General features: G+C 58.2%; 140 protein-coding genes, 1 tRNA gene and 1 pseudogene (1 of these 142 running past the window's edge). 114 read left to right on the forward strand and 28 right to left on the reverse strand.

All coding sequences use genetic code 11. The features are described from left to right. The 14 genes from ACFQZG_RS18125 to ACFQZG_RS18190 form a co-directional block, all read left to right on the forward strand. Positions 1 to 1036, forward strand: the 3' portion of a protein-coding gene (locus ACFQZG_RS18125; RefSeq protein WP_378155019.1) for a sensor histidine kinase. The gene continues 716 nt to the left of window position 1, outside the view; the window shows 1036 of its 1752 coding nt (coding positions 717-1752); its start codon lies beyond the left edge, outside the window; it ends in the stop codon at positions 1034 to 1036. Positions 1037 to 1040: 4 nt separating this feature from the next. Continuing rightward, positions 1041 to 2693 carry a response regulator gene (locus tag ACFQZG_RS18130; RefSeq protein ID WP_378155020.1) on the forward strand — a complete coding sequence of 551 codons (1653 nt, stop codon included), beginning with the start codon at positions 1041 to 1043 and terminating at the stop codon, positions 2691 to 2693. Between the two features lie 96 nt (positions 2694 to 2789). Further along, positions 2790 to 4535 (forward strand): extracellular solute-binding protein, encoded by a 1746-nt coding sequence (locus ACFQZG_RS18135; RefSeq protein WP_378155022.1) that lies wholly within the window; start codon positions 2790 to 2792, stop codon positions 4533 to 4535. A gap of 92 nt (positions 4536 to 4627) precedes the next feature. Continuing rightward, the gene (locus ACFQZG_RS18140) at positions 4628 to 5527 is read left to right on the forward strand and encodes an ABC transporter permease (RefSeq protein WP_378155023.1); all 900 of its coding nucleotides are present in this window, start codon (positions 4628 to 4630) and stop codon (positions 5525 to 5527) included. A 40-nt stretch (positions 5528 to 5567) separates the two neighbouring features. Then, positions 5568 to 6452: a carbohydrate ABC transporter permease gene (locus ACFQZG_RS18145; protein WP_378155025.1), complete on the forward strand. Its 885-nt coding sequence runs from the start codon at positions 5568 to 5570 to the stop codon at positions 6450 to 6452. Positions 6453 to 6673: 221 nt separating this feature from the next. Next, positions 6674 to 10228, forward strand: a complete 3555-nt coding sequence (locus ACFQZG_RS18150; protein ID WP_378155026.1) for a fibronectin type III domain-containing protein — start codon at positions 6674 to 6676, stop codon at positions 10226 to 10228. A 103-nt stretch (positions 10229 to 10331) separates the two neighbouring features. Beyond that, entirely contained in the window at positions 10332 to 11747 is a 1416-nt protein-coding gene (locus ACFQZG_RS18155) for an MGH1-like glycoside hydrolase domain-containing protein (RefSeq protein WP_378155028.1), read from the forward strand. Between the two features lie 40 nt (positions 11748 to 11787). Then, positions 11788 to 12525: an alpha/beta hydrolase gene (locus ACFQZG_RS18160; protein ID WP_378155030.1), complete on the forward strand. Its 738-nt coding sequence runs from the start codon at positions 11788 to 11790 to the stop codon at positions 12523 to 12525. 331 nt (positions 12526 to 12856) lie between these two features. Next, entirely contained in the window at positions 12857 to 13045 is a 189-nt protein-coding gene (locus ACFQZG_RS18165) for a hypothetical protein (protein ID WP_027087913.1), read from the forward strand. A gap of 81 nt (positions 13046 to 13126) precedes the next feature. Next, positions 13127 to 13993, forward strand: a complete 867-nt coding sequence (gene accD / locus ACFQZG_RS18170; protein WP_378155032.1) for an acetyl-CoA carboxylase, carboxyltransferase subunit beta — start codon at positions 13127 to 13129, stop codon at positions 13991 to 13993. After that, a complete protein-coding gene (accA, locus tag ACFQZG_RS18175; protein WP_378155034.1) occupies positions 13983 to 14948 on the forward strand; it encodes an acetyl-CoA carboxylase carboxyl transferase subunit alpha in 966 nt (321 codons plus the stop codon). Before accD ends, accA begins: the two co-directional genes overlap by 11 nt. Before the next feature lie 54 nt (positions 14949 to 15002). Then, a complete protein-coding gene (gene pyk, locus ACFQZG_RS18180; RefSeq protein WP_378155036.1) occupies positions 15003 to 16757 on the forward strand; it encodes a pyruvate kinase in 1755 nt (584 codons plus the stop codon). Between the two features lie 79 nt (positions 16758 to 16836). After that, a complete protein-coding gene (locus ACFQZG_RS18185; RefSeq protein WP_378155038.1) occupies positions 16837 to 17316 on the forward strand; it encodes an acyl-CoA thioesterase in 480 nt (159 codons plus the stop codon). Positions 17317 to 17371: 55 nt separating this feature from the next. Next, a complete protein-coding gene (locus ACFQZG_RS18190; protein WP_378155040.1) occupies positions 17372 to 17779 on the forward strand; it encodes an FxsA family protein in 408 nt (135 codons plus the stop codon). 8 nt (positions 17780 to 17787) lie between these two features. Here ACFQZG_RS18190 and ytvI read toward each other — a convergent pair whose 3' ends face one another. Then, positions 17788 to 18903: a sporulation integral membrane protein YtvI gene (gene ytvI, locus ACFQZG_RS18195; protein WP_378155041.1), complete on the reverse strand. Its 1116-nt coding sequence runs from the start codon at positions 18901 to 18903 to the stop codon at positions 17788 to 17790. 212 nt (positions 18904 to 19115) lie between these two features. Here ytvI and ppk1 point away from each other — a divergent pair, with 212 nt between their 5' ends. Next, the gene (gene ppk1, locus ACFQZG_RS18200; RefSeq protein WP_378155043.1) at positions 19116 to 21194 is read left to right on the forward strand and encodes a polyphosphate kinase 1; all 2079 of its coding nucleotides are present in this window, start codon (positions 19116 to 19118) and stop codon (positions 21192 to 21194) included. A 31-nt stretch (positions 21195 to 21225) separates the two neighbouring features. Here ppk1 and ACFQZG_RS18205 read toward each other — a convergent pair whose 3' ends face one another. Further along, positions 21226 to 22761: a Ppx/GppA phosphatase family protein gene (locus ACFQZG_RS18205; RefSeq protein WP_378155045.1), complete on the reverse strand. Its 1536-nt coding sequence runs from the start codon at positions 22759 to 22761 to the stop codon at positions 21226 to 21228. Positions 22762 to 23056: 295 nt separating this feature from the next. On the opposite strand from ACFQZG_RS18205, the gene citZ reads away from it, so the two are divergent. The 6 genes from citZ (at position 23057) to ACFQZG_RS18235 (ending at position 30128) form a co-directional block, all read left to right on the forward strand. Then, positions 23057 to 24172: a citrate synthase gene (gene citZ, locus ACFQZG_RS18210; RefSeq protein ID WP_378155046.1), complete on the forward strand. Its 1116-nt coding sequence runs from the start codon at positions 23057 to 23059 to the stop codon at positions 24170 to 24172. A gap of 137 nt (positions 24173 to 24309) precedes the next feature. Next, positions 24310 to 25602 carry an NADP-dependent isocitrate dehydrogenase gene (gene icd, locus ACFQZG_RS18215; RefSeq protein WP_378155048.1) on the forward strand — a complete coding sequence of 431 codons (1293 nt, stop codon included), beginning with the start codon at positions 24310 to 24312 and terminating at the stop codon, positions 25600 to 25602. A gap of 536 nt (positions 25603 to 26138) precedes the next feature. Next, positions 26139 to 27083 (forward strand): malate dehydrogenase, encoded by a 945-nt coding sequence (mdh, locus tag ACFQZG_RS18220; RefSeq protein ID WP_378155049.1) that lies wholly within the window; start codon positions 26139 to 26141, stop codon positions 27081 to 27083. 156 nt (positions 27084 to 27239) lie between these two features. Next, a complete protein-coding gene (locus ACFQZG_RS18225) occupies positions 27240 to 27677 on the forward strand; it encodes a hypothetical protein (RefSeq protein WP_378155051.1) in 438 nt (145 codons plus the stop codon). A gap of 80 nt (positions 27678 to 27757) precedes the next feature. Further along, entirely contained in the window at positions 27758 to 28954 is a 1197-nt protein-coding gene (locus ACFQZG_RS18230; RefSeq protein ID WP_378155053.1) for an MDR family MFS transporter, read from the forward strand. 25 nt (positions 28955 to 28979) lie between these two features. Next, on the forward strand, positions 28980 to 30128 hold the full coding sequence (locus ACFQZG_RS18235) for a glycerate kinase (RefSeq protein ID WP_378155054.1): 1149 nt from the start codon (positions 28980 to 28982) through the stop codon (positions 30126 to 30128). A 96-nt stretch (positions 30129 to 30224) separates the two neighbouring features. Here the strand turns inward: ACFQZG_RS18235 and yfbR are convergent, their stop codons facing one another. Continuing rightward, on the reverse strand, positions 30225 to 30812 hold the full coding sequence (gene yfbR / locus ACFQZG_RS18240; protein WP_378155056.1) for a 5'-deoxynucleotidase: 588 nt from the start codon (positions 30810 to 30812) through the stop codon (positions 30225 to 30227). 102 nt (positions 30813 to 30914) lie between these two features. Between yfbR and ACFQZG_RS18245 the strand changes: the two genes are divergently transcribed. The 7 genes from ACFQZG_RS18245 to ACFQZG_RS18275 all read left to right on the forward strand — a co-directional run bounded on the left by ACFQZG_RS18245 (position 30915) and on the right by ACFQZG_RS18275 (position 40465). Further along, entirely contained in the window at positions 30915 to 32465 is a 1551-nt protein-coding gene (locus ACFQZG_RS18245; RefSeq protein ID WP_378155058.1) for a fumarate hydratase, read from the forward strand. Positions 32466 to 32516: 51 nt separating this feature from the next. Beyond that, positions 32517 to 34319 carry a two-component system histidine kinase PnpS gene (gene pnpS, locus ACFQZG_RS18250; RefSeq protein ID WP_378155060.1) on the forward strand — a complete coding sequence of 601 codons (1803 nt, stop codon included), beginning with the start codon at positions 32517 to 32519 and terminating at the stop codon, positions 34317 to 34319. A 130-nt stretch (positions 34320 to 34449) separates the two neighbouring features. Beyond that, positions 34450 to 35181: a response regulator transcription factor gene (locus ACFQZG_RS18255; protein WP_378155062.1), complete on the forward strand. Its 732-nt coding sequence runs from the start codon at positions 34450 to 34452 to the stop codon at positions 35179 to 35181. A gap of 97 nt (positions 35182 to 35278) precedes the next feature. Further along, a complete protein-coding gene (locus ACFQZG_RS18260) occupies positions 35279 to 35974 on the forward strand; it encodes a response regulator transcription factor (protein WP_378155064.1) in 696 nt (231 codons plus the stop codon). After that, the gene (locus ACFQZG_RS18265) at positions 35971 to 37230 is read left to right on the forward strand and encodes a HAMP domain-containing sensor histidine kinase (RefSeq protein ID WP_378155066.1); all 1260 of its coding nucleotides are present in this window, start codon (positions 35971 to 35973) and stop codon (positions 37228 to 37230) included. Before ACFQZG_RS18260 ends, ACFQZG_RS18265 begins: the two co-directional genes overlap by 4 nt. Before the next feature lie 120 nt (positions 37231 to 37350). Further along, positions 37351 to 38118, forward strand: coding sequence for an ABC transporter ATP-binding protein (locus tag ACFQZG_RS18270; RefSeq protein ID WP_378155068.1), 768 nt, complete (start codon positions 37351 to 37353; stop codon positions 38116 to 38118). 1 nt (position 38119) lies between these two features. After that, a complete protein-coding gene (locus ACFQZG_RS18275; RefSeq protein WP_378155069.1) occupies positions 38120 to 40465 on the forward strand; it encodes an ABC transporter permease in 2346 nt (781 codons plus the stop codon). Between the two features lie 55 nt (positions 40466 to 40520). Here ACFQZG_RS18275 and ACFQZG_RS18280 read toward each other — a convergent pair whose 3' ends face one another. After that, the gene (locus tag ACFQZG_RS18280; RefSeq protein WP_378155071.1) at positions 40521 to 41390 is read right to left on the reverse strand and encodes an AraC family transcriptional regulator; all 870 of its coding nucleotides are present in this window, start codon (positions 41388 to 41390) and stop codon (positions 40521 to 40523) included. Between the two features lie 124 nt (positions 41391 to 41514). Here ACFQZG_RS18280 and ACFQZG_RS18285 point away from each other — a divergent pair, with 124 nt between their 5' ends. The 20 genes from ACFQZG_RS18285 (at position 41515) to ACFQZG_RS18380 (ending at position 63817) form a co-directional block, all read left to right on the forward strand. Continuing rightward, positions 41515 to 42594, forward strand: coding sequence for a Gfo/Idh/MocA family protein (locus tag ACFQZG_RS18285; RefSeq protein WP_378155073.1), 1080 nt, complete (start codon positions 41515 to 41517; stop codon positions 42592 to 42594). A gap of 126 nt (positions 42595 to 42720) precedes the next feature. After that, positions 42721 to 43683 carry a sugar phosphate isomerase/epimerase family protein gene (locus tag ACFQZG_RS18290; protein ID WP_378155075.1) on the forward strand — a complete coding sequence of 321 codons (963 nt, stop codon included), beginning with the start codon at positions 42721 to 42723 and terminating at the stop codon, positions 43681 to 43683. A gap of 20 nt (positions 43684 to 43703) precedes the next feature. Beyond that, positions 43704 to 44840, forward strand: coding sequence for a Gfo/Idh/MocA family protein (locus ACFQZG_RS18295; RefSeq protein WP_378155275.1), 1137 nt, complete (start codon positions 43704 to 43706; stop codon positions 44838 to 44840). Positions 44841 to 45033: 193 nt separating this feature from the next. Beyond that, positions 45034 to 46398 carry a hypothetical protein gene (locus ACFQZG_RS18300; RefSeq protein WP_378155077.1) on the forward strand — a complete coding sequence of 455 codons (1365 nt, stop codon included), beginning with the start codon at positions 45034 to 45036 and terminating at the stop codon, positions 46396 to 46398. 31 nt (positions 46399 to 46429) lie between these two features. Beyond that, positions 46430 to 47284, forward strand: a complete 855-nt coding sequence (locus ACFQZG_RS18305; protein WP_378155079.1) for a phosphate ABC transporter substrate-binding protein — start codon at positions 46430 to 46432, stop codon at positions 47282 to 47284. 79 nt (positions 47285 to 47363) lie between these two features. Beyond that, a complete protein-coding gene (pstC, locus tag ACFQZG_RS18310; RefSeq protein WP_378155081.1) occupies positions 47364 to 48326 on the forward strand; it encodes a phosphate ABC transporter permease subunit PstC in 963 nt (320 codons plus the stop codon). Next, a complete protein-coding gene (pstA, locus tag ACFQZG_RS18315) occupies positions 48326 to 49192 on the forward strand; it encodes a phosphate ABC transporter permease PstA (protein ID WP_378155082.1) in 867 nt (288 codons plus the stop codon). The genes pstC (ACFQZG_RS18310) and pstA (ACFQZG_RS18315) overlap by 1 nt, the downstream gene beginning before the upstream one ends. 136 nt (positions 49193 to 49328) lie before the next feature. Continuing rightward, a complete protein-coding gene (locus tag ACFQZG_RS18320) occupies positions 49329 to 50240 on the forward strand; it encodes a phosphate ABC transporter substrate-binding protein (protein WP_378155084.1) in 912 nt (303 codons plus the stop codon). Between the two features lie 68 nt (positions 50241 to 50308). Further along, a complete protein-coding gene (gene pstC, locus ACFQZG_RS18325) occupies positions 50309 to 51211 on the forward strand; it encodes a phosphate ABC transporter permease subunit PstC (protein ID WP_378155086.1) in 903 nt (300 codons plus the stop codon). Continuing rightward, the gene (gene pstA, locus ACFQZG_RS18330; protein WP_378155088.1) at positions 51208 to 52095 is read left to right on the forward strand and encodes a phosphate ABC transporter permease PstA; all 888 of its coding nucleotides are present in this window, start codon (positions 51208 to 51210) and stop codon (positions 52093 to 52095) included. Before pstC (ACFQZG_RS18325) ends, pstA (ACFQZG_RS18330) begins: the two co-directional genes overlap by 4 nt. Positions 52096 to 52110: 15 nt before the next feature. Further along, entirely contained in the window at positions 52111 to 52869 is a 759-nt protein-coding gene (pstB, locus tag ACFQZG_RS18335) for a phosphate ABC transporter ATP-binding protein PstB (RefSeq protein ID WP_378155090.1), read from the forward strand. A 31-nt stretch (positions 52870 to 52900) separates the two neighbouring features. Continuing rightward, a complete protein-coding gene (pstB, locus tag ACFQZG_RS18340; RefSeq protein ID WP_378155091.1) occupies positions 52901 to 53662 on the forward strand; it encodes a phosphate ABC transporter ATP-binding protein PstB in 762 nt (253 codons plus the stop codon). Between the two features lie 24 nt (positions 53663 to 53686). Then, positions 53687 to 54346, forward strand: coding sequence for a phosphate signaling complex protein PhoU (gene phoU / locus ACFQZG_RS18345; RefSeq protein WP_378155093.1), 660 nt, complete (start codon positions 53687 to 53689; stop codon positions 54344 to 54346). Positions 54347 to 54482: 136 nt separating this feature from the next. Next, a complete protein-coding gene (locus tag ACFQZG_RS18350) occupies positions 54483 to 56807 on the forward strand; it encodes a GGDEF domain-containing protein (protein ID WP_378155095.1) in 2325 nt (774 codons plus the stop codon). Next, entirely contained in the window at positions 56807 to 58054 is a 1248-nt protein-coding gene (locus ACFQZG_RS18355; RefSeq protein WP_378155097.1) for an EAL domain-containing protein, read from the forward strand. Before ACFQZG_RS18350 ends, ACFQZG_RS18355 begins: the two co-directional genes overlap by 1 nt. Before the next feature lie 130 nt (positions 58055 to 58184). Further along, positions 58185 to 60854: a DNA polymerase I gene (polA, locus tag ACFQZG_RS18360; RefSeq protein WP_378155099.1), complete on the forward strand. Its 2670-nt coding sequence runs from the start codon at positions 58185 to 58187 to the stop codon at positions 60852 to 60854. 35 nt (positions 60855 to 60889) lie between these two features. Then, positions 60890 to 61798 carry a DNA-formamidopyrimidine glycosylase gene (gene mutM, locus ACFQZG_RS18365; RefSeq protein ID WP_378155101.1) on the forward strand — a complete coding sequence of 303 codons (909 nt, stop codon included), beginning with the start codon at positions 60890 to 60892 and terminating at the stop codon, positions 61796 to 61798. 135 nt (positions 61799 to 61933) lie between these two features. Further along, positions 61934 to 62638: an MntP/YtaF family protein gene (locus ACFQZG_RS18370; RefSeq protein ID WP_378155103.1), complete on the forward strand. Its 705-nt coding sequence runs from the start codon at positions 61934 to 61936 to the stop codon at positions 62636 to 62638. Between the two features lie 13 nt (positions 62639 to 62651). Then, the gene (coaE, locus tag ACFQZG_RS18375) at positions 62652 to 63248 is read left to right on the forward strand and encodes a dephospho-CoA kinase (protein ID WP_378155105.1); all 597 of its coding nucleotides are present in this window, start codon (positions 62652 to 62654) and stop codon (positions 63246 to 63248) included. Next, positions 63245 to 63817: a lytic transglycosylase domain-containing protein gene (locus ACFQZG_RS18380; protein WP_378155107.1), complete on the forward strand. Its 573-nt coding sequence runs from the start codon at positions 63245 to 63247 to the stop codon at positions 63815 to 63817. Before coaE ends, ACFQZG_RS18380 begins: the two co-directional genes overlap by 4 nt. 89 nt (positions 63818 to 63906) lie before the next feature. Here the strand turns inward: ACFQZG_RS18380 and ACFQZG_RS18385 are convergent, their stop codons facing one another. Continuing rightward, positions 63907 to 64110 (reverse strand): alpha/beta-type small acid-soluble spore protein, encoded by a 204-nt coding sequence (locus ACFQZG_RS18385; protein ID WP_378155109.1) that lies wholly within the window; start codon positions 64108 to 64110, stop codon positions 63907 to 63909. Positions 64111 to 64228: 118 nt separating this feature from the next. Between ACFQZG_RS18385 and nrdR the strand changes: the two genes are divergently transcribed. Together nrdR and ACFQZG_RS18395 are read left to right on the forward strand one after the other, a co-directional pair. Continuing rightward, on the forward strand, positions 64229 to 64699 hold the full coding sequence (gene nrdR, locus ACFQZG_RS18390; RefSeq protein ID WP_378155110.1) for a transcriptional regulator NrdR: 471 nt from the start codon (positions 64229 to 64231) through the stop codon (positions 64697 to 64699). Positions 64700 to 64767: 68 nt separating this feature from the next. After that, positions 64768 to 64843 (forward strand) — tRNA-Ala (locus tag ACFQZG_RS18395). A gap of 155 nt (positions 64844 to 64998) precedes the next feature. Here ACFQZG_RS18395 and ACFQZG_RS18400 read toward each other — a convergent pair. Continuing rightward, positions 64999 to 66168: a tyrosine-type recombinase/integrase gene (locus tag ACFQZG_RS18400; RefSeq protein ID WP_378155111.1), complete on the reverse strand. Its 1170-nt coding sequence runs from the start codon at positions 66166 to 66168 to the stop codon at positions 64999 to 65001. After that, complete coding sequence (locus ACFQZG_RS18405; protein WP_378155112.1) at positions 66161 to 67141, reverse strand: hypothetical protein; 981 nt, start codon at positions 67139 to 67141, stop codon at positions 66161 to 66163. Before ACFQZG_RS18405 ends, ACFQZG_RS18400 begins: the two co-directional genes overlap by 8 nt. Before the next feature lie 89 nt (positions 67142 to 67230). Here ACFQZG_RS18405 and ACFQZG_RS18410 point away from each other — a divergent pair, with 89 nt between their 5' ends. The 11 genes from ACFQZG_RS18410 to ACFQZG_RS18460 all read left to right on the forward strand — a co-directional run bounded on the left by ACFQZG_RS18410 (position 67231) and on the right by ACFQZG_RS18460 (position 81238). Beyond that, the gene (locus ACFQZG_RS18410; protein WP_378155114.1) at positions 67231 to 67461 is read left to right on the forward strand and encodes a helix-turn-helix domain-containing protein; all 231 of its coding nucleotides are present in this window, start codon (positions 67231 to 67233) and stop codon (positions 67459 to 67461) included. A gap of 18 nt (positions 67462 to 67479) precedes the next feature. After that, a complete protein-coding gene (locus tag ACFQZG_RS18415) occupies positions 67480 to 68073 on the forward strand; it encodes a CHC2 zinc finger domain-containing protein (protein WP_378155116.1) in 594 nt (197 codons plus the stop codon). Then, positions 68070 to 69809 (forward strand): hypothetical protein, encoded by a 1740-nt coding sequence (locus ACFQZG_RS18420; protein WP_378155118.1) that lies wholly within the window; start codon positions 68070 to 68072, stop codon positions 69807 to 69809. The genes ACFQZG_RS18415 and ACFQZG_RS18420 overlap by 4 nt, the downstream gene beginning before the upstream one ends. A 404-nt stretch (positions 69810 to 70213) precedes the next feature. Beyond that, positions 70214 to 70585, forward strand: coding sequence for a hypothetical protein (locus ACFQZG_RS18425; RefSeq protein WP_378155120.1), 372 nt, complete (start codon positions 70214 to 70216; stop codon positions 70583 to 70585). Positions 70586 to 70609: 24 nt separating this feature from the next. Then, on the forward strand, positions 70610 to 70858 hold the full coding sequence (locus ACFQZG_RS18430) for a hypothetical protein (protein ID WP_378155122.1): 249 nt from the start codon (positions 70610 to 70612) through the stop codon (positions 70856 to 70858). Positions 70859 to 71119: 261 nt separating this feature from the next. Further along, a complete protein-coding gene (locus ACFQZG_RS18435) occupies positions 71120 to 72727 on the forward strand; it encodes an AAA family ATPase (protein ID WP_378155124.1) in 1608 nt (535 codons plus the stop codon). 4 nt (positions 72728 to 72731) lie between these two features. Then, positions 72732 to 73589 (forward strand): HNH endonuclease, encoded by an 858-nt coding sequence (locus ACFQZG_RS18440; RefSeq protein WP_378155126.1) that lies wholly within the window; start codon positions 72732 to 72734, stop codon positions 73587 to 73589. 553 nt (positions 73590 to 74142) lie between these two features. After that, positions 74143 to 74898, forward strand: coding sequence for a hypothetical protein (locus tag ACFQZG_RS18445; RefSeq protein WP_378155128.1), 756 nt, complete (start codon positions 74143 to 74145; stop codon positions 74896 to 74898). A gap of 314 nt (positions 74899 to 75212) precedes the next feature. Further along, the gene (locus ACFQZG_RS18450; RefSeq protein ID WP_378155130.1) at positions 75213 to 77975 is read left to right on the forward strand and encodes a class I SAM-dependent DNA methyltransferase; all 2763 of its coding nucleotides are present in this window, start codon (positions 75213 to 75215) and stop codon (positions 77973 to 77975) included. Then, positions 77972 to 80053 carry a DEAD/DEAH box helicase gene (locus ACFQZG_RS18455; protein ID WP_378155132.1) on the forward strand — a complete coding sequence of 694 codons (2082 nt, stop codon included), beginning with the start codon at positions 77972 to 77974 and terminating at the stop codon, positions 80051 to 80053. Before ACFQZG_RS18450 ends, ACFQZG_RS18455 begins: the two co-directional genes overlap by 4 nt. Continuing rightward, entirely contained in the window at positions 80054 to 81238 is a 1185-nt protein-coding gene (locus ACFQZG_RS18460; protein ID WP_378155134.1) for a GIY-YIG nuclease family protein, read from the forward strand. It abuts the gene before it with no gap. A gap of 660 nt (positions 81239 to 81898) precedes the next feature. On the opposite strand, the gene ACFQZG_RS18465 is transcribed toward ACFQZG_RS18460, so the two are convergent. After that, on the reverse strand, positions 81899 to 82816 hold the full coding sequence (locus tag ACFQZG_RS18465) for a helix-turn-helix domain-containing protein (protein ID WP_378155136.1): 918 nt from the start codon (positions 82814 to 82816) through the stop codon (positions 81899 to 81901). Between the two features lie 131 nt (positions 82817 to 82947). Here ACFQZG_RS18465 and ACFQZG_RS18470 point away from each other — a divergent pair, with 131 nt between their 5' ends. Continuing rightward, positions 82948 to 86091, forward strand: a complete 3144-nt coding sequence (locus ACFQZG_RS18470; RefSeq protein WP_378155138.1) for an alpha-mannosidase — start codon at positions 82948 to 82950, stop codon at positions 86089 to 86091. Between the two features lie 147 nt (positions 86092 to 86238). Here the strand turns inward: ACFQZG_RS18470 and ACFQZG_RS18475 are convergent, their stop codons facing one another. Continuing rightward, positions 86239 to 88296, reverse strand: a complete 2058-nt coding sequence (locus ACFQZG_RS18475) for a beta-galactosidase (RefSeq protein WP_378155140.1) — start codon at positions 88294 to 88296, stop codon at positions 86239 to 86241. Positions 88297 to 88458: 162 nt separating this feature from the next. Between ACFQZG_RS18475 and ACFQZG_RS18480 the strand changes: the two genes are divergently transcribed. From ACFQZG_RS18480 to ACFQZG_RS18505, 6 genes are all read left to right on the forward strand, one after another. After that, positions 88459 to 89265 (forward strand): AraC family transcriptional regulator, encoded by an 807-nt coding sequence (locus ACFQZG_RS18480; RefSeq protein ID WP_378155142.1) that lies wholly within the window; start codon positions 88459 to 88461, stop codon positions 89263 to 89265. Between the two features lie 196 nt (positions 89266 to 89461). After that, positions 89462 to 90331, forward strand: a complete 870-nt coding sequence (locus ACFQZG_RS18485; RefSeq protein ID WP_378155143.1) for a sugar phosphate isomerase/epimerase family protein — start codon at positions 89462 to 89464, stop codon at positions 90329 to 90331. A gap of 7 nt (positions 90332 to 90338) precedes the next feature. Then, the gene (locus tag ACFQZG_RS18490; RefSeq protein WP_378155144.1) at positions 90339 to 91358 is read left to right on the forward strand and encodes a Gfo/Idh/MocA family protein; all 1020 of its coding nucleotides are present in this window, start codon (positions 90339 to 90341) and stop codon (positions 91356 to 91358) included. 60 nt (positions 91359 to 91418) lie between these two features. Next, entirely contained in the window at positions 91419 to 92273 is an 855-nt protein-coding gene (locus ACFQZG_RS18495) for a sugar phosphate isomerase/epimerase family protein (protein ID WP_378155146.1), read from the forward strand. Next, positions 92270 to 93160 (forward strand): helix-turn-helix domain-containing protein, encoded by an 891-nt coding sequence (locus tag ACFQZG_RS18500; protein WP_378155147.1) that lies wholly within the window; start codon positions 92270 to 92272, stop codon positions 93158 to 93160. Before ACFQZG_RS18495 ends, ACFQZG_RS18500 begins: the two co-directional genes overlap by 4 nt. Positions 93161 to 93202: 42 nt before the next feature. Then, positions 93203 to 94276 (forward strand): Gfo/Idh/MocA family protein, encoded by a 1074-nt coding sequence (locus ACFQZG_RS18505; protein ID WP_378155149.1) that lies wholly within the window; start codon positions 93203 to 93205, stop codon positions 94274 to 94276. Positions 94277 to 94537: 261 nt separating this feature from the next. Here ACFQZG_RS18505 and ACFQZG_RS18510 read toward each other — a convergent pair whose 3' ends face one another. Genes ACFQZG_RS18510 through ACFQZG_RS18520 form a run of 3 tightly spaced genes read right to left on the reverse strand, consistent with a single transcriptional unit; the run spans position 94538 to position 97362 of the window. After that, positions 94538 to 95419 (reverse strand): sugar phosphate isomerase/epimerase family protein, encoded by an 882-nt coding sequence (locus tag ACFQZG_RS18510; protein ID WP_378155151.1) that lies wholly within the window; start codon positions 95417 to 95419, stop codon positions 94538 to 94540. A 21-nt stretch (positions 95420 to 95440) separates the two neighbouring features. Further along, positions 95441 to 96304, reverse strand: coding sequence for a sugar phosphate isomerase/epimerase family protein (locus tag ACFQZG_RS18515; protein ID WP_378155153.1), 864 nt, complete (start codon positions 96302 to 96304; stop codon positions 95441 to 95443). Beyond that, complete coding sequence (locus ACFQZG_RS18520; protein WP_378155155.1) at positions 96301 to 97362, reverse strand: Gfo/Idh/MocA family protein; 1062 nt, start codon at positions 97360 to 97362, stop codon at positions 96301 to 96303. The genes ACFQZG_RS18515 and ACFQZG_RS18520 overlap by 4 nt, the downstream gene beginning before the upstream one ends. A gap of 132 nt (positions 97363 to 97494) precedes the next feature. On the opposite strand from ACFQZG_RS18520, the gene ACFQZG_RS18525 reads away from it, so the two are divergent. From ACFQZG_RS18525 to ACFQZG_RS18535, 3 genes are all read left to right on the forward strand, one after another. After that, a complete protein-coding gene (locus tag ACFQZG_RS18525; RefSeq protein WP_378155157.1) occupies positions 97495 to 98382 on the forward strand; it encodes an AraC family transcriptional regulator in 888 nt (295 codons plus the stop codon). 92 nt (positions 98383 to 98474) lie between these two features. Continuing rightward, the gene (locus ACFQZG_RS18530; protein ID WP_378155159.1) at positions 98475 to 99713 is read left to right on the forward strand and encodes a carboxylate--amine ligase; all 1239 of its coding nucleotides are present in this window, start codon (positions 98475 to 98477) and stop codon (positions 99711 to 99713) included. A 143-nt stretch (positions 99714 to 99856) separates the two neighbouring features. Then, on the forward strand, positions 99857 to 100225 hold the full coding sequence (locus ACFQZG_RS18535; RefSeq protein WP_378155161.1) for a DoxX family protein: 369 nt from the start codon (positions 99857 to 99859) through the stop codon (positions 100223 to 100225). 84 nt (positions 100226 to 100309) lie between these two features. Here ACFQZG_RS18535 and ACFQZG_RS18540 read toward each other — a convergent pair whose 3' ends face one another. Continuing rightward, on the reverse strand, positions 100310 to 101224 hold the full coding sequence (locus ACFQZG_RS18540) for an NAD(P)-dependent alcohol dehydrogenase (protein WP_378155163.1): 915 nt from the start codon (positions 101222 to 101224) through the stop codon (positions 100310 to 100312). A 241-nt stretch (positions 101225 to 101465) separates the two neighbouring features. Between ACFQZG_RS18540 and ACFQZG_RS18545 the strand changes: the two genes are divergently transcribed. From ACFQZG_RS18545 to ACFQZG_RS18575, 7 genes are all read left to right on the forward strand, one after another. Then, positions 101466 to 104306 (forward strand): S-layer homology domain-containing protein, encoded by a 2841-nt coding sequence (locus ACFQZG_RS18545; protein ID WP_378155165.1) that lies wholly within the window; start codon positions 101466 to 101468, stop codon positions 104304 to 104306. Positions 104307 to 104453: 147 nt separating this feature from the next. Further along, entirely contained in the window at positions 104454 to 106382 is a 1929-nt protein-coding gene (locus tag ACFQZG_RS18550) for an AraC family transcriptional regulator (protein ID WP_378155167.1), read from the forward strand. After that, on the forward strand, positions 106379 to 106954 hold the full coding sequence (locus ACFQZG_RS18555; protein ID WP_378155168.1) for a nitroreductase family protein: 576 nt from the start codon (positions 106379 to 106381) through the stop codon (positions 106952 to 106954). The genes ACFQZG_RS18550 and ACFQZG_RS18555 overlap by 4 nt, the downstream gene beginning before the upstream one ends. 123 nt (positions 106955 to 107077) lie before the next feature. After that, a complete protein-coding gene (locus tag ACFQZG_RS18560) occupies positions 107078 to 107536 on the forward strand; it encodes a hypothetical protein (RefSeq protein ID WP_378155170.1) in 459 nt (152 codons plus the stop codon). A gap of 169 nt (positions 107537 to 107705) precedes the next feature. Beyond that, on the forward strand, positions 107706 to 108488 hold the full coding sequence (locus ACFQZG_RS18565) for a CPBP family intramembrane glutamic endopeptidase (RefSeq protein ID WP_378155171.1): 783 nt from the start codon (positions 107706 to 107708) through the stop codon (positions 108486 to 108488). A gap of 33 nt (positions 108489 to 108521) precedes the next feature. Then, on the forward strand, positions 108522 to 109685 hold the full coding sequence (locus ACFQZG_RS18570) for a sensor histidine kinase (RefSeq protein ID WP_378155173.1): 1164 nt from the start codon (positions 108522 to 108524) through the stop codon (positions 109683 to 109685). After that, complete coding sequence (locus tag ACFQZG_RS18575) at positions 109682 to 110332, forward strand: response regulator (RefSeq protein ID WP_378155175.1); 651 nt, start codon at positions 109682 to 109684, stop codon at positions 110330 to 110332. Before ACFQZG_RS18570 ends, ACFQZG_RS18575 begins: the two co-directional genes overlap by 4 nt. Positions 110333 to 110454: 122 nt before the next feature. Here ACFQZG_RS18575 and ACFQZG_RS18580 read toward each other — a convergent pair whose 3' ends face one another. Beyond that, positions 110455 to 111234 carry a S1 family peptidase gene (locus ACFQZG_RS18580; RefSeq protein ID WP_378155177.1) on the reverse strand — a complete coding sequence of 260 codons (780 nt, stop codon included), beginning with the start codon at positions 111232 to 111234 and terminating at the stop codon, positions 110455 to 110457. A gap of 170 nt (positions 111235 to 111404) precedes the next feature. Between ACFQZG_RS18580 and ACFQZG_RS18585 the strand changes: the two genes are divergently transcribed. The 19 genes from ACFQZG_RS18585 to ACFQZG_RS18675 all read left to right on the forward strand — a co-directional run bounded on the left by ACFQZG_RS18585 (position 111405) and on the right by ACFQZG_RS18675 (position 140566). After that, complete coding sequence (locus ACFQZG_RS18585) at positions 111405 to 112439, forward strand: SGNH/GDSL hydrolase family protein (protein ID WP_378155179.1); 1035 nt, start codon at positions 111405 to 111407, stop codon at positions 112437 to 112439. 19 nt (positions 112440 to 112458) lie between these two features. Further along, the gene (locus tag ACFQZG_RS18590) at positions 112459 to 114204 is read left to right on the forward strand and encodes a sensor histidine kinase (RefSeq protein ID WP_378155181.1); all 1746 of its coding nucleotides are present in this window, start codon (positions 112459 to 112461) and stop codon (positions 114202 to 114204) included. Beyond that, positions 114201 to 115832, forward strand: coding sequence for a response regulator (locus tag ACFQZG_RS18595; RefSeq protein ID WP_378155183.1), 1632 nt, complete (start codon positions 114201 to 114203; stop codon positions 115830 to 115832). Before ACFQZG_RS18590 ends, ACFQZG_RS18595 begins: the two co-directional genes overlap by 4 nt. A gap of 201 nt (positions 115833 to 116033) precedes the next feature. Then, positions 116034 to 117758 carry an extracellular solute-binding protein gene (locus ACFQZG_RS18600; RefSeq protein WP_378155185.1) on the forward strand — a complete coding sequence of 575 codons (1725 nt, stop codon included), beginning with the start codon at positions 116034 to 116036 and terminating at the stop codon, positions 117756 to 117758. A gap of 73 nt (positions 117759 to 117831) precedes the next feature. Then, entirely contained in the window at positions 117832 to 118728 is an 897-nt protein-coding gene (locus ACFQZG_RS18605) for an ABC transporter permease (RefSeq protein ID WP_378155187.1), read from the forward strand. Between the two features lie 16 nt (positions 118729 to 118744). Continuing rightward, on the forward strand, positions 118745 to 119632 hold the full coding sequence (locus ACFQZG_RS18610) for a carbohydrate ABC transporter permease (RefSeq protein WP_378155189.1): 888 nt from the start codon (positions 118745 to 118747) through the stop codon (positions 119630 to 119632). A 21-nt stretch (positions 119633 to 119653) separates the two neighbouring features. Further along, positions 119654 to 120649 carry a sugar phosphate isomerase/epimerase family protein gene (locus ACFQZG_RS18615; protein ID WP_378155191.1) on the forward strand — a complete coding sequence of 332 codons (996 nt, stop codon included), beginning with the start codon at positions 119654 to 119656 and terminating at the stop codon, positions 120647 to 120649. A 14-nt stretch (positions 120650 to 120663) separates the two neighbouring features. Beyond that, complete coding sequence (locus tag ACFQZG_RS18620; protein WP_378155193.1) at positions 120664 to 123846, forward strand: family 78 glycoside hydrolase catalytic domain; 3183 nt, start codon at positions 120664 to 120666, stop codon at positions 123844 to 123846. Between the two features lie 12 nt (positions 123847 to 123858). Further along, positions 123859 to 125946, forward strand: coding sequence for an alpha-L-rhamnosidase-related protein (locus tag ACFQZG_RS18625; protein WP_378155195.1), 2088 nt, complete (start codon positions 123859 to 123861; stop codon positions 125944 to 125946). Between the two features lie 115 nt (positions 125947 to 126061). Further along, entirely contained in the window at positions 126062 to 126652 is a 591-nt protein-coding gene (locus ACFQZG_RS18630) for a TetR/AcrR family transcriptional regulator (RefSeq protein ID WP_378155197.1), read from the forward strand. 53 nt (positions 126653 to 126705) lie between these two features. Further along, entirely contained in the window at positions 126706 to 127416 is a 711-nt protein-coding gene (locus ACFQZG_RS18635; protein ID WP_378155199.1) for an SDR family oxidoreductase, read from the forward strand. A gap of 260 nt (positions 127417 to 127676) precedes the next feature. After that, positions 127677 to 130988, forward strand: coding sequence for an InlB B-repeat-containing protein (locus ACFQZG_RS18640; protein ID WP_378155201.1), 3312 nt, complete (start codon positions 127677 to 127679; stop codon positions 130986 to 130988). Between the two features lie 131 nt (positions 130989 to 131119). Next, positions 131120 to 132142: an ATP-binding cassette domain-containing protein gene (locus ACFQZG_RS18645; protein ID WP_378155203.1), complete on the forward strand. Its 1023-nt coding sequence runs from the start codon at positions 131120 to 131122 to the stop codon at positions 132140 to 132142. Continuing rightward, on the forward strand, positions 132139 to 132951 hold the full coding sequence (locus tag ACFQZG_RS18650; protein WP_378155205.1) for an ABC transporter permease: 813 nt from the start codon (positions 132139 to 132141) through the stop codon (positions 132949 to 132951). Before ACFQZG_RS18645 ends, ACFQZG_RS18650 begins: the two co-directional genes overlap by 4 nt. Before the next feature lie 160 nt (positions 132952 to 133111). Beyond that, the gene (locus ACFQZG_RS18655; protein ID WP_378155207.1) at positions 133112 to 135199 is read left to right on the forward strand and encodes a penicillin-binding transpeptidase domain-containing protein; all 2088 of its coding nucleotides are present in this window, start codon (positions 133112 to 133114) and stop codon (positions 135197 to 135199) included. 156 nt (positions 135200 to 135355) lie between these two features. Beyond that, positions 135356 to 137335, forward strand: a complete 1980-nt coding sequence (locus ACFQZG_RS18660; RefSeq protein WP_378155209.1) for a methyl-accepting chemotaxis protein — start codon at positions 135356 to 135358, stop codon at positions 137333 to 137335. Between the two features lie 435 nt (positions 137336 to 137770). Further along, positions 137771 to 138460, forward strand: a complete 690-nt coding sequence (locus ACFQZG_RS18665; RefSeq protein WP_378155211.1) for a response regulator transcription factor — start codon at positions 137771 to 137773, stop codon at positions 138458 to 138460. Continuing rightward, positions 138453 to 139556 carry a sensor histidine kinase gene (locus ACFQZG_RS18670; RefSeq protein WP_378155213.1) on the forward strand — a complete coding sequence of 368 codons (1104 nt, stop codon included), beginning with the start codon at positions 138453 to 138455 and terminating at the stop codon, positions 139554 to 139556. The genes ACFQZG_RS18665 and ACFQZG_RS18670 overlap by 8 nt, the downstream gene beginning before the upstream one ends. Before the next feature lie 83 nt (positions 139557 to 139639). Then, positions 139640 to 140566 (forward strand): M15 family metallopeptidase, encoded by a 927-nt coding sequence (locus ACFQZG_RS18675; protein WP_378155215.1) that lies wholly within the window; start codon positions 139640 to 139642, stop codon positions 140564 to 140566. Here the strand turns inward: ACFQZG_RS18675 and ACFQZG_RS18680 are convergent. The 3 genes from ACFQZG_RS18680 to ACFQZG_RS18690 all read right to left on the reverse strand — a co-directional run bounded on the left by ACFQZG_RS18680 (position 140535) and on the right by ACFQZG_RS18690 (position 143923). After that, positions 140535 to 141161, reverse strand: a complete 627-nt coding sequence (locus ACFQZG_RS18680; RefSeq protein WP_378155217.1) for a polysaccharide deacetylase family protein — start codon at positions 141159 to 141161, stop codon at positions 140535 to 140537. The two genes, ACFQZG_RS18675 and ACFQZG_RS18680, sit on opposite strands and share 32 nt — an antisense overlap. 271 nt (positions 141162 to 141432) lie before the next feature. Continuing rightward, positions 141433 to 142302, reverse strand: coding sequence for an SPFH domain-containing protein (locus ACFQZG_RS18685; RefSeq protein WP_378155219.1), 870 nt, complete (start codon positions 142300 to 142302; stop codon positions 141433 to 141435). Positions 142303 to 142486: 184 nt separating this feature from the next. After that, positions 142487 to 143923 carry an L-arabinose isomerase family protein gene (locus tag ACFQZG_RS18690; RefSeq protein WP_378155221.1) on the reverse strand — a complete coding sequence of 479 codons (1437 nt, stop codon included), beginning with the start codon at positions 143921 to 143923 and terminating at the stop codon, positions 142487 to 142489. Between the two features lie 173 nt (positions 143924 to 144096). Here ACFQZG_RS18690 and ACFQZG_RS18695 point away from each other — a divergent pair, with 173 nt between their 5' ends. After that, positions 144097 to 144900, forward strand: coding sequence for a helix-turn-helix domain-containing protein (locus ACFQZG_RS18695; RefSeq protein WP_378155223.1), 804 nt, complete (start codon positions 144097 to 144099; stop codon positions 144898 to 144900). Positions 144901 to 144944: 44 nt separating this feature from the next. Here ACFQZG_RS18695 and ACFQZG_RS18700 read toward each other — a convergent pair whose 3' ends face one another. After that, entirely contained in the window at positions 144945 to 145766 is an 822-nt protein-coding gene (locus ACFQZG_RS18700) for a helix-turn-helix domain-containing protein (RefSeq protein WP_378155225.1), read from the reverse strand. 152 nt (positions 145767 to 145918) lie between these two features. Here ACFQZG_RS18700 and ACFQZG_RS18705 point away from each other — a divergent pair, with 152 nt between their 5' ends. From ACFQZG_RS18705 to ACFQZG_RS18745, 9 genes are all read left to right on the forward strand, one after another. Beyond that, complete coding sequence (locus ACFQZG_RS18705) at positions 145919 to 148306, forward strand: alpha-L-rhamnosidase-related protein (protein WP_378155227.1); 2388 nt, start codon at positions 145919 to 145921, stop codon at positions 148304 to 148306. 169 nt (positions 148307 to 148475) lie between these two features. After that, a complete protein-coding gene (locus ACFQZG_RS18710) occupies positions 148476 to 151088 on the forward strand; it encodes a GH116 family glycosyl-hydrolase (RefSeq protein ID WP_378155229.1) in 2613 nt (870 codons plus the stop codon). Between the two features lie 209 nt (positions 151089 to 151297). Beyond that, positions 151298 to 152071 (forward strand): Hpt domain-containing protein, encoded by a 774-nt coding sequence (locus ACFQZG_RS18715; RefSeq protein ID WP_378155231.1) that lies wholly within the window; start codon positions 151298 to 151300, stop codon positions 152069 to 152071. A 121-nt stretch (positions 152072 to 152192) separates the two neighbouring features. Next, positions 152193 to 153095 (forward strand): LysR family transcriptional regulator, encoded by a 903-nt coding sequence (locus ACFQZG_RS18720; protein ID WP_378155233.1) that lies wholly within the window; start codon positions 152193 to 152195, stop codon positions 153093 to 153095. Positions 153096 to 153201: 106 nt separating this feature from the next. Next, entirely contained in the window at positions 153202 to 153807 is a 606-nt protein-coding gene (locus ACFQZG_RS18725) for a Gmad2 immunoglobulin-like domain-containing protein (protein ID WP_378155235.1), read from the forward strand. 221 nt (positions 153808 to 154028) lie between these two features. Then, positions 154029 to 155045: a glycoside hydrolase family 130 protein gene (locus ACFQZG_RS18730; protein WP_378155237.1), complete on the forward strand. Its 1017-nt coding sequence runs from the start codon at positions 154029 to 154031 to the stop codon at positions 155043 to 155045. 96 nt (positions 155046 to 155141) lie between these two features. Further along, positions 155142 to 155264, forward strand: a complete 123-nt coding sequence (locus ACFQZG_RS18735) for a copper homeostasis protein CutC (RefSeq protein ID WP_378155241.1) — start codon at positions 155142 to 155144, stop codon at positions 155262 to 155264. After that, complete coding sequence (locus ACFQZG_RS18740) at positions 155261 to 155857, forward strand: copper homeostasis protein CutC (RefSeq protein ID WP_378155243.1); 597 nt, start codon at positions 155261 to 155263, stop codon at positions 155855 to 155857. The genes ACFQZG_RS18735 and ACFQZG_RS18740 overlap by 4 nt, the downstream gene beginning before the upstream one ends. A gap of 143 nt (positions 155858 to 156000) precedes the next feature. Further along, positions 156001 to 157377: a WG repeat-containing protein gene (locus ACFQZG_RS18745; RefSeq protein WP_378155245.1), complete on the forward strand. Its 1377-nt coding sequence runs from the start codon at positions 156001 to 156003 to the stop codon at positions 157375 to 157377. Between the two features lie 64 nt (positions 157378 to 157441). On the opposite strand, the gene ACFQZG_RS18750 is transcribed toward ACFQZG_RS18745, so the two are convergent. The 4 genes and pseudogenes from ACFQZG_RS18750 to ACFQZG_RS18765 all read right to left on the reverse strand — a co-directional run bounded on the left by ACFQZG_RS18750 (position 157442) and on the right by ACFQZG_RS18765 (position 159982). After that, positions 157442 to 158425: a glycoside hydrolase family 43 protein gene (locus ACFQZG_RS18750; protein ID WP_378155247.1), complete on the reverse strand. Its 984-nt coding sequence runs from the start codon at positions 158423 to 158425 to the stop codon at positions 157442 to 157444. A 206-nt stretch (positions 158426 to 158631) separates the two neighbouring features. Then, on the reverse strand, positions 158632 to 159141 hold the full coding sequence (locus tag ACFQZG_RS18755; RefSeq protein ID WP_378155277.1) for an SRPBCC domain-containing protein: 510 nt from the start codon (positions 159139 to 159141) through the stop codon (positions 158632 to 158634). Between the two features lie 9 nt (positions 159142 to 159150). Beyond that, a pseudogene (locus ACFQZG_RS18760) lies at positions 159151 to 159645 on the reverse strand (SRPBCC family protein); the annotation flags it as partial. Continuing rightward, on the reverse strand, positions 159608 to 159982 hold the full coding sequence (locus ACFQZG_RS18765) for an ArsR/SmtB family transcription factor (protein WP_378155249.1): 375 nt from the start codon (positions 159980 to 159982) through the stop codon (positions 159608 to 159610). The gene ACFQZG_RS18765 and the pseudogene ACFQZG_RS18760, both read right to left, overlap by 38 nt. Positions 159983 to 160144: 162 nt before the next feature. Here ACFQZG_RS18765 and ACFQZG_RS18770 point away from each other — a divergent pair, with 162 nt between their 5' ends. The 4 genes from ACFQZG_RS18770 to ACFQZG_RS18785 are packed head-to-tail and all read left to right on the forward strand — an operon-like array spanning position 160145 to position 163339. Then, positions 160145 to 160516, forward strand: coding sequence for a GntR family transcriptional regulator (locus ACFQZG_RS18770; RefSeq protein WP_378155251.1), 372 nt, complete (start codon positions 160145 to 160147; stop codon positions 160514 to 160516). A 56-nt stretch (positions 160517 to 160572) separates the two neighbouring features. Next, positions 160573 to 161349 (forward strand): hypothetical protein, encoded by a 777-nt coding sequence (locus tag ACFQZG_RS18775; RefSeq protein WP_378155253.1) that lies wholly within the window; start codon positions 160573 to 160575, stop codon positions 161347 to 161349. Positions 161350 to 161361: 12 nt separating this feature from the next. Next, positions 161362 to 162618 carry a hypothetical protein gene (locus tag ACFQZG_RS18780; protein WP_378155255.1) on the forward strand — a complete coding sequence of 419 codons (1257 nt, stop codon included), beginning with the start codon at positions 161362 to 161364 and terminating at the stop codon, positions 162616 to 162618. 1 nt (position 162619) lies between these two features. Continuing rightward, on the forward strand, positions 162620 to 163339 hold the full coding sequence (locus tag ACFQZG_RS18785) for an ATP-binding cassette domain-containing protein (RefSeq protein WP_378155257.1): 720 nt from the start codon (positions 162620 to 162622) through the stop codon (positions 163337 to 163339). Positions 163340 to 163711: 372 nt separating this feature from the next. Here ACFQZG_RS18785 and ACFQZG_RS18790 read toward each other — a convergent pair whose 3' ends face one another. Together ACFQZG_RS18790 and ACFQZG_RS18795 are read right to left on the reverse strand one after the other, a co-directional pair. Then, positions 163712 to 165121 (reverse strand): ADP-ribosylglycohydrolase family protein, encoded by a 1410-nt coding sequence (locus tag ACFQZG_RS18790; RefSeq protein WP_378155259.1) that lies wholly within the window; start codon positions 165119 to 165121, stop codon positions 163712 to 163714. 69 nt (positions 165122 to 165190) lie between these two features. Then, positions 165191 to 166057, reverse strand: a complete 867-nt coding sequence (locus tag ACFQZG_RS18795; protein WP_378155261.1) for a helix-turn-helix domain-containing protein — start codon at positions 166055 to 166057, stop codon at positions 165191 to 165193. Positions 166058 to 166195: 138 nt separating this feature from the next. Here ACFQZG_RS18795 and ACFQZG_RS18800 point away from each other — a divergent pair, with 138 nt between their 5' ends. Beyond that, positions 166196 to 167008, forward strand: a complete 813-nt coding sequence (locus tag ACFQZG_RS18800) for a TetR/AcrR family transcriptional regulator (protein ID WP_378155262.1) — start codon at positions 166196 to 166198, stop codon at positions 167006 to 167008. 70 nt (positions 167009 to 167078) lie between these two features. Here ACFQZG_RS18800 and ACFQZG_RS18805 read toward each other — a convergent pair whose 3' ends face one another. The 3 genes from ACFQZG_RS18805 to ACFQZG_RS18815 all read right to left on the reverse strand — a co-directional run bounded on the left by ACFQZG_RS18805 (position 167079) and on the right by ACFQZG_RS18815 (position 169677). Then, complete coding sequence (locus ACFQZG_RS18805) at positions 167079 to 167876, reverse strand: ABC transporter permease (RefSeq protein WP_378155263.1); 798 nt, start codon at positions 167874 to 167876, stop codon at positions 167079 to 167081. Continuing rightward, positions 167873 to 168757 (reverse strand): ATP-binding cassette domain-containing protein, encoded by an 885-nt coding sequence (locus ACFQZG_RS18810; protein WP_378155265.1) that lies wholly within the window; start codon positions 168755 to 168757, stop codon positions 167873 to 167875. Before ACFQZG_RS18810 ends, ACFQZG_RS18805 begins: the two co-directional genes overlap by 4 nt. A gap of 116 nt (positions 168758 to 168873) precedes the next feature. Continuing rightward, the gene (locus ACFQZG_RS18815) at positions 168874 to 169677 is read right to left on the reverse strand and encodes an alpha/beta fold hydrolase (protein WP_378155267.1); all 804 of its coding nucleotides are present in this window, start codon (positions 169675 to 169677) and stop codon (positions 168874 to 168876) included. Between the two features lie 198 nt (positions 169678 to 169875). On the opposite strand from ACFQZG_RS18815, the gene ACFQZG_RS18820 reads away from it, so the two are divergent. Beyond that, entirely contained in the window at positions 169876 to 172713 is a 2838-nt protein-coding gene (locus tag ACFQZG_RS18820; protein ID WP_378155269.1) for a response regulator, read from the forward strand. 353 nt (positions 172714 to 173066) lie between these two features. On the opposite strand, the gene ACFQZG_RS18825 is transcribed toward ACFQZG_RS18820, so the two are convergent. Next, positions 173067 to 173651 (reverse strand): NAD(P)H-dependent oxidoreductase, encoded by a 585-nt coding sequence (locus ACFQZG_RS18825; protein WP_378155271.1) that lies wholly within the window; start codon positions 173649 to 173651, stop codon positions 173067 to 173069. Between the two features lie 157 nt (positions 173652 to 173808). Here ACFQZG_RS18825 and ACFQZG_RS18830 point away from each other — a divergent pair, with 157 nt between their 5' ends. Next, a complete protein-coding gene (locus ACFQZG_RS18830) occupies positions 173809 to 174828 on the forward strand; it encodes an AraC family transcriptional regulator (protein WP_378155273.1) in 1020 nt (339 codons plus the stop codon). Positions 174829 to 175015 lie beyond the last annotated feature (187 nt).

The raw sequence follows: 175015 nt of genomic DNA on the forward strand, positions 1-175015 counted from the left end.
CGACGCCGAGTTCGCCGCCGGCGTCCAGAAAGGCAGCCGGTCGCTCTCCATCAACGGCGCCCGGCACATCGTCGCCTACGAATACGCGCCGTCTCTCGGCAGCTACTTCGTCATGTATATCCCTTACCGGGAAGTGTTCGGCACGATCGAATCGAACCGCATCTATTATTGGCTGCTGTCCGCGATCGCGGCGATCGTCATCGTCGGCTATTCCTACTGGCTGTACAGGCTCATTCACAAGCCGCTGCTCAAGCTCGTTCAATCGTTCCGGCGCATCGAGAACGGCCAGCTCGAGACGATCGTGCTGCCGCGCAGCAACGACGAATTCCGTTATCTCTACAATCAATTCAACCGGATGACCGACCAGCTCGGCGTGCTTATCCACCAAGTGTACGAGCATAAGCTGCGCGCGCAGAGCTCCGAGCTGAAGCAGCTGCAATCGCAGATCAATCCGCATTTTCTCTATAACACGTACTTCATCCTGCACCGGCTCGTCGACATGGACGATCGGGACAACGCGCTGCTCTTCAGCCGCTATCTCGGCGAATACTTCCAGTATATTACCCGGAACGCCTCTACCGAGGTGCCGTTCGAGCAAGAATACCAGCAGGGGACGATCTACGCGGCGATCCAGAATATCCGGTTCTCGGACCGGATCCGCGCGGAATTCGCGCCGCTGCCGCCGGAGTGCGCGAAGCTCGAGGTGCCGAAGCTGATCCTGCAGCCGGTCATCGAGAACGCGTATAAGTACGGTCTTGAGCACAAGGCGCGGGGCGGTCTGCTTCGGGTCGCCGCATTCCACGAGAACGACGGCCTTACGATCACGATCGAGGACAACGGCGACCGGCTGACCGACGAGAAGCTGGCCGAGCTGAAAGTGAATCTGATCGCCGTATCCCCGGACATGGAGTATACGGGACTGTTGAACGTCCATCGCAGATTGCAAATCCGTTACGCGAACAGCGGCGTCGCCGTGGATCGCGGCGAGTGGGGCGGCATGAAGGTTACGCTACGGATTGCCGCCGGAGGAGGGTGAACCTATGTACAGATTGCTGATCGTCGACGACGAGCGAATCATCGTCGAAGGCCTCGCGAGCATGTTCGGAAGACGCAACCTGCCGGACGTGGAAATTCATACGGCGGGCAACGGGATGGATGCTCTCGACATCGCCCGCAAGCAGCGGATCGATATTCTGCTGTCCGACATCTCGATGCCCGAGATGGACGGAATCGCGCTGCAGAAGGAGATGTCCCGATGCTGGCCGAGATGCCGCGTCGTGTTCCTGTCGGGGTACAACGATTTTCAGTACGTGCAGCATTCGATGCGCGGAGGGGCGCTCGATTACGTGCTGAAGACGGAAGGCGACGAAGCGATCGTCGCCGCCGTGCGCAAGGCGATAGCCGAGATCGAGGAAGAGCTGCAGCAAGAACGGCTCATGTCGCGCGCGAAGTCCGAGCTGCGCGCCGCGTTGCCGGCGCTCCGCAAGGAGTATCTAATGGAGCTGCTCGCGGGAGCGCCGTCCACGGAAGAGTCGAGGCAACGGCGGTTCGAGGAGCTGGACGTTCCGCTTCGGTGGGACAAGCCGGTGCTGTCGCTCGCGGGTCGCGTCGACGCCTGGAGAGACGATCAGCAGCCGGGCGACCGGGAGTTGTTCCTCTATTCCGTCAACAATATGTTCGAGGAGTTCATCGGCAGCGTGTACGATTCGATCTACGTCGTGCATTCCCGCAATCGGTTCCTGTGGCTCATGCAGCCTAAGGAAGCCGGCGAACCGGCCGACGAGAAGCCCGAAGACCGTTCGCGCTTCCTGTCCGGCATGGCCGAATCGCTGCAAGAGGCTTGCAGCCGCTTCTTGAAGCTGAGCTGCTCGTTCGTCGTCGGTACGAACGCGGTCGACTGGGAGGCGCTGTCCGGCCAATTGGAGCGCTACTCCTTCCTGTTCGCGGTCGGTCTAGGCAGCGGCAGCGAGATGCTGCTGGCCGATCATCCGCATCATCCTCATCTCGAGGCGGGGCAGCGCATCGATCGCGCCGGCATCAACCGGATTCCGGTGCTCGGACAACACCTGGACGACAAGGATCGGGAAGCGTTCGTCAAGCTGCTCGGCGAAGTGTCCGACACGTTGCGCGAGCATGAGCGCGATTCCGGGGCGTTGGGCATGAAGCTGGAAGCGTTCAGCTCGATCTCGGCCGTGTTCGCCGCGCACTTGAACCGGAGGGGACTGTTCAACGATTTCGCGGGCAGATTCCCGGCGCGCAAGCTGTTCTCCATCGAAGAGCACGATTCGTGGGAGGCGGCCGCGCGCTTCTTCACGGAAGTCGCGGACAGCTTGTTCGAACGGGGAACCGACGATAACGAGAAGGAAGCGGACCGCGTCGTCCGCAAGCTGCACGATTATATCGAGATGCATCTCGAAGAGCCGCTGTCGCTGACGCAGCTCGCCGACGTCGTCTATTTGACCCCGTCTTACTTGTCCCGCTTGTACAAGCGCAAAACGGGAGACAACATGACCGACTACATTATCGAGCGGAAGATCCGGGAGTCGAAGCGGATGCTAACCGAAACCCCGTTCCAGATTCAGGCGATCGGCGAACGGATCGGTTATCCGTCTCCGTCGTACTTCTCGAGGTTTTTCAAGAGAGAGACGGGCATGACCCCCCAAGAGTACAGGGACGCCTTCAAGAGCACGTGAAAGGTACAGGAAAGTCGAAAGGAGTCTATGGGCTTCCGCGCTTCTCCCCTTCATAATTTGAGTTGTACCACTACTATTCGATCGGGAGGAACGACAATGGCAACATCCAGAACGAGAATCAGGGCGGTCGGAACTACTGCGCTGCTGTTGACGATGGTATTCGTCAGCGCTTGCAGCGGCAACAACGATAACAAAGGCGAAGAGAGCGCGAAACCGAGCGCCAGCGCATCCGCAAGCTCATCCGCATCCGAGTCGGCGGCCGCGCCGGCGGCAGAGGAAGGCCCGCTGACCAAATACGCGGAGCCGGTCACCGTAACGACCGTTCGCGACTTGAACAGCGGAACGAAGTTCCAAGAGGGCGTATCCCTCGCGGACAACGTATGGATCAAGAGCTTCAAGGAAGATCTGAACATCAACGTCGACACGAAGTGGGTCGTCAGCGACCAGCAATATAACAACAAAGTGACGGTATCGATGGTATCCGGGGACTTGCCGGATCTGATTAGAGTCAACGATCAGCAGCTGCAATTGCTCATCCAAGCGGATCAAATCCTTCCGCTGAACGACTTGTTCGACAAGTACGCGAGCGATCTGGTGAAGGAAGCGTTCGGCCCGCTCGACAATCCGACGATGCAATCTGCAAGCTCCAACGGCAAGCTGATGGCGATTCCGAACGGCGGCGGCGAATATTCGGACATGAGCATGCTCTGGATCCGCAACGACTGGCTGAAGGCGGTCGGCATGGAGCCGCCGAAGACGATGGACGACGTCGTCGCGATCGCCAAGGCGTTCGCCAACAACGACCCGGACAAGAACGGCAAGAAAGACACGTACGGTCTCAGCCTCGACTACAACCTGTTCAACGGCTGGTCCGGTCTCGACGGCTTCTTCAACGGCTATCACGCGTACCCGTACAACCCTGCTAAGGGCGGCGGCATCAACCTCACGTTCCAGAGCGTAGACGGCAAGCCGGTATACGCGGACACGCAACCGCAGGTGAAGACGGCGCTCGCGAAGCTGCAAGAGCTGTTCAAAGCCGGCGCGATCAATCCGGAGTTCAGCGTGCTCGACGGCGGCAAGTCCGCGGAAGTCGTCACGCAAGGCAAGATCGGCATGTCGTTCGGTCAATGGTGGGTCGGCACGTGGCCGATCAACAACATGAAGAAGGATAACCCGGAAGTCGACTGGGGCGTCTACCCGATCGTCTCCTCCGACGGAGAACCGGTGAAGGTGCTGTCTACCGGGTTCAAACCAACGTACTACTACGTCATCAACAAGAACGCGAAGAACCCGGAAGCGGTATTCAAAATGCTCAACTACTTCATGGAGAAGGTCGAAGGCCCGAACCAGGTCGAATCGTACCACCACGTCGTCGAAGGCGAAACCGAGTACAGCATCTGGTCCCTCGCTCCGATCGTAGGCTTCTTCAAGAACAAGAACGCGTCGGATAACGCGATGATCCAAGAAGCGCTCAAATCCGGCGACGAGTCGGTACTGAAGACGCCATCCTCGAAGTCGCAGTACCAATTCGTCAAAGAATATCAAGCGGGCGATCTGTCCAAGTGGGGCAATAACGCGATCTTCGGTCCGGGCGGCTCCTGGAGCGTGCTCGCCGACTACATCAACAACGACCAAGTGTTCACTTCGGCGTACGTAGGCGGTCCTACCGAAACGATGATCAGCAAAGGACCTTCCTTGCGCGACGATCAAGCGACGACGTTCACCCAGATCATCATGGGCGCCAAGCCGATCGAAGAGTTCGACGCATGGGCGCAAAGATGGCACGAGCAAGGCGGCAACCAAATTCTCGAAGAAGTCGCCAATAGCGGCATGTTCAAGTAAGTAAAGCCTGACGGAGGAGGGGACGCAAGCTCATCCCCTCCTTACTTATATCCAAATCGTTGGCTCGTTTATCGTGAAAGGAGAATAACCCTATGACCGGTCGGTGGAGGCATAATGTTCCGTTATACGCGATGCTGCTGCCCGCAGTGGTGCTCGTCGCTATTTTCTCTTACGGCCCGATGGTCGGCATCGTGATCGCGTTCCAGAATTTCATTCCGGCGAAGGGCAGCTTGTTCGCGTCGGATTGGGTAGGCTGGAAAAACTTCGAGTACGTCTATAACCTCCCGACGACGGGACAAGTCATCTGGAATACGTTCTTCATCTCGATCATGAAAATCGTCGCGAATCTCGCGGTTCCGATCCTAACGGCGCTGCTGCTGAACGAAGTGCGCAAGAAGCTGTTCAAGCGGACGCTGCAGACGATCATTTACTTTCCCCACTTCTTATCGTGGGTCATTCTGTCGGGCATCCTGATCGACGTGCTGTCGCCCAACGGCGGCATCGCGAATCAATTCCTAGGTTTCTTCGGCGTCAACGGCATCTACTTCCTCGGGAATGAAAACTGGTTTCCTTTCGTGCTCGTCGGAACCGACGTGTGGAAGGAATTCGGCTTCAATACAATCGTGTTCCTCGCGGCGCTCACGGGAATCAATCCCGCGCTATACGAGTCGGCGGTCGTGGACGGCGCCTCGCGCTGGAAACAGACGATCTACATTACGCTTCCGGGCATCATGCCGATCATCGTCCTGATGGCGACGCTCTCCGTCGGCAACGTGCTGAACACCGGCTTCGACCAAGTGTTCAACCTGTATAGTCCGTCGGTGTACTCGACGGGGGACATCATCGATACGTTCGTGTACCGGACGGCGCTTATCAACGCGCAATTCGCGGTCGCCACCGCGTTCGGATTGTTCAAGTCGGTCGTCTCGCTCGTCCTGCTATCTACGGCTTACTTGCTTGCGTACCGACTGGCGAATTACCGTATCTTCTGATCCAATGTCCGAACGTTCGGGCCGAAAGGAGCTTCCATCAATGGTTCTGCATAAGACGTTAGGCAGCCGGTTCGCGACGTTCGCGATCTACGCGGTACTGATCGTAATGGCCGTGCTCTGCGTACTGCCGTTGCTCAACGTGTTCTCCGTATCCGTGAGTTCGAACAGCGCGATCGAAGCGGGCAAAGTGTCCTTGTGGCCGGTCGACTTCACCTTCAGCGCGTACGAATACGTCGCCAAGAAAAAAGACTTCCTCGCTTCGATCAACGTCTCGTTGATCCGGCTCGCGCTAGGCGTGGCGATCAGCATGATCGTGACGATCCTGACCGCGTATCCGCTGTCGAAGGAATATAGCCAATTCAAGGGCCGCACTTGGTTCTCCTGGTATTTCGTGTTCACGATTCTGTTCGGCGGCGGATTCGTTCCTACTTACGTTATCGTCCGCAACCTGGGGCTTATCGATTCGATCTGGGCGCTCGTGCTTCCGGGAGCGGTGCCCGTGTTCAATATCATTCTGTTGCTGAACTTCATGCGGTCCTTGCCCAAGGAGATGCTCGAGGCTTCGTTCATCGACGGAGCTGGCCATTGGAGCGTGCTCTTGCGAATCATCGTTCCGTTGTCGATGCCCGCGATCGCCACGGTAACGCTGTTCTCGATCGTAGGCAACTGGAACGAGTGGTTCAACGGCCTGCTCTACATGAATTCTCCGGAAAATTACCCGCTCGCCAGCTACTTGCAGACGGTCGTCGTCAAGCTCGATCTCGTGAACCTGAGCAGAGAACAGATCGAATTGCTGGGCTCGCTGAACAACCGGTCCGTCAGGGCCGCTCAGATTTTCCTCTCGGCGTTGCCGGTGCTCGTCGTCTATCCGTTCCTGCAGCGGTACTTCATGTCGGGCATCGTCATGGGAAGCGTGAAGGAATAGACTGGAAGCGAAGGCAAATCCAGATTGCTTAATCGAGGAAATGAGATAAATTGTGCGTCAAAAGACCAGCGAGAGCAAGAGGTGGAGATATTCCGCTTCTTGCTTTCGTTCCATAATGAGGGTAAGCGATCCGCTAGTTCGTTAAAGAAGGGAGGGGGCATGAGGACGGGCGATCGCGACCGAATGCTATCATTCGCAACGACGAGAGGAGAAGATCATGGATGGCCGCGTATCCGATCAGAAAGCTTGGCATCTGGTTTCTAGCATTCGCATTAACGCTTACCCTCGTTCATGTTCCTAAGGCAGCGGCGGTATCTACTAAAATAACGCTGACGACATCGATGGTCGTCAACGAGTCCGGCAAAGGGGACGCGACGTTGATCGTAAACGAGCAGTCGACAGCCGGTGACCCACGCGGAGGAAGCGGCGGCTCGCCGACGGGCACGTGGCAGCCGAGCTGGACGGTATCCGACTATCCGCTCAGCGCGTATATCGACCTCGGCCAAAGCTACGACTTGACCGACATCTACTTAAGAGACGTGAACGACGCGGGCAATTACGTCGTATCCGCCGGCACGCCGGGCAGCTGGACGGCGTTGTTCACGGACGGATTGGCCGGGTATAACTCGTGGAACGCGCATACGGTCAGCGTCTCGACGCGGTACGTCCGCGTGACGATGACGAACAAGAGCGCGAACGTCGCGGAGATCGTCCTGTACGGCTCGCCGTCTTCAGGACCCGCTCCCGACACGACGGCGCCTTCGGCGGTAACGAACTTGTCCGCGGGCAGCGCGACGGCATCGTCCGTCACGCTAAGCTGGACGGCTCCGGGCGATGACGGCGCGACGGGCACGGCGGCTTCGTACGACGTGCGCTATTCGACCTCGGCGATCAACTCGGGCAACTGGGCTTCGGCGACGCAAGCGACGGGCGAGCCTTCGCCGTCGGCGGCGGGAAGCGCGCAGACGTTCACGGTTAGCGGGCTGAGCGCTTCGACGACGTATTACTTCGCGCTCGCGGCCTCCGACGAGGTGCCGAACGCGTCCGCGTTGTCCAACGTCGCGAGCTTGGCGACTTCGGCGTCCGGCGGCGGAAGCGCGAAGATTACGCTTAACTCCGGCATGCTGACGAACGAATCCGGCAAAGGCGACGCTTCGATGCTCGTCGACGAGCAGACGACGGCGGGCGATCCGAAGAACGGCAGCGGCGGAGCACCTACTTCGCACTGGTTCCCGGGCTATGCGGCGGCGGATCATCCGTCGAGCGTCTACATCGATCTCGGCCAATCGTACGCGTTGACCGACATCTACTTGCGAGACATCAACGCATCGGGCAACTTCGTCGTGGAGACGGGATCGCCGGGCAGTTGGACGACGCAGTTCACGGACGGTTTGTCGGGATACAACACGTGGAACGCGCACCCGGTTACCGTAACGACGAGATACGTTCGGGTGACTCGCGCAACGCAAGGCTCTAACGTGGCGGAAATCGTCCTGTACGGCTCCCCGACGGGAGGCGGCGGTGGCGGCGATACGACGGCTCCGGCCGCGATCGCGAATCTCGCGGCGGGCACGGCGACGTCGAGCGCGATTCCGCTGACGTGGACGGCGCCGGGCGACGACGGCAATACGGGCACGGCGACCTTATACGACGTGCGCTACTCGACGTCGAACATCACGTCGGGGAACTGGGCTTCGGCGACGCAGGCTTCGGGCGAACCGACGCCGGGCGCCGCTGGCGCCTCGCAGAGCTTCACGCTGAGCGGCTTGAGCGCGAACACGACGTACTACGTCGCGATCAAGACGCGCGACGAGGCGTCCAACGAATCGGCGCTGTCTAACGTCGTCTCCAAGGCGACGGCGGCGGGCGGAGGCGGAACGGGCGGCTTGATCGCGCTGAGCGCCTCGATGCTGCTCAACGAATCGCAAGCGGGCGACGTCTCGCTGCTCGTGGACGAGGGCGCGGCGGATCCGAAGAACGGCGCGGGCGGCTCCCCGACGACCGGCTGGTCGCTCGGTTACAACTCGATCTATTATCCGGGCAGCGTCGTCATCGATCTCGGCACCGATTACGCGCTCACCGACATTTACCTGTACGACACGTCGGGCTCGGCGAACGTGACCGTATCGACGGGCACGCCGTTCTCCTGGACGCAGCAGTTCGTGGATAACATGAGCGGGTTCAACGTCTGGAAGGCTCACCCCGTGACGACGACGACGCGTTACGTGCAGATCACGCTGCCGAACGCGAACGTGACGCTGAACGGAATCGCGCTGTACGGCACGGCGCTAGGCACGCCGGCGACGCCTCCGTCGCCGACGCCTCACGCGAAACCGACGATGGATCAACTGATCGGCATCAACGCCTTCATCGACGATCCGTTCGATAAGATGCAGGTGGCCGGATTCGTCCGCGAATACCATAACTGGAACTGGGACGAAGGAGATCTGTGGAACTTCGGCACGATCCAGACGGGCTATAGCAACTATCCGAATAACCAGAACAAGTTCAATCCGAGCTACGCGGGAGGCGGTTGGAACTTCGACGCCTACTATAGCGGCCTGAAAGCGCTCGGGATCACGGTGTCCCCGGCGATCCAAGGCAGCGTCGGCTGGCTGTCCACGAACCAGAACTACAAGCCGATCTCGGCCGGCGAGAGCGCGCTTGCCCCGGCATCCTATGCAGAGCACGCGGACCATATGTTCCAGTACGCCGCGAGATACGGCAGCACGGCCGTGGCGGATAACAAGCTTAAGCTCGCGGCGGGACAGCCGCGCAGTACCGGTCTCGACACGCTGAAGTACTTCGAGAACTGGAACGAGCAGGACAAATGGTGGAGAGACCGCGAAGGCTACTTCAATCCTTACGAGTACGCGGCGATGTCCAGCGCGGACTTCGACGGGCATCAAGGCGCGATGGGCAACACGGTCGGCGTCAGGAACGCGGATCCGAACGCCAAGCTGGTCATGGGCGGGCTCGCGGATCCGAAGCTGGAGTACGTCCGGGCGCTTAAGTTCTGGTCGGACTTCAACCGCGGAGGCAGCTTCCCGTGGGACGTCATCAACATTCACCATTACAGCAACAACGGCACGAACCAAACGACGGGCAACGCCGGCATCAGCCCGGAGGCGGACGATCTGAAGGGCAAGCTGCAGAAGTTCGTCGATTACCGCGATCGTTACTTGCCGGGCAAGGAAGTGTGGATTACCGAGTTCGGTTACGATACGAACCAGAGCTCCCCGCAGAAAGTATCCGCGATCGGCACGATGTCGGTGCAGGAAGTGCAGGCGAACTGGATCGTGCGTTCCTATCTCGCGGCCGCGGCGTCGGGCATCGACAAAGCCGCGATGTATATGCTCCGCGACGTGAACGCCGCCAGCTCGACCCAGTTCGACTCGAGCGGACTGACGGGCAGCCAATCGACCGGTCACGCGCCGAAAATCTCGTGGTACTACGTCTATACGCTCAAGAATCGGTTAACCGGCATGCAGTACCTCGGCGAACAGGATTCGGGCAACGCGAGCGTCAAAATCTACAAGTTCAAAAACGCGACGACGGGCGCGGGCGCCTACGTCGTCTGGAGTCCGACGAGCAGCGACGCGAAGGTGAACAACTATTCGCTGTCGCTCCAAGGGTCGCCGACGAGCGCCACGCTCGTTACGATGGCTAGCGGAGACACCGACGGCGTAACGTCTTCGCTGTCGATGTCCGGCGGCGCGGTGACGGTCAACGTCAGCGAGCGTCCGATCTTCGTGATGACGAACACGATTCAGTAAGCAGCGAGAGCGGCTGCGCGGCGATAGGTCCGCGCGGCCGCTTTGTCTCGTCCGGCAAGCCATATCGACTACATACGGAACGATAGATTGGGGAGAACTCATCATGACATGGACGAACGTTAACCTGAAGCTCGAATTCGATGACGGACGCGCGAGCGATACGATCGGCGACGCGTTCCGCATGGCGCTGAGCCAGCTGTTCGCGAACAATAAAGTAGGAGACCCGCCGGTATTCGGGGCAGGGGGCGATTACCCGCAAGCATGGACGCGGGACGGCGCGCTCAATTGCTGGAACGCGGGCAGCTTGCTCGAACCGAATACGGCTTCGCATACGCTGTTAAGCTTGTTGACCGAAGATCCGCGCTACGGGCTGGTCATATCCGAAGGACACCGGCAATGGTGGGACAAGATCGTCTGGAGCTCCGCCGCATGGCATCATTACGAGGTGACCTCGGACAGGGAGTTTCTTCGGACGGCTTACGAGGCGACCGAGAACACGCTCAGGGAAATGGAGGAGAAGGCGTTCGTACGCAAATTCGGCTTGTTCCGGGGCGGGGCGTTCTTCCAGGACGGCATCGCGGGTTATCCCGAGCCGCCGTACGATTCGAGCTTGCCGGATTCGGACTTCGTCCTCGATTATCCGGATGCGCACAACATCATGTGTCTCAGCACGAACGCTTTGTACGTGAACGCGTACAGATGCGCGGCGGTCATGGCGGCCGAACTTGAGGTAAGCAAGACGATCGTCCGGGGATATATCGTCGCCGCCGATCGGTTGTCGGACGCGATCAACGAGCATCTATGGAGCGAAACGGCAGGGACTTACGGTTATTTCGTGTACGGGGAAGGTACGCGCAAGCGGGGGCTTGCCGAGTTCCAGGAAGGAGTGGGACTAGCGTTCGCGGTATTGTGCGGCGTGGCAGACGCGCGTCGAGTTGATTCGTTGATGGCGCGAGTCCATCGCGAACCGTTCGGCATCCCGGCCGTGTGGCCCAGCTTCGAGCGATTCAGCGCCGATCGGCCGGGCAGGCATAACGTGCTCATCTGGCCGCAAGTGAACGGCCTATGGGCGAAAGCCGCGATCGCAGCTTCCCGTCATGGGATCTACGCAGCCGAATTGTCCGCGTTGACCGAGCTGATCAACCGCTCCGGCGGCAATATCATGGAAATCTATCATCCGGTGACCGGCGAGCCCTACGGAGGCTGGCAATCGGGGAAGCTGTGGGAGTCGTGCAATTACCAGACGTGGTCGGCGACCGCATACCTTAGCATGGTGCTCGAAGGACTGATCGGCATTCGGTTCGAGGGCGGCGCATTGAAGCTTGCTCCCTATTTGCCCGACAACGTCGGCGGCGCGCGATTAAGGGGGCTGGCGATTCGCGGCATGACGGTCGATATCTCGGTCGTCAGAAGCGGGAGTCGAGTCGCGTGGGCGAGGTTGAACGGACAATCCTGCGAGGTCGCTTCGATTCCCCTTGACCGTACGGGCAGACAGATCGTCGAAATTGGGTTATCCTAATACATTGTGAGCGATAATCATAGAATCGGGAGTGTGCGCGATGGCTTTTGTACAATGTCAGTTCTTTTCGAACGCGCTCGAAATCGCGGTAACGGTCAACGTAATCTTGCCCGAGCAAATAAAAGGGCCTTTGTCTACGATGTACTTGCTTCACGGCTTGTCGGACGACCATTCGATGTGGACGAGGCGGACGTCCGTCGAACGCTACGCGGCGGACCTGCAGCTGGCGATCGTCATGCCCGCGGTCAACCGCAGCTTCTATGCGGACATGGTCCACGGGGCGAAATATTGGACGTTCGTCAGCGAGGAGCTGCCGGCGCGCATGCGGGCGATGTTCCCGCTGTCGTCGGCGCGCGAGCACAACTTCGCGGCAGGGCTGTCGATGGGCGGCTACGGCGCGATGAAGCTGGGCTTGTCCCATCCCGACCGTTACGCGGCGGTGGCGAGCTTGTCCGGCGCGATGGACGTCGATTGGCTCGCGACCGGTTCGCCGAGCGACTTCGCCAAGATCTTCGGTGATGTCGATAGCGTGAAGGGGACGGGCCACGATCTGTTCGCGCTGGCTGACCGAGTCGCCGCCGGCGGCAACTCTCCGCTGCTCTACCAGTGCTGCGGCACGGAAGACTTCCTGTACGAATGCAACGTCGGATTCCGCGAGCATGCGCGCTCGCTGTCGTTGCCTCTGACTTACGAGGAAGGCCCTGGCGAGCACGAGTGGGGTTACTGGGATACGCACATCAAGCGCGTGCTGGACTGGATTCCGCTGCAGGGAAGATAAGCGCGCGGCGTGGAGGCGGGGAGTAGACCCGGAGGGACTTTGGTTCGTCGTAGCGGCATCGGCCAACGGCACTCGGCCCCTCCTACGAACCTCCGACATCGACGTTCCGCGCCGCTCGACAGCGCTTGGGCCGTCGATGCTTGCACGATCGGAACGCGCAATCGGCTAACGCCCTTGCGCGCATCCGATCGCCCGATGCCGTCGTTCGCAACCGTCCTCCGGACGGCTCGTCCGACGGCACTTGGTTGCTAGTCTTGCGCCTTCTGTGCTATGATTTCTTTATCTTTTCTTTTCCAAGTGATCGATTAACCGCTATTGGGGGTACCGCTTCATGTGGACGGTCATCTACATCGCACCGACCGCGAAGATCGCCGAACGGATTCAGAAGCGACTGACCGAAGAAGGATTTCTCGTACAGGTACGCCCTATCAACCTTACCAAACCGCAATACGAAATATTGGTACCATCCGGCGAAGTGCGGGAAGTGCAAGAAGTGCTCGGAAGTATTCTGCACCTGTAATCCATTACGATACCCGCTTTCATCTGTCGGCGCTGCCGCATGGACGAGTCGGTCGCCATTTTTCGCATAAGAGGTGTCGCTGTGTTCAAGGATTTATTCCAGAAAAAAAAGTACGCGGTCGTGCCTTCGGAACGTCCGAAGAGGGACATTCCGGAAGGTCTCATGAACCGCTGTCCTAAATGCGGTACGATTCAGTTCAGCAAAGAGCTGGAGAAAAACTTGAAGATCTGTTCCACCTGCGGACACCATTTCCGCCTTAACGCCTGGGAGCGCATCGCGATGACGCTCGATGAGGGGCGTCTTTTTGAGATTGACGGCAACTTGGTGTCGGAGGATCCGCTGAACTTCCCCGGATACAAGGCCAAGCTGGAGCAACAGAAGAACAATTCGGGCTTGAACGACGCGATCGTTACCGGCGAAGGCGAGATCGGCGGATTCCCCGTCGTCCTCGGCGTCATGAGCTTCGACTTCTTCAGCGGCAGCATGGGCTCCGTCGTCGGCGAGAAGGTGACGCGCGCGATCGAGCTGGCCACGAGCAAGCAAGTGCCGCTCATCCTGTTCTCGACGTCCGGCGGAGCGCGGATGCAAGAGAGCATTCTGAGCCTGATGCAGATGGCGAAGACGAGCGCGGCGCTCGCGAAGTTCCAGGACCAAGGCGGACTGTTCGTCTCCGTATTCACCGACCCGACGCTCGGCGGCGTATCCGCGAGCTTCGCGAGCCTCGGCGACTACAATCTGGCCGAGCCCGGCGCGATCGTCGGCTTCGCGGGCAGAATCGTCATCGAACAGACGATCCGCCAGAAGCTGCCGGACAACTTCCAGACGGCGGAGTTCAACTCCAAGCACGGCCAGCTCGACCGGGTCGTGCACCGCAAGGACATGAAGTCCGTGCTTACGCAGCTATTGGATATGCACTCATGGAAAGGAGAGCCGGCCGATGTCGAATGATTTGCCCTTTGAACGGCCGCTCGCCGAACACCGCAAGAAGATCGACGAGCTGAAGAAATTCGGCTTGGAGAAGCAGATCGACTTCACCGACGAGATCGGTCGGCTCGAAGAGCGCTATACCCAGATGGAGCAGGAGATCTACAGCAACCTGACCGCTCCGCAAATCATGCACATGGCTCGCCATCACCAGCGTCCGACGACGCTGGATTATATTAAATTGATCTTCACCGATTTCCTGGAGATTCACGGGGACCGCGTGTTCGCGGACGATCTGGCGATCGTCGGCGGCTTGGCGAAGCTGAACGGCATGCCGGTAACGATCGTCGGCCATCAGCGCGGCAAGGATACGAAGGACAACATCCAGCGCTTCTTCGGCAGCCCGCATCCGGAAGGGTTCCGGAAGGCGCTGCGTTTCATGCAGCAAGCGAACAAGTTCAATCGCCCGATCATTACGTTCATCGATACGAAGGGCGCCTATCCCGGCGATACGGCCGAGATGAGAGGGCAGTCCGAAGCGATCGCCCGCAACTTGGCGGAGATGGCGAGATTCGGCGTTCCGATCGTCTGCGTCGTCATCGGCGAAGGCGGCAGCGGCGGCGCGCTGGCGCTCGGCGTAGGCAACCGGGTGCTGATGCTGGAGAACTCGATCTATTCCGTGATCTCGCCGAACGGAGCGGCATCCATCTTGTGGAAGGATGCATCTAAAGCGGACCAAGCGGCCGAAGCGATGAAGATTACCGCCAAAGACCTGTTGGAATTCGGCGTTATCGAGGATATCATTCCGGAGCCGATGGGCGGCGCCCACCGCAATCCGGAGATGCAAGCCGAAGCGATCAAGGCCGCTTTATGCCGCCATCTGAAGGAATTGCTGAAGATGAGCCCCGAGCAATTGGTAGAAGACCGGTACCAGAAGTTCCGCGACGTCGGACAATACGGTACCGCTCTGCAAGAATAGATAGCTCTTCCTAAACAGAATTGCGATTGGATAAAACGGAGGAATACGAAAATCATGCGCAAAACGAAAATCGTCTGTACGATCGGCCCTTCCAGCGAGTCGCTTGAAAACACGAAAAAACTCATTATCGCCGGCATGAACGTCGCCCGCCTGAACTTCTCCCACGGCGACTTCGAAGAGCACGGCAACCGGATCAAAACGATTCGCCAAGCCTGCCAAGAGCTCGGCAAAACGGTAGCGATCCTGCTCGACACGAAAGGTCCGGAAATTCGCACGGGCAAACTGGGCGTTGACGTCATCGACCTCGTAGCGGGAGAGTACATCACGCTCTCCACCGAAGAATTCCTCGGCGACAAAAACCGTATTCCGGTCACTTATAAAGACTTGCCGCAAGACGTCAGCATCGGATCGACGATTCTGATCGACGACGGCTTGATCGGCTTGACGGTCGTCGATATCCAAGGTACGGAGATTAAGTGCCAAATCGTGAACGACGGTCCGATCAAAAGCAAAAAGGGCGTTAACGTTCCGGGCGTCGCGATCTCCATGCCGGGCATCACGGAAAAAGACGCTAGCGATATCAAGTTCGGCATCGAAATGGGCGTAGACTTCATCGCCGCTTCGTTCGTGCGCCGCGCGAGCGACGTGCTCGAAATCCGCGAGCTGCTCGAGCGTCACGACGCGCGCAACATCCAAATCATCTCCAAAATCGAAAATCAACAAGGCGTAGACAACCTTGACGAAATTCTCGAAGTATCCGACGGCCTCATGGTTGCCCGCGGCGACCTCGGCGTCGAAATTCCGGCCGAGGAAGTTCCGCTCGTGCAGAAGAGCATGATCGAGAAGTGCAACCGCGTCGGCAAGCCGGTCATTACGGCGACCCAAATGCTCGATTCGATGCAACGCAACCCTCGTCCGACGCGCGCGGAAGCTTCCGACGTCGCGAACGCGATCTTCGACGGCACCGACGCGATCATGTTGTCCGGCGAGACGGCCGCGGGCAAATACCCGATGGAATCCGTACTTACGATGTCCCGCATCGCCGAGCGCGCGGAATCCGCGCTGCACTACCGCGAAATCTTCACGAAGCAAGCGAACGCGCAGCAGAAGTCGGTAACGGAAGCGATCAGCCAAGCGGTCGCCAACTCCGCGCTCGACCTCGAAGCGAAAGCGATCGTGACGTCCACCGAGAGCGGCTACACCGCTCGCATGGTGTCCAAATACCGTCCGAAATCGCCGATCGTCGCCGTAACGCCTAACGAACAAGTGATGCGCCGTCTGCAGCTCGTATGGGGCGTCGTGCCCGTTAAAGGCGTTAACGCCGAAACGACCGACGAAATGTTCGACATCGCCGTCAAAGGCGCGATCGATTCCGGTCTCGTCCGCCTCGGCGACACGATCGTCATCACCGCGGGCGTGCCGGTCGGCCGCTCCGGCACGACGAACCTGATCAAGATCCACAACGTCGGCGAATTGATCGCGAAGGGCCAAGGCATCGGCTCCCAAAGCGCGACCGGCAAAGTCGTCTCCGCGCGCACGCCGGAGGAAGCGATTCGCAAAATGACGTCGGGCGCCATTCTCGTCGCTCCGTCGACCGATAAAGAATACATGCCCGCATTCGAGAAAGCGGCGGCGGTCATCACCGAATGCGGCGGCATCACTTGCCACGCGGCGGTCGTCGGCCTGAACCTGGGCATTCCGGTCGTCGTCGGCGTGAACGACGCGCTCGAGCTGATCAAGGACGGCACGGAGATTACCGTATACGCCGAGCACGGCGTTATCTATTCCGGCCAAGCCAAAGTATTGTAATCCTAACGACCAAGTCCCGCACCGTGCGGCACATCCGTGCCGTCCGCTGCGGGATTTTTGCAAGGAAGGGGAGTTTGCCTTGAACAAGTGGTACTTGCATCCGCTTAGAGTCAGATACCAAGAGACGGACCAGATGGGCGTCGTCTATCACGTCAATTATCTTAATTGGTTCGAGATCGGCCGGACGGAATGGGTCAGGCATGCCGGCATAGCTTATAAGGAAATGGAAGCGAAGGGACTGCTGCTGCCGGTGACGGACATCGAAGCGTCGTTCCGCCAGCCCGCGAAATACGACGAGTGGATCACGGTATGCACGCGCGTCGCGGAAATGTCGGCCATCCGGGTCAGGTTCGAGTCCAGAATCGTCTCGGGCGATTTATCGGAAGCATACGGCGCCTACTGCGAGGGCGACGAGCCTCCGGGAGACGCGCTCGTAACGGGCGGCACGAGGCATGTGTGGGTGAACAAGGAATGGAAGCCGGTTCGGTTCGACCGGGAGGCGCCGGAATGGTATCGCGCGATGCTGGCGTTGGTCGGGCGTACGGGGCAACCGTCGTGAGAGGGTGAGATCATTCGAGCCCGACGAAGATTTAATTAATCGAGGAGGAAACCGCGTGCGCGGATGGATGCTCGCCTTGATCGTTATTTTTCCCGGCGTCGAACTGTGGGGCATTATCGAAATGGGCAAGAACATCGGCGGATGGTCCACGCTCGGCTTGCTCATCCTGTCCGGCTTGCTGGGCACTTGGCTGGCGCGGCTCGAGGGGCGCAAAGTGATCATGCAGGCGCAGCGTCAAATGCAGGAGGGACAAATTCCCGGATTATCGCTGCTGGACGGCATATGCGTGCTTGCGGGAGGACTATTCCTGTTGTTCCCAGGCTTCGTGTCCGACATCATCGGCTTGACGCTGCTATTCCCGTTCACGCGCTCGTTCTATCGGCGTCTGATCTATCGCTGGCTGGAACGCAAAATGAACAACGGTTCGTTCACGATCCGCGGCGGAGGACCTTGGAACGGGTAGAGACGACGTCATCTTGCGCCGAATCGGATGTAAGCGGCGATGTCCCGGAATACGCCAGCCCTTCGGCAGGCGGCAATGACGACGAAGCTGACGGGCCCGATGATGAGTCCGAAGATGCCGAACAGCTGCAGCCCGACGAACATCGCGATCAACGTCGGCAGCGCTTCGAGTCCGACGCTCGAGGCGAGCACCTTCGGTTCGATGAACTGCCGGGCGACGAGCACGATGCCGTATAGAATCGATAGACCGGTTCCAAGCTGCCAGTCGGCGGACAGGAAAGCGTAAGAGAGCCACGGAATCATGACCGCGCCGACGCCGAGATACGGCAGCAAGTCGACGAAGCCGATGAATAAGCCGATCGTGATCGCGCTATGTACGCCGATGACGAGCAATCCGACGATGACGACGACGGTCGTGATGGAGATCATGATGAACTGCGCTCGTATATAGCCGAACAAGGCGTGGCGCAGGTCTTTCCAGACGAGCGCGATTTTGCCTAGCAACAAAGGAGGGAACCACTCTTTGCCCCGTTGCACGTAGTCGTGCCAATCTTTGCCGATGAAGAACGAGGCGAGCAGCACGACGACCGCGATGATCGCGACGGTCGGCAACGAGGAGAGGAAACCGACGATGCCCATCAGGAACATGCTGATCAAGTTCGTGCCCGCCTCCGTGACGAGCGACGCGGTATCCGATATCCGGTTGTTGATCGTCTCCTGATAGTTCGGATTCTCGTTGTAGAAGTGATTGATCCGGTCGATGAGCGACTGAATGTCCGGACGCGCGATAATGTCGTCGTACGACTGCTCCACCCAAGCGACGAGCCGCTCCAGAGAGCCGGATACGTTCATGACCTCCTCGGCGAGACGCATGACGAGCGTCGTGATCAGCGTCAGCATGGCGACGGCGAACAGCAGCAGCACGACCGTGACCGCGAGCCAGCGAGGGAACCGGGCTTTGCGCTGCAGCCAACGTACAAGCGGATTGAGCAAGTACGCGAGCAGCCAGCCAAGCAGGAACGGATAGACGAGCGGAAGCGCCTTCCAGATCAGCCAACCACCGCCGCCGGCGACGGCCAAGACGAGCAGCAGTCGCATGAGCCGGCCCGTTATTTTACGATCCATGTCGAATTCCTCCCGCTCTTCGTCGAGGCGTTCGCGATATTCCCGAATGAGAATTTCGCCATTATAGGACTTAAACTTCGCTCATATGTTACAGGGGAGATCGTATTTAACGTTCTCATGATCTAGCGTTAACGTGCGCTTTACATTCGGCTAACATAATGGGGGAATGGGCTTGAACAGCAGTTGTCGAATGACGAACAGGGGGAACCACGATGTCCGGCGCCAAGAAATACATTAACCGCGATCTGAGTTGGCTGGAGTTCAATCGTCGCGTGCTGGAGGAAGCCGAAGATCCGAGCACGCCGCTCTTGGAGAGATTGTTCTTCTTGTCGATCGTATCCAGCAACCTCGACGAATTCATGAGCGTTCGCGTAGCGGGGCTGCAGGACCTGCGCAAAGCGGGCTACGGCAAAACGGATTTCACGGGCTACACGCCGCAAGGATTGCTGAAGCGGATATCGAAGAGAGTCGTCCGCACGGTGCGGCATCAATATAAAGTGTATCGCGAACTGCTGCGTTTATTACAGCGCGAGGGAATCGAGCTTGCAACCGTCGCCGATCTGTCGGAGGAACAGAAGGCGGTGCTGATGACGCACTTCCATGAAATCATCTATCCGGTATTAACGCCTATGGCGGTAGACATCAGCCGTCCGTTCCCTCTCGTGCACAGCAAGGAGCTATACTTGGCCGTCGTCTTGCGTCCCGAGGGCCATGTAGGCGAGGAAGAAGAGAACGCGGTGTGCGCGATCGTGCAGGTGCCTTCGATCTTGCCGCGCGTCATCCCGGTCCGTCTGCACAAGAATAGCCGCAAAAGCTGTTACGTGCTGCTGGAAGACCTGCTCAAGGAGCATATCCGCTTGCTGTTCAGCGGCTATACGACGGAGGCGGTCCATGCGTTCCGCGTGACGCGCAACTCGGACTTGACGGTGAACGAGGAAGGCGCGGAGGATTTGCTTCAAGAGATCGAGAAGGAGCTGCGCCGCCGCAAGCGCGGTCTGCCGGTTCGCCTCGAGGTCGAGAAGGGAATGCATCCGCACGCGTTGGAGCTTTTGAAGGACGAACTGGAGTTGACGGAGGAAGACTTGCCGCTCGAGATCGACGGGCCGCTCGACCTCGGATTCCTGTCCCGGTTCGTCGGCATGCTGCCGAACGTCGAGCATCTGAAATACGAGAAGGTCGAGCCTTCGTACCCGGCCGAATTCGAGGAAGCGGACGACATTCTGACCGTGCTGCGGGAGCGGGACGTGCTCGTCTATCATCCGTACGAGTCGTTCGAAGCGGTCAACGACTTCATCCTCGAATCCGCGTCGGATCCCGAGGTCCTCGCGATTAAGATGACGCTATATCGGGTAAGCGTTAACTCGGTGCTTATCCAGGCGCTTGCGGGAGCGGCCGAAGCGGGCAAGCAAGTGACCGTCGTCGTGGAGCTGAAGGCGAGGTTCGACGAGGAGCGGAACATCGCGTGGGCGCGTCAGCTCGAGAACGCCGGCTGCCACGTCGTATACGGCTTGGTCGGGCTGAAGACGCACGCGAAGATTACGCTGGTCGTTCGTCGGGAAGAGGGCACTCTTCGCCGTTACGTGCACGTGGGGACGGGCAACTACAACGAGAATACGGCGAGATTGTACACCGATGCGGGGTTGTTCACGAGCGATCCTGGCATCGGAGCGGACGCCTCCGCCTTGTTCAACGAGATGACCGGCTATTCGACGCCGCATGACTGGAGGTTCTTCGCCGTGGCGCCGAACGGGCTGAAGCCGAAGCTGTTCGAGCTGATCGATCGCGAGATCGATCATGCGAAGGCGGGACGTCCGGCTCGGATCGTGGCCAAGATGAACTCGCTGTCCAACCAGTCGATGATCGACAAGCTATACGAAGCGTCTCAAGCCGGCGTGAAGATCGAGCTGATCGTGCGCGGGGTATGCTGCTTGCGTCCTGGCGTGCCGGGCACCAGCGACAACATCCGGGTCGTCAGCATCGTGGACCGGTTCTTGGAGCATTCGCGGATCGTCGCGTTCGCCGGCGGCGGACGGGAAGAAGTGTATATTTCGAGCGCGGATTGGATGACTCGCAACTTGAGCAGGCGCGTCGAGCTGCTCTGCCCGGTCAACGATCCGGCGATTCGCGGCAGCCTTATGAACTTGCTGGAGCTGAACTTGAAGGATAACGTCAAGGCGAGGGAATTGACTTCGATGGGGGCGTACGAGAGAGTCGATCCGGCCGACCAAGCTCCGCGGAGAAGCCAATTCGCGGCGGCGGAGCTGCGGTCGTGGAAGCAGATCGAGCTGTAGAAGCTTTGCGGGTCTTGCGAGGTTCGATTCGTTAGATGAGCTTGACGAAAAGCTTGGGGGCGAGCCCCCAGGTTTTTCTGAATTCCTTGGCCATGCCGTCCGTCTCCATCTGTTCGACGGGGAGCGGGAACGGAGCATGCGCGACGAGCTGCAGCTTGTTGCCGACGATGTCGAGTTCGAGCGCGGAGATCGCTTGGGCTTCGCTGCGATCGAGCGCGGCGGCCAGTTGCAGCAGCGAGCCTAGCCGGGTCGCGAGGTCGATATCCCCTTCGCTTAGAAGCGCGCGGTAAGGCGCCAAATTGCGCTTGAGCTGCCCGGAGCTCGTGAACGCGGCGATCGCGGCGGTTAGCACGATCTCGCGGTGAGGCAGTCCGTTCCAATGGGTATGCAGCAGCATGTAGAACGTGTGCTCCGCGCTGTTGTTGAAGTCGATCGTCGCGCCGATCCGGAACAGCCGAGCCGCCGTCTCCAGCATCACGCGGGCTCCCGCCGGAAGCGGATAGCGCTCGCCAATCCAATCGTATAACGCTAGCGCCAGCTTGCGCACTTGATTCAGGTGATCTTCGGGAGCCGTGGGATATAAAGCCTGCAAATTGCGAATGCTTTCTTGCAGAACGGACTCCGCGGACAGAGGCTTGAACGCCGGCAAGCAAGTGTCGTAGAACAGGCCGTCCCGAAGCCCGGCGCCGCAAGCGACGAGCCGGGATGCCGAGGCGTGCCGGATAATGCCCAGCAATATGGCGAGCCCGGGAACGATGACGTCTCCGCGGTCTTTGGACAAGCCGGGCAGCTTCTTCCGCTTGTCGAGGGGAATGGCCGCCAACTGGTCGAGCCGAGCGACGACGTCCGCTTCGCTTAGCTCGTAACCGTGGAGCAGATGCAGCGGATAGTCGGTTACGCGCTGCTGCAGCTTCGCGAGCGCGCGGACGGTGCCTCCGAGCCCGATGATCGGCAATCCGGGATGCCGGCCGATCCAAGCTTCCTTGACTAGCTGCTGGCTTACGAACTGCTGAATGTCGTGAAGGACGGACGGAGGGACTTCTCCCGTGCCTAGCGCGAACCGCGACGCGGTATTGACGCAACCGATCGGGAACGACACGGCGTATTCGACTTTGCGGTCCAGCAACAGGCTGACTTCCGTGCTGCCGCCGCCGATATCGATGACGAATCCGTCGCCGAAGCCGAGCGTGCTGAGCATGGCCTGGCTGCCGTAGCGCGCCTCGTCTTCCCCCGACAGCACTTCGACGATTATCCCCGTCGCCGCGCTTAAGCGCTCGACGATGAGATCGCGATTGGTAGATTGCCGAACGGCCGCCGTCGCGACGGCGCGAATGCGGCTGGCGCCGTGAAGCTGGCAGATGCGGCGATAATGGCGCAGCACTTCGGCCAGCTCGTCGATCGCTTCCTCGGCGAGCTCGCCGTTCCCGTTCAACCGTTGACTCAATCGCGCCGCCCAGCGTCCCTGGTCGATGACGCGGTACGCGCCGCCTTCCGTCAGTTGATAGACGGCCAGCCGAACGGTGTTCGACCCGATATCGATTATTCCCGTAATTCGATCATTATTCATCTTGCGGTCTCCTCCTGGAGCACGGACATCTTCGCATTATTGTACCATCGGATGCGGGCTTGGCAAAAGAACCTTTATGGTCGCGATAAAACAATTCTATGTCAGGATCGGTTCCATTCGCTGTAAAAATCGATTATCATTAAAAAAGGTCAAAAAATGTGAAGTAATTCGTAGTTTGCGTGGATTATTGAGCGGAAGAACCTTCCTGCTCGCGCACAGGCGATCTTGAGGCCAATCGGAAGGGGATTTCCCCCGTCCGGTTGTCTTGCATTTTTTGGATAAAGGAGAGATGAACATGACGGCAACGAAAGGCTTGGAAGGAATCGTCGCGGCGGCATCGTCGATCAGCTCGATCATCGACGGCGTCCTCACTTACCGCGGCATTAACATCGACGAACTGGCGGAACAGGCTTCTTTCGAAGAAGTCGCGTATTTGCTCTGGTACGGGCAGCTCCCGACGAAGCAGCAACTGGACGGGCTCGTCGCCCAGCTTGGCGAACAAGCGGCCGTGCCGGCCGAAGTCATCGCGGGTCTGCGCCTGTATCCGAAAGGCAGCAATTCGATGGCGGCGCTCAGAACGGCCGTGTCGAGCCTGGCGCTATACGACGGCTCCGCGAACGATATGAGCCGCGAAGCCAATATAAGCAAAGCGATCAAGCTGCAAGCGCAGCTGCCGACGGTCGTTGCCGCTTACGCGCGCATCCGCGAAGGCAAAGAGCCGATCGCGCCGAAGCAAGGCGTGGGCATCGCGCATAACTTCCTGTATATGCTGACCGGCGAAGAACCTGCGGCCGTCGCGATCGAAGCGATGGACAAGGCGCTCGTTCTGCACGCCGACCACGAGCTGAACGCTTCGACGTTCGCCGCTCGCGTCACGGTCGCGACGCTGTCGGACATCTATTCCGGCGTAACGTCCGCGATCGGCGCCCTCAAAGGCCCGCTGCACGGCGGCGCCAACGAAGCGGTCATGGTCATGCTCGACGATATCGGCTCCTTGGCTAACGTGGAACCGTATATCCAGAACAAGCTGAACAACAAAGAGAAGGTCATGGGCTTCGGCCACCGCGTATACAAGAACGGCGATCCTCGCGCGAAGCATCTGATGCAGATGTCCCGCCAGCTCGGCGAGCTGAAGGGAGACATGACGCTGTACGAGATGTCGGTGAAGATCGAAGATCTCGTAACCGGCCAGAAGGGCCTCAAGCCGAACGTCGACTTCTACTCCGCGTCCTGCTATACGATGCTGGGCATTCCGCGCGACCTGTTCACGCCGATCTTCGCGATCAGCCGCGTGTCCGGTTGGACCGCCCACATTCTCGAGCAATACGAAGACAACCGTCTGATCCGCCCTCGCGCGGAATACGTCGGACCTATCGGCCAACATTACGTTCCGGTCGGCAAGCGCGGTTAACGAACGATAGCGCGGACCGGCGGGCCGCCTCCTTCGGCAGAGGGAAGCGCGGCGCGCCGGTTTGTTGCGAACTTGCGGTTCGCCGACGGCGAATCGCGTCATACTACGATATTCAAATGAATCTGGAGGCTAACCCCATGCAACTCGAAAAATTCGCAGCACCTACGTCCGGCACGCCGATTACGGTAGACAACGGCGTTCTTAACGTTCCTAACAACCCGATCATTCCCTTCATCGAAGGCGACGGCACGGGCCGCGACATCTGGAAAGCGTCCAAGCGCGTTCTTGACGCAGCCGTAGAGAAGGCGTACAAAGGCGAGAAAACGATCGCTTGGTACGAAGTGTTCGCCGGCGAAAAAGCTTACAATACTTACGGCGAGTGGCTGCCTAACGATACGCTTACGGCCATCCGCGAGCTGATCATCGCGATCAAAGGTCCGTTGACGACGCCGATCGGCGGCGGTATCCGTTCCTTGAACGTAGCGCTTCGCCAAGAGCTCGACCTGTACACTTGCTTGCGTCCGGTTCGCTACTTCGACGGCGTGCCTTCCCCGGTTAAACGTCCGGAGCTCGTCGACATGGTCATCTTCCGCGAGAACACGGAAGACATCTATGCGGGCATCGAGTATCAAGCAGGCACCGACGCGGTTAAGAAAGTGCTCGAGTTCCTGAAGAACGAAATGGGCGTTAACAAGATCCGCTTCCCGGAAACGTCCGGCATCGGCATCAAGCCCGTATCGTCCGAAGGTTCCAAGCGTCTCGTTCGCGCGGCGATCGAATACGCGATCAAGCACAACCGCAAATCCGTAACGCTCGTTCATAAAGGCAACATCATGAAATACACGGAAGGCGCGTTCAAGAACTGGGGCTACGAAGTCGCGGAGCAAGAATTCGCCGCCCAAACGTTCACGTGGGGCCAATACGACGCCATTAAAGCCGAGAAGGGCGAAGAAGCGGCTAACGCGGCTCAGAAAGCGGCTCTCGATTCCGGCAAAATCCTCGTGAAGGACGCGATCGCCGACATCGCGCTTCAACAAGTACTGACTCGTCCGACCGACTTCGACGTCATCGCGACGTTGAACTTGAACGGCGACTACCTGTCCGACGCGCTTGCCGCGCAAGTCGGCGGCATCGGCATCGCTCCGGGCGCGAACATCAACTACGCGACGGGCCACGCGATCTTCGAAGCGACGCACGGCACGGCTCCTAAGTACGCCGACAAAGACGTCGTGAACCCGGGCTCCGTTATCCTGTCCGGCGTTATGATGCTCGAGCACCTCGGCTGGCTCGAAGCCGCCGAGCTGATCTACAAAGGCTTGGAAACGTCGATCAACCAAAAGATCGTTACGTACGACTTCGCTCGCCTGATGGAAGGCGCTCAAGAAGTGAAGTGCTCGGCGTTTGCTGATAATGTAATCGCCAATATGTAAGGGGGATTCCCCCTTCGACCCCCAGTTTTCGCCATCCCCCTAAATCCCCCTTCCCCGGAAGGGGGACCCCAAGGGCTGCCGCCCTCTGGACACCCGCCCCGGTTCCTCGCAGGATCGGTGGTGCGGAGTAGGGGTGTGGGGCTCGTGGTGGGGGTCGCGTTTTCCGAGGGTTGCCGAAGCTCTTCGGCAACCTGCGGAAAAGGCTTTACTGCGAGGAAGGGCTCCGCCTTGCTGCGCGGCGGACCCTACGCCGGCATGGCCTGGCTACGGGAAGTGCTTTTTGCGCCTCGCTGTGCGGCGCGCTGTCGCCTGCTTTTCGCGGCGACGGGTAAAGAACAGTTCATTAACAGTTCATTTTTGTCGGATTCGTACTTGTACGGGATTCGGCGAAATGGGCTGTTTTTTTTCGTAGGGAAGGATTGTATGGGGACATGGAGCGGTATATTAAGAATAGAGATGTCCGTCTTGCTGTGCGGAGCCCCTTGACCTGCTGCACGGGGTCTGGAGAGAGAATTAATAATTAGGAGGGATTGCCCGTGGCGATGAAGAGAGCGAAGATTACGGTCGTGGGAGCCGGCTTCACCGGAGCGACTACGGCGCTCATGCTGGCGCAGAAGGAGCTGGGGGACGTCGTGCTGCTCGACATCCCGCAGTTGGAGAACCCTACGAAAGGCAAGGCGCTCGACATGCTGGAGTCGACGCCGGTGCAAGGAATCGATTCCCGAATCGTCGGTACGGCCGACTATGGAGATTCGGCGGACTCGGACGTCGTCATCATTACGGCGGGCATCGCCCGGAAGCCGGGAATGAGCCGGGACGATCTCGTGAACACGAACGCGGGAATCGTGAAGTCGGTATGCGAGAACGTGAAGGCGACGAGCCCGAACGCTTACGTCATCATCCTGTCCAATCCGGTAGACGCGATGACTTACGTCGCGAACAAGGCGCTCGGGTTTCCGAAGAACCGCGTGATCGGCCAGTCGGGAGTCCTCGATACGGCACGCTACAATACGTTCCTGGCGCAGGCGCTTAACGTGTCGGTAGAAGACGTGCGCGGCGTCGTTCTCGGCGGCCACGGCGACGACATGGTACCGCTCGTGCGTTACACGACGATCGGCGGCATTCCCGTCGAGAAGCTGCTTCCGAAAGACCAGATCGACGCGATCGTCGCCCGGACGCGCGTCGGCGGCGGGGAGATCGTCGGCCTCCTGGGCAACGGCAGCGCGTATTACGCGCCGGCGGCTTCTCTCGTGCAGATGACGGAAGCGATCCTGAAGGACAAGAAACGGATATTGCCGGTCATCGCGCTGCTTCAAGGCGAGTATGGCTATAACGACCTGTTCATCGGCGTGCTCGCCGTGCTCGGCGGAGACGGTATCGAGAGAATCATCGAGATCGACTTGACCGACGAAGAGACGGCCGCGCTCGAGAAGTCGGCGGAATCGGTTCGCGCCGTCATTCGAATCGTCGATAACGCATAGAACGGATGCGATTTTCCATTGAGAGCCCGCATGGGCTCTTTTTGACGTCCGCAATTGGTGACAGTTCGATGAGCATTGAGGCGAGACGGTTTTGTTCGTTACCAAAATTGTGTATACTAAGCTTGTCTTGTTCGTCTATCTAATGGAGGGATTATCGTGTACAAAGTGATGATATTTTTGCATGTCGTCGGAGCGGTCGGAATGGGCATTTACGCGATACTGCCATTCATCGTCGGCAAGTTCAAGCAACTGTCCGGAGCCGCGCAGGAAGGCTTCGCGAGCGGTCTCGTATCCGCGGGACGGTTCGGCCAATACGCGCTCGTGCTTCAGCTCATTACGGGCGGCTATTTGCTTACTAACGGAGAAGCGGGCGATTACGCCGTATCTTGGATCGTAACGGTCAGCGTACTGTTCTTGGCGATCGGCGCGCTTACGGGCATCGCGCAAGGACCGTTAAAGCGGATTGTGACGGCATCGGCCAGCGCGCAGAACGCGAGCGGCTCGATCTCGAAAGTGCAATCGTTCAGCGCGATTATTTTCGTCCTGTTCCTGTTCGTGCTCTGGTTCATGAAAAATCCATGGTTCGCGGCCTAACGGCAAGCGCCGACCCTCGCTCTCCCGAGCGGGGGTTTTTACTTACTTCTGTCTAAAATCGCTATGCTATAATGGTTGGCATGACTAACAAGCTCAGACAGATGATCGGCCGTTATGACGCAGGAATCTGGATTCGGGTAATCGGTACCGCATTATCGACGATTACGGGATTCATGATTCGTCCTTTTCTCGTCTTGTATTTGTTCGACCGAACCGAAGGTTCGGTCATGCTGCCGATGCTGATCGTCGCGTTGCAGCCGCTGTGCGGCATGATCGTCAGTTGGACGGGCGGCGGGTTAAGCGACCGATACGGGCGCAAGCCGATCATGTTCGCGGCGCTTATGCTCCAGATGCTAAGCATGTTCGGCTATGTATTCGCGGACGACGTGTGGCAGTACGCGGGTTGTTCCATCGTCAACGGCATCGGATCGGCGTTGTTCATGCCGGCGGCGAACGCGCAGATTACCGACATGGTACCGGAAGAAAGACGCGCCGAAGTGTTCGCCCTCATGCATACGGCGTTCAATGTCGGAGCGGCGGTCGGGCCGGCTATCGGCTTGTTCATGTTCCAATGGGACGCATCGGCCGTATTCCTGGCGTCCGCTCTCGCATTCTTGCTCTACGGGCTGCTCGTCGCGTTCAAGCTGAGCGAGACGGCACCTTCGCTTACGGGCGGCGGCCGACGGCATCAAGCGAGCAGCAAGGTGAAATTTTCCTGGGCGAACCATAAGCCGCTCATACTACTGACGTTGCTCAGCCTGCCGGTCGGGTTGCTATACGGTCAGACCGAGACGACGCTGCCGCTCCACCTGCAGACGTCATTCGACGATTATAAGCCGATCTTCGCGGCGCTGCTCACCTTCAACGGATTGATGGTCATCGCCCTGCAAATTTGGATCGCGCGCAAGAGCGAGAACGTGCCGTCGCGGATCGTCATCGGACTCGCGAACGTGCTGCTTGCGGTCGTGGCGCTCGGTTACGGGTACGCGGACGTCGTGGTGCTTCTGTTCGTGGCGGAGTTCGTCTTCACGATCGGCGAGATGCTGTTCGGTCCGCACTACCAGAAGACGTTGTCCGTCATGGCGCCCCCCGAGCAGCGCGGGTTCTATTTCTCGGTGAACGGGGCGGTCAACTTGCTCTCCCGGGCGCTCGGTCCGCTGCTCGGAGGTTGGCTGCTGACCGCGACGAACGGGGAGACGTTGTTCACGGTATTGGCTTTCATGCTAGTCGCGGCCGGTTATTTGCAATATCGGGTCGTCAAAGGAATTACATCCTAAACTGTCGTTGTCGGGGGAAAATCGCGTGCGCATTGTCGTAGCTCCTGATTCATTCAAAGGGTCGTTATCCGCCAAACAAGTCTGTCAGGCGATCGAAGAAGGTATAAAAAATGTTATTCGCGGGGCCGAGGTGTTCCACCTGCCGATGGCAGACGGCGGAGAAGGGGCGATCGAGAGCCTGGTGTTCGCGCAAGGCGGTACCGTAAGGGAAGCCGTCGTTCGCGATCCGATCGGTAGAGACGTCAAGGCTTCGTACGGCGTGCTTGCGGACGGCCGAACCGCCGTCGTCGAACTGGCGCAAGCGTCGGGGCTGCCGTTGCTGGCGGGCGCGGAGCGGAATCCGCTGATCGCTTCCACGTACGGCACGGGGCAGTTGATCTCGCGGTGCTTGGACGAAGGGTACCGGAACATCCTGCTGGGTCTCGGCGGAAGCGGGACGAACGATGCCGGTACGGGAATGCTGCGGGCGCTCGGCGTTCGTTTCTTGGACGAGAACGGCGATCCGTTGCTAGACGGGGGTGGTTCGCTCGGGGCGTTGAAGACGATCGACGCGTCCGCTATCGATTCCCGGATAGCCGAGACGACGATAACGTGCATCACCGACGTTCGGAATCCGCTATGCGGCGAGACGGGCGCTTCGCGCGTATTCGGGCCGCAGAAGGGCGCGTCGGAGGCGGATGTCGCGACGCTGGATGCGGCGCTCGCGACGTTCGCGGAAGTCGTCCGCGGGCAATTGGGCGTCGACATCGCCGACGTGCCCGGCGCGGGCGCTGCGGGAGGAGCAGGCGCGGGCGCGATGGCGTTGCTCGGAGCGAAGCTGCGGCCGGGGTTCGACATGTTGGCGGATAGATACGGGTTCGACGAGCGTATCGCCGGAGCGGACCTCGTCATCACCGGCGAGGGGCGGCTGGACGCGCAGACGGAGTCCGGCAAAGTCGTCTCGGGCGTATGCGCCAGGGCGGCCAAGCAAGGCGTGCCGGTCGTGGCGCTATGCGGCTCCGTATCGCTGACCGCTCGGGACATGGACGCGCTCGGCTTGGCCGGGGCGATGTCGATCGTAGGCGGGCCGTGCGAGCTTAGCGAAGCGGTCGCCCATGCGTACGAGTGGACGCGCGATCGGACGGAGCAGTTGATGCGGCTCGTGCGGCTGGGCGGGCGAATGGAAAGCCGATGATCGCGGATGTAAACGACCAGAGCCCGGCGGATGCCGGGCTCTTTGCGTATTCTCGAGGTTACGTAGGAGTTAGAGCGGCTTATGCCGCCCCTCCCTTCAATCTTCCTCAGCCAACTCGTCGATATTGCGTTCAAAGCTCGGCGCGAGGTGAGTCAAGAACCATTCGACCTCGGGCAGGTCGAGCTTGCGCAGCTTCTCCTCGCTCTGACGTCGGGCCGTCGCGAACTCCTTGTTGCCGGCGGACGTCTCGCTGATGCATTTCAAGTACGCATCGAGCAAGTCCGCCGCCTTCAGCAGCTCGGCATGCTCCGGCTTGGCCGGTTTGCGGGCGAATAGCGGTTCGTACGCATGCCGCAGCTCGGGCGGTACGGTCGAGATGAGCCGTTCCGCGGCCAAATTCTCGATCTCGCGGAAATTCGCGAGTATACGCGGATTGTGGTGCTTCACCGGCGTCGGAATATCGCCCGTGAACACTTCCGTCGCGTCATGGAACAGCGCGTACGAGGCGATCTCGTCTGGATTGACGTCGCGCTTGAATATTTCCCGCGCAATCGTCCCTAGAGAATGGGCGAGCAACGCAACATGGAACGAGTGCTCGGCGACGTTCTCCGACGTTGTGTTCCTCATGAGGCTCCAGCGCTCGATATGTTGCAGCCGATATAAATAGGCGAGATAATGGTTCATGGCGGGCAAGCTCCTTTGCTCGTAATGCTCGGCGATACCGCATCTATATGCTATTATATTCTTACAGAGAAGCAACGACTAGAGAGGAGAGTTTCACCCCTAATGTCTATTTTCGAACAGAGCATTTATAAACTTATCGTCGAAACGTCCACGAACCTTCCCGCCGACGTGCGCCGCACGATCGCCGCGGCGAGGGAGAAGGAAGACCAAGCGACGCGCGCGGGCTTGTCCCTGACGACGATCGCGCAGAACATCGAGATGGCGGAGTGCAACGTATCCCCGATCTGCCAAGATACGGGCATGCCGACGTTCGTCGTGCATACGCCGGTCGGCGCGAACCAGATCGTCATGCGCAGGGAGATCCGCGAAGCGATCGCGAGAGCGACGAAGGACGGCAAGCTTCGCACGAACTCCGTTGATTCGCTGACGGGCGGCAACACGGGAGACAACCTCGGTCCGGGCACGCCGGTCATCCACTTCGAGCAGTGGGAGAAGGACGAAGTCGACGTGCGCCTCATCCTGAAGGGCGGCGGCTGCGAGAATAAGAACATTCAGTACAGCCTGCCTTGCGAGATCGAAGGGCTCGGCAAAGCCGGACGCGACCTCGACGGCATCCGCAAATGCGTGCTTCACGCCGTCTACCAAGCGCAAGGCCAAGGCTGCAGCGCGGGCTTCATCGGCGTCGGCATCGGCGGCGACCGGACGACCGGCTACGAGCTGGCGAAGCAGCAGCTGTTCCGCCATATCGAAGACGTGAATCCGATCCCCGAGCTGGCGCAGCTCGAGGACTATATTCTGGACAAAGCGAACCAGCTCGGCATCGGCACGATGGGCTTCGGCGGCAACGTGACGCTGCTTGGCTGCAAAGTCGGCGTGAACAACCGCCTGCCCGCGAGCTTCTTCGTGTCCGTCGCTTACAACTGCTGGGCATACCGCCGCCAAGGCGTCGTGCTCGACGGTACGACGCACGAGATCAAGAGCTGGGTGTACGAAGGCGGTTCGGCGGTACCGATGAACGCGCAGGCGCCATCCGACGCCGAGACGACCGCCGATATCGCGGAGACGTCCGAACGGCGCGAGATCGTGCTGCAGATGCCGCTCTCCGAAGAGGACGTGCGCGGCCTCAAGGTCGGCGACGTCGTCATCCTGAACGGCGAGATGCACACCGGCCGCGACGCGCTGCATAAGCACCTCATGGATCACGACGCGCCGATCGACCTGAACGGCGGGGTAATCTATCACTGCGGACCGGTCATGCTCAAAGACGAGGAGGGCTGGCACGTCAAAGCGGCAGGCCCGACGACGAGCATTCGCGAGGAGCCTTACCAAGGCGATATTATGCGCAAGTTCGGCATTCGCGCCGTCATCGGCAAAGGCGGCATGGGACCGAAGACGCTCAAGGCGCTTCAAGAGCACGGCGGCGTCTACTTGAACGCGGTCGGCGGAGCGGCGCAATATTACGCGCAATGCATCAAGAACGTCAACGGCGTCGACTTCATGGAGTTCGGCATTCCGGAGGCGATGTGGCATCTGCAGGTCGAAGGCTTCGCGGCGATCGTCACGATGGACGCGCACGGCAACAGCTTGCATGCCGACGTGGACAAAGATTCCAAAGAAAAGCTCGCGCAATTCAAGGATCCGGTATTCGTCTAATCGCGAAGCGGCGGCGCATGCCGCCCGCGCCGAAGGAGCAGCAAGCAAGCCATGTCTAAATTCCGCTGGAAGCTTACCGCGCTATTCATGCTCTTGATCGGGCTCTCCGTGCTCGCCGCGGGCATCTTGACGGGCAACACGTATCAGAAGAACCATCAATCCGAGCTGACGGACCATATGATCCGGGAGCTTCGCGTATTGGACGCCACCGCACCATGGCCCGCGGAAGGCGACGAGTCCGCCCAGGGCGCCTACTTGCAGCAGCAAGCGCAGCGCTTCAAGGAAATCGCAGGCATGCGCGTCACTTATATTCGCGCCGACGGCTTCGTCATGGGCGATTCGGATCATCTCCCCGAGACGATGGACAACCATCTGAACCGGGAAGAGGTCAAGGAAGCGCTGGCGTCCGGAACGGGCAGCAGCACCCGATACAGCGACACGCTGCACATGAACATGCTGTACGTCGCGACGACGATGACTGCCGGCGATGCGTCCGGCAACGTCGGCGTCATTCGTCTGGCCATGAGCTTGGACGACGTCGAGGGCAGCTTGAACCGGATGTGGCTGGCGCTCGTCTTCAGCTTGTTCCTGCTGTTCGCGCTGGCAGCGATCGTCAGCTATCGCGTCGCGCTTAGCGTCACGAGACCGCTCGAGAAAATGACGGCCGTCGCGAAACGGATCGCCAACATGGACTATGGAATCCGCGTGCCCGATGGCGGACGCGACGAGATCGGAGAGCTCGCGCGCGCGCTCAACGCGATGGCGGGAAGCTTGCAAGGCCAGCTTGACGAGATCGGCCAGAACGGCGCAAGGCTGCAAAGCGTCCTCGACAACATGACGAGCGGCGTCGTCATGATCGGCCACGACGGACGCATAACGCTGTATAACCGGAAGGCCGAGCAACTGCTCGGCAGCACGGCGCGCGAGCGCGTCGGGCGGAGCTATACGGAAATCCGCTACCATTACGAATTGCTTGCGCTCGTTCGCAACGGGCTCACCAATCCGGATATGGTTCATGAAGAGCTGACGGTCTATTACCCGGAGGAGAGGCTTCTCGAGATCGGACTCGTCCCGATGACGATGAGCGGGGAAGAGGAGCCGGGGCTGCTGCTCGTCTTGCAGGACGTGACCGCGATCCGCAGGCTGGAGAACATGCGAAGCGAATTCGTCGCGAACGTCTCGCACGAATTGAAGACGCCCGTCGCCGCCGTCAAGGGGTTCGCGGAGACGCTGCTGTCCGGGGCGATGGACGATCGGGAGACGGCCAAGTCGTTCCTCACGATCATCTACGAGGAGAGCGACCGTCTCAACCGGCTCATCGGCGACATCCTGGAGCTGTCCAAGATCGAGTCGCGCCGTTCGCCGCTGCAATTCTCCCCGATCGATCTGCCGCAGTTCCTCGATCGCATGACCGAGCTGCTGTCGGCGGACGCGACGAAGAAGGAGATCACGCTCGACGTGCAATCGGAGCCGGAGCTGTTCCTCGAAGCGGACGAGGACCGTCTCGGCCAGATCGTCATGAACTTGATGCAGAACGGCATCAACTATTCGCCCGAAGGCGGCAAGGTGAAGGTGCGGGCGGAATTCGTGGCGGGAGAAGACGGCGAAGAGGCGGACAAGGTGCGGATTACGGTGTCGGATACCGGCATCGGCATTCCGAAGAAGGACATCCAGCGCATCTTCGAACGGTTCTACCGCGTCGACAAGGCGCGCTCCCGCAGCTCCGGCGGAACGGGACTCGGCCTGTCGATCGTCAAGCATCTCGTCGAGCTGCATCACGGGACGATCCGCGTGGAGAGCACGGTCGGCGTCGGTTCGCAATTCATCATGGAACTTCCGATCGTGCAGGAGTGAGTTGACGTTGCGTTTAACGTTTTTACATTCCGTTAATACAATCATGAAGTTCCGTTTACATGGCTATGATAAAAATAACATATAGCGCAAGTGCAAATTGCGGGGCGAGCCTGCAAGAGCGGGGGGACTCATGTCGGACAAAGTGTTGATCATTGAAGACGAGCCAACGCTAGCGCGCCTCGTTACGTATAACCTGTCTCAAGAAGGCTACGAGACGGAAGTCGTCGGCAACGGCGCGGAGGGGCTGCACCGGGCGATACACGAGACGTACGCGGTCATCTTCCTGGACGTCATGCTGCCGGGAATGAACGGGTTCGAGGTGCTGCAGAAGCTGCGCCAGAACGGCGTGAAGACGCCGGTCATCATCCTGACGGCGCGCAACGCGGAAGAGGAAGTCGTGCAGGGCTTGAAGCTCGGCGCGGATGATTATATCACGAAGCCGTTCGGCGTGGCGGAGCTGCTCGCGCGAACGTCCGCGGTGCTGCGCCGGTCGCGCAACGACGACGGCAAGCCCGTCTCCAAGACGACGGGCGGAGAGAAAGTCATTACGCTCGGAGATTTGCAAATCTATCCGGATAAGTACGAAGTGTTCCTGAACGGCCAATGGATCACGCTGCGGCCGAAGGAATTCGAGGTGCTACTGTATTTGGCCGAACGGCCGGGCATCGTCATCACGCGCGACGATCTGATGAACGTCGTGTGGGGCTTCGACTATATCGGCGGTCAGCGTACCGTCGACGTGCACGTCAGTTCGCTGCGCAAGAAGCTCGAATTGAACCAGCAGACGGTGCAGATCGAATCGATTCGCGGCGTAGGCTACAAGCTATACATCAATCGCAAAACAAGCTCTTCCGGCCGGTAAGGCGGAGAGCTTTTTTATGGTTTTCTAAGCCTCCTTCCATGTGGTACATTGTGGGAGTTACGGGCTATTCCCATTCTTCTTCTAAACGGAGCATACGATGAGATACGATTGCTTGATCGTGGATGACGAGGTCGCGCTCGCGGAGACGACCAACGAATACTTCAATATGTTCGAGGTGAAGACCGCCTTCGTGACCGACGCGGAAGCATGCTTGCGATTCGTGCGGGAGCACGAGACTTCGCTTCTTCTGCTCGATATCAATCTGGGTCAAGATTCGGGCTTCGACTTATGCAAGAAGCTAAGACAGACGACGCAGATCCCGATTATATTCATAAGCGCCCGTTCCAGCGAAGACGACGTCTTGATCGCGCTGAACATCGGCGGCGACGATTACGTGCAGAAGCCCTACTCTCTAAGCATTCTGCTCGCCAAAGCGAAGGCGATGCTGAAGCGGTACGGGAATCAGGCCGCTTCGAGTCCTTCGGCAGCGGCGATCGAATTCGGCCACGTCGTCATCGATCCCGCGCTTGGCCGCGTGCGCGCGAACGGCGAAGACGTGAAGCTTAAGTCGCTCGAATATAAATTGCTGCATTATCTGGCGATGAACAAGAACCGGATTATTCCGAAGGAGGAGCTGTTCCGGAACGTCTGGGGCGACTCGTTCGTCGGGGACGGCACGCTGAACGTGCATATCCGACATCTGCGGGAGAAGATTGAGCGGAAGCCGAACGAGCCGCAATGGATCAGAACCGTCTGGGGAAGAGGCTACGTACTGGAGGATCCCGGCGAATGAAGGCGCGGTGGATCGCGGTTCTCGTCGCGGCGATCTTCCTATCCGGCTTGCTATTGTCGGTAAGGACGATCGGAACGAAGGGAGAACCGCAAGTCGATATCGTGCTCGTGAACGAGCTTGCGAAGACGGCAGAGATCAACTGGGACCGGCTCGACCGTACGGATTTCGCGGATATCCGGCAGCCCTTCGCGATCATAGACAACATGGGCAACGTCCGATTCGAGACTTCGCCCGAAGCGTTCGGCAACTTGAACGACGCGATTCGGAATCGCAGCGCGATCGCGGACGTTACGATCGACGGGCGAATCGTCGGCAAAGTCGTCCTGCCGAGCGACGATGAGCATGCTTACGGACAGGATAAGCGGCGGCTGGCGATGACGATATTCGTTGCCTTTACGTTGCTGGCGATCCTGTGCGCGATTTACGCGTACTATTTGCACCGTACCGTCTTCCGGCCGTTCAAGCAGCTGCGTAGCTTCGCGGCGAATATCGCCAGAGGCAACTTGGACATCCCCTTGCGGGCGAGCGCGAACAATCCGTTCGGCGCTTTCACGGAAAGCTTCGATCTGATGCGCGAGCAATTGGCTTCGGCGAGACGGAGCGAATACGAAGCGAACCGGAGCAAAAAAGAACTCGTCGCGAGCTTAAGCCACGATATCAAGACGCCGGTATCGTCTATCAAGGCGGTAAGCGAGCTCATGCTCGTCAAAGCGACCGACGAGAAAACGATCAAGCAGCTGAACTTGATAGGCTCCAAAGCCGACCAAATCAACCTTCTCATTACCGATATGTTCCATGCGACGCTCGAGGAGATGCAGCAACTGAAAGTCGCGGTGACCGAGGAATTAAGCAGCGCGGTCGCCGATATCGTCTCGAACGTCGACTATTACGATAAAATCAGCCGCGGTCCGATTCCGCCTTGTTTGATCTTGGCGGACATCGCCCGTTTGCAGCAAGTGTTCGACAATATCGTCAGTAACGCCGACAAGTACGCGGACACTCCGATTACGATCGAATCCCGAATCGCCGACGGTTATTTGGAGATTAGCGTCATGGACTTCGGACCGGGCGTGGACGAAGACGAAATGCCCCTTCTGTTCAACAAATTTTACCGCGGCCACAATGCCGAGGGGAGGAGCGGGACCGGTCTAGGCTTGTACATCTCGCGATATCTTCTTCGAAGCATGGGAGGCGACATCGCTTGCCGCAATCGCGTCGACGGCTTCACCGTAACCGTGAAGCTCAAGATTGCTTAACCGGTTATCGCGCAATAATTAAGAATCCGTTAAGGATTGCGCAAAGATCGGCTAAGAAACGTTGTTGTATGCTAGGACCGTGAGAAGGTTCACGGTCTATTTGAATAGGAAGGACGGGTGATGGGGATGCAAGGAGTTTTGTTGCAAACGGAGAAGCTTTGCAAGACGTTTTCCAGCGGAGGCGTGCAGCAGCACGTGCTCAAAAATGTGGATATTACGCTCATGGAGGGCGACTTCACGGTCATCATGGGCAGCTCCGGTTCGGGCAAATCGACGTTGCTGTATGCGCTCAGCGGGATGGATAAGCCTACGTTGGGCGCCATTCGTTACGGGACGAAGAACATCGCGGAGCTGAGCAACGACCAGCTGGCTAAATTCAGAAGAAACCATTGCGGCTTCGTGTTCCAGCAAATCCATCTGCTCGATAACATGAGCGTGCTCGACAACGTGCTCGCGAGCGGCATGCTGCCTGGCGGAAACAGACGCGATATCGTCGACAAAGCCAAAGCGTTGCTGGTCAAAGTCGGAATCGGCGAAGCGCTGTGGAATAAGTTCCCTTCGCAGCTGTCCGGCGGCGAAGCGCAACGAGTAGGCATCGTTAGAGCGCTGATCAACGACCCGCGTATCGTATTCGCGGACGAGCCGACGGGCGCTCTCAACTCGGCTTCCGGCGACGGCGCGCTGGACGTGTTCACGAGCGTTAACGAGTCCGGACAGAGCATCGTCATGGTCACGCACGATATGAGAACCGCGTTGCGCGGCAATCGCGTGCTCTATTTGCGAGACGGCGTCATCGGAGGGGATTTGCGGCTCGATCCGTATCAACCGGCAAGCCATCCGTCGCGCTATGAGCGATTGACGGCGTTCCTTAAGGATATGGGGTGGTAGGATGAAGCTCGCGAAGCTGGCATGGGCCAATATCCGGAAGAGCAAAAGCGCGACCGTCTCGCTCATGCTCCTCATCGTAATCGCAACGATGCTGCTCAGTACGGGCATATCGGTCATTTCCCGGATGTCCTCCTTCTACGACGATAAGGTCGCGCAGCTTGGCGATCCCCATATAAGCATCGTTGCGGACCAGGCGCACTATAAGCAAGAGTATGAAGCGTACTTCCGACGGATAGCCGGCGTGAAAGAGATCGAAACGCTGCCGGCCCTATACTTGCCCATGGCGAAGTTCGCTTACGGAGACTCGGAGGCGATGCGCGGCATCGCGTTGCTGAACGCGGACAGCGAACGTAAGCGGAAGCCCTTGATGCTGGCGGAGAAGCTAGCGGACGTCGGCCAAGAAGATATTTACGTCTCTTACAGCTTCAAAAGCAGCGGAGGATACGCGTTAGGAGATCCATTAACGATCACCTTCCAAGATCGGCCGTTCGCGTTCCGGATCGCCGGATTCTTCGAATCGACGATGATGGGCACGAACAATATGGGGGCCATGAAGTTCTGGATGCCGGGCAACTCATTCTCTGCGTTGGCGGATCGGATAGGCGCATCCGCGAACGGCACGATGCTGTCGGTTACCGTCGGCGATTCCGGCGAGTCGACTTCCATGCTCGCGGATTTCAAAGAGACGTTCGTAGAGACGGCCATCGCCATGAATGCCGGACAATTGTTCGCGATAGACGTTCAGACCTCGAAGGACGGCAACTCGATATCGATTAACATCATCGCGATGATTCTCGTTCTGTTCGCGGCGCTGATCGTCGGCGTATCGCTTATCGTGATCAAGTTCCGCGTAACGAATATGATTAACGACGGCATCGTGAATATCGGCGTTCTCAAAGCGTTAGGGTATACGACAAGGCAGATTATCGCGTCCATCGCGTTGCAGTTCATGATGATCGTTCTAGCGGCCGGAGCGGCGGGCGCATCGGCTTCGTCGGCGATTCAATCGATATTCGGCCGGATGATTACGTCCTTCACCGGATTGATCACGATTCCAAGCTTCGATGCCATTCCCAAAATCGCCAGCGTGCTGATCGTCTTCGTCTTGGTGGCGTCGGTCGTCCTCATTACCTCCTTGCGCATACGGAGCCTTCATCCGGTCATGGCGTTGCGAGGCGGACTTTCGACTCACAGCGCGAAGAAAAATTATTTCCCGCTCGAGAGCGCCAAAGGCGGTCTGCAGTTTCTCTTGGCCTTAAAAACGATGTTCGCGAACATGAAGCAGAACGTCATGATCGCGCTGATCATCGTCTCGGTGACGTTCGCGTCCGTATTCTCGATCGTGCTGTTCTACAACGTGTCGCAGGATAAAACGGCGTTCCTTCATCTCGTCGGGGCGGAAACTTACAACGTGGGCGTCAACGCGAAGCCAGCGGCGGATATGGTTCGCTTGAAGGCCGATATCGAGAAGATGGAGCGCGTGACGAAAACGGTGTTGTTCGATATGACGTCGGCGAAAATCGACGACCGGCTCTTGGACGTTAACGTCGTGGACGACTTCGGCAAGCTGAACAATTCGATGCTGATCGAGGGCAGACATCCGAAGCACGACAACGAGCTATCGCTATCGTTGAAAGTATCCGAACTGCTCGATAAAGGCGTCGGGGATACGGTTACGCTTACGTCCGGAGAAGCGTCCCGCCCGATGTTGATCACCGGCATGACGCAATACATGAACAACATGGGGGAAGCGACCTATGTGACGATACCGGGCATGCTGCAGGTCATGCCCGATTATAAGCCGGATTCGCTATACGTGTACGTGGACGGCTCCGACAACGCAAGCTTCATCCGGGACGTTAAGGCGAAGTATGGGAGCGAACTCGACGATGTCATGGACGTCGACGAGCTGATCAAAAGCCAGAGCAAAGCCATGCTGTCCGCGTTGTTCGTCGTGATGGCGCTCATTCTGACGATCACGGCGTTCGTCGTCGCATTGATTCTGTACTTGGTCATCAGCACGATGATCCTCAAGCGCAAGAGAGAATTCGGCATCATGAAGGCTACGGGATACACGACGTTCCAGCTCAAGTCGCAGATCGCGTATAGCTTCATGCCGGTCATCGTATTCGGCGTCGCCGTCGGGGGCGCGCTCGGCTGCTTGTACACGAACAAGATGCTAGCGATGCTGATGGCCGGAGGCGGCGTTCAGAAAGTCTCTTTTATCGTCAAAATCCCCGTAATGGCAGCGTTGTGCGCCGGTCTCGTCGCGCTAGCGTACTTCGTATCGATGCTGGTGGCGCGAAGAATCAAACGAATTACGGCGTATGGCTTGATTACGGAGTAACGGAATAGGAAAAGCCGCTCGTCTCGGACTTCATCCGAAACGGGCGGCTTTCGTCTTACCTGCGTCCCCAAGCGAGCATCTTGCGCTGGAACTCCTTCGGCGAGCAGCCGTTGAAGCGCTTGAACATCTTATAGAAGTGGGCCATGTTCGCCATGCCGATCTGGTCGCCGACTTCGGTGACGCTCAGGTCGCGGGTGAGCAACAGCAGCTCGGCGCGCTTGATCTTCCGGAAGTTGACGTATTCGGTGAACGACATGCCCATGATCTTCTTGAAAAACTTCACGAAGTAATAGTAGCTCATGTTGGCGAGCTTGCACGCGTCTTCGACAGCGATGCGATCGCAGATGGCGGATTCGACGTAATCGAGCACGGGCTTGAGCCGGATGCGTTCGACCCGGTCTTGGTCGGCGAGCAGCCCGCGGCTGTCGTTGCGGATCAGAATGAGCAGCAGCTTCTTGATGAGCAGGTTGACGGCAAGCTCGTAACCGCTTTCTTTTTCGATCGCTTCTTTCAGGATTTGACGAATGCACTCGGCCGCTTCCCCGTTCGCCTGCGGATTCTCCCGGAAGACGTAATTCATCGTGCTGAGCGGCACCTTCGTCTCATTAAAGTATTGCAAGTAGGGAATCGTACTCTGGTCGAAGAACGTGTTCAGATCGAACTGCAGCACGATGTAATCGAGGAATTCGCCCGTGTTGCGGTCCCGATGCAGCTGCGAATTGCCGAGGATGACGACGTCGCCGGTCTTGAGCGGGTACGTCTCGTCGCTGAGATCGATATCCATGCTGCCCGACGTCACGAGCATCAGCTCGCACTCGGGGTGATAGTGCCAGGCGATATTGCCGACCTCGCTGCGCGTAGACCGCCATATCTTCAGCGAGAGCAACGGGTTCTCGTAATCGATCTTCTCTCTGACGGCTTGCACGGTTCTCATCCTCCGATGGCTAAATCGCATATAATCGTCCCATCAGGGCGGATGGGAATCCAAATGAAATATGATAAACTAATTGTAGAATGAATACTGCAAACCCGCAAGGAGGACAAGCATTTTGACAAAAGTTAACGTAGGAATGATCGGTTGCGGCGGTATCGCCATGGGGAAACATCTTCCATCCCTCGCCAAAATCCCGGAAGCGCAAGTGGTGGCGTTCTTCGATATTTCGTGGGATCGCGCCCAAGAGGCGAAAAATAAGTTCGGAACGCCGGAAGCGCGCATCTACAACGACGTGTACGAGCTGCTTCGCGACCCGGACGTCCATGTCGTGCACGTCTGCACGCCGAACGACACGCACGCGGAATTGTCGATCGCCGCGATGGAGCACGGCAAACACGTATTATGCGAGAAGCCGATGGCGAAAACGGCCGTGGACGCGCAGCGCATGCTTGAAGTATCGGAGCGCACGGGCAAGAAGCTGAGCATCGCGTACCAGAACCGGTTCCGCGCGGATAGCCGCTGGCTGCACGAAGCATGCGAAGCGGGCGACCTGGGCGAGATCTACATGGCGAAGGCGCACGCCGTTCGCCGCCGCGCGGTTCCGACGTGGGGCGTATTCCTCGATCTCGAGAAGCAAGGCGGAGGTCCGCTGATCGACATCGGCACGCACGCGCTCGATCTGGCGCTCTGGTTCATGAACAACTACGAGCCGAAGCACGTGCTCGGCACGTCGTATCGCAAGCTGGCGGAGCACGGCAGCCGTGCGAACATGTGGGGACCGTGGGATCCGTCGAAGTTCACCGTCGAAGATTCGGCGTTCGCGATGATCACGATGAAGAACGGCGCGACCGTATGGCTCGAGTCCAGCTGGGCGCTCAACGTGCTCGACGGCGACGAAGCGAAGGTTACGCTGGCCGGAACGAAAGCCGGCGCGGACATGAACAAGGGCATCCTTCGCGTGAACGGCGAAGAGCACGGCCGCTTGTACACGAAGGAAGTGCAAATGTCCGGTTACGCGGGATGGGGCGGTTCGACGCCGGACGACGCGGCCGAGATGGAAGCCCGCGCGTGGATCAACGCGATTCTGGACGACAAGGCTCCGGTCGTGACCGCGAAGCAAGGGCTCGTCGTTCAACAGATCCTCGAGGCGATCTACGAATCATCGGACAAAGGGCAAGCGATCAGCTTCGTCTAAGATTTCATTAGATTCTGTTGGCGTTTTCATGTAAACTAGGGATGAGTCTATGATGAACGCGCGTACATAATGCGGTGGCGTCGTAGCAGGCATTAATCTATAACGAAAGGTTCGGTGGATCAATCCATGAAGTCTGGCGTATTTATCGTACTGTTCGGCGGACAATCGTTCGAACAAGCACTGGACACCGCCAAAGCGGCGGGACTCCAATCGGTGGAGATCGGAACGGGCGCATACCCGGGAACGGCCCACGTGAACGCGCAAGCGATCGTGAACGACGAAGCGGCGATCAAGCGAATCAAGGACGCGGTCGACAGCCGCGGTCTGACGATCAGCGCGCTCAGCTGCCACGGCAACCCGCTGCATCCGAACAAAGAGCTCGCGGACGCTCACCATAACGACTTCGTCGCGACGGTCAAGCTGGCCGGCAAGCTCGGCGTCGATACGGTCATCACGTTCTCCGGCTGTCCTGGCGACTCCGAGAATTCCAAATATCCGAACTGGGTCACTTGCCCATGGCCGGAAGACTTCCTGACGATCCTCGAATGGCAATGGAACGAAATCGCGATTCCGTACTGGAAGGCGCAATCCGCGTTCTGCCGCGAGCACGGCGTACGCGTCGCGATCGAAGCGCATCCGGGCTTCCTCGTCTACAACACGGAGACGGCGCTTCGCCTTCGCCGCGAAGCGGGCGACAATATCGGCGTCAACTTCGACCCTTCTCACCTGTTCTGGCAAGGCATGGATCCGATCGAGTGCGTCAAGGCGCTCGGCGACTCCATCTACCACGTTCACGCGAAGGATACGAAGATCGACAAGCGCAACGTGGCGCTTAACGGCGTACTCGATACGAAGCATTACGGCGACATTCTGAACCGTTCCTTCGTGTTCCGTACGGTCGGCTACGGACACGACGACGAGTTCTGGAAAGATCTCGTAAGCGTGCTGCGCCTCGTCGGCTACGACGGCACGATCAGCATCGAGCACGAAGACGGCATCATGAGCGTTAACGAAGGCTTCAACAAAGCGGCGACCTTCCTCAATTCGCTCATTCTGAAGGAAAGCGCGGGTGAAATGTGGTGGGCGTAAAGAATAAGATCAACGTCGGCATGGTGGGCTACAAGTTCATGGGCAAAGCCCACAGCCATGCGTATAAAGACGTAGGCATGTTCTTCGATACGGAAGCGGACGTCGTCATGAAGGCGATCTGCGGACGCGACGAGCAAGGCGTCAAGGACGCGGCCGAGAAGTTCGGCTGGGAAACGTACGAGACGGACTGGCGTAAAATGGTCGCTCGCGAAGATATCGACTTCGTCGACATCAACGCGCCGAGCGACGCGCACAAGGAAATTACGCTCGCGGCGATCGCCGCCGGCAAGCACGTATTCTGCGAGAAGCCTCTCGCGCTGAACCTCGCCGACGGACGCGAAATGCTGGCGGCGGCGGAGAAAGCGGGCGTCAAGCACGCGATCTGCTTCAACTACCGGTTCCTGCCGGCCGTACAGCTCGCGAAGCAAATCATCGACGAAGGCCGCCTCGGCGAAATCCATCACTACCGCGCGACGTACTTGCAAGACTGGCTCGTCGATCCGAACACGCCGCTGGCGTGGCGCTTGAAGAAGGAAGTCGCGGGCTCCGGCGCGCACGGTGACATCAACGCGCACAGCATCGACCTCGCTCGCTTCCTGATCGGCGAATTCGACCGCGTCGTCGGCCACAACCGCACGTTCGTGAAGGAACGTCCGATCTTGACCGGATCCGCGGGCTTGTCCGGTTCGGGCTCCGCGACCGAGAAAGGCGAAGTGACCGTAGACGACGCGACCGGCTTCCTGGCCGACTTCAAGAACGGCGCGATGGGCGTATTCGTGGCTTCCCGGTTCGCCGCGGGCCGCAAGAACCATAACACGTTCGAGATTCACGGCAGCAAGGGCTCCATTCGTTGGGACCTCGAGAAGCTGAACGAGCTCGAAGTGTACTTCCGCGAAGACGAGCCGAACTTGGCCGGTTTCCGCCGCATTATGGCGACCGAGCCTTCGCACAAGTACGCCGGCAACTGGTGGCCGACCGGTCACATTATCGGCTACGAGCACGCCTTCGTCCACATCGTGTACGAATTTGTGCAGCACATGACGACGAATTCCCCGTTCACTCCGACGTTCTACGACGGCGTGAAATGCCAAGAGGTGCTCGAAGCGGTCGACCTGTCGATCGAACGCGGCGCTTGGGTGAACGTCGACGAAGTGTAAACCAACTGTATATCGGAAGTATCCAAGCCTGCTCGAGCGCCTTCCGGCGCGAGAGCAGGCTTTTTTGCTGTCCGAAAGTCCCGCCCAGATTTAACAATCCCGCTACGATGTGTTGACACGGCATTTACAATAGGCAACTATACTCAATTCTAGTAAGAAAAATCTACCACTATCAGAAGGGTGATCGAAGTCGATGTTTCTTAAAAAAGCGTCTATCGTAACCGCAGTCGCGGCAGCAGCTCTCGCAACGACGGTTAGCGCGGTATCGGCCGCATCGGATCCAGCAACGAAAGCGATCGAAGTCGTAAGCACGGCCTACACCATCAACGGAGTGTCGGCTAACATCCATACGTTCGTCGCGAATGGGAAAACGCAAGCATCCCTCTGGGAGCTTAGCGGCAAGCTGGGCGCAAGCGTCGATGCAAGAAGCGACGGCTACACGGTCACTTTGAACGGAAATAGCTTGGATCTGAAATTGAACGAGAACGTCACGAAGGTCGCAGGCAAGCCTTACGTCGAGCTCGTGTCGTTCGTGCAAACGCTCGGCGCGCTGATCGAGTCCGACGCTACGGGAGCGACTTGGATCGACGCTCAATTGCTCGGCTCCGTCGACCGCGTTCAATGGCTGGACGGCAACCGCTTGATCGCTTCTCAAGATACGGAAGAGGGCCGCGTCGATTACCTCGTCAACGCGAAGCTGGGCAGCTACGTGAAGCTGAGCTTGGCGGCCGGCGCATCCGATCTCGTCGTGGCTCCGAACGGACACGTCGCGGCTTACACGAACGACGCGGGCGAGATCTACCTGATCGAGCTGAACTCCCGCCTGACGTTCAAGGTAAGCGCGGACACGAACATCAAGCCGGAGCTCGTATGGTCGTCGGACAGCAAGACGATCTACTTCCTGCAAGGCGACAAAGCGACGGTCGTCGCTAAGCTGGATCTGGAACTCGAGAAAATCTCCACGGTATTCGACGACAAAGTCGAATACAAAGCGAATCTGGGCGTATCCACGGACGGCAAAACGTTCACTTATACGGTAACGAAGCCGGGCGCCGTCGTGGCCGATGCCAACAAACCGGTCGAGAACGACGACGTCACGATCGACACGAAGAACACCGAACCGCAAGTATTCGCCTACACGGTCGACCCTTCCGTGAAGGACAACAAAGCGGTGCAACTGACTTCGACGGCGACGAACAAAGTATTCTTCGCTCCGGCGGCGGACGGAAGTTCGGTAACGTTCGTTAACGTAGGCGCCGACGACGCTGCGGTATCCACGCTCGTATCGGTCGCGAAAGACAAAACGGTGAAGACGGTGTTCGACAAAGCGGACATCTACGAAGCGACGCAATCGGGCGGCAACTTGATTCTGCTCACGGCCGGCGAAGGCGACAAGCAAGCGATCTACGAAGTGGACGCCGCAGGCAACAGCAAGCTTCTGTATACCGTATCCGCCGACGTAACGGACGTGATCGCCAAGAACGGCGCGCTCGCGATCGTCGACAACGGCCGCGTGTTCGTCAACGTGGACGGCCACTGGAAACCGACTACCAACTAATAAACACCCATTAAAAGGAGATTGAACGAATATGAAATGGTTCAAAAAAATGTCCGTCGTCGCCATGGCCGTGGCGCTCGCAACGACCGCCGTCTCCACGGCAAGCGCGGCTAGCACGCTGAAAGGCAGCATCGTCATCAACGGTTCTTCCGCGCTTCTTCCGCTCACGCTTCAAGCGAAGAACGAATTCCAGAAGCTTAACCCGAAAGTGAAAATTTCGGCTTCCGCGGCAGGCTCCATCACGGGCCCGCAATCGGTCCGCAAAGGCATCGCCGACATCGGCGCGGTCGACTGGGACGCTTCGACGGACGTGCCGGGCTTCAAGAAGTTCGAAGGTCAAGTCGCGCACAAAGTCGCGATCATCCCGTTCGCGGCCGTCATCAACAAGAACCAAAAAGTCGACGATCTGACGACGAAGCAACTGCAAGATATTTTCTCCGGCAAAGTAACGAACTGGAAAGACGTAGGCGGCACGGACGCCGACATTATCGTCGTCAACCGCGCGTTCGGTTCCGGCACGCGCGTCAACTTCCAGATGAAAGCACTGAACGGCACGGACTTCATCAGCAAAGGCAGCAACTATAAAGAAGTCAAATCGAGCGGCGACATGAAGACGGCCGTCGAGACGACTCCGAACGCGATCGGCTACATCGACCTCGTGTACGTTACGAGCAAAATGACGGCGCTCAAAATCAACGGCGCCGCTGCGACGGAAGCGAACATCGTTAACGGCACTTACAAAGTATGGGGCTACGGCTACTATATGACGAAGGGCCAACCGACGGGAGCCACGAAAGCGTTCATCGAGTACATCCAAAGCGCGAAGTTCCAGAACGGCTCCCTCAAGAAGCTGAAGTTCCTCCCGCTGTCCGCGCTTAAGAAGTAAAAACTTTATTATATCGGAAGCCGCCAGCGTCGCGCGCATCGCGCGAGGCTGGTTTCTTCGTGGAAGGAGATAACGAGCGATGGAACTCTCGTCGACTGAACGACCCCTCCCGGTCGCCGCGCCCGGCGATCTCGGAAGAAGCATCAAATCCGGCACGGGCGGTCGCTTCGACCGCAAAAACCGGCTTTACTTCTACAATCGCATGTTCAAGATCATCTGCATCTCTAGTGCGATCTTCGTCTGCCTCGTGCTGTTCTCTATTCTATTCTTCATGTTCCGCACGGGCGTATTAACGTTCGAAACCGTCTCGCTTAAGACGTTCTTCTTCTCGACGGACTGGTCGCCGGAGACCGAGAGCTACGGCGCGTTCGTCTTCATCTTCGGCACGTTCGCGCTTACGATGCTGACGCTGCTGATGGCGATACCGCTGTCTCTGATCGTCGCGGTGTTCCTGTCCGAGCTCGCGCCGAAATGGCTGCGCGACATGCTTCGTCCGGTGCTCGACCTGCTCGTCGGCATCCCTTCCGTCGTCTACGGCTTCCTCGGGCTGACGCTCTTGATTCCGCTGCTTCGGGACGTTACGGGCACGAACATGGGCGACGGCATTCTCGCGGCGGCGATCGTCTTGACGATCATGGTTCTGCCTACGATCAGCCGCATTAGCGACGACGCGATCAGCGCGGTTCCGCCGAAGTTCCGCGACGCCTCGTACGCGCTCGGAGCGACGCGATTCCAGACGATCTACCGCGTGACGATACCGGCGGCGCGAAGCGGCATTATGTACGGCGTCATTCTCGGCATGGCGAGAGCGATCGGAGAGACGATGGCCGTCGTCATGGTCATCGGCAATACGCCGCAGCTCGCCGACGCGTTGTTCAAGCCGACTTCCGTGCTGACGAGCAACATCGTCATGCAGATCGCCAACGTTCCGTTCGATTCGACCTGGAACTACGCGCTGTACATGATGGGCTTCCTGCTGCTCATTATCTCGCTGATTATGATCATCATCGTACGCTTGTTGCAGCGTAAGGGGGCGCAATAATGGGGAACGCGAGCAGAACGATCAACCGCGTCAACAATCGGATATTCACGAGCGTCGTCTGGGGTATATCGGGTATCGTCGTGCTATTCATACTCGGATTGCTGTTCCTCATTCTCGAGAAGGGCATGCCGAGCCTGACTTGGGACTTCATCGTCGGCTTGCCGAGCGAGATCGAAGAGGGCGGCGGCATCGGCCCCGCTTTGTTCAACTCGTTCTACTTGCTGATCATCTCGCTCATCGTCTCGATACCGCTCGGTATGGCCGCCGGCATTTACTTGGCGGAATTCGCGCCGGACAACAAGCTGATCGGAGTCGTCCGCGTATGCGTCGAAGCGCTCGCGTCCGTGCCTTCGATAATCTTCGGATTGTTCGGTATCGCGCTATTCGTGGAGACGTTCCAGATCGGTCTGACGATTATAGGCGGCGCGATCAGCTTGGCGTTCCTCAACTTGCCGGTCTTGACGCGCGTGACGGAAGAAGCGATCCGCGCCGTGCCCAGAGAGCTTCGCAGCGCGTCGTTCGCGCTCGGCGCGACGCACCTGCAGACGATTCGCCGCGTGCTGATCCCCGTGGCCTTGAACGGAATCATCACGGGCATTTGCTTGACGGCCGGCAGAGCGTTCGGGGAGAGCGCGGTTATCATCTTGACGGCGGGCGTAACGACGTCCGGCGTCATGTGGGACTTCAATCTGTTGTCGCCCGGCGAGACGTTGGCGGTTCATCTCTGGTACGTGCAGTCGGAGGCGATCGTTCCCGACGCCGTGAGCATCTCCGACAAGTCCGCGGCCGTGCTCCTGTTCGTCGTGCTGATGATTAACGTATTATTCAGAGTCCCTATGTGGATTAGCGCAAGGAAGAGGAAATAGGAATCGAAACGAAGTCGCTCGCAAGACGGATTTTACACAGCGTTAACAAAACTACGACCTCCGTTTAACGTTCGGATTCTACAATGAATCTCGTAAGCAAAAAATAAAAAGAGTTTTGGAAGGGGAACCTACTGAAATGAAAAAACTGCTTCTTACCTCGATGGCTATCGTACTGGCATTGTCCCTGGCGGCGTGCGGAAACAACAATAACGGCAATAGCGCCTCTAACGGCGGAGCAAGCGAATCGGCCGGGAGCGAATTGAAAGGATCGATTCTAGCCACGGGCTCGACCGCGATTCAAAAACTAGTAGAACAAGCCGGCCAGAAGTTCATGGATAAGCATTCCGGCGTGTCGATTCAAGTCCAAGGTGGCGGCAGCGGCACCGGCCTGACGCAAGTGTCCGAAGGCCAGGCGGATATCGGCAACTCCGACCCGTTCGCGGAAGAGAAGCTCGATGCGGACAAAGCCGCGGAGCTGGTCGATCACCAAGTCGCGGTCGTCGCGATGGCCGCCGTCGTCAATCCCGACGTCGCGGTCGACAACTTGACGAAGCAACAGCTGGTCGACATCTTCACGGGCAAAGTTACGAACTGGAAAGACGTCGGCGGCGCAGACGCGAAGATCCAAATCATTAACCGTCCGGCAAGTTCCGGCACGCGCGCCACGTTCGAGAAGTTCGCGCTCGGAGAGAAGACGGAAGATCTTCAAGGCTCCATTCAAGAAGATTCCTCCGGTACGGTTAAGAAGCTCGTAGGCGAAACCCCGGGAGCGATCGGCTACCTGGCGCTGTCCTACCTGGACGACACGGTTAAAGCCGTGAAATACGAAGGCGTGGAAGCAACCGTCGATAACGTCGCTACCGGCACTTATCCGATCTGGGCATACGAGCACATGTACACGAAAGGCGAGCCTACCGGCGCCGTTAAAGCTTTCCTCGAATTCATGCTGAGCGATGAAGTACAGAACGGCGACGTCGTGGAGCTCGGATATATCCCGACCGGTAAAATGCAAGTGAAGCGCGATTGGGAAGGCAACGTGACGAAGTAATCAATATTATGGCCCAGTCAAGGGGTGGACGATTCGCTCCTTGACTGCCTGCGTAAAGGGAGAGATTTATGTCCGGGTCTTACGAACGACAAGAGGCAAAGCTGCATCTTGCGGAGGAATGGGTCGGAAAGGTATATACCTTCATCTGCATTCTGTTCCTTGTCATCACGATTTTTTCGATGGTTTACTTTGTCGCCTCGAAAGGTCTTGCCACCTTCTTCGTTAACGGCGTTAATCTCGGAGATTTCCTCACCGGGGCCAAATGGAAGCCGGAAGCGGACATTCCGCTGTACGGCGCGCTGCCGTTCATCTTCGGTTCGTTCAGCACTTCGATTCTCGCGGCGATTATCGCGGCTCCGCTCGGATTCTGCGCTGCCGTGTTCATGGTTGAAATCTCCCCGAAGTTCGGGCGTAAATACATGCAGCCGGTTATCGAGCTGCTCGCAGGCATTCCTTCCGTCGTGTACGGATTCGTCGGTCTTAGCGTTATCGTTCCCTTCTTCCGGGACGTGTTCCCCGGCCAAGGCATCGGTATCGCGGCAGGCGCGGTCGTGCTTGCCGTCATGATTCTTCCTACGATTACGACAATCGCAACGGATGCGCTGGCCGCGTTGCCGTCCGGGCTCAAAGAAGGCTCGTACGCGCTTGGCGCCACCCGTTTTCAGACGATATACCGCATCGTTCTCCCGACGACGCTGCCCGCTCAAATGACGGGCATCGTGCTCGGCATCGCAAGGGCGTTCGGCGAAGCGCTCGCCGTTCAGATGGTCATCGGCAACGCGCCGCACATCCCGCATTCCTTGTTCGAATCGACTTCCACGCTGACGAGCGCCATTACGCTGAGCATGGGCAACACGGCGATGGGCTCCGTGCACAACAACGCGCTGTGGTCGCTCGCGCTGATCCTGATGATGATGACGTTCGTGTTCGTGTTCATCATCCGCGCGCTGGAAAGGAGATCGAAGCTGTGAAAGCCAAAACCGTCGATAAAATCGCGACAGGCGTCTTCATCGGTATCGCGGCGTTCATCGTCGTTCTGCTGGCGAGCTTGCTCGGCTACATCCTCGTACGGGGCGTAAGCCATATCAGCTGGGACTTCCTGACTTCCGCTCCGCAAACGATCCGCGAAGGCGGCGGCATCGGACCTCAATTGTTCAACTCCGTGTTCCTTCTGGTGTTGACGATGATCATTACGATTCCGATCGGAATCGGAGCAGGCATCTACATGGGCGAATACGCGAAGCCGAACAAGGTCACCGCGTTCATCCGCCTCGTCGTCGAAGTACTGTCGTCGTTCCCGTCTATCGTCGTCGGCTTGTTCGGCCTTCTCGTGTTCGTTAACTTCTTCGACTTCGGGTTCTCGTTGTTCTCGGGCGCGCTCGCGCTTACCGTATTCAACCTGCCGCTGATGGTGCGCATCACCGAGCAAGGATTGAAAGGGGTGCCGATTCAGCAGAAGGAAGCGAGCCTCGCGCTAGGCATAACGAAGTGGAAGACGATCCGCTCGGTCATGCTCCCCGTCGCGCTTCCCGTTATCCTGACGGGCACGATTCTGTCCGCGGGACGCATCTTCGGCGAAGCGGCTGCCTTGATGTTCACGGCCGGCATGAGCAGCCCGAGACTGGACTTCTCGAACTGGAATCCGCTCAGCCCGATGTCGCCGCTCAATCCGTTCCGTCCGGCGGAAACGCTGGCCGTTCATATTTGGAAAGTCAACTCCGAGGGGATCGCCCCGGACACGCCGGAAATCGCCGCGGGCGCTTCGGCCGTGCTCGTCATTCTGGTTCTCGCCTTCAATCTGGGCGCCCGGATGCTCGGCAGATACTTGCACCGCAAATTCACGGCTACGAAATAAGGAGGAGGGACTCGAATGGGAGAAATCGCCCTGACGGCTAAAAACTTAAGCGTTCGTTACGGGGAGCACACGGCGGTCAGAAACGTTACGCTCGATTTCGCGGCCAAAGGCGTTACTGCGCTAATCGGTCCGTCGGGCTGCGGCAAATCGACGTTCCTCCGGAGTTTGAACCGGATGAACGATCTCATTCCCAGCTGCAAGGTCACGGGAGAAATATGGATTCGAGACCGCGACATCAACTCGCCGGCAACGGACGTCGTCGCGCTTCGCCAGAAGATCGGCATGGTCTGGCAGCGTCCGAATCCTTTTCACAAATCGATCTACGAGAACATCGCTTTCGGCCCGCGTTACCATGGGGTCAAGAACAAGAAGCAGCTTGACCAAATCGTCGAAGAATCGTTGACGAGAGCCGCGTTGTGGGAGGAAACGAAGGACCGTCTTCACAAATCCGCGCTCGCTTTGTCAGGCGGACAGCAGCAGCGGCTGTGCATCGCGCGTTCCATCGCCGTGAAGCCCGATATCATTCTGATGGACGAACCGGCTTCCGCCCTAGATCCTGTATCGACGGCGAAGATCGAGGAACTGATCGCGGAGCTGAAGCAAGAATTCTGCATCGTCATCGTCACTCATAACATGTACCAGGCGGCCAGGGTGTCCGAGAAAACAGCGTTTTTCCTCACCGGGCAAGTCGTAGAGTACGATTCGACGGACAAAATGTTCACGGATCCGAAGAAGGCGGAAACGAGCGACTATATATCGGGTCGTTTCGGTTGATTATATCCTTTCGAATAAGGGGATTGGAACCATGAGTGCCCAAGCAATCATCGACATTAACGATCTGGATTTGTACTACGGCAATTTCCACGCGCTGAAGAAAGTGACCATGGATATTCCGGAGAAGGCGATCACGGCCTTTATCGGTCCGTCCGGCTGCGGGAAGTCTACGTTGCTCCGTACTTTGAACCGAATGAACGACATGATCGCGGACACCAGGATCGAAGGATCCGTCGCTATCGCGGGCACGAACATTTACGGTGGAGAAGTGGACGTCGAGACTCTTCGCAAAAAAGTAGGCATGGTGTTCCAGCAGCCGAATCCGTTCCCGAAGTCGATCTACGACAACGTTGCGTACGGACCGCGCCTGCATGGCATCACCGATCGGAAGAAGCTGGACGAAATCGTCGAGACGAGTCTTCGCTCCGCGGCATTGTGGCAAGAAGTGAAGGACCATCTTAAACGTTCCGCCCTCAGTCTGTCCGGCGGTCAGCAGCAGCGTCTGTGCATTGCCCGCGCGCTCGCGGTCGAGCCCGACATCCTGCTCATGGACGAAGCGACTTCGGCGCTCGATCCGATCTCCACGCTCAAGATCGAGGAGCTGGCGCAAGAGCTGAAGGATCGCTACACGATCGTCATGGTTACCCACAACATGCACCAAGCGGCGCGCGTCTCTCAGCAAACCGTATTCTTCTTGAACGGGGAAGTCATCGAATACTCGGAGACGGAGAAGCTGTTCTCCAATCCGACGGACCAACGCACGGAAGATTACATTAGCGGACGCTTCGGCTGATTCCGGAAGGGGACACGGGATAAAATGGTTAAACGCAAAGAGTTCGACCTCGCATTGGAAGAAATGCAGTCCATTCTCGCGGAGATGGGCGCGAGAGTGCAATCGGCGTTGATAGATTCGATGGAAGCGCTGAAGAGCATCGACGCGGATTCAGCGCGCCGGATCGTGAAGGCCGACCCCGAATTGAACCTCATGGAAGAGAAGATCAGCGAACTCGGAGCGAAGTTGATCGCCACCCAGCAGCCGGTCGCCAAAGATCTGCGCCGGATTCTGATCGCGTTCAAGATTTCTTCCGATCTGGAGCGCATGGGCGACTTGTCGGTCGATATTGCCAAAGTCGCCATTCGATTGGAAGGCCAGACGCTGATCAAGCCGCTGCTTGATTTGCCGCGAATGGCCGATATCGTTAGCGTAATGATCTCGGAATCCGTCCAATCGTACTTAGAAGAGAACGTGGACCTCGCGTACAAGAGCGCGAAGGACGACGATCAGGTCGACGCGCTGTATTCCCAGATCATTCGCGAGCTGTTCTCGCTTATGGTCGAGAATCCGAAGACGGTCGGACAGGCCATGTTGCTCAGCTTCGTCGGCCGTTACATCGAACGAATCGCCGATCACGCGACGAACATCAGCGAGAGCGTCGTGTATCTCGTGACGGGCAAACGACCGGATTTGAACCAATAGGGCGATAGGCATAACGAAAGAGTCGATCCGGCAACGGATGGGCTCTTTTTTACACTGCGTTAACGGATTAGGTCTCAAGAATTAATCTCTATGCACTATGATCGTATTCATATGGAATATTCAGGAGCCGATCGCGATGGACAAGTCTAACGGATGGTTGAACCGGGATTTCACCGATTGGATGAGCAAGCTCGCGAAAGTCGAAAGTCCTCTCGCGTGCGGCATCTTCGTCGTGCGTTGCGAAGCGGAGGGGCAGGGACAGAGGGACATGACCGAGCCTGCGGACGTTTGCCTGCGCATCGAACGATTGTTGCGCGCCTCGGCGATGCGATTCGCCAAGCTGACGAACGCCGTGCTCGGATGGACGCAGACGGGGGCGACGTTGATCGTGGCGGTGTCGTTATCGCCGGAAGAGCCGGAGGAGCCGGGGCAGGAGGAGATCGAAGCCGGCAGGCTGACGTACGCGCTGCGCGATAGTCTGTTCGCCCGGTTCACGTCGAAGCACGCCGACCGGGGGCGTCTGGATCTGAGCCAACGCGTCAATCGGCTGCGGCACGGCTTCGGTTGGATCGCGAAGCCGGGCGAAGAGGCGTTAGCCGGCTTCGATCAAGCGTGCGCGAAGGTGTTGCGCGCGGTCGAATCGGCCATCGGCCGAATGTTCGGTCCGGACAACCAGGAGCTGCGGTTCGTCGTAGCCGACGGGGAACGCGCGCCGTCGCACCGGAGCGCGACGTCGATCGAAGCGAGGTATGCGCCGATCGTGTCGTTATTGGACGGCTCGCTGTACGGATACGAAGCGGTGCCTTACGACCAATCGAGCGGCGCCCGCATCGATCTGAACGAATTCTACCGCGACGCGAACGACGCCGGACTGTTGTTCGAGTCGGATCGGGCGTTCCGCGAGGCGGCGATTCGAGGGTTCCCGTCGCGGAACGGGGACGTGAAGCTGTTCTTGCCGGTTCCGGCGAGCGTCGTGTTCGACACGAGGCTGTACGCGGGCAGCACGCTGCGGCGAATCGAGTCCGCCGGCTTGCGTCCCGAGCACGTCGTGCTCGTGCTGTTCGGCGGGGATGAGGAGCAAGGCGCGGCATTGAAGGCGGCGTTAGGGCATTACCGCATGCAAGGCTTCCGCATCGCGCTGTCGGGCATAACGGCTAGCCGATCGGATCTGCACCGCATGATCTCGCTCCAGCCGGATTATTCGCTGATCAGCCTGAGCGGCATCGGAGACGGTTCTCCGGGACCGGTCGAGGAGAGCCTGCTTCAGGCGATGACGACGCTCGCCCGCAAGGAGCAGATCGTTCTGATCGCCGACGGGGTGAACCGGGAGGAGACGCTGCCGTTGCTCGTGGCCAGCGGTCTCAGCTACGGGCTCGGGGCATGGATCGGGGAAGAGCAATTAAGAACGGGACAAGCCGCCGTATCGCCGCACATTCAGAGCCGCATCCGCGCGGAAGTGCAAAGGCGGTACCGCGGGGCGACGGGCTCACTGTCCCAGCTCGCGATACCGGTCATCCAATTCCCTCGCGAGACGCTCGTATCGGAGATCTCCAGATACTTCGAGCTGCATCGCGAAACCCAAGCGATCGTCATCATCGAGAACGAGACGCCGGTCGGTCTTATCATGAAGGAGAGATTGCATCAGCTGCTGTCGGGACAGTTCGGACTTCCGCTCTACTGGAACCGGCCCGTCGGCAAAATCATGGACGCCCACCCGATGCGCGCGGACGAATCGGTGTCGATCGACCAAGTGTCGCAGATGGCGATGGCGCGGGAACCCGACAAGCTGTACGATGCGGTCATCGTGACGCGAGGCGGCAAATTGTCGGGCATCGTCTTCGTTCAAGCGATGCTCGAGTGGGTGACCCGGACGCGGGTGGAATTCGCGCAGTGGGCCAATCCGCTCACCGGGCTTCCGGGCAACGTGCCGATACAGCGGGAGCTGATCCGAAGGCTCGCGGAAGGGAAAGCTTTCGCGATATGGTATGCGGATCTCGATCACTTCAAGTGGTATAACGACCAGTACGGCTTCCATAACGGCGACGAAGTGATCCGCTACACGGCGGAAGTGTTGTCCGAAGGCGTACGGGATTACGACCCGAAGGAGAGCGGCGAATGCTTCGTCGGCCACGTCGGCGGCGACGACTTCATCGTCATGACCGTGTACGCCGATCCTGTCGCGGCGGCCAGGCAGACGCTGAAGCGGTTCGAGAGCGGTATCGGCACGTTCGTCGGCGGCAAGAAGACGGGCGTCGTCTACGACCGGAACGGGCAGCCGGTGGAGGGGGCGGGACTGTCGTTATCGCTGTCGTTGCTGCTGTTCGAATCCAGCGAAGGCTGGACGCCGGAGACGGTGTCCGGCCGCTCCGCCCATCTCAAGAAGAAGTCGAAACAGACGAAGGGCAATTCCCTCGTCTGGGAAGTCGCGGATTCGGCATACGCAGAATGGAGTGTAACCTGATGGCAGTATCTTGGTTCGGAATAGAGCGTTTGCCGCAGCAGGCGGACAGACGGGAGAGGCTCGGCATGATCGGCGTCGACCTCGGGGCGGTCGTCCCGAATCCGTCCGGAGACGCGGAGGTCGGCTTCGACTGGCCGTTATGGATCTCGCGCGCAATGGGCAGGGAAGATCTGTGGTTCGGCGACGAGATCGGCGGGCACCTCTGGCTCTATGCCGACGTTCCCGAGCAGCTGTCCGAGAAGGAGACGGACGCGTACTTGCAAGGGATCGTGGACAGAATTCGCGACGTCATCGGACTCCGTTCCGGAGCTTCGACGAGATCGGCATCGCGTACGGCCGTTGGCAACCGGGAACGGGGGATCGGCTATACGCTGCTGCAAGGCTGGAGCCGCCGCGAAGCGCGAGATATCGTCTACGAGGGCGTCATGCGCGTATCGGCCCAGATGAAGGCGGCGGTCGCGGCGAACGCGGCCTTCGAAGGCGCTCGGCATTCCGCGTTGCAAGACGAGCTGGACCAATTGCTTCGCGACGCCAGCATCCGCAGCGTCTATCAGCCGATCGTCCGTCTGGGCGACGGCAGGGTGTTCGGTTACGAAGCGCTGACCCGCTGCCCGCAAGATTCGTTGTTCGACGGGCCGCTGTCGCTGTTCCGGTTCGCCGAGGAGCGAGGCCAAGCGTTCGCTCTCGACCGGTTGGCGAGGGAGAAGGCGATCCGGCATTGCCCGCCGCTAGGCCCGATGCAGAAAATCTTCATCAACGTGACGATGGGCATCATGAACGATCCGCACTTCGTCTCCGGACAGACGATCCGATGGTTGACGGAGCGGGGGCTGCATCCGGGCCAGGTCGTCTTCGAGCTGACGGAACGAAGCTCCATCGACGACTTCGACGCCGCGAAGAAAATATTGGCGCACTACCGCAGCCAAGGCTACGAAATCGCGATCGACGACGCGGGAGCGGGATACTCGTCGCTGCAGTCGATCGTGGAGCTGAATCCCGACTACATCAAGATCGACCGTTCCTTGGTGCGCGACGCGGACAAGGACGACATGAAGAAGCATATGCTGCGCACGTTCGTCCGCTTCGCGAAGAAGATGAACATCCGCACGGTGGCGGAAGGGATCGAACGTCCCGAAGAGATGCGACTGCTGCGCGCGATGGGGTTCGACTTCGGCCAGGGCTATTGGATCGGCCGTCCGAGCGAGCAGCCCGTCAACGAGAAATCAGCCGGCTTGCCCATCGGGTAAGCCGGTTTTTTCTTGTCTGGGTGGAGCATGCCTCGGAATTGGATACGATCGCAGTCGTGCGACCCCCGTCCCACTATGGTAAAATGGCTGTATGATTGTTTATAAGTCGCTGGCGAGGTGGGCTAAGGTCATGGCTAAAGGAACGGACAAGCTATTGCTGATCGACGGGAACAGTATCGTATTCCGCGCGTTTTTCGCGTTGCCACCGCTGACGAACAGCAGCGGACTGCAGACGAACGCGATATTCGGCTTCACGACGATGCTGCTCAAGGTGCTCGAGGAAGAGAAACCCACGCACGTGCTCGTGGCGTTCGACGCTGGCAAGGTGACGTTCCGGCACGAGGGCTATGCGGAGTATAAAGGCGGACGCGAGAAGACGCCGCCGGAGCTGAAGGAACAGTTCCCCGTCCTGAAGGAGCTGCTCAAAGCGTTCTCGATCTCCCAGTTCGAGATCGCGGGCTACGAGGCCGACGACATCATCGGCACGCTGTCGAAGCAAGCGGAGGCGCAGGAGCGCGAAGTCGTCGTCGTATCCGGGGATAAGGACTTGCTGCAGTTGGCGAGCGATCGGGTAACCGTGCTGCTCACGCGCAAAGGCGTCACCGAAGTGGAGCGTTACAGTCCGGCCGCGATCGGGGAACGATACGGCCTTACGCCGAACCAGATCATCGATCTCAAAGGGCTCATGGGCGATACGAGCGATAATATTCCGGGCATTCCGGGCGTCGGCGAGAAGACGGCGCTCAAGCTGTTGCACGAATACGGAACGGTGGAGAACGTGCTGTCGCACGCCGGAGATATCAAGGGCAAGCTCGGGGAGAAGGTCGCCGAGCATCAAGACAGCGCGCGAATGAGCAAGGAGCTGGCGACGATCTTCCGCGAAGTGCCCCTGGAGCATTCGCTGGACGACGTGGCCTATGCCGGCTATGACAAGGGCGCGCTCGGCGCCGCGCTGCGCAAGCTGGAATTCAAGTCGCTCGTCGAGCGGCTCGATCTGGGCGGAGCGGATGTTATCGACGCGGAAGACGTAGAGCAGGCGGCGGCGTTCGAGGTCGTTCGCGTAGACGTCGAAGGCTGGAGCGGGTTGAACGACGCGCTGTCATCGGCGGAGTCGTTCTACGTGGAAGCGATCGGAGATAACCCGCACCAGAGCGAAGGAGTCGGCGTCGCGATCGCCGCGGGAGCGCGCGTCTATACGCTGCCGTACGCGCTGCTGAAGACGGACGACGCGAAGCCGCTCGTCGCCTGGCTCGGCAACGCGGATGCGCCGAAGACGGGCTACGACTTCCATCGGACGGAGCTCGTCTTGGCATGGTCTGGTGTCGCGTTGAAGGGACAAGCGTTCGACGCGCAGATGGCGGCCTACGTGCTCGATCCGACGGATACCGATCTGACGCTGAACGCCTTGCTCGTCAAGCAAGGGTTATCGTCCATTCCGTCGGACGAATCGATCTTCGGCAAGGGCGCGAAGTTCCAGCTGCCGGACGCGGACAAGCTCGCCGCGCATATCGCCGCGAAAGCGGACGCGATTCGCCGGCTCAAGCCGTCGCAGTCCGCGAAGCTCGAGGAGCTCGGCATGCACGAGCTGTTCTACGAGATGGAGCAGCCGCTCTCGATCGTGCTCGCGGGCATGGAGAAGCAGGGGATATCCGTTAACGCGTCGGCGCTGCAGGAACTCGGTTCTCAATTCGAGCGCCGCATCGACGAGATGATGACGACGATCCATCGGCTCGCCGGCTTCGAGTTCAATATCGGCTCCCCGAAGCAACTCGGCGAAGTGCTGTTCGAGAAGCTCGGTTTGCCTGTCATCAAGAAGACGAAGACCGGATACTCGACCGACGCGGAGGTGCTCGAGAAGCTGGAGCCGTACCACGAGATCGTGCGCCAGATTCTCCTGTACCGCCAGCTGACGAAGCTGCAGTCGACGTATATCGAAGGCTTGCTGAAGGAAATCCGCCCGGAATCGGGCAAGATCCATACGTATTACCGGCAGACGATCGCGGCGACCGGACGGCTGTCCAGCCAATATCCGAACTTGCAGAACATTCCGATTCGGATGGAGGAAGGCCGGCAGATTCGCAAGGCGTTCGTGCCTTCCGAGCCGGGCTGGCGCATTCTGGCGGCGGACTACTCGCAGATCGAGCTGCGAGTGCTCGCGCACATCTCCGGCGACGAAGGGCTCAAGGAAGCGTTCGTGAAGGAGCTCGACGTCCATACGAAGACGGCGATGGACGTGTTCGGCGTATCGGCGGACCAAGTCGACTCCAACATGCGCAGGCAAGCGAAAGCGGTCAACTTCGGCATCGTGTACGGCATCAGCGATTACGGATTGTCGCAGAACCTGAACATTACCCGGAAAGAAGCCGCTACGTTCATCGAGCAATATTTTCAGGCGTTCCCGGGCGTTCGCCGTTATATGGACACGATCGTCGAGCAAGCGAGGAAGGACGGCTACGTCACGACGCTGCTCGGACGCAGACGGTATCTCGCGGACATTCGCGCTTCCAACTTCAACTTGCGTTCGTTCGCGGAGCGCACGGCGATGAATACGCCGATCCAAGGCACGGCAGCGGACATCATCAAGCTGGCGATGCTACGCATGAACGAGGCGATCCGGGAACGGGGCCTCAAGAGCCGCATGCTGCTGCAGGTACATGACGAACTCGTATTCGAAGTGCCGGAAGAGGAGCTTTCGATCATGGAGAAGCTCGTGCCCGAGACGATGGCGTCGGCGATCCAGCTCGACGTTCCGCTAGTAGCGGACGTGAGCGCGGGAACGAACTGGTACGAAGCGAAGTAAGATCAGCATCAAGACGAGAAAGGCGGTCATGGGCGATGCCGGAATTGCCGGAGGTCGAAACGGTACGAAGGACGTTGAACGAGTTGATCGCGGGCAAGCGGATCGATCGGGTCAGCGTGAAGCTGCCCCGCATCATCCAGCGGCCGGCGGATCCGGATCTGTTCGAAGTGCAGCTTGCTGGCCGAACGTTCGTGTCGGTCGAGCGAAGAGGGAAATTCCTGAGGCTGCTGCTGGACGGACTCGTGCTCGTCTCCCATCTGCGGATGGAAGGGCGATACGGGTTATATAAGCAGGAGGAGCCGGCGGAGCCGCATACTCACGTCGTCTTCCACTTCACCGACGGTACGGAGCTGCGGTATAAGGACGTGCGCCAGTTCGGCACGATGCATCTGTTCGCGCCGGAGGAAGAATTAGCGTCTCCGCCGCTGAATAAGCTTGGAGTAGAGCCGCTGGACGAAGCGTTCACGCCGGAGCGGTTCCGCAGGGCGCTCGGCAAGCGCGCCACGAAGATCAAGCCGTTGCTGCTCAATCAAGAAGTGATCGTCGGACTGGGTAATATATATGTGGACGAGGCGCTGCACGAAGCGGGCATTCATCCGGAGACGGAAGCGAACACGCTGAAGCCGAAGGAGCTGGAGCGGCTTCACGCGGCGATCGTACGCACGCTGTCGGCCGCCGTGGAGGCGGGCGGTTCTTCCATTAAATCGTACGTGAACGGGCAAGGCGAGATGGGCATGTTCCAGCATCGCCTTCGCGCTTACGGAAGAACCGGGGAGCCGTGCGATACGTGCGGGAGCGCGATCGAGAAATCCGTCGTCGGAGGCCGCGGGACGCATACTTGCCCGACGTGCCAGAAGCCGCGGGGGCAACGCAAGAGCGTCGCCGGAACGAGAGCGCCCGGCAGCAACGCGGTGAAGCGCAGGCTGGACGGCAAGACGAAGTAATGTTGCGACTGCTCTTATCAATTGATCGATCGATCGAGCGGGCGCGGCGGGGCATTCCTCCCTTATCGTGCATAGGATGAACGTAGGCCGCCCCGGAACGGGCGGGCAACGTATCCATGCAGGAGGACTTCAGTCATGCTGGCACATCTTGCTTCGCTGATTCTGCTCGCGTTCGCCGTCAGTCTGGACGGTTTCGGAGTCGGCATTACGTACGGAATCCGCAAAATCAAAATTCCGGCGTTGTCGATCTTCATTATCGCGGTATGTTCGGGACTTATTATTCTGTTATCGATGATGGTCGGCGTCGCGATGTCGGGCTGGCTGTCGCCGCACGGGGCGTCGATGATCGGCGCGGGCATTCTCATCGGGATCGGTTCGTGGGCGCTGTACAGGTTCGTGACGAACGGGGAGACGGAGAAAGCGGAGCAGCCTGCCGTGGAAGAGGGCGCCGAGGGTGTTATCCCTGCAGGCGCGACATCGGTCGATGCGCCTGAGCGCATCGCAGTGCTGACGCTGGAGCTGCGCCTCTTCGGCATCATGATTCAAATTCTTCGTACGCCTTCCGTGGCGGACATGGACAGATCGGGCACGATCAGCGCGGGCGAAGCGTTCCTGCTCGGCGCCGCGCTGTCGCTCGACGCGTTCGGCGCTGGCATCGGCGCGGCGTTGGTCGGATTTCCGCCTTACATGACGGCGGTGCTCATCGCGGCCGCCAGCGGCTTGTTCCTCTGGATGGGGACGCGAGTCGGCTTCTGGGCGTCGGGGATGCGCTGGGTTCGACAGCTGTCGATGCTTCCGGGCATTATTCTGATCGCGATGGGCGTATTCAAAATGTTCTAAAGGACGAGATGCGATGAATATCGGATTAACGGGAGGCATCGCCACGGGCAAATCGACGGTGGCGAACCTCCTTGCGGCACGAGGAGCGAACGTGATCGATCTAGATCGAATTGCCCGGGAAATCGTCGAACCGGGGCAACCCGCGCTGGCCCGGATCGCGGAGCGGTTCGGACAGGCCGTGTTGCGCGAGGACGGCTCGCTGGACCGGAAGAAGCTCGGCGCGATCGTATTCGCCGACGAAGGCGAACGCAAAGCGCTCGAGAGCATTACGCATCCGGCCATTCGTTCGGTCATGAAGGAACGAATGGCGAATTACGAACGCGAAGAGCCGTCGAAGCTCGTCGTCGTGGACGTTCCGCTGCTGTACGAATCGGGACTCGAGTCGTATTACGACGAAGTGATGGTCGTCTACGTGCCGAGGGACGAGCAATTGCGTCGGCTGATGAAGCGCGACGGGATGAGCGCCGAGGACGCGGAGAAGCGGCTCTCCGCGCAGATGGACATCGAGGAGAAGAAGTCGCGGGCGGACATCGTCATCGATAACGCGGGCAATTCCGAGCATACGAAACGACAAGTCGAACGCTGGATGCGGGACAGGGGGCTGGGATGAGGAAGAAGGACAAGCGCCGCAGACGGGTGCTGTTGCCGCTTCTGCTGATCGTGCTTGCGGTATTGTTCATACAGTCGGATTGGATCGGACGTTGGATATACCCGATCTCGTACAAGGAAGAGATTAAGCTCGGCGCGGCGAAGTACGATCTCGATCCACTGCTCATCGCGGCCATTATCCGGGTCGAATCGAATTACAAGCCGACGGCGGAGTCGCATAAGGGCGCGCTCGGCATCATGCAGATCATGCCGAATACCGCGGAGTGGATCGTACAGCAGGCGGATCTCGGCCGAATCTCGGCCAAGCAGGCGGGAACCGACGTGAACGCCGGCATAACGATGGGCGCGTGGTACGTGAAGGAGCTTCACAGGCTGTTCGACGGAAGCCTGCCGAAGGCTCTTGCCGCCTATAACGCGGGCCCGGGCAAGGTGCGGCAATGGTTGGACGAAGGACGCTGGGACGGCACGGAAGCGAAGCTGGGCGATATCCCGTACGGGGAGACGCGGCATTACGTGCAGCGGGTATTGTATTATTACAAGAAGTATACGAACTTGTACGAAACGCTGTAATTCATGATAAAATAGGAAAAGGAAGCCCTGAAGCGTCGGACGCTTCAAGACTCCCTTGTTATTAAGTGCTTTCCTTGTTGCGATACGGATTATCTGCCGGCAAGTTGTTGCTCGGCGATTTGAACCAGGTGGCGAGTGATGCTGCCCCCGATCGATCCGTTGTCTTTCGTGGTCATGTTGCCTTGGTATCCGTCCTGCGGAATCGCGATACCGAGTTCTTGGGCAGCTTCGTATTTCAGTTGGTTCAGCGCGCCCGTAGCTTGAGGTACGACCAATGTGTTGCTGCTAGCCATTGTTGTTCACCTCCTTGCGGTTGGTAAACGTATTATGTGCTTAATGCGCCCGAACATGTAAGGTAAGGGTTGGTAATCGCATTATTTTTGTAGTCGGCAAAGGAGCCCGGGAAACGATATGAGATGTCCTTATTGCGATTATAGCGGTACGAAGGTATTGGATTCCCGTCCTGCCAACGAGAACAAGTCGATCCGCCGCCGCCGGGAGTGCGAGAAGTGCAGCCGCCGGTTCACGACGTTCGAGACGATCGAGGAGACGCCTCTGATGGTCATCAAGAAGGACGGCAGCCGCGAGGAGTTCAGCCGGGACAAGCTGCTGCGCGGACTGCTGCGCGCGTGCGAGAAGCGTCCGGTATCCGTCGGGCAGCTGGAAGTCATCGTCTCCGACGTGGAGCGCGACGTGCGCAATACGGCGCAGCCGGAAGTCGAGAGCCGGACGATCGGCGAGCTGTTGATGGAACGCCTGTACCACGTCGACGAGGTTGCGTACGTGCGGTTCGCGTCCGTGTATCGTCAATTCAAGGACATTAACATGTTCATGAAGGAACTGAACGGACTGATGAACAAACACGGCATCGAGGGGCGCTAAATTCGCAAAAAATGCGATTGACAGCCCCTTGGCGCGTGTGATAAACTCAGTTTTGTCGTCACGATTAAGGGCCCTTAGCTCAGCTGGGAGAGCGCTTCGCTGGCAGCGAAGAGGTCAGCGGTTCGATCCCGCTAGGGTCCACCAATACAGACATTCCTAAACCCTTGTGTATCAAGGGTTTTTTGCTGTAATACAGCATACTAATTTTACGAAAACAGGTTTGTTTCCACTGCATTGATGTAAATATGATGTAAAATAAAAATAGACGCGCTGGTTGATGAGCCAATGCGTCTATTTTATTATGCGTTGGATCGCTTTGAAAGCAAGGAATCGAACTTATCGGCGGCTGCTTGATCCGCAGATTGTAGAGCGTGACCATAGATGTTCATCGTCGTTCGGATGTCTGCGTGACCTAGCCTAGCCGCGATTGTCTTGGCGTGCACGCCTTGGTTGATGAGCAAGGTTGCGGATGTATGCCGGAGATCATGGAACCGAATCTGGGGAAGTTTGTGGCGCTTGATGAATCTACGGAGCCATGTTCCGGGCACTGTATGGTAAAGCGATTTACCGTTCGTTGCGCTGAACAAGAAAAAGCGATCCCCGCCTTCCCATGCGTCTCCTAGAGCCAGGCGCTCTTTCCGACAATGGGTATAGTACAGCTTAAGCTCCGATGTCAGTGAAGCAGGTAGAGACACTCGTCGCGCAGAGGTTTTTGTTTTAGGCTCCTTGATGATGGCTTTACCGTTCGCATGACTAAGCGATTGTCTAACCTCCAGCACTCCGTTCTGCAAATCGATATGCTTCCACTCTAACGCAAGCAGCTCGCCGCGGCGTAACCCGGTAGTTAATGCGAGCGTGATCAGCATCCTCCATAGGAAAGGTTCCTTTTCCAGCGCATCAAATAATTTAGCGGCCTGTTCTTCATCAAGCACACTTGACTCTCGTTGTGCGACTTTCGGACGCTTTACGGTATCGACTGGGTTCGTCTGGATGATTCGCCATTCTACTGCGCGGGCGAATATATCCTTAAGTATCCGATGGATGAATCTAGCGCTCGTTGAAGATAATCCGCCTTCTCGACCATCCATTCTGCTGCCTTCTTTTTGAACTGAATCCAGCAGGTCGACAATATGTAAGGACTTGATGTCCGAGAGCTTTTTATGCCCGATCTTCGGCAGAATGTGATTGCGGAGTTGAAAAGCATAAGCTTCGATCGTCGATGCTTCTAGCTGCTTTGTCGCATGCTTGTCTCGCCATTCTTCAACGAACGCTCCGAATGTCTTCTTCTCTGGGGCAATGTACGCCCCTGCCTCCACTTCTTGCCGGAATTTAGCGTATTCACTTTCAGCTTCCTTTTTGGTACGACAATGAACCGTCTTCGTCCGACGAATGTATTTCCCGTCAGCGCCCTTCCCCAAGCTCACCGTAAGGAAATATGAGCCGTCGCCACGTTTTTGTATGTTAGCCATCAGCATCCTCCCTTGCTTTATTTTTTCTATGTTGCATTTGGTTGAATGCGTTCTCGCATGAGCTGCGTCCGTGTCCTGAAATCGGGGGGCAGTATTGTCTTTTCATATGGTCAACCTCGAAAAGAGCATGGCAATGTGGACATTCTCTATATAGATGCTCTATTGCGATCGATCTCTTAACAAGGTAATACAAGTAGCAACGAAGATCGCGAAACCCAATAAAGCTATGTACCTGCTTGTTAATTCGCCGGGTAATCGTTTGTCCGTCAAATTCGTTCTTCAACAGTGCGTTTAGAACAATTATTGCTCGGTCAAACCAAAGATCAGTCGAATTAGCATTGTTGATGTTGGCCTTGTAGATTTGTTCGTATTCCCACCAATTTGTTCGAATATACTTCTCGTCCTTCTCACAAACAGCCTTCCATAGCTTCATTAAGTCGAAGATATGTTTGCTTTCATTAAAGATGACGTTGGCAGGTTGAAGCTGAATAAGAATATCTTCAGATGTCAGGAACTTTCCGAAATGACTCCGTAACGATGGAGATAACCCAAATGGGATTCCGAATTTGCGACAGAACTGAAGCAGGCTAGCATTATCCTTGATTTTACTAAAATGAGTGTGCATTCCAGTGATCGTCATTGGATCGTAGGATTTCCCCGGCTTTCCTTCGAGGAGCTGGGTAACAGCATCAGCTGTAGGGAGTACTAAACTTATTGGATCGCCTTTTGTGGCATTGTAATCAAATGAATTATGATATTCGTCAAAAAAGGCGAGAAATGCCACAAACGAAAGGCCATCAGGGATTTGACCACCAAAGAAACGCCACAACGGCCTGTATCTCTCCGAGATATCCTCCAGACTTTCACAAGTTATGATTTCGTAGTCAGCGTAGACCAAGACACGAGTCACGCTTTTTTGTGCTAGGAGAGTATGCATATCCGCCTCCGGATTAGTAAGCATAAAAGTAAGCATTCATGCGTATTTTCTCTTCTCCTCAGATTATATACTCAATTTGGAAGGACTACAACATATTCCAATACTAAGGAAAGGACTGGCTCGAAATGAAGCTATTTGTAAACGAAACAATCGGCATAGAAGCAACTTTGCCGCAATACCCGTCGTTGAAGGTCACCCTATCGGTAAACGAAGTGGCCGTAATGCTCGGGGTATCGACGGACTGCATCTATACTATGGTCCGTGAACAGCAGATACCGTTCGTGCGGGTAAGGCGCAGGATCATCTTCCACCGCGACGTTATTGACTCGTGGTTGAGCGGCAACATATCCCTATAGGGGGCGGGAGCGCGGTGCATGAGCAATCATTCAAAGCTTGTTGATCTGAACCGTCTTATAGACGGTATCAAGAACCAGATCAGCATCGTCGATGTTGCCGGAAGATTTATGCAACTACGAAAGTTCGGAAGTCGATATAAAGGGCTATGCCCATACCATTCCGAACGCACACCCTCCTTCATCATTTACGGCGATTCGGGGCATTTCAAGTGCTTCGGTTGTGGGAAGCATGGCGACGTCATCGATCTATGGGCTCACTTCAACCGGGAAAGCAAAGGCAACGCGATTCGACAATTGGCGGAATTTTACAACGTCGACGATTTCGTTGAATACGAGCCGAGTCAGCAGGAAGTGGATTGGTTCCTTGACAAAAAAAGATGCGAATTGAAGCTCCTGATCGGAACTTGGCTTTTCGAGTTGGAAGAGTTGTTTTTCTCTACCACTCAAACTGAGACTGAGCGGGAGATGTGTACTGAGCTCATGAAATTGGAGTACTGGTACGCCTGGATTGACGAATTGAATTACGTATCCCTTAAGGCGCTACACGATAGAATTCCGGGATATTTGAAAGGACTATACCTGCGGTTCTGGGAAGGGGGGGGGACGGGTTGAATGCTGTGGAATGGATGAAGGTGGAAAAAGAAAAGGCCGCCAAGATGAAGGCGACAACATATGACTCTACTGTTCCAAAAGAAGAGTCAAAAGAAGAGAAGACTTCACAGGCGAAACTGCTCGTACAGATGGCAAAACCTGCACAGCTTTTCCATACGCCAGATGATGACTTTTACGCGCGGGTTCCGGTCAATGGTCATTACGAGACGTGGCCAATCCGGTCGAAGGCTTTTTGCTCCTGGTTGACACGTACTTTTTATCATTCGACAGAGAAGCCCCCAGGCAATCAAGCGATGTCGGATGCGCTGCGTGTACTCGAAGCAATAGCCCAATTCGAGGGACAGAAGCTACCCGTATTCACACGCATCGCGAAGTTGAACGATACGATTTATCTCGACTTATGCAACGAGAAGTGGCAAGTGGTCGAGATCACGATTTCGGGGTGGAAAATCGTGAATGATTCGCCAGTTCGGTTTCGTAGGGCGAAGGGAATGTCTGCTCTTCCGACTCCGTCGTCAGAGGGAACGGTGGATGAACTTAGACCTTTCATAAACTTCGAAACGGAAGAAGATTTCCGGCTCATTGTGGCGTGGATGATCGCCGCTTTTCAACCAGAAAGCCCTTACCCTGTCCTGACGCTTCAAGGAGAGCAAGGGAGTGCGAAGAGTACGACAAGTCGAGTGATCAAATCGCTGATCGACCCGTCGACAGCGCCACTTAGGACGTTCCCTAAGGATGAAAGGGACTTGGCAATAGCAGCTACAAACGCCCACATACTTACCTACGACAACCTTTCAGGAATCTCGAATCAGATGAGCGACGCAGTTTGTAAGCTCGCCACTGGGGGAGGTTTGGCGACAAGGAAGCTTCACACCGATGATGAGGAAGCCATATTCAACGTTCGCCGACCGGTAATCATCAATGGCATTGACGACATCGCTACCCGGCAGGATCTCGTAAGTCGGTCTATCTTGGTGAACCTTCCTTCTATTCCGGAAGAGAAACGGAGCGACGAATCGACTTTCTGGGAGAGCTTTGAGCTAAGAAAACCTAGCATACTCGGGGCGCTGCTTACGGCCGTCAGCGGGGCGATGAGGGAGCTTCCCAAAACGAAGCTAATGAAAAAGCCACGTATGGCTGACTTTGCGCTCTGGGCAACGGCGGCAGAAGAGGCACTGGGTTGGCAGAAGGGTGATTTTATGAAGGCTTACGGCGATAACATCATTTCAGCGGTTAGTCAGGGGCTAGAAGCTGACCCCGTTGCAGCGGCTGTAAGGCTGATGATGGCTGAGCGAAAAGACTGGGTAGGAACACCGAGGGATCTTCTTGCTGCTCTGAATCATTACGCAGATGACTCTACGCGAAAGAGCAGATCTTGGCCGTCCGACAGAAAGATCAGCGGCAGGCTCAAGCGGGTCTCATCGGCACTTCGCTCGAAGGGGATCAATTACTACGACTTGGGACACTCCGAGCGCGGGAGAAAGTTGAGATTAGAAAGAGTAGAATCCACATCGTCAGTACCCTCAGAATCGTCAGAAAGTGTAACAATTCAAGGGTTCGGGACTGACGATATTCTGACGATCACGATGATGGATGTGGACAATTATCGTCAGACTGACGATGTTCAGAATGTATCGTCAGGTGATAAACCCAGTCGCATCAAAGAATACGACGATCCTGACGATGCTGAGGATAGTTTCGAAACTTCCTCTAGTGACGAATCGATTCTGATATGAGCGACATCCGGAGGTTGATCGATGAGCTAGAAGTCGCTGGGGTATCCGTGACGGTCGAGGGTTCCAATCTTCGACTAAGCAAGCGCCCCCCCGACCCCCTCCTTTATGCGGTGCGAATGTACAAGCCGCAGCTCGTTATGCTACTACGAACGCCAACCGTCAGCTATACAAACGGCAAACGGACGATTTACGATTTAACAGCGTACCATACGTATTTTCGAAACAACCCACTCCCAGAAGGAAGTGGGGGCAATAGCCCATGACACTATTACTCAGGGGGATACTCCATGACGAGCCGTTGCGAAGCGAAAACCAAAAGCGGATCACCATGTAATCGTCCTGCTGGCTGGGGGACGCATCATGTTGGTGTCGGGAAGTGCAAGCTGCATGGAGGGGCATCTCCCGTGAAGCACGGACTGTACAGCAAGTACGCCAAGCATTCGTTGGCCGAAGTTGTACAGTCGCTTGTGAACGACCCGGAACTGGTTAATCTTCGCCAGCAAATCGCGTTTAAACAGGCTCTTATTCTGGGCCGGCTAAATCAGCTCGGGTCAGAGATGACTCAAGATGATTTGCGGTTCCTTGCCGATCTTTCGGAAAAAGTTGCCCGAGATATCGAGCGACTGAACAAGATTGAGCATGGTGAGAAATACGTGTTACAAGTCGCGGAAGTTCAAACCGTCGTTCAACAAATAACGTTAATCATTCACCAAGAGATATCTGACGAACACGTTATCGAACGCGTTGCTGAACGTTTGCAGAAGCTTAAGTGGTAAACCGATACGGAAGGCGGGGCGGTTATGAAAAAAATTATTCTAAAGGCAATCGGCGAGAGCTTAAGAGGTGCCGGCAATTGCCCTTACGATGCGGCTTGTCCGTTTGGCAGAAGTATCAAGTGTACGGCTCCACGGGATGTGTTAGAGGATAGAATAGAAGTCATTAAAAGAAGGCTGAGCGAGCCGAATCAGTTCGCAGCTCAATTAAAGGATGGACCATGGCATTGTGATAACATTGGCATTGTCCGGTTTGTAGATCCTGACGAAGAGTAAAAAGAACCGCTATTTGGTTTATTAAAACCAGTATAGCGGTTTCTTTTTTTGTCATTGTCAAGTTGCGCAGTAAACTTTACAAAGTTGTCGAATTGCAAGCGAAGTATTTGATATAATTGGCAGGATGAGGCAGATAAACGCTAAATGAGAGCAAAGAAGGTCGATACGGCACAGTTGGATGTACATTTTTTGTTGATTACACTTTGGGGATCTATGGAAGTTCTTGATTGAAAGAAGATCATCGTATGGAGGATGACTTAATTGTTTTTATTTCTAGTTCGTGAACGTGGTTTTAATATCCCTGACGAAGATAAGATGCAGTTATATCTCATCGAAGATAATTGGAATGATATGTATAGGTATCGAACAATGTACTCACTTTGTTACCGAAACTTAGACGGGGAAATAATGGTCGTCGGCAGCGTGAAGATTGGCCAGTACGGGAGGAGAGAAGGACGGCCAGAAATCCCGAGAGAATTTAATGATCTTAATGTAGAGCAATTCTTCTCGCTCGGGCAAGGTGTTGATTATTATGAGGCACTTTACCGTTTAGGCGATGATCGACGGTATGAAATTCTTAACGCATTAAATGATGTTGCATTACATGAATATCTGTATAAGAGGGCTATGGATGAGGATGTTTTTCTAACCTCGCTTACTCGCTCAATCCGCATAAGTGCAATCAAGAGCCAATTCCGAAGACTTGCAAATGGGAACGCTGTCCTTACCCGTTATGGTTTTGTATACCATGGTCCTAATATTACAGGCGCGGCGACATTTCAAATGGATTTTAATGTGCAGCCTCATTCTAATCCACCTACCAATATGCATATCATTATCGGACGTAATGCGGTTGGTAAAACACATTTATTAAACAATATGATTAAATCGCTTATCAATGAAGCGCCTGAAACGCAGCGGTGCGGGGAATTCGTAGTGACAGAGGTTCAGGACGAGTTTGAAAATGAGGAATACATTGAAAGTAACGAGCTCTTTGCAAATGTTGTATCGGTATCGTTCAGTGCATTCGACCAGAATGATCCACATGAGAAATCAAAAGAGCTAAAGCGTCCGTTTACTTATATAGGATTGAAGCAAAATAAACGAAGACCGAAAACGCCTGACGAACTGACTGATGAATTTGCCGATAGTTTTTATGCCGTAAGAAGTAGAGGGAAAGGACAGCGCTGGTTGCAAGCAATGCAAATGTTGTCATCTGATCCGATCTTTGATCAAGCGGATGTAGGTTCCCTTCTTCGCCCGCCACAAATTGATGAGGTTGTCTCATTCCAGGAGACCCCGGATGAGGCGAATAAAAGAAGACCAAATGAGTCTTTCGACGAGATGTGTGCGTTGCTTAAAAGAAAAGCGAGGGCACTGTTTCATCCTTTGAGTTCAGGTCATAAAATTGTGTTATTAACGCTAACACGATTGGTTGAAACGGTAGAGGAGCGGACACTTGTCTTTTTGGACGAGCCAGAAAGTCACTTGCATCCGCCGCTTTTATCCGCATTCACCCGCACGTTATCTCATCTCTTAATTCACCGTAACGGGGTAGCCATAATTGCAACGCACTCGCCTGTTATTTTGCAAGAGGTTCCACGTAGCTGCGTTTGGAAATTACATCGTTCCGGGACTAGAGTCAGTTGCAAACGTACCAATATCGAAACGTTCGGCGAAAGTATTGGGGCACTTACTAGTGAGGTCTTTGAGCTGGAAGTGATGCATTCCGGATTTTATAAGATGTTGCAAGATGCGGTCAGAACGTACGGGGATTATGATACGATCTTAGAACATTTCAACGATGAACTTGGGTGGGAGGCGAGATCTATCTTGCGTTCGCTCTTGCCGTACGAGGGGGACGCATAGAAGTATGTTGCATCTTCCAGCACCTACAGTAACTGTAAGAGATGTTTTTTCAACTTCGATCAGCAATGTACAAGATGCTGACCTAAAACGCCGCCTTGAAGCGTGTTTACCGGAAATTGAAGCTGACACGAGGGACTATGAAAGCAAAGCGCCACTTGCTCTGCTGCATACGATCAATAGAAAAACAATTATCAACGGCAATGTCACGAAAGACGAGATGGAAAACGTCTACACATACCGGATGGTCCAGAGAGAAGGGCGTGACTATTATACACAATTTAAAAGACCGATCGATGACGTGGATACGTGTCCATTTTGCGGCCATTTTACTGTCAGGACATTAGATCATTATTTGCCGAAAGCCAAGCATCCTTCCTTAGCGGTCACTCCTACCAATCTAGTTCCGTCATGTTGGGACTGCAATACTAGTAAAAACGCGCGAACTCCAGCTAGGAGTGAGGAAGAAACACTTCATCCATATTTTGATAATATCAATGATGTTCAATGGCTGTTTGGCAATGTGCGTCATACAGAACCGGTCGGAGTCAGATATATAATCCGGGCGCCTGTTGCTGCAAATCCGGTACTTGCCTCCAGAGTGCAAGAGCACTTTGTGGCATACAACCTCGGGGGGGTATACAGCTCGCAAGCTGGTAGTAAGCTGCGGCAAATTGCAGGAGAGCTGAGTCGGCTTCTGCAGACTCAGGGAAGCGATGCCGTCCGGCTTCAATTAATGGAACGGGCGGAAAGTTGCTTGGAAATCCACCGCAATTCGTGGGAAGGCGTATTATATCAAGCGCTTGCAGCAGATGACTGGTACTGCTCCACTGGCGTGTTACAGCAGCCACGATCGCTAAACTAAATTATCTTGTATTTAGAAAAAATAGACATTTTATTAATTCAGCGGTATACTAAAATAAATCACACCGGAAAGCATCCGGAGAAACGGTATAGGCCGTTTTCTCCGGATGCTTTTTTCTGTGTAAATGGAGGATTATTATGACTAATTGTAACCTACGTAGAGGCGATTCGATTCAAGTGCACTATGATTTCGTAAAGTTTGAGCACGGGATCTTCCTAGAGTATTCATTTCTAGGGGAACCTGCTGACCTAGAGTGCTATCTCGTGTATGAAATGATGCACGAGCATCACAGTGATAAGACTAATGAGACGATAAAGTACGTACCAATTGATTCAATAATTCAAGTAAGGAGAACAATGTCAGATTAAATTAGAGTTCCTCCGCTATATGCGTTGAATAGTTGACACCTCCTCCCGGAGCTGATAACGAAATTACCGTGTGTAAACTTAGAACTGATCGGTCCGGATTGTATTGCTATTGACTCGCTTAGAATTGTGAGTTATATTGATGTTTGAACGTATAGCAATACAATCCACTAAAGGAGTGAGACGGTTTGAGTAAAAGCTTGGAATCTCTTCAGGCCGAAGTTGAGCAATTGAAGCGGCAAATGATCGAAGTGCGCTCTTTGCTGAAGATGGACTCACAGTCGGTACGACGTCCTTGGGAAAGTAATTTGGTGGTTGATTGGATGATAAAACTGGTTTATCCCGGCATTTATAGAGAGAAGGATACCCCTTCAGCGGGGTTCCCGCAAAATCGCCGAAAAGTGGCTGCACAAATTAAAGGTGGACAGTGGATGTTTGTCTACGTGACCTCACCGATCAGGAAGATAATCGGGCTCGCACGAGTAACTGGTCCGATGCGTGTACTTGGAGGTGCAGATGAGCGCTGGCCGTTCAATGTGCCTCTCCAGTGGGAAATCGGTCCGAAGTTAGATGGGGTTACACTTCTAGAGGTTGGGCTCGACATTCGGCCACGTCCTGGTGATACGCTGTACGGGATTACACCGGATATCGCGGAGGAAATCAAGAAACGTCTCAACATGCAACCGGACCTTACCCCAAGTCAGTGGGATTACTTGATACGTCAATACCGCGAGGAATATCGAGAAGTTGTCCCTCATGAGGAAGCTGTTCGCCGACTCCGTTATGCAGGCTATAATGCGTCTGCTGACGAACTGGAGACATGGTATGCCGGCGATGGGACTCGGAGGGGTTGGGACGAATTCGCCAGCAAGGGACATTTCCACATTAAATATCCGTATGCACGGCGCGTTATTTGGCCTCAAGCATACGGCAATGATAACTAAGAAGAAGACCCTGACGATCGTCAGGGTCTTCTTCTTTCTTGTATTTATCCGTTTATCACCTCGCGCCTGATTTATTCAAACTTGAGTTGCCCAAAATGTAACTAAGTCTCCTATCCCAATCATGTGATTACTTATGTTGTTCTCTCACCACCACCATGCTAAACTTTTGACTTAGGTCTTGATAAATTCTTCAAGTTGCATTGATCATAATGTCGTTTATAGGACGGCATTGCATTGCGGCGATAAACACGACTGACGGGTATTAAAATTCGTCTTTATGTAAGATAATAGAAAATAAACGGGAGAGACGTGCCATGAACCCAGTAGAAATAGAAGCAGCAGTCTCCGATTTGGCAATTCAACCTTTTGACAATGTGGAGTTCCCGTTTGCCTTTCTGAGGGCGTTCGGGAACAAGGAGACGACAATAAAACGCCTGCGCTCGGGTGAGTCGAATAAGTCTGATCTAGGCGGCGTACTACAGACAAACAACATACATATCGCGGTCGCTCAACCTGGCGAAGTTACCAAGACTCTTGCCGCACTGAAAGAAAGCCGGGCAACGAGCAGGGCGAAAGTGCGCTACATCCTCGCCACTGACGGAGCTTACTTCGAAGCAGAGGATCTGGAGTCAGGCGAAACGGTCGTTTGTACCTATCAGGATTTACCAGATCACTTTGGCTATTTCCTACCGCTTGCCGGGATCACTACCATCAAACAGGTACGCGACAGTTCTTTCGACATTCGGGCAACGAGCCGGTTAAACCGGCTCTATGTCGAATTACTGAAAGATAACCCAAAATGGGGAACGAAAGAACGTCGTCACGAGATGAACCACTTCATGGCGCGCCTGATCTTTTGCTTTTTTGCCGAAGACACCGGCATCTTTAGTATGAGAAGACTGTTCACTGACACCATAGAGCAAATGAGCACACGCGATGCCACTAACACTCATGAAGTGATTAGCGAAATTTTTAGCGCTATGAATATGAAGGACATTGACCGAACGAAATTGAGAATACCACGCTGGGCCGACGCGTTCCCTTACGTGAACGGAGGACTCTTCTCTGGTAGTGTAGATGTACCAAGGTTCAGCAAGATTGCGCGTTCCTATTTGCTGCATATTGGTAATCTAGACTGGACAAAGATAAATCCAGACATCTTCGGCTCCATGATCCAGGCGGTGACGGACGACGAGGAACGTGGTGCGCTCGGTATGCATTATACAAGTGTGCCAAACATCTTGAAAGTATTAAACCCTCTTTTTCTGGATGATCTACGAACGCAGCTTGAAGCAGCGGGAGATAACACACGAATGTTGCTCAACTTACGCAAGCGTCTATCGAGGATTCGAGTTTTTGATCCGGCTTGCGGCTCAGGAAACTTTCTGGTTATCGCCTATAAGCAGATGCGAGAGATTGAAAATATCATAAACAAGCGTCGCGGCGAACACGAGCGTGAAAGTGAAATACCACTAACTAATTTCCGTGGCATCGAACTACGTGACTTTTCAGCCGAGATTGCGCGTCTCGCTCTCATCATAGCCGAATATCAATGCAACGTTCTTTATCGTGGTCCAACACTCGCTCTCGCCGAGTTTTTGCCCCTTTCTGCCGATAATTGGATCACCTGTGGCAATTCTATGCGACTAGATTGGCTTAGTATCTGCCCGCCGTCCGGAACAGGTGTAAAGTTCCATGCCGATGATCTTTTCAGCACGCCAATGGATCAAGCGGAGATCGCGTTCGAAAATGAGGGCGGAGAGACATACATCTGCGGCAATCCACCGTACCAGGGGAGCGTAAATCAGACAGCTGAACAAAAAGAGGATATGGCAAGAATTTTTGCGCCAATTCTTAAGAGTTATAAAGACTTAGATTATGTTGCGGCATTCATTTTTAAAGCCGCGCAGTTTAACAGGGAAACCGGCTCTTCAAGCGCGTTTGTTACGACGAATTCAGTTACCCAAGGAGAACAGGTCGCGATGCTGTGGCCGCTTGTCTTTGGAGAGAAGAACATCATCGATTTTGCACACAAGTCTTTTCTATGGAGTAATCTCGCGAGTAACAAAGCTGCCGTTGTCTGTGTCATTTTGGGCCTTTCTCCGACACTTACGACAGAAAGAAAACTGTTTGAGGATGGAATCGTTCGCAGTGTGCCGAATATCAGTCCCTATCTCGTTGCCACCGATACGGTTATCGTTACAAAGAGATCACAGGCTGTATCAGATATTGGGTACATGCAATCAGGAAATAAACCCACTGATGGTGGGAACCTCATTTTATCAACCGATGAAAAAGATGAGATCGTAGCCAAGCATGCGACCGCTGCACACTTTATCAAACGCTACGTTGGTTCACAAGAACTGATAAATGGTGGTGGTCGTTGGTGTATTTGGATCGAAGACTCTGAACTTGATGAAGCCAAGAGAATTGATGAATTTCGCTTCCGCTTTGAAAAAGTGCGACAGTTACGGGAGAACAGTAACGGAACACAGGCTAATCAAAATGCAAATACACCGCATCGCTTCGTATTTGCGCCTCATAGCAGCCATCCTGCAATCGCTGTCCCAAACGTATCTTCGGAGCGTCGGCAATATCTACCTTGCCAGATCACGAATTACAGTACCGTTGTCTCCAATCTCGCTTCTGTGATCTATAACGCCCCGCTCTGGAACATGGCGTTGATCGCCTCTCGATTGCACCTTGTGTGGATTGCAACCGTTTGTGGCAAGATGAAAACCGATTTCCGCTATTCAAACACTCTTGGATGGAACACCTTCCCTGTCCCAACGCTTACTGAGAAGAACAAGTTTGATCTTACAAGTTGTGCCGAGGACATTTTACTGACACGCGAGGCGCACTTCCCAGCGACGCTTGCTGATCTTTATGATCCTGAGTACATGCCTGCTGATCTTCGTGAGGCGCATGAGCGCAACGACGAGGTGTTAGAGCGCATCTATATTGGTCGTCGTTTTCGAAATGATACGGAACGGTTGGAAAAGCTGTTCGAGCTTTACACTAAAATGACTATATCAACTAAACCGCCTAAGAAAGGCAAGAGGGAGGCAGGAGCATGACAAGCGGGAATAAATCAATTCCATCTATATCGGTGAACTACGTAGGTAACGGAAGTTCTACTAGAACCAGTGTGCTTGGGATGCGACCTATGCAGGAACGCGCATATGAGCGTCGCGGCGAGCAGTATCTGCTTATCAAGTCACCGCCGGCATCTGGCAAAAGCCGTGCACTGATGTTCATAGCCCTAGACAAGCTCCAAAATCAAGGGCTCAAGCAGGCAATCATTGTGGTACCGGAAAAGTCAATCGGTTCAAGCTTCAACGACGAACCACTGAGCCAATTTGGCTTTTGGGCCGACTGGCGCGTGAGGCCAAAATGGAATTTATGTAACGCGCCTGGATCAGACAACGGTGGAAAGGTTAATTCAGTAGGCGCTTTTCTCGAAGGAGACGACAAGGTATTGGTCTGCACTCACGCTACTTTCCGTTTCGCTGTAGATCAATTTGGGATTGAGGCGTTCGACAATAGGCTGTTAGCTGTGGACGAATTTCACCATGTTTCTGCCAACCCTGACAACAAACTCGGTCAGCATCTTGGGCAGTTCATCGCACGTGATCGTGTGCATATCGTGGCGATGACCGGTTCCTACTTCCGTGGCGATGCTGAGTCTGTGCTAACCCCTCAGGACGAGTCAAAGTTCGATACCGTTACTTATACTTATTACGAGCAACTCAATGGCTACGAGTACCTGAAGCAACTCGACATAGGTTATTTCTTCTATACAGGCTCATACACCGATGACATTCTCAAGGTACTAGACCCGGTCGAAAAAACCATTATACACATCCCGAACGTCAATTCGCGCGAAAGCACCAAGGACAAGATCAGAGAGGTAGAGCATATCATTGAAGAGCTGGGCGAATGGCAAGGCACCGATCCCGTGACTGGCTTCCAGCTAATTAAGATTGCAGATGGTCGAATCCTACGGATCGCCGATTTGGTGGATGACGATTCGACAAAACGCGACTTGGTGTCCGCCTCGTTGAAAGACCCTACACATAAGAATAATCGCGATCATGTAGACATTATTATCGCCCTAGGTATGGCGAAAGAAGGCTTTGACTGGATTTGGTGTGAGCACGCACTGACGATTGGTTATCGGGCGAGTCTCACCGAAATTGTGCAGATCATCGGGCGCGCAACCCGCGATGCCCCAGGCAAAACCCGCGCTCGTTTCACAAACCTGATCGCAGAACCTGACGCCTCCGAACAGGCAGTTACCGAAGCCGTGAACGATACCTTAAAGGCCATTGCCGCCAGCTTGTTGATGGAACAGGTACTTGCACCACGCTTCGAGTTTAAGCCGAAGAATCCAGAAAACGGACCGGTGCAAGGTTACGATTATGGCGACGATGGTTATGACCTAGAAAAATGTAATGTCGGCTTCAACCACGAAACAGGTCAGGTGCAGATTGAGATCAAAGGTCTCTCAGAGCCCAAAAGTGAAGAAGCTATGCGTATATGCAAAGAGGACCTGAACGAAGTGATTGCGACATTCGTACAGGACAAGACCACCATCGAGCGCGGCTTGTTCGACAGTGAAGTGGTACCAGAGGAGCTCACCCAAGTTCGTATGGGCAAGATCATCAAAGAAAAGTACCCCAACCTATCCGAAGTAGATCAAGAAGCAGTACGCCAGCACGCTGTCGCTGCTCTCAATCTGACACAACAGGCAAAACAAATTGCACTTGGCGGGAATGGAGGCAACAGCGAAAAAGCGGCAAATACTGCCCTAATCGCTGGAGTGCGCAAGTTCGTAATGGACGTGCGCGAACTGGAGATTGATCTCATCGACCGCATAAATCCATTCAGCGAAGCATATGCGATCCTCGCCAAAGCGTTAAGTGAAGATAGTCTAAAACAGGTTGCGGCTGTGATTTCCGCTAAACGTGTAAGCATTTCCTATGAGGAGGCTAGAGCGTTGACTGAACGTGCTCGAAATTTCTTGAAGGAACGTGGAAAACTACCGGATATAAATGCGCGAGACCCATGGGAGAAACGTATGGCAGAAGGTATCGCAGCCTTGAAACACTACAGTGCGAAACAAAAGGCCGCAGAAGACAGCGGAGGGATATAAATGTCTAATCTTTCTGACGACGAACTACTTGCTGAGCTTGGCGTATATCAAGAGATAGCGAAGACAAGTTCTCACTCACCACGTGAGGAACGAATCATCGCGGGGTTTGAAGAAATCCAGCGATTTGTCGAGCAACATGATCGTGTCCCGCAGCACGGTGAAGAAAAAGACATATTTGAGAGACTGTACGCCGTGCGACTTGATCGCCTGCGAGAACAGGAGGAATGTCGGGTTCTTCTTGCGTCACTCGATAACCATGGGCTACTGAGTGGGTACGGAAATAAATCGGTGGACCCTTTGGAGTCGATGGATGACGACGAACTACTTGCAGAACTCGAAGGTTTGGTTGAACACTCCAGCATAACAGAATTGCGATATGTGCGCTCACGAGCCGAAATACAGGCTGCAGAGGAAATAGCCAATCGTGAGAAGTGTGAGGACTTCGATCGGTTCCGGCCGTTGTTTAAGCAGGCTGAACATGAACTTAAATTTGGCGTGCGACAAACGCGACCATTTGGTAAGGATGCGAGTGTCAGTGTAGGGGATTTCTTTATTTTAGGCGGTCAACTGGTTTACGTGGCTGAGAAGGGAGATGAATTCATTAGTTCATCCACTGAGCATATGGATGCTCGCCTCAGGGTCATCTACTCCAACGGTACCGAAAGTAATCTCCTTTTAAGATCTTTACAAAAAGCACTTTACAAAGACAAAGCTGGTCGCCGATTAACCGAGTCGGTTGAAATGTCGCTGTTCAGCGAAACTTGGGAAGAAAATGATATTGAAAGTGGTACAATTTATGTACTGCGAAGCCTGTCCAGCCACCCTTTTGTTGCTGAACACCGTGAACTGATTCACAAGATTGGAGTTACCGGTGGAAAAGTTGAAACCCGAATAGCCAATGCAAAATTCGATGCAACTTTCCTGCTGGCAGATGTTGAAATCGTTGCTAACTACAAACTGGTTGGCATTAATCGCAAGAAGCTAGAAGGTTTATTTCACCGAATCTTTGCACCAGCACAGCTCGACCTCACCATTCATGATCGCTTCGGCCAACCTGTACGGCCGAGGGAATGGTTCCTTGTACCGCTGAACGTGATTGACGAAGTGGTACAGCGTATACTGGATGGCACGATTACCAATGTGGCCTATGATCCCAATACAGCTAGTTTGGTCAACTTTACTTAGCAATGAAGTCAGAAAAGAGGGCTACCTAATTGTTAGCCTTCTTTTGTATTTTATCTACTTTTAATATGCTCACTATATGCTCACGCCATTTTCTCATAAATCGTTAATTAACGATAAAGAAGTTACAGCAGAGATGATGAGAGAACCTTGATATGACGCAGTTTCTGCACTGTTTGTGACCTATAGTTTAAGATATTACAAAAAGTTACCGTCATGATGTTAATGACAGTGATTTAAAGGAATGATGTAAATTTGATGTAAAACACTAACATCAATGAACAGATTTAAACCCAGAGGAACGGCGCAGCCAAGGAACGAATCCCTTATAATAGGGGGTTCATCGGATTGTAACAGCTTCAGTCCTAAACGGTGTTTAACACTGGCAGCGAAGAGGTCAGCGGTTCGATCCCGCTAGGGTCCACCAAAATATTAAACGCACGCAGTCCTCCGGGACTGCGTTTTTTGTTATGGTTGGACTTAAGCTGATTGAACCAAGAGGGGCGTTCCGCGCGGACGGAACGTTACTTCGGGGTCCCCGCAAAGTAATCGGAATAGACAGCCCGCGCTCGCGAATGACAGTAGACCGTAAACGGCCCAACGGCGCCGCAGGGAGCATATCACCCTGCGGCGCCTTATGTTCGTCAGATGAGGTCAACCCTTTCATACTTCACACGCCACGTCGCTCGTGCGCTTCTCGCGCAGCTTCGCAGGCGTCGGTAAGCCGTGTCGTCTAAACACCTGATACATATAATGGTGACTCGAGAAGCCGGACAGGTTCGCCACCGCCTCGACGGAACAAGCGCTCGTGGTAAACAGCCATCGGGCCTCTTCCAGACGGCGAGCTTGAAGAAGGTCATGGAAGGAGCGGTTCAAGGATTTGGAGAGGAGCCGGTTAATTTGCTTCGGGCATAGGAATAGGAAACGAGATACGTCTTCGATCCGAATGGGTTCCATATAATGCGTATTGATAAATTCAACGATACGACGTACACGGTTACGCGATTCTACGCCAGACCGCTCCTTCGAAGCACCTTGTCCCCGTATGTCCTTGACGAGACGCAGCATATCGACGATGACGGACATGAGGATGGCCTGCGCGCGTAAACGGTATCCAATCTCGCCTCGCTCCATTTCTTCGAAAAGCTCTTCGAATTTCAGGTCCATGCGATATCGATCTTGGAAGACATGCGGGTAACAATGCGATAAGTATTTCTTCATTTGTTCGCTTTCCTCGGATATCTCCGATCTCGGGCCGGAGGGGAGCAGGTCGAATCGCATGCAGCATTCCTCCATCGGATCACGGGGATCGGCCGTTTGCGCATGCTTAATATAAGGCCCCGTAATATAGGCCTCGCCGCCGCATACGTCAAGATCATGTCCTTCGATCGTAATAAACCCCTTACCGGCAGGGATGATATGCAGCTCGAAGCAAGCATGGGAATGCTCGGGAACGTTCCAATTCGGGTCCGGCCCAACGCGATTCACATGGCTGACATACACTTCGAAGTCCGGGATGTTGAAGCGAAAGTCCATGGTTTCCGTGATATAAGACTTACGGATCCTGCCGTGCTTGCCCATCGCGATACCTCCTATTCCCTCTATCGTTCACAAGGTCCATATTTCTAAATTCGTAGTCCGGATCTCGCCTTATGATTCCTTATCGTTGTCGGTATACTTGGACGTATCACGGGTCATGAGGAGATCTTACATTGTCCAAAAACGCACATTTGGAACGTACGATGCAATCTTTCTTGAACAAGCTGAAGCAGCGATCCTTCGAAACCGTCATTCCCATTCCGGACTGGCAGATTCGCAGCGCCGACTACGTCGCGCCGGGAGAAATCCGTTACACCTCGGAGTGGAGAACGATCGAGGTCGGCGAAGCGTGGCTGGAGACGACGGCGTATTTTCGCGCGAAAGCGGTCGTGCCGACTTCGCTTGCCGGGAAGCCGCTCGAGCTGTGGTTCGACAATCAAGGCGAAAGCCTGCTGTTCGTGAACGGCGAACCTCGCCAAGGCTTCGACCCGAATCGCAGCCTATGCAGAATCTCGGATTCGGCCGTTGCAGGCGAAACCTATGAGTTCGTCATCGAATCGTGCATTCGCTGGCAGAACTTCGCCCATATGAAGCAGAACGGACTGGCGTACGACCGTCATCTGTTTCGACATGCGGCCTGGGTGAACGTCAACTCCGAAATCGAGGACATCGCGTACGATTTATCCGCTCTGTTCGAGAGCGCGCTCGTTCGTTCCGACCAGTGGTCGGAGAGCCTGCTTATGGCAGCGCAGCGCATGATCAAGCCCGAAGCTCCGCTCGAGTCGCTGCTCGCCGGCGTTCGCGATACCAAGATGCTCTTGCGGCAAGAGTGGTTCGACGGCGCTGCGGATAAGCAGGGGACTACGATTATCGCGACCGGCCATTCCCATTTGGATCTCGCGTACTTATGGCCAGCCAAGGAAAGCGTGCGGAAGACCGGGCGCACCTTCTCCAATATGCTTAGGCTGCTGGAGCGGTATCCGGATTTCCATTTCGCCCAAAGCCAGCCTGTGCAATATGAATATGCCAAGAAGCATTACCCGGACCTGTACGACCAGATCAAACGTTACGTACGCGAAGGGCGGTGGCAGCTTGTCGGCGGCATGTTCGTGGAACCGGATTGCAACCTGACTTCCGGCGAATCGCTCGTCAGGCAAATTCAATACGGGCAGCGGTTCTATATGGACGAATTCGGCAAGCATGCCGACATCTGCTGGCTGCCGGATTCATTCGGCTATTCGGCGGCGCTGCCGCAACTGTTGGCTAAGTCGGGCTATCGCTACTTCTACACTTGCAAGCTGAATTACAATTCCGTGAACGAGCTTCCGTTCCATAGCTTCCGCTGGGAGGGCTTGGACGGCAGCACGATTATCGGGACGCTGGATGCGTTCGGATCCTATAACGGTCAGATGAACTTGAAGGAGTTGACCGGCGGGATCGAACGGTACAAGCGCAAAGGTCACCAAGGCGCCCTCTTCAACGTATTCGGACATGGCGATGGGGGCGGCGGCGTCGATGCCGGAATGATTGAACGAGCGAAGCGCTACGATAAGCTTCCCGGCTTGCCGGCCGTGAAGCTCGGTAAGGCGGAGGACTACTTCAATCAGATCGAATCGGCGAATCCTTCGCTTCCTCATTGGTGCGGCGAATTGTATTTCGAATGGCATCAGGGCACCTTCACGTCTCAGGCGCGAGTGAAGCGCAACAATCGCCGCAGCGAGGAGCGACTGCGGGACGCCGAGTTGCTCGGCGTATTGACAGGGCGGATCGACCGGGCGCGATTCGAACTGCTCGATGAGGCGTGGCGGATCGTCTTATTCAATCAATTCCACGACATCCTGCCCGGAACGTCTCAGGCGGAGACGTTCATGAATGCCGAGCAGGACTACGCGCGGGTATACGAGATCGTCGACCGCCTTGATGCAGAAGCGGCATTATCGCTGGTCCGGCAGCATTCGGGATTAGAAGCGTCAAGCGATGCGGACATGCAAGACTGCCTAGGCTCGTATATCGTCTTGAATACGCTCTCGTTTCCTCGAACCGGATGGGTCGCGTTGCCAAGCGTTCCCGAAGACTCCATTGTGATTGTCGACGCGTCGACCGGCGAAGAAGCGATGTACGACAGAGGAGCGGACGGCAGCTTCTTGGTCGAGGCGAAGGACATTCCCCCCGTCGGCTTCAAGCGCTACGAGATCAAGCAGGGGAAGCGCAAAGTCTCTTCCGATGATGCCTTGTTACGGGTTGAGAACGGTTGTCTGGTGCTCGAGAACGAATACCTTCGCGTCCACGTTCGTCGTCAGGACGGCACGATCGAGCGAATCTATGATAAATCCATGGGCCGCGACGTATTGAGAGTTGGCGGCATGGCGGGCAACACCCTGGAGTTGTTCGATGAGCTCTACGATTTCTATGACGCTTGGAATATCGCGGGCGAATCGCTGAAGCATGGAATCCCGTTACTTAAGCTAGACGCCATTGACGTCGTGGAGCAGTCGTCAGCCGCGCAATCCGTTCGAATCGTTCGATCGTTCCGCAGCTCATGGGTTCAACAAACGGTTCGGCTTCGCCGCGGATCCAGGGAATTGGAATTCGAGACCGAAATCGATTGGCGAGAAGAGCGAGCGATGCTCAAGGCCGGCTTCGAGCTCGATATCCATGCCGACAAAGCAACGTATGATACGGCCTTCGGTAACGTACAGCGGTCTACGCGAACGAATACGTCTTGGGAACAGGCACAGTACGAAGTGCCTGCGCACCAATGGGCAGACGTATCGGAGGCGAACTACGGCGCAGCCATATTGAACGATTGCAAATACGGCTATGATTGCAAGCATGGGAAGCTTCGCATTACGCTGCTTAAATCGGCCAAATACCCTGACGACACCGCCGATCTTGGCAAGCACGCTTTCCGTTATGCGCTCTACTGTCATGAAGGGGATTGGCGCACGGCGAAGGTCGATGAAGCAGGCCAATGTTTTAACGTCCCGCTTCGGATCATTCCGGTTCAAGGCGGCGACGGCGTGGTCGCGGACGGGAAGAGCTTCCTGAAGCTGTCCGCAGCCGGAATCTTCCTGTCCGCCATGAAGTTCGCGAAGCCCCAAGCCGGAGAGCCCGTTTCCGTCATCATCCGGTTACACGAGAACCGGGGAGCCCGCCGTGCGGCGGACATCCAGTGGGCGGGCAACCCGATTCGGAATGTCTACGAATGCGATCTGCTGGAGCAGGATTTGAAGGAGACAGCGTCAGGGCCTCAATCGTTCCGGACCGCATTCCTGCCATACGAAGTGAAGACGTTCCGGCTCGTACTCGAATCGTGATCTGATTTCAAGATAAGAATAGGCGATCGGTAGAGTCATAACGATGCACAATATCAGTTTCGTTGTGATCTATTCGAGCAAATTGGTCCCAAAGTGCGCAAAAGAGGCCTACGGCATCGGTGCCGCAGGCCTCTATTCGGTTTGATTTTATTTACCGCGCTTTATTACCCGCACCCCATTAACAGGCAACTCAAGCTGCTTGCCTATCGGTTCGCCGGTCTCCATATCGATGTAGGTCCGTTCGTCCAATTCTACGAGGCTGATCTCGCCGCCGAAGTTCATGACGAACACGTAATCGGTACTCCCGTCCGTCCGCACTTGCGCCGTAATTCCTTCCGGCAATTCGGTATCGAGCGCGCGAGAGAGGTTTGCTTCCGAAATGATTCGCCGATAAAACGCAGTGAGGAAATCGTCGCCCAGACGGGTCGCCATATGATAGGCTCGTCCTTGCCCCAAATTGTTGACCGTCAGAGCGGGTTGTCCCGCGTAGAAGTCGTCCGAGTAATAACCGAGCGCTTCGCCCGTTTCCAGATGAACGATCTCGCATAACTCGCGGGACTCGAAGGTGCCCGCGAAGCCGAGAGCATTGCCTTCCGGCAAGACCACGCCATTGACGTCATGGTCGTGAAGACCGTCGATTTCCTCCGCCCATATGCCGAGCGTCTTCCGCAAAGGACCCGGGAATCCGCCTAAGTGGCATAAGTCGCGCTCGTCGACGACGCCGGACCAGTAAGTCGTCACGAGCGTGCCGCCGTTCTCCACGAACGCTTCCAATTTCCGCCCCGTTTCTTCGCGGCACAAGTACAGCATAGGAGCAATGATCAACTTATAAGAGGAGAGATCTTCTTGCGAGCCGACGATGTCGACCGGAACGCCTTGCTTCCAGAACGCCCGATAATGAGCCATGACCGTTTCCTCGTAATGGATACCGGAATTGCGAGGACCTTGCGCGTCTTTCACCGCCCAGCGGTTATCCCAATCGAACAGGATCGCCGTCTCCGATGGCGTCGTAGCGCCGACGACTTTGGATAGGTCGGCTAGCGTTCGTCCCAAGTCGGCCACGTCCCGGAAGACGCGCGTGTTCTCGTGCCCGGCGTGGTCGACGACGGCGCCGTGGAATTTCTCGCTGGAGCCGCGGCTTTTGCGCCATTGGAAATATTGGACCGAATCGGCGCCGTGCGCGACGGCTTGAAGCGAAGCAAGCTTGTGCATCCCCGGGCGTTTCAGCTTGCTGACCGGTTGCCAGTTCGTCGCGCTTGGCGTGCTCTCCATGAGCAAGAAAGGCTTGCGCTTAAGCGAGCGGAACAAGTCGTGATAAAAGGCGAAATAGGAACCGATCGCAACGTCGTCCTTCTTGTCGTGCCAAGTCGGGTACGCGTCCCAAGAGACGATGTCGATTTCTTCGGCCAGCTTGCGGTAATCGAGGCTTTCGATCATATGGAAGTTCGTCGTGACCGGCAACTCCGGGTTTGCTCCGCGCACGGCGGAGACTTCGAAACGGCAGAAGTCCGCGGTCTGGTCCGTGACGAATCGGCGCCAATCGAGATTGTGGCCATGCACGCCGAATTCGCCGTGCGGCGCCGGCGATACGACTTGGTCCCATGACGTATACGTGTGCGCCCAGAAGGACGTCCACCAGGAGAAATTGAGCGCGTCGAGCGTGCCGTATTTGTTCTGCAGCCATTGTCTAAACGCTTCTTGGCACAGGTCGCAATGGCATTCGCCAAGATATTCGTTGGAGATGTGCCAGCCGACGACCGCAGGGTGGTTGCCGTAGCGCTGCGCCAATTTTCCGTTAATGATCGCCGTCTTCTCGCGGTAGACCGGGGAAGTGTAACAATGGTTATGCCGCATGCCGTGCAGGTTGCGGACCCGGTTCGGTTCGACGCGAAGCACTTCGGGATATTTGTCGGACATCCATGCCGGACGCGCGCCGGTCGGCGTCGCTAACCAGGCGTAGACGCCGTTAGCCGCGAACGAATCGAGCACCTTGTCCAGCCATTCGAACTCGAATCGGCCTTCCGACGGCTCGAGCGCCGCCCAAGAGAAGATGCCGATGGCCATGACGTTACACCCGGCCAGCTTCATCAGCCGAAGATCTTCTTGTAATATCGCGGGATCATGCAGCCATTGGTCCGGATTGTAGTCGGCTCCGTGCATCAGGACGGGCAGTTTAGGACTGACGGGCGGGTGTTTGCGGCTCATTTGTGATATCTCCTTTAGATTATCGACTTATTCTCGCTTCTATCTTCATGTTAGGCGATTGGACGTTTATACTGGTAGAAGATTAATCTCCAAAAGTCGTATGATCCTAACATGGAGTTGAATAATGCAATGTTGCCTTTTCTTCTCGCGGAAATCGCGCACATGGAAATCAACGTACCGCTCTACGCGATCTGCATCGGCAGCCACGACCAGAAGCCGCTCGACCGCCCGTCCGGCTACTCGGAACATCAATTGTTTCTATGCAATCGGGGAAGCGGCGTGTTCAGAGCGGAAGGTCTAGATGAAGCGGTGTTGACGCCGGGGATGGCGTACGTGCTGCCGGCGGGCGTCCCTCACTCTTATTCGGCGCTGGACGAAAGCGAAGGGTGGGAGCTTGGTTTCCTCGCCTTTAACGGGAAGGCTTCCGAAGCGTTTCTGGACATGTTGGGGGAGAAGGTCATGTCCCCGTTCGGCCTAGCGAGGTTCGAGACCTTGTGGGATAAGCTGTCATCGCTTTGGCACTTGATCGACTTAAACAGGGGAAATGCCTACTGGGAAACGTCGAAGCGTGTTTACGATATGCTCTTGTTCCTGTTGGAGGAAGTAGCGCCTTCGAGAAGGCTCGACAAGGTCAATTCCAAAATCGCCCAGCCGAACGCGAATCTGGACGCCGCCGTTAAGCTGATTCATAACCATTTCGAAGAGCGGCTGCTTCTGTCCAATGTCGCCAGGGCCGTCGGTTATTCGGTACAGCATTTTCACCGGCTGTTCGTCGCCAGCTACGGCGTCACGCCGCAACGGTACATTCTGCAATTGCGCATGCGCAAGGCGAAGGAGTTATTCATTGATGTACCCGGCATCACGGTCGACAGAGTCGCGCAACAGCTCGGCATGGAACCCAGCTACTTCATCCGCATGTTCAAACGGACGTACGGAGAGACGCCCAAGGCGTGGAATAAACGGAGATGAACGCTAGGACCAGATAACGAAACAACAGCGCTGTTCGCTATGGACAGCGCTATTGTCATTGTCGAACCTGATAGCCGTCGCATCATTATTATTTACGTAGAATCGAAAAAAATGGTAAACCGGTTCAAAAAATGCGTCAACGGAGGCGTGCTTGGAATTGCTATACTAGGGGCAAACGAAGGGAGGGCTTACTATCGTGACAAGAGCAAATTCAATAGAGGATAGATTGGGCGTGTTGACGGACGAAGTGTCCGAGCATCTCGAAGAGGCGCTGGATTGGGCGAAGGAGCAAGGCTTGAAGCACGTGGAGCTCCGCATCGTCGACGGAACGAACGTCGCGGATCTGAGCGACGAACAAGCGTCGGCTATCCGTCTCAAGGTCGAAGCACGGGGATTGTACGTCTCCGCCGTCGCTTCGCCGGTGTTCAAATGCTCGCTCGATCCCAGCAGAGAGGTTGCATCGGGAGATACGTTCGGGCAAGCCGAAGAGACGGTCGAGGCGCACTTCGCCAAGCTGGCCCGCGTCATTCATCTGACGAAGCTGCTAGGAACGACGCGAATTCGCATCTTCTCGTTCTGGCGCGAAGGGGAGCCGTCTGCCTACCGGGAACGAATCGTGCGTCATATGACGGAAGCGGCCCGGATCGCGCGGCAGTCCGGCGTCTTGCTGCTGCTGGAGAACGAGCCTTCCTGCAACTGCGGATACGCGGAGGAAGTCGCCGACATCGTGCGAGCCGTCGATAGCCCGGCGCTGCGAGCGCTATGGGATCCGGGGAACGAGGCCTACGGCGGTCGCGAAGCGTTCCCGGCCGGGTATAACCGCGTGAAAGGGCTGGCGTCGCACATGCACCTGAAGGACGCTTACATTCTGGCGGACGGCACCCACCGGTGCGTGCCGCTCGGGTCCGGCGACGTGCCGGTCATCGCTCAGCTTAAGGCGCTGGAGGAGGACGGTTACGAAGGTCTCCTCACGATCGAGACGCACTATCGGCCGGAGGGCGGCAGCCGGATGACGGGGACGCGCATGTCGCTCGATGCGCTGCGCGCGATGCTGAGAGAGGTGTGAGACGAGCATGACGATCGCGAAGTTCGGGATCATCGGATGCGGCTCGGTCGCCGACTTCCATTTCGCCGCCTTGCGCGGCATCGAAGAGGCGAAGCTCGTCTACGTGTCCAGCCGCAATGCAGATCGGGCGAGAGCGGTGGCGGAGCGGGAAGGCTGCGCATGGAGCACCGATCATCGGACGCTGCTCCTCAGCCCGGAAGTGGATGTCGTATGCGTGACGACTTCAAGCGGCAGCCATTACCGCATCGGGATGGACGTGCTGGAAGCGGGCAAGCACCTGCTGCTGGAGAAGCCGATTGCGATGAACGCCGCGGAAGCGGCGACGCTCGTACGGACGGCCAGGGAGCGGGGCGTGACGCTGTCCGTCGTCTCTCAACGGCGCTTCGAAGCCCAGCATCAAGCGGTCAAGCGAGTGCTGGATTCGGGCGCGCTCGGCAAGCTGCTGCTCGCGGAATTGTCCTTGCCCTTCTATCGCTCGCAAGACTATTACGATTCCGCCGATTGGCGCGGCACGATTGCCGAAGACGGAGGCGTGCTGATGAACCAAGGCATTCACAGTCTCGATCTTCTGCTCTGGTTCGCCGGCGAGGCCGATTCGGTGGTCGGCAAGACGGCAACGCAGACGCATCGGATGGAAGCGGAAGACCTGGGCCTTGCGATCGTCCGGTTCAAGAGCGGAGCCTTCGGCACGATTACGGCCTCTACCAGCATTAGACCGGGGTTTCCCGCGACGTTGAATTTGTACGGAGACCAAGGCGCGATCAAGCTGGAAGGCTCGTCGATCGTCCATTGGGAAGTCCCCGGCGCGCAGGAGCCGAAGTGGGACCAGGAGCCTGCCTACGGTGGCGTATCCGATCCCCGCAGCATCTCGTACGACTACCATCAGAGCCAGATCATCGACATGATCACGGCCATCGATACCGGGACGCAGCCGCTGGTCACCGGAGAGGACGGCTTCAGGGCCGTTCGGTTGGTCGAAGCGATCTACGAGAGCTCCGCGGCCGGGACGGAAGTACGGCTAGGTTGATCCCGCCGCGTATAATGGAAGGGAGAGGTACCCCCTCGTATTCGGGAAGGAGCCCAATCAATGAAATTCGCAGCGTTCAGCGGCGTGTTAATCGATCACAGCATACAAGAGGCGATGCGGCTCGCGAAGCAATTGGGCTTGGACGGGATCGAGATCGCAGCCAGAGAACATCATCTGTCGCCGACCACGAGCAACGCCAGACTCAAGGAGTTGCGCGACTTGTCCGAAGGGCTACAGCTGGCCATCCCGGTTCTGGCAACCTACGCGGGCAATTTCTCGACGGCCGGCGATCGGGAAGCGTACGCGGCTTTCGAAGACTTCCGGCGGTTGCTAGAGGCCGCGGGCCAACTTGGCGCCTCCAAGATGCGCGTGTTGGCGGGAGGGCCGAACGCGTTCCTCGCGCACGATTATCATTATGCGAAAGCCGCCTATTGGCTGGAGCGCTGCGCGGAAGCGGCGAAGCCCTATAACGTGGAAGTACTGGTGGAGGTTCATAACGAATCCCTCGTCGAGACGGCGGACGACGCGCTCAAGATCGTTCGGCGTCTGAACGGCGAGAGGATCGGCTTCATACACGATGCCGGCAATATGTACATAACGGGTACCGATTACGGCGCGGAATCGGTTAAGAAACTCGGCCCGTATCTGAAGCACGTCCATATCAAAGACGAACGCAGAACCTCGGACGATAACGCGCCCGGCGGATTCTCGAACAGAACCCGCAACGGCGTCGAGAACTTCGCGCCATGTCTGCTCGGCGAGGGCGAAGCGGATCACGGCCCGTTGTTCGAGGCGCTCAGGGAAACCGGCTACGACGGCTGGGTGACGTTGGAATGCCATACGCCGGCATCCGGCGTCGAGCGTCTGAAGCATGACTTCGATTACGTCCGGAAGCTCGCAGGCGGACGATTATGAGCCGATATCCCAAGTTTCACAGCGATGCCCAGCGGGATTCGTCGTTCCCGTTCGCCATACAGCGCTATGACAGCCAACGGTTGAACCAACCGCTGCACGTTCACGATTACGTTCAGCTCGTCTACGTCCTTCGCGGCGTGTGCCATCATGAGATGCGCGGCAAGCTGCTGAAGGTGAGCCGCGGCGACTTGTTCATCATCGCCCGGCATACGGAGCACAGCCTTCGCGCGATCGAAGGCACGGAATTCGAGGTGGCGATCATCGACTTCATGCCGTCTCTGGTGCGGGAGTATATGAAGCCTTATGTGGACTCGCTCCCCCCCTTCCTAGAGCATCTAGGCATCGAAGAGCCGTTGTCCGCCGATTACGAGCCGTGGATTCATCTGGGCAAGGAGAAGCAGGCTTTCGCCGAGCTGATCGTTCAGGACATGCAGGAGGAGTACGAGCAGCGAGAGGTCGGGTACAAGACTTCCATCCTGTTGGATTTGGCGAGGCTGCTCGTATTGATCGACCGCCATAGCCGGAAGATGAAGCGGAAGTCGGTCCGATTGACGTCCGGCGCGGGCACCGGTCCGATCGAAGCGGCGAAGCGATATATTTACGACAATTACAGCGGAGATATTCCCCTCGAGCAGGCGGCGTACGTCGCGAACATGGCGCCGGCGTATTTCAGCCACCAATTCAAGAAAGAAACCGGCCAGAACTTCGTCGATTTCGTTAACGAAGTGCGGATCGAGAGAGCGATGGAGCTCATCCGCCGCGGCGCGCACACGATTACGAGCATCGGATTCCTGGTGGGCTTCCGCCATCTGAGCCATTTCATCCGGACGTTCAAGAAGCGATGCGGAATTACGCCGACGGAGTACAAGAAGACGTTCGGGCAATGACGGATTACGGCAGAGCAGTCAAGATAAGAAGGGGTTGACGGGATGAGCGTAGATAAGGTGAAGGTAGGCATCATCGGTCAAGGCCGCAGCGGACGAGACATCCATGCCCAATTGCTCGCGAAGCTCGGTGATTACTATACGATCGCCGCCGTCGCGGATTCGCTGCCGGAGAGGCAACGGCTGGCGGAGAAGGAGTTCGGCTGCAACGCTTACGGTTCCTGGGAGGACATGGTGAACGGCGAGGAGCTTGATCTTGTCGTCAATGCGTCCCCGAGCCATCAGCATTATCCGATTACGTTGGCGTTACTGAATCGGGGCTTGCACGTCCTCTGCGAGAAGCCGCTCGCGAAGACGGCGACGGAAGTCGACGACCTGATCGAGGCGGCGAACCGTTCGGGCAAGAAGCTGGCTATTTTCCAGAATTCGAGGTATCAGCCCGCATTCGTTCGGATGCGGGAAGTGATCGAATCCGGGGTGCTCGGGCGCATCGTTCAGATCGACCTGTCGATGAGCGGATTCGCCCGCCGCTGGGACTGGCAGACGCTGCAGAGCAATAACGGCGGCAATCTGATGAATTCCGGTCCGCATCCGCTGGATCAGGCGCTCCAGTTGCTGGGCACGGACGAACTGCCCGACGTGACCTGCATCATGGATCGGGCGAACACGTTCGGCGATGCCGAAGATTACGTGAAGCTGATGCTGAGCAAGCCCGGTTGCCCGACGATCGATCTGGAGATTTCCTCCTGCGACGCCTTCCCGGGACAATCGTTCAAGGTGCAGGGGACGAACGGCGGCCTGCACGGCTCGGCGGATAAGCTGGAGTGGAGATATTACAAGCCCGAAGAAGCGCCGGAGCAGAAGCTGACGACGGAACCACTGTTCGATAGCAACGGACTGCCCGCGTACTGCATGGAGACGCTCGCCTGGCATACCGGGCAATGGGAGATCTCCGTTCCCGACGACCGGACGGCGTTCGAGATGACGACGGAGAGCTTGTACCTGATGCTGCATCGCGCGCTTCGCGGCGGCGAGCTGGAGATTACCCCTCAGCAGGTTCGCCGGCAACTGTGGGTCATGGAAGAGTGCCGCCGGCAGAATCCGCATATTTACGGTTAATCAGTAGAAGCAATAAAAAGCCCCGACCTTGAAGGTAACAAGGTCGGGGCTTTGGCGTTAACGTAGATTTATATATGCGATATTTCATATCTATAATTGGCGTACAAACAAAGCAATCGATTCTATTCGAAATATCACGTACAAATCTCGATGAAGGTCCATACTCGTGGAAATATATTCTATATTTCAAATAGAAATCGCGAATAGAGCCCTCATCCGGAAATTGTATTCGAATAATCGAATACAACCTCATTTACAACCTTACTTGCTCCGCAAAAACTTTACCGCCGCGGCAATATCGGCTTCCGGGTCGTCGCCGACTTCGCGCTCGATCGTCAAATAGCCGTCGTACCCGATATCGCGCAGCGCGGCCAGATAGCGGTCCCAGTCGACGCCGCCATCGCCGAGCGGCACTTCGCGGAACGCGTCGCCGGAAGAGGCTTGCTCGGCCAGCTTCTCGTGGGTCATCGGGTCGAAGCCCAGCGAGCCGTAGACGAGGCGCGGGTCGATTTCGCGCAGGCGAACGCCGTCTTTGGCATGCGTGTGAACGATATAGTCGCGCAGCGTGTATACGCCTTGAACCGGATCGTCGCCGGTGACCATGACCATGTTGGCGGGATCGAAGTTAACGGAGACGCCCCGGGAGCCGAGCCCGTCGAGGAAGCTCCTCAGATGCGCCGAAGTTTCCGGCCCCGTCTCGATCGCGAAGTAGGCGTTCATCTCCGTGGCGTAACGGCTCAGCTCCGCGCACGCTTCGTGCATCGCGGCGTAGATCGGGCCGTTGCGGTCGTCCGGGACGATGCCGATGTGCGTCGTGACGACGTTCGTGCCGAGCTCGACGGCGAGGTCGAGAATGCGCTTCGACTTCTCGACCTTGGCGGCGTTCGCCGCGCGATCCTGGAAGCCGTGCCCGCCGAGATCGCCGACGAGCGCGGTGATCGTCAGCCCCTGGGAGGCAATATAGTCTTTCCATTCCTTGCGGGCGGCCGCGGATAAATTCGCGGGATCCATCTCGCCGGATACCGCATAGATCTGCACGCCGTCGGCGCCGACGTTGCGCGCTTTAACGAGTCCTTCCCGGACGCCTGCTCTGAAGCTGTCCACGATGACGCCGATTTGCCACGGTTGCGGGATATTCGCCATGTCGTTACCTCCTGAATTCGGTTAGGATGCGGTTTCTTCCCATAATCTTCTCACGTTATCGAGCGCGATCCGCGTGCCTTGCACGCAAGGCTCCATGCCCTCGAACTCGACGGACACATAGCCGTCGTAGCCCGATTGCCGGACGATCCGCAAGGCGGAGCGGATGTCCAGATCGCCTTGGCCGACGATCGCTCCGCGCAGGTAGGTGCCGCCGGACGAACGGAACCAGCCTTCGCCCGGATTGTCCGCAGCCGGTCTGCGGTAGAAGTCCTTGACGTGCACCATGGATGCGATCGCGATATTGTTGCGAACCGCGGATGCCGGATCTTCATCGACGCAGACGAAGTTGCCGATATCGAGCGTCGTGCGGAAGTTCGGCCGGCCGACGGCGCCGACGAGCGCTTGCACCCGGTCGCTCGCTTGAACGTAGAAGCCGTGGTTCTCCACGCTTGTCGTGATGCCGTGCGGCGCCGCGTAGTCGGCGATTCTCCGGCAGGCTTCCGCAAGGCGAGGCAGATCCGAGAGGAATCTTCCGATCGACTTGTCCTGCGAATGCGCGACGTCATGGCGCATCAGCGATACGCCGAGCGCCGCGGCGATGTCGACTTCGCGTTTCACCCGCTCGATCTCCGCCTCGTACGCCTCGTCGGATAATCCCGCGAAGTTGGCACCGATCGCGTAGTTGGATAGCTCGATGCCGACTTCCGCGGCCTTATCCCGGATCGCGGCGATCAGCTCGGGATTCGCGGTCAAGTCGAACCCGAGCGGCACGATCTCCGCGTGCTCGCCTCCGATCGCGGCGATTTGGCCGATCGCTTGCACGACGTCCATCTCGCCTTTCTCCATCGCTTGCCAGTAGCAGTACGTGCTTACGCCGAATTTCATAGCCGGATCTCCTCGCCTTTCTCCGCCGATTCGTAGATCGCCCGCAAAATTCTCGTAATCTCCACGCCGTCCTCGACCGGACTGATCGGCGTCGTGCCGTTCGCTATGCAATCGACGAAATGATTAATTTCGTTCCGGAACGCGGCATGGACGTCGAGACGGGAGGAGTCGGTTTGCGGCGCGACGTTCAAGATCGTATCATGCTTCTCCGTCACGATCGCGATCTCGGGATCGATCTCGAAGCCGCCTTTGTCGCCATATAGACGGACGAGTCCTTCGTCCTTCTTCGCGTGAAGGGTGAAGCTGACGTCGACCATGAGGGAAGCGCCGTTCTCGAAACGAATGATCGCGTTGGCCAAATCTTCGACCGTATTCTTGGAGGCGTCGTAGTCGGCCGCCTTATAGAACGACAGATTGTCGACGTTCGCACGGTTGCCGAGCTTGAGGTACGTATTGGCGCTTACCGTCGTCGCCTTCGGCCTGCCCATCAAGTACCAGCATAGGTCGATGACGTGCACGCCGATGTCGATCAACGGCCCGCCGCCCGAGCGTTCGACGTCGGAGAACCAGCCGCCCGGGTTGCCGAGCCGGCGGATCGTCGAAGCCTTCGCGTAATACAATTCGCCGAACTCGCCGGCATCGATGAACCGTTGCAGCATGCGCACGTTCGGATCGTATCTGCGGACGAAGCCGACTTGAAGCTGTTTGCCCGAACGACGAACCGCTTCTTGGATCTCGAGCGCTTCCTCGACGGTGCGGCATAGCGGCTTCTCCACGAGCACGTGCTTGCCCGCTTCGAGTGCCGCGATGGAGATCGGGGCGTGCGTATTGTTCCAGGTACAGATGCTTACCGCGTCGATAACCGGATCGGCGAGCAGCTCGCGGTAATCCGTGAACGTTTTGGTTGCGCCGTATTTGTCGGCGACGGCTTTCGCGCGCTCCCCGTTCACGTCGCAGATGGCGACGATCGTAGCGGCGGAGTTGGCCGCGTAAGCGTTCAGATGCAATTCAGAAATCGATCCCGTACCGATAACGCCGATGCGAAGGGGGTTCGACATGCGAGCACTCTCCCGAATTCAGGTTTTGTTCACTTCAGGCTTTCTACTTTGTATTATAATGGGATGAGCGTGGCGAACCATGAAGAAGCATGCTTTACATTTGCATTATCGTGCGATATCGGAGGCTTGCCCATGAATAAGAACGACTTGGCTTCTTTGCGCGAGCCGATGCCGATGCCGAACCCGGCTTTTCCGATCAAGGTTCACCCGCCTTGGACCGGACGCACCGAGATCGGGCAGACGTTGTTCGTCCACCATTGGCACGAGCATATCGAATTTTTATATTTCATATCGGGAAGCGCGACGATCGAGTGCGGCTCGGTGCCTTACGAGTTCGAAGCGGGCGATCTGTGCGTCGTGAACAGCAACGAGCTGCACTACGGAATCGCGCGCTCGAACGATTTATCTTATTATGCGATGATCGTGGACATCTCGTTGCTGCACAGCCAATCCGAGGACGCGGTCGAATGGAAGTTCATCTCTCCGATTACGCAGAGCCGGATGCAGTTCCGCAACCGGATCGAGAAGAACGAACGGTTAACCGATTGCATGATGGCGATCCACGGGGAGCTGGAGCGGGAAGAGCCGGGCTTCGAGCTGGCGATCAAATCCCATCTGTACAAGCTGCTCGCGTTGCTCGTACGGGGGCAAGCTGCGACGATGCGCAACGTCGAGGAGCACGACTCCCGCATCCGGGAGCTGGAGAGGCTGGCGCCGGTGTTCCTCGAGATCGACACCCGCTACGGGGAGAAGATGACCGTGCAGCAGCTCGCCGACTTGGTCGGCCTCAGCCGCTATCATTTCAGCCGGTTGTTCAAGCAATTGACGGACAAGTCCTTGGTCGAATATATCAATCTCGTGCGGATCAACAAGTCGGAGAGCTTATTGCGCGACGGGCTGATGACGATATCCGAGATCGCTCTCGAGACGGGCTTCAACGATATTTATTATTTCAGCCGGACGTTCAAGAAGCTGAAGAAGATGTCGCCGTCGGAGTGGCGCAATTACTCGCGGAATTGAGGGCGAGGGGAGCAATTTCGACTTTCTTTTTGACTCGAGATCGTTTACATATAATATAGCGCTATGGTTAAGCAAGCACTGGAGGATGACCAATGAATAATCAAGATTTCGTGCCGATTATACTCGGGAGCGACGAGAATGCTTACGGCAACGTCAGATTGATCCATGAAACTTACAATATCAAACCGCTGTTGCTCTGCACGCGGCTGTTGATTCCGACGATGCACAGCAAGCTGTTCGATCTCGTCCGGATCGACCGATTCGACCACGAGGACGTATTCCCGGGAGCGTTGCTGTCCGTCTTGGAGAAGCTCGCCGCCCCTAACCGGAAGCTGATCGTCATTCCGTGCTCCGACTATTACGCCGGGATGCTGTCCCGTCATTACGACAAGTTCAAGGGCTTGATCGCGAATCGGTTCTTGTCGGCCGAGCTCTTGGACACCCTCGATACGAAGGACAAGTTCTACGCGCTATGCGATCGCTTCGGGCTGGACTATCCGAAGACGGTCGTAGCCGAGCCCGACGAACGCGAAAGCGCGGCCGAACGCATCGAATTCCGTTATCCGATCGTCGTGAAGCCGGAGAACAGCAACGCTTACGACTACTTGCACTGCAGCTTCGAAGGGAAGAAGAAGGTGTTCTTCTTCTCTAATAAGGAAGAATACTTGACGATGGTCCGCAGCATGAACGGTTCCGATTACCGGGGCAAGCTGATCATTCAAGAGTTCATCCCCGGCGGCGACAGCGCGATGCGCGTCATCAACAGCTATTCCGACGATAACGGGATCGTCAGAATGATGTGCCTCGGGCAGCCGGTGCTGGAAGAATACGCTCCGAAGACGCTCGGCAACTACGCCGCCATCATCAGCCGCTCCGACATGGACATCTACGCGAAGATCAAAGCGTTCCTCGAGAACATCGGATACGTCGGATTTTCCAATATCGATATGAAGTACGACAGGCGAACCGGCCGATACATGGTATTCGAGATCAATCCGCGTCTCGGCAGAAGCAGCCTGTTCGTCCGGGCTGCCGGACTGAACATGGTCAAGGCGCTCATCGACCGAGTCGTATACGGCAAGGGAGAAGGATGCGTATACGGGCAAGACGTCGCGTTATGGACGAACGTGCCGAGGACGGTGTTAAGGCGTTACGTGACCGACAAGGCGCTGTCGGCCGAGATCGGCCGGCTGTACGGTCAGAAGAAAGTGATCCGGTCGCTGTGGTACCGGAAGGACTTGAACTTCAAGCGAATCGTCAGCGTCTCGCGTTACGGGCTCAGCCATATTCAGAATTTCCGGCGGCATTACTTCGATAAAGGCAACGAATAGGGGCGAAGAGCTCAAGCCCGGTCATGCGAAGATTAAAAGTCCAAAATCTCTTTACAGGACACCGAATGGTGTTATATGATGGATTCATAAAGGACACCTAATGGTGTCTGATTGGGAATCCATAAGAGAGATGAGGGTTATACATGCACATCTTCGCGATCGTTCTTCAAAGCTGGCTGCTGTTCTCGATGGCTTTCTTCAGCATCAGCAAACTGACCGGAGCCAAACACCAGGTCGACCTGTTCGATTCGATCAAGCTGCCGCAAGGGCTTCGCATCGTGACGGGCGTCTTGCAGCTTGCCGGCTGCGCGGGACTGATCATCGGCTACTGGGACCCTGCGTTCGCCGCATGGTCCGCCATCGGGATCGGCGTCATGATGCTGGTCGCGGCGCTCGCCCACGTGCGGGTGAAGCATTCGTTCGGGCAAATATTCCCGTCGCTGCTGAACGTCTTAATCTCCGTAGGAGTCGTGCTTCTGTTCGCCGACGAGCTGTCCGGTTCGATCGGATAACGATTACGATAAGGTACGACGATAGGTATTGAACGCGAATCGCCCTCTCATGGCCGTCTTGGCCGATGAGAGGGCGATTATGCTTTAGCGGGCGACTTGAATAATGACGTTGCCTTTCTTATGCCCGAGGTCGACGTAGCGATGAGCCTCGGGGACTTCCTCGAGCGGATACCGCCGGTCGATGACCGCGCGAATGTGCCCATGCGCCAACCGATCGTTGAGCCAGCTCAGATCCTCGACCCGCAGCGGCGGCGAGCCGTCGTCGACGGTGATATGCTTCCCGTTCGGCGCGAGGGCGCTATCGCATCGCAGCCTGGCTTTCGCTTTGCCGACGGCGTTCAGGATCAAGTCGTACCGTTCGCCGCTTGCCGTGAAATCTTCCTTCTTATAGTCGATCACTTTATGCGCGCCTAGCGATTTCACCATGTCCGCATTGGCGGCGCTGCATACACCGGTTACTTCCGCGCCGAAGTAGTTCGCCAACTGCACGGCGGAAGTTCCGATCGCCCCCGAAGCGCCGTAGACGACGATTCTCTGACCGGTCCGAATATTCCCTTTCTTGAGATAATGCAAAGCCAGCAACCCTCCGAAAGGCAATGCCGCGGCATCCTCGTAAGTCGCGTCGGACGCCAGCTTGACGACGACGCCGTCTTCGCGGACGCACTTGTATTCCGCGTACGCGCCGAACCCGAACCGGTCGATGCCGTACACGCGGTCTCCGATCGCGAACTCGCGCACGCGCTTGCCGACGGCGTCGACCTCTCCGGCGAATACCATGCCGAGGACGGATTTCCTCGGTTTCCGAAAGCCGATCGCGAGCGCCATCGGAATACGGAATCTTGGCGGCACTTTGAATCCCCGAATGATGCAATCGCTTGCCGTAACGGTTGTCGCGAATATCCGGACGCGAATTTCGTTATCCTTCGGCGCGGGGGTATCCAGATCCGCGAGCCGGAGCACTTCCGGCGGACCGTAGCGGGTGCAGATGACGGCTTTCATCGGCGAATCTCCTTTTCGATTCGAATGGAGAGGCATTTTCCCTCATTATACTCGCCGATTCCGATCGGCTCACAGCTACTAAAGTATCGATCCGCGCGACAACGGAACGAGCAGTCCGAACACGTCTCTCGCGAGGCGTGTTTTTACTGCGAACTTACGGGGTAAGGAGTTGAAGAAAGGAACGACTGGTAGAATTTCTCTGGTCGCCGCTTACGATCAACTATGAAGAGGAGAGAAAACAATGACAACGAAGAAACGTAAATCGTTAGGAGCAAGAGCGGCGGCGACGCTGATGAGCGCGCTGCTGGTTGTCCCGCTCGTGGCGAGTTCGGCGGGCGCGGCCGCGATTCCGGCTCCGGCCTACGACGGGCCGTTGACGTGGACGAATTATACGGAGCCGGCTACTCCCGGAAGTATCTTGGACGAAGTCCATCTGCCGTTGGCTTTGGATTTCGACGACGATGACAATCTCTATATAACCAAGATCAGCAACAGAAGCGTCTCCGGCGGAAGCTCCGGCGGGCCCGCCGGCACCGGCGGCAGAATCGAGATGATCTCGGACGGCGGATTGTCCGTTACCGACATTACATACAATGCCGACATTAGCTATGCGTTCGGCATCACCGCCGATCAAGGCGGTAACTTGTATGTAACCGACAATAGCAAGAACTCCGGACAGAGCGGCAACGTCGCGACGATATGGAAACGGGCGTCCGGGTCGCAGACGTGGAACGATATTACGAACGGCGAAACGTTGAACTACGCCATGGGCGTCGCAGCCGACGACCAAGGCAACGTATACGTCGTCGATAGCGAAACGACGAGAGGCAGCTCGACGCAGACGAGAATATTGAAACGGGCGCACGACTCGTTGACTTGGACGGATATTACCCCTTCCACGGGCATTCCTACGACTTCTTTCGTCTATGATATCGTCGTCGACGGCGCAGGCAATCTATACGTGAGCGTCATATCGAGAACGAATCCGAGCGCGGGCGGCGGTCAAATCTTGAAGCTTCCGCCGGGAGGAACGACCTGGACGGACTTAACGCCCGTTACGGCAACGAACTTCTCCCCCTATGGAATGGGCATCGATGAATACGATAACCTGTTCGTTGTCGTCTGGGCTACGGGCAGCGTCCTGAAGCTTCCCGAAGGCGGCGTTCCCGGAGATTGGAAGCAATTGATCGCAACGCCGGCACAGCCGGGCAGCATATTCGACGTCGCGGCGGACAGCAGCGGTTACGTGTACAGCACGAATCCGCTGGTCGGCCGCAACGTAAGCACGTTGATGGCGGCCGTCCTCTACGACGGCAACGGCGCATCCGGAACGGTTCCGTCCGATAGCACCGGATACCGTCCGGACGAGACCGCAACCGTAGCGGGTGCCGGCACCATGACGAAAGCCGGCCATACGTTCTCCGGCTGGGCAACAGCGCCGAACTCGGACGAGGTCGTCTACGAACCGGGCGATACGATCCCGATGACGCGAAGCGCGACTCTGTACGCGGTATGGACGCCGGTCGGCGCCGTCACGTTGTCGAGCCTTCAGCTTGACAGCTCCGCCTATACGCTCTCGATCGGCGGCACGCATCAATCGGTCGTGACGGCGGTATATTCCGATCATAGCACGGCACCGCTTACGTCCGGCGTGACGTTCTCTTCCGGGAATACGTCCGTCGCGACGGTCGACAACGCGGGTCTCGTAACCGCGGTAGGCAACGGACAATCCGTCATTACCGCGACTTACGGAAGCCGGCATGCCGAAGCGACCGTAACGGTTCAGTCTTATAACCCGCCGCCGGTAATCATCTACCCGAATCCGGATCCGGACATCGAGATCATCGTCGACGGCGTGAAGCAGGAGCAGCTGGCGACCGCGCAGAAGAGCCAGGTCGACGGCCGTAACGTCACGACGATCTTGCTGAATAACGCCAAGATCATCGACAAGCTGGAACGCGAGGGCAACAAGCTGATCACGATTCCGGTTACCGGCGACAATGAAGTCGTCGTCGGAGAGCTGAACGGAAGCTTGATCAAGAAGATGGAAGACAAGGACGCCGTCCTCCAGATCCAGACCGACACGGCCGCTTACACGTTGCCGGCATCGCTAGTGAACATCGATGCGATCGCCGCGCAGCTCGGCGCGAACGTCAAGCTCGAAGACATCAAGATTCAGATTCGCATTTCCGAGACGACCGGCGCGAACAAGGATAAAGCGCAAGCCGCGGCGAATGCGTCCGGCGCCCAGTTGATCGGGCAGCCGATCGATTTCGAGATTACGGTCTCGTACGGTTTGCGCACGATCGACGCGAGCAAGTTCAACGGCTACGTGGAGCGCACGATCGTCGTACCGAACGGCGTCGATCCGAACAAGATTACGACCGGCACCGTGCTGACGCAGGACGGCGAGCTGTTCCACGTGCCGACCGTCGTCAGCCAGAAGGACGGCAAGTATTACGCGACGATCAAGAGCTTGACGAACAGCACGTATGCCGTCGTCTATCATCCTCGCGAGATGGCCGACGTGAAGGGTCACTGGGCCGAAGAGGACGTGAACGACATGAGCTCCCGTCTGGTCATCGAAGGCCTCGACGGAACGCGATTCGCTCCGAACGCGACGATTACCCGGGCGGAATTCGCCGCGATCGTAACGCGCGGGCTCGGCATTCAAGAAGCGAAGTACGCCGGCGGCTTCGCGGACGTCGCCGGTAGCGATTGGTTCGCGGGAGCCGTTCAAGCGGCAATCGATTACAAGCTCGTCACAGGCTACGAGAACGGCACGTTCCTGCCGAACGCGCTCATTAGCCGCCAAGAAGCGGCGGTCGTGCTCGCCCGCGCGTCGGCGATCGCGAAGCTGAAGACGAACCTGTCCGCGGAAGAGATCAGCCTGGCGTTGTCCGCGTTCGCGGACGGCAACGACGTCGCGGGTTGGGCTCGCGAGGAAGTGGCAGCGGCCGCCCGTCTGTACTTGATGCAAGGTCGCGACGGCAAGCTGGACTTCGGAGCTTACCTGACCCGCGCCGAGACGGCCGCGCTCGTGCGCCGACTGTTGCAGACGGCGTATCTGATCGACCGTTAATCGATACGCAATACGAACCGCGCCTTCGGGCGCGGTTTTTCGTTAGGAACGGCTTATGGCACTGAAAAGGATTGTCGATGAGAATGATTATCAACTATAATGGACGAATAGAGGATGTGAGACGAGAGAATGAATGGGGACGACCGGTTGAAATTGTGGAACGTCGGACACGTCAAGGTGCTGGACGTTCGCCGCGCGGTCATGGAAGCCGGCGAGGCGCTTCGCGGGTACCGTCTTCCGGCCAGCGCATTCATGTTCGGAGCGCGCGGTCGGGCAAGCATCGCGGCGGACGGACAGGTCTACGCGGCGGATCGGTTCCACGTGCTGCATTGCGGCAAAGGCGGCTGCCTGGACATCGTCGCGGAAGACGAGGCGTTCGAATATTACACGATTTATTACCGGGCGGCTCTGCCGGTATCGCATCGGACGGAGCTCGCGAGGCTGATGGAACGGGACAACCCGTTCCAAGCGCAATACGGCTTCAGTCCGCTGCATCCGATCGTCTTGCTCGAGCTCGCGTCCGCGATGCACCGGGAATGGCAACGTCCCGGCGAGTTGGAACGGTTCCACGTCCAAAGCCTGTTCTATCGGTTCGTATACGAGTCGACGCGGCAGATGAGGGATCAGGAGATATCCGTCCGCAGGCCGGATATCGCGGCACAGGCCGTTCGCTACATCGAGGAGCATTATCGCGAGCCGATTACGATGGAATCGCTGGCCGCGATGCTGAACTACAGCTCGCCCTACTTAGCCAAGCAGTTCAAGAAGAGCACCGGGCGCAGCCTGATCGACTATCTGATCCATACGCGCATCGAGCGCGCCATGGAGCTGCTCGCGCATACCGAAGCGACCGGCCAGGAAGTCGCGCTCAGCGTCGGCTACGCGGATATGTCCTACTTCATTCGCGTATTCAAGAAGCACGCGGGAGTCACCCCGGGACAGTTCAAGATGAGATTCGGAGGCGACGTCGGAGGCGCGGATCGTCCTATCGTTAGGCTGAGATCGTCTAATGTCAGGGACCTGTCGCGAAGGTATATTGTTAATGGTGATAATCATTCTCAATATAGCCAGGGGGAATTCGCGATGCGCAAGTACCAGAAGCCATCGATCGCATTGACTTTGCTCGTCTGTTTCAGTCTGTTGTTAAGCGCCTGCTCGAACGGGACGAACGCGAACGCCGCGAACGAGAGCGCCGCGGGATCCGCAAGCGCGGCGCCGCAGCAAACCGAGCGCGCCAGCGCGCCTGCCGGAGGCGAGACGTTCGTCTACCAAGCGGCCAACGGGAACATCGAGGTCCCTCGCAATCCGCAGCGGATCGTCGTGTTGTCCCATACGTACGTCGGTTATTTCGTCGCGCTCGGAATCGAGCCGGTAGGCGCGCCGACGATGACGATGAGCAATACGTTCTTGAAAGGCAAGATCGATCAAGTCGAAGACATCGGCGCATGGAGCTCGTTCGACATCGAGAAGATCGTCGGCCTGAAGCCGGATCTGATCATCGCGCTCAATTCGATGGACAACCTCGGCCAGATCGAGAAGATCGCGCCGACGGTCGGGATCAACTACGGCGAGCGGAATTACAAAGAACAATTGATCGAATTCGGCAAGCTGACGAACCGCGAGAAGGAAGCCCGGGAATGGGTGGAGCGGTGGGTGAGCCGGATCGCCGAAGCGAAGCCCAAAGTATTGGAAGCCGTCGGAGACCGCACCGTATCCGTCATGTCGTTAACCCAGAAGGGAGCCTACGTCTACGGTTACGGCTTCGGACGAGGGACGGAGATTCTATACGACGAGTTCGGGTTGAAGTCGCCGGAAGGATTCGATCTGGCTCAAGGCTCCGCCGAACTCTCCTTCGAGACGTTGCCGGATCTCGCGGGCGACTACATCTTCACGACGCCGGAGACCGGCGAGACCGAGGACGTGTACGATCAGCCGCTATGGCGGCAGCTCCCCGCCGTGAAGAACGATCGCGTGTTCATGTTGGAGCAGTCGGCCGCGGCGTTCAACGATCCGCTTACGCTCGAGAGCATCTTCCCCGTTATCGTCGACAGCTTGCTGAAGGGGAACGGACAATGACGAACGCCGCCTACGAGCAAGTCGCCCGCACGGTGCGCGAGCGCAGAACGGTCAACCGGTTCGACGGACGGGCCGTTGCCCGGGAGCTCATGCTCGAGCTGCTGCAAGCGGCGGTCTGGGCGCCGTTCCATTCGGACGAGGAGCCGTGGCGGTTCATCCTGTTCATGGAGGACGGTCGCAAGAAGTTCTCCGACGCGGTATTGCTTACCTATTCCCGCGAGAAGCGGGAGCAGGTCGGCGAGCTCGTCGCCCGCGCTTACCGCGAGGAAGTGCCCGTCACGTTGCTCGTCGTCATACGCGACGAACCGCGGCCGAAGGAACGGGAGGAAGCGCTGTGCGCGGCCAGCGCGCTCATCCAGAACTTGCATCTGCTCGCCTGGGAGCGCGGGCTCGGCCTCGTGTGGAAGACGAACGATTACAACTGGAATCCCGACTTCCGCCGCGCCGTCGGCGTGCTTCCCGGAGAGCATGTCGTGGGGACGCTTCACATCGGTTATTACGACGAGAGCAAGAAGCCGAGACCGAAGCCCCGCACGCCCGCCGAACGAGTGATTACGTGGGAACTACGCTGACCAAGCCGGTCGGTCGGCGCCGATATCGTTCGAGAGAAGCCGCGCTTTCGAGCGCGGCTTTCTTGTCGTCTATTCACTTTATGGCTTCTCGATACGATAGATGGAGTAGGGAGGTGCAGAACGATGAAGATTCCCGATAGACAGATTCCGCCCGGACCGGGCTTGGCGCCGTTCGCCGCCGGCAACGCGGCCAAGCCGGGCAGAATCGCCCCGCACGTCTCGATGCCGTCCGTTCCCGAGGCGGACGAGGCGAGGTCGCGCCAGCGGGTCGAATCGATCCGCGCGAAGCTGCGATCCGGCCAGGCGCTCGCGCCGAACGAGCTGGAGGAGCTGAAGGCCAGAGACCCCGAGCTGTACAGAGTCGCCATGCAGGCGGACGAGGAACGGCGAGCACACGAGCGCGCACTTAGGCGATCGACGTCGCGGGGCGAGGCGTCCCGGGTACACCAACAGCAGCTCGCCTTGATGGCGCACGGCCATCGCGCGGAAGATCCGGAGCGAACGGCGATCAGAGTCGGCGCGATCCAAGACGCGTACGACCGATTCAGCCGGTCGGCCGATTACGCGGCGCTGCAAGACTGAATAGGGAACGATTAGGCGCGATCCGCGAGGATGGCGTCTTTTTTTGGCGCGTTAGCGCGCTTGTCTCCGTAAGCAGTGCGAATAGGTGACGATCGTCACTTATCATATGACCGCCCAATCTTATACATTTACTTACATCGAACGACATTACCTAGAAGGAGTGGGAACGTTGCATAGAGAAGTTGAAGGGGATACCAAGCAATACAGCGTCGCGAAGATCATGGGGTTATGGGCGTTGGTCGCCGTCCCGATGCTGCTGTTCCGGTTCGCGCTGTTGCCCGCGCTCGTGCCGGTCGTCGACATGCATCCCGGCATCTTGTACTGGATCATGATGATCGTCGGCATGATCTGGCAGTTCGTCCTGTCCGTCATCGTTCTGCGAAGAGAGCTGGGCAAGCTGAGCTGGGAGAAGCTGAAGGAGCGGCTATGGCTGAATCACCCGGTTCATCCCCGCACGTTCCGTCCGTATAAGCTCGTCTATTCCTTCACGATTCCGATTATTTTGTATGCCTTCTTTTTCGAAAGCTCGGGGTTGTTCTCGTTCATCGAAGAAGGGATCAACCGCGCGTTCCCGTTCCTGGCGCCGGAGGATTACACGCTGATCGAGAATTTGGCGGTGCCCGAATTCGTCGGGGCGTGGTACTTGATCGGCATCGCGCTGACGAGCTGCCTGTTCAATTATTTGCTCGGCGAGGAGCTGTTCTTCCGGGGCGTGCTGCTGCCGAAGATGAGAGGCGCGTTCGGGCGGTGGGATTGGGCGATGAACGGCGTGCTGTTCGCGTCCTATCACCTTCACAAGATATCGGAGATTCCCCTGTTCGTCGTCGGTTCGCTGTTCTACGGCTTCCTGAACGCCAAGTACCGCAGCTTCTGGCCGGCGATCATCATTCACGGCGTGGAGTCCATACCGCTGTTGATCGGGGTATCCGCGGTCGTATTGGGCTATATCTAACGGTGATCCAACTTCGAAGAGAGGCGGAGTCCGGTGAAAATAACGGCGGTTCATACGCTCAGCAATACGAAAATGTCGGGGTTGTTGTTCTACGGCATGGCCGGCGCTTACGCGGCCTTGTTGCTTCTGTACGCGATATTGACCGAATTCAAGGATCTCCCCGTCATCGCGTTGCTGATCGGTCTCTACATGATCCGGCATTCGAAATCCGTGTTGAACCATGCGAAGGTTCATCCCGTCGCGGCCGTGTCCCCGATCGTCGAGATCGTCCTCTTGTTCGTCTTGTTCCTGAAGAGCGGGACGGATATCGAGAGCTTCGTCTTCGTCCTCTTCGTGGCAGATCTACTGCTGCACTACAAGACTTGGTACGCGCTGCCTTTCGCCGTCGGCGGGTACGTCGCGTACTTGTCCCTGTGGCCGACGGACGAGAAGGACTTGTGGCGGAACGTCTTCGACTTGCTTAGCTACCTCTGTCTCGTCATCGCGATATGGAGCACGAAGCTGCTGCTGAACCAGCGGGAGATGAGCCTTCGGCTGAACGAAGCGTTGCTGCAGGAAGCGAAGACGAGGGAAGAGTTGGCCGCGTTCAAGGAGCGAACCCGCATCGCGGAGCAAGTGCACGATACGGTAGGCCACACGTTAACGACCGCGATCGTCGCGCTGGAAGGGGCGCAGCTGCTGTTCGACCGCAAGCCGGAGGAAGCGCTGCGCAAGATCATCGTCTCCCGCGAGCAACTGAAGCAGGGATTGGGCAACATCCGTCAGGTCGTTCGGGCGTTGAACGTCAGGGACGGGAACGTGGAAGGGCTTGGCCTCGAAGAGGGAATCCGCAAGCTCGCTAACGACGCGGCGGAGCAGACGGGCGTTCGGTTCCTCTTCCGTTACGAGGCGACGGCCGCGCTCATTCCGCTGCAGGAATACGTCCTGATCAACGCCGTCAAGGAATCGATCACGAACGCGCTGAAGCACGGCAACGCGAGCGTCATCGAGATCGGCGTCTACGACCGGCAGGACACGATTCACATGACGGTGAAGGACGATGGGAAGGGCAGCGACGCGGTGACGTACGGCTTCGGTCTCCGGGCCATGGAAGAGAGAGTCGAAGCGATAGGGGGCCGGCTTAGCATCGCGAGCGAGCCGGACGGCGGGTTCGAGCTGCAAGTCCGCATGCCGGTCGCAAGGGGGGCGGGAGAATGAACGGAGATCGCGCGATCGGCGTCCTGCTCGTGGACGACCAGAAGATCATGCTCGAAGGGCTGGAGACGCTGCTGTCGATCCGGCCGGACGTGACGATCGTCGGGACGGCGCAGAGTGGAGAAGAAGCGCTCGAGCTGCTCCGTACGGTCGTTCCGGACGTCATCCTGATGGACATCCGCATGCCGGGCATGGGCGGCGTCAAGGCGACCGAGGCGATTAAGAAGCGCTACCCGCAGGCTGTCATTCTCATCCTGACGACGTTCGACGACGACGATTATATTATCGAGGCGCTCAGCAACGGCGCCGCGGGTTACTTGCTGAAGGACATCGACGGAGATCGGCTCGTCCAATCGCTGTATGAAGCGTTGTCCGGCAACCTGCTGCTGACGGGCAAGGTGGCCCGCAAGCTTGCGCTGAACATCCGCGACGGCAACGGACGGTTGGATAAGGCGGCGGAAGGCTACTCGCTGACGGCGAGAGAGCTCGACCTGGCCAGATTGCTCGTGGAGGGGTACAACTCCAAGGAAATCGCGGAGAAGCTGTACCTGACCCAAGGAACGGTCAAAAACTACTTGAGCGAAATCTACGCCAAAATCGGAACCAACGACAGAGCCAAAGCGGCGTTGCTGTTACGTAAGCACGTCTAGCCCATACGAAATAGACGCGTCGATACTCGAGGCGGACCTAGCGTCCGCCTCGTATTAATATCTATATACCCGTGAAGAGGAATATAAGCATAATGTTGATCTTAGCCGCTACGGGTTCATTCTTACTTGCCGATCGTATCCAGCAGACTGCCTATATCGGCGAGCGGAACGGCCAATCCGACCTGTCTTGTACCGTTCGCTTCGGAGAGCTCGGCGGTGGCATAGATAACGGCAATCGCCTTGCCTTCCTCGTTGATTACGGGGCTGCCGCTATTGCCTTGATAGATCTGGGTGTCGATCGCCAGCGCAGGCTTGTCTCTGCCCCGGATGGGCACCAGCTCCATCACATGCCCTTCGTTCACGATCTGCGTGAAGTAGAGCGGATTGCCGATGATATAGACGTGTTCCCCCGGCTCCCATTCGCGTCCGACGTCAATGGCGGGCATCTCCCGACCGTCAGCGTCCACCTTCAGCACGGCGATATCGAGTCCTGGATCGGAGCTGGAGAGATTGGCTTTGTACGTCCGATCGGTGCCCGGAAACTTAACCGCGATGTACGCGCCGTCCTCGATCACATGAGCGTTGGTGACGATATAGCCGCCGTTCACATGGAAGCCCGTGCCCTTGCCCTTATCGGTGCTGACGAGCACGACCGCCTCCTTGTAGCCTTGCACGTGTTCGTGAACCGACAGCTCCTTCGACTTGGAGAGGAAGGAGAGCGTCGTAAGATTGTAGATTTGCGGCCAGAACGCCAGCGCGTTGCCGAGCAGCGCCAGAGAGAGCACATAGATGACGATTTTCTTGATTCGTCTGCGCCTAGCTTCCGCCGCTCGCCGCGCTTCCTCATCCTCCTCATTCCACTCCCAATCTTCCGCCTTGGGTTCATATGGCTTCTCGTCCATCCTCATCCCCTCCCCGAATTCTCTACTCTAGTCCCATTATTGTAGCATACAGGAAAGTCGAATAAGGTACCTTGCCCCGCAACAAAAAAATACAACGAGAATGTAAAATAATTAGAATCATCTCGCCAAGCGCGGTTGTTACAATGGAATTAAAAACGGAGGGGATCGCGATGCTACGCGGATTCTGGCTAGGCGACACCATGTACGACGAATCGCTGTTAATGACGGCGGCGGAGAGAGAAGCCGTGGCGGAGGCGTGCCTCTTATTCGAGCCTATCACGATACTCGAGGTGCGAAGCGCAAGGCGCGACTCTGTATACGAGGAAGGACAGGATTGGGTCTTCGAGGACGGCAAGCTGAAGCTTACGCCCGACTCGCGGATTCCGGTCATGACGCTCGAGGAGATGTATCCGCTCGAGCACGAGGAAGGCAAGACGATGCCGAAGCTTGGAGGCGGGTATGTCCTCTATCGCGAAGGCTCGTACTTGCACGACAGGCAGATCGTCGTCACTTATACGCACGCGCAGGACGCCTGGCAGGGACCGAAGCCGCGCTACGCGGGCGAATCGCTGCGGCGGACGCTGGCCAAGCTGCGCCAAGGCGAGCCGCTTCGCATCGTTGCGTACGGCGATAGCATCACGGTCGGCGCGAACGCGAGCGGATGGTCCGGAGCTCCGCCGTATTCGCCGATCTGGCCGGAGCAGTTGCAGCTACTATTGGAAGCGCATTATCGGACTTCGATCTCTCTCACCAATCGATCGCTAGGCGGCGCGGATTCCAAGTGGGGGGCGGACAACGCGGCCGAAGCGGCCTCCGAACGTCCCGATCTCGCGCTGATCGCGTTCGGCATGAACGACGGCGCGGGCGAAGGCGTCGACCCGGACGTCTACGAGGCCAACATACGCGCGATCGTCGAGAGCTTCCGCCGCGCGAATCCTCTCGTCGAATGCATTCTGGTCGGCACGACGCTCGCGAATCCGGAGACGTTCTTCCTGAACCGGCAGCCGGAGTACATGCCGTGCCTCGAGAGGATCGCGGCGGAACGCGAAGGGACGGCGGCGGCCGACATGACGGGCGTGCATCGCGAGCTGCTGCGCGGGAAGAGATTCGCCGATATGACGGGCAACCATATCAACCATCCGAACGATTATCTCTCGCGATGCTATGCGCAATTCGTAGCGGGCATGCTGATAGAATCGGAATGAAGAAGGAGGACGCCAAGTGATGAAGCGCCGCAATCTGCTATCGATCGGACTGTATCCGAAGATCGTGCTCGTCTTCATGGCGGCCATCGTTCCGATTCTCGTCATCGGATCCTTGCTCGTCGTGAACGGCGAGAAGGCGATCCGTCGCGAGATCAACAATTCGCTCTCCTCGCGGGTGCACTTCTACGTCGCCGAGCTGAACACGACGCTGGAGCACATCGTGAGCTTGAAGCGGGAGTACGTATTCGATCCGGACATCCAGCGGTTCAGCACGTTGTCCCCGATCATGAGCGATTACGACAGGCGCCAAGAGGTGCTCGCCATCCAGAAGAAGATGCGCACGCTGAAGTCTTCCAACGCCTATATCGAAGACGTGGGTCTGTTCCTCGTATCGGAGAACAAGATCATCTATTCGGATAGGATCACGTACGACATCTCCGCCGAGGAGAAGGGGATTCATGCCTTGCTGAACCGCCATTCCGCGCCGATCGTCGTATGGAAGGACAAGCTCGTGCTGGCGGAGCGGTTCCCGACGGGCATTTACGAGGACGACTTGCCGGCCTATTGGATCGAGATCGTGCTGAACAAGCAGAAGATCGAGACCGCGCTGTCGCAGATGCTGACGGAAGCGGGCGGCAACGCGATTCTGACGGACCGCGAGTCGACCTGGACGCTATTGGGCGACAAGACGGGCGACTGGCGCGAACGCCGGTCGGCGACGGCGATCACGACGGGAAGCCAAGATGCCGGTCAATCCGGCCTGACGTTCGGCGGTCGCGACTATATCGCGGCCTTCGAGCGGGCGCCGTCGATGGACATCGTCCTGACGCTTTACATGCCCGAGGAAGTCGTGCTGAAGCCGATCGCCGGCTACCAGATTTGGTTCCGGATTCTGATCGCGACGGCCATCGTCATCCTGCTGTCATTCGCCTATTGGATCTACCTCTTCCTGCAGCGGCCGTTGCAGCGGCTCGTCCGGGCGTTCCGCAAAGTAAGCGAAGGCTCGTTCGACGTTCAACTCCGATCGCGCAGCCGCGACGAGATCGATTACTTCTACGAGCAATTCAACAAGATGGTCAGCACGATCCAATCGCTCATCCACGACGTGTACGAGCAGAGCATCCGGTCGCAATCCGCGGAGCTGAAGCATTTGCAGGCGCAGATCAACCCGCATTTTCTGTACAACACGTATTACCGTCTTCACCGGATGGTCCAGGACGAGGACTACGACAACATCAAGGCTTACGCTCGCCTGCTGGGCGATTATCTGAAGTACATTACGAGGAACGCGCAAGAGGAAGCGACGCTGCGCTCGGAAGTCGAGCACGCGAGGACGTACGCGGAAATCTTGAAGACGAGGTTCCGCGACAAGCTCACGATCGAATGGGAGCCGCTTCCGCCGGCATGGGACAACGCGCTCATCCCCCGGTTGATTGTCCAACCGATCGTCGAGAACGCTTTTATCCACGGGCTGGAGGAGCTGGACGGGCATGGCGTGCTTCGATTCCGGGCGTCCGAATACGAGGGAGGGCTCTCTCTCGTCGTCGAGGACAACGGAGATAGCCTGACGGACGAAGAACTGGCCGAGCTGGCGCGATCGTTGGATTCGCAGTCGGACTTCAAGGAGACGACGGGAGTGCTGAACGTGCATCGCCGATTGCGATTGAAGTTCGGGACGGAATCCGGCTTGCGCGTCTCCCGCAGCGAGCTCGGGGGACTGCGCGTGGACATTCGGCTGCATGAGAAGGAAGGTGACGCGAGATGAACCGAATGCTCATCGTCGATAACGAAGATTACGTCGTGGACGGCTTGCTCGAAGTGTTCCGGCAGCTGTCCCATCTGGAGATCGAAGCGATCGGAGCCTATTCGGCCAAGGAAGCGTTGGATTGGCTGAAGCGCGCGAAGATCGACATCATCGTCAGCGACATCCGCATGCCCGGCATGGACGGGTTGACGCTGCAGAAGGAAATCGTCCGCCATTGGCCCAATTGCAAGGTCATCTTCCTCTCGGGCTTCAACGACTTCGAATACGCTCAGCAAGCCATTCGAGGCGGCGCCCTCGATTACGTCCTGAAGACGGACGGCGACGAGAGGCTCGTCGAGGCGGTAGAGAAGGCCGTCGCGCTGCTGCGCGACGAGATCGAGCTCGAGGCGTTGATCGTCAAGTCGAAGCATCAGATGAAGCTCGCTTCCGAGACGCTGCAGCTGGAGTTCGTCCGCCAGCTTCTGTACGGAGAACGGATCGGAGAGACCGAGCTCGGCCGCCAGTTCGCCAATCTGCATATCGCCCTCCAGCCGGGCATGCCCGTGCTGGCGATCGTCGGACGGGTGGACGAATGGACGGAAGGCATCGGGTATTACGACCGGCTGCTGCTGCTCTATTCGATCCGCAATATCGCGGGAGAATACTTGAACGCGACGGTGAACCAGCTATCGATCCCGATCGACCGGTATCACGTCGTCTGGATCATTCAGCCGGCGGGCTTGCATCCGGCGAGTCCCGAGAGAGTCCGGGACGACACGTGGACGATGATGACCCGGTTCGTACAGGGGACGTTCGAGCTCATCCAAAGCGCGTGCAAAGACTTGATCAAGCTCGATCTGTCCGTCGTCATGGCGGAGGCGGCCGTCGGCTGGCAGGAGCTCGGGAGCAAATTCGTCTCGCTGAAGGAGGGGCTGGCGTCGGGACTCGGCGCGGGCAGGCAACTGCTCATGATCGATCAGCCGGCCGTCCGGGACGAAGGCCGCGGCAAGCTCGTCGACGCGACGGCGGCGATCGGCGGCTTGACGTCGTTGCTCGAGAACCATCAGCGAGAGCCGTTCTTCGAAGCGTTCGACGAGCTCATCGCCGATACGGACGCCGAACGGCTCGAGAAGCATTATTACATGGTATCCGCGCTGCTCCTTTCCTTCCATCGCAGAGAGATGCTGCTGGCCGGCACGGGCGAAGGCTGGGACATGGCTCGCCTGATCCGGCCGGACCTGAGGCAATCCGCCGGAGACGCGGCGCGCTACTTGAGGCAATGCTGCGAATCGGTGTTCGATTACCGCGACCGGTCGCGCGGAGAGAGCGAGGACGAGCTGATCGGAGGAGTGAAGCGTATCGTCGCCGGCAACTTGGCGGGCGAGCTGTCTCTGACGGGAATCGCGGAGAGCGTCGGCCATAACGCCTCGTACCTCTCGCGGCTATTCAAGCAGAAGACCGGCGTCGGCGTCGCCGAATACATCGCGGACTGCCGCATTCGGCTCGCGAAGGAGCTGTTGTCCGATTCCGGCATGCGCATTCAGGACATTTCGACGGCGGCGGGGTTCGCTTCGGTGCAATATTTTTACCGCGTATTCAAGAAGAGCGTCGGCATGACGCCGCAGGAGTGGCGGGACGCGACCGGTTGACCGGCCGTCTCGCGATTCGTGCAACGCGCCGTCGGCAAAGTGCAATCGCGCCCGTTGGAAGTGCAACGGAATGCGAACCCGTGCAAGCAAAAACATGCAACGAAAAGTCAATTGTTTGGAATAGAGGCGCATCTCCCGGCGTTGCTATACTCGGATTGCACCACGATCAGGCTCACCACAACCACTCGAGGGGGAATATCGATGATCGGAAAGAAAAGATGGGCGGCGCTCTTGTCGGTCGCGCTGACGGCGACGACGCTCGCGGCGTGCAGCGGTGGCAATGACGATAACGCGGCGAATACGGGCGGTTCCGCGAGCAAGGGCGCGACCGAATCGGCGGGCGCCGTTGAGAGCAAGGGCGCGGAAGCCGGCGGAGACGGCAACCCGTTCGGCAAGTTCGACCCGCAGATTACGATGTCGTCCGTCATGGGAACGGCGGGATGGGCGACTTTCCCGGAGGGAGAGACGTGGGACAACGACAACCGCTGGATGAAGCTGATCCGGGAGACGCTCGGCATTCAGATCAAATGGGACTGGCTCGTCGACTCCACTCAATACGACAACAAGATGAACGTCTCGATCGCTTCCGGCGACATTCCGGAGCTGATGATGGTGTCCAAGAAACAGCTGAACCAGCTCGTCGACGCGGACATGGTCGAAGACTTGACCGGCGCGTTCGATCAGTACGCGATGCCGTATCTGAAGCAGCAAGTGTCCGAGGCGCTCGCGCCGGCCCAGCAGATGGCGACGTACGACGGCAAGCTGATGGCGCTGCCGCAATACGGCGGAGATCCGCGCGACTCGCTCGTGACGCTGTACGTGCGGTCCGACTGGCTGGATAAGCTGCAGCTGCAAGCGCCGAAGACGATCGACGAGCTCGTCCAAGTGGCGGACGCCTTCGTGAAGCGCGATCCGGACGGCAACGGCAAGCCGGATACGCTCGGCCTCGGCATTCTGAGCGCGACGGCGGGCGGCGGTTCCATGGGCGGCTTCCTGAACGGCTACCACGCGTATCCGGATATTTGGGTAGACGACGGCGCGGGCAAGCTGTCTTACGGCAGCACGACGCCGGAGATGAAGTCGGCGCTCGGCAGACTGCAGCAGATGTACAAGGACGGACTGATCGATCGCGAGTTCGGCACGAAGGATTACAACCGGCTGAAGGAAGACGTCGTCTCCGGCAAGCTCGGCATTTTCTACGGCACGATCTCGGAATCGGCGCTTATCGCCGCCGACCTTATCAAGAAGGATCCCAACGCTTCGTGGATCGCGCTGCCGTTGCCTTCGATCGACGGCACGCCGGCCAAGCCGAGCGTAGGCGTCTCCGTCGGCGGATTCTTCGTCGTCAAGAAAGGCTACGAGCATCCGGAAGCCGCGGTCAAGCTGATGAACCTGTTCATCCAGAAGGTATACGGCGAAGACGAAGTCGGCACGAACGGCGACAACAAAACCTACGCATGGGTCGATAACGCGAAATACGCCATGCACATTCTGTCTCCGGTCGTCGGCTATATCAAGGACTACAACTACCGTCTCGTTCGCGACGCGCTCGCGGCGAACGATCCGTCGGGCTTGAACGAGAGCCTCAAGGCGACATACGAACTCGTGCAATCGACGGACGGCTCCGATCCGGAGAAGTGGCAGCAATGGTGGATCCACCAGCCGGCGGTCAGCCCGTTCGAAGTGCGCGACCAATATCAGCTGAAGCAGGACGGCGTCGTCATCGACAAGTACTTCGGCGGCTCCACGAAGACGATGGACGAGAAGATGTCCACGCTCGTCACGATGCAGAACGAGACGTTCGTCAAGATCATCATGGACTCGGCGCCGCTCGACGACTTCGACAGCTACGTCGCCAACTGGAAGAAGCTCGGCGGAGACCAGATCACCCAAGAAGTGAACGAGTGGTACGCCGCGAATCGTTAATCGGATCGATTCTATATTCGACTAGGGCAGGGCGCTTCGGCGCCCCTCCCCGGTTGCCGGAGGTGACGGCGTTGTGATTCCAGCCAGATGGAAACGAGAGAGCGTCAACCATATCATGCTGCTCCCTGGCGTACTGTTCCTGCTCGTCTTCTGTTACGTGCCGATGCTCGGCATTATTATCGCGTTCCAGAAATATTATCCGACCAAAGGGTTTCTCGACTCCGAATGGGTCGGCTTGGATAACTTCCGCTATATCTTCGATCTGCCCAGCTTCGGCCGGGTACTGTGGAACACCGTGTTCATCGCTACCGCCAAAATCGTGCTCAACCTCGTCATCCCGATTCTGACCGCGTTGCTGCTGAACGAGGTCAAGAACATGGCGTTCAAACGGTCGGTCCAGACGATGATCTACTTGCCTTATTTCCTGTCTTGGGTCATTCTCGCCGGCATCATGATGGACGTCTTGTCCCTCAAGGGCCTCGTGAACCAGTTCATCGAAGCGCTCGGCATGAAGGCGATCTTCTTCCTCGGCGATAACGCCTGGTTTCCATGGACGCTGATTCTCTCGGATACGTGGAAACAATTCGGCTTCGATACGATTATTTTCCTCGCGGCGCTGACCGGCATTAACCCGACGCTGTACGAGGCGGCCGTCATCGACGGGGCCAGCCGCTGGAAGCAGACGCTGCACATCACGCTGCCCGGCATCATGCCGATCATCGTGCTCATGACGACGTTGAGCCTCGGCAACGTGCTGAACGCCGGCTTCGACCAAGTATTCAACCTGTACAGCGCTCCCGTGCTCGAGAGCGGCGACATCATCGATACGATGATCTACCGGATCGGGCTGCAGGATTATCAATTCAGCGTATCCGCGGCGCTCGGCTTGTTCAAGTCGCTGATCGCGTTCGTGCTCGTATCGGTCTCGTACGGTCTCGCGTACCGGTTCGCCAACTACAGAATCTTCTGATCGGAGGTGCTTGCGCATGTTGAAGTCGACCTCCTGGGGCGGTCTCGGCATCAGAGCGGGCATATACGCAGTGCTGGCCGTGCTCGCGGCGCTCTGCATCCTGCCCGTCGTTCACGTGCTCGCGTTGTCGTTAAGCTCGAAAATCGAAGTGGCGGCGGGTAGCGTCACGTTCTGGCCGCGGGAGTTCACTTGGGCTTCGTACGATTATGTCGCTTCCCAAGGCCGGTTCTTCCAATCGATGGGCATTACGCTCGAACGGGTCGTTATCGGCACCGCGCTCAATCTAGCTTTAACGCTGTTATGCGCCTATCCGCTCGCGAAGGAAAGCCGGGACTTCCGGTTCCGCACCGCGTACGTCTGGTACTTCGTGTTCACCATCCTGTTCGGCGGCGGACTCATCCCTTGGTATCTGACGATCAAAAACCTGGATCTCCTCAATTCGATCTGGGCGCTCGTGCTGCCCGGCGCGGTGCCGGTGTTCAACGTCGTGCTGCTGCTTAACTTCTTCCGCCGGCTGCCGAAGGAGCTCGGCGAATCGGCCCGCATCGACGGGGCCGGAGACTGGCGCATCCTGTTCAGCCTCTACATTCCGCTGTCGACGCCGGCGCTCGCGACGATCGCGCTGTTCACCGTCGTCGGCCACTGGAACTCTTGGTTCGACGGCTTGCTTCTTATGAACAATCCGGACAGATACCCGCTCTCGAGCTACTTGCAGACGGTCATCACGCTGCCGGACTTGTCCAAGTTCACCGATCCGGAGACGGCAAGGCTGTACAACCAAATCTCGGACCGGACGACGCGCGCGGCGCAAGTATTCGTAGGCATGCTGCCGATCTTGCTCGTGTATCCTTTCTTGCAGCGGTTTTTCATTCACGGCATCGTGCTTGGAAGCGTCAAAGAATAAATCCGAATGGAGGCTATGACGATGAAACCGAAGTATTCCGTAATTCTATCGAACGTAGGCAGCTGTTCCGACCGGTACGTAACCGGGGGGTACGCGGAGCCGTTCACGATCGCGCAGCTGTTCGAGCGCGTATCGCGCATCCCGCAGGCGACGGGCGTCGAGCTGGTCGGCACGTGGCACGTGACGGACAACAACGTGAAGGAATTGAAGGGGTATCTGGACGCCTACGGCTTGCAGCTCGTCTCTATCATTCCGGACCACTTCGGACAGATGAAGTGGAAGCAAGGCAGCTTCGCGGCCAAGGACGCGGACGTTCGCCGGCAAGCGGTCGCGCACACGAAGGAGATGATCGACGCGGCGGTCGAGCTCGGCGGGAACCTGATCTCGCTGTGGCCCGGGCAGGACGGCTACGATTACTTGTTCCAAGCCGACTACATCCAAGAACGAGATTGGTTCGCGGAAGGCGTCAAGGAAGTGTGCAAGTATCGTCCGGACGTGAAGATCAGCCTCGAGTACAAGCCGAAGGAGCCGCGCACGCACTCCTATCTGAGCACGGTCGCTTCATCGTTGCTCATCGCGCAGGAAGTCGGCACGGACAACGTCGGGGTGACGATCGATTTCGGCCATGCGCTCAACGCTTACGAGACGCCGGCGGAGTCGGTCGCATTGCTTAAGAAATACGGGAACAAGCTGTTCCACGTCCATATGAACGACAATTACCGCCATTGGGACGACGACATGATCGTCGGCAGCGTGCATACGATCGAGACGCTGGAGTTCTTCTACTGGCTTCGCCGCACGGGATACGACGGCTGGCTCTCGATCGACCAATACCCGTACCGGGAAGACGGACTCGACGCGGTGCGCGAAGGCGTGAACGCGATGGAGGCGTTCGTTGGCGTTCTCGATTCGATTCCGGACGGGGAGATCGAGGCGCTCATTCGTAGCGGCGACTCTCCGTCGATCGCCGCCTATATGCGCCGGTTGCTGTTATCCGTTCCCGGCGTCGCCCGTTAAGGAGGGTTAAGAGGATGCTAGCGATCGATAGATTAACGGTAGACGGCGCGGAACGCCCGCTCGGCATCGATCAAGCGTCGCCGGCTTTCGGCTGGCGGCTGACCGACGGCGGCAGCGGGAAGCGCGGGCTGGCGCAGTCCGCGTACCGCATCCTCGTCGCGTCAGGCTTGGAAGCGCTTAACGCGGACAACGGGGATTGCTGGGACAGCGGCATCGTGCGGAGCGGGGAATCGCAGCACGCGGCGTACGGCGGCGTTCCGTTTCGCTCCGGCGTTCGGTACGTCTGGAAGGCGAAAATATGGGATCAAGACGGCAACGATTGCGGCTGGAGCGAGGCGAGCGCGTTCGAGACGGGACTGATGGAGGAGTCGGACTGGCGCGCGGGATGGATCTCCGACCCGGCTCGGCCCGTTCCCGAGCCCGAGCCGGACCGGTTGGCCGGCGTCGCCGTCGTCTGGGACGGGGAGACGGCGTCGGCGGGGGATGGGGCATCGTCGGCTAAGCGGTGGTTCCGACTGACGCTTCGGTTGCCGGAAGGGACGCCGTCTTCCGCCAAGCTGGAGACGTACGCGGCCGACGCGCTGCACCTGTACGTCAACGGTCAAGACGAAGGACTATATTATCCGTATATGCAAGCCGTAACGCTCGATATCGCGGATTTGATCGTATCCGGCGGCACGCTGACGATCGCCGGCTGTTCCGACGGGGAGCGGCAGGGCTTCGTCGCCGCGCTGGCGATCGATTATCCGGACGGCGCGTCGTATCGCGCGACGACGGACGACCCGGCGTGGAAGACGACGGACAGGGAAGCGCCCGGTTGGACGTCTCCCGGCTTCGACGACGGCGCATGGCGGCCGGCGAGCCGGATCGGCGTATTCGGTGAAGGAGACTGGACCGGATATAAGCGCATTCTGTACCCGGTGAACCGGGGCTACGGACCGTGTCCCCGGTTCGCCACGACCGTCCACGTTGCCGCTCCCGTCGCGCGAGCGCGACTGTACGCGTCCGCGCTCGGCGTCTACCGGGCCTGCGTGAACGGCGAGCCGGTCGGATCGGACGCGCTTGCGCCCGGGTGGACGGATTACCGCATCCGCATTCCGTATCAGACGTACGACGTGACCGCGTTGCTGCGCGAAGGGGATAACGACCTGGCGGGGACCGTCGGACCCGGCTGGTACGCCGGCCATCTCGGCATCTGCGGGCCGTACCATTACGGCTCGTCCGTCGCCTTCAAGGCGCAGCTTCATATCGAATACGCGGACGGCCGGACGGAGACGATCGCGACGAACGCGGATTGGCGCGCGTCCGACAGTTCCGTTCTCTCCTCCGACATCTATATGGGGGAGACGGTCGACGCGCGAATCAAGCCGTCGGAAGCCGCATGGCGGCGAGCGCAAGCGCACGAAGCCGCGCCGGGCGGACGAATGGTTGCCCAGCTCGGCCCGCCGATCAAGCCGATGCTCGAGCTAGAGCCGAAGGAGATCCGGCGTATCGACGACGATACGCAGCTGATCGACATGGGCCAGAACATGACCGGCTGGATCCGGCTCGGCGTGCGCGCGGAGGCCGGTACCCGGATCGTCGTCCGGCACGCGGAGCGACTGACGCCGGAAGGGCGGTTGTACCGCGACAACCTGAGAACGGCGAAGCAGATCGACGTCTACGTCGCCGGCGGCGGGCAAGCGGAGACGTTCGAGCCTTCGTTCACCTATCACGGCTTCCAATACGTCGAGATCGAAGGGTATCCCGGCGATCTGACCGCGGCCGACGTCCGAGGCATCGTCATTCATACGGCGCTGGAAGACGCCGGGCGGCTGGCGACGTCGGATCCGCTCGTGAACCGTCTGGTCGACAACATCCGTTGGAGCCAACGCGGCAACTTCATGGGCATCGCCCTCGACTGCCCGCAGCGGGACGAGCGGCTCGGTTGGACCGGGGACGCGCACATGTTCTCGAGAACGGCGACGTACAACATGGCCAGCGCTCCGTTCTACCGCAAGTGGCTCGTCGACATTCGCGACGCGCAAGGCGAAGACGGGGCGTTCCCCGACGTCGCTCCGTTCGTCGAGCACTTCGGCCGAGGCCACGTGTTCTTCGCGGACGGAGGCGTCATCATGCCGTGGACGATGTACAAAGTGTACGGAGACCGGCGGTTCGTAGAGGACAATTACGACGCGATGCGGCGCTACGTCGACTATCTTGTCGGAGACAGCGACGAGCGGCTCGTGCGGCGGACGGAAAGCTTCGGCGATCATCTGTCGAACGGGGCGGACACGTCGCGTCCGATCATGAACCTGTTCTTGTTCGCGTACAGCGTCTCCCTCATGACGGAGATGGCCGGCGTAATGAACGACGAAGCGGGAGCGGCGCGCTACCGGACGTTGTTCGAGACGTTGCGGCGGACGTTCGCGGAGCGGCACTTGGACGCCGAGGGCAAGATCGCGGACGGCTCGCAGACCGCCTACGTATTGGCGCTTAAGATCGGCCTGCTGTCCGAGGAAGGCCGCGCCATTGCGAAGCGCGAGCTCGTCAACGATATCGCGGCGCGAGGCGAACGGCTGACGACCGGCTTCATGGGCGCGGCCTACGTGCTGCCGATGCTGTCCGAGCTCGGCGAGCACGAGCTGGCGGCGCGGCTGCTGCTGCGGCGCGAGTATCCGTCTTGGCTGTATCCCGTGACCCAAGGCGCGACGACGATCTGGGAGCGCTGGGACGGATGGACGGAAGAGAAGGGATTCCAAGATCCGGAGATGAACTCGTTCAACCATTTCGCCCTCGGTGCGGTCGGAGAATGGATGTACCGCTACTTGGCCGGCATCGATATTCCGGAAGGCGAATACGGCTTCCGGAGAGTGAAGCTGAAGCCGTTGCCGGCGGAAGGGTTGACGTCGGTGAGCGCCGCGTACGATTCGGAATACGGCACGATCGCGAGCGAGTGGACGACAGTCGACGGCGGATTGACGCTGACGGTCGAAGTGCCTCCGAACGTCGTCGCGGATATCGAAGTGCCGGCCGGGGCGGGCGATACCGTTGAGATTGACGGCAGTACGATTGACGTGGACACGGACGCGGGCGCGGCCGGCGACGGCTGGCTGTTCGTCGGCAGAAGCGAGCGCGCGGCGTCGTTCGCGGCGGGCTCCGGTCGCTATACGTTCCGCGTTCGATCGCACGAACATACACCGCAGAGAGAATCGTAAGGAGGATTCGAGATGGCCGACAGAGGCGCGCAGCAAGCCGGAACCTGGATCTGGTATCCCGGCGATTACGAAGTATGGCTTCATCAGAAAGCGTCCGTATTAAGGCAATACAGAGGATACATCTGTCCTCCGTCCTGGCGGCTCGACGCCGCGTATACGAGCGTGAAGTTCCGCAGGGCGTACGAGCTGGCGGAGCCCGCGGAGCTGACGTTGTCCGTTCAGGGCGAGTTCGTGCTGCTGCTGGACGACGATATGACGCCGCTCCGCTACAAGCGCGGGCCGGTTACGTCCGTCAAGCTGCCCGCGGGCAAGCATACGTTATCGATTAACGTCTATAACGATCGCGAGATTCCGGCGCTGTTCGCATCCGGAGCCGGGTACGATTCCGGCGACGGCTGGGAAGTGACGGCGCTCAACGGCAAGTGGGTGCCGGTCGCGAGCTGGACGTTCGATAGGATCGATCGTCCGCCCGGCGCGTTCCCGTTCGCTTACGAGGCTCAAGACCCGGTATCCGTCGGGCTTCGCGGCGAAGCGCTTATCGCGGACTTCGGACGGGAAACGTTCGGATACGTGGAATTCGTCGGCGTGCAAGGCGAGGGCGACATTCATCTGTATTACGGCGAATCGCTAGAGGAAGCGCTCGCGGGCGAGCTCGCGGAGACGTTCGACGTCGTGCGCTCCGACGGGTCGGCATCGACGATCCGCACGCCGGTTACCCGCGCGTTCCGGTTCATCCAATTGAAGGCCGAGGGCGACGTCCGATGGGACGGCGTCAAGCATCATTACGAGTACTTGCCGATGCCGGAGCGAGGCGCCTTCCGCAGCTCGGACGACCGGATGAACGAGATTTGGACCTTGTCGGCGCATACGCTGCAGCTCAACATGCGGGAGTTTCTGTACGACGGCATGAAGCGGGACCGCTGGGTATGGAGCGGGGACGCCAATCTCGGCTTCCTGATCAACAATTACAGCTATTATGAGCAAGACGTGACGAAGAGGACGCTCGTCGCGCTGAGAGGCAAGAATCCGGTCGAGATCCATATCAACACGATCATGGATTACACGTTCTACTGGTTCTTGAGCTGCTATGACTATTACTTGTACACCGGAGACTTGACGTTCGTCCGCTCCCAGTACGCGAACATGCTGAGCCTGATGACGTTCTGCCTCGGCCGGCGCAACGAAGAAGGCATGATGGAAGGCTATCCGGAGGATTGGGTGTTCGTCGATTGGGCGCCGATGGAGCGCCGGGGCGCGCTGGCCGCCGAGCAGATGCTGCTGTGCCGGAGCATGGAGACGGTCGCGTTCTTCGCGGGCGCCCTGGGCGACGCGGACAACGAAGCCAAGTTCGCCAAGCTGTCGGGCGAGCTTCGCGAGCGCATCTTCGGCGAATTCTGGGACGAAGCCCAAGGCGGCTTCATCCACGGCAAGCTGGACGGCGAGCCGTTGAGGGACTTGCTGAAGTACCCGAACTTGTTCGGCGTGCGCTTCGGCTACTTGGACGAGGCGAGTCGGGACCGCGTGAAGTCGGGGGTGCTGATGAATGCGTCCGTTCAGAAAATCATCACCCCGTTCATGCGATTCTTCGAGCTCGAGGCGCTCTGCGATCTCGGCGAGACTCCGCACGTGCTGCGGGAAATCCGTTCGTACTGGGGCGGCATGATCGACCTCGGAGCGACGTCGTTCTGGGAGGAATACGATCCGGAGCTGCCGCCGGAGCTGCAATACGACATGTACGGCGACAAGTTCCGGAAGAACCTGTGCCACGCGTGGGGCGCGGCGCCGATCTATCTGATCGGCAAATACGTGCTCGGCGTGCGGCCGACCGAACCGGGATACGCGCGATACCGCGTCGAGCCGCAGCTCGGCGAGCTGGAATGGATCGACGGGAAGGTGCCGACGCCGAATGGAGATATTTCGGTCTATCGGGATGCCGGCGTCATTCGCGTAACGACGTGCTCGGCAGGCAGGGGCGTGCTGGCGTTCGGCTCAGAGGAGCACCCGCAAGCCACGCGCGGCGAGGTCGTCTCGTTAGGCGACGGCCGGTACGAGCTATCGCTCGACGAACCGAATCAATGCTATGAGGTAACGTACGGGTAAACGCGATTCGATCGAAGCGCAGTCCGCGAGGACTGCGTTTTTTTTGCAGCTATCGCTTGACGGCGACGAAAGGATTGGATAATATTAGTTCTGTACTGATCGGTACGGAAGGTTGGTGAGTCCGTTGGTAAGACCGCGCGAATTCGACGAACGGCTGGCGTTGGCCGCCGCGATGCAGGTATTCTGGGAGCGAGGCTACGAGGCGACGTCCATGAGCGACCTGACCGACCGGATGGGCATTCAGCGGCCGAGCCTGTACGCGGCGTTCGGCGGGAAGAAGGAGCTGTTCGAAGCCGCCTTGAAGGCGTACGCGCAGCTGAGTCTCGATTACGTCGACCGCAAGCTTCGGGCCGGACCTACGGCGAAGGAAGCGATTCGGGCGTACGTTCAGGGCATCGTGGACGGACCGGCCGGCAACAACCCGGATTACGGCTGCCTGTGCGTGAACACGATGGTCGAGCTCGGGCCGCACGAACCGAACTTCGCGACCATTACCGACGATTTCCGGATCAAGCTGACGGAGCTGTTCCGGCGCACGATCGAGGACGGCATACGGAACGGCGAATTGCCGAACCGGCTGAACGCCGCGCCGATCGCCCGACTGCTGACCGTCGCCGCGATCGGACTGTCCGTCACGATGAAGACGAAGCCCGACCGATCGCAGGTAGAGCATGCCGCAGCGGATGTCCTTACTCTTCTGGAGTAAGTTTTTTTTCAACATTATGTACCGTATGGTACAAAACAAGGGAGACAAATCGTATGGAGAAGAAGATCGCGTTGGTTACGGGGGCTAACAAAGGAATCGGCAAGGAAATCGCTCGCCAGTTGGGCCGCCAAGGCATGGACGTATTGGTGGGGGCGCGCACGCTGGACAAAGCCGAGAAGGCGGCCGCGGAGCTGCGAACGGAAGGGATTCGCGCCGTTCCGGTCGAACTGGACGTGACCGACGCCGGCCATATCCGGGCGGTCGCGGATCGCATCGCGTCTGCGTACGGCAGATTGGACGTGCTCGTGAACAATGCGGGCACTTACTTGGATCACGAGGGAAGAGACGTCGACGTCATGCGCCGCGCGTTCGAAGTGAATACGTTCGGGCCGTACGCCTTGACCGTCGCGCTGCTCGACTTGCTGAAGGCCAGCCCCGGAGGACGCATCGTGAACCAGTCGAGCATATTGGGCTCGATGTCGACGATTCTGAACGATGCCATGTACGGGGCGGCTTCCGCGCCGGCGTACACCGCGTCCAAGGCCGCGCTGAACGCCTGGACGGCGCAGCTTGCCGTCGAGCTTCGCGGCACGAAGGTCAAGGCGAACGCCTGCCACCCGGGATGGGTGAAGACGGATATGGGCGGCCCGGGCGCGATCATGGAGATCGAGGACGGCGCGAGCACCGCCGTACGGTTGGCGACGCTGCCAGCCGACGGTCCGTCCGGCGGCTTCTATCATCAGTCGGAAACGTTGCCTTGGTAATCGAAGAACTCATGAATACCGTACCGCCGGAAGGTCGAACAACGACCTTTCTGCGGTTTTTTGCGCGTTCCGCGCGTAATTCGAGCAAACCTCCGAAGTCTCGCCAAAGGAGCCCGTGCGCCAAGCGGCGAATGGCTACTCGTCAGAGACATAATGTATCTATAATGATTCATATTGTATCGTTGGCGGGTGAGGGAATCGGAGGAGGAGATGAGTTCCGCATGCGAACGTCAAGGGATGGAGCAAGAGGATTCATAGACTTGAAAGGGTGGATGAGGCGCCTGCTTCTGTCGTGGCTCGTCGTATCGCTGGCGCTGTCGGCGGCGCCGGGCACATCGTTCGCGGTATCGAACGGGACCGCGGACGGCACGTACGATTTCGGCGGCGCCGTAGGCCCGGATATCGACGGGTACAAGAAGGTCGGAGACAAGTTCCTCGTGCAGACAGGATTCGCCCAGAGCGGCACGAGCCTAATCGCCGCGAGCCATTCGGATCCGGAAGTGAACGGTTATCTGGATATCGTAGCGGAAGGAACGACGTTGAACCGGGCGTTCACGTTCAAGGATCTGGGCTTCAGCGTCACGGACAACAGCGGCATCGTCATGGATTTCATCTACGTGACCTTGTTCGACGAGAACGGCGCGCAGATCGCGACGCTTAATAACTTCATGGACGGCAACGCGACGACCAAGACGATGGGCACGGGCACGATACAGCTCTCGAGCTGGCTGAACAAGGGCGGCATTACCCCTTACAACTACGCCGGAGTATCCAAGATCAGAATTTTATGGACGTTCGATAACAAAGTCGTGCCATCCAAGCTTAGAATCGACAACATCACGATCGCGAACGTCACGGGCGGTTATCCCGTCGCGTATAACGGCAACGGGAATACATCCGGCAACGCCCCGTCGACCGGCTACGTGACGATAGGCAAGACCGGTACGGCCAAGGGCGCCGACACGCTAGCCAAGACCGGGCATACGTTCGGCGGATGGAATAGGAACGCGGCGGGGACCGGCGTCAATTACGATGCGGGCGCGCCGTTGACGGGAGTTACGTCCGGTACGACGCTATATGCGAAGTGGGTACCCGTTCCGACTTATAAAGTCGTCTATAACGGCAACGGCAATACGAGCGGTAGCGCGCCGACTGACGCCGCTAGCTATGCGCCGGGCACATCGGCAACGGTACAAGGCAGCGGAACGCTGGCGCGGACCGGGTATTCCTTCGCCGGGTGGAATACGGCTGCGAACGGGAGCGGACCTACGAATTACGCTGCCGGAGCGTCGCTGACGATGCCGGCGGCGAACGTGACGCTATATGCGAAGTGGAGCCTGATTCCGACCTATAAGGTGACTTACGACGGCAACGGCTCGGATAGCGGAACGGTGCCGGTCGACGGCGGCTCGTATGCGGCGGGCGCGTCGGCGACGGTACAAGGCAGCGGAACGCTGGCGCGGACCGGGTATTCCTTCGACGGATGGAATACGGCGGCCGACGGAAGCGGGCCTACGAATTACGCGGCCGGAGCGTCGTTGGCGATGCCGGCGTCGAACGTGACGCTATACGCGAAGTGGAGTCTGATTCCGAAGTATACGGTCGCCTACGACGGCAACGGATCCGATAGCGGAACGGTGCCGGTCGATGGCGGCTCATACGTGGCGGGAGCTTCGGCAACCGTGCAAGGGGTTGGGACGCTGGCCAAAACCGGCCATACGTTTGCCGGATGGAATACGGCGGCAGACGGAAGCGGACCGACGGATTACGCGGCCGGAGCGTCGCTGGCGATGCCGGCGTCGAACGTGACGTTATACGCGAAGTGGAGTCTGATTCCGACGTATACGGTCGCCTACGACGGCAACGGCTCGGATAGCGGAACCGTGCCGGTCGACGGAGGCTCGTACTTATCGGGCGCATCCGCAACCGTGCAAGGAAGCGATACGTTGGCGAGGGCCGGGTATTCCTTCGCCGGATGGAATACGGCGGCAGACGGAAGCGGACCGACGGATTACGCGGCCGGAGCGTCGTTGGCGATGCCGGCGTCGAACGTGACGTTATACGCGAAGTGGATCCTGATTCCGACGTATACGGTCACGTACGATGGCAACGGGAACACGGGCGGCACCGTGCCGGCGGACGGCGGTTCTTACGTAACCGGCGCTTCCGCGACCGTGCTCGGACCGGCAACGTTAGCGAAGCCCGGTTACTCGTTCAAGGGCTGGAACGCGAAAGCGGACGGTACCGGAACCGGGTACGCGGCCGGAGCGGCGCTGACGATGCCGGCGGAGAACGTGACGCTGTACGCGCAATGGGCATGGATCGACGTGCCGGTCTTCGTGCATACGGCCAAAGTCATCGCGGGGGATGATCCGACGTTGTCGCGGACGATATTCATCGGTCGCAATATCGATTCGGACGGCACGGAGCGGGAAACGGCTACGCTGGACGCGACGACCGCAAGCCAAATCGTCGATCTCGCCAAGGCGAACGGCAAGTCGACGGTTCGGGTCGTATTCGACGGCTTCATGAGCCAATCGACGGACGAAACGACGGTCATCGTGCCTCAAGCATCGGTGCAACTGCTCAAGCAAGGCTTCGGCTTGGAAATCGCGACGCGATCGGCGACGTTGACGCTGTCCGAAGCGTCGATCAAGGGGTTGCCGGACGCGGACGCGCGCTTCAAGCTCATTCGGCACGCGGATGAGCCGGAGGCGAAGATCGCGAACCGGATCACGCTCGAGTCGGGAGATGCCGACGTTCCGATCGAATTGCTGATTCCGCTGAAGACGACGGGCTTGCCGTCCGATCCGTCGGCTCTGAAGACGTTACTGGCTTCTTTACGCTCGAGCGCGGCCGGAGCGGACGGGACGATCGAGCGGATCGCCGGGCAGATCGTAACGGATTCCGAAGGTCGCCCGGTCGGGTATAAGGCGAATGGACGTACCGGTCCAGCCGTTACGTATACGATCGTCTCCTGGCAAGCGCCGTTCGTCGCCGCTCTCATGAGAGGTTATCCGGACGGCACGTTCCGTCCGGATCGCAAGCTTACGCGCGCGGAGATCGCGGCGCTACTGTATCCGTTGCTCGAGGCTGACGGGACGAAGAAGGCGCCGGTAGTTTCGTTCCCGGATGTCTCCTCTACGCATTGGGCGGCCAAGGCGATATCGTCGGTCGGCGGCGCGGGCTTCATGACGGGGGATGCCGACGGGAAGTTCCGTCCCGACGACTACGTCAGCAGGGCGGAAGCGGCCTCGATCATCGCCAAGTGGAGCGGTCTGACGCTCGACGGAGCGCGGGCTCCGTTCAAGGATACGGCCGGACACCCGGCCGAGGCCAGCATCGCGGCGGTCGCCCGGCAAGGGTATATGATCGGAAGAGGCGACGGCAAGTTCGTTCCTGACAGTCCGATCACGAGGGCGGAAGCGGCTGCGTTGTTCAACCGGGCAACGGGCAGAAAGCCGCCGACGGAACGGGAACCGATCTGGTCGGACGTGCCGAGAAGGCATTGGGCGTTGCCCAATATCGCGGGCGCGACGGGCGTCGGCATCGATCCGCCTCCCGGGGATTGAATAGGTTGTTGGCGATAACGGCGCGGGGGATCGAACTCCCGTGCCGTTTTTTTTGTCATCCCCGTTCATATTCAGTTCATAGACGGGGTTTAGTATCCGTAATGTGATCAGCACAATTGGGAGGAATCGATATGGGATATTCGCGCAAATTCGAGCCGAATAACGGAGATTGGGCCGTCGAAGCGCAAGGGCTCGTGAAATTGTTCGGCGATAACCGCGCGGTGGACGGCGTGGATTTGCAAGTGAAGGCGGGTTCGATCTACGGCGTGCTCGGTCCGAACGGGGCGGGCAAGACGACGACGATTCGCATGTTGGCGACGCTGCTTCGAGCGGATTCCGGATCGGCGCGGATTTTCGGCCACGACGTGATCAAGGAATCGCAAATCGTACGGCAATTGATCGGGGTAACCGGCCAATACGCGTCGGTCGACGAGTCGCTCAGCGCGACCGAGAACCTTATTATCTTCTCGCGGTTGCTCGGTCTCGGCCGCTCGGAATCGAAGCGCAAGGCGGAGGAGCTACTCGAGGAATTCGGACTGACGGAAGCCGCCAAGAGGCCGCTCAAGAACTTCTCCGGGGGCATGCGCCGCCGGCTCGACCTCGCCGCGAGCCTCATCGCGCAGCCGCCGCTCATCTTCCTCGACGAACCGACGACCGGGCTCGATCCGCGGACGCGTTCTCAGATGTGGGATACGATCCGCAGGCTCGTGAAGACGGGCTCGACGGTCGTTCTGACGACGCAATACCTCGACGAAGCGGATCAACTCGCCGACCGGATCGCGGTCATCGACCGCGGGCATGTCGTCGCCGAAGGCACCGTGGACGAATTGAAGGCGTCGGTCGGCAATTCTTCGCTGCATCTCAGAGTCGAAGATCCGGGCACGATCGAGGAAGCCCGCAGGACGATCGAGCAGGTGCTGAACGTTCCGTCCAGCATCACGTCCGAAGCGCGCAAGATCACGGCGCCGATGGCCGATGCCGACCTCGTGACCGATCTGCTCATCGCGCTGCGCGCGAAAGGGATTCACTTGGCGGAGATGAGCGTGCAGAAGCCGACGCTCGACGAAGTGTTCCTGACGATTACGGGGCACGGCGCGGAGGAAGACGCGAAACCGTCCCATGAATCGAAACAACCGGAGGTGGCAAGAGTATGAGAAGCACGACCGCAATCCGTCCCGGAGCCAAGCTGAAAAACCATACGAGCTTAGGCCAGACGATCCGGAACTCCCTCACGATGGCTTATCGGGGATTGCTCAAAATCAAGCGTACGCCCGAGCAGTTGTTCGACGTCACGCTGCAGCCGATTATTTTCACGCTGATGTTCACTTATATTTTCGGCGGGGCGATCTCGGGCGACGTTCAAAGCTACTTGCCGGTCATTATCCCCGGCATTCTCGTGCAGACCGTCATCGGAACTTCGATCGTCACCGGCGTTCAGCTCAGGGAAGACATGGACAAGGGAGTATTCGACCGGTTCAAGTCGCTGCCGATCGCGCGCATCGCGCCGCTTGCCGGGGCATTGCTGGCGGATACGGTCCGCTATACGATCGCGACGGTGCTGACGTTCGTCATGGGTTACATTATGGGTTATCGTCCCGAAGGCGGTATCGGTTACGTCGCTCTCGCCGCTCTGCTCGTCATCGCCTGCTCCTGGGCGGTCAGCTGGATCTTCGCTTTCTTCGGCGTCATCGCCCGTACCGCTTCGAGCGTGCAAGGAATCTCGATGCTCGTGCTGTTCCCGCTCACGTTCCTGTCGAACGCGTTCGTGCCCGTCGAGACGATGCCGAAGTGGCTGCAATGGTTCGTTAACATCAATCCGATCTCGCATCTCGTCAGCGCCGTCCGCGACTTGACGAACAGCGGAACGGTCGGTCAGGATCTCGGCATCTCGCTCATCGGAGCGGCCGTCATCGTGGCGATCTTCGCGCCGATCACCGTTCGCGCGTACATGCGCCGGACGTAACACGAATGCGACCGACCAACACGCCTAACAAGGCGTGTTTTTGCTTTGCGCCGGAAGGTTAAGGAAGGTTAATGCGCGAGATGGGGCACGCGGGCAGGCAATGGGAGTCCGGCGGCGAATATATGAACCATAACTTCTATCTAAGCGACGAGGTGGAAACATGTTCAAACGAAGCTCGCTGTTGCTCGGAGGATTGATCCTGATGGCGCTCGCCGGGTGCGACGACGCGAACGAGACGCCGAAGGCGGAACCGTCCTCGGAGTCGACCGCACCGCAGTCGACGCCGTTGCCGGTAGAGCTGCCGGAAGGAGCGGTGCAAGCGTACTTGTCCGATTGGCAGGAGGGCGATTACGCGGGCATGTACGGACTGCTCACGCCGGCCGCGAAGGAGAAGATGACGGAGCAGCAATTCGCCGAGCGCTACGAGACGGTCTACGAGACGCTCAAGGCCGACAATCTGGTCGTCGAAGCGCTGCCCGGTTCGACAAGCGATCAGGTAACGGAAGAGACAAGCGTGCTCGGATTCGACTATCGCGTGCGGATGGACTCGGTCGCGGGGCCGATCGCGTTCGAGCAGCACGGAAGGCTAAGGAAGGCGCAGGACGGCGGAGAGACGAAGTGGCTGATCGAATGGAAGCCTTCGCTCCTCTTCCCCGGCATGGAGGATGGCGACAACGTGCGCGTCCAAGCGGTGGAAGGCGAGCGGGGAGAGATCGTGGACCGCGCGGGCGACGGCTTGGCCGTGAACGGCAGCGCGCCGCAGCTCGGCATCGTTCCCGGCAAGCTCGGGGAAGACGCGGAGGGCGCCAAAGCGACGATCGCGGCCAAGCTGGGCATGACGGTGCAGCAAATCGATCGCAAGCTCGGCGCTTCCTGGGTCAAGCCGGAACTGTTCGTTCCGATCGCCGTCGTGTCCGAATCGGCCAAGGACGAATTAAGCGCGCTTCCGGGCGTCGTCATCCAGCGGAAGCAACTGCGCGTCTATCCGTTAGGCGAAGCGGCGGCCCACTTGACCGGTTACGTCGGCGAGATTAACGCCGAAGAGCTGGAGAAGCGGAAGGAGCTTGGCTACGCGGTCGGCGATGCGATCGGCAAGGCAGGCTTGGAACAACTGCTCGAGGACGAGCTGAGGGGGACCGACGGCGTCGTCGCGACGATCATAGACGGGAACGGGCAACGTCGGGACGTCCTCGCGGAGAAGCCGGCGGTGCCAGGCAAGACGTTCCAGCTGTCGATCGACGCCGAGCTGCAGCGGGCGATCTACGACGAAGTGAAGGCGGACGCGTCGTCCGTCGCGGCCATGGACCCGAAGTCAGGCGAGATCGCCGCGTTGCTCAGCACCCCGTCGTACGACCCGAACGCGTTCGTCCGGGGCATCTCGAGCGCGCAATACGACGCGTGGAACGACGATCCGAGGCATCCGTTCATGAACCGGTTCGCCCGGGCGTACGCGCCGGGTTCGACGTTCAAGCTCCTTACCGCGGCCGGCGGCTTGGATGCCGGGACGCTCGATCCGGACGAGGCGAAGGCGATCTCGGGGAAGACGTGGACGAAGGACAAGTCTTGGGGGAAGTATTACGTCACGAGAGTGCACGTCGTCAGCCCCGTCGACCTATCGAAGGCGCTTATCTACTCGGACAATATTTACTTCGCCCAAGCCGCGCTGGCGATCGGCAAGACGAAGTTCGCGGAGACGGCGGCCAAGTTCGGCATCGGCGAGCGGATTCCGATCGAGTATCCGCTCGTTCGTTCGCAGCTGTCCAACGACGGCAAGTTCGGCGGCGATATTCAGCTCGCCGACTCCGGCTACGGGCAAGGCCAAGTCGCCATGACGACGCTTCACGTCGCTCTTGCGTATTCGGCCTTGGCGAACGACGGCAACATCGTACAGCCGGTGTTGACGCTGTCATCGGACGGCGCGAACGCGCCGAAGACGTGGAAGGCGCAAGCGATGAAGCCGGACACGGCGACGCTGCTGCGGGACGATCTGATTCAAGCCGTCAGTCATCCCGACAGCGTCGGGCACGGCGCGTATATCGACGGAGCCGCTATCGCCGGCAAGACGGGCACCGCGGAGCTGAAGGCGAGCAAGGACGCGGAAGGCCAAGAGAACGGCTGGTTCGTCGGCTTCGACGCGAACGATCCGAAGCTGCTCCTCTCCGTCATGATCGAGGACGTCGGCGATCGCGGGGGCAGCGGGTACGTCGCGCCGATCGCGAAGCGAATCCTGCAGTGGAAGAAGCCATGATCACACATCCTTAATACATTCGCCGCAACCCTTGAGAGATCAAGGGTTTTTGCGTTGTTCGCACACAAACGCCAAATAATTAGCAAGCTATTATATTAACATTTAAATGGTTAAATCGAGTTACAATCAATCGCATAGCGAGAGGGGAAGCCAGTGATGTCATTGTTGCGCCACATGAAGTTGTCATGGAAGTTCGGGGGGACGGTCAGCGTCGTGCTCGTCATCGCGTTCGCCATTATCATTACGACGAACTTAAGCCAGCTGCGCTCGGTTAGCTTGGACAAGGGAGAGTCCGAAGCGGGCGAAGCGGCACAATCGTTCGCGAGCGGGTTCCAATCGAAGGTGACGGAAGTACATACCTTGCTTACGGCGATGTCGGAAACGTTGAAGGATGCAAGCGTCAACCGGTCGTTGGACCGCGAGGACGCGATACGGATTCTGACCGGCATGCTGCGGCATGGCCCCAACCTGCTCGGTCTATGGACGGTATGGGAGCCGAACGCCTTCGACGGGAACGACGCGGCCAACGCCGGCAAGACGGCATACGACGACGCTTCGGGCAGGTTCATCCCTTACGTCGTGCGCAGCGGCGAAGCGGTTAACGTAACCGCCATCGCGGATTACGAGACGGAAGGGGCGGGGAACTTCTACTTGATTCCGAAGCGGGAAGGAAGGACGACGCTGCTCGAGCCCTACGTCTATGCGATAGACGGAGTAGATACGCTAATGACGTCGCTCGTCGTGCCGATCCAAGACGAGAGCGGCAAGTTCCTCGGCGCGGTCGGAGCCGATTTCACGCTGGACGTTCTTCAGGCGATGGTGAAGGGCGCGAACATCGACGGAGGCTACGTGACGATTCTGTCGTCGCAAGGCACTTATGTCGCCCATAGCGACAAGCCCGAAGACATTACCCGTCCGTATGCCGATACGGCGGACAAGCAACGCATCTGGGACGGCCTGGCGGGAGGCACGCTCGAAGCGTACCGAACGAACGGCAACGGGCAATCGGTGTTTAGTCGCTTCGAGCCGATCGAGATTCAAGGGAGTACCGACAAGTGGTACGTCGAGACGGTCGTTACGGTCGATACCGTGCTGGCTACTTATAATAGGTTGAAAATCGGTTCCGTCTCGATCGCGATCGGGTCGTTGATCGTGCTCGTCGCCGCGGTCATTATCCTTGTCCGCAGAATGATCGTCCGGAATATCGATACCGTCATCGAGGCTTCGAGAAGGGTGGCCGGCGGAGATTTGACGGAGAAGCTGACCGTCGGCAGCCGCGACGAGTTCGGAAGATTGGCGGGGCTGTTCAACCAGATGATCGATAGCTTGCGGACGCTGATCGGGCATGCCGCGACGTCGGCCAAGAGCTTGGCGGCCGCTTCCGGAGAAATTTCGGACACGACCGAAGAGATCGCCAGGGGCAGCACGTCCCAAGCGGAATCCGCGCAGAAGGTAACCGATCTGTTCTACGACCTGAACCGGGCGGTCGATACGGTCGCCCGCAGCGCGAGCGATGCCGCGGAGCTGGCCCAGAGAACGCATCGGGGAGCGATGGAAGGCGGTCAAGCGGTAAGCGAATCGATCGGCAGCATGGCCCGCTTATCGGATCATATGGGACGACTGGAGAACGATTCGCGCCGTATCGGCGATATTATCGAAGTGATCGACGACATCTCGGAACAGACGAACCTGCTCGCGCTTAACGCCGCCATCGAAGCGGCCCGGGCGGGCGAGCAAGGCCGGGGCTTCGCGGTCGTCGCCGACGAAGTGCGCAAGCTGGCCGAACGGAGCGGAGAAGCGACGAAGCAAATTTCTTCGATCATCACGGGCATGCAGAAGAGCACGCAGCTGAGCGTGGCGGCGGTCCACGAGACGTCGGAGCTGTCGAAGCGAACCGGCGTCGCGCTGGAGGACATCGTTCGCATGGTCGGCCAAACCGCGAGCCAGGTCGGCGAGATCGCCGCGGCCAGCGAAGAGCAGTCCGCCCAGACGTCGGAGGTGCTGCTGCAGATCGAGAATATCGCTTCCGTAAGCGAGGAGGCTGCGGCGGCGGCCGAGGAGACGGCAAGCTCGTCCCAGACTCTCGCGGCGCTATCGGAAGAATTGAGCAAGTCGGTGTCGAAGTTCCGCGTGTAACGTTATGAGATAACGTTGCAGCAGTTCGTGCGTTTCTGCAACGTTAGTATCAGCGGTCCGAAAAGATTATTGGAAACGGCGGATTTAGGGTGATAGCTCTACTCCGCCGTTTGTTTATTTACGATGAAGAAAAAAGGACATGTATCCCCTGAAGAGCGAAGCGCCTGCCTTTACGGTACCGAATTCACCTTATTACGGGGTAACCATTCAGAATTCGGGACGAAAAAAACGGGGTCCCCGCAAAGTAATCGGAATAAGCTTCGAAGATATACTTCACTTTGTGGGGTGAAGCAGCAGCGGAAGGGGATACATGTCCTGAAAAACTCTCATCGTACATAAAAATAAGGTCGAAGATTTCCAGAAGAGCCCTAACGTTTGCAGTACCCGCCGAATTGGAGTACAAATGTAATTATACGAATTCGGGAGAGGGATCGGATGAAGCGCGTTACGGTACTGATCGCGGACGACGAGAAGGAGATCGCGGACTTGGTCGCGATGTACCTGGAGCAAGAAGGCTACGACACGGTCAAAGTCTACGACGGAGCGGCCGCCGTGCAGGCGGCGAACGCCAGGCAGATCGATCTGGCGATATTGGACATCATGATGCCGAAGCTGGACGGCCACGAGGTGACGCGGACGCTGCGCGAAGGACACCGGATGCCGATTATTTTCCTAAGCGCCAAGACGTCCGATCTGGATAAAATCACGGGCCTCGTCATCGGGGCCGACGACTACATGACGAAGCCGTTCAACCCGATGGAGCTCGTCGCGCGGGTGAAGGCGCAGCTGCGCCGTTCAATGCAGCTGAGCCGTCCCGCCGAAGAGCCGTCGCGCGTCATGGAGATCGGCGGATTGACGATCGATCCGGACAAGCGCGCGGTAACCCGCAACGGACAAGCGATCGAGCTGACGCCGAAGGAATTCGATATTCTCGCGTTGCTCGCCGGCCATCCGAACAAGGTGTTCGGCGCGGAGCATATTTTCCGACAGGTATGGGGCGAGTCGTACTTCGAGAGCGGCAACACGGTCATGGTCCATATTCGCACGTTGCGGAAGAAGCTCGGCGACGACAAGAACAAATACGTGAAAACCGTATGGGGAGTGGGGTACGCGTTCAATGCCTAATCTGCTCCTCAGCTTCCGGGCGCGGATGCTGCTCCTCTTCGCACTCAGCATGCTGTCGTCGGGCTTGATCACGTACGCGCTCTTCGAATGGCTTCGCTCGTACTACCGCGAGCATGCGCAATACGGCGACACCATGGCGAAGCTTCGCGCCGTGCTGGACGATATCGGGGAATTCAATTTCATCCTCATCGTGTTCGTACCGCTCGCGATCTTGTTCTTCTACTTGTACACGAAGCCGTACGCGACCTATTTCAAACGGATCTCTCAAGGCATTCGTAAGCTCGCCGCCGGCGATTTCGCGTCGCGGGTGGACGTCCGCTCGGGCGACGAATTCGAAGCGATCGCCGAAGACGTGAACCGGGCGAGCGACCAACTGCGGGTAGCGATCGAGAGAGGCGACTTCGCGGAGAACAGCAAAGACCGGCTGATCTTGAATCTGGCGCACGACCTGCGCACGCCGCTGACGTCCGTGCTCGGTTACTTGGACTACGTCTTGCATAACGAGAAGCTGACCGAAGAGCAGGCGCGGCACTATACGCAGATTGCGTATGCGAAGTCGCGGCGAGTGGAGAAGCTGATCGAGGAGCTGTTCGAGATCGCCCGCCTGAATCACGGCAAGCTTCCGGTCGAGCGGCGGTCGATCGATCTGGGCGAGCTGCTCGGCCAGTTGATCGAGGAGCTGTATCCGATCTTCGAGAGCAGCGGAGTGGTCGCGCGTCTGGACGCGCCGGCGCCGGTCCTCCTGTCCGGGGACGGCGATCTGCTCGCCAGGGTGTTCGAGAACCTGCTGACGAACGCTGCCCGCTACGGGAAGGACGGCCAATTCATCGACGTAAGATGCGCGGCCGAACCGGGAGAAGCGATCGTGCAAGTCGTCAATTACGGCCAGGCGATCCCGGAGGACGAGCTGCCGTACTTGTTCGATATGTTCTATAAGGGAGACAAGGCGCGATCGATGCAAGGAGAGGGAACCGGACTCGGGTTGTTCATCGCGAAAAATATCGTCGAGCAGCACGCCGGCGCCATCTCGGCGGATAGCAACGTTATCCGCACCGTATTCGAAGTGCGGCTTCCGCGGGAAGGGCAATGGGTTTAAGAAAAACTTAAGAAGCATCCCGCCTCGGATTTAAACTTTATGCCTTAACCTAAAGCAACGTTAGGTCGAGGAGGAAGTTGATCATGCTGAAGCGGGATTATTTATTGCCGGGCGTCATGCTGGGCATCATGCTATTATCCGGGTGCGGTTTCGGGGTCGGAACGAGCGAGCCGTCCGTCGTCGATATTCATGAAGGAGCCGGTACGCCGATGGCGTCTCATTCGGCGGAACAGTCGGCAGAGCAGCCGGCAGAACAAACGGAAGAACGGGAGACGGCCATCGAGGTCGGGCAAGATCAAGTCCATGAAGGCAATCTCGTGCTCGTGAACCGGGAGCATCGCGTCGTCTCGGGGAGCATCCCCGGCGACGTCGTGTCGTTGTTCGGGCATCAAGAGCTGTCGGAGGGCTTCGCGCTGTACGATCGGTCGATTCGGCTGCCCGAGGCGTTGCTGCTTTCTTTCCGGTCGATGGTAGACGCCGCGGCCGACGACGGGGTCGACCATTTTCTGATCAGCAGCGGTTACCGGGACGAAGCGGAGCAACAAGCGCTGTACGAGGAGAAAGGCTCTGATTACGCGCTGCCCGCGGGATTCAGCGAGCATAACTTAGGCTTGTCGCTCGATATCGGTTCGACGCTCGAGGCCATGGAAAAGGCGCCCGAGGGCGCCTGGTTGAAGAAGAACGCTTGGAAGCACGGATTCATTCTCCGGTATCCGAAGAACAAAACCGAAGTGACGGGCATCCAATACGAGCCCTGGCACTTCCGCTACGTGGGTCTGCCGCACAGTCAGATCATGCACGATCGCGACTTCGCGTTGGAAGAGTATCTGGATTACTTACGGGATCGGAAGTCCATCGTCGCGACGGTAGACGGCGAGCGGTACAAGATCGCTTACGTGCCCGTGGGCCGCGACGGCGCGACGATTCGGGTGCCGAAGGATGCGAGCTACGAGATCTCGGGCGACAATCGCGAAGGAATTATCGTGACCGTGCGCTTAACAGCTCGCTGACCGTGACGAGCCGGTAGCCTTGGCCGATCAGCTCCGGAATCAGCGCCGATACGGCGGCGATCGTAGGGGATCGGTCCCCGAAGCCGTCATGGTAGATCAGAATGCTTCCTTCGCGCACGTGCGCGCGGGAAGTCGTCAGTATATGCTCGGCATCGATCGCGTCGTCCCAATCCCGCGAGTCCAAGTTCAGCGCGTGGATGACGGCGTAGCCGAATTCCGCGGCCGTGGCGAGCGCGTCATCGTTCACGTCGAGATACGGCGGGCGGAACGTCTTCGGACAATCGCCGGTCGCTTCGGCGATGAGGCGGTCGGTGCGCGACAGCTCCTCGCGCTGCGCTTCCCGGCCCAGCTCGGACAGATGCGGGTGGGAGTATGTATGATTGCCTAGTTCATGGCCTTCGGCGTGGATGCGCTCCGCGATGTCCGGGTAGCGCTCGACGTTCGAGCCGACGACGTAGAACGTCGCCTTGGCTCCGTGCTGGCGGAACGCGTCGAGCAAGAGCGGGGTCCACTCGGGATGCGGCCCGTCGTCGAACGTAATGGCGACGAGCTTCTCCCCGGTTGCGACTTCGTTGAAGATGTCGGCCTTGTTCATGTAGATGGATTCTCCTTAGATGGCCCGGTCCGGAGACGCGTATGCGCTCGCGGGCCGGGCCGTTCGATTATTCCGGACGCTCGGGCGGCTGCGTTCCCGACGGCTTCTTCGGCAGCCGGTCCGCCTGCTTCAGCGCCTCGCGGATGATGAATTCGAGATGGCCGTTGACGCTGCGGAACTCGTCGCCCGCCCATTGCTCGAGCGCGCGGTAGATCTCAGGGTCGAGCCGCAGCGGAAAAGATTTCTTGTCGCTCGCGATAAGTCATCACCCTTACGTGTACAGCGTGCCCGCGTTAATGATCGGGGTCGCGCCTTTGTCGGATACGATCGCCACCATCAAGTTGTTCGTCATCGCGGCGCGGCGCTCGCTGTCGAGGGAGATGCCTTTCTCCTCCAACTGGCGAAGCGCCATGTCGACCATGCCGACGGCTCCTTCGACGATCTGTTGGCGAGCGGCTACGATGGCGGATGCTTGTTGGCGCTGAAGCATGGCGCTAGCGATTTCTTGGGCGTAAGCCAGGTGAGTGAGGCGCGTCTCGAGAATACGGACGCCGGCGATAGACAGTCGGTGCTGCAAGTCGGACATCAGCTCGTGCGATACTTCGTCCGCGTTGCCGCGGAGCGAATGGCGGTCGGTCTCGGCGAAGTTGTCGTAAGGGTATTGGGCGGCGATATGACGGACGGCCGTCTCGCTCTGAATCTCGACGAACTTCTCGTACTGGTCGACGTCGAACGTCGCCTTGGCCGTGTCGACGACCTTGAAGACGACGACCGCGGCGATCTCGACCGGGTTGCCCTCGGCGTCGTTCACCTTAAGCTGCTGGCTGTTGAAGTTGCGTACCTTCAACGATACGGTGCGGTGGGTGGCGAACGGCATGATCATCCAGAAGCCGCTGTCGAGCACGGTGCCCGCGTATTTTCCGAAGAAGGTGACGACTTTGCCCTGGTTCGGCTGGACGACGACGAGCGCGGTCAGACCGATGATCGCGACGACGGCGAGAACGGCTCCGATGACGAGAAGAGAGATGATCGGTTCTTCTTGCGCGCCTTGGATGAAGCACGCAACGGCTCCCGCAACGAGCGCGAGTTGAATCAATAACGCGAGGAATCCGTTCAAATGCCAAGCTTTTCTTTCGACCATTGGGCGACACTCCCTAGAGTCATAGTGAATTTGTTTTGATATTTACATGATATCACTTATGCAAATAAATTACAAATGAAAAGTCAGCTTCATTGTCCGTGGGAATCGTTCCGCGTGTTCCGGCACCTTGCGCCAAGAGGGCGGACAACCCGACTTGGGTCATCCGCCCTCCCGTATTCGCTTCCTAGATAACCTGAATCTCGATCCCCAGCATGGCCGCCGTACGCTTGATCTCTTGCGCCTTATGACCGACGCCGAGCGCGAAATGGTGCGTCGGGCCCGCGCTGCACCACTGCTCGACGAATTCGGCGACGGGGCGGCCGAAACTGCAGCGGGTGTTCGTGTTGCCGGTCTGCGGGATCGGGCCTTTGATCGATTCGCCCTCGGCGACGATCATCTTGTAGCGGCCTTGCGCCGTCTGTCCGATGCTGAGCAGCGTGACCGGGCCGGCCTTGATGCTGAACTCTACGCCGATGCCGGAGCCGCGCTTGCCGTGGAACAGCTCGAGTCCCCGGATAATCGGACGTTCGTCGGCGATCTTGATATTGTGCGGGCCGTCGTGGCCGACGAGCACGATATTGTCCTTGAAGTCGCATGGGTGCAATTCGGCGAAGGAGCCGCCGGCTTCGAGCCGGTCCATGATAAGCATCGCCGCGCAGGTTTTGAGATCGGCCTCGCCCGCGAGCGGGACGCCCTTGCCGGTCAAGAGGGAGTTGCCGAGCACCATGTTCGAGCCGATGCGTTCGTATTCGTTGTCGTCCAATCCCTTATAGTAGTAAGCGAGACCGGTCAGACCGAACTCGTCCACGAGCTTATCGAGACCGACGGCGACTTTCGCCGACCAGTGAAGATCCTCGGGCTTGATCGGCCGCGTGACCGGATCGATGAACGGATCCGACACGGTGAACGTGGCGTGGATTTCCTCCAGCTTGGCGTCGATCTCGCGCTGCGAAGCGGAAGAGACGGCCTTGGCCAAGTCGCACATCTCGAGCATCTGGACGTGAGCGCCGAACGCGAACGTGAACGCCGAAGGATCGGAGTTCATATCGTACATGCCTTCGTACGTATGGCCGAGATAGCCGATCCGTGCATACTTGAACGCGCGCCGCGCGTTCGCCGCGCGGCACCAGGCTCGCACTTCGTCCATCGCCGCGGCATCGTCGTACAGCGTGCCGACGACCATTCCCGCGGCCGGGCGTCCGGCGCGAACGAGCACGCCCGCGATCTCGGGCAGGGAGCAGATATTGTCGTTGGCGAGCTGCATGTATGTGGTCGTATGGTTATAGTCGAGATGTTGCTTCGGCTGCAAGGCGACGAGCACGGTCGGCACGGACAAGCCGAGAATCGGCGTAGCCGCCGTAGAGGACGTGACGTACGTGCTCAGGAAGCTGAACAGGATGTCGATGTCCTGCTTCTTCAAATATTCGGTCGCCGCGAACGCCTTGTCCACCGTATCAACGAATCCCGCGCTGACGACCTCTACGTTCATCTCGCGCAGCCGGTTCTCGAAGTCTTGCCCGTATCCGGCCAGTTCCTCCCTTAAGCCGGGAAACTGCTCCCAATAGGGTTCGTGCCCCACCGTCATTACGCCGACGCGCGCGCGTTTCAAGCCTGCTAACATGCGTATTTCCTCCTCGATAACGTATGAAATCTACATTAATCGTAAGGAATTGCGCGATGACGAACAATGAAACGTAAATCTATATTTAGTAATATTCTACGATCGGTGATAAAATATATATTATGGACTCTGGTGAAATTACCTCGATTGTAGCGTGGAAAGGAGATTCTGGCGTGATCGATCCGGTAGCAATTTACTACGAACACTGCGAACCCGGATGGCAAGTGCCGCATTCGCGGACGAACAACGCGATAGCGGTGCTCATTACGGAAGGGCATGCGGTGTTCGATACGGAGCAAGGAAGATTCGAATTGAGCAGGGGAGATATGCTGTTCATGCCGGAGGGCCTCGAACGAAGCGCGGGCAATTCGCTCAAGGCTTCCCACGAGATGTACGTCGCTCATTTTCATCACGCGGGAGACGGAGAGGGGCTGCCGATTCTGAAGACGTTCCGGGCGCTCGCCGCGAAGCCTCACAATTACGATTACGCCCGCAACCGATTCGCCGCGCTCGTGCAGTATTGGCTGCGGAATTCGGCTTATCGGCCGGCGCTATGCCATGCGGCGCTGCTGGAGCTGCTGGCGTTGTTCGCCGAAGCGTCCGATTCCGTCGCGTCCCAAGGCGCCGCGTCCGGTCTCGTCTATCGGCTGGAAGACTATATGCTGCATCATTACCGCGGGACGATCACGGTGAGCGAGCTCGCCGAGCACGTCGGCAAGACGCCGAACTACGTCAGCGCGCTGTATCGGCAGACGACCGGGCGTACGCTGACGGACTACTTGCAGCAGATCCGCGTCGCGGCCGCTTGCGATCTGCTGGCGACCTCGCAGATGACTATCGGGGAAATTTCGAATTACCTCGGCTTTTGCGAGCAGTCCTACTTCAACAAAGTGTTCAAAAAAATTACGGGCACCGTACCCTCCAAGTACGTGCGGTATCAGGTGGATCGTTCGAAGGAGCGAGGCGGGGGAAGTTAGAAGATCGCTTGATACGGGAAGGACGTCCCCTAGCCGATCGCTTCTCACCGTCCCCGCCTGTACTCGCCCGGCGTCATCCCGTAGGCGCGGCGGAACAGCGTCCGGAACAGCTTCTCGTCGGAGAAACCGCAATCGAGCGCGACGTGCCGGACGAGCGTCTCCGTCGTGCGAAGCAGCTCGGCGCTCCGTTCGAGACGATATTGGTTCGCGTACGCCACGAAGCTTGCTCCAAGCGTCTCGCGGAACAGCTTGCTCAGGTAGCTCCTGCTGATCTGCAGCTCGGCGGCGGCCTCGTCGAGACTGATCTTGTCGCGGTACCGGTCGCGCACGAATCGAAGCGCCTCGTTGACTAGTCGCTTTTTTTTGCGGGTTCCATAGGCCGCGGAGGACTCGTCCTCGTCGGCGTTCTGCCGCGCGAGCTCGGCGAGCAACGCCAGCAGGTAGCCTCGGATTTTCGTCAAATACCCTTCGCGTTTTTCCTCGTATTCCCGCAGCATCGACTGGAACAGGAAGTCGACCTCGAATCCGTCCGCTCCGTAATATTTTTTCTCCGACAATAGCATGCCGATCTCGAAGTCCACGAATGCCGGAAGGAACATGCAGTCGATCCAAGAGAACGAAGGCGACAGCGGGTCGAAGGAATGGGTGACGCCGGTCTGCAGGACGAACACGTCGCCCGCGCTCACGAGGAACGACTTGTCGTTCACCTTGTGAAGCCCTTTGCCCGATCGGACGTAGAGCAGCTCGACGAAGTCGTGCCCATGCTCGTCGACGGACGCATAGATCGCGTTGTTCAGCTGTTGTATGCGGATTTGCTCCTCGCCGCTGATGAATTGCGCGTGGGAGAACTTCCGGACGTTGCTCATGGGGATCGCTCCTTAGTCGACGGTGATGCGCTACGCGACGATTGTATCATATTCCTTATCGAGTGATCGATATACCCGTTGAGGTTATTTTTCATCCCCTATAATGAGAGAGAGGAACGAAGCGATTACGAGGATGAGAGAGGCGATGGCACATGGAAGAACTGCGCGAATGGAGCGGCAAGTGGATCTGGCCCGACCGGAACGCCGCGGGCATGGGAGACGCGGAGCAGGAGCGGGTGCTGTTCCGGCGCGCGTTCCGCGTTCAGGACGCGAAGGCCGCGAAGCTGACGGTCGACGTGTCGGCGGACAGCCGGTACAGGATGTACGCGAACGGGAAGCTCGTCGGCCGCGGGCCGTGCAAGGGCGACGCATGGAGCCAATATTACGATACGATCGATTTGACCCCGTACCTGATCGACGGGGATAACGTGTTGGCCGCGGAAGTCGTGCATTATCCGGTCGTACTGAACGGGAACCGCAGCGGCGTCGGCGGCCCGGCATCGGAATGGCGTTCGGACCGGGGCGGGCTCTGGCTCGAAGGCGCCCTGACCGAAGGGGATAACGGCCGGTCCGAGCGGCTCGACACGGACGAGAGCTGGCGGATGCTTCCGGTGTCTGCCGCGATCCGTCTGCAACGCGAGCATCTGACGCTATTCACCGGCGGGACGGAAGACGTCGCCGGCGAAGCGTTGCCGAGAGGCTGGCGCGAGGCGGATTTCGACGATTCGTCGTGGTTGCAACCGAAGCCGGCGGAGCCGCTCGATCGGCTATACGGCGGATTGACGCCGTGGCAGCTGGCGCCGCGTCCGATTCCGCCGATGCGCGAGACGGAGCGGGCGTTCGGGCGGGTAATGCGGGGTAGCTTCGCGGGCGTTACCGTCGATGCTTCGTCGGTATTCCCGCTGCGAATTTCTCCCGGCGAAGAGATCTGGCTAGAGTTGGACGCCGGTCTGTTGACGACGGGCTATCCGCAGCTTGCCGTCGCGGGAGGAACGGGCGGCCGCGTCAATCTGCTCTACTCGGAATCGTACGAGTACGAGAACCGGGATTCGCACGGCGGAAGCCGGCGCGGCGTCCGCGACGATCCGGAAGGCAAGGCGCTCATCGGCAACGACGATACGTACGCGCCGGCGGGATGGGGAACGCTCGCCGAGCCGGAGACGTACGAGCCGATGAACCGGCGCGCGTTCCGGTTCGTCCGTCTGTCGGCGCAAGCCGGGAGGGAGCCGCTCGTCATCGTCGGACTGACCTACTTAGAGACCGGGTACCCGTTGGATGTCGCGACGAAGGTGGAGACCTCTGATCCGCTTGCGCCGAGCATGTGGGACATCAGCCTGAACACGTTGCGCCGCTGCATGCAGGACACGTACGAGGATACGCCGTATTACGAGCAAATGCAGTACATTATGGACGCCAAGTCGCAGGCGATGTTCACGTACGCGGTATCGGCCGACGACCGGCTGCCGCGGAAGACGATCCACGACTTCCATAGCTCCTTGGCGCCGTCCGGCTTGCTGCAGAGCCGGTATCCGTCCGTCTCGCGGCAGATCATTCCCGGCTTCGCGTTGTTCTGGATCATGATGGTTCACGATCATTACCGGCATTTCGCGGACGTCTCGCTCGCGAAGCGCTACTTGCCGACGGCGGATGCCGTGCTTGGCTGGTTCGATCGCCGCATCGACGGCTCGGGCTTGGTCGGTGTCATGCCGGAGGCGTACTGGTCGTTCGTCGATTGGGTAGAGGAGTGGCGCGCGCAAGCGGGCTCGCCGCCGGCGAAGTGGCAAGGCCCGATGACCGTCTACAACTTGATGTACGCGGCGGCGCTTCGGCAGGCGTCCGAACTGAACGCGCGGTGCGGCCGGGCGGACACGGCGGCCGAATACGCGGAGCGGGCTTCCGCGATCGTCGAGACGGTGAACCGGTTATGCTTCGATCCGGAAGCGGGACTATACCGCGACGGCCCCGGCGTCCGGCAGTTCAGCCAACACGCGCAGCTGTGGGCGGTGCTCGGCGGCGCGGCGGAAGGCGAAGCGGGCAAGCGTCTGCTGGAGAACATGCTATCCCGCAAGGAGCTGCCCAAGGCATCGTTCTCGATGTCGCACTTCCTGTTCCGCGCGCTCGCCAAGGTCGGTTTATACGACCGGACGGCGGAATTGTGGGCGCCTTGGAAGGAGCAGATCGGGCTGAACTTGACCGCGTGGGTGGAAGACCCGGTCCAGCAGCGAAGCGATTGCCACGGTTGGGGCGCGCTGCCGCTGTACGAATATACCGCGGAGACGCTCGGCGTCCAGCCGGAGGAGCCGGGTTACGCGGCGATCCGCATCGCGCCGAAGCTTGCCGGCTTGACTTGGGCGAGAGGAGAGGCCGCTACGCCGCGAGGCATCGTGAAGGTGGAGTGGCGCGTCGAAGGCGAAGGCGCGGCGGCTCGCTTCGAACTGCGGGCGGAGGCGCCGGCAGGCGTTCCGGTCGTCGTCGAGCTGCCGGACGGCAGCCGGCACGAGCCGGCCGAGCGAAGCTTCCGGCTCGCGTGCTCGATTTAGCTAATTGAACGACAACCTCCGTTATCCCGCTTGATCGGGGCCGGAGGTTGTCTTCGTTGCTTTTTACTCCCTTGCGCAGGAGTGAGCGACGTTATCGGCGAAATGTTCACGGAGCAATTCGCGAACAGCATGACCGCAGGCGCAGCGATATCTCGAGGAGGGCATTCTCGTGGGCAAACGTTACGAAGGAAGCAAAACGCGGGCGATCTCGTTCCCGCTCGGCGGCATCGGCACGGGCAGCATCGGTCTGGCGGGCAACGGACGCCTCATCGACTGGGAGATTTTCAACGCGCCGAACAAACGCAGCTTTAACGGATATAGCCATTTCGCCGTCAAAGCGGAGGCGGACGATCGAGTCATCGACGTCAGGGTGCTGAACGGCGACTACCCTTCCCCGTACATGGGGGAACCGGTGAGGGGAGGCCACTTGCACAGCGGCTACGGATACGGACCGGAAAATAACACGATGGCGGGGATGCCCCATTTTCGCCGGCATTCGTTCGAAGGTTCGTTCCCGCTGGCGAGCATGACGTTCGAGGACGACAAGTTTCCCGGAGCGGTCGGCTTGATGGCGTTCAATCCGTTCATTCCGATGAACGACCTCGATTCCGGCTTGCCGATCGCCATGTTCGAAATCTCGTTCGAGAATCCTCTCGACTACGCGGTTACGTACACCGCCGCGCTTACGACGTCCAACCCGAAGGCGGGGGAAAGGACCGCGAACCGATTCGCCGCGAACGAGGAAGGCGTCAGTCTATTGAAGCTGGGCACGGAATCTTACGGGACGGACGATCCTTCGTACGGGGATATGACCGTCGCGACCGACGCTTCGTCCGCGAGCTATCAGGAATATTGGTACCGCGGCGGATGGTGCGACAATCTCGAGATGTTCTGGCGGGATTTCGCGAAGCCCGGCGCATTAGCGAACCGCCGCTATCCGTCCGATCAGCCGCCTCATTCGCGGCACAAGGATAACGGCACGCTGGCCGCTCGATTGACGGTGCCTCCCAAGGGCAAGGGCACGCTTCGCTTCGCGCTCGCGTGGCACTTCCCGAACGTGTACAACAGCTGGAATCCGGAGCCTTCCGGCCGCACCGTCTGGCGCAACCATTACGCGACGCGGTTCGAGGATTCCGCCGCTGTCGCGGCATACGCGCTGTCGCATTGGGACAGTCTGCTCGGAGAAACGCGGACGTTCCATGACGCGTTGCACGCCTCGACGGTTCCGGCGGAAGCGTTGGAAGCGATCGCGGCGAATCTGGCGGTGCTGAAGTCGGCGACGTGCCTTCGTCTGACGGACGGATCCTTCTACGGCTTCGAAGGGTGCATCGAGGACGTCGGCTCCTGCGAGGGCTCGTGCACGCACGTCTGGAATTACGCGTACGCGCTGCCGTTCCTGTTCCCGTCGCTCGAGCGTTCGATGCGCGACCTCGACTTCCGATATAACCGGCGCGAAGACGGCGGGATGGCGTTCCGGCTCATGCTGCCGCTCGGCAGAGATCCGGGCACGTTCCGCGCTTGCGTGGACGGACAGATGGGCGGCGTCGTGAAGGCGTACCGCGATTGGCGAATATCGGGGGACGACGAGTGGCTGAGGCGCCATTGGCCGGTCATCAAGAGCTCCGTCGAATACGCGTGGAGCGATCGCAATCCGGACCGCTGGGACGCGGACCGCGACGGCGTAATCGAGGGCCGGCAGCACCATACGCTGGACATGGAGCTGTTCGGGCCGAACGCTTGGCTGAACGGCTTCTACTTGGCGGCGCTCAAGGCGGCCGCCGAGATGGGCCGTTATCTCGGCGATACGGCAGCGGCGGCCGAATACGCCGAGCTGTTCGCGAAAGGCAAAGCTTGGACGGACGAGCATCTGTTCAACGGGCGCTATTACGGGCAGAAGGTCGACCTGACCGATCGCGACGCGCTCGAGCGGTACGACGAGGGCGATTCGTTGTTCGGGGATCGCGCGGTCGACGCCTATTGGAACGAAGAAGCCGGGGAGATCAAGTATCAAGTCGGGGAAGGCTGCGGCATCGATCAAGTCGTCGCGCAATGGCACGCGAACCTGTGCGGTCTCGGCGAGATCTTCGATCCCGGGCAGACGAGAACGGCGCTCGGCGAGCTGTACCGGAACAACTTCAAGGCGAACATGCGCGACGAGGCGAACCCTTGGCGGTTGTTCTCGCTTAACGACGAGGGCGGCCTCGTCATCTGCTCTTGGCCGGAAGGAAGCGAGCGGCCGGCCGTGCCGCTGACGTACGCGCCGGAGACGATGACCGGCTTCGAGTATCAGGCGGCAAGCCATATGATTCAGGAAGGAATGCTGGACGAAGGGCTGCGGATCGTCCGGGCGATCCGCGACCGTTACGACGGCGAGAAACGCAATCCATGGAACGAGATGGAGTGCGGCAGCAACTATGCGCGGGCGCTGGCCAGTTACTCGCTGCTGCTGTCTTACTGCGGCTTCTCTTACGACATGACGCGAGGCGAGATCGGGTTCCGGCCCGTCATTCGCTCGGATGACGGCTTCCGAACGTTCTGGTCGGTCGGCGGCGCCTGGGGCACGTTCGAATCGAACGCGGCGGGCGGCGAGCTTCGCGTGCTCGGCGGCGAGCTCGTTCTCCGCAAGCTCGGGCTGCCTTCGGGATGGGACGGTGCTTCGTCCGTTGCCCTCGTCGGCGGCGGGCCGGTTAGGTTAGCCGAATCGGAGGAAGAGGAAGGCTTGCGCTTCGCGGACCCGGTGACGGTGTCGCCGGACAATCCTCTCGCTTGGCGCAAAGCCTGAATTTTTGCAAGGAACGGACGACGGAAATCGCCGGATACGCGGCGGTTACGTCGTCTTTTTCATGCGAGCGGCAGCCATGCCGTTTTTAAATTATTTGAAATCCGTTCAACAAATCTTTAATCCTCCCTCGGCATTAATATCTCTTATAATTCTATACGGATAGGGGTATTTACCATATTACGCAGGTCATGGAAAAGGGGCTGTCGATCTTGTCGAACGATTACAGCTCTCATGATGCGTTGTCGGAAATGTTCATTAACGAGACGACGAAGCTGCTGATGCAATTGGAATCCTCGATGCTGCGATTCGAGAAGTCGAAGCCGGATACGGCCGATTGGATCAACGGAAGTTACCGGTCGGTGCGCGCGATTAAAGGCTCCTCCGCTTACATGCGGCTGACGGGCATCGCTTCTGTCGCTCAAGCGATGGAGGGGCTATTCGATTACATGCGCGAACGGCAACAGCAGTCCTTGGAGGCAGGCCTGCCGACGGACCTCATCATGGAAGGAATCGGTTACATAGAGATCGAGCTTCATAAGTTCCGGAACGGACAGGAGACGGACGGGGACCCGGAGCGTCTTGTTCGGAATATCCAGCGTTGCTTGCAACGATTGCAAGGCGATGCGCAGAACGGCTTCGAAACCGCTGCCCGCGCGGCTGCCGTCTATGTAGCGGCGATTCGATTCGCGGAAGATTGCAGGATGGCGGACGTGAGGGCGTTCGGCATCGTTCACAGTCTTGCGTGTATCGCCGGCAACGTTCGCCATACGCCGAAAGAGCTGATAGGCGGTAAGGATGCGGATCGCCGGATTCTTGCGAACGGCTTCCGAGTTCGGTTCGAAACGGATCGCGAATACGACGAGTTGTACGATTTTCTGAATAACGTAGCTTGCGTCTCAAGCGTGGAGTTAAAGCGAGTCGACTTGCAAGTCGTTGGAGCGATGCCCGCTCAGGACGGCGACGATAGCGATAGCGGTCGATAGCTCGCCGGGCGTTCCGTCTATCCGTTCTAGCAAATTTTGCATGTCATCTTCTGCCGTATCGTTATGATATACTTCAACGAACCGGCCAGAGGGAATATCGCGAGGGTGAGGCACTAACAGCATGAATATGGAACATCTAGAATACGCGGTGGAAACCGCGAAGGCAGGGTCTCTCTCCAAGGCGGCGGTCCGGCTGAACGTCACGATCTCCACCGTCAGCCAAGCGGTATCGAATCTGGAAGCGGAGCTAGGGGTGAAGCTGTTCCAGCGTAACAATCAGGGCGTTATCCCGACGGCCGAGGGGCGCGTCATTATTGCCAAGGCGGTCGAGGCGCTGGACAAAGTTCAGGAGATTCGACTGGAGGCGTCGTATCTCGCGAACTTGAACGCAAGGGATTTACGCATAACCGGATCCCTCGGATTAATCTCGTTGGTATCCGATACGCTATCTGATTTTCAACGCGATTATCCGTTATTGCGTATGATCGTATGCATTCGGAACAACGAGCAGATCGTGGAAGATCTTATTCAACGGCAATTCGATATCGGACTGGCAACGTCGTTCGAACATATGCTATACAACCATGGCAAGCTGCGCGCCCACCGCATGTTCGTTACGCAGCTTTGCCTCGTCGTCGGACGCCGTTCGCCCTACGCCGCTCTGGAATCGGTCGACGCCGAACAGCTTCGGCAGATCCCGCTCGGAGTTTTCAAAGAAAGCAGCCTGAAGCATATGATCGGCCAGTTCTCGACATGCTACGGGCCGCTGAACATCGTGCTGGAAACCGATCACTCGAACACGCTGAAGCGCATGATCGCAGACGGAATCGTCGCGTCGGTTCTGGCTGAAAAAGTCATCAGAAGCAATCTGAACTTCCCGGAGAGCGAGTTTGCGGTTATTCCCCTTAACGTGCCCTGTTGGGGGCGGCTCAGCGGAGGATGGATACGCGCGAAAGATAAGCCGTTGTCGGGTCCGGCCAAGGAGCTCATTGCCCGCATCGAGCAGAGGATCGGAAGCTATTGATCGAAGCAGCCTGGACAGGCTGCTTTTTTTCGTTAGGGCGGCATTCCGCGCATACAATAGCATAAGGCCCGATTCGGGCCATTCGCGCGAGAGAGGTGCTATGGCGATGAAGAACGGGAGAGGCTTCGTCATCGGGGTGTTGGCGGGATGCGCGTTGATGCTGGCGTTGCCGACGATGGCGGCTACGGTGAAGTATACGCTCACGGAAGCGACCTATCCGATCGAGGTGAACGGCTCGGTATATTCGGATCCGCAACTGCCCGTCTTGAACTATAAGGGCAGCACGTACATTCCGCTGCGGGCGGTCGGCGACGTTCTCGGGGCGTCGGTGGCCTGGAACGAGGCGAAGAAGAAGGTGGAGATCCGGTCGGGGGAAGGGCAGGCTTTGCAGAACAACGCGTTCCGTAACATCCTAGTCGGCGGAAAAGGCGGCGAATATACCGTCACGGGCGAAGGCAGGGTGTTCGAAGCGACGATGAGCTACGCGGTCGAGGACGGACACTACTACTTGCTCGAGAAGAACGTCCAGTTGGACGAAGGCGCGCCCGCGTGGTCTCCGTTCAAGCTCGATATCGCGATTCCGAAGCATCAGCTGCCGTCCAACGGGACACTGACATTGGAGCTGTTCGAGTACAGCGCCAAGGACGGTACCCGCATCAATGTGCTGATCGTACCGCTGGAAAGGTTCGCTCCCGGGCTGGCTGCGGAGTGAGCCATCGGCTAGTTGCCCGCGCTCCACGCAGCAACGGCATCGCGATCGCCTCAATTGTAGCAGCGCGGACCTGTTCATGAAGAATCCGCGGCAATCCCTGACAGGATTCCCCCTTCGAGGGGGCTCGATCAGACCGCGTTGCCACCCGGGCTTCTCCGCGTTCGTGGTATATTGGAGGAATAGCAAAGTACGCACTCTGCACCGAGAGAGGTAGATGACAGATGAGAATTACGCGGCACCCAGCCAATCCGATCGTCACGCCGGGCCTATACGATTGGCGGAAGGCGACCGTGTTCAACCCGGCGGTCATTATCGAGGGAGATAAATTCTATATGATCGAACGGACGGCGGGCAGCTTGGATCCGTTCCAATGCTTCTTCGGCTTGCTGGAGAGCGACGACGGAGTCGACTTCCGCCACGTTCTGGACAAGCCTGTCATCCATCCGGAGCAGCTCGGCTTCCCGCACGGCAGCATTCAAGATCCGCGTCTCGTGAAGATCGACGACATCTTCTACTTGAACTATGCGCTGCGTCCTTGCTCGATGAGCTACTATCCGACGGGCGTCGGCATTCCGAACAGCTCCAAGCCCGAATATCCGGACGGATGGGGCGAACCGGGCGACTGGCTGACGCGCTCGTCCATCGCGACGTCGAAGGATCTCATCCATTGGGAGTTCCTATGCGACACGACCCCGCTGGACATCAACGACCGCGACAACATTCTGTTCCCCGAGAAAATAGGCGGGCGATACGCGCTCCTTCGCAGGCCGGAGGAGTACATCGGGCCGGCATACGGCACGGAGAAACCGGCGATGTGGATCTCGTATTCGGATGATCTGATCGAATGGGACGATCCGATCTTGATCGCGACCGCGGAGCAAGAGTGGGAGTTCAAGAAGATCGGCGGATCGACGCCGCCCGTTAAGACGGAGCACGGCTGGCTGACGCTCTACCACGGCGTCGGTCCCGACCACGTCTACCGCGTCGGCGCGATGATGCTCGACCTGGAGCGACCGGACCGCGTAATCGCCCGCTCGCCGGGCTTCATCATGGAGCCGGAGACGTATTACGAGAAGTTCGGCTTGTTCATTCCGAACGTCGTCTTCCCGACGGCGAACGTCGTGAAGGACGGCTTGCTGTATATCTACTACGGCTGCACGGACACGTCGATCGGTCTGGCGACCGTGCCGCTCGGCGAGCTGGCGGCGCACGTGATGCAATGGCCGGTGCGTGACTGACCGGCAGAGCTGGACGCAAGTCTGTTCGATTCGGTAAAGTGAATGTTGATAAAATATCGGAATATAGACGCAAGCAAGAAGGAGGCCGACCGATCCATGATCTTGGAAGTCATCGCGACTACGGTTGCCGACGCGAAGGATGCTTCCCGATACGGCGCCGACCGGATCGAGCTCGTGACCGGCATCGCCGAGGGCGGCTTGACGCCGAGCGCGGCTTGACGCCGAGCGCGGGTCTGATCGAGGCGGCGGTCGCGGCGGTCGCGATTCCGGTGAACGTCATGATCCGGCCGCATAGCCGGTCGTCCCGCTACGACGAGAACGACGTCGCCGTCATGCTGCGGGACATTGCGATCGTTCGGGAAGCGGGTGCCGCCGGAGTCGTGTTCGGCGCATTGACGGCGGACGGCGGCGGGATCGATACCTCGCTGCTGGAGACGGTATTGCGGGCGGCCGACGGGCTGGACGTGACGTTCCACCGCGCGTTCGACGAGCTCAGTGATCAGCTCGCGGCGCTGGACGTCCTCGCGAAGTATCCGCGGATCAGCCGAATTCTGACGTCGGGGGGCCGCTCGCCCGCCCCGCAAGCAATGCCGCGCCTTCGCGAGCTGCATGAGGCGGCCGGCCGATCGCATCTGCGCATTCTCGGCGGTCACGGGCTTACGCCGGATACGTTGGAGGCGTTCATTCGCGAGACCGGCGTGCAAGAGGTTCATTTCGGATCCGCCGTTCGCTCGGACGGCACGTTCGGCAGTCCGATCGACGCGGGCAAGATGGCGAGAGTAAGGTCGATTATGGCGAATCGGTTTGAATAACGGCAGCCGCCGATCGAACGGGAGGCGAGAGCGGACACGGACGCGGGCGAATCGTGTTTAGGGTCGGCAGCTATGAACTTTCTCCTTCGCAATGACGATATAAGCAAGAATAGAATCTATCGTCCAGAGGTGGAAGTTCGCGCATGTTTCGTTCGTTCAAGATGCTTATCGCTATCGCCCTATGCTGCGCCGTCGCGACCCCGACTACCGTTATCGCGGCAGCCAAGCCCGAACCGCTGTTTCCGTTCATCCAGCGCGGCAAGCTCGGGTACGTGAACAAATCCGGCCATATCGCGATTCCCGCCAAGTTCGACACGTATACGTACGAACCGTTCGCGCCGGAAGATCGTCTCTTGCCCCAAGCGATCGGTAAATTCGAGGATGCCCAATGGGGCTTCATCGACCGTACGGGGCGTTTCGTCATCGAGCCGCAATACGAATACGTCGGCGAATTCGAGAACGGAATCGCCAAAGTCGGCACGAAGAGCGGCGAACGTTGGATCGACGAGACCGGCAAGGTCGTCATTGCCGGCCACGACGTAATGGGCGGTTTCGGAAGCGAAGGATTCGCGATCGCGGCCGATCTCGTCGGTTACGACGAAGCTTACAATCCCATCCATACGTTTAACTTCATCAATAAGGATAACGCCTATTTAAGCGACATTTCTTTCGCGGGCGCGTTAGGGTTCTCGGAAGGATTAGCCGCGGTCAATATCGGAGGCAAGAGCAACATCTGGGGTCAACCGACGGGAGGCAAATGGGGCTATCTCGACGCGAAGGGTCGCATGGCGATCGAAGCGAAGTTCGATTATGCCTTCTCGTTCGTTAACGGGTTCGCGGGTTTCAACGTCGGAGGTAAACCTTCGACGCAGGGGGCGGTCGGAGCGATCGGCATTCCCGCGGGAGGCAAGTGGGGTTATATCGATCGAACCGGCGCCGTCGTCATTAAACCCCAATATCAAGATATCGGTTCGTTCTCGGACGGCGTCGCCCCGGCGAAGCTGAAAGACAGATGGGGCATTATCGATACGTCGGGGAAATTCGTCGCGAAACCGATCTATCGGCAAATAGATCCGATGGACGGCGGCATGTTCCGAGTCGCTAACGATGCGGATTACGAGTCGTACGGCATCATCACGCAAACCGGTCGTATCGTCGGCAACGGCTTCTCGGAGCTCGGCGACCGGTTCGCCGGAGGCTTGCTGCACGTATATCGGAAGTCGGACAATACAGGCGCTTATATCGATACGAAGGGGAAGTTCGTCCTCAAGCGCAAAGGCGTCCGCTACGGGGATTTTCGAGACGGAATCGCTACCTACTCTTACACGTCCGACAAAAAGCATCTTCGAGGGCTGATGGATCGCAACGGGAAATACCTCACGAAACCGATCTTCCTTCATGTCGACGAATTCCGTTACGGGCTGGCGCACGTTACGATTCCGGATGCGAAAGGCAATCTATACGATGCGTACGTCGATACGAAGGGCAAAACCGTCTGGAAGAGCAAAGTTCCGCAATAGCCTCGAGTCGCGGTACCAAAGAAAACGGCTAAGCAGATACGAATCTGCCTAGCCGTTTCGCGTATCAATTATCGTACGGATCGATCGTCAAGATTTTGCCGTCCGCGTCGTAACGCAGCTCCGTGTATTTCACGGAGCGCTTGTTGTCGGCGCCGCCGGACAGCGAGCTGTCGTGGTAGAACAAGTACCATTTGTTCTTGAATTCGACGATGGAATGGTGCGTCGTCCAGCCGATGACGGGCGTCAGGATCGTGCCTTGATAGACGTAAGGTCCCTTGGGATCGCGACTAATCGCGTACACGAGCTTGTGCGTCGAGCCGGTGGAATAGGACAGATAGTAGTAGCCGTTATACTTGTGCACCCACGGTCCTTCGAAATACCGGCGATCTTCGTCGCCGGCCGGAATCGGATTGCCCTTGTCGTCTACGATCGAGATTTCGATCGGCGTCTCCTTGAACGTCAGCATGTCCTCGCTCAATTCCGCCACTCTAGGTCCGAGCGACGGCTCGTTGCCCGAAGGTCCCTCGCTGTTCGGCTCGAACGTGCCCGACTGCCATTTTTCCAACTGGCCGCCCCATAGTCCCCCGAAATACATGTACGACTTGCCGTCTTCGTCGACGAACACGGCCGGGTCGATGCTGAAGCTTCCCGGGATATAATTCGGTTCGGGCGAGAACGGACCCGATGGGGATTCGCCCGTCGCGACGCCGATGCGGAAGACGCCTTCCTTGTCCCGCGCGGGGAAGAACAAGTAGTACTTGCCGTTCTTATAAGCGGCGTCAGGCGCCCACAGCTGCTGGCTCGCCCACGGAATATCGCGCAGATGGAGCGCTTCTCCGTGATCGACGCAAGGCGCGCCTTCGCCTTCCATGGACAGGACGTGATAGTCTTCCATATCGTATTGGTCGCCGTTGTCGTTCGACTCTCGCTCGTGATCGAGATCGTGGGAAGGGTAAATGTAGATTCGGCCTTCGAACACGTGGGCGGAAGGGTCCGCGGTGTACATGTGCTTGACGATCGGTTCGTTGCGTTTCGTTGCTTCTGACATCCCGATTCCTCCTTGGTTCGCGTGCGCTCGCGTCCGCCGAAGCGGTTACACCCCCCAATCCTATCATACCGTCCGCGCATGGGTACCCCAAGAACGATAGCATTAACCCCTAGAATGTATAGGAGTGGTTCGCTGTGAACGGACAATAGAGAAGAAGACCTTCCGGATAAGGAAGGTCTTCTTGCGCATCGTCGCGTGCGCCGTGCTTAGCGCAGCTCGGCCAACCGTTCGGCGAGACGGTCCAGCGTTTCCGTAATTCCCTGCTCCATGCCCATTTCCACCACTTGGCGCAGCGCTTCCTCGGAAGCGTACGTGCTCGTGCTGACCATGAGCGTCTGATCTCCTTGGTCGAAGAATTGCCACGTGCTCTCGCTGGCGGGCAGATCCCCCGATTCGGTTCCTTCGGCGTCGGAGAAGTAGTCGACGAGGACGATCTTCTCGTTCGGCACGATTTCCTTGTAGATCGCTTTGCCCCACGACTCCATGCCGTAGTAATCGCCTTGGCTCTCGTCCATGCACTTCATGCAGTAATGCCAACTGCCGCCGGCGCGAAAATCGATGTTGCAGACGGTCAACGTCCAACCGCGAGGACCCCACCAATGCTTCAGATGCTCGGGCTGGGAGTAGGCTTGGAACACGAGGGAGCGCGGCGCGTTGAATATCCGCTTCAGCGTGAATACGCGCGCTTCCGCGCCGGCGAACGTGACGGCGGGCAGACGGGCTTCGAGGCGATCGAGCGTCTGATTCGCGCCTTCGAGCGCGCCGTACTTCTCGACCGACAGCTTCAGCTCTTCCTCGGAGCGGAACAGCGACCGCATCGTCAGCCGCGTCCCGTCGCCTTGCTGCTCCAGCGTTACGGTTACCCGGAACAGCTCCTCGACTTCGCCGTCGCCGTGCGAATACTCGAGCTTCTCGGCGTTCGTAACGTCGATGAACGAGATGACGTTCACGTAATCGGTTCCGTCCGGGCCGTGCATGACGTAACGCCATACGCCGCCGGATCGGACGTCGATCTCCTCGGTCGTCGTCGTGAAGCCTTGCGGCCCCCACCAATGGGCCAGATGCTTCGGATCCGTCCAAGCTTTGAAGACGAGATCCTTGGGAGCGCGGAAGCTGCGGGTCACGGTAAGCTCGCGCCCTTGAACGGACGTCTTCGCTTCGTTCGTTGCGTTGGTCATGATTTCATTCCTCCGATTCGGTAGTGGCTTCGGGGCGTTCATCGCCCGTCGCGCGGGATGGGTGTTGCGCGCCTTGCATGTGCTTCAGATAGCGGACGAGCCGGTCGAGCCGTTCGTCCCATAAGTGCCTGCAAGCCGCGAGCCATGCGTTCATCTCGAGGAACGGCTCCGGCCGAAGCCGGTAGATTCGCCGGTTGGCGACGGCATACGCCTCGACGACGCCGACTTCGCCCAGCACGCGGAGATGCTTCGATACTTGCGGTTGGCGCAGGCGAAGCCGAATCGCGATCTCCCCGACGGCGAGAGGGCCGTCGCGCAGCAGCTCGACGATCCTGAGCCGATTCGGCTCGGCAAGCGCCGCTAATAGTGTCGTATCCATTCGCATCGACCCGCTCGTTCCTTGAATGGTTCTTGCCAATAATATACCCGAACAGGAATATGCCTGTAAAGGAATATTTAAAAGTTTTTTGTGCGGCAGCGGATTGACGGGGTTATTGTATTAGTGTCATAATACAGTCAAGCGACAGGAGGGACGATTGCGTTGCTGAATTTTCGCGAGTTGCAATTGAATCAGAAGACGCCCGTCTACCTGCAGATCGCTCTGTACGTGAAGCGGCGCATCTTGCTGCGGACGGCGTCGTCGGGCGATCGCTTGCCGTCGAGGCGGGAAGTCGCGATGCAGCTGGAAGTGAATCCGAATACGGTGCAGAAGGCGTTCAAGCTCATGGAGGACGAAGGCTACGTGAAGACGAGCAGCACGCTCGGCAGCGTCGTCTACGTGGACGACGAGGTTTACGGCCGGATCGAAGCGGAGCTGACGCGCGAGCTGGTCGGGGAATTCATCTCGTCCGCGAAGGAAATCCGCCTGCCGTTCAAGAAGGTCGTCGATCTGATCAGCGAGATGTGGGAGTAACCGCGCTTCGGCGCGCATTATCTGTATTAGGATCATCATACAATCGGGGTGAACGGATGAAGAGCTTCTATCGGTTGTTCAATTACGAATTCGCCGCGATGGGGCGCGTACTGCTCATCCTGTGCGCGGTCATGTTCATCGCGACATGGAAGCTGGTCGGAGACGAGATCGCGGATTATTCCGAGCATAAGGTCAACGAGCGGTACGAGGATATATACGCCGCATCCGGCGGCATGACGTTGGCCTTGTTCGTCTTCGCGGCGTTCAGCGCGTATTTCGTCATCCGGCTGTATTCGAATTATTGGGGGAGCAAGAGCATCTATACGTTGCTCGCGCTGCCGATGAAGCGCGAAGCGCTATACGCGGCCAGGCTGGCGGCGTTCGCCGTTGGCTTGACGGGGTTAGTAGCGATGCAATGGTTATGCATTCGGTTCGGATTCGATCTGGTGTCGGACAAAACCGCTAGCTACGGAGACGGAAGGTTCGTCATGCACAACGGTTTGTTCCTGGCGGTCATCCGTTCTGCGGAGCTGCGGTTGTTCATGCCGGTCAGCGCGGGCGGAATCGTCGCCGCGATCGGGATGTTGGCGGCATGGACGACGGGATTGATGTACGTCGTCACGTGCGAACGCGCGCGTCGGTATTGGTTAATCGGAATCGCGGCCGTCGCGGTGTACATGATGTTCCGGGCGTACCGCAGGATGACGGACTGGGCATGGGCGTACGACTTGACGGAGGCGAGCTTGTATCGGAACGGTATCATCCTGCTGGCATTCGCCGCATTCTTCGTCTGGCATAGCATTCGCATGTATCGCAGAGGCGCGATCGCATAAGGAGGGTTGACCATGCTCGCATGGCGATGGGTGAAGAGACACGCGGCGATTCCGGCGCTGGCGTTCGCGATATTCGTTGTTGCGTATGGCAGGACGGATCTGTTCGCGGACAAGGAGAAGGGGACGTTCGAGCTTGTCGACATGCAAGGGGACCGTTCGGCGATCGAGGATGTCGTCTTCGGAGGGGACCTCGGAGATAAGGTGCATCATACGACGTTCGCGGTCGATGGCGGGAAGGTCGGCACTCATACGGTATTGGAGACGGCGCCTAGCGTCGATATCAATCGGCGCATACCCGGCTTCGGCGAGCAGATCGGCGAGTGGCGGTACGAAGTGCATGGCGCTCCGCCGTTCGAGATTAACAGATATAACGGCACAGCGGGCGGGACGGTTACTGTTCATCCGAATATCACCGAGCATGGCGGTTCGGCGAATTCTCATTCCTATATGAACTCGCTTGAGTACGGGATCGCGAATATCGGCGAGCGGGTATTCTTCGTCGTGCCGACGACGAAAGACTACACGGGTAAGAGCGCTATCTATGAGCTCGATTACGCCAGCGCCAACAAAGAGAATAATTACCGCGGCGAGGCGCGCGAGCTCGTCCCGATCAGCCTCGAACGGAACGAGCAGGCGGACGAACCGAATACCGGTATTCAGGTATTCGGCCTGGAAGCGGTCGGAGATACGCTCGTGCTCCTGTTAGAAGAGGACGGCAAACTCGTGTTCCGCGGCTACGACAGTCTAAGCGGCGAACCGATCGGTGAAGTCGTCGGTGAGGGGCTGCCGGCGAAGGCGCTCATGAACGATGCATACCGAGCGTTCGTCGACGAGGACGAGAATGTATTGAACGTCAGATTCGATGCCAAGCCCGCGCCGATCGTATACAGTATCGGGAAGACGGACGAAGGGCTGAAACTGCTCGCCCGGACCGAACTGGATCAGGTCGCCGGGATGGAGGATCGCGATTATTATAATCCGTCCATTATGGCGGTCAGCTTCCGCAACGGGAAGCTGTACGTCGCGAAGACGGTCACGGAGATCGACGAGGCGAGCGGGTATACGTATCGGCTGGAATGGCCGCGGCATCTGTTCCTGGAAGCCTATCGGGAAGGATCGCTACTGTACCGCGGCGAATTGCGAACCGACGTGAACGACGACAGCATTCGGATGCTGTCTCCGATTCAGCGGGATATCGGCTATTCCATCGACGATAACCGGCAGTTCGGCAGCTTGCGCATCGAGAATCCGGACGGAAAGGGGCTGTAACATGCTCATCCTGCGAGACATCGTGAAGAAATACGTGGGCAATACGGCGCTCTACGTCGGCGATCTCACCTTGCGGCCGGGCGAAATCGTCGGTCTGCTCGGGGCGAACGGAAGCGGTAAGACGACGCTGATGAAGGCCATCATGGGCATCGGGGAGCTCGAGCTCGGCGGCGTGCTGCTGGACGGCAAACCGCTGAAGAGCCAATACGATAACGTCGCGTTCATTACCGAAGAAGGCAGCTACTTGCCCTGGATGACGCCGATGCAGTATGCGGAATTCCTCGCCGATTACTATCCGCGGTTCGATCGGGCGCATTACGAGCACCTGCTTCGCTTCTACGAACTGCCGACGGATAAAAAGATTCGGACGATGTCCAAGGGGCAGAAGACGAAAGTCGAGATTTGCGCCGGCATGGCGAAGCGGGCTCGCGTTATTCTGATGGATGAGCCGTTCCAAGGCAAGGATATTTTCGCGAGAAGCGATTTCCTGAAGCTCATGATCGCCCAACTGAAAGGGGACGAGATCATCGTCATCACGACGCATCTGATCGACGAGATCGAGAACGTCATCGACCGGGCGATCGTTCTGAGCCGGGGCGCCGTCCGCGCGGACGTCATGGTCGACGAGCTGAGGGAGCAAGGCCGCACGCTGACTGAGCTGATGGCGGATGCCGCGAAGACCGGCGTAACGAGCTATAAGCGGCCGGTCGAGATCGAGTGACAACAGAAGAGGGGCGCAGTCCAGTCGATATTCGACCAGACTGCGCCCCATTTAACGCTACCACAAGTGCTTAAATCGCCGTCTCGAAGCTGCTGCGCCAATTAACGCTACCACATATGCTTAAATCGCAGTCTCGAAGCTGCTGCACCAATTAACGCTACCACATATGCTTAAATCGCAGTCTCGAAGCTGCTGCACCAATTAACGCTACCAGAAGTGCTTAAACCGCCGTCAACATGCATCCGCGCCTATTAACCCCACCACGAGTGTATATTCCACCAACCGCTGCAGTCCCGAACCCATTCGCGTCTCCACGTGTGCTTAATCCACCTATCGGCGCATTCTCGAGCTAATTAGTACCACCACATGTGCTTATTTTGCCGGCTGCGACGCCTCGAGCAGCTTCAGGTACGTCCGGTAGCTGCGCTCGCCGCACTCGGAAATCGAGATCGGGTGGAAGCCGTTCACCTCGGCGTACAGCGTGTCGTTAAGCGGCGCGGTCCACGATTCCGGCAACGCCCTCGCGCCGAGCATCGCGCCGACGATCGAGCCGATCGTCGCGCCGTTGCAATCGGTATCCCATCCCCCGAGGACGGCAGTCGTCACCGAGCGTTCGAAATCGCCTTGGCCGAAGATCAAGGCGGCGGCGACGAGCGCGGCGTTGTTGTTCGTGTGCACCGGATCGTAGTGCTTGAACGCCTCCCAGATTTGCTCGACGAGCTCGAGCTGAGTGCTTGCGCCGAGCGCAATGTCGATCGCCCGTCCGATATCGCTCGCGAGCCGGCAGTTCGCCGGAATCTCGCCGAGTCCGATGCGAACGATCTTCAGCGGGTCGCTCTCGGCGAACGCCGCGGCAATCATGGCGGCGACGAACATCTCGCCGTAGATGCCGTTCTTGACGTGGGAGAACGACGCGTCCCGCCAAGCCAGCTCGGCCGCGAGCTCCGGCCGTCCGGCGGCGCCGTATGCGAAGCCGTCGGCGCGAATCTGCGCGCCGATCCATTCGCGATACGGGTTCAGATGCTCGCGAACCCACTTCCGCCGCTCCGGCCAATCGCTCGGCTTGCCGACGGTCCAGCCCGTAATATGCGACGTGACGTGCGCGAAGTTCAGGTACGCCTGCGTCTCCGCCGTGCATACTTGCGCGTAAGTCAACCGCGAATGCCACATTTTCCCGATGTCCCAGCTGTCCCAGTCAAGACCTTTCTCCTCCAGCATCAGCATGCCGAGCACAGTATAGCGGATGTCGTCGTCCGACTCCATGAAGCGGATGTGCTCGCGCGTGCTCTTCTTGCACCAGCCGTTCACTTCCAGTCCGTACGCCTGCTCCGCGCGGGAATGCTCTGGCGTATAGCCTTGAATCGGCCATGCGTCGGCGCCTTCGAACCAGAGCTGGACGTTGCGCCAGCCGGGACGTCCGTCCGAACCCGCCATATACGGCTTCGACTCGAGCGGCTTGCCGAGCGCGCAGCCGACGCTGCGGCCGAGCCACGCGCCATGGAACTTGTCCTTCAGAGCCGACTCCTCGCCGGCCAACGCTAACGTTCGCGAGCCGAGCGGCCGAGCGGCACGAATGTCCTCCAACTCGGACGGTTCGCTATAAGGGAAGTCCGGGCGAATCGGCAACGCCCGGAGCTCCTCGTACAAGGCCATCAACTTCTCGCGATCGTCCGGAGCGATCGCCGCCAGCTTGTCGGCCATGCCGGACGTGTCGCAGCCCTCTTCGGTTCTTTGCGTAATCTCGAATTTCACCAGTTGATCCAATGCGTCCCAACCCGCCATCTCGTTATTCGCCGCCTTTTCTTTTTTCCTCATTGTAGACGTACGGACAACGCGGCGCTTCTCATCTTCCTACTCCGGATTCTCATTAATTGCGATCGATCCGTATTGCTTGCGATAATCCGCCGGCGACATCCCTTCCGCGGCTGCGAACGACCGATAGAAGCTGGGCACGCTCTGAAATCCGCTGGCGAAAATAACGTCGGTTACCGGCACCGATGTACCGAGCAATTGCCGCCGGGCTTCGTTCAGGCGCAGCTGCAGCACGTAATCCTTGAAGGCGCGGCCGGTCGCTTCGAGGAACCGCCTGCTCGCGCGCGAGGGGCTTACGCCCATGCGCCGGGCCAGGTCGCCAAGCACGAGCGGCTCCGTATAATGGGATTCCACGTAAGAGAGCAGCTCGCGCACTTCGCGGAAGGCCGCGCCTTGCCTGGCGCGGTCTTCGTCCGTCAGCCGGCTGGCATGCTCGCGAAGCAGCAGCGCGCATAGCTGAAGCAGGCTGCCTTTGGCCGCCGAACGATAACCGGGCGATCGGTCCTGCAGCTCCGTTTCGATACGCGCCGCGATCGCGGACAGCTCGACCGCCAGCGGAGACTCTGCCGGTATATGGTTCAAGAATCGATCGGACGGATAGCAGAACGGCAAGAGCAGCTGCTCGTCCTCCTTCTGCAGCCATTCCGGATCGAAGTTCAAGAAGATGAACGTGCATGGCTCGTCCGGATCGGATTGCGCGATATGCAGTTCCGCGTTGTTCACGACGAAGCCGTCGCCCGGACGCACGGCGAAGCTCTTGTTGCCGAAATGGAACGTTCCGCGGCCCGACACGCAGCAGCCGATCTCGAGGCTCGTATGGTAGTGCAGCGGTTCCTTGTACGGCTTGGGCGTCCATCTGAACGCGTTGATCGGAATGTCGTGCTCGTAACGAACGTGTAGACGCAACGGATAAGCCCCCTTATGCGTTGTCAAGCTTGGCACTATCATAGCATAGCGGCGTGGTTGCGCGGACATGCGAAGTGATATACTGTTTATATCGTATACACATTCAGACGCGCCAGCGTACGGAAAAGGAAGATCGGCATGGATCACACGAATCGCACGAACAACGGCCATGACGGTCGGGAAGACGAGGATTGGGCCGGCTTGTCGAACGGGGCGAAGCTGAGCTGGGGAATCGTCAAGCCGTCGCGCCGCGGACCGAAGGGCGAACTGAGCATCGCCAAAATCGTGGAGGCGGCCGTCGAGATCGCGGACAGGGAAGGGCTTGCCGGCTTATCGATGAATCGGGTCGCTTCCGCGCTCGGTTTCACGACGATGTCGTTGTATAGATATATCGCGAGCAAGGAAGATTTGCTCGTCTTGATGCAGGAAGCGGTAAGCGGCGCCGACATTCCACCGGAACGCGAGGACGCGGATTGGCGGGCAGAGATGAAGGGGTACGTTCATGCGTGCATTCAAGTGTTCGTGAAGCATCCGTGGTACGGCGATATTCCGATTGCCGGCATTCCGACGACGCCGAACGCGCTTCGGTTCGTCGATTGGGCGTTAAGGACGATGCGACATTTTCCGGTGAACGATTACGAGAAAATGTCGTTCCTGCTGCTCCTCAGCTCCTATGCCAGGTCGTACGGCATTATCCATCGGGACGCGATGAGGATGATTCAAGCCGGCGGGACGATGGAAGGCTTCAACGGCATGATGGCCGGGCCGGCGCTGCGAAAGCTCGTGAAGCCGGACCTGTATCCGGAGCTTCACCCGGTCGTCGCTTCGGGTATTTTCACGGGCGAGCAGGAGCAGCATAACCCGGTCGCGAACGATCTCGAATTCGGACTCGAACGCATACTGGACGGGATCGCCGCCTATCTCGAGCGCAAGGGCATGTCCGCTACATAGAATGATAAAAAAAGTCCGCGTAACCTGCGACAACGCAGCGTTAGGCGGACTTTGTTCGTTCGAGGCGCGATTACCGACGCGCGGTTTTCTTGCGGAACGCGTACGCGCCCCACAGGACGGCGACCAGCAGAATGGCCAAGCACCACCCTACAGCGATTAAGCCGTGCTGCTCGGCGCCTCCGGTCAGCAAGCCGCGAATCGTATCGATGACCGGCGTGATCGGCTGATGGTTCGCGACGCCTTGCAGCCAGCTCGGCATCGTGCTGGTCGGGACGAAGGCGCTGGACAGATACGGAAGGAAGAGCAGGGCGAAACCGTACGCGCTTGCGGCGGCGGGACTCTTCGTCACGATGCCGATCGAGGCGAACAACCAAGTGAACGCCAGAATGAACAACGCGATCAGGCCGAGCGCCGCCAGCCATTCGCCTGCGCTGGCGGTAGGACGGAAGCCGACGAGCAGCGCGACGCCGATGACGACGCCGGTCGCGAGCAGGTTGCGTACGACGCCGGCGACGACGTGGCCCGTTACGACGCTCGCGCTGCTGATCGGCATCGCGCGGAACCGGTCGATGATGCCGTTCGTCATGTCCTGCGCCACGTCGACCGCGGTGCCCGATGAACCGAAGCCCGCGCAGAGGAGGATGATGCCCGGCACGACGTAGTCGACGTAGTTGCCGGTCGGATCCAGCGCGCCGCCCATGACGTAGGTGAACAGCAGCATGAGCATGATCGGGAGCGCGATCGCCATGACGAGAGCTTCGGCGTTGCGAAGACTGAGTCTCAAGCTTCTTCCGATGAATACGGCGTTCGTGACGGCGAACGTGGCGGCGTTGTTCGCGGGCTGCGCTTGCGGAGCGTTCGAGATCATACCGCCACCTCCGATTGTTTCCCCGTAAGCGCCAAGAAGACGTCTTCCATGCTCGGCTTGCGAATGCCGACGCGGACGTGCGGCGACGCGAAGCGCATCGCTTCCTGCAACGCTCTGCCGACGTCTTGGAGCGTGCCGTCCGTCGCGATCGTCTGGACGACGGCGTCGTTCTCGTCCCGCAGCTCGATCACTTCGCCTCCTACGCGAGATTTAAGCTCTTCGGCCGTTCCCGTCGCGACGATGCGGCCGCCGACGAGAACGGAGATCAGATCGGCGAGTTCGTCTGCTTCTTCCAGGTATTGCGTCGTCAGGAAGATCGTGATGCCTTGTTCCCTCAGCTTCTCGATGATGGCCCATAGCGCTCGTCTGCTCATCGCGTCCAACCCGGTCGTCGGTTCGTCCAGGAACAGCACCGGGCGAGGCGCGGCGAGGCTGAGCGCGAGATCCAGCCGTCTGCGCATGCCGCCCGAGTACGTTCTGACGAGCTTGCCGGCCGCGGCTTCGAGGTCGAAGTACGCCAGCAATTCGACCGTCCGCTCCCGCGACGCCGTCGCTGTCAGTCCGGACAACCTGCACAGCATGCGTAAATTTTCTTGGCCGGTCAACGCCTCGTCCACCGCCGCGAATTGGCCGGTCAGGCTGATCGCGCTCCTGACGCTTGCCGGATCCGACGAGACATCGAAGCCCGCCACTCTGGCGATGCCCGCGTCCGCGGCCGTCAGCGTGGACAGAATGTGAATGAGCGTCGTCTTGCCCGCGCCGTTCGGACCGAGCAAGGCGAACACCTTGCCCGCGGGGACGGCGAGATCGATGCCGCCTAGCACCGTGGCGTCTCCGTAACGCTTGCGCAATCCGATCGTCTCGATTGCGGGTTGGTTCATTGGGCGTAGCCTCCTTATAATCGAATAATAACTGTATGCAATATAAACAGTATATATCATATACAATTAATTGGCTACTACCATCGACAGGTAATCCGGCATGATCGGAGATCGGTTCAATGATCGACGGAGCTTACGAAGCGATAGACGATCGCGTTGAACGCTTCGGGAGCGTCCGCGTTGGCGCAATGCCCGGCCCCGGCGATCAGCGCGTATTCGGCGTCCGGCTCCGCGGTATGCCAGTCTGCGGCGGCTGCGCGCGCCAACGGCATATCGTGCTCGCCGACGACGATGAGCAGCGGGTAGGGGACGGGCGCGTTCGAACGCCGGAACAGCTTGTTCATACCGGCCATCGACGCGAACGACTTCCGCGCGAAACGGGCGATGCCGCGTTCGAACAGCGCGCGACCTTGCTCCGTGAAGCAGGATACCTTCAGTACGTAGCTTCTGAATTTGCGCATGGAGAAGACGACGTACAGCAGCCATTTGAATGCTTCCTTGCGTTGCGCCTTGATGACGCGGGCGATCGGACGATGGATCGAGTAGCCGCCGACGGCGGCGACGGATCGCGTCGACTCCGGATACTTGTCGGCGAACGCTTGGGCGACCAACGAGCCGAGCGAGACGCCGATCAAGTGCGCGGAGTCGATGCCGTTCTCGCGCAGCACCCGGGCGACGATATCCGGCGCGTCCTTCATGGCGACTCCGGTCCGCCGCGTCGTCGTATCTCCGTGCCCGGGCAAATCGATCGAGACGACGCGGTATCGTTCCGCGAACGCCGCAATCTGGAACTCGAAGACGTGCTTGTCGGCGAACGCCGGATGCAGCAGCACGATCGCCGCCGCGCCGGCAGGTCCGGCTATGTCGTAGGCGATCGTCGCGCCATGGATCGCGGTCGTTCGCGCGGTGCGGGTATTCATCGGGGCAGTCCTCCTCTTCGGCAGCGACCCTTCGCAGAATTATAGGTTGCGTATGTACCTGATAGATATAATATGCGTCAGCGGAATCTGCCCATTCCTGCTAATCGACCTGCGACATCAATCGACAGAATTCGCTATTCAGACCGACCCCAATACGGTAAATTAGAAGTATTAGGATACGAAAAGGCGGGTGACGGGATGCTGAAGGAGCTCATTCTCAACTTTGTTATCATGAGCGTCTATTTGTTCATCGTATCTCCGTTGTTCATTCGGGAAGGACCGCTGTCACGAAACAAGCTCGTCTATCGGCTTGCGGCAGGCGGCGTGTTCGGCGCGCTCGGCACGATTCTGCTGTTCTTCAGCATTAACGTCGGCGACCATACGCCGCTCAATATGCGGGGCGTCGCCTTAATGCTCGCGGCCTATTTCGGCGGTCCCGCCGGCGCGTTGTCGGAGCTGTTCGTCGTCTACGTCGCGAGGTTCCTCAAGGAAGGCTCGCTCGATCCGGTGCAATGCGCGATCGGGGTATCCGCCGCGCTCGGAACCGGGATACTGTTCGCTTGGATGCGAAGCTACGCCGCCAAGTGGGTTGTAGGCACCGCGTTCTTGTTGAACTATTACTACTTCGGACTATGGCTCGCCGGACAAATCTCGATCGCCACCGTATGGGATTACATCCTGTATCAAGCAGCCTACTCCGCGCTCATCGCGGCGCTCTTGTTCTACTTGATACGCAACGAGCAGGATAGGCGAATGCGCTTGCACGCCGAACGGGAGACATCGTTCATTCTGCGCATGCAACCGGGATTCACGTTCAGGTTCAAGCGAAGGAACGGCAGCTATTATTACACGCTGATCGAAGGACAGCTGCTGCCGCGGATCGGCGCGGAGCCGTCCGATTTCATCGGCAAACAGCTCGAGGAGGTGCGCCTATTCCCCGCGGAATACGCGAGCTTCCTGAAGGGGCAATACGATCGCGCCTGGGAAGGCGAGCAGGTGTCCCACGAGAAGCAGTTCAGCGAAGTCATGATCCTCGTGACGCTTCATCCGGTCGAGCAGGACGGCGTCGTATCCGACGTCGTCGGCACCGCGATCGACATCACCGACTTGAAGAAGCGCCAAGAGGCGGACGAGTCGAATCGGGCGAAGAGCCGGTTCCTTGCCCAGATGAGCCACGAAATCCGGACGCCGATCAACGCGATCATCGGACTGAACTACATACTCCAGCAGACGGACCTTGACGCTCGGCAGCAGGACTACATCGCCAAGTCGATTACGGCCGCGAAGAGCCTGCTCTCGATCGTGAACGACGTGCTCGACTTCTCTAAGATCGAGGCGAACAAGGTCGTGCTGGAGCATATCGAGTTCGACCTGTACGAAGTGCTCCACAACCTATCGAACCTCGTCAGCTTCAAAGCTCACGAGAAAGGGCTTAAATTCCGCTTCTCCATCCACCGCGACGTGCCGCAGATGCTCGTCGGCGATCCGTTCCGCTTGCAGCAGATTTTGCTTAACGTAACGAACAACGCGGTCAAGTTCACCTCGCGAGGAGAACTCGAAATCTCGGTAAACATGGGCGAAGGGGAAGCGGGAGGCGCCCGGGTCGTCTTCTCGATCCGCGATACGGGCATCGGAATGACGGAGCCGCAGATGGAAGGGCTATTCCGCGAATTCACGCAGGCGGACATGACGACGACGCGCACGTACGGCGGGACGGGGCTCGGCCTGGTCATCAGCAAGAAGTTCGCCGAGCTGATGGGAGGCGGCATTACCGTCCGGAGCCGCATCGGCGAAGGCAGCACGTTCACGATCGAACTGCCGTTCCTTTCCGCCGATTCGGCCGAGCCGGATGCGGGGAACGACCGGGAATCGCATGTCGTCCGCGTCTTGCTCGTCTGCGCGGATCTCGAGATGCAATGGGTGCTCCGGAGGCAGCTCGGACAGTTCAAGCTCGTCGTTCACGTCGCGGCGAGCGCCGCGGAAGCGCGGGACAAGCTGAATAACGGAGGGACGTACGCGCTCGTCCTGCTCGATTGGAAGCTGCAGGGCGACGATCCGGAACGGTTCGCCGAGGAGATCCGCTCGCGGAAATCCGCAGGATCGCCGGCGATCGCGATCATCAGCGCGTATCACGAGACGGAATTGCAGGCGCTCGCGCCGGCGGCGCATATCGACAAGGCGCTGCTCTATCCGATCAGCCAATCCCAGCTCTATAACGAGATTATCGAGCTGGTCGCGTTGCAGTCGATATTCAAGCCGCCTGCGACCGCCGGCCCGGAAGGGGCGAGACCTTACGCTGCGCTGAAGGGCGCGGTCGTGCTCCTCGTCGAGGATAACGAGATTAACCAGATCGTCGCCAAGGAGCTGCTGAGGGACTTCGTCGCCCGAGTCGACGTCGCGGGCAACGGCATCGACGCGGTCGCGTTGGCGAACAGCATCCGCTACGATGCGATTCTCATGGACTTACAGATGCCGGAGATGGACGGCTACGAAGCGACCAGAGAGATCCTTCGACTCGATACGGGACGCGACGTGCCGATCATCGCGATGACTGCCGACGCGATGAAGGGCGTGGAAGAGCAAGTGCTCGCCATCGGCATGGTCGCTTACTTGACCAAACCGTTCGATCCCATCGAGCTGTATAACGCGTTGCAACGGTTCGTGCGTCCGGCGCCGAAGGCGGAAGTCGCAGAAGCGGCGATCGGGGATACGCTCGATCGGGAAGCCGCGCTACGTCGTCTTGGCGGGAATGCGGAGCTGTACGGCCGAATTCTAGCATTATTCGTATCCGAGCACGCGAACGGCGTCGCGCTCGTACGCGAAGCGTTGGCGGCCGGAGACGCGGCGGAAGCCGCGAATCATGCGCACTCGCTGAAGGGAGTCGCCGCCAACATCGGCGCCGTCCGCTTGGCGGAGGCGATGGCGCGGCTGCAGTCGGCGGCGGACGGCGGCGGGGACGCTTCGGACGTCGAGCGTCTGCTCCGGTTAGCGGAGACGGAGCTTCGGGCGGTGTTGCGCGACATCGCGGCTGTGTAACGTACGCCAAGAGCCGTCCCTTAATCATTCTCGGTTGATTAAGGGACGGCTCGTTTTCGATTCGTTCGTTGTACATCTTCGCACCTTCGTAACTCAAAGTCCGACGCCATCCGGGATGTATGTGAAATTTCATATTATTATCGGCCCAGCGGGACCATTCAGCCATTATATATGAAATTTCAAAGTTATTCGGCGCGAAGTGGCGAAGCTCGTGGGATGTGTATGAAATATCGAGCCTATCGTCTCGAAACCGGCGGATCGTCGAAATTGTATATGAAAAATCAAATTTATTGCGATACTGATCGCCGAGCACCATCAAGACGACGCTCCCGCCATATTTCCCTAAACCCCGCTCACCCCCGCCGCTCGCCGAGAGCCTCGATTTTCCGCAGCTCCTGCTCGAGCCGCTCTCTCTTCGCCGTTTTCACCGGCCCGATGCCCGTCACCTTCACCGGCGCGATGCCGCAGAAGTTCAAGACGGCCTTCTTCATGAGCCGGTGCCCGGCGTTGCCCATGGCGAGCCGGTAGTACCAAATCGGCGAATCCATCGTTACGATGACTCTCGCCGACCGGCCTTTCAGCAGCTTGTCGACGAGCAGCGAGTTCGGTCTCGTCTTGAACGCGAAACCGGGCAGCAGCGTTCGGTCCAGGAAGCCTTTCAACACGGCCGGCATCGATCCCCACCAGTTCGGATAGACGATGACGAGATGCTCGGCCCACGTAATCGTCTCCTGCGCGGCAACGAGATCGGGCTCCAACTCGGACCGTTTCGTATAGCCGTGCTTCAGGTTCGGATCGAAGCTCATTCGGCTCAGATCGAGGATGCGCACCTCCGCGCCTCCGCGCCGGGCGCCCGCCGCGTATGCTTGCGCGAGCGCGTTGCAATAGCTGTACGGGTAAGGATGGCCGATAATAATCGCGATACGGTTGTTCTTCATTCGGAAGTTCCTCCTCGCGGCGCTCCACAGGGAGCGTCGTCTCGTGATAAGATAGCTGTGACTTCATCGTAACGGCTATGATTGCACGAACGAATGATCATTGGCGCGAACGAATGGATGGAACGCGCGAGTACGCGCGAACGGAAGGTGAGAACGAGTGGAAGGACAGACCGTATCGGTATCGCTTCTCTATCCGATCATGAAGACGATGTCGCTGCACGGGTACGAGTGGCGCGCATTTTGCGAAGAGGCGGGGATCGACCCGGACATCGCGCTCGACGCGGAAGCGCGCATGCCGTCGATGACGTTCGAGAGGGTCGTCGCGACGGCCGTCCGGCGCACGGGAGACGAGCTGTTCGGCTTGCGTCAAGGGAACCGGGTCGCGATGTCCGATCTCGGCATGCTCGGCTACGTCATGATGCATTCGGGGACGCTTGGCGGCGCGATGGAAGCGACCCGCAGATATAACGACATCGTCTGCAGCGGCTTCCGCGTCGTCGTCGAGACGGAAGGAGACGACGTCATCGTCGCGATGTCGCTGGACGGCTCCGAGAATCCGAGCCGGCATTGCATCGAGGACATGTCGGCTTCGTTCTATAAGACGATGCGGGAGCTGAGCTGCCGCTCGGTTCCGATCAAGTCCGCTAGCTTCGCGCACGAGCCGCCCTCCGCGGAGGCGCTTGGCGAGTACATGGAGGTCTTCGGCGTCATGCCCGCCTTCGGGGCCGCCGCTAATTCGTTGCGATTCGAGAACGGCGTGCTGGATTACCCGGTCATCGGATCGGACGCGAGGCTGCGCGAGGTGTTCGGCAAGCTGGCGGACGACGCGCTTGCGAAGCTGACCGGCGAGTCCGCGCTGACGAACCGGCTGCGAGCTTGGATCGTGTCGTGCATGCCTTCGCACTATCCGACGCTCGCCCAAGCGGCGCAAGCGATGTTGATGAGCGCGCGCACGCTGCAAGATAAGCTCAAGGCGGAGGACACCTCGTACAACCGGCTCGCGAACGAGGTGCGCAAGGAACTGGCGATCGCCTACTTGGCGCGGCCCGAGTACGCGATCGGGGAGATCGCGTACCTGCTCCACTTCTCGGAACCGAGCGCGTTCCATTCGGCGTTCCGCAGATGGACGGACGCGGCGCCGGGCGAGTACCGGCAACGGGCGCGGTCGGGGGCGTAAAGTTAATAAGCGACGATACGCGATATTGAGGATGAAACGCCAAAAAGCCTGCAAATAGTCGAGGCCACTGAAAAAGTCCAAGTGAATGAAAAGGTACAGACTCTCTTTATTTTGAGGGACTGTACCTTTTTCTTGATATAATGAAAGCATTACGTCGGAAGGATGAAGACCATGTTTCAACCCCAGA

This window comes from Cohnella sp. GCM10027633, from assembly GCF_042675445.1.
Taxonomy (GTDB): Bacteria; Bacillota; Bacilli; order Paenibacillales; family Paenibacillaceae; genus Cohnella.

Excerpts from the sequence above, each read along its gene's own strand:
- ACFQZG_RS18130 (WP_378155020.1), top strand. The coding sequence starts at position 1,041 with ATGTACAGATTGCTGATCGTCGACGACGAGCGAATCATCGTCGAAGGC.
- ACFQZG_RS18135 (WP_378155022.1), top strand. The coding sequence starts at position 2,790 with ATGGCAACATCCAGAACGAGAATCAGGGCGGTCGGAACTACTGCGCTG.
- ACFQZG_RS18140 (WP_378155023.1), top strand. The coding sequence starts at position 4,628 with ATGACCGGTCGGTGGAGGCATAATGTTCCGTTATACGCGATGCTGCTG.
- ACFQZG_RS18145 (WP_378155025.1), top strand. The coding sequence starts at position 5,568 with ATGGTTCTGCATAAGACGTTAGGCAGCCGGTTCGCGACGTTCGCGATC.
- ACFQZG_RS18150 (WP_378155026.1), top strand. The coding sequence starts at position 6,674 with ATGGCCGCGTATCCGATCAGAAAGCTTGGCATCTGGTTTCTAGCATTC.
- ACFQZG_RS18155 (WP_378155028.1), top strand. The coding sequence starts at position 10,332 with ATGACATGGACGAACGTTAACCTGAAGCTCGAATTCGATGACGGACGC.
- ACFQZG_RS18160 (WP_378155030.1), top strand. The coding sequence starts at position 11,788 with ATGGCTTTTGTACAATGTCAGTTCTTTTCGAACGCGCTCGAAATCGCG.
- ACFQZG_RS18165 (WP_027087913.1), top strand. The coding sequence starts at position 12,857 with ATGTGGACGGTCATCTACATCGCACCGACCGCGAAGATCGCCGAACGG.
- accA (WP_378155034.1), top strand. The coding sequence starts at position 13,983 with ATGTCGAATGATTTGCCCTTTGAACGGCCGCTCGCCGAACACCGCAAG.
- pyk (WP_378155036.1), top strand. The coding sequence starts at position 15,003 with ATGCGCAAAACGAAAATCGTCTGTACGATCGGCCCTTCCAGCGAGTCG.
- ytvI (WP_378155041.1), bottom strand. The coding sequence starts at position 18,903 with ATGGATCGTAAAATAACGGGCCGGCTCATGCGACTGCTGCTCGTCTTG.
- ppk1 (WP_378155043.1), top strand. The coding sequence starts at position 19,116 with ATGTCCGGCGCCAAGAAATACATTAACCGCGATCTGAGTTGGCTGGAG.
- ACFQZG_RS18205 (WP_378155045.1), bottom strand. The coding sequence starts at position 22,761 with ATGAATAATGATCGAATTACGGGAATAATCGATATCGGGTCGAACACC.
- citZ (WP_378155046.1), top strand. The coding sequence starts at position 23,057 with ATGACGGCAACGAAAGGCTTGGAAGGAATCGTCGCGGCGGCATCGTCG.
- icd (WP_378155048.1), top strand. The coding sequence starts at position 24,310 with ATGCAACTCGAAAAATTCGCAGCACCTACGTCCGGCACGCCGATTACG.
- ACFQZG_RS18230 (WP_378155053.1), top strand. The coding sequence starts at position 27,758 with ATGACTAACAAGCTCAGACAGATGATCGGCCGTTATGACGCAGGAATC.
- yfbR (WP_378155056.1), bottom strand. The coding sequence starts at position 30,812 with ATGAACCATTATCTCGCCTATTTATATCGGCTGCAACATATCGAGCGC.
- ACFQZG_RS18245 (WP_378155058.1), top strand. The coding sequence starts at position 30,915 with ATGTCTATTTTCGAACAGAGCATTTATAAACTTATCGTCGAAACGTCC.
- pnpS (WP_378155060.1), top strand. The coding sequence starts at position 32,517 with ATGTCTAAATTCCGCTGGAAGCTTACCGCGCTATTCATGCTCTTGATC.
- ACFQZG_RS18255 (WP_378155062.1), top strand. The coding sequence starts at position 34,450 with ATGTCGGACAAAGTGTTGATCATTGAAGACGAGCCAACGCTAGCGCGC.
- ACFQZG_RS18260 (WP_378155064.1), top strand. The coding sequence starts at position 35,279 with ATGAGATACGATTGCTTGATCGTGGATGACGAGGTCGCGCTCGCGGAG.
- ACFQZG_RS18265 (WP_378155066.1), top strand. The coding sequence starts at position 35,971 with ATGAAGGCGCGGTGGATCGCGGTTCTCGTCGCGGCGATCTTCCTATCC.
- ACFQZG_RS18270 (WP_378155068.1), top strand. The coding sequence starts at position 37,351 with ATGGGGATGCAAGGAGTTTTGTTGCAAACGGAGAAGCTTTGCAAGACG.
- ACFQZG_RS18275 (WP_378155069.1), top strand. The coding sequence starts at position 38,120 with ATGAAGCTCGCGAAGCTGGCATGGGCCAATATCCGGAAGAGCAAAAGC.
- ACFQZG_RS18290 (WP_378155075.1), top strand. The coding sequence starts at position 42,721 with ATGAAGTCTGGCGTATTTATCGTACTGTTCGGCGGACAATCGTTCGAA.
- ACFQZG_RS18295 (WP_378155275.1), top strand. The coding sequence starts at position 43,704 with ATGGTGGGCTACAAGTTCATGGGCAAAGCCCACAGCCATGCGTATAAA.
- ACFQZG_RS18300 (WP_378155077.1), top strand. The coding sequence starts at position 45,034 with ATGTTTCTTAAAAAAGCGTCTATCGTAACCGCAGTCGCGGCAGCAGCT.
- ACFQZG_RS18305 (WP_378155079.1), top strand. The coding sequence starts at position 46,430 with ATGAAATGGTTCAAAAAAATGTCCGTCGTCGCCATGGCCGTGGCGCTC.
- pstC (WP_378155081.1), top strand. The coding sequence starts at position 47,364 with ATGGAACTCTCGTCGACTGAACGACCCCTCCCGGTCGCCGCGCCCGGC.
- pstA (WP_378155082.1), top strand. The coding sequence starts at position 48,326 with ATGGGGAACGCGAGCAGAACGATCAACCGCGTCAACAATCGGATATTC.
- ACFQZG_RS18320 (WP_378155084.1), top strand. The coding sequence starts at position 49,329 with ATGAAAAAACTGCTTCTTACCTCGATGGCTATCGTACTGGCATTGTCC.
- pstC (WP_378155086.1), top strand. The coding sequence starts at position 50,309 with ATGTCCGGGTCTTACGAACGACAAGAGGCAAAGCTGCATCTTGCGGAG.
- pstB (WP_378155090.1), top strand. The coding sequence starts at position 52,111 with ATGGGAGAAATCGCCCTGACGGCTAAAAACTTAAGCGTTCGTTACGGG.
- pstB (WP_378155091.1), top strand. The coding sequence starts at position 52,901 with ATGAGTGCCCAAGCAATCATCGACATTAACGATCTGGATTTGTACTAC.
- phoU (WP_378155093.1), top strand. The coding sequence starts at position 53,687 with ATGGTTAAACGCAAAGAGTTCGACCTCGCATTGGAAGAAATGCAGTCC.
- ACFQZG_RS18350 (WP_378155095.1), top strand. The coding sequence starts at position 54,483 with ATGGACAAGTCTAACGGATGGTTGAACCGGGATTTCACCGATTGGATG.
- ACFQZG_RS18355 (WP_378155097.1), top strand. The coding sequence starts at position 56,807 with ATGGCAGTATCTTGGTTCGGAATAGAGCGTTTGCCGCAGCAGGCGGAC.
- polA (WP_378155099.1), top strand. The coding sequence starts at position 58,185 with ATGGCTAAAGGAACGGACAAGCTATTGCTGATCGACGGGAACAGTATC.
- mutM (WP_378155101.1), top strand. The coding sequence starts at position 60,890 with ATGCCGGAATTGCCGGAGGTCGAAACGGTACGAAGGACGTTGAACGAG.
- ACFQZG_RS18370 (WP_378155103.1), top strand. The coding sequence starts at position 61,934 with ATGCTGGCACATCTTGCTTCGCTGATTCTGCTCGCGTTCGCCGTCAGT.
- coaE (WP_378155105.1), top strand. The coding sequence starts at position 62,652 with ATGAATATCGGATTAACGGGAGGCATCGCCACGGGCAAATCGACGGTG.
- ACFQZG_RS18380 (WP_378155107.1), top strand. The coding sequence starts at position 63,245 with ATGAGGAAGAAGGACAAGCGCCGCAGACGGGTGCTGTTGCCGCTTCTG.
- ACFQZG_RS18385 (WP_378155109.1), bottom strand. The coding sequence starts at position 64,110 with ATGGCTAGCAGCAACACATTGGTCGTACCTCAAGCTACGGGCGCGCTG.
- nrdR (WP_378155110.1), top strand. The coding sequence starts at position 64,229 with ATGAGATGTCCTTATTGCGATTATAGCGGTACGAAGGTATTGGATTCC.
- ACFQZG_RS18400 (WP_378155111.1), bottom strand. The coding sequence starts at position 66,168 with ATGGCTAACATACAAAAACGTGGCGACGGCTCATATTTCCTTACGGTG.
- ACFQZG_RS18405 (WP_378155112.1), bottom strand. The coding sequence starts at position 67,141 with ATGCTTACTTTTATGCTTACTAATCCGGAGGCGGATATGCATACTCTC.
- ACFQZG_RS18410 (WP_378155114.1), top strand. The coding sequence starts at position 67,231 with ATGAAGCTATTTGTAAACGAAACAATCGGCATAGAAGCAACTTTGCCG.
- ACFQZG_RS18415 (WP_378155116.1), top strand. The coding sequence starts at position 67,480 with ATGAGCAATCATTCAAAGCTTGTTGATCTGAACCGTCTTATAGACGGT.
- ACFQZG_RS18430 (WP_378155122.1), top strand. The coding sequence starts at position 70,610 with ATGAAAAAAATTATTCTAAAGGCAATCGGCGAGAGCTTAAGAGGTGCC.
- ACFQZG_RS18440 (WP_378155126.1), top strand. The coding sequence starts at position 72,732 with ATGTTGCATCTTCCAGCACCTACAGTAACTGTAAGAGATGTTTTTTCA.
- ACFQZG_RS18450 (WP_378155130.1), top strand. The coding sequence starts at position 75,213 with ATGAACCCAGTAGAAATAGAAGCAGCAGTCTCCGATTTGGCAATTCAA.
- ACFQZG_RS18455 (WP_378155132.1), top strand. The coding sequence starts at position 77,972 with ATGACAAGCGGGAATAAATCAATTCCATCTATATCGGTGAACTACGTA.
- ACFQZG_RS18460 (WP_378155134.1), top strand. The coding sequence starts at position 80,054 with ATGTCTAATCTTTCTGACGACGAACTACTTGCTGAGCTTGGCGTATAT.
- ACFQZG_RS18465 (WP_378155136.1), bottom strand. The coding sequence starts at position 82,816 with ATGGGCAAGCACGGCAGGATCCGTAAGTCTTATATCACGGAAACCATG.
- ACFQZG_RS18475 (WP_378155140.1), bottom strand. The coding sequence starts at position 88,296 with ATGAGCCGCAAACACCCGCCCGTCAGTCCTAAACTGCCCGTCCTGATG.
- ACFQZG_RS18480 (WP_378155142.1), top strand. The coding sequence starts at position 88,459 with ATGGAAATCAACGTACCGCTCTACGCGATCTGCATCGGCAGCCACGAC.
- ACFQZG_RS18490 (WP_378155144.1), top strand. The coding sequence starts at position 90,339 with ATGACGATCGCGAAGTTCGGGATCATCGGATGCGGCTCGGTCGCCGAC.
- ACFQZG_RS18495 (WP_378155146.1), top strand. The coding sequence starts at position 91,419 with ATGAAATTCGCAGCGTTCAGCGGCGTGTTAATCGATCACAGCATACAA.
- ACFQZG_RS18500 (WP_378155147.1), top strand. The coding sequence starts at position 92,270 with ATGAGCCGATATCCCAAGTTTCACAGCGATGCCCAGCGGGATTCGTCG.
- ACFQZG_RS18505 (WP_378155149.1), top strand. The coding sequence starts at position 93,203 with ATGAGCGTAGATAAGGTGAAGGTAGGCATCATCGGTCAAGGCCGCAGC.
- ACFQZG_RS18510 (WP_378155151.1), bottom strand. The coding sequence starts at position 95,419 with ATGGCGAATATCCCGCAACCGTGGCAAATCGGCGTCATCGTGGACAGC.
- ACFQZG_RS18515 (WP_378155153.1), bottom strand. The coding sequence starts at position 96,304 with ATGAAATTCGGCGTAAGCACGTACTGCTACTGGCAAGCGATGGAGAAA.
- ACFQZG_RS18520 (WP_378155155.1), bottom strand. The coding sequence starts at position 97,362 with ATGTCGAACCCCCTTCGCATCGGCGTTATCGGTACGGGATCGATTTCT.
- ACFQZG_RS18525 (WP_378155157.1), top strand. The coding sequence starts at position 97,495 with ATGAATAAGAACGACTTGGCTTCTTTGCGCGAGCCGATGCCGATGCCG.
- ACFQZG_RS18530 (WP_378155159.1), top strand. The coding sequence starts at position 98,475 with ATGAATAATCAAGATTTCGTGCCGATTATACTCGGGAGCGACGAGAAT.
- ACFQZG_RS18535 (WP_378155161.1), top strand. The coding sequence starts at position 99,857 with ATGCACATCTTCGCGATCGTTCTTCAAAGCTGGCTGCTGTTCTCGATG.
- ACFQZG_RS18540 (WP_378155163.1), bottom strand. The coding sequence starts at position 101,224 with ATGAAAGCCGTCATCTGCACCCGCTACGGTCCGCCGGAAGTGCTCCGG.
- ACFQZG_RS18545 (WP_378155165.1), top strand. The coding sequence starts at position 101,466 with ATGACAACGAAGAAACGTAAATCGTTAGGAGCAAGAGCGGCGGCGACG.
- ACFQZG_RS18555 (WP_378155168.1), top strand. The coding sequence starts at position 106,379 with ATGACGAACGCCGCCTACGAGCAAGTCGCCCGCACGGTGCGCGAGCGC.
- ACFQZG_RS18560 (WP_378155170.1), top strand. The coding sequence starts at position 107,078 with ATGAAGATTCCCGATAGACAGATTCCGCCCGGACCGGGCTTGGCGCCG.
- ACFQZG_RS18575 (WP_378155175.1), top strand. The coding sequence starts at position 109,682 with ATGAACGGAGATCGCGCGATCGGCGTCCTGCTCGTGGACGACCAGAAG.
- ACFQZG_RS18580 (WP_378155177.1), bottom strand. The coding sequence starts at position 111,234 with ATGGACGAGAAGCCATATGAACCCAAGGCGGAAGATTGGGAGTGGAAT.
- ACFQZG_RS18585 (WP_378155179.1), top strand. The coding sequence starts at position 111,405 with ATGCTACGCGGATTCTGGCTAGGCGACACCATGTACGACGAATCGCTG.
- ACFQZG_RS18590 (WP_378155181.1), top strand. The coding sequence starts at position 112,459 with ATGAAGCGCCGCAATCTGCTATCGATCGGACTGTATCCGAAGATCGTG.
- ACFQZG_RS18595 (WP_378155183.1), top strand. The coding sequence starts at position 114,201 with ATGAACCGAATGCTCATCGTCGATAACGAAGATTACGTCGTGGACGGC.
- ACFQZG_RS18600 (WP_378155185.1), top strand. The coding sequence starts at position 116,034 with ATGATCGGAAAGAAAAGATGGGCGGCGCTCTTGTCGGTCGCGCTGACG.
- ACFQZG_RS18610 (WP_378155189.1), top strand. The coding sequence starts at position 118,745 with ATGTTGAAGTCGACCTCCTGGGGCGGTCTCGGCATCAGAGCGGGCATA.
- ACFQZG_RS18615 (WP_378155191.1), top strand. The coding sequence starts at position 119,654 with ATGAAACCGAAGTATTCCGTAATTCTATCGAACGTAGGCAGCTGTTCC.
- ACFQZG_RS18620 (WP_378155193.1), top strand. The coding sequence starts at position 120,664 with ATGCTAGCGATCGATAGATTAACGGTAGACGGCGCGGAACGCCCGCTC.
- ACFQZG_RS18625 (WP_378155195.1), top strand. The coding sequence starts at position 123,859 with ATGGCCGACAGAGGCGCGCAGCAAGCCGGAACCTGGATCTGGTATCCC.
- ACFQZG_RS18635 (WP_378155199.1), top strand. The coding sequence starts at position 126,706 with ATGGAGAAGAAGATCGCGTTGGTTACGGGGGCTAACAAAGGAATCGGC.
- ACFQZG_RS18645 (WP_378155203.1), top strand. The coding sequence starts at position 131,120 with ATGGGATATTCGCGCAAATTCGAGCCGAATAACGGAGATTGGGCCGTC.
- ACFQZG_RS18650 (WP_378155205.1), top strand. The coding sequence starts at position 132,139 with ATGAGAAGCACGACCGCAATCCGTCCCGGAGCCAAGCTGAAAAACCAT.
- ACFQZG_RS18655 (WP_378155207.1), top strand. The coding sequence starts at position 133,112 with ATGTTCAAACGAAGCTCGCTGTTGCTCGGAGGATTGATCCTGATGGCG.
- ACFQZG_RS18660 (WP_378155209.1), top strand. The coding sequence starts at position 135,356 with ATGTCATTGTTGCGCCACATGAAGTTGTCATGGAAGTTCGGGGGGACG.
- ACFQZG_RS18665 (WP_378155211.1), top strand. The coding sequence starts at position 137,771 with ATGAAGCGCGTTACGGTACTGATCGCGGACGACGAGAAGGAGATCGCG.
- ACFQZG_RS18670 (WP_378155213.1), top strand. The coding sequence starts at position 138,453 with ATGCCTAATCTGCTCCTCAGCTTCCGGGCGCGGATGCTGCTCCTCTTC.
- ACFQZG_RS18675 (WP_378155215.1), top strand. The coding sequence starts at position 139,640 with ATGCTGAAGCGGGATTATTTATTGCCGGGCGTCATGCTGGGCATCATG.
- ACFQZG_RS18680 (WP_378155217.1), bottom strand. The coding sequence starts at position 141,161 with ATGAACAAGGCCGACATCTTCAACGAAGTCGCAACCGGGGAGAAGCTC.
- ACFQZG_RS18685 (WP_378155219.1), bottom strand. The coding sequence starts at position 142,302 with ATGGTCGAAAGAAAAGCTTGGCATTTGAACGGATTCCTCGCGTTATTG.
- ACFQZG_RS18690 (WP_378155221.1), bottom strand. The coding sequence starts at position 143,923 with ATGTTAGCAGGCTTGAAACGCGCGCGCGTCGGCGTAATGACGGTGGGG.
- ACFQZG_RS18700 (WP_378155225.1), bottom strand. The coding sequence starts at position 145,766 with ATGAGCAACGTCCGGAAGTTCTCCCACGCGCAATTCATCAGCGGCGAG.
- ACFQZG_RS18705 (WP_378155227.1), top strand. The coding sequence starts at position 145,919 with ATGGAAGAACTGCGCGAATGGAGCGGCAAGTGGATCTGGCCCGACCGG.
- ACFQZG_RS18720 (WP_378155233.1), top strand. The coding sequence starts at position 152,193 with ATGAATATGGAACATCTAGAATACGCGGTGGAAACCGCGAAGGCAGGG.
- ACFQZG_RS18725 (WP_378155235.1), top strand. The coding sequence starts at position 153,202 with ATGAAGAACGGGAGAGGCTTCGTCATCGGGGTGTTGGCGGGATGCGCG.
- ACFQZG_RS18730 (WP_378155237.1), top strand. The coding sequence starts at position 154,029 with ATGAGAATTACGCGGCACCCAGCCAATCCGATCGTCACGCCGGGCCTA.
- ACFQZG_RS18735 (WP_378155241.1), top strand. The coding sequence starts at position 155,142 with ATGATCTTGGAAGTCATCGCGACTACGGTTGCCGACGCGAAGGATGCT.
- ACFQZG_RS18745 (WP_378155245.1), top strand. The coding sequence starts at position 156,001 with ATGTTTCGTTCGTTCAAGATGCTTATCGCTATCGCCCTATGCTGCGCC.
- ACFQZG_RS18750 (WP_378155247.1), bottom strand. The coding sequence starts at position 158,425 with ATGTCAGAAGCAACGAAACGCAACGAACCGATCGTCAAGCACATGTAC.
- ACFQZG_RS18765 (WP_378155249.1), bottom strand. The coding sequence starts at position 159,982 with ATGGATACGACACTATTAGCGGCGCTTGCCGAGCCGAATCGGCTCAGG.
- ACFQZG_RS18775 (WP_378155253.1), top strand. The coding sequence starts at position 160,573 with ATGAAGAGCTTCTATCGGTTGTTCAATTACGAATTCGCCGCGATGGGG.
- ACFQZG_RS18780 (WP_378155255.1), top strand. The coding sequence starts at position 161,362 with ATGCTCGCATGGCGATGGGTGAAGAGACACGCGGCGATTCCGGCGCTG.
- ACFQZG_RS18785 (WP_378155257.1), top strand. The coding sequence starts at position 162,620 with ATGCTCATCCTGCGAGACATCGTGAAGAAATACGTGGGCAATACGGCG.
- ACFQZG_RS18790 (WP_378155259.1), bottom strand. The coding sequence starts at position 165,121 with ATGGCGGGTTGGGACGCATTGGATCAACTGGTGAAATTCGAGATTACG.
- ACFQZG_RS18800 (WP_378155262.1), top strand. The coding sequence starts at position 166,196 with ATGGATCACACGAATCGCACGAACAACGGCCATGACGGTCGGGAAGAC.
- ACFQZG_RS18805 (WP_378155263.1), bottom strand. The coding sequence starts at position 167,876 with ATGATCTCGAACGCTCCGCAAGCGCAGCCCGCGAACAACGCCGCCACG.
- ACFQZG_RS18810 (WP_378155265.1), bottom strand. The coding sequence starts at position 168,757 with ATGAACCAACCCGCAATCGAGACGATCGGATTGCGCAAGCGTTACGGA.
- ACFQZG_RS18815 (WP_378155267.1), bottom strand. The coding sequence starts at position 169,677 with ATGAATACCCGCACCGCGCGAACGACCGCGATCCATGGCGCGACGATC.
- ACFQZG_RS18820 (WP_378155269.1), top strand. The coding sequence starts at position 169,876 with ATGCTGAAGGAGCTCATTCTCAACTTTGTTATCATGAGCGTCTATTTG.
- ACFQZG_RS18825 (WP_378155271.1), bottom strand. The coding sequence starts at position 173,651 with ATGAAGAACAACCGTATCGCGATTATTATCGGCCATCCTTACCCGTAC.